Raw genomic sequence first — 182,067 nt, 5'->3', positions numbered from 1 at the left:
CTAATGAGACCAAGGCGCGTGCGTAACCCCATCAAGGCCACGGCCCGCGAGCCGATCAACAGGCCGGATACATATGAGCGATTTCCGAAGTCGTGCCAAATTCTCAATTGCGAACAGCAGCCGACACATACATAAGGGCCGCCCATCCAGCGTGCCGCTGCCTTCGCTGAGCGAGGGAAGCGGTCACTCTGGATGAGCGCCACAGTCTGCCTATGGAACTCAGCTTTGCGGCCGCTCTGCCCACCCTGCAAAGATTCGCTCCAGAACCAAAACGGCATAGTAAAGCAGGATGCCAAGGGCTGCGAGCGCGATGAGAACCGCGAACATCAGCGGGTAGTCGCCATTCGTCTCGCCCGATTTGAACAGAGCGCCAAGGCCGCGACCATGGGGGGCGACGATCTCCACCAGATTGGTGCCGATAAAGGCCAGCGTGACCGAGACTTTTAGCGCGCCAAAGAACTCGGGCAGGGTTTTTGGGAGGGCGATCTTGCGAAAGATCGTCAGCCTTGACGCGCCCAGGCTGCGAAGGATGTCGCGGTATTCAGGCTCCAGTGTGGACAGACCAATGCCGACTGAGACAGCAATCGGGAAAAAGCTGATCAGAAAGGCCATCAGCACGGTGTTGAAGTCATGCTGGCCAATGAAGATCAACGAGACGACCGGCACCAGAGTTGCCTTCGGGATCGCGTTAAAGCCGACCAGCAGCGGGTAAAGTCCGTCACGGGCGATGCGGGAAAAGCCCATCATCATGCCAATCAGCGTGCCAAACAGCACCGCCAGCCCCAAGCCCAGTACAGTGCGCCAGAGGGTTTGCCAGCCCATTTCCAAAAACAGCCAACGGAATTTCCAGAACGCGGGCGGCAGGTCAGAGGGCGAGGCCATCTTGTAATTCGGCCAGTCGTTGACCCAGACCAGCCCCTCCCATGCCAGTAGAAAGAGCGCAACAGCGAGGAGGGGGACAGCGATTTTTTGTAGCGTTTCCATCAATGCATATCCCCGTCGCGGCCTTGGGCAATTCGGATCTGGTCGCGCAGGGTGTGCAGCATCTCTTGTGCTTTCGGCTCATACAGAATGTCGAGCGTACGGTTGGCGGGCAGATCGACGTTCAGCACCATTTGCGTGCGGGCAGGGCGGCCTGACAGCACAAACACCTGATCACCCAGAAACACGCTTTCGCGCAGGTCATGGGTGATTAGCACGCAGGTAAAGGGTTCTGCCGCGCGTAGGTCGCGCATGGTTTGCCACAGATCTTCGCGGGTAAAATTGTCAAGCGCGCCAAAGGGTTCGTCCATGATCAGCACATCGGGTTTGTGCACGATGGCGCGGCACAGGCTGGCGCGTTGGCGCATGCCGCCTGACAATTCGCTGGGGCGTTTGGATTCGAACCCCTTGAGGCCAACCATTTCAAGCAGGTGCATGGCGCGCGCCTCACGCTCGGCCTGCGGCATGCGGGGGGCAACGATTTCCAATGGCAGTATCACGTTTTCAAGGATGCTGCGCCATTCCAGCAAGACCGGGTTCTGGAACGCCATGCCAACAGTCTTGCGCGGACTGGTGACGCGTTCGCCATGTAACCAGACCTCGCCTGAATCGGGCTTCATCAGGCCGGCGACAAGCCGGGTGAGGGTGGATTTGCCGCAGCCTGAGGGACCAACGACGGCAGCAAATTCGCCTTCGGGCACAGAGATGTTCAGATTGTCCAGCACCGGCAGAGGGCCGGATTTGGTGCGATAGGCGTGCGTCACGCCCTTGATGTCAATGAGGTTTGCCATGAGGTATGCCGCCCGGTTCGCCCGGGCGGCTTTGCCTTAGTTCATCGAAAGGCTGCCATCGGTGGGCAGATAGGCGGGGTTGAAATACAAGGCCGCGTCCGGGGCGTTGGTGAAGGTGTAGACCGATTTGGTCTGCTCGATCGCCTTTTCCATCCGCTCGGCGTCAATGTTGCCAAGGCCGTTCGCCATGACCCAGTCTGTCATGACATTGTCTTTGATAGACAGGGCCAGACGCTCGCCCTCCAATTCTGCATCAGCAGCGGGGTTGCGGCTGATCAGGCTGGCGATGGCGGCGTCGGGATCGGCCACGGTGTCTTTCCAGCCCATTGCCACGGCGCGTAAAAAGCCGGTGACCGCATCCGGGTTGGCGGCGGCAAAATCGGTGTTGACGATCACGGCATTGCCGTAAAGCGCGACCCCATGATCGGCCATCAGGATCACCGAGATGTCATCTGCGGGCACGCCAAGGCGTTTAACGTTCAGGCTGGAGGTGAAGCTGAACCCGGTCACCGCGGCAACCTTGCCTTCGGCCAGCATCGGCTCACGCACTGGAAAGCCGACGGGTTCAACGGTGACAGAGGCCATGTCGATGCCGTTTTCGGCAGCAAAAATCGGGAACTGTGCCCAAGCGCCATCTGGCGGCGGCGCACCGAGGATCTTGCCGGAAATGTCGCCCGGCTCGTTGATGCCAAGCGATTTGCGGCCGACCATTGCGAAGGGCGGCTTGTCGTAAATCATCATCACAGCGGTGACCGGCGCACCGGGGTTCTGGTCGAGGAATTTCATCAGGCTGTTGATATCCGCAAAGCCGACTGGATACGCGCCGGTTGCTACCTTTGGGATTGCGTCAAGCGAACCTGCGCCTTCGGTTATTTCAACTTTCAGGCCCTCGGCCGCGAAATGGCCCTTGTCCAGTGCGACGAAATAGGGGGCTGCGGGCCCTTCAAATTTCCAGTCCAGCGCAAAGGGCATGGCGGTATCGGCTTGGGCTGCCGTCCCGATCAACAGGGCGGCGGCGAAACTGGCGGTGGCATGGCGAAACATCTGGAACTCCCATATTAGCTTTTCTTCAGGGTGATGCAGGTTGCGACTGAGTCTATCGGCGCCCGCAGAATTGACGTCAGTCTGCCTCCTGTTGCCTGAAACTTCACCTGAAAAACGCTCTAGAGCCTAATTTTTGCGCAAATTCAGCTGCAGGCGCGTCAGGCAGGGGCTGCCGCAAGCGCCTGATCAAGCAAAGATGAGATGTCTTTCTTTGAGGTTCCGGCGACGATGCGGGCAATCTCGGTCTGACCGTTCAACGCAACAAGGGTAGAGCGGCGCGGAATGTTCAGGCGGCGCGACAGATTGCTGGCGCTATGTTGATCCCAGTCGATGATGAAGAAGGCGATCTTGCGGTCATAGTCGGGATTCTCGGCCCGCAGATCGGTCAGTACGCGTTCTTGCGCCGCGCAGGTCGAACACCAGCTTGCCCAGAAATCCAGCAAGACGACCTTACCCGCCTTCATTGCCGCTTCGGCTTGAGTGGGGGTTGAAAGCGTTGGGGCTGCATGCAGGGCGATGGGGGAAAGGGCAAAGGCAGAGGTCAGGGCAATGAAGTGACGACGGTGCATAGAGGTTCCTTTCGGGGATCAGATTGAAACGGACAGATCGATCAGCCAAGGCGGCAGAACGTTCAGCAGCCAAGCCTCGACGATATGGTGCAGACGAAACCACATGGCCGCGCCGACCAGAACAAACACGCCACCCATGATCGGTTTGGCTTTTTCAGCCACAGCGCGCAGCCGTGCCTGCCGCGCGCGGATCGCCGATTGCGCGCCATAGGCAAGGGTGAGGATCAGGGTGCAGACGCCTGCGGCAAAGGCAGTCATCACCAGCCCTGCGCGCAACAGGTTTTCGCCGGTGGAGGCAAGGGCAATGGCTGCCCCAAGCGTGGGGCCGATACAAGGGCTCCAGACCGCGCCGAGAAGAGCGCCGGAGATGAACTGCCCAGACAGACTTTGCCCGGTCTGGGCGTCGATCTGTTGATCTGCGCCTTGAGCAAAGCCAGCAGTGACAGTGGCAAAACGTGCACCAAGTGCCGGCGTAAGCAACACCAGCCCGAAGGCCACCATAACAAGTGCTGCGCCACGCGCCACACCGTCTGGATCCAGCCCAAGAGCGGGGCCAAGGGCGCTGAGCCCAAGGCCGAGTGTGACGAAAGCAACGCTCATCCCAGCAGCAAGGGCGAGGGGCGCACGGCGGTCAGCTTTCAGCGCAGAGGCCAGAACAATGGGCAGAACTGGCAGCACACATGGGTTGATCAGTGTCAGCAGACCCGCGAGATAGCCGAAGATAATGTCCATGGATGGGTGCCTTTGCGTGTCTTTTCTGACATTACGTATCTGCTATCTCTTTGTTACGCCGATCACAGTTAGGTGTAAGATGCGCACGAAATACCGTGGCAACTTTGCAGATGTAACGAAACAATGACCCTCGCCGTATTGGACCACAGTGATGACGCAGAATACGGATGACTGGGGCCTGCTGCTCACGGCTGCGCTTGGGGGCGACAGCCGGGCGTATGCGCGGTTTCTGCGCGTCGTTACACCGGTTTTACGTGGTGTTGTGCGGGCCCGTGGGGCGGCGCTGGGGGATGCGGGGTGTGAGGATGTTTTGCAAGAGGTGCTGCTGGCGCTGCATCTGAAGCGGCACACCTGGCAGACCGGAACCCCGGTGCGACCGTGGCTGTATGCCATCACGCGCTACAAGGTAATCGACGCGTTTCGGGCGCGTGGGCGGCGGGTTGATGTGCCGATCGAGGATTTTGCCGATGTTTTGCCTGCCGAACCGGGAGTGGACCCGACGCAGGCAGGGGACATGGATAAGATGATTGCGATGCTGGATCCGCGCGCGCAGCGTCTGGTCCGGCAAGTGGGGGTGGAAGGTGACACGATGGCAGAGGCCGGGGCGAAACTGGACATGACCGAAGGTGCCGTGCGGGTCGCATTACATCGGGCGTTCAAACAACTGGCAGACTTGCGGAAAAGGCATGTGGAATGAAAACGGATGATCTGATCCGGGCACTGGCCGGAGACTCAGTGATCGCAAGAGCGCCGCAGTCGCGGTTGGTCTGGCTGCTGCCTGCGCTGGCGCTGGGGTTTGTAGGGCTGTGGAGTCAGTTTGGCCTGCGCACCGATCTGGGCGCTGCGCTGCTTGACCCGGTGTCTGTGATGCGGTTTGTGTTGGGATTTGTGCTTGGTGCTGTGGCGCTGGCGGCGGGGATGCGGCTGGCGCGTCCGGGGGCGGTGGTGCAGCTTTGGCCGCTTGCTATTGTTGCGCTTGTCGCCTTGGGGTTGTGGCTGTGGGCCTTTGTGCAGGCGCCGACCGGGACACGGCAGATGGCGATCATCGGCAAGACAATGGTGGGGTGCCTGACGACAATTCCGTTGCTCGCGGTGTTGCCAACGGTTGCCGTGCTAGCCGCCTTGCGCCAAGGCGCTGTGGTCCGGCCTATGTTGGCGGGGGCTGTGGCGGGGCTCGCTGGGGGCGGGCTGGCTGCAGTGGTCTATGCGCTGCACTGCACTGAAGACAGCCCGTTGTTTTACGTGACCTGGTATGGAACCGCCATTCTGGGTGTGGCGGCGGTCTCTGCTTTGGCTGCGCGGCAAGTGTTGCGCTGGTAAATTCGCGCGGGTGGTGTCAGGCAAAGATGCCGGGCACCAAGGCGCCGCGCGCCTGAATGACCTGCGCTGCCAGAGCCATCGCCTGTTGTGCTGCGTGATCCTCGCTTTGCCCCATGGCCAGATGCGCAAGGAATCCGCCTGCAAAGCTGTCACCTGCCGCCGTGGTGTCGACGATCTGCGCAACCGAGGTTGCGGCGTGTTGGCGGGTGCCGTGGTCTTGTGACCACAGGGTCACCGGGCCGCCGCCATCCTTGACAACAACACGGGTCGCACCCGCCTTGCTGTAGCGCGCAATGGTGTCTGCGGAGATCTTGTCGCCCCATAGCCCGGTTTCTTCGTCAAAAGACGGCAGCACAATATCGGCCACTGACGCGCCCAGCATCACACCTTCGCGCATTGCGTCCTCCCCGTCCCACAGGCGCGGGCGCAGGTTGGTGTCAAAGGCGATCAGACTGCCCTGTGTCCGCGCAGACTGAACCGCCTTGCAAAAGGCGCGGCGGTGGTCGGGGGACAGCACGGCAAGGGTGATGGCGGAAAAATGGATAATCTGTCGCCCCTGCAACGTGGACGCCAGCCAATCAGGATCATCCGCAATCATCTTGGCAGCCGATTGCCCGCGCCAATAGGAAAAGCTGCGTTCGCCGTTGCGCAGACTGATCATGTACAGACCCACCGTGCGGTCGGGCAGGCGCCGCAGAGCGGTGGTATCAATGCCTTGCCCTGCCATGAAGCCGGCCATTTCGTCCGATACGGCATCGGTACCAATGCATGACCCATAGGCGACGGACCAATCGGTGGGCAGCAGGCGGCGGGCATACCAGGCCGTGTTGAACGTATCGCCTGCGAAGCCGCGTGCATAGGCGCCCGAGGCAGTGGGCGAAAGCTCCACCATACATTCGCCAAGGCTCAACAGGGATTTCGACATGCTTGCGGCTCCTCATCTCTTGTGGTGGCGGACCGTAGCCGAGCGACGTAAAGCCCGCAACAGGGCGCGGTGTTTTGGTTTTCTGCGCGGGTGATTGAGGCGTCGCAGGATTGGGCGTAACACTGACGCCTGAAGGGCCCATACTTTGCGTCGGGGCTGGAAAAGGGGCTGGCAGATGACGGACGATGCTGCACGATACATCGCAAAGGGCGTGGCCCATGTGGATCTACCCGCCGTCGCCAGCCCGGTGCCTGTCAGTTTTGTGCTGCTGCCAAAATTCACCATGCTGGCCTTTGCCTCGGCGATTGAGCCGTTGCGTATTGCCAACCAGCTGACCGGGCAGGCGCTGTTCCGATGGCAAACCCTGTCGGCGGATGGACAGGCGGTGGCTTGCTCCAATGGGGTGCCGATCATGGTGGACGGCGCTTTTGGTGCGGTCCAGCCCGAAGGCGTGGTGCTGGTCTGTTCGGGGGTAGAGCCGGAGAATCAGGTCAGTGCGGCACTGGCCGACTGGCTGCGCGGCTTGTGGCGTCGCGGGCGCGTGGTGGGGGGGCTTTGCACCGGGGCCTATGCATTGGCGCGGGCGGGCATTCTGAAGGGGCGGCGGTTTACCCTGCATTGGGAGAACCTGACCGGGTTCAATGAAACCTACCCCGAGCTGACTGCCGCGCGGCAGGTGTATTGCATCGACGACCGGATCGTGACCTGTGCGGGCGGCGTCGCGGCGGCAGATCTGATGCTGGAGATCATCCACGACCGCTTTGGCATCATCCTGAGCCAGGAGGTGATGAACATGTGCCTGCTGACCCAACGGCGCACGCAAAACGATGAGCAGATGACCTCGCTTGCAGCAAGGCTGGGCACGCGGCACGAAAAGCTGATCGAGGCGGTGGCTTTTCTTGAGGCGCGCATCGAGGAGCCCTTCGATCTGGATGCCTGCGCCGCGCAACTGGACCTGTCGCGTCGACAGATCGAGCGGCTGTTCAGCCGCTATATGGGTGTGACCCCAGTCCGGTATATGAACGACTTGCGGCTACAGCACGGGCGTGCGCTTCTGGCCGAAACCGATATGAGTGTGACCGAGGTGGCCATTGCCTGCGGCTATGCCAGCAGTTCGCATTTCTCCAAGTCGTTCCGAGTGAAATACGGGGTGTCGCCCTATCGGTTTTCACATTTTGGCAAATAGCGGCGACAGCGCCTGTGGCTTGAAAGGGGCTTTTTGATCCCACATCTATGCGTTGCGATCAGTTTCATCGCGATATTGAGCGGACTTCCGGCCAACTGTTGCGGTTTCGCAATAGCCAAAACGTTAATGGATTGCTACGATTGGCTCAATAAAAACACAAAAAGACCAAAAACCGACTGAATAATAAAAACACGAGCAGACTAAAAGGTGCAGGTATGGGAACGGGCTCTAGGGGCACGTTCGTGATTTCCTGGTCACAGACAGAGATAGACGGCCTGATTGCTGCCCCGTTGGATGTACTTGCCGTTGGCGCCTCTTGGCGCTGGTCCGGTCAGCCCGTCCGCGTGGATGGTCAGGGTGGGATGCTTCTGCTGGAGGGACCCGAGGGAATTGCGGACATTCGGCGACGGGCGGCAAAAATGGTCCGCCGCCTGATTGGCGTTGCAGTGACAGGCGATGGCGTTGCGTCAGATGACGAGGCCGTGGAAGACGACGACGCGCCCGATCAGGGGTTTATCGTCACAGACGGGCATCAAAGTTGGTCGGTGACGGTGCTGCCGGTGCCGGACACAGGTGCGCGGCTGCTGATGTTTGTGGGTGATCTGCCGCCACCGGGGCAGGATCTTTGGGTGGTGCGGACTGCGATTGACCGGACCCACTCAGGCGCGGGTGCGAAAGTTGCAGGCGGCGTGATCTGCTTTACTCCAGATACGCGGATTGCCACGCCGACGGGGCCGCGCCTTATCCAGGACATCCGCCCTGGTGATCGCATTTTGACCAAGGACAATGGCGCACAGGAAATTCTATGGACTGGCAGCCGCCGGATGACAGGCGCGCGGCTTTATGCGATGCCGCATCTGCGGCCGATCCGGTTCAAGGCCGGAGCGATGGGGCTTGACCGACCCGACGGGGATCTTGTGGTGTCACCGCAGCATCGCATGGTGCTGAACGGATCGGCAGCGCGTGCGCTGTTCAACACCGATGAAGTGCTGGTCAAAGCCGAAGACCTGCTGAACGATGTTACAATCTGCATCGATCATGCCCTGCGCGAGGTGACTTATATTCATATCCTGCTGGACCGGCATAATATTGTCTGGGCCAATGGAATGGAGACCGAGAGTTTTCACCCGTCAAACACCGCTCTGGATACGATTGAACCGGCACAGCGTGCAGCGCTGCTGGCGATCTTGCCGGACATTGCGGTGAGCCCGGCAATCTATGGCGATTATGCGCGGCGCAACTTGTCATCATCCGAGGTGGCGATCCTGCGCCATGATGTGGCGGCCTGATCGCTTGTGGCCATCGGTGCAGGGGGGCTGTCTGCCCCCCGTCGCTTCGCGCCTCCCCCCGAGGATATTTTTGAACAGAAAATGTTCGGCGGGGGCAGATACAGGGTGGGGGCTGTTGACACTGTGGTTTGGGTGCCTATAAGCGCCTCTTGTCCCGGCGGGTAACCTCTGGGGCTTTTCATTGGTGTTGGTGGACCCCGCAAGGGGATGCCTGTCGGACCTGCGGGTCAAAGGACAACGCCCTTCATATCGAACGAAGGAGATCAGCCGTGACCAAACGCACGTCTGCCAAGTACAAAATTGACCGCCGCATGGGCGAAAACATCTGGGGCCGCGCCAAGTCGCCGGTCAACAAGCGTGAATATGGCCCGGGCCAGCACGGTCAGCGTCGCAAGAACAAGCTGTCGGACTTCGGCACTCAACTGCGCGCCAAGCAAAAGCTGAAGGGTTACTATGGTGACCTGACCGAAAAGCAGTTCCGCAAGATCTTTGGTGAAGCAGAACGCGTCAAGGGCGATACCGGTGAGATGCTGGTGGGTCTGCTGGAGCGTCGTCTGGATGCGGTCGTCTACCGCGCCAAGCTGGTTCCGACAATTTTTGCCGCCCGTCAGTTCGTGAACCACGGCCATGTGCAGGTGAACGGTCAGCGAGTCAACATCGCGTCTTACCGTGTGAAAGAGGGCGACGTGATCTCGGTCCGCGAGAAGTCGCGTCAACTGGCAATCATTCTGGAAGCCGTACAGTCTGCCGAGCGCGACGTGCCGGATTATCTGGAAGTGGACCACAACAAACTGGTCGTGACCTTTGTGCGCACCCCGGCTTTGGGTGATGTGCCATATCCCGTCGTCATGGAGCCGAACCTGGTCGTTGAATATTACGCGAAGAACTGATCTTTCGCGCAAGGTAACGGAAGGGCCGCCCCATGGGGCGGCCCTTTTGCATCGGGGCTGTCGTGCAGGGGGTGGGGCTGTCGATTGCGCGCCCTGCGTCCCATAATCGCACTGGTCTAAGTGGCCTGCGCCCGCTAGAACCCGCTGGTGAGTTGGAGGCCCCTATGCACGACACCATTCGCCCGCAGCCCGGCATTTTGGACATTGCGCTTTACGAAGGCGGCAAGGCACATCTGGCAGGCGTGTCAAATGCGTTGAAGCTGTCGTCGAATGAAAACCCCTTTGGCCCCGGTGACCGGGCGAAAGAGACGTTTGGCAAGACGGTTCACACGCTGCACCGCTATCCGGGCACCGATCACGCGTCATTGCGTCAGGCCATCGGCGATGTGCATTGGCTGGACCCCGAGCGGATTATCTGTGGCGTAGGATCGGATGAGATCATCACCTTTCTATGTCAGGCTTATGCCGGGCCGAAGGATGAGGTTGTGTTCACTGAACACGGGTTTCTGATGTACCGGATTTCGGCCCTGGCAGTCGGGGCGACCCCGGTGGAAGTGCCGGAGCGTGAGAGGATGGCGGATGTTGATGCCATTTTGAAAGCCTGCACCAAGCGCACCAAACTGGTGTTCATCGCCAACCCCAACAACCCGACAGGCACGATGATTTCTTCGGCCGAGATGGAGCGTCTGGCTGCGGGTCTGCCCGCGCAGGCCATTTTGGTGATCGACGGGGCTTATGCCGAATATGTTGATGGCTATGACGGCGGCTCGGGTCTGGCGACGGTGCGCGAGAATGTTTTCATGACGCGGACGTTTTCCAAGATTTACGGTCTGGGCGGGTTGCGGATTGGCTGGGGCTATGGGCCAAAGCATATCATTGATGTCCTGAACCGCATTCGCGGGCCGTTCAACCTGTCCACCACCCAACTGGAGGTGGCCGAGGCCGCCGTGCGCGATCAGGATTGGGTGACCAAATGCCGGAGCGAGAACGCGCGGATGCGGCATTGGCTGGCCGAGGCTTTGGCAGAGGTGGGGGTGCCTTCGGATACCAGCATGGCCAATTTTGTGTTGGCGCGATTTGGCAGTATAGAAGAAGCCGAAGCCTGCGATACATTCTTGCAATCTCAAGGGCTGATTGTGCGGCGGGTGGCGAGCTACAAGTTGCCGCACTGCCTGCGGATCACCGTGGGGGATGAGGCTGGGTGCCGCCGGATTGCGCATGCGGTGGGGCAGTTCAAGGGGCTGAAATGACTGCCGTTTACAAGCGGGTTACGCTGATCGGCCTTGGCCTGATCGCTTCGTCCATGGCGCATGCGATGCGGCAGTACGGGCTGGCAGACGAGATTGTGGGCCATGCGAAGTCGGCTGAAAGCCGGGCGGTGGCTTTGCAGATCGGGATTTGCGATAGGGTTTTTGACACCGCGGCCGAGGCCGTGGAGGGTGCAGATCTTGTGGTGCTGTGCGTGCCGGTTGGCGTGATGGGCGAGATTGCCGCCGAGATTGGCCCGCATCTGGCACAGGGGGCCACGATCACAGATGTCGGATCGGTCAAGGGCGCAGTGGTTGAGGCGATGGCCCCGCATATGCCAGAAACGGTGCATTTTATACCCGGACATCCGATTGCGGGGACAGAACACTCCGGCCCGCGTTCGGGATTTGCGACGTTGTTTCAGAACCGTTGGTGGCTTTTGACTCCGCTGGAGGGCGCGGATCGCGATGCGGTAGCGCGGTTGCGTCAGCTGTGTGAACGCATGGGGGCCAACGTCGACGAAATGGACGCCGCGCATCACGATCTGGTGCTGGCCGTCACCAGCCACACGCCGCACTTGATCGCCTATACGATGGTGGGCGTGGCCGAGCACATGCGGCGGGTCTCCAACTCTGAGGTTATCAAGTATTCGGCGGGCGGTTTTCGTGATCTTACCCGAATTGCGGCCAGCGATCCGGTGATGTGGCGCGATGTCTTTCTGACCAACAAGGATGCGGTGCTGGATATTCTTGGCCGCTTTACCGAAGAGCTGTTCACCCTGCAACGCGCTATCCGCATGGGCGATGGTGAGCATCTTCACGCCTATTTCACCCGCACCCGCGCAATAAGGCGTGGCATTATCGAGGCGGGGCAGGATACTTCTGAACCGGACTTCGGACGCGTTCCGCAAGGCGGAGGAGAGGGCAAGGCGTGATGTTAAGGGGTGTGGTGACGGGGGTTATACTTCTGGCTGCGGTGGGTGCCGCGCTTGCAGATGCGCCGTCAAAATCACCCCGCCCCATGCCTCGCCCCGGTATGGTTGCTGTTGCTGATGCCGAAACTGTCGGGATTGTCACAAAAGTCGCCGGGCCTGCTGCCATGCCGATGACCTCACGTCCAAAGATGCGCCCCCAGAACTTGGTTGCAGTCGCGCTTGAGGTGCCGCAGGTCGTTGTCGCCACGGCGTCGACGATGGCACCACCTGAGAAAAAGGGACTGTTCGGGCTGTTACGACCGGCAAAACGCCCCGAGGGTCTGGTTGAAAAGCAATTGGTCGCGGCAACGATCGCGCCGGTGAAGCCCGGCAAGCAGGGTGTGGTCTCGCAAAAGGGAGCAGTCTGTGGTGACCCGTCGATAAAGGGTGAGACGCTGGCCCCGATCACCTCGCGCGTGCAGGGGTGCGGGATCGCAAACCCGGTGCGGATCAATAGTGTCGCAGGCGTCCGATTGAGTCAGGCAGCGACCGTCGATTGCGACACGGCGCGCGCCTTGAAAACCTGGATCGAGCGTGGGTTAGTGCCGGCTTATGGCAAGGGCCGCGTGGTGCAGTTGCAAGTGGCCGGGCATTACGTCTGTCGCACGCGTAACCACCGCTCTGGGGCCAAGGTCAGCGAGCATGGGCGCGGTCGGGCGATTGATATTTCGGGCTTTACCTTTTCAGACGGAAAGTCCGTTTCAGTGCTGCGAAACTTCGACAGCACAATGCGAAAAGCCCACAAGTCGGCCTGTGGCATCTTCAAAACTACATTGGGTCCGGGGTCTGACGGTATGCACGAAGATCATCTGCATTATGATGTGGCGCAGCGCAGCAGCAGTTATTGCCGCTAGGTCTGGCCCCATTCAATTGAGTTTGGGCGCGGGGCCAAGCGGCAGCGGACCAAACAGCATCTGACCATCCCTGAAAATCAGTGGCATTTCCAGAACCTCCGGGTCGCCGGAGCTTTCGGCAATCGCCCGCATCATATTCTGTGCCGTCTGTGCGATTTCGGGTCGGATCAGGCCTAGGCTGGTGCCCATGGTCACCAGATTGCGCCAGCCCGTCACGCGAATGTCGATCCGGCCTTCGGGAAACCCGTTTTGCACCTGCAGATTGCCTTTGGCAAAGGCCGACAAGTCGCCCCATGTCAGCAACGCCTCGCGCAGCGACAGGGCGGTAAGCGCGGGGCGGGTTTCGGCAGAGAAACGGTCCAGCGGCGCGGAGAGTGTGGCATTGGCATCCAGCCGCACCACACTGATCTGTGGCGGCAGGTCTGGCAACCGTGCGCTGAGGGCAGGGTCGGGGGACAAGCCCAGAAGCTCCAGCCCGATGTCATAGGCATTGGCAAGGCTTGGGTCCGCGCGAGTGGAAAAGCGCAGCGTGTCGGCGGCAAGCACCCAGCCAAGGCTCGATTCTGCCCGGATCTGATCGCCGACAAAGGTGGTACGATCAAGCGCCAGCGCCGTGTTGGGGCTCACGACAACGCTGGCCTGTAGCTTGGCCGATTGCAGGGTGATGTCCTCGGCGGGGGTGCGGATGGTCTGCTCGGGCGCAAAAGCCGCAATTACATGCCATGGGCGATAGCTGAGCGAGAAGACCTGGACAAAAGGTGCCTCCCACCGGGTTTCGCTGCGCCGGTCGATCACATTTGGCTGGGTTACGGTCAGATCGAAGCGGTTGGGAAAGCCAGACACGCTGTAGCCGCTTTGAGAAACATCCAACCCCTGTGACGAAGCGTTTTGCAAAAACGCTGCAAACCCACGGTCCACAGCGGATTTGCCCACGAACCAATACCCTGACCAAAGCGCCACCAAAACTGTGGCAATCCAAAGTAATGCGCGCATCTTCAGCCCTTTTCTTTCATTCGCCTGTGTTGTTTAGAGGCAGTGCAAGCGGAGGGCCAGTCACTTGACCGAGACGATGTGGGTCTTTGGATACGGATCCTTGATCTGGAATCCGGAATTTCCGGTGGCTGAGGCGCGCATCGCGCGTGTGCAAGGCTGGCGGCGGGCGTTTTGCATGCGCTCTATTCATCATCGCGGATCAGAGGCGGAACCCGGCCTTGTGTTGGCGCTGGACGCAAGCGCCGGCCACTATTGTGACGGGGTGACGTTCCGGGTGCAACCGGGGGCCGAGGCAGACACGCTGGCCTTGCTGCGCGAACGCGAGTTGATTTCTTCCGCCTATCTTGAAGCGCAGGTGCGGGCCGATTGGCCGGGTGGCGGGGGCTGCTCTGCATTGGTCTATGTGATTGACCCGGATCACTGGCAGTATTGCGGCGGAGTTGATCTGGAAGAACAGGCGCAGATTATCGCGCAGGCGCGCGGGGGACGGGGGTTGAACCGCGATTATTTGTGGTCCACGGCGGCGCATCTGGCCGAGTTGGGCATCGCAGACCCGGAACTTGAATGGCTGGCAGGCCGGGTGCGCGCGCTTGTAAGGTCGCGAGACTGAGAATCCCTTTGGCACCAGCGTTTTCGTGGCGTATCGTCGCCTTGGGCAAAACAAACGGGCAGGCAGCGTCTGATGCAACAGACCAAGGCCGAAATAAAGGCCAAGGCAAAGCGCACTGTGCGAGATCGCAGGGTCGCGACATTCACACAACCCATCCAGCAGATCGTAACGATGCTGGTGATCATCGCTTTGGTGGCGGTGGGCGCTTGGTTGATCCATGGGCAGGTGGCCGAGGTTTTCCGGTCTAACCTTTGGCTGAACGGGTTTATCGCCTTTGTCTTTGTGCTGGGCGTGTTCACCTGCTTCTGGCAGGTGCTGATCCTGATTCAATCGGTGATTTGGATTGAAGACTTTGTTGGCCACGGGCCCGCAGCGACGACCCAGCGCGTGCCGCGCCTTCTGGCTCCGCTGGCATCGCTGTTGCGCTCGCGCGGGCAGAAGATGCAGATTTCGTCCTCCAGCTCGCGCTCGATCCTTGAATCGGTTGCCACCCGGATAGACGAAGCGCGCGATATCACACGGTACCTGACCAACCTTTTGATCTTTCTTGGCCTTCTGGGCACGTTTTATGGGTTGGCAACCTCGGTCCCTGCGATTGTCGAAACGATCCGATCGCTCTCGCCGCAACCGGGCGAAGATGGGACCGCCGTATTTGCCAAGCTGATGGGCGGATTGGAAGCGCAGCTTGGTGGCATGGGGACGGCGTTTTCCTCCTCGCTTCTCGGGTTGGCCGGGTCTTTGGTCGTGGGTCTGCTAGAGCTGTTCGCAGGCCATGGTCAGAACCGCTTTTACCGCGAGCTGGAAGAATGGCTGTCGTCGATCACCCGGCTGGGCTATTCCAGCGGAGAGGGCGAAGGCGAAAGCGAAAGTGGCGCGGTGGCCATGGTGCTGGACCAGATGGTCAGCCAGATGGAGGTCCTGCAGGGGCTCTATGCGCAATCCGATGCCAGTCGTGGCGCTGTCGATGCACGCATCGGGGATCTGGCAGCAGCCGTAGGTGCCTTGGCGCAGCGATTGGAGGCTGACTCTGGCCAGACGGCGGCGTTGGACCGGATTGCCGAAGGGCAAGAGCGGCTGATCGCAGCGCTGACCGGGGCCGAGGGTGGGGCGCATTCTGACGCCGAAAGCCGGATGCGGTTGCGGTCGATCGACGTGCAGATGTTGCGGATACTGGAAGAAATCTCGGCCGGGCGTCAGGAAAGCGTGGCCGATCTGCGTGGCGAGATTTCAGCGCTGACCGCAGCGGTGCGGCAATTGTCGCGGACGGGTGTGGGGCGGTAAGCCATGGGCCTGTCGCGGCGGCGGGACGCGTCGATTATCTGGCCGGGGTTTGTGGATGCCGTCACAACGCTGGTGATGGTGCTGATGTTCGTCCTCACCATCTTTACCGTCATGCAATCTGTGTTGCAGGAAACCATCAGCACGCAAGACGGCGAGTTGAATTCGCTGACCGATCAGGTTGCCGCCTTGGCCGATGCGCTTGGGTTGGAGCGCGGGCGGGTCGGGCAATTGCAGGCCGAGGTTGGGACGCTGCGCTCGGACCTTGCCGCGAGCGAGGCCGAGGGCGCGCGTCAGGCGGCACTTGTGACGGGGTTGACGGGGCGTTTGGCGGCGGCCGAGGACGCGTTGCGCGCGGCAGAAGCTCGGGTGGCGAGCTTTGAGGCGCAGGTCGCCAGTTTGCTGGCCGAGCGCGATGCCGCCCGTGGCGAGGTGGCCGATCTGTCGGTCAGCAACGCAGAGCTGGAGGCCGCACGGGCCAGCCTGTTGACCGAACGCGATGCGCTGCAGCTGGCCTTGGCGCGCGCACGGGAAGAAATTGACCAAAGCGTCGAGGAGGCCCGATTGGCGGCGGCGCGGCGCGAGGCGTTGGAAGCTTTGACCGCAGATTTGCAGGCAAAAGTGACCGAGGACGCCGCAGCTGTTGCAGCAGCGCAAGTCGCAGTGTCAGAGGCCGAGGCCGCGCGCTTGGTGGATGCGGCCGCGCTGGAGGCACTGCGGGCGCGGCTGGCCGGGTCAGATGAGGCGATGGCCGCGATGACGCTGGCGCTGGAAGAACAACGCAAACGGGCTGAGGAAACCTTGCTTTTGCTGGCGGCTGCACAAACTGACGCAGCGAAAGCGGCGCAGGACGCAGATCAGGGGGTTGCAATGCTGGCAGCCGCGGAACGGGCGCTGACGGATGAGCAGGCCAAGGTCGTTGAGGCAGCGCAGCGCATGGCCCTGCTGAACGAGCAGATTGCCGCGTTGCGCGGGCAGTTGGGCAGCCTGCAAGCGGTCTTGAATGAAGCGCGTGACAAGGATGTTCTGGCTCAGGTGCAGCTAGATGCCTTGGGGTCGCAACTGAACACCGCATTGGCTCAGGTGGCGTCAGAGCAACGGCGGCGGGCAGAACTGGAGGAAGCCGAACGGCAGCGGCTGGAGGCGGAAAACGCCGATCTGGAGAAGTTTCGCAGCGAGTTCTTTGGCCAGTTGAGCCGCCTGCTCTCTGGACGCGAGGGTGTGCGCGTGGTCGGTGACCGCTTTGTATTCTCCAGCGAGGTGTTGTTCCAGCCCGGTGCCGCCGATCTGGCCCCTGAGGGCCGTGCCCAGATTGCCGGGGTGGTCGAGATCCTGAACGAGGTACGCTCTGAAATTCCAGATTCGATTGACTGGATCATCCGGGTGGACGGCCATACCGACAACGTGCCTTTGTCCGGGGCCGGAGCCTTTGCCGACAACTGGGAGCTAAGTCAGGCGCGGGCGCTGTCGGTGGTCCGGTTTATGCAAAACTCATTGGGCTTTCCGCCCGACCGTCTGGCCGCGACAGGGTTTGGGGAATACCGGCCGGTGGTTGATGGCGAAAATTTGGCGGCGCGGCAGCAGAATCGACGGATCGAGCTGAAACTGACGGAGCGCTAGGTGCGAAGCCGATGGGCCGGGGGCGCTGTCGCTCCCCGGAGTATTTCAACCAAGATGAATGAATCAGCGCAGCGGGTGGTTTGTTTCGCTGCGTTCAATCTCTGTGCCTTGCCGGGTCCAGATCACCCGTAGACTGTAGTTTCCCACTGGCCAGTCAGCCCCGCGCAGGCGTTTGCCGATGGCGCGGAAACCTTGGGCTTGGGTGCGCTCTAGGGTGATTTCTTGCACGATGATTGTGCCGCCGTCCGGGCCGGTGATCGAAAGGGTCATCACGTCACCCGCCTGTGCCCCAAAGTAATGCGCCCAGATCACCATGGCAGGGGAACGCGAGGTCACAGGCCGGAGCGGCAGACCGGCTTTCAGTGCTTCATATTCTGGCACGGCGTCGGCAAGTCCGATGCCAAGGATACCGCCGGGCGCATAGGGGATATCGCCAGCCCAAAGCGCAGAAAGGGGGCCGGGGCCACAGGTGGCACTGCCATCGGGGTCGAACGGGTCTATCGGTTGCCCGTTGCGGCGAAGCGACAGGTGCAGGTGCGGAAATTCTGTATTCCCTGACAGACCGACAAGGCCGAGGGGCTGGCCTGCAGTGACGATCTGGTCAGGTTTGACCTGCACAGAGCCCTTGGCCATGTGGCAATACTGGGTTTCCCAGCCGCTTCCATGGTCGATTACCAGACCGTTACCGCAGTCGCGGTCCTGCAAGGCGGGGGCGGCGGGGTCGCGGATGGAAATGTCGGGCATATCATCGCGGACGCCTTTGACGACGCCGGATGCGGCCGCCAGCACCGGGACGCCCTTTTGCATGGCAGACAGGGTAGACAGCGCAAAATCGGTGCCGCTGTGCCCGTCGTAGCTGAGCGTTCCACAGGTAAAATCGGTATGGCCGGGGCCGGGGTCGCGGTCCATGTATTGCTGGATATGGCAGTTTTTGCCAAGGATGCATTCAAGTGGGAATACCAAGGAAAAGGCCCCTGCTTGCGCAGGGGCCCATGCCAGAAGCATCAGGAGCCGGATCATTCAGCCGTGAGAAGTGGCGGCTTGGAGCCGGTCAGGCGTGGCTTTTGTGGTTCGTCAATTTCAAGCACGATGGCATCGTCCTTGACAGTGACCCGAACAACGCCACCCTTGACCAGCTTGCCGAACAACAGCTCTTCGGCCAATGGCTTCTTGATGTGCTCTTGAATGACGCGACCCAATGGGCGGGCACCCATCTTGTCGTCATAGCCCTTGTCACCCAGCCAGGTTGTCGCCTCTGGCGTGAGTTCGATGTGAACGCCACGATCCATCAGCTGCGCCTCAAGCTGCATCACGAACTTTTCGACCACTTGGAAGATCACCTCTTTGCCAAGCGACGCGAAGGAGATAACCGCATCAAGACGGTTACGGAATTCGGGCGTGAAGGTGCGTTCAATCGCAGCGGTGTCTTCCCCGGTGCGCTTATCGCGGCCAAAGCCTATGGCCGATTTCGACATTTCCGACGCGCCTGCGTTTGATGTCATGATCAGGATCACGTTGCGGAAATCGACAGAGCGGCCGTTATGGTCGGTCAGTTTGCCATGATCCATCACCTGCAACAGGATATTGTAGACATCCGGGTGCGCTTTTTCCATCTCATCAAGCAGCAGAACACAATGCGGGTGCTGGTCGATGCCGTCAGTCAGCATACCGCCCTGATCAAAGCCTACATAGCCCGGAGGCGCACCGATCAGGCGGGAAACAGCGTGTTTCTCCATGTATTCAGACATGTCGAAACGCAGCAGTTCCACACCCAGCGATGAGGCCAATTGCTTGGCCACCTCGGTCTTGCCCACACCGGTTGGCCCGGCAAACAGGTAGTTGCCGATGGGCTTTTCGGGTTCGCGCAGGCCCGCGCGGGCCAGTTTGATGGCCGAGCAGAGTGCTTCGACTGCCTTGTCCTGACCAAACACCACGCGCTTGAGCGTCTTTTCCAGATCGCGCAGGGTCTCTGCATCGTCTTTGGAGACATTCTTGGGTGGGATGCGGGCGATTTTGGCGACCACAGCCTCAATCTCTTTGGTTCCGATCACCTTGCGGCGTTTGGAGTCTGACAGCAGGTGCTGTGCGGCACCAGCCTCATCGATCACGTCGATTGCCGAGTCTGGCAATTTACGGTCGTTGATATAGCGGCTGGCCAGTTCTACGGCCGATTTGATCGCATCGGCAGTGTAGCGCAGGTCGTGGTGCACCTCAAAATGCGGCTTGAGACCCATCAGGATCTTAATCGCATCCGGCACAGATGGCTCATTCACGTCGATCTTCTGGAACCGGCGCGACAGGGCGCGGTCTTTTTCGAAATGCTGACGGAACTCTTTGTAGGTGGTAGAGCCCATGCAGCGCAGTTTGCCGCCCTGCAACGCAGGTTTCAGCAGGTTCGATGCATCCATTGCGCCGCCAGAGGTGGCCCCTGCACCGATCACCGTATGGATCTCGTCGATGAACAGGATCGCGTCGGGGTGATCCTCCATCTCTTTGACCACAGCTTTCAGACGCTCTTCAAAGTCGCCGCGATAGCGGGTGCCGGCCAGCAGCGCGCCCATGTCGAGCGAATAGATGGTGGCACCGCCCAGAACGTCGGGCACTTCCTTGTTGATGATCTTCCACGCCAGACCTTCGGCGATGGCGGTTTTGCCAACGCCGGGGTCGCCCACCAGAAGTGGGTTGTTCTTGCGGCGGCGGCAGAGCACCTGAATGCACCGCTCTACCTCGGCATCGCGACCGATGAGCGGGTCAACATCGCCCTTTTTGGCTTTGACGTTCAGATCAACGCAGTATTTCGACAGCGCGGATTCCTTGGCATCGCCTGCTTCGGCCTTGGGCGTCTCATGGTGTTCTTCGGCACCCTGCACCGGGCGGCTTTCACCAAAGGACGGGTCCTTTGCCACGCCATGGGCGATAAAGTTCACCGCGTCATACCGGGTCATGTCCTGTTCTTGCAGGAAATAGGCCGCGTTGCTTTCGCGTTCGGCGAAAATGGCGACCAGAACATTGGCGCCAGTCACCTCGTTGCGGCCTGACGATTGCACATGGATCGCCGCGCGCTGGATCACACGCTGGAAGGCGGCTGTGGGCACCGCTTCGGACCCTTCAACATCGGTGACCAAAGTGGACAGGTCATCGTCGATGAATTCCATCAGCGTTTTTCGCAGGTCATCAAGGTTGACCGAACACGCCTGCATCACGCGGGCAGCGTCGGGTTCGTCGATCAGCGCCAGAAGCAAATGCTCCAGCGTTGCGAGTTCATGGCGACGGGCGTTGGCCAAGGCCAAGGCACCGTGGATGGCTTGCTCGAGAGTGGTTGAAAACGAAGGCACTTGCTGCGTGCTCCTGTTCCTCGGGGCAGGTTCGGGTGAAATCTCACCTTTACCGACCGTTGCCTCATAACCTTAAAGTTCGGTTTTATTTGCCGTACTTCAAGAAGAATATTTACGCTTTGTGCAATGGTGACATTTGTCACATCAAAAGTGATCAGCCACTAAGCGTTTGCGCGTCAGAACCTGTCTTTGCGCTTGCGGATTTCGGTGAAGACCTCCGCATCGGATGCTCCGGCCATTCCGACGGCTGCCTTGAGTTCGGGAAAAGCAGCGCGCAGGAACGGGTTTGTGGCCAGTTCTTCAGACAGGGTCGAGGGCACAGTGGGGCGAACATCCTCGCGCGCCGCAGTAACTCTCTTGAATCGAGAGATAAGCGCTGGATTGTCCGGTTCAAGGGACAAGGCAAAGCGGATGTTAGATAAGGTATATTCATGGCCTGAACAGACCAGGGTTTCTGGTGGCAGTGCCGCGAGTTTTGACAAGCTGGCCCACATCACGTCGGGGCTGCCCTCAAACAAGCGCCCGCATCCGGCGGCCATCAGGCTGTCTGCGGTGAAGACCAGCCCGGATCCGGGAAAGTGAAAGGCGATGTGGCCAACGGTGTGGCCGGACACATCAAAAACAGTGCCCCCATGCGCGCCGATTGTCACCCTGTCGCCTTCGGTCAGGGCATGGTCCAGCCGGGGCAGGCGGTGTGCATCCGCTTTCGCCCCCCAAACCTTTGCGCCTGTCGCCGCGCGCAGGGCATCTACGCCCGCAATGTGGTCATCGTGGTGATGTGTGATCAGAATATCCGAAAGCTGCCAGCCACGAGTTTCCAGCGCAGCAAGAACTGGCGCTGCGTCAGGCACATCAATGACGGCGGTGGCACCAGAGTTGGCATCATGGATCAGAAAGGCATAGTTGTCTTTCAGGCAAGGGATCGTCACAAGATCAAGGGGCATGGTCTTCCTGTCGGTTGACTGTGTCGAGAATGGCCAGCATGGCCCGGAAAATGGATGGTCCGCAATGCATCTTGATGTGCTTGATCTGCGCAATTTTTACTATCGCACCCAGTTGGGGCGCGTGGCGCAGCGGGCGATCCGGGATCAAGTGGTTCAATTCTGGCCGCCTGCGGTGGGGCAAACTGTTGCGGGCTTTGGGTTTGCGGTGCCGCTGTTGCGCCCCTATCTGGCGCAGTCGCGGCGGGTGATCGGCCTCATGCCGGGGCCGCAGGGCGTGATGCCTTGGCCTGCGGGACTGCTTAATGTGTCGGTGCTGTGCGAGGAAACCGCGTGGCCGCTTTCTACCGGGTTTGTTGACCGGCTGGTTCTGATGCACGGGCTGGAGACGTCTGAGCAGCCGTCTGCCGTGCTGGAGGAGGCGCACCGCGTCCTTGGACCGGGGGGGCGGGCGTTGTTCATTGTGCCAAACCGATCCGGTCTGTGGGCGCGGCGTGACGGAACGCCCTTTGGGTTTGGCCGTCCCTATAGCGTCAGCCAGCTGGAGGTGCAGTTGAAGCACCATGGGTTTACCCCGGACCGTGCAGTGGCCGCACTGTTCGCGCCGCCTTCAACTGGCCGGTTCTGGCTGCGCACGGCAGAGTTCTGGGAACGGATCGGCAAACGGGCGCCATGGCTGGTCGGGGGTGTGTTGATGGTAGAGGCGACAAAGCAGGTATACGCGCCAACCCGCGGCGGGTTGGCCGCTGCGGTGCGCCGTCCGCTGCGGGTGTTGGAAGGCGTTGGCCAGCCAGTGCCGACCCCTTGCCGTGGTGAGCAGGATATGCCGGCAGGGCAATAGTTCTTCCTTGGGGCAGAGGGATTCGCGGTGGAAGTTTCAACAGATGCAAAAACCGCGCAAAGATGCTTTTCCAAGGGTGATTTTGTCCTGGCGGGCCGATCTGATGAGCGCCAAAAAGTCGCACTTGTGCAGGTGCAGCGCAAACATGTGAGAAACCTGCATGGATGGATCACAAAGAGGCGACCAACACGGTTGCGGGGTGGCAAAGGCTCTGCTAGAGACGCCGAAAATCAAGACGCATGCGCAAGTGTGCGCCATTGGCGGCTTCTGACCTGCCGGGTGCAGCAACGGGCCTAAGACAACGGAAGGGATGACGTGTCCGAACCAGCTTCGATCTCCTCCGGCATCGCCGCGCGCTACGCCACTGCTCTGTTTGAGCTGGCAAAGGAAACGGGGGCACTCAAGGCCCTTGAGGCCGACGCAGACGCGCTGACTGCCGTATTGTCCACCAGCGCAGATTTCGGGACGCTGATTTCGTCTCCCGTGTTCAGTCGCGATGATCAGGCCAGGTCGATGGCAGCGATTGTCGCGAAAATGGGCCTGTCGGACCTCACCGCGAAGACGCTGCAACTGATGGCCGCCAAGCGCCGCCTGTTTGTGTTGCCGCATGTGTTGATCAGCCTTACCGCGCGGATTGCGGAAGAAAAGGGCGAAGTGACTGCCGAAGTAACATCGGCCACAGAGCTGTCGGCAGAACAGGCCAATACTCTTGCTTCCACGCTGAAGGCGCGCGTTGGCAAGGACGTGAAATTGAAAACCACCGTTGATGAAAGCCTCATCGGCGGTCTTGTCGTAAAGCTCGGCTCGACCATGATCGACACTTCGATCAAGGCAAAGCTCGCAGCTCTCCAGAATGCAATGAAAGAGGTTGGGTGATGGGAATTCAGGCTGCTGAGATCTCTGCGATCCTGAAAGAGCAGATCAAGAACTTTGGCAAAGATGCCGAAGTGGCCGAAGTGGGCCGTGTTCTTTCGGTAGGTGACGGGATTGCCCGTGTACATGGTCTGGACAATGTTCAGGCCGGTGAAATGGTCGAATTCCCCGGTGGTATCCGCGGGATGGCACTGAACCTCGAAGTCGATAACGTCGGCGTCGTGATCTTCGGTTCCGACCAGGACATCAAGGAAGGCGACACCGTCAAGCGTACCAAATCCATCGTGGACGTGCCTGCGGGCAACGCGCTTCTGGGTCGTGTGGTTGACGGTCTGGGCAACCCGATCGACGGCAAAGGCCCGATTGCGGCCACCGAACGCCGCATCGCCGACGTGAAAGCCCCCGGCATCATCCCGCGGAAATCGGTGCACGAGCCGATGGCAACCGGCCTGAAGGCCGTTGACGCCATGATCCCCGTTGGTCGTGGCCAGCGCGAACTGATCATCGGTGACCGTCAGACCGGCAAAACTGCCGTCGCGCTGGACACCATTCTGAACCAGAAGTCCTATAACGAGGCGGCAGGCGACGACGAGAGCAAGAAGCTTTACTGCATCTATGTGGCTATCGGTCAGAAGCGTTCAACCGTGGCGCAGCTGGTCAAGAAGCTGGAAGAAACCGGCGCGATTGCCTATACCATCGTGGTGGCGGCTACCGCATCCGACCCCGCTCCCATGCAGTTCCTTGCCCCTTATTCCGCCACCGCTATGGCAGAATTTTTCCGCGACAATGGCCGCCATGCGCTGATCATCTATGATGACCTTTCCAAGCAAGCCGTTGCCTACCGCCAGATGTCGCTGCTGCTGCGCCGCCCGCCGGGCCGTGAAGCCTATCCGGGCGACGTGTTCTATCTGCACTCGCGCCTGCTGGAGCGGTCTTCGAAGCTGAACTCTGATTTTGGTTCGGGCTCGCTTACCGCGCTGCCGATCATCGAGACGCAAGGCGGCGACGTGTCGGCGTTTATTCCTACGAACGTGATCTCGATCACCGACGGTCAGATATTCCTTGAAACCGAACTGTTCTATCAGGGCATCCGCCCGGCTGTGAACACCGGTTTGTCGGTGTCGCGTGTTGGTTCATCTGCACAAACCAACTCGATGAAAACCGTGGCTGGTCCGGTGAAACTGTCGCTGGCGCAGTACCGCGAAATGGCGGCGTTTGCGCAGTTCGGTTCCGACCTTGACGCATCCACCCAGCAGTTGCTGGCCCGTGGTGCGCGCCTGACCGAATTGATGAAGCAAAATCAGTATTCGCCGCTAACCAACGCGGAAATCGTCTGCGTGATCTATGCGGGCACCGCCGGCTTCCTTGACAAGGTTTCCGTGAAGGATGTGGGTCGTTTTGAAGCGGGTCTGCTGTCGTTCCTTCGCAACCAGCGCAAGGACATCCTTGACTGGATCACCACCGCTGACCCGAAAATCAAAGGCGCAGATGAGCAAAAGCTGAAAGACGCTATCGCTGAATTCGCCAAAACCTTCGCTTAAGCGTCTGAAAGGACAGGGATATGCCCAGCCTTAAGGACTTAAAAAACAAGATCGCGAGCGTCAAGAACACGCGCAAGATCACCAAGGCGATGCAAATGGTCTCGGCAGCAAAACTGCGCCGCGCCCAAGAGGCTGCCGAAGCTGCCCGGCCCTATGCCGAGCGGATGAATGCAGTCATGGCAGGTCTTTCTGCATCGGTCGGCACATCGGAAAGCGCGCCCCGGCTTCTTGCCGGGACGGGCAAGGATCAGGTTCATCTGCTTGTCGTCATGACAGCAGAGCGCGGCCTTTGCGGCGGCTTCAACTCGACCATCGCGCGGCTTGCCCGCCTGAAGGCTAATGAGTTGCTGGCAGCTGGCAAGACCGTCAAGATCCTGACGGTCGGCAAAAAGGGCCGCGAGCAACTGCGCCGCGATCTGGAAAGCAACATGGTCGGCCATGTTGATCTGACCGAGGTAAAACGCGTGGGCTATGCCAATGCGCAAACCATCGCGCGCGAAGTTCTGACCCGCTTTGAGGCGGGTGAGTTCGATGTCGCGACGATCTTTTACAACCGGTTCCAGTCGGTCATCAGTCAGGTGCCGACGGCGCAGCAGATCATTCCGGCCAAGTTTGAAGGGGCCACGACCAGCGCCCTTTACGATTATGAGCCAAGCGAAGAAGCCATCCTGGCCGACCTGCTGCCCCGTGGTGTTGCCACGCAGATCTTTACGGCTCTGCTGGAAAACGGTGCCTCGGAACAGGGGGCACGCATGAGCGCGATGGACAACGCAACGCGCAACGCAGGCGATATGATCAAGAAGTACACGACGATCTATAACCGCTCGCGTCAGGCTGCGATCACCAAAGAGCTTATCGAAATCATTTCGGGCGCTGAAGCGCTCTGAGGAACTGGAGAAACGACATGGCAAAAGCACCGAAAGCAGCTGCCGCGGCGGGCAAGGTGACGCAAGTTATCGGCGCCGTCGTGGACGTGCAGTTCGAAGGCGAACTTCCCGCAATTCTGAACGCGCTGATCACTGATAACAACGGCAAGCCGCTTGTTCTGGAAGTGGCGCAGCACCTTGGCGAAAGCACGGTCCGCGCCGTCGCAATGGACGCGACCGAAGGTCTGGTCCGTGGCGCGCCGGTGTCTGACACGGGTAAGCCTATTCAGGTTCCGGTCGGCATGGCAACGCTGGGCCGTATCATGAATGTCATCGGCGAGCCGGTTGACGAGCGTGGTCCGGTAAACGCAACGGAAACCCGGTCGATCCACCAGCCGGCCCCTTCGTTCGCCGAGCAAGCAACCGAAAGCCAGATCCTTGTGACCGGGATCAAGGTGATCGACCTTCTGGCCCCTTACACCAAGGGCGGCAAGATCGGTCTGTTCGGTGGTGCCGGTGTGGGCAAGACCGTTCTGATCATGGAACTGATCAACAACATCGCAAAGGTTCACTCGGGCGTGTCCGTGTTCGCCGGTGTGGGTGAGCGTACCCGTGAAGGCAACGACCTGTATCACGAGATGATCGAATCCGGCGTTATCGATCTGGAAGACCTGACCAAGTCGAAAATCGCCTTGGTGTATGGTCAGATGAACGAGCCTCCGGGTGCGCGTATGCGGATCGCTCTGTCGGGTCTGACCATGGCCGAACAGTTCCGCGACGAAACCGGTGCTGACGTTTTGTTCTTTGTCGACAACATCTTCCGCTTTACCCAAGCCGGTTCGGAAGTGTCGGCTTTGCTGGGTCGTATCCCGTCTGCCGTGGGTTATCAGCCAACGCTGGCCACCGACATGGGCGCGATGCAGGAACGCATCACCTCGACCAAGAACGGTTCGATCACCTCGGTGCAGGCCGTCTACGTTCCTGCCGATGACTTGACCGACCCTGCGCCAGCCACTTCGTTCGCCCACTTGGACGCGACGACGGTTCTGGACCGCGCGATCTCGGAAAAAGGCATCTATCCGGCTGTGGACCCGCTGGGTTCAACCTCGCGTCTGCTGGACCCGCTGATCATCGGGGACGAGCATTACACTGTGGCGACTGACGTGCAAAAGGTGCTTCAGCGCTACAAGTCGCTGCAGGACATCATCGCCATTCTTGGGATGGACGAATTGTCGGAAGATGACAAGCTGGCCGTCGCCCGCGCGCGCAAGTTGGAGCGTTTCCTGTCGCAGCCGTTCGACGTGGCAAAAGTGTTTACCGGGTCTGATGGTGTGCAGGTTCCGCTGGAAAAAACCATCGCGTCGTTCAAGGCCGTGGTTGCTGGTGAATATGACCACCTGCCGGAAGCTGCCTTCTACATGGTTGGCGACATCGAAGACGTGAAAGCCAAAGCTGCCAAACTCGCCGCCGCTGCGGCATAAGGAGGGTAGAATGGCTTTTCAGTTCGACCTCGTAAGCCCGGAACGCCGCCTCGCGTCCGTTCAGGCGACTGAGGTTCAGATCCCAGGCGCTGAGGGCGACATGACGGCGATGGAGGGGCATGCCCCCACCATCACCACCTTGCGTCCAGGTATACTCAAGGCGGTTGGCGCCGAGGGCACCAAATCGTTTGTCGTGACAGGCGGTTTCGCAGAAATTACCGCAACGGGTGTATCGGTTCTGGCCGAACGTGCTGTGCCGGTAGAAGAAGCGACGCCCGCCCTGATGGACAGTCTGCTTGCCGAAGTTCGCGACGCTGCCGGCGTCTCGGATGACAAGGACGCTGCTGACAAAGCTGTCGCAGACATGGCGGCCGCGCGTGGCATGATAGGGCAGTAATGTTCCGAAGCAGTTGAAGTTTGAACAGGCCCCGGCATATGCTGGGGCCTGTTCGTTTTAAGCTCCAATAGTTTTATGAGGCAGGGTCAGCATAGAAGGGCCATCTGTATGAAGCGGTTTCCTCCGGGCAGTATTGCTATAGCTCAGGGCTCTCGCGTTCTGTTTTCCGACTTTGCCGATGGCGGGGTCATGTGGACAGGTGAAGGCGATCGTGAAAGTCGCCATATCGTAGAGTTCAAAGAACCCTTCCGCCTGCCCCCAGCGGTGCATGTCGGAATAACCATGTGGGACACCGATCATCAGACCAATGCCCGTGCTGACCTGACAGCGGAAAACATCATAGAAACCGGGTTTCATCTGGTCTTCAAGACTTGGGCAAACACCCGTGTTGCGCGCATCCGGGCAGATTGGATGGCCATCGGACAGGTGCCGGACGAAGATGACTGGGAGATTGAGTAGTAGACGCAGCGGTTAGCCGCGCTGATACATACCCTCATAGATTGGGACCAGCGTTTCCGTCTCGAACAGGCTGGAGACGCTGGTGCCGCTCCAGATGTTCAGGATAGCTTGCGCGAACATCGGGGCCGTTGGCACGATGCGGATGTTGGACGCCGCTGCTGCCGCCTCACTTTGCTGGATCGAGTCGGTGATGACCAATGATTTCATCACCGAGTTTTTGATCCGATCAACCGCAGGGCCGGACAGAACGCCGTGGGTGATATAGCTGTGAACCTCGGTCGCGCCGTTTTCCAACAGCACTTCGGCGGCTTTGCACAATGTGCCCGCAGTGTCGCAGATGTCATCGACGATAATGCATTTCTTGCCCTGAACGTCACCGATCACCTTCATCTCGGCAATCTCGCCCGCCTTTTCACGGCGTTTGTCGACGATGGACAGGGGGGCGTTGATCCGCTTGGCCAGTTCGCGCGCGCGGGCCACGCCGCCAACGTCAGGAGAGACAACCATCAGGTCACCCATCTGGCCTTTGAAGTGGTGTTCGATATCAAGTGCAAAGACCGGGCTGGCGTAAAGGTTGTCCACCGGGATGTCGAAAAAGCCTTGGATCTGGGCTGCGTGCAGGTCCAGCGTCAACACGCGGTCAACACCCGCGCTTTCGATCAGGTTTGCGACCAGTTTGGCCGAAATCGGGGTGCGGGCCTTGGCGCGGCGATCCTGGCGGGCATAGCCGAAATAGGGTATCACGGCGGTAATGCGGGCAGCTGACGAGCGCCGCAGCGCATCGACCATGATCAACAACTCCATAAGGTTATCATTGGCCGGGTTCGACGTGGGCTGGATGACATACATATCCTCGCCGCGCACGTTCTCGAACACTTCGACAAAGATTTCCTGGTCGTTGAACCGTTCAATCCGGGCGTCAACCAGCCCCACAGACATGCCGCGATGCACGGACATGCGACGGGCGATGGATTTGGCAAGCGGCATGTTTGCATTGCCGGAAATCAGCTTGGGTTCGGTGATGGCGGGCATGATGGGTCTCCGGGGCCACGGAATCGGATCGTTGACACCGCTTATCACCCGACTAGGGTCTTGCAAACCGATGCAAAGGGATACCGGGTCAAATGACACAAATCGATTACTTTTTCGCAACGATGTCGCCGTATTGCTATCTTGCGAGCACCCGGCTGGAAGACATCGCCGCGCGGCATGGCGCGACCATCACCTACAAGCCGATTGCTATTCTGGCGCTGTTGCCGCGCACGGGTGGGCAGGCGTTGGCGGATCGCCATGAAAGCCGCCGCGCGTACCGCTTGCAGGAACTGCGGCGGCAAGCGGCGAAATGGGGGATGCCGCTGAACCTGAAGCCCGCCTTCTTCCCGGCAAATCCGGCGCCGTCCTGCTATGCGATCATCGCCGCAGCCGCGACAGGCGCAGATGTGGGGCCGCTGGTCCACGCCTTTTGTCGGGCGGTCTGGGCAGAGGATCGGGATATCGCCGATGATGCGGTTGTCAGGGACATTCTGACCGGCCATGGCTTTGACCCAAAGCTGGCAGACAGCGGCATGTTGGCCGGGGCGGAAACCTACGGTGCCAATCTGGAAGAGGCAGTTGCCCGTGGCGTGTTCGGCACGCCAACGTATCTTGTTGGTGACGAGATGTTCTGGGGGCAGGATCGGTTGGAAGATCTGGATTTGTATCTGTCGGGCAAGCTGTGATGTCTGGCGCAGCGGTGGCCGACCCGCCTCTCTATTGGCGCCGGTATGGTCAAGGAGACAAGACTGCTGTTGCGCTGCACTGTTCGCTTGCCCATTCGGGCAAATTTGCAGGGCTGGCTGCCGCGCTGCCAGAGTTCGGCTTGATCGCACCCGATTTGCCGGGGCATGGGCGTAGTGCGGATTGGTCAGGGCGGGGCGACTACCACAGCGAAACCACCCGCGATGTGCTGGCCATGCTGGCGCAGCTTGATCTGGGGGCGGTGCCGCTGATCGGGCACAGCTTTGGCGCGACGGTCGCATTGCGGGTGGCGTTGGAACGGCCCGAGGCTGTCAGCGCCTTGGTGCTGATCGAACCTGTGCTGTTCTGCGCCGCGCGTGCGGCGGGTGGCCCGAGTTTTGCCGCACATCTGGCGGCCCATGCGGGATTTGCCGCTGCGCGCAGGGTGGGTGATCTGCATAAGGCTGCGGCGGCGTTTCAGGCGATCTGGGGGGCGGGACTGGCGTTTGACGCTCTGCCCGAGGCCCAGCAAGACTATATCAGCGCCCGGACACCGTTGGTCGCGGCAACGAACCCGGTGTTGAACGACGATGCCGCAGGGATGTTGGTCTATGGCAGGCTGGAATCCTTGGGGGTTCCGGTGCTGCTGGTGCAGGGCGACCAGTCGCCGCCAATCATCGACGCAATTCACACCGAGTTGGCACGGCGCCTGCCGCAGGTGCAGCGTGCACAGGTGGTGGGGGCGGGGCATATGCTGCCGGTGACCCATCCGCGCGACTGTGCGGCACTGATCCGCGCGTTCTTGTCGCCTTAGCCTTTGAAGGCGGCCAGCAAACCATCCACATCGGCTTTGGTCGTGGACCATGAGGCCACAAGGCGGCACAGAGTTTCGTCACTTTTGCTGTAGATGGCCCCGGCGGCACTGGCGCGCGTATGGGCAACGGCCGGAAGACGGACAAAGATCATATTGGCGGGGGTTGGGTAGAGGATTTCAGCGCCCGGCACATGCGCGAGACCCGTGGCGAGCCGCTTTGCCATATCATTGGCGTGTCGGGCCATCGTCAGCCACAGATCATCCTGAAACCACGCGTCGAATTGCGCGGCAACAAAGCGCAGCTTTGAATTCAGGTGGCCTGCGCGTTTGCGGCGCAGGGCGGCCTCCCATGCCTTTGCGGGGTCAAACAGCACTACCGCCTCTGCCCCAAGCAGCCCGTTTTTGGTGCCGCCAAGGGTCAGCACATCAACGCCTGCGCGCCATGACAGTTCGGCCGGGGTTGCGTTGGTGGCGACCAGCGCATTGGCAAAGCGTGCGCCATCCAGATGGACGGGCAGGCCATTGGCCATTGCCACCGACGTCAGGGCCGACAGTTCTGCGGCGGTATACAGCGTGCCTGCCTCAGTCACGTTGGTCAGGCTAAGCGCGCCGCGTTGCGCGACATGAACCGAGCCGCCGGTCTGCGCGATGGCTTGCGACAGCGCATCGGGGCTGATCTTGCCTTGCGGCCCGTCGATCAGCGTCAGCTTTGCGCCACCCGAAAAGAACTCGGGCGCGCCGCATTCATCCTCGGCGATATGGGCGTGACGATGGCAGAAGGTGGTGGCCCAAGGCGGGGTCAGCAGCGACAGCGCCAGTGCGTTGGCAGCAGTGCCGGTGGTCAGCAACAGCACCTCGGCCTGTGGCGCTTCAAACACCGTGCGGATGCGGTCGCGCAGGGCTTCGGTGGCGGAATCATTGCCATAGGACAGGGCATAACCCGCATTGGCCCGTTCCATCGCCGCAAAAACCGCGGGGTGAACCGGCGCGCCGTTGTCAGAAGCAAAGAACATCAGGGGGTTTCCTCGATGACGTAGTCTTCCCAGTCATCCTCCGATACCTCGAATTCGGGGATCGTCCAGCCCCGGACCGAGGCCCCGGCCTTGTGCGTGCTTTCGGGGTCGCCGGTGATCAGCGGGTGCCAGTCGGGCAGGTTCTTGCCTTCGTGCAGCAGCCGGTAAGCGCAGGTGCGCGGCATCCAATAGGCGATCTTTGGCAGGGTCTTGGGCGAAAGTTGCACGCAATCGGGTACGAATTGCTTGCGGATCGGGTATTGCATGCAGCGGCAGGTTTCACCGTCCAGCAAGCGACAGGCGACGCGGGTGTATTCCACTTCGCCGGTGTCCTCGTATTCAATCTTGTTCAGGCAGCATTTGCCGCAGCCGTCACACAGCGCCTCCCATTCCTGGGGCGTCAGCTTTGTCAGCGGGATGGTTTCCCAGAACTTCGGACGCATAATAGGGCCTTGGGCAAAGGGTTACAGGGCAGACAGGATCGTGCGGGCTTGGTCGCAATCGGCGGCCATCTGGGTCATCAGCGAAGGCAAGCCGTCAAACTTCAACTCGGGGCGGAGGTGATCGACAAAGGCGATGGACAGATGCGCGCCGTAAAGATCACCCGTGAAATCAAAGATAAAGGTTTCAAGGTTGGGCTGGTTTACACCAAACATTGGCCGGACGCCAAGGCTGGCGGCCCCATTGTAGCTGCCTTTGTGTGGGCCAGTCAGCACATCGGCCTTGACTGCATAGACCCCCAGCTTTGGCAGGTGCAGCCCTGCAACCGACATGTTGGCGGTGGGATAGCCAAGCTCGCGCCCGCGCTTTGCGCCGTGGATCACCTCGCCCTCGATCCGGTGCCAATGGCCCAGCATGGCAGCAGCATCGCGCGGGCGACCATCGGTCAGCGCAGCGCGGATGGCAGAAGACGAGATCGGTTGGTCAGCGCGGGTGATCAGCTTGGCGATGGTGGTCTGAAAGCCATGGGCAGTGCCAAGTGTCTGAAGGTCGCCCGCCTTGCCCGCGCGCCCTCGACCAAAGCAGAAATCTGCACCGACTACGACATGGCTGATGCCCAGACCATCCGCCAAAACCTCGCGCACAAAGGCGTCTGGTGTCAGGCTGGCAAGGGTTTTGTCAAACGGCAGTTCATACAAATGCTGCACGCCCAGCTTGGCCAGCCGGTTCAGCCGGGCTTCGGCGTTCATCAGGCGGAAGGGCGGGGAATCGGGGGCGAAAACTTCGCGCGGGTGGGGTTCGAACGTGACGATTCCCAGCGGTGCAGTGCCACGGGCCAAGTCGATCACCGCCTGATGGCCCAGATGGACACCATCAAAATTGCCCATGGCGCAGGATGCGCTGCGGGCGGATGGGGGAAGCCCCTGCCAGGAACGGTGGATTTGCATTCTACCCCGGTCTGGGGCAGATGCCCCGTCAGTCGAACTTGCGGCTTGGCGCCAGAACCAGCGCCTCGCCCTTTAGCACCACCGTTTTACCGACAGAGCAATGGGTTTCAAGGGTCACCCGACGTTTTGCGTGGTCGATTGCCGTTACAGTGACCACCGCTTCGACAATATCGCCGGGACGGACGGGGGCCATGAAGCGCAGGGACTGGCCCAGATAGACGGTGCCATGACCGGGAAGCTGTTCACCGATCACCGCGGAGATCAGCCCGGCCGTCAGCATGCCATGGGCGATGCGGCCCTCGAATATGGTGTCTCGGGCGTAGGCGTCATCCAGATGGACCGGGTTGCGGTCGGTCGATACCTCGGCAAACAACTCAATATCGCGGTCGGTGATCAACTTGGACAGGCCGCGCGTCATGCCGATTTCAAGGTCTTCGATGCAGATCGTTCCGCGGGGCATATTGTCCAACATCTTGCGATTCCCGTGATTGTTCTGCGGCGACATTAGCAAATGCCGCAGTGCAGCGCAATTCGGGCGCGCAAGTTTTTTCCGAAACTGCGACCGATGGCGCAATTATGTTACCTGCGCAGCTTTATGTCAGCGCAGATAGCCGATCGCAAATGTGGCGGAAAGCTGGTGTGAGGCCAGCCACGATTGCAGCAAGTCATTGTCAGGATTGGAAAAATCTGGCCCAAACTCATGCGAGGCAATGCCGCCTGTGACAAACAGCGTATCCAGCCCTTCGCCGAGGCCGCCCTGCACATCGGTTTTGATCCCATCGCCGACGCAGAGGATGCGCGCCTCGTCCAGACCAAGGCGGCGGCGGGCGAGGTCGTAGATCGGCGGGTGGGGTTTGCCGTAGTAAAGCGACTCGCCGCCCATGTCTTCATAGGCTTTGGCCAAAGCGCCCGCGCAATACAGCCGCTTGTCGCCCATATCGACGATGATATCGGGGTTGGCACAAAGCATTTTCAACCCTTTCGCCTTTGCCATCAATAACTTACCGCGATAATCGTCAGGCGTTTCAGTCAGATCATCTGCCATCCCCGTGCAGACAATCCCGGTGGCCTGATCAAGCGACACGCGGGTGATGTCAGCCTTTGCGACAAGGTGGGCCAGATCATCCTCGAAATCGGTGAAGAAAGGCTCATCTTTGGGCGCGCCGATGTGGTGGATGCGCGGGCCTGCCGCGCCTGACAGCATGGCGGCCTGAGTGGCATCTCCCGATGTGGCCACATCATCCCACGCGTCGCGCGGCAGGCCCATTGCATCCAACTGCTTGACAACGCTTGATTTTGGTCGCGGTGCGTTGGTCACCAGAATGACCTTTCCACCGCCCGCCCGGAAGGATTGAAGTGCCGAGACGGCAGCAGGAAACGGCGTCACACCATTGTGCAAGCAGCCCCAGAGATCACAGAACAGGGCGTCATAGCGGCCCGAAAGATCGGCGAGGGAGCGGATGATTTCGGTCATGCGTGGGCCTTTCTGGCGTGATCCGGGCCGGATTACCGAAGAATTCAGGGTCTGGCCCGTGTATGGCTGGCGTATGGCTGGTGTATGGCAAGCGTCGGGCTGTCTGTGCCGGACGCTTGCCTGCGGGGTTTCAGAGCTTCAGCGCCGGGATGATCTGCTTTTTGCGGCTCATCACGCCGGGCAGAACCACGGTGTCACCCGTCACTGTGCAGCCAAAGGAGGCCTCTGCCATTTGCTTGACCAGATCGTTTGGCACCAGCAGCGTGGCTTCTTCTTTCAGGATGTCGACCACGAACAGCAGCACCTGATCGGCGCCGTCTTCCTTTGCCACGGCATCCATCGACGCCATCAGGCTGGCTTTGCGGTCCAGCACGATTTTCGGTGCCGTGGTTTCCAGAACTGAAACACGCAGTTCCTTGCCCGCGACAGAGTATTCTTTCGAATCCATGCGCAGCAGTTCAGCGTCAGAGAAGGCCGAAACGTCTGATTTGGCCTCGAACATCGCGGTGGCGAGATCATTGATCGAAACGCTTAGATCGGCGGCCAGTTTTTCGGCCACGGCGCGGTCATGCGCGGTGGTGGTGGGCGAGCGGAATTCCAGCGTGTCGGACAGAATGCACGACAGCATTGCACCCTTGATCTCACGCGGGGCCTGCGCCAGTGCGTCGCCCATCAGGTCATGCATGATGGTGGCAGTGCAGGCGAGCGGGCGGATCGTGATGTCGATCGGGTTTTTGGTCTTGATCCCACCGACCAGCAGGTGGTGGTCAATGATGCCCTGAATTTTGGCGTCATTGATCGAGGGCGGCAGTTCGGCCGGGTTGTTGGTGTCAACGATCACCACTTTATCATCGGCGGTCACGTCCGAGATGATTTCGGGCTTTGTCAGGTTCCAGTGCGTCAGCACGAAAGCCGCTTCGGTGTTCGGTTCGCCCAGCAAAACCGCCTTGGCCGGGGTGTTAAGGACGTTGGACAGATACCATGCCCAGATGATTGGCGATCCGGTGGAATCGGTGTCGGGGGATTTGTGGCCGAATACGAGCGTGGTCATGAGGGCACCTTGAGGCATGTGATTTGACGCGGCTTATAGGCGCGCGCGACCGCGTTGTCACCTGCCCGGCTATGTGAGTTTGGCAATGCTGCGTTGCAGCAACATGCGTCAGGGGGTGAGGGGGGTCAGGGCCCAGCCATTTTGCTGCAACAGATAAGGGATGCCGTATTCGCCCGGCAAATGCAGCGCGCCGAAAGCGGCCACAACAGGGCCATCGGCGGCGGCCTGTTCGATGATCGGAATCCAGCCCATGTTACGGGTGACAAGAAGTGCTTGCTCCATCTTGGCCAGATCCGCATCGACCTGTTCGGGAGTATAGCCGGGCATTCGCAGCGACAGATCGCGCATCAACTCCCAGATCAGCCGCGATTCGCCCGCAAAGTAGCTGTCGGCAAGCGTGGTGATGTAGTCTTCGGCCTGATCCTCTATGGCCAGCGATGCCCGTAGCATCGATATCTGATCTTCGCGCGAAAAGCCGTCGAACAGGGTGAAGACGGTGTCAAACGCCTCTAGCCCCTGAACCGGCATGCCGCGCGCTTTGGCTTCTTGCATGATCAGATGGTCCAGCCCGGTTTTGGCCTGCGCCTGCATGTCGGCCATCATGCAGGGCGGAACGGCAAGCAGCACGGTGATATACCAAGGCTGAAATTTGGCGGCCATAAAGCCTGGAATGCCGCGACGTGACATGGCGTCGGACAGGGTTTGCCATTCTTCGGGGTCCATCAGGGTTGGCAGCGTGGTGTCGGGCATGATGAACAGCGTGGGATCGCGAGCCACTTCGGCCAGCAAAGCGGTTTCCTCATCGGGGCCGGCTTCGACCAAGAGCGTGGTCGCGGTGTCCAGATAGGGGGTTATGGCTGCGACCACCTGATCGTGACGCGGATCAGACAGATGGTAGGTGCCCACAAGCGTGACGTGCTGGTCGCCCTTGGTCGCGCGCCACAGATTGCCTTGGTGAAAGGGGTGTCTTGCGGCGGCCTGTTCCAGACGGCTGCGATCTTCCGGCGCCATTTGGGAAAGAAGGTTTGTGCCAGTGCAGGTGGCGTGGGCCTGACCGCCGGACAGAAGCGGAATGATTGCAAAACACAGAGCTGTCAGGAAAAGACGCATGGAAACCCCTTTGAATGTGCCGCGAAGGTGGCAGGTGGCGCGCGCGATTCCAAGTAAAAATCTAGCCAGATGCAGTGCGCAGACTGGTTGACAGGCGGCCATTCGGTGCCTAAATACGGCTCGTTAGCACTCGCCCAGAGTGAGTGCTAAAAGATTAAACGTGGAACCTAAGGGAGTGTTACCAGATGGCTTTCAAACCGCTGCATGACCGTGTGCTCGTTCGTCGCATTCAAGGCGAAGACAAGACCAAGGGCGGCCTGATCATCCCCGATACCGCCAAAGAAAAGCCAGCTGAAGGCGAAATCGTCTCGGTTGGTGAAGGTGCGCGCAAGGATTCGGGCGAGCTGATTGCTCCTTCCGTCAAAGCTGGCGACCGCATCCTGTTCGGCAAATGGTCGGGCACTGAAGTGACGCTGGAAGGCGAAGAGCTGCTGATCATGAAAGAAAGCGACATCCTCGGCATCATCGCCTGAAGGATGGCGGGCTGAACCCCGCCCCTCGCTTTCCCCAACCTTTTTAAGGAGCTTACCAATGGCTGCTAAAGACGTACGTTTTGACACCGATGCCCGCGACCGCATGCTGCGCGGCGTGAACATTCTGGCTGACGCTGTGAAAGTCACGCTGGGGCCAAAAGGCCGCAACGTGGTGATCGACAAGTCCTTCGGCTCGCCCCGCATCACCAAGGACGGTGTGACGGTTGCCAAGGAAATCGAACTGGCTGACAAGTTCGAAAACATGGGCGCCCAGATGGTGAAGGAAGTTGCTTCCCGCACCAATGACGAAGCTGGCGACGGCACCACAACCGCCACCGTTCTGGCCCAAGCCATCATCAAGGACGGCCTGAAAGCTGTTGCTGCTGGCATGAACCCGATGGATCTGAAGCGCGGCATCGACCTGGCTGTGATCAAGGTTGTGGCAGCGATCAAAGCCGCCTCGCGCCCTGTCAAGGACAGCGCCGAAGTTGCTCAAGTCGGCACCATCTCGGCCAATGGCGAAGCGGAAATCGGTCGTCAGATCGCGGACGCGATGCAAAAAGTTGGCAACGAGGGTGTGATCACCGTCGAAGAAAACAAAGGCCTGGAAACGGAAACCACCGTTGTCGAAGGCATGCAGTTCGACCGTGGCTACCTGTCGCCCTATTTTGTCACCAATGCTGACAAGATGATCGCTGATCTGGAAGACGCCTACATCCTGCTGCATGAGAAAAAACTCTCGTCGCTGCAGCCAATGGTTCCCCTGTTGGAAGCCGTGATCCAGTCGCAGCGCCCGCTGATCATCATCGCAGAAGATGTTGAAGGCGAAGCCCTTGCCACGCTGGTCGTGAACAAGCTGCGCGGCGGTCTGAAAATCGCTGCTGTCAAAGCCCCCGGCTTTGGTGATCGTCGCAAGGCGATGCTGCAAGACATCGCCATTCTGACCGGTGGTCAGGTGATCTCGGACGATCTGGGCATGAAGCTGGAAAATGTCGGCATCGACATGCTCGGCACCGCCAAGAAAGTCACGATCAACAAAGACAACACCACCATCGTTGATGGCGCTGGCGACAAGGCCGAAATCGAAGCCCGTGTGGCCCAGATCCGTGCCCAGATCGAAGAAACCACGTCGGATTACGACCGTGAGAAACTGCAAGAGCGCGTGGCCAAACTGGCTGGCGGTGTTGCCGTGATCAAGGTTGGCGGCATGACCGAAGTCGAAGTCAAAGAGCGCAAAGACCGCGTTGATGACGCGCTGAACGCAACCCGCGCTGCCGTACAAGAAGGCATCGTTGTCGGCGGCGGCGTGGCGCTGATCCAGGCCGGCAAGGTTCTTGAAGGCCTGACCGGTGCGAACAGCGACCAGAACGCCGGTATCGCCATCGTGCGCCGCGCGCTGGAAGCTCCGCTGCGCCAGATTGCTGAAAACGCTGGCGTCGATGGCGCTGTCGTGGCAGGCAAGATCCGCGAATCGAACGACGTGACCTTTGGCTTTAACGCTCAGACCGAAGAATATGGCGACATGTTCGCTTTCGGTGTGATCGACCCGGCCAAAGTGACGCGCACCGCGCTGGAAGATGCAGCCTCGGTCGCATCGCTGCTGATCACTACCGAAGCCATGATCGCGGACCGTCCGTCCAAAGAATCTGCTGGCGGCGGCGGCGGCATGGGCGGAATGGGCGGCATGGACGGCATGATGTAAGCTTAGGCTTGTATCATCTGAACTGTCGTTTCCGTCAGGAAACCGGGGGCGGTCCGAAAGGGCCGCCCCTTTTCCATGCTTTGGCCATGTTTCGCCCTCACCCACACAGCCATAAGCATCATTGGAGATTTAAATGCGTTTTGCGGGAAATGTGATCTGGTTTGTTCTTGGTGGGGCGATCACCGCACTGTTCTGGTTGATCGGCGCGGCTGTTTTTGCCCTGAGCATCGTGGGGCTGCCCCTGACACGGGCGGCGCTGGAAATGGCTCGGCTTTCGGCCTGGCCTTTTGGCAAAGAGGTCGTGCATGTGCGCGAGCTTGACGCGAAAGGTGTCACGGCGATGACTGCGACGACCGGGACCGTGGGCTTTGTGTTCAACCTGATCTGGTTGTTCACCTTTGGCTGGATCCTGTTTCTTAGCTACCTTGTTGCAGGGGTGCTGAATTGCCTGACCATCATTGGTATTCCGCTGGGGCTGCAAGCCTTTAAACTTGCCGGAATTTCTCTGTGGCCGGTGGGGCGCCGGGTGGTGACTGTTGAAATGGCCGACCTTGTGCGCAAGGATAGCGCAAAACGAAAGTTGGACCGTATTCGCAATGCTGCCGGGACTTCTTTGGCCACTTGAATTGGTTTGCGGCGGCGATGAAGCTGTTTCGTCGCCGCGCCCTGTTGTTGCAATCAGGGTGGCAGGCAATCAAAGGGCATATGCCGGAGGTTTGATGCCACATCTGCTGATGCTCGCGCCCGCGCCTGTGATCCGTCTGCCCGATGGGCGGCTGCGGCTGGATGTGAAATATGTCGAAGGCATGCGCGCCCATCAGGCGCTGTGGGATGGCACGCTGTCTGCTGTGGTGTGGGAAGGGGCGTCTTCGGTGCCATTCGGGGCTGAATATGCGCCTTGGGACTTGGGATTTGATCTGATCGTTTTGCCTGCCGGGGCGACGCTGCCCGCGACGCAGGCCGATCTGATCGCGGCACCTGCGGATATGGCCGAGGCCTTGGCGCTGGTCCGGGGCCCGGTGCCAGTGGTGTTTGTGGTGGAATACACGATTGGCACCCGGCTGCGGATTGTTGCATTGGACCGGGATCGTGGGGTGGCCCGAAAGAGCTGGTCAGCGCTGTGGAACCTGTGGATGGAAGCCCGGCGGCGCATGGCGTTCCGGCGCGCGGCGGGGGTCCAGTGCAATGGATACCCGGCGTTTGATGCCTATGCCGGATTGAATACCCGCACAATGCTGTATCTGGATGGGAGGATGCGCGCCGGAATGATGGCGACACCAGAGGACATGGCGGCCAAGGCGGCGCATCAGGGGCCGCTTCGGCTGGTGCATTCGGGGCGGCTGGAGCCGATGAAGGGCGCACAGGATCTGATACCGATTGCGCAGGCTTTGGTCGCGGCGGGTGTGGACTTCACGCTGGATGTCTTTGGGACGGGCGCGCTGGAGGCCGAGTTGCAAGCCGACGCCAAGGGGTTGCAGGGGCGGTTGCGGTTGCACGATCCGGTGGATTTTGAGACCGTTCTGGTGCCATGGATGCGCGCCAACGCCGATCTGTTCCTCAGCTGTCATCGGCAGGCGGACCCGTCTTGTACCTATCTGGAAAGCCTTGGTTGCGGGGTGCCGGTGGTCGGCTACGCCAATGAGATGTGGGGCCGGATGGTGGATGCGTCGGGCGCGGGCTGGGCTGTGCCTTTGGGTGACAGGCAGGCGCTGACCCGCCAGATTGCCCTTGCGGCGCAGGATCGCGGAGCCTTGACTGCTGCTGCCAATGCGGGGCTCTCATTCGCCCAAGCCCACGGTTTTGATGATGAATTTTCCAAGCGCATGGCACATTTCGCGGCGTGTCTGGCCCCGCAGCGCACGGTGGTCTGAGCCAGCATTAACCCTTTGTTGATAGCCCTTTTCCTCGCATGGCCGGGGGTGTTCCCGCTGGCCGACAGGACCAAGCGAGGGTTGATGATATGAACAAAGCGATTACCGACGGGCTGGTGCTGATGCCGCCGCCATTCTCGGCGGGGCTGACTCTTTGGTCGCGGGAAGACGGATTGCCGGGGCAGGGATCTTATGCCAGCCAGCCCAACGCTGCCTATGTTCCGGCGGATCAGGATTTTGGCGGTGCGCTGGAATTGCAAAAGACGGCAGCCACACAAAAGCTGCGCTGCTTTCAGCAGATTCCGATGCAGCCGGGGTTGTATTTGCAGGTCAAGGTGCGGGTGAAGTGCCTGTCTGGCGCGTTTCCTTCGGTGCGGATTGCGGGCTGGGCGGGGCGCTCGAACGGCACCAATGTGCCAGGTGTGGTGCAGGCCGGGCCATCGGTGGCGCTGTCGCAATATGGGCAGGTGGTTGAGCTTACGGCGATTGTCGGGGCGGGTGGCCGAGGCGGCGTGACAATGGCATGGGGGGCCACGGCAACCTATGGCCACATCGGGCTTGACCTGACGGGCCCGAATGGCGGCGTGGTGCGGATTGATGATATCCAGATCGAGGACATCACAGGGATTTACCTGCGCGATATCTTTGACGCGGTTGATGTACGGGATTTCGGGGCGCGGGGTGACGGCGTGGCGGATGACACGGCTGCCTTTGCGGCGGCTGACAGTGTTGCGCAGGGGCGCACTGTCACCGTGCCCGCCGGCACGTACCGGATTGCGGGGAACCTGACGATCAACAATCCGATCCGCTTTCAGGGCACGCTGGTTCAGCCTGATAACGTGCGGCTGGCGCTGACGCGGAACTATGATCTGGATACCTATACCAGCGCGTTCGGCAATGAATTGCTGGGCTTTCGCAAAGCGTTGCAGGCGCTGTTCTATTTCACCGACCATGTGGCGCTGGATCTGTCGGATCGGCGGGTTGATCTGGTCGAGCCATTGGATGTGGCGGCAATTGCGGGCCTGACCACCTTTGCCCAGCGGCGCTTTCTGACGAATGGTCAGTTGAATGCGGCTGCCGGTCCGGGCTGGGACACTGTGACGGTGACGTCCAGCACGGTCTATAACCCCAGCCAGCCTACCCGGCTGACAGGGGTGACCAACATTGCCAGTATCCCGGTGGGCGCACGGGTCAGCGGGAATGGGGTGGGGCGTGAGGTTTATGTTGTCGACAAGAACCTTGGCACCGGAAACGTCACGCTGAGCCAGCCGCTGTGGGGCGGTGCGGGCACCCGCACGCTGACCTTTACGCGCTATAAGTATCTGTTGGATTTTTCCGGCTTTGACGATCTGTCACGGTTCGAGATCGATCGGCTGGACCTGAACTGCAACGGGCTGTGCTCCGGTGTCATGTTGCCAAGGGTCGGGCTTACCCCGCGCATTGGTGACTGTGTGTTCAACCGGCCAAAAGACCGGGGCATCACCTCTATCGGGTCGGGGTGTCAGGGGTTGATCGTGGATGGCTGCCAGTTCTGGTCGAATGAACAGCCGATGCTGGCGCAAGACCGCACAACGATTGCGCTGAACGTGAATGCCAATGACACCAAGATCCGGTCCAACCGCATTGTGCGTTTTGCGCATTTCATGGTGGCAAATGGGGGCGGGCATCTGATCAGCGGCAATCACTTCTTTCAGGGTGACAACGCGCCGGCAGGCATTCGCCGCGCCGGGTTGATCATCACCCAGACCAATCCGCGGCTGACGTTTACAGGCAATTACGTCGACAATTGCTTTATCGAGTGGTCGAATGAGCATGACGCCAACCCTGATTTCACCACCGGCTTCAGCTTTGGCAACATGTCCATTGTCGCCAACCACTTCTTTGCCAGCGACGTGGCGCCGTGGTTCCGCTGGATCGTCATGGCCCCCAAGGGATCGGGCCAGTTCATTCAGGGCCTGAGTGTTTCGGACAACACTTTCCGCACCGTCAACGGATCGGTTGACCGGGTCGAGGCGGTGGATACCACCAACGGCACGCTGGATTACAGCCGGTTCCGCAATGTCAATTTCGGCTCGAACGCGTTCAACGGGATCAATCAGATTGTGATGAACCCGCTGACAATTTTGCACACGCAGAACACGGAAGCCGCAACCTGGGTGGTGGACAGCGGCGCGTTCATGCCGTTTGGGGCAAGGGTGCGCAACACGCAAAGTCTGGTGGCAGACGGGGCGATCACCAACGCATCCAATGTGGTGCAATATGTGATGCCCTATGTCCAGAACGAGCAGGGAACCAGCCGCAATCTGGTGCATCTGCGCTGGCCATCGGCGGTCAAGGGCAAGATGCTGGCCACCATTCGGTGCGACAACCCGACCTGACACGCGCGTGGGGCAAGATATTACGGAGGGGGCGGCCGGTTGTGGCCGCCCTTTCTATGCGAGGTCTTCCGGCGACAGACGGAACGCCCGCCCGAAGCCACCGTTCAGCAAGGCCGACACCGGGACAAGACGGACAAGCGAAAAGTCGGCAAAGTCGATGTAGAGCTTTGCCTTGGGGTGATGGCAAAGCCAATGGTCGCGCAGGACCGGGCGGTTGGCGGCGTTGACCGGAATGAATTCCGCGCGGGCCTGCACCATCAGTCTGGGATGGGTGAGAGGGTCACCCTTTGCGCCCGGCTCGCCCAAAAGCAGCGCACAGGCTGGATGCGCGCGCAATGCGGCCGTGTGCGCTGCCAGCGATGAGATCAACGTCATCGGACTGCCATCCGGGTCAAGGCCAAAGGCAATGCGGCTGATGCCGGGCGCCTCTGTTTCGGCATCAAGATAAGACAGCGCAGCGTGAGATGCGGCCATCAGACCGCGCGCGAGAGTGCGGGCGGCATCGTCAGCGGGCAAAACGGGGTCTGATTGTTTCGTCATTGTCCGGTCCAATACAATTGACACAACGCCATGTGAGGCGCTTGGGTGTGTCATGCAAGTGACCGGGCCGGAATATGACTGACAAAAAGACCGACGAACGTGATGAGGCGCCCAACGAATTCCTGCCAAAGCTGGTAACCGTTCTGCGCGAAGGTTATTCGGCGCGGGATTTTCAAGCCGATGTTCTGGCCGGGCTGACCGTTGCAATCGTTGCATTGCCTTTGTCGATGGCCATAGCCATTGCCAGCGGCGTGGGGCCGGAGCGCGGGCTTTACACCACCATTATCGGGGGCTTTCTGGTCTCGGCACTGGGGGGCAGCCGATATCAGGTTGGCGGGCCTGCAGGCGCGTTCATCGTGCTGGTGTCTGCATGTGTGATGCAGATCGGGATAGAGGGGCTGATCCTTGCGACCTTTCTTTCGGGTCTGTTGCTGGTGCTGGCCGGGTTGCTGCGCCTTGGCACCTATATCAAGTTCATCCCTTATCCGGTGACGGTCGGTTTTACGGCCGGGATCGCGGTGATCATCTTTGCCAGCCAGATGAAAGACCTGTTCGGTCTGTCTCTTGCCGGGCCGGAGCCTGCGGAAATCTTGCATAAGGTCGGCACTTTGTGGGGCGCGCGAGGCACTGCGACCCCGGCGGCCTTTGGCGTGGCGATTGGCACGATTGCGCTGATCCTTGGGGTGAAGCGGCTGCGTCCGGGTTGGCCCAACCTGTTGATCGCGATTGTCACGGCGGCGGTGGTTGTTGCGCTGACGGGCTTGCCGGTTGAAACCATCGGGTCACGCTTTGGTGATCTTCCGCGTTTGCCGCCTTCGCCGTCGCTTCCGCAGATCAGCTTTGACGCGGTGATGCAGGCTTTGCCCTATGCGGTCAGCTTCACCCTGTTGGGTGCGATTGAATCGCTGTTGTCGGCGGTTGTGGCGGATGGGATGAGCGGCAGGCAACATCGCAGCAATATCGAGCTGGTGGCGCAGGGGATTGCGAATGTGGGGACGTCTTTGTTCGGCGGGTTCTGCGTGACCGGCACGATCGCACGCACTGCAACCAATGTGCGGGCAGGCAGTCGGGGGCCAGTGTCGGGAATGCTGCACGCGCTGTTTGTGCTGGGTTTCATGTTGGTTGCAGCACCCTTGGCGGCCTTTATTCCTTTGGCAGCACTTGCCGGACTGCTTGCGGTGGTCGCTTGGAACATGGCTGAAAAAGAGGAATTCTGGACGCTTGTGAAATCGTCCAAGGGCGATGCCATGGTGGTGATTGTCACCTTCCTGCTGGTGGTGTTCCGTGATCTGACCGAAGGCATTGTGGTTGGTTTTGCCTTGGGGGGGCTGGTCTTTATCAGGCGAATGTCAGATGCGGCCGAGGTCGAGACAGCGCAGGACGAACAGGCGAAAACAAGCGGAGGCGTAGATCGGGACAGGGTGGTCTATCGCCTGCACGGCCCTTATTTCTTTGGTGCCGCTGCCCGGCTGGGCGTGGTGCTTGACCGGATTGCGGATTACCCGCGCGCCTTTGTCGTGGATTTCAGCGATGTGCCCTTTATCGACTCCAGCGGTGCGCGGTCGTTTGAGCTTTTGGCGCATAAGGTGGCGCGCAAGGGTGGGCAGCTTTATCTTGTTGCCGCGCGGCCCGAGGTGCGCCGGACTTTGTTGGCGCAAGGGGCCCGAGAGCCGCTGGTGCGGTTCGTGTCTGATCTGGGCGACGTAGATGCAGCTGAAGCAGCACGTTAGCGCAAGCATGATTCGTGGGCCAATCGGGCCTTGCCACCGCTGCGGTTGCAGCAATTTTCTGTCTTTTCTTCCCCTACGTTATGTTTACGGTTCAGATCACCGGTCCGTGATCGGTCAGGCGTTTGAAAACACATGGCAAAATTTTGCCACTTTTCGGAAATTTTCAAACTTGACACCTAATGAGAAAATTTATTTACAAAAAAATCCATTTAAAAAAATGGGTTACAATGTAATTAACAAGGCGCTATGATGAGATTGGGTTGAGGGCGATCTGCGCGACGGTCTTTTCGGGGTGCAGATTGCGGAAAGCGGGCAATGGCCTGTCCGCGATGGAGGAAAAGCCACATGTCAGATCAGGGTTCAGCAGCCGGCACTTACCACGCCTCGGATGATTTTATTGCCAATGCTCATGTCGATGCGGATGGCTACGCGCGGATGTATGCCGCATCAGTCGCCGATCCTGATGCCTTTTGGGCAGAGCAGGCGCAGCGCATCGATTGGGTCAAGTCTTTCACCAAGGTGCAGGACAGCACCTTCGACCTTGGCAAAGTGTCGATCAAATGGTTCGAAGACGGCACGCTGAACGTCAGCGCAAATTGCATCGACCGGCATATGCTGAAGCGTGCTAACCAGACCGCGATTATCTGGGAGCCGGACAATCCAGCGACACCGTCGTTGCACATCACCTATGCGCAGCTTCTGGAAAACACCTCGCGTATGGCCAATGTGCTCAAGGCGCATGGCGTGGGCAAGGGTGACCGGGTTGTCCTGTACCTGCCAATGATCCCCGAGGCGGCCTATGCGATGCTGGCCTGCGCGCGGATCGGTGCCATTCATTCGGTCGTGTTTGCGGGCTTCTCGCCAGACGCTCTGGCCAACCGGATCAACGATTCTGAGGCCAAATTGGTCATCACTGCCGATTTTGCCCCGCGCGGCGGCAAGAAGACGGCGCTGAAATCAAACACGGACAAGGCATTGCTGGATTGCTCGGACAGGGTGAAGTGCCTTGTTGTCAAGCATACCGGGGATCAGACCACATGGGTTGTGGGGCGTGACATTGACGTCAAGGCCGAGATGGCGGCGGCAAAACCGTATTGCGCCTATGTCGAGGTGGATGCCGAAGACCCGCTGTTCATTCTTTACACCTCTGGCTCTACCGGGCGGCCCAAAGGGGTGGTGCATACCTCGGGTGGCTATCTGGTTTATGCCGCGATGACGCATCAATACACCTTCGACTATCATGATGGGGATGTGTTCTGGTGCACCGCCGATGTGGGATGGGTCACCGGGCACAGCTATATCATCTATGGCCCGCTTGCGAATGGCGCGACGACGATCATGTTTGAAGGCGTGCCGACTTTCCCCGACGCGGGCCGCTTCTGGGAGGTCTGTGCCAAGCACAAGGTCAGCCAGTTCTACACAGCGCCGACCGCGATCCGCAGCCTGATGGGTATGGGTACGGAGTGGGTCGAAAAGCACGACCTGTCCTCGCTCAAACTGCTGGGCACGGTGGGTGAGCCGATCAATCCAGAGGCATGGAACTGGTACAACACCCATGTTGGCAAAGGGAAGTGCCCGATTGTCGATACGTTCTGGCAGACCGAGACCGGCGGCCACCTGATCACGCCATTGCCCGGCGCGATCCCGCAAAAGCCGGGGGCGGCGACCAAGCCATTCTTCGGCATCAAGCCGATCATTCTGGACCCGGCAAATGCCGAGTTGCAAACCGAAACAGCGGCGGTGGGTGTGTTGTGTATTGCAGACGCCTGGCCGGGCATGATGCGCACCTTGTGGGGCGATCACGCACGGTTTGAGGAGGCGTATTTCTCGCAATATCCGGGCTATTACTTCACGGGCGACGGATGTCGGAGGGATGAAGACGGCGACTACTGGATCACCGGGCGCGTGGATGATGTGATCAACGTCTCTGGGCACCGCATGGGCACGGCCGAGGTTGAATCCGCACTTGTTGCGCATGAATCGGTGGCCGAAGCTGCGGTGGTCGGTTATCCGCACGACATCAAGGGGCAGGGCATTTACGCCTATGTCACGCTGATGAACGGGGTAGACCCAACTGACGCGCTGCGCAAAGAGCTGGAAGTCTGGGTTCGCACCGAGATCGGCCCGATTGCCAAGCCCGATCTGATCCAATGGGCCCCCGGCTTGCCGAAAACCCGCTCGGGCAAGATCATGCGCCGCATTCTGCGCAAGATTGCCGAGAATGATTTCGGAGCGCTTGGCGATACCTCGACGCTTGCTGATCCATCGGTGGTTGACGATCTGATCGACAACCGGATGAACAGGGGCTGATCGGGTGGCAGAGGTCATGACAACCCCTGCGGTTCTGATCCTGCTTGGGCCTCCGGGCGCGGGCAAGGGCACGCAAGCCCGGATGCTGGAAGAAGACTTTGGTTTTGTTCAACTGTCCACGGGCGATCTTTTGCGCGCGGCGGTTGCCTCTGGCAGCGCCGCGGGCATGCAGGCCAAGGCGGTCATGGAAGCCGGAGGTCTGGTCAGCGACGAGATCGTGCTGGCCATCCTGAAAGACCGCATGGGCCAGCCCGATGTTACCAAGGGTATCATTCTTGACGGCTTCCCCCGCACAGACGGGCAGGCCGCTGCGCTGGACGAACTGCTGGCCGGAGCCGGACAGACCGTCACCGCTGCGATCAGTCTTGATGTGGATGACGAGGCGATGGTGGGCCGGATCGCAGGTCGCTTTACCTGCGGCGGATGCGGCGAAGGCTATCACGATGATTTCAAGCAGCCCGCAGTTGCGGGTGTTTGCGATAAATGCGGCGGAACGGCGTTCAAGCGCCGGGCCGACGACAATGCCGAAACCGTGCGGGAAAGGTTGAAAGCCTACCACGCACAGACGGCACCGCTGATCACCTACTACGATGCCAAGGGTGTCTTGCAACGGATTGATGCGATGGGAGAAATCGCCTCTATCCGCATGACGCTTGGCAACATCGTAAAGGGTGTGTCAGCGCAATAAGAGGGGGCCTGTATCCCCAAGGGGGTGCAGGTGTGGAGAGAAAACACAGGGAGTAACACACATGGCGGACAGAACTTCGTCAAGCGCCTATTGGGCTGCCAACGTGCGGGTGATCTTGATCTCACTTGCCGTCTGGTTCTTTTGCTCGTTCGGCCTTGGCATCATCCTGCGCCCGGCGCTCAAAGGCATTATGGTCGGGGGCGCTGACCTTGGCTTCTGGTTTGCGCAAAACGGGTCGATCTACGTCTTTCTCGTGCTGATCTTCGCCTATGCGTGGAAGATGAACAAGCTCGACAAAGAATTCGGCGTCGAAGAATAAGGGGCAGGGACAGATGGATCAATTTACCCTCAACCTGATCGTGGTTGGCTTTACTTTTGCCATCTACATCGGGATCGCGATCTGGGCCCGTGCGGGCACCACCGCGGAATTCTATGCAGCCGGACAGGGCGTTAACCCGGTTCTGAACGGTATGGCGACGGGCGCAGACTGGATGTCGGCGGCCTCGTTCATCTCGATGGCGGGTATCATCGCCATGGCGGGTGCCGGTGGTTATCAGCAGTCGGCCTTCCTTATGGGCTGGACCGGTGGCTATGTGCTTCTGGCGCTGCTGCTCGCACCTTATCTGCGCAAGTTCGGCAAGTTTACCGTGCCGGAATTCATCGGCGACCGTTTCTATTCCGGCGGTGCGCGTCTGGTGGGCGTTATCTGCCTTATCGTTATCTCGGTCACCTATGTTATCGGCCAGATGCGCGGTGTGGGCGTGACTTTCGCGCGCTTCCTTGAAGTGTCGACGGATACGGGCCTCTATATCGGTGCGGCGATCGTGTTCGCTTATGCCGTGTTTGGCGGCATGAAGGGCATCACCTATACTCAGGTGGCGCAATACGTCGTTCTGATCATCGCCTATACCATTCCGGCGATCTTCATCTCGTTGAACCTGACCGGTTCGTTCCTGCCACAGCTTGGCCTGATCGGGTCTTATGCGCCGTCTGGTGGGGATCTTACGCTTCTTTCGAAACTTGATACCGTGGTGACTGAACTGGGCTTCACCCAGTACACCGCCGACACGACGAACATGTTCAACATGATCCTGTTCACCATGTCGCTGATGATCGGCACCGCCGGTCTTCCGCACGTCATCATCCGCTTCTTCACCGTGCCAAAGGTCGCCGATGCGCGGTCCTCGGCTGGTTGGGCGCTGGTGTTTATCGCACTGCTCTACACCGTTGCACCTGCCGTTGGCGCAATGGCACGTTTGAACCTGACCACCACCTTCTGGCCCAACGCCGTTCAAGGCGATGCGCTGGCTGGCGATGCGATCAGCCTTGAAGCGATCAATACCGATCCGTCGCTTGCTTGGGTCAACACCTGGAAAAACACCGGTCTTCTTGCCTTTGAAGACAAGAACGGCGATGGCCTGATCCAGTACTATAACGATGCGAATGCCGGTATGCAGGCTATCGCAGCAGAGCGTGGCTGGGCTGGCAACGAACTCACCAAGGTCGACAACGACATGATGGTGTTGGCGAACCCAGAAATCGCGGCTCTGCCGGGTTGGGTTATTGCCTTGGTCGCAGCTGGTGGTCTTGCCGCCGCGCTTTCGACTGCGGCTGGCCTGTTGCTGGCAATCTCGTCTGCAATCTCGCACGACTTGATCAAAGGCTCGATCAACCCGAGCATCTCGGAAAAGGGTGAGCTTCTGGCTGCCCGGATCGCGATGGGTGGCGCGATTGTTGTTGCAACCTACCTTGGTTTGAACCCGCCCGGCTTTGCCGCGCAGGTTGTTGCCTTGGCCTTTGGTCTGGCAGCAGCGACGATCTTCCCGGTTCTGATGATGGGCATCTTCTCGAAGCGCATCAACAAAGAAGGCGCGATTGCCGGTATGCTGGCGGGTCTTGTGTTCACGGCAGTTTACATCTTCCTCTACCTGGGTTGGTTCTTCATCCCCGGCACGAACACGTATGCCAACACGCCTGATCAGCACTTCTTCGGCATCTCGCCGTTGTCGATCGGCTCTGTCGGTGCGGTGGTGAACTTCGGTGTGGCTTATGCCGTGTCGATGATGACCAAAGCTCCGCCACAGCATGTGGTTGATCTGATTGAATCGATCCGCGTGCCTAAAGGCGCGGGCGCTGCGACAGGTCACTAAGTCAAACACGCGCCCCCGGATCATCCGGGGGCGCGTGCCTTACAAGGGGCAATTGTCATGGACCACCCGTTAGAAACGATCATCAGCTTTCTGGAAACGGTCCACCCTTACGACACCCTGCCGCGGGACGAATTGGCGCGTGTCGCCACTTCCTTCAGCCGCAGAGAATTTGCCGCTGGTGAAGAAGTCTATCACGCTGGCGATCCGCTCAAGGGCTTGTATCTGATCAAGCGGGGGTCGGTCGAGGTGCAGGAGCCCTCTGGCCAGGTGATCTCGCTTCTTGGCCCGCGCAACAGTTTTGGCGAACGTGGTCTGGCCCGCGACGGACTGGCGGTCACGACCGCGCGCGTCACCGAAGACTCGGTTTTACTGCTGTTGCCGGTGGCGGAATATCGCGCTTTACTGGCAAACTCTCCGGCTTTTGAGCGGTTTTTCAGCCGCGGGCGCGGGCACGAGTCGCGCGGCGGTGATCTGACCACGCAAAAGGTGGGCGACCTGATGGCGCGCAAGCCGGTGGTGGTTGGGCCGGATGATACGGTGCGCCTGGCGGCACAAAAAATGCGCGACGCCCGCGTATCGTCGCTGGGGGTGGTGCAGGACGGCACGTTTCTGGGCATTGTCACGACCCGCGACATGACAAACCGGGTGCTGGCCGATGGCCTGGACCCGTCAACGCCCGTGGCCGAGGTGATGACCGCTGATCCGGTGACGCTGCGGCCTGACTCGCTTGGGTCTGATATCCTTCACATCATGCTGGAACGACGGATCGGGCACTTGCCTGTGGTGGAGGGCAGCACGCTTGTTGGCATGATCACCCAGACCGATCTTACTCGGTTTCAGGCGGTCAGTTCGGCGCAACTGGTGCGTGATGCGGCTGCTGCTGAAACCGTGGCCGATATGGCAGGCGTAACGGCGCGGATCCCACAACTGCTGGTGCAGTTGGTGGGTGGCAATAACCCGCATGAGGTGGTCACGCGCCTGATCACCGACATTGCAGACACAGTGACTCGCCGATTGCTGGCCATGGCCGAGGCGCAGCTTGGCCCGGCCCCGGTTCCCTATCTGTGGCTGGCCTGCGGGTCGCAAGGGCGGCAGGAACAGACTGGCGTGTCAGATCAGGACAATTGCCTGATGATCGACGACGCAGCAACTGACGACGACATGGGCTATTTTCATGCGTTGGCCAAGATCGTGACGGATGGGCTGGACGCCTGCGGCTATATCTATTGTCCGGGCGACATGATGGCGACCAACCCGCAGTGGTGCCAACGGATGGAGGTCTGGCGCAGTTATTTCCGCAAATGGGTGGCCATGCCGGACCCTATGGCGCAGATGCTGGCATCGGTGATGTTCGACCTGCGCCCCATCGGCGGGCAAGCCAGCCTGTTCAAGGACTTGCAGCATGAAACGCTGGAAATGGCGACACGGAATTCGATCTTTGTCGCCCATATGATCAGCAACAGCCTGAAGCATACGCCCCCCCTTGGAATGCTGCGCGGCTTTGCCACCATCCGGTCAGGCGACTACAAGAACCATATCGACATGAAGCTGAACGGGGTTGTGCCGGTGGTGGACCTTGGCCGCATCTATGCGCTGATCGGCCAACTGGAACCGGTGAACACCCGCGCCCGGCTGGAGGCGGCTGAAGCGGCGGGGGTGATCAGCGTCTCGGGCGCGCGGGATCTGATCGAGGCCTATGACCTGATCGCGCAGACCCGGCTGGAGAATCAGGCGCGGCTGGTGCGGTCGGGGCGCAAGCCCGACAATTTCCTTGCGCCGTCAGACATGTCGGATTTTGAACGCAGCCACTTGCGCGACGCTTTTGTCGTGGTGCGCACCATGCAATCTGCCGTGGGTCAATCACGCGGCGCCCGGAGTTGATGAATGGCATTTGAATTTTTCGCCGCAATTGTCGCTGCTGTTGCCCTTGGCGGCATGGCGCACCTGTTGCGCAGGTTAACCGGATACAGCCTGCCGAAATGGTTTGTGACGGTGGCAGCGGCTGTGGGGCTGATCGGAACCACGATCTATCTGGAATATGACTGGTTCAACCGCGTCAGTGCCGAATTGCCCGCAGGGGTCGAGGTGGTCTGGCAGGCCGAGGAGGTGATGACGCTGCGGCCGTGGACCATGATCGCGCCGATCACCACGCGCTTTGTGGCCATGGACACCCGAGCCATCGTGCAGCACCCGACCAATGCCGATCTGCGCATGGCAAAGCTGTTCAACTTCGGCCGCTGGCGCCCCGTTACCAATGCGCTGATGGCGTTTGATTGTGCCGGGCGCCGTCAGGTTCTGCTGACCGAAGGCGCCGAGATTTCAAATGACGGCATCCTGCAAGGGGCCGAATGGGTCAACGCACCCGATGGGGATGGATTTCAAGCCGCTGCCTGCAAGACAGCCTGAAGGGGGATATAATGACGACCGAAGGGGGGAGACGACACCGCGTCCTCGTGGTCGAGGATGAGGATAATATCGCCATCGCGCTGGACTATCTGATGACGCGCGAAGGCTATGACCATGACCGCATCTCTAACGGGGCGGATGCGTTGGCCCGCATAAGGGATACGCACCCCGATCTGGTGTTGCTGGATGTGATGTTGCCAGAGGTGTCGGGCTATGAAATCTGCCAGGGGATCCGGCTTGACCCAAGCCTGTCGGATGTCAAAATCCTGATGATGACGGCGCGCGGATCAGCGATCGAACGCCGCAAAGGGTTGGCGCTTGGGGCGGATGGCTTCATCTCAAAACCGTTTGAGTTGAAGGAGTTGCGCGAAGAAGTGCGCCGCCTTTTGATCATGGAAGGCTAAGCCATGCTGATGTCCCTGTCGTTGCGCGTGCGGATATTCCTGCTGTTTGCGGGTCTGGCAGGGGGGGCGCTTGCGGCGGTTTTCCTTGGGCTGTGGCTGGGATATCGTCGGCTGGGATTGCCAGAGCAATCGGCGGCGTTTGTGCAAGGCGGCGTTGTGGCCGCCTTTCTTGTGCTGGGGGTGGTCGCATGGATCTGGTATTTGTTCGATCTGAACGTGGCCAAACCGATAGAAAGTCTGGCCGGCACGCTGCGGGCGCGGGCGCATTCCAATGCGAGCGGAGAGATCGACACAAGACCGGCGCAATATCTGGGCGATCTGGCACCCGCTGCCACCGCTGCGGCCCGGTCCCTGTCTGAAACCCGGAGCGCGCTGGCCGAGGCAGTCGCACGCGAAACCACCCGGTTGATGGCCGAAAAGCAACGGCTGGAGGCGCTGCTTTCGGACGTGGATTCCGGGGTTATCCTGTGCTCGGGCGACCATACGCTGGCGTTCTACAATGGGCAGGCGATTGATCTAATGGGCGCGGATATGGCCCAGCCGGGGCTGGACCGGCGCTTGTTCGATTATCTGCGCGAAGGTCCGATCCGGCTGGCGCATGAACGCCTGATGGCCACGGGCGACAGCGATGCCGCGTCGGATCTGTTGTGCGCAACCCTGACCGGAAGCCGGGTGCTGTCGGCGCGGATGCGGCTTATGGCGACCGAGCAGGGCAGTGTGCCGGGCTATGTGCTGACCTTGCGCGACGTGACCGCAGATCAGGCCACCCACGCCCGGCGAGAGGCTTTGTTGGCCGAGGTGTTCGACCGGGTGCGTCGTCCGGCGGCCAATCTGTCAACGCTGATGGCGGCGATCCCCGAGGGTTCTGCGGCTCCCGGCAAGCTGGATACAGCTCTGCGCGAAGAAGTGGCAGCGCTGGCCGCCGCCGTGACCGATCTGTCGCGCCGCCATGATGATGGCCGGGGCGAGGGCTGGTCGCTTGTCATGACCCGCGCCTCGGATCTGCTGGACGGTCTGCGCGCCCGGATGGAGGGCGATGGGCTGGCCGCCGAGACGCAGGCCGATGCGTTGCTGCTGCGCTGCAACGGCTTTGAGGTCATCGCGCTTTTGTCAGGGTTGACCGAGGCGATGGCGCGGGCGGGTATTTCAAACAGCTTTCGGCTTGTGGTCGAGGAAGATGGCACGGGTGCGCTGATCCGGGTGGTCTGGCAGGGCAATGCCTTGCCTTTGGCCTTGCTTGAAAGCTGGCTGGATGCTCCGCTGGAGCCGGGGATCGCCCCTGCGCCGCGTCGTTCGGTGCTGGCGACTCATGCAACCGAGATCTGGCCAGAGAAGGCAGGGCAGGGGGCCAACAGCCTGTGCATGCCCATTCCGCAGGCCCGCCGCGTGGTGCGGCGCCCTGCCCCTATCGCGCGTCCTGTGGTCTATGATTTCGATCTGCTGTCAAAGGCGCGCAGTGCAGGCGTGCAGGACACGCGGCTGCAAGACCTGACCTATGTGGTGTTTGACACCGAGACCACCGGCCTGTTGCCGGGGCAAGGCGATGAGATTGTGCAGATTGCGGCTGTGCGGATCGTCAACGGCCGCCGGGTTGAGGGGGAAGTGTTCAACACGCTGGTCAATCCACGCCGCACGATTCCGCTGACCTCGACGGAGGTGCATGGGATCACGGATGCAATGGTGCAGGATGCCCCCTTTGTCGAAGAGGTGGCCAAGCGATTTCACAAATTTGCCGAAGGTGCTGTGCTGGTGGCCCATAACGCCCCGTTTGACATGGAGTTTCTGCGCAGGCTGGAACCCGAGATTGCCCTGCGGTTTGACAATCCGGTCTTTGACACGGTGCTGTTGTCGGCTGTGGTCTATGGCCAGCACGATGTTCACAGCCTTGATGCATTGTCACACAGGCTGGGAATCACCATCCCTGAAGAAGCGCGCCACACCGCGATTGGCGATACCATCGCGACGGCGGATGCTTTTCTGAAGCTGATGCCGATGCTGCAAGGCCGGGGCTTTGCAACCTTTGGCGCGGTCTTGACCGAGGTGCGCCGGCATGGCCGTCTGCTGAAAGATCTGAACTGACGCTGACCAAAAGGGTGTAATTCAAGCAAAAAGCCGCCCGAAGGCGGCTTTTTTGAATTGGTGGAGCCACGCGGGATCGAACCGCGGACCTCTTGAATGCCATTCAAGCGCTCTCCCATCTGAGCTATGACCCCACCGGGTTATCGTCGTGTTTCCACGTCGATGGGCCGTATTTAGGCGAGGGCTTGGGGGGGTGCAAGTGCTTTTTTGCGCGCTTCGCACTGCCCCCCCAAAATCTGTGCCCTTGTCAAAACATCAGGTCTCGTCGTCATCCCCGGCCACATCGGCCAGCTCGTCCAGCGAAACATTATCGTCGGCATCATCTTCCAGCAGATCATCGTCCAGTTCCGCGTCGTCGGTTGCGGTTTCCAGCAGATCGTCGTCGGCTTCCAGATCATCGACCAGCACTTCTTCGTCCTTTTCAGGCACGACACGGGCAATGACAGACGCCGCCATTTTGCGGCGGGCGGATTCGATATCCACGACCTCGCCCGTGTAGGGGCTGACGATCGGGCTGCGGTTCAGGTCGTAGAAGCGTTTCCCGGTGGTCGGGCAAATACGCTTCGTACCCCATTCTTCCTTGGGCATGGTGGTTCCCTTAAGGCTACTGATATAAAGAGATGGCGTCGCTTGCCACAAGGGCTCGCGTCTGTCAAAGGCTTTTGGCCCCATTGCGGCCATTGTCAAGGTGGCTATTCTGTCCAGACCTTGCAAGAGCGATAAATGCCCCATCTTCCCGGTTCCCCACCTGTTGAAATTACCCTGCGGCGATCTGCGCGCGCAAAGCGATTTTCCTTGCGGGTATCGCGACTTGACGGGCGGGTGACCCTGTCGATGCCGCTGCGTGCGCGGGAGGCCGAGGCGTTGCGCTTTGCCACGGAGCAAGAGGGCTGGATACGCGGGGTTCTTGCCGAAATGCCGGGGCGGCGGGTTGTGGGCTTGGGCGATGCGGTTCCGGTCGAAGGTCAGATGCGCGTTCTGACGCAGGGAACTGGCCGATCCGTCCGGCTGGAGGGTGATTCTTTGCTGGTGCCGGGCGATCCGCAACAAGCCGGGGTGCGGGCGGGTGCGTTTCTCAAGCTGATGGCGCGCGACCGTCTTGCCGCCGCCTGTGACCGCCACGCGGGCCGCCTAGGCCGCCCCTATACCCGGCTTACCTTGCGCGACACGCGGTCCCGGTGGGGATCGTGCGCGCATGACGGGGCGCTGATGTTCTCGTGGCGGCTGATCATGGCCCCGGCGCCGGTGCTGGACTACGTGGCGGCGCATGAAGTGGCACATCTGGAGCAGATGAACCATTCCCCCGCGTTCTGGTCGGTTGTAGAGCAGTTGTTCCCCCGCTGGCAGGTGCAGCGCAGATGGCTGCACGGTGAGGGACAGGCGCTGCATGGCTATCTCTTTGGGCCGCAGAGCGATGCGACGGATTGACCGCAGCGCAAAAGCGGTGCTTGGCTGCTAACCATGCCCATAACGCCCCGCCTGACCGACCCGAACGCTGCCGCGCATGAGCGCCTGTATCGCAGCCTGCGCCAGCAGGTGATGCATGGCGAGGTGCCGCCAGGTCAACCGATGACCCTGCGCGGTCTGGCCAAAGAGTATGGCGTGTCAATGACCCCCGCGCGCGAGGCGATCCGGCGGCTGGTGGCCGAGGGCGCGCTGACCATTTCAAGCTCTGGCCGCGTCTCGACGCCGGAACTGACGCCCGAGCGGATCGAAGAACTGGCCGCGATCCGTGCTCTGTTAGAGCCCGAGATGGCCGCCCGTGCGCTGCCGCGCGCCCACTTCGCCCTGATCGACCGGTTGGCTGCGATCAACGCGCTGAATGCGGACGCGGTGCAGCGGCAGGATGCGGTTGCCTATGTGCGCACCAATCTGGAATTTCACCGCACCCTGTATCTGCGGGCACAGGCCCCCGCGATGCTGGCGATCTGCGAAACGGTCTGGCTGCAACTGGGGCCGACGATGCGCGCGCTTTACTCGCGCTTGCGCCGCAAAGAGCCGCCACAGCACCACCGCTTGATCCTTGCAGCGCTGAAAGCGGGTGATGAGCCGGGCCTGCGCTTGGCCGTGCGAACAGACGTAACCCAAGGATTGCGCCACCTGGCAGGGTAACTGCGGCCCTCGATTTGTTTCGTATTAGCAACAATCGCGTTTCAATCTGCCGCTTTGTCTTTGTGTGAGGCCGGTGCGTATGTAGAATCACTCAAAAATAAAAAGCGAGTGGTAGGCATGATTGAAGCTCTCAGGCTATGCGAAGATGCGAAAATAGATTTTTCGCAGGCTTTCCGATACCAATATGTATCGTCACAAAAGCCTTTGAGTTTGCCCGGATTTTCGGCGCATAGAATCGGATCTACATATGTTTATTCAGGCGCTGGTTTGCGGGCCAAACCCCTGATTGACAAGAGTGGCGCGGTTTTTGGTGTGGTTCTTGGAATTGCGGTCGATCATGACGGTGCCACCGCCGAGGAAGCACTGTCGCACCTGGTTTCAAAGGCAACGTCGTCAACTGCGCAAGATATAGTGGAAACCTATCTGGCCAAACTCGCCGGGCGATATGCAATCTTTGCAAAACTCGGCAGGGGGCGGTTTTTCTATTGCGATCCGGTGGGTATGATTGGCGCGGTCTATGCGCCCGAAACGCGGCGGATTGCGTCAACGCCGACTCTGTGTCTTGACCGGCCGTATCAGGATCACCCGCTGTATGATGCGGCAATGATCGCACAAGGCCAAGGCATGTATGGTTTTGACCATACACGCGACGCACATGTGCAGCGCCTGAACGCCAATCACCGGATGGATCTGACGAACTTTGTTTCGGCCCGGTTTTGGCCCCGCGGGACAGACAGTTTTGACCATGGCGAGGAAAACTATGGGGCGGCTTTCGATGAGATTATCGCGGCCGAACAACGCATTATCGCCCGGATCACCACGCTTGGACCAACCGTTGTTCCGCTTTCAGGTGGCAATGACAGCCGCATGGTTCTGGGTCTGACGGATGCGGAAACCCGCAAAAAGCTGACGCTGTGCTACACGCATATCAACAATTACTCTGGGCGACGGGATGCCCAACTGGCAGAGAAACTGGCATCCTCTTTGGGTGTTTCCCACAATAAACATGACCGCCGCACCAAGAAGGCCGATTTGACCGCTGCGCAATCGGCGGCGAAATCTTTCGCCATAGCGTCGGGTGGGTTGGGCGGTGCCCCGTCCGAGATTGCGAATGGTCTTTATCAGAGCCTGCCAGAGAATTCGATTATTCTGCGCGGACACCAGTGCAATATTTTGCGTGGCCAATATGTTCGCTTTGCAGATCCAGAGCGCTGGACGGATCCATATTGGCACATTCGGTGGATGCGTTTGCAAACATCTGAAAGTTTTGGCAGGGGCGCACGAAAAAAGTTTGTCCCGGACTTCGATCGCTTTTATGCGGATTTTCCAGAAAATGCCCGTGCGCGATCGGCAGACTTTTTCTTTTTTGAGGCATTGGTGCCAGCCGCACTTGGCACTGTGTTTCCCGGTCTGAGCCACGCGTTTTATATGTCGCCTTTTAACAGCAGGCGGTTGGTGCAATTGGTGATGGGTTTCGAGACAAGCTACCGCATGACCAACCAAAGCACGACTGATCTGCTGATGCGAGCTGAACCGGGGCTTGCAGCGCTGCCGCTTCTGGATGATCTGAGCGCCGATATGAGCGAAGATCCGGCGAACTTCGCTGCGCGCACCCAGCGTTTGGATGATGCCCGCGCACGGTACAAGCTTTGGTTCGGGCAGGATGCACCTGATGTGCAGGTGGGACGGTTCAATGACGCCGCCGCCGACGTTGCTCCATCCGCAGATGCAACCGGGGTTTTATCAGGGGCAGCCTCGCGGTCGCCCCAGACGGTTGGCTAAGCGTCTCGTACTGAATCTAAAGCACCCAACGCTGTTTGAAATCAAAGATTTCAACGCGTTGGGTGCTACTGTTCAAATCGCGCTGTCCTTAAAACGCTTTAGCTGTGGATCGCACCATCGCCGCAGGCGAGGGCTGCTTCGCGCACCGCTTCTGAATAGGTGGGGTGGGCGTGGCAGGTCAGCGCCAGATCTTGCGCCGAGGCGCCAAATTCCATCGCCACACAAACCTCGTGGATCAGGTCACCTGCCGCAGGACCGATGATATGCGCGCCAAGAATGCGGTCGGTGGCTTTGTCGGCAAGAATTTTTACAAACCCGTCGGCCTGAAACACAGCCTTGGCGCGGGCATTGCCCATGAAGCTGAATTTGCCGACCTTGTAGGCGCGGCCCTGTTCTTTCAGCTGTTCCTCGGTAGCGCCGACCGAGGCGACTTCGGGCGTTGTATAAACCACACCGGGGATCACGCCATAATTCACATGGCCATGCTTGCCGGCCATGATTTCTGCCAGCGCCATGCCTTCATCTTCGGCCTTATGGGCCAGCATCGGGCCGATGATGGCGTCGCCGATGGCATAGAGCCCTTTGATATTGGTCAAGAAATGATCGTCGGTCTTGATCTGGCCGCGTGGCAGCATCTCTACCCCCAACGCCTCGAGCCCCAGACCGGCGGTGTAGGGTTTACGCCCGGTGGCCACCAGCACAACATCCGCCTCCATCTCATGTGCTGAGTCGTCCTTGCGCAGCTTGTAGCTGACCTTCGCGCCCGTTTTTTTGGCCTCGGCCCCCTGCACGGCTGCGCCCAGAACAAACTTCATGCCCTGTTTGGTCAGGATCTTCTGGAAGGATTTTGCCACTTCGGCATCCATGCCGGGAGTGATGGCGTCAAGATATTCCACCACCGTCACCTGCGTGCCCAGACGGGCATAGACAGAGCCCATTTCCAGCCCGATCACACCGGCACCGATCACCACCATGGTTTTCGGCACCTTTGGCAGCGTCAAAGCGCCGGTCGAGGTAACGATGGTGGTCTCATCCACCGTGACGCCGGGCAGCGAAGACGGCTCGGACCCGGTAGCGATCACGATATGCTTGGCGGTGTGGACGTCGTCACCAACCTTGACCTGACCTGCCGCCGGGATGGTGCCCCAGCCTTTCAGCCAGGTGACCTTGTTCTTTTTGAACAAAAACTCGATGCCCTTGGTGTTGCCCGAGACCACGTCATCCTTGTAGGCCAGCATCTTGGCCCAGTCGACTTTTGGATTGGCACCCATCAGGCCCATTTTCTCAAAGTTCTCATGCACTTCGTGCAGCTGGTGCGTTGCGTTCAGCAAGGCTTTAGAGGGGATGCAACCGACGTTCAGACAAGTTCCGCCAAGGGTCTCGCGACCCTCGACACAAGCCACCTTTAGCCCCAGCTGTGCCGCACGGATTGCGCAGACATAGCCGCCTGGGCCGCCGCCGATGATGATCACGTCAAACTCTGCCATGGGTCGTCTCCTTTTTTGGGGGACAGAACCGGGGGCTTTGCCCCCGGACCCCCAGAGTATTTTTGCCAAGATGAAAGGGTCAGAGCAAGGCTGCCACGATCATCGTGAGGGTTGCGAGAAAGCCAATAACCCAGATGAACGAGCGCCAGGGGCGCAGGCCAAGGGCATAGGCGGGGATGTAAAGGATGCGCGCGACCAGATAGACCCAAGCGGCGGCTTGGGTGACGGGGGTGGATTGCTGGCCCAGGGTCACGACTGTTACGGCGAGAGTGAACAGGATCAGCGCTTCGAAATGGTTGTTCAGGGCGCGTTGCAGGCGGGCTGTCCGTTCGGACAACTGCCGGGATGGCGGACGGTCGCGCGCGCTCGAGGTGTAGCCGGTGCCGAGTTCAAGGTTGGCGGGCACGGCAAACAGGACGAACTGCACGGCTTGCAGAAGGCCAGCAAGGGCGAGGACGGTGAGTTCGGGTGTCATGACACGCCTTGGTTGGAGCGGGTGAACCCCGCCTTACGGGTGTGGTAGGGCGGGGTTCACCCCGCCCCGCCAGATTACAGATCCATCAGCAGGCGGCGCGGGTCTTCCAGCGCCTCTTTGACGCGCACAAGGAACGTCACCGCCCCTTTGCCGTCCACAATCCGGTGATCATAGGACAGCGCAAGATACATCATCGGGCGGATTACGATCTGGCCGTTTACGACCACTGGGCGGTCCTGAATCTTGTGCATGCCAAGGATGCCCGATTGCGGCGGGTTCAGGATCGGCGAAGACATGAGCGAGCCATAGACGCCACCGTTGGAGATGGTGAAGCTGCCACCCTGCATTTCGGCCATCGACAGTTTGCCATCGCGGGCGCGCAGGCCGAGTTCGGCGATCTTCTTCTCGATCTGAGCGAACCCCATCTGATCGGCGTCGCGCACGACCGGAACGACCAGACCATTCGGCGTGCCAACCGCTACGCCCATATGGACGTAATGCTTGTAGATCACGTCGCCGCCGTCGATCTCGGCGTTGACCTCGGGCACTTCTTTCAGGGCATGGGTGCAGGCTTTGACGAAGAAAGACATGAAGCCCAGCTTGACGCCGTGCTTTTTCTCGAACGCGTCTTTGTATTCGTTGCGCAGGCCCATGATGCCCGACATGTCCACCTCGTTATAGGTGGTCAGCATGGCGGCGGTGTTTTGCGCGTCTTTCAGGCGGCGCGCGATGGTGGCGCGCAGCCGGGTCATCTTCACGCGCTCTTCGCGGCTGGCGTCATCGGTGTTGACCGGGCCACGCGGCACGGCAACCGGGGCAGGCGCTGCCGATGCGGTGGGGGCGCTTGCGGCCTTTGCGACATCTTCTTTCATCACGCGGCCATCACGGCCCGAACCCTGCACCTGATCGCGCGAGAGGCCCGCTTCTGCCAGGGCTTTTTTGGCCGATGGCGCATCTTCTACATCTTTGCGCTCGGTCAGGGTTTCCGGGCCGGCCCCCGGCGAATTTACCGCCTCGGCGTCTTTGGCCTTTGGCTCTGCCTTGTCAGCCGGGGCGGCGGCACCTTCGGAGATGATCCCAAGCCGGGCGTTGGCGGCTACTGTGGCCCCCTCTGGCGCAAGAATTTCGGCCAGAACGCCAGATGCCGGGGCAGGAACCTCTACCGAGACTTTGTCGGTTTCAAGTTCGCACAGCATTTCGTCTTGTTTCACGACGTCGCCGACCTTTTTGAACCAGGTCGATACGGTGGCCTCGGAAACCGATTCACCAAGGGCGGGAACCATTACGTCAGTCATCTTTGTCTTCCTCCACGCCGCTTCGGGCGTTTTTGACAGGGGCGGGCGGGGCCAGACGGTGGCCCCGCGGCGTTCAGAGTGTCAGCGCCTCGGACACGAGGGCGTCTTGTTCCATCTTGTGGCGGCTGGCGAGACCCGTTGCAGGCGATGCCGAAGCAGAGCGGCCCACATACCGGGCGCGGGACTGGGTGGCCCCGATCTTGCTCAGGACCCATTCGATATTGGGCTCAACAAAGGTCCAGTAGCCTTGGTTCTTTGGCTCTTCCTGACACCAGATGATTTCGGCACCCTTGAAGCGTTCCAGCTCTTTGGACAGCGATTGGACAGGGAAGGGGTAGAACTGTTCCAGACGCATAAGATAGATATCATCCGCGCCGCGCTTGTCGCGTTCGGCCAGCAGGTCATAGTAGACCTTGCCCGAACACATCACGACGCGCTTGATCTTTGCGTCAGGTTTCAGCGTCAGGTCAGAGTGACCCTTTTGTGCATCATCCCACAGCACGCGGTGGAACTGGCTGCCGGTGGTGAAATCGGCGGTATCGGACACCGCCATCGGGTGACGCAGCAACGATTTCGGCGTCATCAGGATCAACGGTTTGCGGAAACTGCGGTGAATCTGGCGGCGCAGGATGTGGAAATAGTTCGCGGGCGTCGAGACGTTGGCCACGATCCAGTTGTCATTTGCCGACATTTGCAGGAAGCGTTCCGGACGCGCGGACGAGTGTTCCGGCCCCTGACCTTCATAGCCATGCGGCAGCAGGCAGACGAGGCCCGACATCCGCAACCACTTGGATTCGCCCGAATTGATGAACTGGTCGAACATGATCTGCGCGCCGTTCGCAAAGTCGCCAAACTGTGCTTCCCACAGGGTCAGCGCGTTAGGTTCTGAAAGCGAGTAGCCATATTCGAACCCAAGCACAGCATATTCCGACAGCATCGAGTCGATCACCTCATACCGCGACTGGCCGGTACGGATGTGATTCAGCGGATAGAAGCGCTCTTCGGTTGACTGATCGACCAGACCTGAATGGCGGTGGCTGAAGGTGCCGCGTGTGCAATCCTGCCCAGACAGACGCACCGGGACGCCTTCGGTGACCAGACTGCCGAACGCCAGCGCCTCTGCCGTTGCCCAGTCAAAACCCTTGCCGTCGGCAAACATCTTGGCCTTGTTGTCCAGAAGACGACCAACGGTCTTGTGCAGATCAAAGCCGTCTGGAGAGCGGCTGAGCGCCGCCCCGATTTCTGCCATGGTTTCGGGCTTGATCGCGGTATCACCGGGTTGATATTCCTCGCGCTCGCGCTCAAACCCTGACCAGCGACCATCCAGCCAGTCGGCCTTGTTGGGCTTGAAGCTTTTGCCCGAGTCGAATTCCTCATTCAGGCGGGCCTGGAAAGAGGCTTTCATATCCTCGATCTCGCCCTCAGGGATTAGCCCGTCCTTGACCAGACGCTCGGTGTAAAGCTGTAGCGTGGTCTTGTGCTTTTTGATCGCGTTATACATCGCCGGGTTGGTGAACATCGGCTCGTCGCCTTCGTTGTGACCAAAGCGGCGGTAGCAGAAGATGTCCAGCACCACATCCTTGTGGAACTTCTGGCGGAATTCGATTGCGACCTTGGCGGCGTGCACCACCGCCTCGGGGTCGTCGCCGTTGACGTGGAAGATCGGCGCTTCGACCATCAGGGCGATGTCGGTCGGATAGGGCGACGACCGGCTGAACGCGGGCGCGGTGGTAAACCCGATCTGGTTGTTCACCACGATATGGATGGTGCCGACGGTGCGGTGGCCTTTCAGGCCCGACAGGCCAAAGCATTCCGCCACAACGCCCTGACCGGCAAAGGCTGCATCGCCGTGCAGCAGGATCGGCAAGACCATGGTGCGTTCGGTGTCGTTGAACTGGTCCTGCTTGGCGCGGACCTTGCCCAGAACCACCGGGTTTACCGCCTCAAGGTGGCTTGGGTTGGCGGTCAGCGACAGGTGCACCTTATTGCCATCAAACTCACGGTCTGACGACGCGCCGAGGTGATATTTCACATCGCCCGAGCCATCCACATCTTCGGGTTTGTAAGATCCGCCCTGAAATTCGTGGAAAATGGCGCGGTAGGGCTTGCCCATCACATTGGCCAGCACCGACAAACGGCCCCGGTGCGGCATCCCGACCACGACCTCTTTCAGACCCAGTTGACCACCACGCTTGATGATCGCTTCCATCGCTGGGATCAGCGCTTCGCCGCCATCAAGGCCGAACCGCTTGGTGCCCATGTATTTGACATGGAGGAACTTCTCAAAGCCTTCGGCCTCGACCAGCTTGTTCAGGATGGCGCGGCGGCCTTCGCGGGTGAACTGGATTTCCTTACCGTAGCCTTCGATCCGTTCCTTCAGCCAGCTTGCTTGTTCGGGATCGGAAATATGCATGTATTGCAGCGCGAAAGTGCCGCAATAGGTGCGTTTCACGATATCCATGATCTGCCGCATCGAGGCGACTTCCAGACCCAGCACGTTGTCGATGAAGATGGGGCGATCCATGTCGGCGTCGGTAAAGCCGTAAGAACCCGGGTCCAGTTCCGGGTGCGGGGTCTGGTCACGCATGTTCAGCGGATCAACGTCGGCAATCAGATGGCCGCGGATACGGTAGGCGCGAATGATCATCAGGGCGCGGATGCTGTCCAGTACGGCACGTTGCACCTGCGTATCTGACAGCGAAACGCCTTTTTCCTCGGCTTTGGCCGCAATCTTTGCGGCAGCGGCGCGGCCCTCTTTTGCCGGGGCGGCCACGGGCCATTCGCCGGTCAGGGCGCCGGTCAGGTCGTCCATTGGCATCGGCGGCCAATCGGCGCGGGCCCAGCTTGGGCCTTGGGCGGCGCGCTTGGCATCAATTTCGCTTTCGCCAAGGTCACGGAAAAACGCGGCCCATTGCGCATCAACCGATGATGGGTCGGCGGCATAACTGGCCTGCAACTGGTCGATATAGTCGGCATTGGCCCCGTCAAGGAAAGAGCCTGCGCGGAATTGGCTGTTGGGGGATTGCTCGGTCATATCTTGCACCTCTCCTCGGTGGCGCCGAATGGGTGGGGGGCCTGCACCTGCGGCGCTGCTGGCCCCCACATGGTTTTGTTACTCTAACAGGCGTAAAACAGCCTCGGTCAGTGCGGTGTTGGTCTGTGCCCGGTCACCAGAAAAGCACAACGCCAACCCCAAAAACACGGTCAGAGCAGAAAAAGATACCATGCCCGCGATTGCCCGCTTGTCCATGACCTGTTCTCTGTTCTGACGCATGTTTTACTTACCCAAAGCTTTCATCACAGCCTCACCCAGCGTGGCCGGGCTGTCTGCGACGATGATGCCTGCACTGCGCATGGCTTCGATCTTCGATTCCGCGTCGCCCTTGCCGCCAGCCACGATGGCCCCGGCATGGCCCATGCGACGACCCGGAGGGGCGGTGCGGCCAGCGATGAAACCAGCGGTCGGCTTCCAGCGGCCGCGCTTTTTCTCATCCGCGAGGAACTGCGCAGCTTCTTCTTCGGCCGAGCCGCCGATTTCGCCGATCATGATGATCGACTGAGTTTCCGGGTCGGCAAGGAACATTTCCAGCACGTCAATATGTTCGGTGCCCTTGATCGGGTCGCCGCCAATGCCGACAGCAGTGGACTGGCCAAGGCCCAGATCGGTGGTCTGCTTCACAGCCTCATAGGTCAGGGTGCCCGAGCGTGACACAACGCCCACGCTGCCGCGGCGGTGGATATGGCCCGGCATGATGCCGATTTTGCACGCATCAGGTGTGATGACACCGGGGCAGTTCGGCCCGATCAGGCGCGATTTTGACCCTTGCAGCGCGCGCTTTACCTTCATCATGTCCAGCACCGGGATGCCTTCGGTGATGCAGACAATCAGTTCCAGCTCGGCATCGATCGCCTCAAGGATGGAATCGGCGGCAAAGGGTGGCGGGACATAGATTACGGTGGCGTTCGCTTGGGTCATGGCTTTCGCTTCATGCACCGAATTGAATACCGGCAGGTTAAGATGGGTCGTGCCACCTTTTCCGGGTGTCACGCCGCCGACCATCTTGGTGCCGTAAGCAATGGCCTGTTCCGAATGGAACGTGCCCTGGCTGCCGGTAAAGCCCTGGCAGATCAGCTTGGTGTTTTCATTGACGAGTACGGCCATCGTAGGCGTTCCTTCGGTTAGCGACGTTAGGTCAGGGCCGACTAATCCGGCCCCATGAATGGTTCATTCGGTGGCGAAGCGCACACCGCTGTCGGTGTCCGATCCGCAAATCGGGTCGTTGCCGCCCGAGGTAATCGTGATGCCGCGGCCATCGGCCAGACGCAAAAGCGTGCAGCCCATGGAATCCTTTTCGTATTCGACCCCGGTCATCCCGGCGCTGTCCAGCGTTGCGGCCAACACCTCGGAGGCTGTGGCGCTGTCAACCACGGTGCTTTCGACATGGCAAAAACTGCCGTCGTCGGCCACATAGGCAAAGGTTGCCTCGCCGATACCGGGTTGAAAGCTGATCAGACCATCCTCGCCCGGTTCCGTGCTCCAGCCGCTGTCGGCGAGGAGTTCCTCGACGATATCAGTGTCGCCATCGCCCATCAGGCAGGCGACGTAGCCTTCCACCAGTTGCCCGACGGGATCAGCATCCTGAGCGGCAACGGGCCCAAAGGCCAACACAAGGCCAAAACCAAGACCGAACAAGACGGGGGTGATGCGAGGGGGCAATTCAAAGTCCTTTTGTGTGCACGATTCAATGCCGCAGGCGGCTTGTCAGCCTTGCCGCGCTGCGACGGGTGTTACTGGTAATCACCGATCCCGTGATCGGGGCAGGAAATTGCGATCTCGCCCGTTGGGACCTTGCCCGACCGCGCCCAATCCGACTGCTCTTGGCAGACGGGAACGTGATCGCCGTCGTCGCGAACATTGCTGCCCGCACCGCCACCGCATGCCGCAAGGAGCGACAGGCAGGCGAAACCAGAAACGAGAGAGATACGCATGAAGTTTACCCTTTTACTGCTTTTACAATCTTCTGTGCCGCGTCCGACAGGTTGTCTGCGGCAATCACATTCAGGCCAGAGTTTCGGATGATGTCTTTACCGAGTTCCACATTCGTGCCCTCAAGCCGGACCACCAGCGGAACCTGCAAACCGACTTCCTTCACAGCTGCGATCACGCCTTCGGCGATGATGTCACAGCGCATGATGCCGCCGAAAATGTTCACAAGGATACCTTTTACATTCGGGTCAGAGGTGATGATCTTGAAAGCCTCGGTCACCTTTTCTTTCGTGGCACCGCCCCCTACGTCAAGAAAGTTCGCAGGTTCGGCGCCATAAAGCTTGATAATGTCCATCGTGGCCATCGCCAGACCGGCGCCGTTGACCATGCAGCCGATCTCGCCATCCAGCGCGATATAGTTCAGGTCGAACTTCGACGCGGCCAGTTCCTTGGGATCTTCTTCGGTTTCGTCGCGCAGTGCGGCGATGTCGGGGTGGCGATACATGGCGTTGCCGTCAAACGCCATCTTGGCATCCAGAAGCTTCATGTTGCCGTCTTTCATGACGACCAGCGGGTTGATCTCCAGCATGTCCATGTCTTTGTCGACGAACAGCCGGTACAGGTTCTTCACGATCTGGCCGCACTGCTTGATCTGGTTGCCGGTCAGGCCCAGAGAGAAGGCCACGCGGCGGCCGTGGAAGTCGGAATAGCCTGCCGCCGGATCAACGGTGAAGGACAGGATCTTTTCGGGTGTGTCATGGGCCACGTCTTCGATGCTCATGCCGCCTTCGGTCGAGCAGACGATGGAAATCCGGCTGGTCTGACGGTCGATCAGCAAGGCAAGATACAATTCGCGCTCAATGTCGGAACCGTCTTCGATATAGATGCGGTTCACCTGCTTGCCCGCATCACCGGTTTGCACGGTCACAAGGGTACGACCCAGCATCTGGCGCGCGAACTCGGCAGCTTCACCGACCGAGCGGGCAAGGCGGACACCGCCCTTTTCGCCAGCTTCGGGCTCTTTGAACGACCCTTTACCGCGACCACCGGCGTGGATCTGTGCTTTGACGACCCAAAGCGGCCCGTCCATCTCTCCGGCGGCGGTTTTTGCCTCTTCGGCTTTCAACACAACGCGCCCGTCTGAAACGGGAACCCCGTAGGCCCGCAGAAGTGCCTTGGCCTGATATTCGTGGATGTTCATGGATCGCGTCCTCTGGGTCGTGAATTTTGACGCCTAATGCCATGAATTTGCACTGTGACCAAACGGGTTTGTGGCTGTTAGCGCAAAACGGAGACAAAATCCGGCATTTGTGATCACACGATCAAGGGGTGTGATCACGAAATTCCGCGCTGTGATCACTGGCGTTGTCCAGCTGCCGAATTCACAGACCTGCCGGGATGATCCGGGCTGATTCGTCTGGCCTCACATGCGGGAGGTTGCCGCAATGAGAACCTGACCACGGGGCAGCATAATGCCATCTGGTTTTGCATCCCAGCCTGTCCGCGCGCAGATCTGCTCCACCTGCATGCGGTCAAAATGGTATGGGGGCCGGTCCGGGTGGGTAACAACCCCATCTGCTTGCCGCAAAGGGCCGGTCTTGGCGTCGGGCGACATGAACACGGTAAAAAGCAAGCGCCGCAGATTGGGCAAACGCGGGCGCATTCGGGCCAAGGCCGCATCCAGCACGTCAAGCGGCAGGTGGGTAAAGACGCCAAACGCGATGGCAAAGTCAATATCGGGCGGGATACCGGGCAGGCTGAAGCCGCTGTCCTCGATCAGGTGATCTTCCGGCAGGCGGGCGGGATCGCCCAGTTCCACGCCGCGCCCCCGCAGCATAAGTGCGCGGCTGGCGTCCGTGGCCCAATAGTGGCCGGGGTTCAGATAGGGCACGGCCTTGCACCCCAGCCGCAGACTGCCCGCGCCGATATCCAGCAGGCGGTGATGCGGCTGCATCCCGGCGTCGCGCAGGATCTGCATCTGGATGCGTCCGGTTTCGTCCCACCGCCCGCCGACAATGTCTCGGTGTCGGCCTTTGGCGAGGGCGGTGTCGTAAAAGCCGGGGACCATATAGGGAGAGATGGGATGAGCCATGGCGGCGCTTATCCAGCCTTTCGGCGGTCTTCGCCAGCGCTCACGCCGGAACAGCGCCGGTTGACGCCTCCTTGACCAGCGCAAGGCAAAGCTGCGTCGCCTGGGCCATATCCTGCACCGAAACCCATTCCATCGGGCCATGGATATTCTGCATGCCGGTGAACAGATTGGGGCAGGGCACCCCCATTTCGGTCAGGCGTGACCCATCTGTGCCGCCGCGGATCGGCACGCTGACCGGCTCTACCCCGATCTGCGCGCAAGCCCGGCGGGCAAGCTCAACCGGCGTCATGTCGGTTTCGAGCCAATAGCGCATGTTGCGGTATTGTGGCGTGATGGTGCAGGTGATCTCGGCCCTTGGCTCGCCTGCCTGTACCGCGTCACATACCCGGCGCAGAATTTCGCCCTTTTGCGCCAGCCCGTCGCGTTCAAAATCGCGCAGAATGAAATGCAGGGTCATGTCTGATGATCCACCCGTCATATCGGTCGCATGGATAAACCCCTCGCGGTCCGACGTGGTTTCCGGCGTCATGGTCGCCTGTGGCAAGGCCGCTATGATCTTGGACGCAAGGGTGATGGCGTTCACCATCTTGCCCGCCGCAAAGCCGGGGTGGATCGACACGCCCCTGACCGTCACCACCGCACCATCGGCAGAAAAACTTTCAAACTCCACCTCGCCGACTGCACCGCCGTCAAAGGTATAGGCAAAATCAGCGCCAAGATCGGCGGGCAGGCGCTTGTCCACCCCACGGCCGATTTCCTCATCGGGGGTAAAGGCGATGCGGATCGGGCCGTGCGGGATATGCGGGTTTTCCAGCAGGTGGCGCGCGGCCGTCATGATGATGGCGACGCCCGCCTTGTCATCCGCCCCCAGAAGGGTGGTGCCAGAGGCGGTGATGATGTCATGGCCCTGCTTTCCGGCCAGATAGGGAAACTCGACCGGTGAAAGGGTCAGGCCCGGCGCATCGGGAAAGCTGATGTCGCCACCGTTATAGCCCCGGATCACACGGGGCCGGACGCCTGTGGCGTTGAACTGCGGCGCGGTATCCACATGGGCAAGAAAACCGATCGTCGGGCCGGGGGCTGTTCCGGGGATTGTGGCAAGCACGGTGCCGTAGTCGGTTAGCCGCACATCCGCCGCGCCGATCTGGGTCAACTCAACGGCCAGAAGCCGCAGGATCGTCCACTGGATTTCCGTCGACGGACCGCTGGCCGATGCGGCATCGCTCTGGCTGTCAATGGCGGCATAGCGGGTCAGACGGCTTTCCAGCTCGGCGTCAAAAAGGGTCATCTCGGTCTTCCCTTGGCTTTCTTGGGTTTTGCCTGCTGCCAGCCCGCCTGGTCAAAGGTCAAGCAAACTCAAAGCGGGCGACACCGCTTAGCTAGCCCAGTTTTGGCGGTCGGGAAAGACAGCCGCGGATCCATTTGCGCTGTGTACAGAAAGCCCGCGCACGACCCCAGACCTCTGGCTGGTTTCATCTTGGCAAAAATACTCAAGAAACACCCGCAGCCCCATGCGGGCCGCTATGCCGGCAGGGCTTGACGATCTGGGGGGGATACGAAACTCTGCCACGCATGTTTCCCATTCGCGATCACAACCCGTCGGGGCGCAGGCCCTTTGTCACCTACCTGCTGATCGCCGCGAATGTGGCGGTGTTTTTGCTGTTCAATCTGATGATGGACGAGCGTCAACTGGTCTATTTCTTCTACGACTGGGGGTTTGTGCCTCGGTTTGTGACGGAAGGGATTAGCCTGCACGGGATCGTCAGCCATATGTTCTTGCATGGTGGCTGGATGCATCTGTTGGGTAATATGCTGTTTTTGTTCATCTTTGGTGATAATATGGAAGATGAGATGGGGCATTTCGGTTTTGCCCTGTTTTTCCTTCTGTCAGGGTTGGCAGCGGTTGGACTGCAATTCGTGGCGGATCCCTGGTCAGAGATTCCGATGGTCGGCGCGTCGGGGGCGATTGCGGGTGTTATGGGCGGGTATTTGCTGCTGTTTCCAAAAGCCCGCGTTGATGTGTTGATCATCATTGTGATCTTCTTCCGCATTTTCCCGATCCCGGCGTGGATTGTGCTTGGGGTCTGGTTCGGGTTGCAGCTTTTCAACGGGGCCGTCACGCCGCTAGAGGGCGGCGGCGTGGCCTATTGGGCGCATATCGGCGGGTTTGTGGCCGGGGGTGCGATGACAGTGCCGCTTTGGCTGCGGCGCGGGGGTGTCGGCTTCTGGAACCGCACGCATGGCACGCCGCCGCATCCAGAGGCACGCTATGATTTTGTCCGCTCGCGGGTGCCGCAGGTTCCCCGGCGGCCCCGCTGACAGGTCAGGCGTCGTTGCGGATGATCTTGCGGAAGGACTCGAACAGCCCTTCGTTTCCGGCGATCAAGCTGCCGTCTTCCAGTGGGTCCTGGCCGTCACGGATGCCGGTGACCATGCCGCCGGCCTCTTTCACCAGCAAAATGCCGCCTGCGACATCCCATGGCGACAACTCACGCTCCCAGTAGCCATCGTAACGACCCGCTGCCACATAGGCCAGATCAAGCGATGCGGCCCCCCAACGGCGTACGCCTGCACAGGTGGGCATCAGGCGGGCAAAGTCTTGCAGGGTGGCGGGCAGGGTTTTCTTGGCGCCAAATGGCACGCCGGTGGCAAAGACGGCCTCGCTCATGGTGCGGCGGCCTGACACGCGGATGCGGCGGCTGTCGTTCAGCCATGCGCCCGACCCTTTTTCGGCCCAGAACATCTCGTCCTTGGCCGCGTCATAGACCACAGAGGACACGATCTCGCCCTTGTGCTCCAGCCCGATCGATACCGCCCAATGTGGCATGCCATGCAGAAAGTTGGTGGTGCCGTCCAGCGGGTCAACGATCCAGCGGCGCGTCGGGTCGGCCCCGGCTGTGGCGCCGGTTTCTTCGCCCAGCCAACCATAGGTCGGGCGGCCTCCCATCAGGTCTTCTTTGATCATCCGTTCGGCTTCGCGGTCGGCCTTGGACACAAAGTCCCCGGGCCCCTTGGTCGAGACTTGCAGGTTCTCAACCTCGCGGAAGTCTTTTACCAGACTGCGGCCTGCACGGCGCGCAGCCTTGATCATGAGGTTAAGGTTGGCGCTGCCTTGCATCGTGAAAACTCCGTTCCGCGTCAGCGCTCGCGTATAGGGCGGTCAGGCGCGCAAGGAAAGGGGGGATGGGCGTTTCCCTGTGTCCTGACGTTGATTAGGCAAGGCAGGTTTCAGCGCACCACAACAACGCGCAGCGCGTCCTTGCCTTCGTCCCGCACCATGTTGAACAGGACTTTTGCATTGGCCGTGTGCAGCCGGACGCAACCGGCACTGGCGGGGCGGCCCAGTTTCTTGACCTGATCCGTGCCGTGGATCGCGTAATTACCGTTGTAAAAGATCGCATAGGGCATCGGGGCATTGTTATAGAGGCTGGAGCGGTGGTTGCGTGACAGCCATTGTGCGCCTTTCCACTGCCCGGTTGGGGTAATCTTGCCTTGTCGCGCCGTAGAGACGGGCCATTCGTGAACTTTGCGGCCTTCGTGATACACGTCCATCATCTGCCGCGAGATCGACACGCGGACTAGGATTTTGGCCTGATATTCGACAACGTGCAGGTCTGGGGCGCTGGGCAGTTTTTGGGTTGCAAGGGCGGGAACCGAAACCAGCCCCAGCAGGACAATGGACAGGCAGGCCAGTAATTTGCGCATCGCACCCTCCGGAAAGATTTAAATCAATACCCGGCAGGATTTCGCCGATTGCCTTTCAAGTCAAATGTTTTACGCCCGGAGCAGGGTCAGGTTTTCCGTTCCTTTATCTGGAATGCAACGTGGCTGTGTGGCCTGCAAACCTTGGCGCTGGCCATCAGGACGGCTGCCCCACAGCATCGCCGCGTTGCAATTTGACCGGCTCTGATCGCCCGAGCCGCAGGAAGTGCGCCATAAAGGGTTTGGCCGCGTCTTCATCGCGGGTGGCGGCAAACAGGCGCTTGGTCACGGTGTCGGGGCCGAGCGGGCGGGTCACATAATCAGCATTCGATTTCAGATCGCGCAGCACCCAGTCGGGCAGCACTGAAACGCCCCGGTTTGATCCGACCAGCATCAGGATCACGGCGGTCAACTCTACCGGCCGCTGGCCGCGGGGCTCCACCTTTGCGGGGGTCAGAAGTTCGGTGAAGATGTCCAGCTTGTCGCGCCCCACGGGATAGGTGATCAACACCTGATCGCGAAAATCCTCGGCAGTGATAAAGGGTTTTTCGGCCAGAGGGTTCTGCGCCGACGCAAGGAAAACCGGGTGGTAGTCAAACAGCGGGTTATAGGTGATGCCGGGCAGGGGTTCGGGATTTGAGGTGATCACCAGATCGACCTCTTCGCGCAGCAATGCCGGAAAGCTGTCAAAGGCCAGACCGGCGCGGATATCGACATCCACCTCGGGCCAGGCGTGGCGGAACAACTCCAGCACCGGGAACAGCCAGTCAAAGCAGGCGTGACATTGAATGGCGATGTGCAACCGCCCGGTCTTGCCAGAGCGCAGGGCGCGGAATTCTTCCTCCATCTGTTCGATTTCCGGCAAGATCCGGTCGGCTGCGCGCAACATTCGGATGCCTGCCGCAGACAGGCGCATCGGTTTGGAGCGCCGCACAAATAGTTCCATCCCAGCCTGATTCTCCAGATTGGCCACCTGATGCGACAGTGCAGACTGGGTCATATTCAGCAGGTCAGCCGCGCGCGCCAAGCCTCCGGCCTGATGAATGGCGCGGATGGTGCGCAAGTGCCGAAGTTCGATGTACATGAGGTTCACCACAAGATGATCGTGAGGATTATGAATTTGTCTCACATCACTGAACCTGCGACAAGGGTGCATCAAAAGGAGACGACCATGGCCACGCCGCGCATTTCGTTCGAGTTCTTCCCGCCCCAGACGCTGGACGCGTCCTTCCGTCTTTGGGAAACCGTGCAGGCGTTGGCACCTATGCAGCCGGAGTTTGTCTCGGTCACCTATGGCGCGGGCGGCACAACCCGCAAACTGACGCATGAGGCGGTGACGGCGATCAGTAAGAATTACGGGCTGAACGTTGCGGCGCATCTGACCTGCGTTGACGCGACCCGGACAGAGACAATGGAGATTGCGGCGGCCTATGCCGCAGCGGGCGTCACCGAAATCGTTGCGCTGCGCGGCGATGCGCCCAAGGGGGCCGAGCGTTTTACGGCGCATTCTGACGGGTTTGCCTCGTCGGTTGAGCTGATCGAGGCGCTGGCTGAAACTGGCAAGTTCAAGCTGCGCGTCGGCGCCTACCCCGAACCGCACCCGGATGCCGCCGATACGCTGGCCGATGTGCGCTGGCTGAAGCGCAAGATTGATGCCGGGGCGACGAGCGCGATCACCCAGTTTTTCTTTGATGCCGATACCTTCTTCCGGTTCCGCGATCTGTGCGTGAAAGAAGGGATCACTGCGCCGATCATTCCGGGCATTTTGCCGATCACCAGCTGGGCGGGTGCCAAGAAGTTCGCTCTGCGCTGTGGGTCGGATGTGCCGGCGCGGCTGGACGAGGCTTTTGCCACTGCTGCCCGCGATGGCCGTGAAGAGTTGTATGCGCTGGCCCATTGCACCCAGCTTTGCGACAACCTGCTGCAAGGCGGGGTTGAGGATCTGCATTTCTACACCCTGAACCGCCCGCATCTGACCCGCGAAGTCGTGCGCGCGCTGGGCATCCAGCCCGAAATGGTGCTGGAAAAGGTTGCCTGATCACAGGCTGACGGCGTCTCCCTGAGGCCCTTGCCCCGTTTGGCTTGGGCCTCTTTTTTTTGGGGGGGGGCGATGACCGCCCTGTTCGCCCATGCTGCCTAAGGGCAGCCTGTGCAAATGCGGGTTTCCTGCCGCGCTTCGTCCCGATAGCATGGTGCGAATTGCAAAGAGGACGTCTATGGCAAACCCCATCTATATTCTGAACGGTCCCAACCTGAACCTGCTGGGCCTGCGCCAGCCCGAGATTTACGGGCGTGAGACGCTGGAGGATGTCGCCGAAGCCTGCGCCGCATTGGCCGAGGAACTGGGGCTGGTGATACGCTTTCATCAATCGAACCATGAGGGCCAGATCATCGACTGGGTGCATGAAGCGCGCGGGGCCGGAGCCGGGGTTATTATCAATCCGGGTGCGTTTACCCATACTTCGGTCGCTATTTTGGATGCGCTAAACGCTTTTGATGGGCCGGTTCTGGAAGTGCATATCTCGAACGTTCACAAGCGTGAGGCGTTTCGGCATCATTCCTATGTCTCGTTGCGGGCCGAGGGCGTGATCGCGGGCTTCGGGACAGAGGGGTATCTGCTGGCGCTGCGGCGGATGCGGACCTTGGTCTCGTCCTGAGCGCGGTCGCGGGTGGCGCGCGGCGGATGCCTCCGGCGGGAGTATTTAGGCAAGCAGCAAATCCATGGTTTGGCTGGCATGACGATGCGCGGCTGATCGGGTCGGAGGGGGCGGAAGTACCGCGCGGCGTGGATTTTGGGCAGGCATTGCCGGATCGGCCGGGGGGGGCTGCGTTGGCTGCCGTTCTGGTGGGGCAGGGCCGTGCCTTCCGCATTGGTGGCGAGGGGGAGGTTGCGGCGGGGTTTGGCTGTTTCGAGACCTTGACCGGTGGAAGTCTGGGGTCTGCGCGGCGCGTGGTGCGGACGCAGGCCTCGTGGCTGGCCAGTTTTGCAGTGAATGCAGGGTTGTTTAACCTTGGCCCCGGTGTGCGTGTGGCGGTGCCGGGGCGGTTGTCGCAATCGCTGGCGCTTTATGGTGCGCTGGAGGGGCTGTGCTTGGGGGCCGAGGTGCATCTGCTGGACGGGTTGCGGCCTGACCGGATGGCGCGGGCCGTGGCAGAGCGTCGGATCGGGGTGATTTATGCCACGCCGGTCCATCTTGCGCAGATGGTCGCCAGTGGATTGCAATGGCCTGCGCTGCGTCTGGTGTTGGTGGGCGGAGCGAAACTGGAGCCGGGGTTGAGAGCGGGTCTGGCGGCACTGGCCCCCGCCGCAGTGGTGCGCGAGTTTTACGGCGCGGCGGAGGCGAGTTTCATCACGCTTGCAACGCCAGAGGATCCGCCGGACACCGTGGGGCGGCCCTATCCGGGGGTGTCGCTGCGTATCTGTGATACCGGGGGGGCGGACCTGCCAGATGGCATGGTGGGTGAGGTCTGGCTGCGCAGCCCCTATGTGTTTCAGCGGTATGCCGGGACGGATCCGGGGTTGGCGCGCTGGCGGGGCGCTTGGCTGACGGTCGGTGAGATCGGTCAGATGACACGACATGGCCTGATTTTGCGCGGGCGGGCCGGGCGGATGGTGACAATTGCCGGCCAGAACGTGTTTCCCGAAGATATCGAGCGGTTTCTGGCGGGTGTGCCGGGTGTTGCGCAGGCGGCGGTTCTGGCGCGGCGTGATGCGACCCGCGGGCATGTTCTTTTGGCAGTGTTGATGGGAGAGCGGGCAATGGAGCGCGACATTCTGGCGGCGGCACGCGAGCGGCTTGGGCCGATGCTGGCACCGCGCGGGGTGATCTGGCGTGATGACTGGCCGACGCTGGGCTCGGGCAAGACCGATCTGGCGGTCTTGCAGGCTGAGGTAGACGCATGGCGGTGATTCTGGCGGCACGGAGGACGGCCGTTGTGCCCAAGGGGGGGGGCTTTGTCCGGTTGTCGCTGGAGGCGTTGGCGGTGCCGGTGGTGCGTGCTTGTCTCGCCGACGCCGGGATCGACGCTGTCGATGAGGTGATCTGCGCCAATGCCATCGGGCCGGGGGGGAACCCGGCGCGGCGGATCGCGCTGGCGGCGGGCCTGCCCGAGAGGGTCGCGGGGCTGACCATTGACCGGCAGTGTGCGGGGGGGCTTGATGCGCTGCTGCTGGCGGCGGCGCTGGTCGATGCGGGCCGGGCCGATTTTGTGCTGGCGGGTGGGGTGGAGAGCTTTTCGCGCCGGCCATTACGGTTTCTGACGGACCCGGAGGGCGGTGAACCCGTGGCTTATGACGAGGCGCCGTTTACGCCCTGGCCCGCGCGCAATCCGCGGATGGCGGATGCGGCGGCGGCTTTGGCACTGGCCTGCGGCTATACCCGTGCGGCGCAGGAGGCTTGGGCGGTGGCAAGCCATACGAAGGCATTGGCACAGGAAAAGTGGCCCGAGATTGTGCCCGTGGCAGGCCTGCAACGTGATGCTTTTACGCGCAAGCTGACGCCAGCCTTGTTGCGCCGGGCGCCCGTGGTTGCGGGCACCATCACACGTGCCACAGCAGCGGTAGCAGCCGATGGGGCCGCATTTTGTCTGGTCGCGGCGGATCGCTTTGCCGTGTCCGGTGCGCTGCATATCATTGGCGGGCGCACGCTGGGGGCCGACCCGGAACAGCCGGGGTTGGCCCCGGTTCCGGCCATCGCAGCCGGTTTGGCGCAGGCGGGGCTTGGGGCTGATGACATTGCGCATGCCGAGGTAATGGAAGCCTATGCTGCCCAGGCCATGGCTTGTGTCGAAGCTGCGGATCTTGACCCCGCGCTGGTGAACTGTCAGGGCGGCGCGCTGGCGCGGGGGCATCCGATTGGCGCATCAGGCGCGGTGCTGGCGGTGCGGCTGTTTCACAGCCTTGGCGTGGGGCCTGGCCTTGCGGCGATTGCGTCAGCCGGGGGGCTCGGCACAGCGCTGATTGTGCAGCGTTAAGCCGGGCAGCCCCAGAAGGCTCAGGCTCAGGCTCAGGCGCGGGCCAGCAGGGCGGCCGGGCGGGCGCGGGCGATGGCTTGGGTAACAAAACCGGTCAGCACCGCCTTGATCACATCGCCGGGCAAAAACGCGAGACCCAGAAGGGCTGCTTCGGGCAGTGATTTGCCAAGCACAATCGCCATGCCGGAAATGCCAAAGACATAGAGCACACCGATGCCGCCGATAACCCCGCCGCAGGTGGCAGCCCAGAACGGGGCGAGTGTTGTGCGTTCCATGATCCAGCCCGCGACAAAGGCCGCGACAGGAAAACCAATCAGGAACCCGGCTGAGGGACCGACAAACACGCCAAGACCGCCGCGACCGCCCGACAGCAGCGGCAGACCCAAGGCCACCAACAAAAGGAACAACAGCACGGCAAGCGCACCGCGTTTGGCGCCCAGAACCGTGCCACACAACATGATCCCCAACGATTGCGCTGTGATGGGCACCCCGGCGGCCAGATCGACGCGCGGGACAAGACCCAGCACCGCGATCAGGGCGGCGAACAGGGCTATATGGGTCAGACTGCGTTCCATGGTGCACCTCTTAAGGCAATGGCGCCTTTTTGTCCGCGCGTTCTAGCCTGTGCCACCGCGCGCGCGCAAGGCTTGGGAGACGTTTTCTGCATCGTCCAGCGCCGCAAGTGCCGCGGGCGCAAACAATCGCCAGCCGGGCGCGCGGCCCGACCGGGCGCGATACGCCTGCCCCAGTTGCGCGGCGCGCTCGGACAGCACCGGAATAAAGCGGATGACCAAAGCGATGGCCAGCGCCAGCCTTTGGGGCGGCAAAAGAGGGGCCAGCGGGCGGGCCAGACGCTCTAACACGGTGATCATGTCTGACAAGCGGGTGGTCACCGTCACCAGATTGGCCGCCGCTACCGCTGCCCCCATGCGCAACAGCACTACAGCCCCCGCCGTCAGATCGTCCAGCCACAGGTGCCACAGGCCCACAACTGCCACAAAAGGCCAGAGCGGACGCAGCATGCGCGCGCCATGGCGGGCGAACTGTGTGCCCCCTGTCAGATACAGTGCGACAACCGCCACCAAGGCAATACCAAGATGCAGCGGCGAGGTTGTCCAGAACAGCGCAAACGTAAACAGCGCCAGCGTGGCCAGTTTGGGCCCGGCGCGCATCTGGTGCAGCGGTGTCTTAACCGGCGAGGTCAGCGTCAGCATCCAGCCCCCCCAGTCGGCGCATTTCGTCCCCGAACAGCGGCAAAACCGCATGTGGTGGGCCGTCGGCGGCCACTGTGCCTGCCTCCAGCCAGATCACTCGATCACATCCTGTCAGGCTGGTGGGATCATGGGTGATGGTGATCAGCCGCTGAGGCAGCGTCGCAAAGGACCTGGCCAGCCGCGTTTGCGTTGGCAGGTCCAGCCCGGCCAAGGGTTCATCCAGCAAGATCGTGCGGGGCTGCATCAGCAGCACCGCTTGCAGACACAGCCAGTGTCGTTGGCCCTGTGACAGGGTGGCGACCGAGACGCCTTGCCAATGGCTGCGGCCATGCCCGGCAAGATGCGCTGCAACTCGGGCCTGCGCGTCGGGCTTGGGCTGGCCCATCTGGATAAGACCAAAGGCCAGTTCCTCATCAACCGTTGGAAACAGGATCTGGTGATCGGGGTTCTGAAACAGGATGCCCAGACGCGCCAGCATTGCTTTGCGGTCGCGCGCGGGGTCGATGCCGTCAACCCGCACCTGGCCTTTGTCTGGCGCGATCAGCCCGGCCATCAACCGCAACAGGGTAGACTTGCCAGACCCGTTGCGACCGATGACGCCAATGCGCGGCTCTGTCAGATGCAACGTCAGACTGGTCAGCACCTGCCGTCCGGTCAGCGTGACAGAAGCATTGTGCATCACAATTCCATTGGACTGTTCGGGGCCATTGGACTGTTCGGGAACCGGGTGTGTCATCAGTCGGCCTTGCCTGCGCTTTGGCCCCGGTCATATCGGCTGGGTGGCAGCGTGAAAAGGCCGAAGGGAGACGACGATGCCGTGCGACCAACATAAAAAAGGGCGGCCCCGATTTCTTCGGGGTCGCCCTGTTCACTGCTGATCGTCAGATCAGATCAGCACGCAGCAATAAAACGGTTGCCGTTTGCATCGCGGTAATAGCACTGGCCGCGCTGCGGAGCGGGACCAATCAGCGTGGACGCAGCAACGCCAACAGCGGCACCGATCAGCGCGCCCGTGGTGCGATCAGACGGTGACGATACGGCAGCGCCGACAGCAGCACCGGTCACGCCACCCAGAACAGCGTTCTGGTCAGCAGTCTGGCACGCAGCCAGCGACAGGGCGACGACGGAGAGAAGAACGAACTTTTTCATTTGGCAGCCTCATTGGTGTTAGTGGGACCGAATTGTATGCACACTAACGCGCTAAAGTTCTGTTTGGTTCCAGTCAGGAATACGTGAACATCAAATAATTTGCGAAAAGCTGCGCACGGGCTGTCTGGCCCGCCTTGCGCGACCGATCAGGTCGCCGCGACCAGTACAACGTCGAATTCCTGCGTCAACAGATCCAATGCGGGCAAAAGACGGTCTTGCACCATCTCTGCGACCGCTGGGCCGGAAAGGCCGCGGATGTTGCCACAAATTGCCTCGACGGCCTGCGCCTGCTTTCCAAGCGTCCCAAACCCGAAAGTGGCCGCTGTTCCTGAGATCTTGTGCGCGATCTTGCCAATCTCTTCAGCGGCAGAAAGCGGGTCATGACCCGCTTCCAGATTGCCCCGTTCGATATCAATTTCTATCTGCCGGCTTGCGGTCAGATCCAGAAAGCGCGGCAATAGCGCCCCTGCCCAAGAGTTGTCGACTGCTGCCATGTGCTACTCTACCTCAACCAGCCAGGAATTGCATCTGATAGCCGGATTGCCCGCGCACTGATGCCCGCGCTCTGCCCAGCATTGTCTTGACCGCAGATGGCGAAAACAAACCAGAGCTCACAGTGGCTCCGACCCGAACTTCCAGCATGGGCAAGCCCAAGCTTTCGTAAACAGCGTCGTATACCATCAGCTCTGCGCCAAGTTCATGTTCGATTTCAAAGGTATCAACAGGCTGAGCCCGATTGAGGATGCAGACAAATTCGCCACTGCCTGCATAGGCCAGCAAAAAGGACTGGCGCTTCATGCAGGCCGCGATGGCTGCTCCGACATCTGCCATGCAATCCAGAAACTCTATACGGGTCAAACGGCGGAACAGGTTGGCCCCTCCGACAACCTGAAATGCAATAGCCGTATGGGTGTGCAGCTTCAGGCGGCTGAGCGTAAGGAGGTGGTTTTCAAGCGCCAGATATTCAATGAGTGAGCCGTTTTTTGGCAAGGCCACGGCATCTTCAAACGCAAAGCGCATGCCCGGCACATCGTCCATCGATTCCATTGCGAACTGAAGCGAGCGGGCAAGGTTATGTTCCTGCACTAGACGGTCCAGCATCCCAAGGCGGGCTTGCAACTCGATCCGGTTGATCGGCTTGGTCAGATAGTCCGTAGCGCCGACAGCAAAGGCCTGATCCACGTGGTCTCGTCCGACCATCGTGGTGACCATCATGATCGGTGTCGAGCTGTGATGCGCGATGGCGCGGATGTGCTGGCAAGCTTCGATGCCGTCCATTTCTGGCATCTGAATGTCCAGAAGGATCGCATCAAACTTATCATTGGGGTTCGCAAGACGCTCCAGCGCTTCGCGCGCCGAGGTCACGCAGACAGGCGCTTGATATCCAAGTTGGCACATCATTTGCGTCAGAACAAAATGAAATGACGGATCATCATCGACTGCCAAGTACCGCATATTTACTGACATGTTTGCCATCCTTGGTTGTATTGATCAACCTAAGCCGGAATTTGCGGCATAATTTGGGCGAACATTAAAATAGTGTTAAAAACCCATGTCGGGTTTAGCGGCCCAGAAGACGCAGAACTGTCTTGCGGAAAACGTCGCCTTGAATGGGTTTAGGGATGACAGCATCGGCGTGATCGCCGTAACCGACTGTTGTGCGGGCGTAATCTGCGTCGGCAGTGAACTGGATCATCGGGGTGGACATGTTGATAGTCCGCGCGGCCTTGAGGTGACGAATGACCCGGTCGCCTGTAATCAAGGGCATGTTCCGGTCAAAGATCATCAAATCGAAGCGTTGAGAAATCGCAGCTTCCAACGCCACTTTTCCATCACCCGCAACAACCAGTTCAATGAACGGGAAGTCAGATAGAAGATGGCGAACAATCTGCTGATTGATCTCGTCATCTTCTGCAAGCAGCACAACTGCTTTCGCCTCACCTTCGCGACTTGTCATCTCAACGATACCCCCGACACTCATCATACTCACACGCTTATCCTGTCGACACAGTGAAAGACTTAATTATTCACAAATTTTCTTCTTAGAATGTGGCAGCAGCGTGGAGCGATCATGGCGTTTCCCCGTCCTTGCTACGCCAGGGTAGTGAGGGGGCCATTTTGATCAATCCCTGGTTGCGCAGGGTTTCTTTTTCACCTCAGGGCCGAGTCAACAGGATCGAAATCGCGTGCAGCAACTCTGCCTGACGGAAGGGCTTTGGTACATGCGAATCGAATCCCGCCATTATGTATTCTGACACCTGATGCGACATTGCATTTGCTGTGACGGCAATGGCAGGTGCCTGCGCGCCCGCCAGCTTTGTGCCGCGAATGTCGTGCAATGCCCCGATGCCGTCCAGAACGGGCATGGCAATATCCAGAATCAGCATGTCAAAGGGGGCGTCGCGTTCTGCACGCTCGCGCCACATCTCGACGGCTTCTGCGCCGTCGGTTGCCAAAACGATCTCTGCCCCAGTGTCTTTCAGCATTTCGTTGATAACCATGCGGTTGGTCGCAGAGTCGTCGGCAATCAGAAGTGACACACCAGAAAGCGAGCCTTTCCCGCTCGGGTTCAATGGGGGCGCTTCGGTGGCCACACTTTCTGACGTTTCATCCAGAGGCAGGACAACTTTAACCCGGGTGCCCAGCCCTGGCTCGCTGGTTACGGTAATGGTGCCATTCATCAGCTCAACCAGTTTCCGCACGATCGTCATGCCAAGCCCGGTGCCGCCAAATCGTCGCGTGGTGCCGCCTTCGGCTTGTTCAAAATTGTCGAAAATTCGCTGCACTTGCTCCACGGACATTCCGATGCCGGTATCTGACACTTCCAGTATCAGCGGCTTTCCTTCGCGGGCCGACATGGTAAGCGAAATAGAGCCGGTTTCAGTGAATTTGATGGCGTTGCTTAGAAGGTTGTTCAGGATTTGGTGGATACGGAACGAATCCCCGACCCGCGCACGCTCGGCACCTGTGTTGGTCAGAACCTCAAACCCCAGTCCTTTTTCCTCGGCCCGCAAGCTGTGCAAAGGCTCGACGTGCCGCGCGACTTCGGCAGGGATAAATGGGATCTGTTCGATCACCATTTTCCCGGCCTCGATTTTTGACATGTCGAGAACCTCGTTCAGCACGTTCAGAAGCAGCTCTCCTGACCGCCGGATGGTTCCGATCATTTCCTTTTTCCGGGGATCATCAATCAAGCCATCCAAAAGCTCGGCCATGCCCAGCACTCCGTTCAACGGCGTGCGGATCTCGTGGCTCATATTGGCAAGGAATGTCGATTTGGATTGGCTGGCGGCCTGCGCTTCCACCAACGCCTGCTCAAGCCGTGCGGTTTTGGTCAGATCGTCGGTCAGATCGACAAAAGATGCGATGATCAGATTGGTTGTTTCGGCGTCTTTGGTCGCGTTATGCGGCACGGCGTTGACCGAAAGAATGCGATGCTCTCCATTGGGCCAGCTGATCGTCACGCGAATGTCGCGCACGATGGACTGGCGGGTGAATGCCTGACGGAACGGCAGATCTTCAGCCGCCATTTCACTGCCATCGGGCGCGGTGATTTGCCATGCCGGGTCATCATACCTCCGGCCCTCAATGCTACTGCGGTCAAGACCGAGGATGCGCTCTGCCTCAGCGTTGGCATAGGTGATGTAGCCCGTGCTATCCATGACGACAATTGCCGACGCCGAGCTGTCCATCACCTGATTGAGGAAGGATTCGTTGCTTAGCAACCGGTCTTCCAGTTGTTTGCGTTCAGTCACATCAAGGTGGATGCCAACCACGGCCTTGTGGGTGCCGTCAGGCTTTCGTGCGGTGACGGCTGATCGCGACAAGATCCAGGCCCAGGTGCCATCCTTGCGCCGCATGCGCAACTGGTGTTCGCGCACAACTTCGCGCCCATCGGGCAAGGGGGCAAAATCGTCCGCCTCGGTTGCATCGAGGCGGACCAGATCATCGGGGTGAACCAACGACCGGAACATGGCATCAGAGGGTTCGCCCAATTCTTCCGGGGTATAACCCAACATTTGCGCGTATCGACCGCCAATTCGCAGCGCACCGGTGTCAACGTTCCAGTCCCAAGTGCCCACATCCGCACTTTCGATGATCTGGGCCAGAGAATCGCGGGCTTCGGCCAGAGACCGGTGCGCCGCGTCCAGTGCCTCTAGCTGGCGGTGACGTTCTGTGGTGTCGATACGGACTGCTATGCGCCCCCCGTCCGGTGTGCGCAAATCCACGCGCCGGATCCACCGATCATCAGAGCGCAAGACCTCATCTATGTTCGGGTTGCGATACCGTTCAATTTGCTCGGCCACCCATTCCTGTTCGCGACCGATCGCCTCTCTGAAGGCTTGCTTCGTGATGCCCAGTTGCAAAAGGTCTTCCTGTAGCACGCCTGGCACAAGAAAATCGGCGGCTTCCGGATACATGCGCTTATAGGCAGAGTTGGCAAAGATCAGGCGTTCGGCGTCATCCCAGATCAGAACGCCGTCGGGCAGGGTTTCTATGGCATTGTAAAGTTGTGCCCGCATCCGGTCGGCTTCGTCAGCCAGTTGTGCTGTCTTTGCCTCTCCTTCTTTTTGGGCTGTCACGTCTGTTTCGATGGAAACATACCCCGTCACCTTGCGGTCGCGGTCGTAGAGCGGAAGAATATTGAAGTCGATCCAATAGCTGTTGCCATCGCGGTCGAAATTGATCGTTTCGCCATGATAGGGTTCATTGTGCGCTATCGCTTTTGCGACCTTGGCTTCGTTGTCAGGATCATTGTGCTTGCCGCGCACCAGACTGGACAGGTCTTTGCCGATGGCTTCGCTCAACGGCCAACCAGTGCGGCGTTCCCATGCCCGGTTGGCCCAGGTGACGCGCTGGTCGGTGTCAATGACCACCACCAGATTCGACATATGCTCCACAACGCGGCCCAGACGATGAAGGTCGTCCGTTTTCTGCATATCGGTTGTGATGTCACGCACGACAAAGATTGCCGTTGGCTGCTCGCCAGGATTGTTTGCCAGCTTTCGCGCGCCGTAGGTTTCATACCAGCGCATTCCCAAAGGAGAGTCCAACATGAATCGCGTCGGCGTGCTGCGGCCATGCTTCATCGTTTCGGCCAGCACCGCACGGCTTTTGGCCGCCACATCCGCTGGCAAAACATCTTCCAGGGTGTGTCCGGGCAAGCTGTCACGCGAATCGCCCAAAAGGTTGGCGGGACCGGCCATGAAATCGGTGTAACGCCCCTCGGCAGTGATTTCGAAAACGAGGTCGGGCAGAACGCCCAAAATTGCCGTCAGCCGTTCATAAGAAGCGATTGCGCTATGTTCGTCCTCTGACGGTTCCGGGCGTTCAGAGCTTAGGCCGGTATAGCCAAGAAACGTGCCATCAGAATCGTGGCGAGGTGTGCCGGTGCTGCGAAGCCAGCGGCTGGTGCCGTCAGGCAGCATCACCGAATGAATGTGGTTCCGGATGGGCATCTTCGACGCCATGCGGTCGTGCAGGGTGGCCCAGTCAACGCCCGCCCAGTCGGCTTGCCGCAAAGGTTTGCCATCTGGCGCAGAACCGGTGCCATCGGGCAAGGGGGCGGCCAGATATGTCAACTGCCCCTTTGCATCCATATCCCAGATCCAAAGCCCGAACAGGGCTGCAAGCTCTTCCAGACGGGTCGAGCTTCGGCTTGCGTTGCTCTGCTCCAGTATAAGTCGCAGCACAGACCGCAGACTGACCAGGGCGTCTTCAACCTCGGCAGGCAGCGCGCGCCCGTCCAGACGCAGCAGCAGGACTGCCGGTGCGTTGCCAATCTTGCCCAGTGCGATCTTGCGAAACGGTCCATTGCCCGACCCTTCACAGCCTTGCCCCGCGTTCAAAACCTCACACAGGCATTGCATCTCTGTCGCTGGAACAGCAACGCGAACCAGAGCCGATGCATCGGCAGGGCCGACAAGCAACAAACCCGCCTTGGCGCCGCATCGCTGCACCAGCCATTGTAAAACGGTGGCAAGCCTGTCGTGCGCCGTAAGATCTTCGATAGACTGGAGGAGGTCAGCAGTAAAAGACATCAGGTTTGTCAGTCTTTCCGTTATCGGGTTGCGAATGTGCCTGTTGGCCCATCTACAACTTATTCGCGAGCGGTTGCCAACGGTTCTGCAACCGCCGGCAAATAATTGCGCTCAGCTTTGCCAAAATATCGTAAACGAGCCAACACCCGAACGACAAGGTCAGGTCAGAGGCTGTTTTGTAAGGTTACGTCGCGGCTTTGGCACAGAATGAAAGATCGCGAGACTGGCGCCCTTTTACGGCACAGCCTGAAAGTTGGCGGGCAACCCCATCTGGTGAAGCCTTGGCCGGTCTGCCCGCGCCAAAAGCACAGGCTGACCGGCAGGTTTCATGCACCGCGCGCGGCAGCGACCGAGGCTTCCAGAATATCCATCCCTTCCGCGAAATGCGCATCGGGAATGGTGATCGGCGCAAGGAAACGCACAACATTGCCGTAGACGCCACAGGTCAGCAGGATCAGGCCGCGCTTTTGCGCCTCGGCCCGGACGCGGGCGGTAAAGCCTGCATCGGGTTCCTTGGTGCCGGGGTTGGCAAATTCTACCGCCACCATGAAGCCGGGGCCGCGGATATCGATGATTTCCGGCGCGGTTGCGCGGATCGATTCGAGGCGCTGTTTCAACCGGCTGCCCAGTTCATTGGCGCGCGCGCACAGGTCTTCGTCTTCAATCACATCCAGCACGGCGTTGGCTGCGGCAATGCCCAAGGGGTTGCCGGCATAGGTGCCGCCAAGGCCGCCGGGGTTGGCCGCATCCATCAGTTCGGCGCGCCCGGTGACAGCGGCCAGCGGCAGACCACCTGCCAGTCCCTTGGCCATGGTGGTCAGATCGGCGGCAACGCCATAGGCGTCCATCGCAAACAGGTTGCCGGTACGGGCAAAGCCGGTCTGCACCTCGTCGGCGATCATCACGATACCATGCTTGTCGCACAAAGCGCGGATGGCTTTGATCAGATCGGCCGGGGCAGGATAGAAGCCGCCTTCACCCTGCACAGGTTCAAAGATGATCGCGGCCACGCGCGCCGGGTCCAGATCGGATTTGAACAGCTTTTCAATGCCCGCCATTGCGTCTTTGGTCGAAATGCCATGCGGTTCCATCGGGAAGGGTACATGGAACACATCCGGCATCATCGCGCCGAAGCCCTTTTTATAGGGCTCTACCTTGCCGGTCAGCGACATGCCCATGAACGTCCGGCCATGAAAACCGCCGCCAAAGGCGATCACCGCGTTGCGCCCGGTGGCGATGCGAGCGATTTTCACCGCGTTTTCGCAAGCCTCGGCCCCGGTCGTGACAAAGATCGTCTTTTTCTTGAAGTCGCCCGGCACCTTTTCATTCAGACGTTCAGCAAGGCGGATGTAATTCTCATACGGCATCACCTGATGGCAGGTGTGGGTGAAGCGGCTCATCTGTTCGGTGACTGCGGCCATCACGCGCGGGTGGCAATGCCCGGTGTTGACCACCGCGATTCCGGCGGCAAAGTCGATGTAGCGGTTGCCCTCGATATCCCAAACCTCGGCGTTCAGCGCACGGTCGGCGTAGATCTGGGTCATCATGCCCACACCACGCGAAATGGCATCATCACGGCGGCGGGCTACGTCTGCGTTCAGCATGGCTTTGGGTTCCCTCATGGCCCGACATGGGCTGTTGCGCGATATTTGATCAAACTTTTCTGGTTTCGTCCATCATGTTCACGACGCAGTCTGGGCTGTTTTCGTCAGCGGTGCAAAAAATGGTGAACGGGGCAGGGTGATTCATTTGCTGTTAACCTTACCCGGTGCAGGGTGGCTTTGCGAATGAGGCGAGGCGGACATGGGACAGACATCCAAACCCACACCCCAACCGACACCCCTGGACGATGACCCGGTGGATTGCCTGTGCCTCATTCGCTCCCGAAGGGTAGGGCCGGTTACATGGCACCGGCTGATGGCCGAACATGGCTCGGCACGGGCAGCTTTGGCCGCTTTGCCCGATGTGGCGCGCGCGGCTGGGGTAGAGAATTACGCCACTTGCCCTGTCGAGGTGGCCCGTCACGAAATGGCCCAAGGCCGCGCGGCAGGGGCGCAGATGATCACTTGGGGAGAGGCAAGCTATCCGCTGGCGCTGTGCGATCTTCCCGACGCCCCACCTGTGCTGTGGGTGATCGGTGACGCCAGTCTGCTGCACCGTCCGATGTTGGCGCTGGTCGGCGCGCGCAATGCGTCGTCTTTGGGGCTGCGCATGGCGCGACGTCTGGCCGAAGGCGTGGCGCAGGCAGGTCTGGTAACGGTGTCAGGACTTGCGCGCGGCATTGACGCGGCGGTGCATGAGGCGACGCTTGCCACCGGAACCGTTGCTGTGCAGGCGGGCGGGGTTGATGTGACCTATCCGGAAGAAAACCGGCATCTGATGACCCAGATCGCGGCGCAGGGCTGTCTTGTGTCGGAACAGCCCATGGGCCTGCAACCGCAAGCGCGCCACTTCCCTCAGCGCAACCGCATCGTGTCAGGTCTGTCGCGCGCCGTTGTGGTGGTTGAGGCGGCGGCGCGCTCTGGCTCGCTTATCACCGCGAAGACCGCACTGGATCAGGGGCGCGATGTGCTGGTCGTGCCGGGGCACCCGTTTGATGCGCGCGCAGCGGGCTGCAACATACTGCTGCGTGATGGGGCCACGTTGATCCGTGGGCCTGCCGATGTGCTGGAATCGATCGGGGGCGCCGTTGTGGAATTTCCCGCCCCCCCGCCAGATGCAGAGGAACTGCCGTTGCCTGGGCCCACGCCCGCGCGCCGCCCGCTGACCGATATGGCTGCCGTCCACAGCCAGATCCTCGCCCGGCTTGGCCCCAGCCCCCTTGCCGAAGATCAACTGATCCGTGATCTGTCGATGCCCCCTGCAACGGTCGCCCAGCATCTGCTGACGCTGGAACTGGATGGCCGCGTTCACCGTGCGCCCGGCGGGCTTCTCAGCCGGTTGGATTAAGCACCCGGATACAGGCCGCAGATTGTTGCGCAGATTGTTGCGCAGATTGTTGCATTGACATTCGCACCGCTTCGCCCACATCTTGCCGCGCCTCTCGGGGATTTCGTGCAAAAAGGGTATTTCATGGCCGTCGTCGTAGTTGAATCTCCTGCTAAGGCCAAGACAATAAACAAATATCTTGGTTCTGACTTCACGGTTCTGGCCTCTTATGGCCATGTGCGCGACCTGCCTGCAAAGGACGGGTCTGTCGATACCGAGCATGATTTTGCGATGACATGGGAAATTGCGGCCGAGTCGAAAAAGCACATCCGAGCCATCACCGAGGCGTTGAAAACTGATGATACCCTGATCCTTGCGACCGACCCTGACCGCGAGGGTGAGGCGATTTCGTGGCACCTGAAAGAGGCGTTGGCCAGCAGTCTGAAAAAGGGCAAGACCGTTGCCCGCGTCACCTTCAACGCCATCACCAAAGACGCTGTGACACAGGCGATGAAGAACCCGCGTGAGATCGACACACCGCTGGTCGAGGCGTATCTGGCCCGCCGTGCGCTTGATTATCTTGTGGGCTTTACCCTTTCTCCGGTTTTGTGGCGAAAGCTGCCGGGATCAAAGTCTGCGGGCCGGGTGCAATCGGTTTGCCTGCGCCTGATCGTTGAGCGTGAGATGGAGGTCGAGGCGTTCCGTGCCCGCGAATACTGGTCTGTCAAGGTGGTACTGGTCACCCCGCGGGGGCAGGAATTTGAAGCGCGCCTGACCGTTCTTGGCGGCAAGAAGCTGGATAAGTTTGACATTCCGACCGCTGCGGCCGCTGAACTGGCGGTGCAGGCGGTCACGTCCCGAAACCTGAGTGTGCAGTCGGTTGAGGCAAAGCCCGCCAACCGCAACCCCTATCCCCCCTTTATGACCTCGACCCTGCAACAAGAGGCCAGCCGAAAACTGGGCATGGGCGCCAAACAATGCATGTCCACCGCGCAGCGTTTGTATGAGGCGGGCCACATCACCTATATGCGAACCGACGGTATCGACATGGCGCCCGAGGCTGTGACGCAGGCGCGCGACGCAATCAAGGACCGCTTTGGCGCGGCCTATGTGCCAGACAGCCCGCGCATCTATAAGAACAAGGCCAAAAACGCACAGGAAGCCCACGAATGTATCCGCCCGACCGAAATGTCGGCAGCGCCGGAAAAGCTGCGTCTGTCGGAAAAGGATCAGGCCAATCTGTATGACCTGATCTGGAAACGCACCATCGCCAGCCAGATGGCCGCCGCGCGTCTGGAACGCACCACTGTTGATGTCGGCAGCGATGACGGGCAGGTTGTGCTGCGCGCGACAGGGCAGGTCGTGCAGTTTGACGGATTTCTGAAGGTCTATGACGAAGGCCGGGACGACGAAGATGAAGAAGGCGGCCGCCTGCCGCAGATCATGCAAGGGGAACCAGCGACAAAGCAGTCGGTTGCGCCCGAGCAGCATTTCACCCAGCCACCGCCGCGCTACACCGAGGCCACATTGGTCAAACGGATGGAAGAACTGGGCATTGGCCGTCCGTCCACCTATGCGTCAGTGCTGTCCACGATTCAGGATCGTGAGTATGTGCGCAAAGACAAAAACCGCCTGATCCCCGAGGATAAGGGGCGGTTGGTTACTGCATTTCTGACCAACTATTTCCGGCGCTATGTGGAATATGATTTCACTGCCGATCTTGAAAACCAGCTTGATGACGTGTCGGCCGGAGAGCGTGATTACAAGGATGTGCTGGAAAGATTCTGGCGCGATTTCTCGGCGGCCGTTGCGGAAACCTCTGATCTGCGGATCGGAGAGGTGCTCGAAAAGATTGATGATTTTCTGTCACCGCACCTTTATCCGCTGCGGGAGGATGGATCAGACCCGCGGTCTTGTCCGACCTGCGGCACCGGACGTCTGCATCTGAAAACGGCGCGGTCGGGGTCTGCGTTCATCGGCTGCAAGAACTATCCCGAATGCCGCTATACCCGTCCGATTTCGGGCGGCGAAGATGCGGGCGGGGCCGATGGCCGCATTCTGGGTGAGGATGAGAATGGCTTGCCGATCACCATGCGCGCCGGGCGGTTCGGGCCTTATGTGCAACGCGGTGAAGCGACCGAGGAACAGCCCAAGCCCGACCGTGCCAGCCTGCCAAAGGGCTGGGGCGCTGACAGTCTGACGCTGGAGCGCGCGTTGGAGTTGCTGTCCTTGCCGCGTCTGATCGGCGCGCATCCGGAAGACGGCCAGCCGGTGGAGGCCGCGATTGGTCGCTACGGGCCATATGTCAAACACAACGCGACCTATGCAAATATTGCGGATGTTGAGGAAGTGTTCACCATCGGCATGAACCGCGCGATGGAAGTGCTGGCGCTCAAGGCCAGCCGGGGGCGCGGGGCAAGCGCACCGGCAGAGCCGATCAAGGCGCTTGGCGATCACCCCGATGGCGGGGCAATTACTGTGATGCCGGGGCGCTATGGTCCTTATATCAAATGGGAAAAGGTCAACGCGACCATCCCGAAAGAGATCGCGCCCGAAGATATCAATATAGATCAGGCATTGGAACTGATCGCGGAAAAGGTCGCCAAGTCGCCGGGCAAGAAGAAAGCCGCGCCGAAAAAGGCCGCCGCGAAAACCGCCAAACCGGCGGCCAAAAAGCCAGCGGCAAAGAAAGCCCCGGCCAAGAAGCCCGCCGCGAAAAAGGCCGCTGAATAGCCTTAGCCCGTCCGCGGGTTGATCAGCCGCCCCATCACAGCCCCGGCGCGCAGCACTCCGATGCGCGCGCCGTTCTCCACCACCGCCATCTCGCCTGCGCCATCGCGGATCGCGGCCATGATCTCGCGCACCGGGGTTTCCGCGCCGACAACATGGGCCGAGGCGGTCTCCCCCGCGACCATTACATCGCGCGCGGTCAGCACCGACAGAGGGTTCATGTGGGCGACGAAATCCTGCACATATTCGTCCACCGGATTGGCAATGATCTCGCGTGCGGTGCCGCATTGCACGATCCGCCCGCCTTCCATCAGCGCGATGCGGTTGCCGATCTTGAACGCCTCGTCCAGATCGTGGCTGACAAAGACGATCGTGCGTTTCAGCGTCGATTGCAGCTCCAGAAGTTCATCTTGCAGCTTGGCGCGGATCAGCGGGTCCAATGCCGAAAACGGCTCATCCATCAGCAGGATCGGGGCCTCGGTTGCAAAGGCCCGCGCAAGGCCCACCCGCTGCTGCATGCCGCCCGACAGATCGCCCACCTTGCGGTCGGCCCATTGGCTCAGGTTGACCAGCTCCAGCTGCGTATCGACCCGCTCGCGCCGCTCGGCCGCGGCCATGCCGCCCAGTTCCAGCCCCAGGCCGACATTTTCGCGCACCGTGCGCCATGGCAGCAGGCCAAATTGCTGAAACACCATCGCCACCCGGCTCAGCCGGATGCGGCGCAAGGTTGCGGCGTCGGCATGGGTCACATCGACCAAGCCGTTGCCATCGCTGACATGCACCGCCCCCCGGCACACCGGGTTCAACCCGTTGACCGCGCGCAGCAACGTTGATTTGCCAGATCCCGACAAACCCATCAGCACCAGAATCTCGCCTGTTGCGACATCAAGGCTGCAGTCATGCACCCCCAGAACCTGGCCTGTGCTTTTCTGGATCTCGCTCCGGGTTTGGCCCTTGTCCATCAGGGGCAGGGCGCGGTCGGGGTGATCGCCAAACACGATCGATACTTTGTCAAAGCGAACGGCCAGTCCGGCGGTGTCTTTCGCGTCGGTCACCGGGTTCATTTGCGCGCTCCCAGCCGAAGCATGCGGTCCAGCATGATGGCGACCACTACGATGATGAAGCCCGATTCAAACCCAAGCGCCGAATTCACGGTGTTCAGCGCCCGCACCACCGGCACGCCAAGGCCGTTTGCCCCCACCAGTGCTGCAATCACCACCATCGACAGCGACAGCATGATGGTCTGGTTCAGCCCGGCCATGATCTGGGGCAGCGCATAGGGCAGCTCTACCTTCCACAGCCGTTGGGTCGGCGTTGCACCAAAGGCGGTTGCCGCTTCCAGCAGGGCCGTCGGGGTAGATGAAACCCCCAGATGCGTCAGCCGGATCGGCGCGGGCAGCACGAAAATTACCGTGGCAATTAGGCCCGGCACCATGCCAAGACCAAAGAATACGATGGCCGGAATCAGGTAAACAAAGGTGGGCAGCGTTTGCATCAGATCCAGCACGGGCGAGATGGCACCATACAGCCGTGGCCGGTGCGCCGTGGCAATCCCGATCGGCACGCCGACCCCCATACAGACCACACAGGCGGATAATATCAGCGTCAGACTCTCCATAGTGGCCATCCAGTAGCCTTGATTGAGGATGAACAGGAACCCGACCAGCACCCCCACAGCCACCGTCCAGCGTCGCTGCAACGCCCATGTCAGCGCGACAAAGGCCGCGACAACCACCAAGGGATGTGGCGTCGACAAACACCACAGGATCGCAGCAATCATCGCCTCCATCATGTTGGAGATTGTGTCAAAGACACCGCTCAGATTGTTGTTCATCCAGTCGAACACCGCCTTGGCGGTTCTGCCCACTGGCAATTTGTAACCCGTCAGCCAGTCCATCACATCGGCCCGCCCATTTATCGTGGTAAAGATACTCAGCCGATCCGCCACCGGTCCGAAGACCGGCGGCTTGGGGGGCGCGCTGCCCCGGCGGCTTACACCAGCGCCCCCGTCATGTCGGGGGCACTTCTCAGTTCAGCGCGGCAGCCACAGCGGCCATGGCGTCGCCACCATCTTTTGTGGTCACGCCGTCCAGCCAAGGTTCCCACGCAGTAGGGTTGGCGGCCAGCCAAGCCTTTGCGGCCACCGCCGGATCTTCGCCGTCATCCAGGATTGCACCCATGATCTCGTTTTCCATGGCGAGCGTGAACGTCAGGTTTTGCAACAGCTTGCCGGTATTCGGGCATTCCGCGACATAGCCCGCGCGGGTGTTGGTCGCTACCACAGCGCCGCCCAAATCGGGGCCAAAGTAATCATCCCCCCCGGTCAGATAAGTCATGGTGAAATTGGCGTTCATCGGGTGCGGTTCCCAGCCAAGAAACACGACCGGCTTGCCATCGCGGTTCGCTCGCGCCACTGCCGAAAGCATCCCCTGTTCCGAGGATTCCACGATCTTGAACCCATCCAGCCCGAACGGCCCGCTCTCGATCATATCGAGGATCAGACGGTTGCCGTCATTGCCCGGCTCGATCCCGTAAATCTGACCACCCAGAGCGTTTTGCTGGGCTGCGATGTCGCTGAAATCGGCAATGCCAAGGGCTGCACCATGCTCGTTGGTGGCCAGCGTGTATTTTGCCCCCTCAAGATTGGTCCGCACCGTGTCCACCGTGCCTGCCTCGCGATAGGGGGCGATATCGGCCTCCATCGTCGGCATCCAGTTGCCCAGGAACACGTCGATGTCATTGCCCGCAAGCCCGGTATAAGTCACCGGCACGGACAACAGTTTGATCTCGGTCTGGTAACCCAAAGCTTCCAGCACAACGGTCGTTGCTGCCGTGGTTGCGGTGATGTCGGTCCAGCCCACATCCGAGAAAATCACTTTGTCACAGCTTGCGGCGAATGCGCTGCCCGCAAAGGCAAAGGTGACAGTTGTTGCCAGAAAGGCGGAACGAAGGGTCATTGGTGGCTCCCTATTTTTTTGTTGATTGACGAGTCAATAAACTTCAAGCTTACTTCGTTTGGCAAGATATTTCCACAAGGTCACACATAAATGCCGAAACTTGGGATGGAGCCTATCCGAAAGGATGCGTTGGTCAAAGCCACGATCTCTGAGATCGGGCGGGCCGGTTCCTTGGATGTAACTGTATCCCAGATCGCGCGGCGGGCAGGTATGTCGCCAGCGTTGGCGCATCACTACTTTGGCTCCAAAGAGGAAATGTTTCTGGCCGCCATGCGCCATATACTCACGCTTTACGGGGCCGAAGTGCGCGGTGCCCTGGCCGCCGCCGAGGGGCCAGAGGCGCGACTGCGCGCAATTCTGCGCGCCAGCTTCAGCCCCGGAAACTTCCGGCGCGAGGCGGTCAGCGCCTGGCTGAATTTCTGGGTACTGGCGCAGACCGTGCCACAGGCGCGGCGCCTGCTCGCTGTCTATCAGCGGCGTCTGCGCTCAAATCTGATGTCTTGTCTTGTGCCCTTGTCCGGGGACAAAGCTGCCGCACTGGCCGATGGCTTGGGCGCATTGATTGATGGGCTGTATCTGCGCGAAGTGCTGAAATCCGGCCCACCCGATGGGCTGGCGGCAGTGGCGACCGCGCTCAACTATCTTAACTCACAACTTCCGGGGGATGACGCATGAAAGCGCAACCAACAGCCAGCCATTTCATTGATGGGGCTTATGTTGAAGATACCGCTGGCGCGGTGATTGATGTGATTTATCCGGCCACAGGCGAGATCATCGCCCGTCTGCATGAGGCCACACCGGCCCTGATCGAGCGCGCTTTGGCATCGGCCACCCGTGCGCAAGCCGACTGGGCTGCAACTCGTCCCGTGGACCGCGCCCGCATTTTGCGCCGTGCGGCTGACATGATTCGCGACCGGGCCGAAGAACTGGCGCAGCTTGAAACGATGGACACCGGCAAGCCGATACAGGAAACGCGGGTTGCCGACTGGCCATCGGGTGCGGATGCACTGGAGTATTTTGCCGGTCTTACGCCGACGGTAACGGGCGAGACCATCCCGGTGGGCCGTGACTTTGTTTATACCATCCGCGAAGCCTTGGGGGTGTGCGTTGGTATTGGCGCGTGGAACTACCCCAGCCAGATTGCCTGCTGGAAATCCGCGCCTGCCCTCGCCTTTGGCAATGCGATGGTGTTCAAGCCGTCCGAAGTCACGCCTTTGGGCGCCTTGAAACTGGCTGAAATCTACATTGCGGCGGGTCTGCCAGCGGGTCTGTTCAACGTGCTGCAAGGGCGCGGTTCGGTTGGCGCGGCGCTGGTCACCGACCCGCGCGTGGCCAAGGTTTCGCTGACCGGATCGGTGTCGACAGGTCGCAAGGTATACGCCGCCGCTGCCGAGGGGATGCGCCATGTGACGATGGAGTTGGGCGGCAAATCCCCGCTGGTTATCTTTGATGATGCCAGCCTTGATGATGCTGTCGGTGCCGCAATGATGGCAAATTTCTACTCATCCGGTCAGGTGTGCAGCAATGGCACCCGTGTGTTCGTGCAAAAAGGGATCAAGGATGCCTTCCTGTCGCGCTTGAAAACCCGCGCGCAGGCGATGGTTTTGGGTGACCCGCTGGACGATGCCACCCAGATGGGCCCGCTGGTGTCAGAACTGCAACTGACCAAGGTTTTGGGCTATATCGACACTGCGAAAGCCGAAGGTGGGCGTCTGGTAACGGGCGGCGGCCGCACGGCGCTCAATACCGGCTATTATGTCCAGCCTACGGTTTTTGCCGACATCACCGATGAAATGACCATCGCCCGCGAAGAGGTGTTTGGCCCGGTCATGGCGGTGCTGGATTTTGACACCGAGGCCGAGGCGATCACCCGCGCCAATGCCACCGAATTTGGCCTTGCGGCAGGCGTGTTTACCGCCGATCTGACCCGAGCGCACCGGGTTATCGGCCAGTTGCAAGCCGGCACCTGCTGGATCAACGCCTATAACCTGACCCCGGTAGAGGCGCCCTTTGGCGGCAACAAGGCCTCGGGCGTGGGGCGCGAAAACGGCCATGCAGCGGTGCAGCACTACACGCAGGTCAAGTCAGTCTACGTCGGCATGGGGCCGGTCGACGCGCCCTATTAAACCGGAAGTAAAGTCAAAGAAATGCACGCGGATTACGTTATCATCGGGGCAGGCTCTGCCGGTTGCGCAATGGCTTACCGTCTGGCCGAGGCTGGACGGCGCGTCACTGTGATTGAGGCTGGCGGCTCAGACGCTGGCCCTTTCATCCAGATGCCCGCCGCGCTGTCATACCCAATGAATATGGGTATGTATGACTGGGGCCTGCAATCGGAACCCGAACCCCACCTTGGCGGGCGCCGTCTGGTCACGCCGCGCGGCAAGGTCATCGGCGGGTCGTCGTCGATCAATGGTATGGTCTATGTGCGCGGCCATGCCCGTGACTACGACACATGGGCCGAGATGGGGGCGGACGGCTGGGCCTATGCCGATGTACTGCCTTATTTCAAACGGATGGAGCAGTCGCATGGCGGCTCTGGCCCGGAATACCGCGGCACCGATGGCCCGCTGCACATCACGCGCGGCCCACGGGCCAACCCCTTGTTCGATGCCTTTATCGCGGCAGGCGAACAGGCGGGCTATCCGGTGACGCAGGACTATAATGGCGAACAGCAAGAGGGCTTTGGCCCAATGGAAGCGACGATCTACAAAGGTCGCCGCTGGTCAGCCGCCAATGCCTACCTCAAACCCGCGATGGCGGGGGGCAATGTTCACCTGCTGCGCGGCAATGCCCGCCGCGTGGTGATCGAGAATGGCCGCGCCACTGGGGTAGAGTTGGATCAGGGAGGCGCGCCCTTTGTTGTGCAGGCGGGGCGCGAGGTGATAATCGCGGCTTCATCACTTAATAGCCCGAAACTGCTGATGCTGTCAGGGATTGGCCCGGCGGCAGAACTTGCCCGCCACGGTATTGCGCTGGTGGCGGATCGCCCCGGCGTTGGGGCAAACCTGCAAGACCATCTGGAAATTTATTTCCAGTTTGCGGCCGCTCAGCCGATAACCCTCTACAAATACTGGAACCTTTGGGGGAAGGCGCTGATCGGCGCGCAGTGGCTGTTCACCGGTAAAGGCCTGGGCGCCAGCAATCAGTTTGAGGCTTGTGCCTTTATCCGCTCACATGCGGGGATCGATTACCCCAACCTTCAGTATCATTTCTTGCCGATTGCAGTGCGCTACGATGGCAAGGTCGCTGCCGGGGGCCATGGGTTTCAGGCACATGTGGGGCCGATGCGGTCGAAATCGCGCGGCTCTGTCACGCTGCGCTCGGCTGACCCGAATGACGCGCCGGTGATCCGGTTCAACTATATGTCGCACCCCGACGACTGGGCCGAATTCCGCGCCGCCATCCGCCTGACGCGAGAGGTATTTTCCCAAGCTGCCATGGCGCCCTTTGTTAAAAGTGAGATCCAGCCGGGGCCTGATGTGAACACGGATGACGAGATTGACGCCTTTCTGCGCGAACACGTCGAATCGGCCTATCACCCCTGCGGCACGGCGCGCATGGGGCGCAGATCGGACCCGATGGCGGTAGTGGACGCCGAATGCCGGGTCATCGGCGTCGAAGGTCTGCGACTGGCGGACAGCTCGGTGTTTCCGCAGGTGACAAATGGAAACCTGAATGCGCCCTCGATCATGGTGGGCGAAAAGGCGGCGGACCATATCCTTGGCCGGACGCCTCTGGCGCCAATGAATCTTGGACCCTGGACACATCCGAACTGGCAAACCCAGCAGCGCTGACCATTACAGGCAACAGGATGAACGCTTGTTAACCTTTCGTTAACATTTGCCCTTGCATGTGCGCGATAATGACCCGATTTCTGGGTCATGTTAATCATTCGTTCCCTTCTCGTTCTTGCGGCTCTGTCCATCGCCACACCCGTGGCCATAGCTGTTGCCGTGACCCGGGACGGGGCTGTCAGGGTGATTGATGGCGATACTCTTGACTGGCAAGGACAGCGTGTGCGGCTGTTCGGCATCGACGCGCCGGAACGGGGGCAACGGTGCGACCGCCATGGTCAAAGCTGGGATTGCGGGGCGTGGTCCGCAACCATGCTAACCCGTGCCGTCGGCAACGGGCCGGTAACCTGCATCCGCGAAGACACCGACCGCTATGGCCGCATGGTCGCCACTTGCACTGCGGGCCGGTTGGACCTGTCCCGCGCGCAGGTGCAGGCGGGGGCGGCACAGGCCTATGCTCGGTATTCAGGCCGCTACCTTGCAGATCAAGCCACGGCCAAAGCCGCAGGTGTCGGCCTGTGGGCGGGCCGCATGGTGACGCCTCAAGCTCACCGCCAGAGCGGCGCCAAACCCGCGCAAGCAGCGCCGGCTGGCTGCGATATCAAGGGCAATATCGGCGCGTCGGGCCGCATCTTTCACCACCCCGGTCAGCGCGACTACGCCGCAACCCGTATTGATGTGTCAAAAGGTGAGGCATGGTTCTGCACCGAAGCCGAAGCCAGATCCGCAGGGTTCCGCCCGGCCCGACGCTGAGAGGGGGCGTTGCCCCCGCGCTTTGCGCGCCCCCCAGAGTATTTCCAAAGCAGCAAGCCTCAGAGGCACCTCTTTGGATTGCTGCTTGCCAAATACTCCCGCCGGAGGCGCAGGCTTGCCAAGGGCGATCAGCGTTTCTCAGGACAGGATTTCATACGGCAGCACGTCGCGGCGGTCAGGGTTGACGCGCAACCGGCGCTCCAACGGCGGAACGGACCGTTGGTGGCAATCGGGCCGCTCGCAGATACGGCAGGAAATGCCGATCGGCTCGAACCGGCCTTTCAGGTCCAGCCCATCAGCATAGACCAAGGCACCCGCGTGTTGCACTTCGCAGCCAAGGCCGATGGCATAGCGGCGGGTCGGCGCGTGGAAAGAGCCGCCGGGTTTTGATACGTCACGTGCCAGGCACAAATACCGCACCCCATCCGGGGTTTCTGCAAGCTGACGCAGGAACCGCCCGGGCGTCTCAAACGCGCGATGGACATTCCACAACGGACAAGCCCCGCCAAAGCGCGCGAATTGCAGCCTTGTGGCCGAGTGGCGCTTGGTGATCGTGCCTGCCTGATCGACCCTCACGAAGAAAAACGGAATCCCCTTTGCCCCCGGTCGTTGCAATGTGGAGAGCCGATGCGCCACTTGCTCAATACTGGCGCCAAAAAGGTCGGCCAGCCGTTCCAGATCATGCCGTGTGCTGCTGGCGGCGTCCAGAAAGGCGCGGTAGGGCAGTAAAGCGGCGCCGGCGAAGTAGTTGGCCAGCCCGATCTTGGCAATTTCGCGTGCCTCTGGCGTGTGAAAGCGGGCGAGGTCCAGCGTGGCGTCGAGAAGGTCGTTCTGGGTGATCAGTGCGACCTGATGCAATAGCTGGAACCTTTGGGTGGGCCCCGCCGCACGGGCCGAGACATCAAGCCGCTTTGCGACAGGATCGTAGCGGCGCATTGCATCGGTGTCGCTGAAATGCAGGCTGATGCCACGTCGCTCCAGCGCCTCGCGTGCGGCCTGAACCACATCGCGGCGCCCATTTGGTCCGGTGACAAAGTGTTCGGCGGCGCGGTCCACCGCATCCAGATAATTGTCGCAATAGTGAAAGAAATCACGCACTTCTTCCCAAGGTGAGGGGCGCAATGCAGCGTCTTCCCGGCCCAGCGCCTCATCCAGAGAGGCAAGCCGCTCGTGGGTCTGGCGATAGGCGCGGTGCAGATCCAGAAAGGCGCGGGCCAGCGCCGGAGCGTTCGAGGCCGCCAGCCGCAGGTCGGCCAAGGGGGGGGCCGCGGAGCCAAAGACCGGGTCGGCCAGCGCCTCTTTCATGTCGCTGACCAGCCGCTCACTTTCGCCGACGGTGAGTTCAGTGACATCCAGACCGAACTCTTGCGCCAGTGCCAGCACCACCCCGGCCGATACCGGCCTGTGGTTGTTTTCCATCTGGTTCAGGTATGGCAAAGATACTGACAATTTGTCGGCAAACAGCTTTTGCGTCAGCCCCAGACGCCCACGCATCTCGCGCAGTTTCGCGCCCGCATACAGCTTTTGAGTGGCCATGCCGTCCCCCCGGATTTGCAAAGCCATCTTCGCCTTTGCAAAGCCGCCGTCAAGCGGTCAGGACGTCAGACCAAGTGCGCGGGCGCGCTGCATCACCCACAGGATCGACACCACCGCACCGATTGACGAGGCGAGCATCAGCAGCACAAGCGGGGTTTCGGACGCGCCGGGCCCCAACAAGGCGCCAGCAAGGGCCGCCAGCGCCGCGCCGCCACCGATCATGATGGCCCCGCCAAGACCCGATGCGGTCCCCGCAAGTTCGGGCTTGATCGACAACATGCCGGCATTGGCGTTGGGCAATGTCATCCCGTTGCCGAAACCGACAAAGGTGGTGAAGCCAAAAAACACATAGGCCGAATGCAGCCCGGCCAGCGTCAACACCGCAAGCGTCGAAAGCCCCGCCAGTGTGATCAGCGCGCCGATGAACACCATGCGGTTCATTCCGATCCGCACTGAAAACCGCCCTGCCACGAAATTGCCTGCCGCATAGCCGATGGCGGTCAGCGCAAACAGCGCGCCCACGCCAGAGGCAGACAGGCCAAACACCTCGGTTCCGACGTAGGGCGCGCCGCCCAGATAGGCAAAGAACGACCCCGATGCGAAGGCCGCGCACAGCGCATAGCCCCAAAACCGTTGCGACCGTAGCAGTTGCGGATATTGGCGGATCTGGGCACCCAGTGTCACAGGGCGGATCGTGGCCGTTTCCCCCAGATCGGCCCATGTCAGCCACAGCGTCACCAGACCCAGCACCAGCAACAGGCCAAAGTTGGCTTGCCATCCGATGGCCTCTTCCAGAACGCCGCCGATCACGGGGCCGATCATCGGCACGATGCTCATGCCCATGGTGACATAGCCGATCATGCTGGCGGCCTGTTCATCTGGGACCATGTCGCGCACCACTGCGCGTGACAGCACCATTCCGGCGGCAATCACCGCCTGAGCCATGCGGAACACCAGAAATGCCGTCGCATTGGGGGCAAGCAAGGTGCCAAGCGTCGCGATCAGAAACAGGACGAGCGACCACAAAAGCACTTTGCGCCGACCGTAGCGGTCCGAAATCGGGCCGATGATAATTTGCAACACGGCAGACAGCGCCAGATACAGCGCAACGGACAGCTGCATCAGCGCATAGGGCACCCCGAACCATGCAGCCATTCCCGGCAGGGATGGCAGAAAGATATTCATGGTCAGCGCCGAAAGCCCGGCAAGCAGGATGAGTGTTGCGATATGCGGCGGTGTTCTGCGATCGAGGAAAATACTTTCAGTCATCCGCTCTTGCTAATCCCGCCGACATATCATGTCCACGCCGTTCGGGCAGGGGTGAGTGTGCGCCTATGCCCATTTATGAAAGATGAAAAACGCTCCCAAGCCGATAAACGCAAAGCCCACAATATGGTTCCAGCTGAGTGGTTCTTTCAGATAGAACACCGAAAAGACCGCAAAAACCGAGAGGGTAATCACCTCTTGAATGGTTTTCAGCTCGGCCGCGCTGAAGTGGCCGTGCCCGATCCGGTTTGCCGGAACCATGAGTGTATACTCGAAAAACGCGATCCCCCAGCTGATGAAAATTACCGCGATGAGGGTCGTTTCTTTGAACTTCAGATGCCCATACCAGGCAAAGGTCATGAAGACATTCGACAGCAGCAAAAGACCAATCGTCAGGACAGGAACAGAAAAGGGCAGAGCCATGGCAACGGGCGTCCTTGGAAAAGGGGCGGTGTTTTGAAGCGCAGGATATGCGCGTGTACCGCGTTGGTGTGTATCTGACCGATTTGGGGCCCTGCACGCCAGATCGAACAGCAGATCGAAATCATTTGTGTGCAGAGTCGGGTGCAGATCAAAACCGGGGCACCCGTTCTGGTATCAGGATTGTGCGAAAATAGTCGGCTATGTATATGATGCAATCTGTTGATTGTTGTTTTTTGGGGCTGTGGGTCGACTTGGGCCATGTGCAGGCACCACCGATGATTGAAGGTGCTTTCCGTCATATCCCGCCGGAGAGGGGGCGTGGTTTGCTTTCGTCATCAAGCGCCACAAAGGTGAAGGTGGCATCTGTGACCTTTACGCTGTCTTCGCCGTAGCGGTTGCGCCGCCATGCCTCGACGTGAATGCGCATCGAGGTGCGGCCCGTGCTGACCAGATCGGCATAAAGCGACACCTCGTCGCCCACCTTTACGGGTTTCAGAAACGTCATTCCCTCGACCGCGATGGTCGCCGCGCGTCCGCGCGCCACCCTTGCGGCAAGGTTGCCCGCTGCAAGATCCATCTGCGCCATCAGCCAACCGCCAAAAATGTCGCCCGACGGGTTTGTGTCGGCAGGCATGGCGATTGTGCGGATGACGGGTTGCCCCGAAGGCGGGTCACAGGACATGGCCGCGGGCCCGGTCTGATGTGCATGTGTCCATGGTGCGTTCCCGGTGCAGGTGATGTTCGGTTCCCAATCAAGCTCTTATCATGCGGTCAAACGGGGCCACCGTAAAGGCCGCCATCTCAGGCTTGGCCAAGGGTATGGTGCCGGGCGGGGTGTCATTGCGGCCACGCCGGGGCTTGTGCCCGATGGCCAAGCGGTTAAGACAAATGTGCAGTCCCGGCGATGCAGGGCTGTCAGAAGTGTCAGGGATCCGGTCATGCATGATCACAACATTCTGCTGCGGCAATGGCGCAAGGTGTCACGCCTTGCCTTCTGGCTGGCTGTTTTGCTGCCCTTGTCGGTTGCAATCGGATCGGCCGTCGCGCTGTTTTTGTGGTCGCTGGACCGTGCCACGCAGGCGCGCTTTGACCTGCCATGGCTGATCTGGCTGATGCCGGTGGCGGGCTTTGCGATGGTCTGGGCCTATCAGCGGTTTGGCGGTGCATCGGGCGGCGGTAACAATCTGATCGTGGATGAAATTCACCAGCCGGGTGGCGGTGTGCCCCTGCGCATGGCCCCCTTCATACTGATTTCAACCGTGCTGACCCATCTGGTTGGCGGCTCGGCCGGGCGCGAAGGCACCGCTGTGCAGATCGGTGGCGCGCTGGCGGGGGGGCTGGGGTCTCGGTTGCATCTGGACGCGCCCTTGATGCGTATTTTGCTGATCTGCGGAATCGCGGCAGGCTTTGGCGCGGTGTTCGGCACCCCGCTGGCCGGCGCGATCTTTGCGCTGGAGGTCCTGATGATCGGGCGCATCCAGTATGATGCATTGTTGCCAGCCTTGCTGGCGGCACTTGTGGGTGACTGGACGGTGCAGGCTTGGGGCGTGGGCCATGTGCATTACGAGATCAGCTTTGTTCCGACCGCGGTCGTCGGCTGGTTCGGAGTGGATATGGTGCTTTTGGCAAAGGTCGCTGTTGCCGGGCTTGCCTTCGGGCTGTGCGCACGCGCCTTTACCGAGGCATCACACGGGCTGGCGGCGTTTTGGGCGCGGTTTGTGCCCTATGCGCCGCTGCGGCCGGTCATCGCCTCTATTCTCATCATCGGGCTGGTCTTCTTGCTGGATACCCGCGCTTATCTGGGCCTTGGTGTCTGGAGCGCGATCCCCGGCGATCCTACGCTGATCGGGTTTTTGCAACCTGACCAGACTGATTACACCAGTTGGTTCTGGAAATTTCTGTTTACGGTCATCACGCTTTCCGCAGGCTTCAAGGGGGGCGAAGTGACGCCGCTGTTTTTCATCGGTGCAGCACTTGGCGTGGCACTTGGGGCGCTGATGGGGGTGCCCACCGACCTGATGGCCGCCATTGGTTTTGTCGCCGTCTTTGCCGGGGCCACCAACACGCCGCTGGCCTGCATCATCATGGGGATCGAGCTGTTTGGCGCAACCCATGCCGTGCCAATGGCGGTCGGCTGCTTCATTGCCTATGCCGCATCGGGTCATGCGTCGATTTACGGTGCGCAGCGGATCGCGGTGCCCAAGACGCGTGTCGGCTGGGACCCCGATCCGGCTGTGCCGCTGCATCAGTGGCGCAAAGCGCGGCGGTCTCACCCGACAATCGAGACGCGCAACGACGACTGAGCCTGTTTATACGGTCAAAGATGCGGGCTTGTGCGCGCCCGGTCGGCGCAACGTGGTTGGGGATTGGCCGAAAGTCCGACGGAACGCACGGCTTAGGGTGGCGGGGCTGGAAAAGCCGGTGCGAAGCGCGACTTCGGACAGCGGATGCGCGGTATCGGTCAGCATGCGCCGCGCGGCGGCGAGGCGGAGCGACAGGGCATGTGCGCCGGGTGACGTGCCAAGGCTGTGGCGGAACAGGCTTTCCAGCCTGCGTGGAGACAGGCCAACACTGGCGGCCAGAGCGGCGATCGGGTCGGGGCTGTCCAAAGTGGTCTCCATCCGGGCTAGTACGCGGGCGACACGCGGATCAAGGTTGGGATCGTTGCCCGGTGCGCCGGGCAATGTGGCGACCTGCGGAGAATTGCCGGGGCGCGGCGATTGTAGAAAACTCTGCGCCACCAGACGCGCCAGCCCCGCACCATGGCGGGCACGGATCAGGTGCAGCATCAGGTCATAGGCTGGCGCGGCCCCGCCTGCCGTCATCCGGTTGCGGTCGATCACATAGCGGTCTGGCCGGACATCAATGTGCGGATGCGCGTGGGCCAGATCCTCTTGATCCTCCCAATGCACCGTGGCGCGGTGACCATCCAGCAGACCGGCGCGGGCCAGCACCCAAGGCGCGGCATCAACACCGCCAATAGCGGTGAAGCCATGGGCCATGTTGCGCAGATCGCGGATCAGTGGGCGGGTGGCGACCTCGGCCAGACGGTAGCCTGCAATTACCATCAAAAGCGCAGCGCCCTTGGCCATTGACAGTGCGCCCGAAGACGGCAATTCGATGCCGCAGGTCAAGGGGGCTGGTCGTCCATCCGGAGTGACGATGCGAAACCGGAACGCGTCGGCCCCCAGATGTCGGTTGGCGGCACGCAGCGGGTCCAACACGCTTGCCACTTCCAGAATAGAGCAATGCGGCAGGACCAGCACGGCAAGGTCAAGCGGGGCTTTCGTCGAGACAAAGAGAGCATTTTCCGTCATCATCATTTCGTAAATCGCAAAGCGTCGCCTGACAAGAGCGTTAAGCTGGCCGCAACAAAGGGGGATGCCATGCCACTATCCATGAACCGTGAGGTCTTCATCACCTGTGCCGTGACCGGATCGGGCGGCACCCAAGACCGCAGCCCGCATGTGCCGCGCAGCCCGAAGCAGATTGCCGACAGTGCCATTGATGCCGCCAAAGCCGGTGCTGCGGTGGTGCATTGCCATGTGCGCGACCCCGAGACCGGCAAGCCGTCGCGCGCGCTGGCGCTTTACCGAGAGGTCACGGAACGCATCCGCGACGCGGGTGAAGATGTGGTCTTGAACCTGACCGCCGGGATGGGCGGCGACATCTATTTTGAGGGCACTGAGGATATGGGCCGTATCGGCCCCCGGTCTGACATGGCGGGCGCGGCTGAGCGGGTGGCGCATGTGGTGGAGTGCCGCCCCGAGATCTGCACGCTCGATTGCGGCACGATGAATTTCAACGAGGCCGATTATGTGATGGTCAACACCCCCGGCATGTTGCGCGACATGGCCAAGCGGATGACGGCGGCGGGCGTTCGCATCGAGATTGAGGCCTTTGATACCGGGCATCTGTGGTTGGCGAAAGAACTGGTGCGTGAAGGCGTGATCCCCGAACCGGTGCTGGTGCAACTGTGCATGGGCGTGCCATGGGGCGCGCCGGATGACCTGAACACCTTTATGGCCATGGTGAACAACGTGCCATCTGGCTGGCACTGGTCTGCCTTTGCGCTTGGTCGCCACCAGATGCCCTATGTGGCGGCATCGGTCTTTGGCGGCGGCAATGTGCGGGTCGGGCTGGAGGATAACCTTTGGCTCGACAAAGGGGTGCTGGCGACCAATGCGCAGCTGGTCGAGCGCGCGGCCACCATCATTGAAAACATGGGTGCGCGGGTGATTACCCCTGCCGAGGTGCGGGCACGGCTGAAGCTGGAAAAAAGGGCCCCGCTATGAAGCCACTTTTGCTGCTTTCCGTGTTGGCTTTGGCCGGGTGCGATCCGCACACGCCGTCGCCACGCTATGCGGACGCCCCGATGTATCTGCTGGATATCGCGCCCGAGCGTTTGGTGGGGAAGTGGTATGAGGTGGCAAGTTTTCCCGCACCATTTCAGGGCGGGTGCAGCCACACCACCGCAACCTATGCGGCGATTGAGGGGGGCCTGAGCGTGGTCAACCGCTGCCGACGGGGCGGGCAGGTGGTGCAGATCGCTGGCACGGCGGCACGGGTTGGGGCGGGGCAATTCAAGGTCAGGCTGGAAGGCGTGCCCTTTGCCGGGGATTACTGGGTGATCGGCCAAAGCCGTGATGGCCGCACGCTGCTGGTGGGCACGCCCACTCGGTTGGCAGGCTGGATGCTGCACCGTGACCGGCATGTGACGCAGGACGAACGGCGCTGGGCGGCGGGCGTGTTTGCCGCGAATGGCTATGACGAGGCGGCGCTTCAGCGCACGCCGCAGTAAGGGGGCAGGCATGGACAAGGTGAAATTCACCGCGATGAAGGACGGCGACGCTGCCGATTACGCCATGCTTGACGCGCATGAGCGTGACTATGCGACGGGCACGGCCAAGCGGTTGCTGGGCGCCTTGGAGGGTTTGGATGAAAGCCTTTCGGGCTATCAGGTCACCCGTCTGGGCCATTCCTTGCAGGCCGCCACACGGGCTTGGCGCGCGGGGGCCGATACCGATTGGGTGGTGGCCGCACTGTTGCACGACATCGGCGATATCTTTGCGCCTTTCAATCACGACGAATACGCCGCCGCGATCCTGAAACCCTTTGTGCGCGAGCAGTTGACATGGGTGGTCGAAAAGCACGGCGATTTTCAGCGGCTGTATTACGCGCATCACACGGGCGGCAACCCGCATGCCCGCGACCGTTTCAAGGATCACCCCTACTTTCAGGATTGCGCCGAGTTTTGCGAGGCTTGGGATCAATCCAGCTTTGACCCGGAGTATGCGAGCCTGACGATTACCGACTTCGCTCCGCTGGTAGAAGCGGTGTTTGCCCGCACAGCCTATGACCCGGCGGTGATCCGGGCCGGGGAACGGGTGGCGCTGGCGGATGCGGCGGTGGCAGCAGACCGGGCCGGGGCTGCACCGCACACGCCGGGGGGGTGATGTGCGTGGCCTCTGCGATCTGCAGCGCGACAAGACCAGCAAGACAAAGGTGACGGAATGACACGCAAGGCGGCAATCATTGGCGGTGGGGTAATCGGCGGCGGCTGGGCCGCGCGGTTCTTGTTGAACGGGTGGGATGTGGCCGTGTTCGATCCCGACCCCGAGGCGCCGCGCAAGGTGGGCGAAGTGCTGGCCAATGCCCGCGCGGCCCTGCCCGCGCTGTCGGACGGGCCGATGCCCGTCGAGGGTCGGCTGGTGTTTGCCGAAACGATCACCGAGGCGGTGGAAGGGGCGGACTATATTCAGGAATCGGTCAGCGAACGGTTGGAGCTGAAACACCGGGTTTTTGCACAAATCCAACAAGTGGCGCCAGATGTGCCTATCGGCAGTTCAACCTCTGGCTTCAAACCATCGCAATTGCAACAAAACGCCGCCAACCCGGCTGTGATCTTTGTTGCCCACCCGTTCAACCCGGTCTACCTTTTGCCGCTGGCCGAAGTGGTGCCGTCACCTTCCTCTGACCCCGCGCTGATTGAGGCGGTGAAAGAAACCCTGCGCGAAATCGGGATGTTCCCGCTGCACATTCGCAAAGAGATCGACGCCCATATCGCCGACCGCTTTCTTGAGGCGGTCTGGCGTGAGGCCCTGTGGCTGGTCAAAGATGGCATCGCCACGACAGAAGAAATCGACGAAGCCATCCGCATGGGCTTTGGCCTGCGCTGGGGCCAGATGGGCCTGTTCGAGACCTATCGCGTGGCCGGCGGCGAGGCGGGGATGAAGCATTTCATGGCGCAGTTCGGGCCTTGTCTGCAATGGCCATGGACAAAGCTGACCGACGTGCCGGAGTTCAACGACGAACTGGTTGATCTGATCGCCGGGCAGTCGGACGCGCAGTCAGGAATGCACACCATCCGCGAGTTGGAGCGGATCCGTGACCAGAACCTGATCGGCTTTCTCCGGGTGCTTAAGGAACGCAACTGGGGTGCGGGAAAGGTGCTGCTGGATCACGACGCCCGCCGTCGCACCGCCAGTCCTGCTCCTGTGGTGGGGGAGGGACCGATGGAGACGGCGCGGATGACCGTGCTGCCTGGCTGGATCGACTACAACGGCCACATGACCGAAAGCCGCTATCTGTTTGCGGCATCCGAGACGTCAGATGCCTTCCTGCGCCAAATCGGGGCGGACATCGCCTATGTCGGCACGGGCTTCAGCTATTACACCGCCGAAACGCATATCATGCATCTGGGCGAGGCAAAGCTTGGCGATGCGCTGCGCGGCACCGTGCAAGTGTTGGCGGCGGATGAAAAGCGGCTGCACATCTTCATTCGCATCCTGAAGGACGGGGAAACGGTGGCGACGCTGGAACAGATGCTGCTGCATGTTGATACGGCGCGCGGCAAGACCTGTGCGGCCCCTCAGGTGATCCTTGACAGGCTGCTGCCGATCGCCACCACCCATGCAGCGCTTCCCCGCCCTGATGCATCGGGTCGCCACGTCGGACAAAGGAAAGCGTGATGCAGTTCGGGCTGACAGACGAACAACGGATGATCGTGGATACCACACGCGCCTTTGTAGAGGCAGAGCTTTACCCACACGAATTGGCGGTTGAGCGCTCTGGCCATCTGCCTTTGGAGCTGATCCGCGATATCCAGAAGAAAGCCATAGACGCCGGGCTTTACGCCGCCAACATGCCTGCCGAGGTGGGGGGGGCGGGACTCGATACCCTGTCATGGCTGCTCTATGAACGCGAGCTGGGCCGTGCCAATTACGCGCTGCACTGGACTTGTGTCGCGCGACCTTCGAACATCCTTCTGGCCGGAACGCCTGAACAGCGCGAACGGTATCTGATGCCCTGCATCCGAGGCGAGACCTGGGATTGTCTGGCGATGACGGAACCAGGTGCAGGCTCTGACCTGCGCGGAATGAAGGCATCTGCCCGGCAGGAACCCGGTGGAGACTGGGTGCTGAATGGTACCAAGCATTTCATCAGCCATGCAGATCTGGCGGGCTTTACGATCGCCTTCATGGCCACGGGCGAGGAGACGACGCCCAAAGGCGTGAAGAAGAAAATCACCGCATTCTTTGTGGATAAAGGTACCAAGGGCTTCACTATTCGCGACGGCTATCGCAACGTTTCGCACCGTGGGTATACCAATGCTGTGCTGGAGTTTGACGACTGCCGTGTGCCGGCCGCAAATGTGCTGGGCGCGCCCCACAAGGGATTTGATGTCGCGAACGCATGGCTGGGCGCCACGCGGTTGCAAGTGGCCAGCACCTGCCTTGGCCGCGCCGATCGCGCCTTGCACCTCGCCATCTCCTACGCGGCTCAGCGTCACCAGTTCGGCCAGAGCATAGGGAAGTTTCAGGGTGTCAGCTTCAAGCTGGCCGATATGGCGATGGAACTGAAGGCCGCCGAATTGCTGACCTGGGAGGCTGCGTGGAAGTTCGATGAGGGCAGCGTGACCGAGGCTGACATGAGCATGGCCAAGCTCAAGGCAACCGAGGTGCTGGCGATGGTGGCAGATGAGGCGATCCAGGTTCACGGCGGCATGGGCCTGATGGATGAGTTGCCACTTGAACGCATCTGGCGCGACGCGCGCGTGGAGCGGATATGGGAAGGCACTTCCGAGATTCAGCGCCACATCATCAGTCGCGAATTGCTCAGGGCACAAGGTGGCTGACGCTTGCGCCTTTGGAAGCCGCCGGGGGCGCTGCCCCCGGACCCCCGGGATATTTGAGAACAGAAAATGTGGATGAGCCCTTCCAATACTAACGCTTCATTAACCGCCCGCTGCCAGATTGGACTTGCGGTACAGGCGGGGACGCCGATGACCGCAACAGGAAATGACACCCTGCTTCTGAAGTGGAGCAGGGTGTTATTATTTTCTGTTCAAAAATATCCCGGGGTCCGGGGCAGAGCCCCGGTGGCTTGGGCCGGGTGCGAAGTTTACCATGTTTGACCTCAACCGCCTGCTGCGTCCGCGCTCGATTGCCGTGCTTGGCTCGGGTTGGGCTGAGAATGTGATCGTGCAATGTCACAAAATGGGGTTCTCGGGGCCGGTCTGGCCCGTGCATCCTACACGCGACAGAGTGGGCGGGGTGCCGGCTTTTCGCGCACTGGCCGATTTGCCCGCCCCGCCAGATGCAACTTTTGTCGGAGTTAACCGGCATGCCACGGTACAAGTGGTGCGCGAATTGGCCACTATGGGGGCGGGGGGCGCGATTTGCTTTGCCTCTGGTTGGGAGGAGGCCGGAGAGGCCGGGTTGCAGGCGGATCTGGTCGTGGCGGCGGGAGAGATGCCGGTGTTGGGCCCCAATTGCTATGGGGTGATCAACTATCTGGACGGTGCGCTGCTTTGGCCCGATCAGCACGGTGGCTGGCGGGTCGAGCGTGGCGTGGCTTTGCTGTCGCAATCGTCCAACATCGTGATCAATCTGACCATGCAGGCGCGGGGGTTACCGGTCGCCTATGTCGCCTGTCTAGGCAATGCGGCGCAGGTGGGGCTTGCGGAACTTGCCGGGGCGCTTCTGGCCGATGACCGGGTGACCGCGCTGGGCATGTATGTCGAGGGCATCGACGACGCGCCCGCGCTGGCGCGTCTGGCGGCAGAGGCGGCGCTTGCGGGCAAGGGGATTGTCTGTCTCAAATCCGGCAAGACCGAGCTTTCGCGTGTGGCGGCGGCGTCGCATACCGCATCGCTGGCCGGAGAGGCGGCGGTGTCCTCGGCGTTCTTGCGCAAGGCGGGGATTGCCGAGGTGGCGACCTTGCCAGAACTGTTGGAGACGTTGAAGATTTTCCACGCCCATGGCCGGGGGCTGGGGGTGCGTTTGTGCTCGCTGTCATGTTCGGGGGGCGAGGCGGGGTTGGTGGCGGATCTGGGCCTTGCTGCAGGGGTAGATTTTCCGCCGCCGTCACAGGCGCAGCGGACACGGTTGGGCGAGATCCTCGGGCCGATTGTCACCATTGCCAACCCGTTGGACTACCACACCTTTATCTGGGGTGACGGGCCGCGCACGACGGATGTTTTCACCACCATGCTGGAAGGCTATGACGCCGGCATGTTCATTATTGACCCACCGCGACCGGATCGCTGCGATCCGTCCTCGTTCCAGCCTGCGCTGGATGCGATTGTGGCGGCCGCGCGGGCGACGGGGAAGCCTGCCTTTCCGGTCGCCTCTTTACCGGAAAACTTTGACGAGGCTTTGGCAGAACGGATGATGGCGCAGGGTGTCGTGCCGCTGATGGGGCTGGAGGTGGCATTGGTGGCAATTCGGGCCGCGCAGGATGTCATGGGCTCTGTCCCCGAAGTGCCGCTTGCCGCGCGGCCGCCGCGCGAGGTGCCGATTTTATCTGAGGCGGCGGCAAAGGACCTGTTGCGCTCTGCCGGTGTGCCTGTGCCTGAGGGTGTGACGGCGATGACCTTGGCCGAGGTGGCGGTGCTGTCACGCAGGTTGACCGCGCCTTTGGTGTTGAAAGGTTTGGGCTTTGCGCACAAGACCGAGGCGGGTGCGGTGCGGCTGAACCTGAACACGCTGGACGGACAGGCTGATATGCCGGGGGCGGCTGGGTATCTGGTGGAAGAAATGGCCAGCGGAGCGGTGGCCGAGGTCTTGGTCGGTCTGCGGCGGGATCCGGTTTACGGCGTATCGCTTACACTGGGGATGGGTGGGGTGACGGCGGAGCTGCTGGCCGATACGGTGACGCTGGTCTTGCCGGTCAGCCGGACAGATGTGCTGGGCGCATTGCGGCGCTTGCGCCTGTTTGCCTTGCTCGATGGATACCGTGGCCGCACGCGGGCCGATCTGGCGGGTTTTGCCGATCTGGTGCTGCGGCTGTGCGATCTGATGGGCGATGCCAGCATTGAAGAAATCGAGTTGAACCCAGTGCTTTTGCGCGCACAGGGCGCGGTGGCAGTGGATGCGTTGATACGGAAAGGATGACCGATGCCGATGGAGATGCTGACCGAGGGGCCTATCCGCACCCGGGTTGAAGGTGCGGTGCTGGAGGTGACTCTGGACCGGCCCAAGGCCAATGCGATTGACCTGATCACAAGCCGGATCATGGGGCAGGTGTTTCGCGCCTTTCGCGATGATGATGCGTTGCGGGTCGCGATCCTGCGGGCCGAGGGCGACAAGTTCTTTTGCCCCGGCTGGGATCTGAAGGCGGCGGCGGGTGGCGACGCGGTGGATGGCGATTATGGGGTGGGTGGCTTTGGCGGTTTGCAGGAGTTGCCGAACCTGAACAAGCCGGTGATTGCTGCGGTCAATGGGATCTGCTGCGGCGGCGGGTTGGAGCTTGCCCTGTCCTGCGATCTGATCCTTGCCAGCGCCAACGCTACGTTTGCCTTGCCGGAGATCCGCTCCGGTACTGTGGCTGATGCGGCCAGCATAAAGCTGCCCAAGCGCATTCCCTATCATGTCGCGATGGATCTGTTGCTGACCGGGCGGTGGTTTGATGCCGATGAGGCTCTGCGCTGGGGGCTGTTGAAGGAGGTTTGCGCGTCTGAGGACTTGTTGCCAAAGGCATGGGAACTGGCGCGATTGCTCGCATCCGGGCCGCCGCTGGTTTACGCCGCGATCAAGGAAGTGGTGCGTGAGGCCGAAGCAATGCGGTTTCAGGATGCCCTGAACCGTGTCACCAAGCGGCTGATGCCGACGGTTGATCGGTTGTATTCCAGCGAAGATCAGTTGGAGGGCGCGCGCGCCTTTGCTGAAAAGCGCGAGCCGGTCTGGAAAGGGCGCTGAGGCCGCTGGCCGGGCAAAGATGCGTATTTAAGCCAAGATGAAGGGGCGCAGGCGATGGCACTTCACGACTATGGCAGCCGGATTGTCTGGACCGGAAACACCGGGGAGGGCACCCGCAGCTATCGCGGTTATGCGCGGACTTGGGATATTGCCGTGCCGGGAAAGCCGGTGGTGCACTGCTCCAACGATCCGCTTCTGGGCGGCGATCCGGGCAAGATGAACCCCGAGGATCTGTTGCTGGCGGCGCTGTCGGCTTGTCACATGCTTTGGTATCTGCACTACGCATCCGAGGCCGGGATCGTGGTGACGGGATATGAGGATGCGCCGGTCGGGCAGGGCGAGATCGGGCCGGGAGGGGCTGGGCGGTTTGTGGCAGCAGAGTTGCGGCCGCAAATTGTGGTCTTGCCGGGCACCGATCTGGCGGCCGCAGAGGCCATCCACCACCGGATCCACAAGGTCTGTTTTATCGCGCGATCGGTGGCCTTTCCCGTGACCTGTGCGGCGACCTTTCGAGTTGATGGCTAGAGGCGACGCAAGATGTCGGTTTCGCGCATGAGGCGGGCCGGGTGACAGCTAGTGTAGCCCAAGGATTTGCGTTGGGGCGATATGGAAGACAGCGATTACATCATCGTGGGCGCGGGATCGGCTGGCTGCGTTCTGGCTGAAAGGCTGAGCGCCTCGGGCCGCCATGCGGTCACGTTGATTGAGGCCGGGGGCAGTGACCGGCGGTTTTATGTTCACCTGCCGTTGGGCTATGGCAAACTGTTCTATGATCCTGCGGTGAACTGGATGTACCGCGCAGAGCCTGATCCGGGGTTGGCGGGCAACAGCGATCACTGGCCAAGGGGGCGGCTTTTGGGCGGGTCATCGTCGATCAACGCGATGGTCTGGATCAGGGGGCATCGCGCAGATTACGAGGACTGGGGACAGTCTGCGGCAGGCTGGGGCTGGGAGGAGTGCCTGCGCGCCTATCGCGCGATCGAGGATAATGAGGCGGGCGCGGATGCGTGGCGCGGGCAGGGTGGGCCTCTGTTCATCTCGGCCAACCGGCAAGGGCTGCATCCGCTGGTTCAGGACTATATCGCCGCCTGCGGGCAGGCGGGATTGGCGGAGACGCCGGATTTCAACGGGGAGTCGCAGGAAGGGGCGGGCATCTATCAGATGACGATCAAGGGCGCGCGGCGCAATTCGACGGCGCGGGCCTTTTTGCGCCCGGCGATGAAGCGGGCGAACCTGAAGGTCGTGACCCATGCGCAGGTGACGCGGGTGGTGGTCGAAGCCGGGCGTGCAGTGGGGGTTGAGCTGCGTCAGGGCGGCCAGACACGGATATTGCGGGCGCGCGGCGAGGTGATCTTGTCGGGCGGGGCAATCAACTCGCCACAGATGTTGCAGCTGTCTGGTATCGGGCCGGGGGCGTTGTTGCAGGGCATGGGGCTGCCGGTGCTGGTGGACAACCCGAATGTGGGCGCGCATCTGAGCGATCATCAGGGCGTCAACTATACGTGGTCGATGCGGGTGCCGACCTATAATGACGTGCTGCGGCCATGGTGGGGCAAGGCGCTGGCTGGCCTGCAATACTTTGCGGGCGGGCGTGGGCCGCTGGCCAAGTCGATCAACCATGCGGGCGGATTTTTCCGCACCGATCCGGCGTTGGCGCGGCCCAACATGCAGCTGTATATGCAGGCGTTTTCGACGTTGATCCCGCGCAATGGTGAACGCCCGATCCTGTCGCCGGACCCATGGTCCGGGCTATCGATCGGCTTGTCGAACTGCCGCCCCACTTCGCGCGGCGAGATCCTGTTGGCAAGCCCTGATCCGCTGGCACATCCGGTGATCCGCGCCAATGCGTTTGCGACCGGGCATGATGTGGACGAGATGCTGCTTGCGGTGAAGTTCCTGCGCCGGATTGCGGCCCAGCCAGCGATGGCGCGGCTGATCAAGGAGGAACTGCGCCCCGGCCCGGCGGTCACCACTGACGCCGATCTGATTGCAGATTTCCGGGCGCGCTCTGGCACAGTGTATCACCCGTCCTGCACCTGCCGGATGGGGGCTGACCCTGCAACAAGCGTGCTGGATGCGCGTCTGCGGGTGCGAGGGGTGACGGGGTTGCGGGTGATTGACGCCTCCAGCTTTCCGAACCTGATTGCGGGCAATACCAATGCGCCCGCTATCCTGATGGGGTGGAAGGGGGCCGCGCTGGTGCTGGAAGATGCGCGCTAGCGGCAGGGCCACCTCGGGGGGCCTCGAGCCCCCGCTCGGTGGCATTGCCATGGATGACGGGACTGTGCCGCGCGCAGGAGGCCGTCGGTCCGGCGGCGCAGTGGCCGCTCCGCGGGGAGTATTTTTACAAGCAGCAAATCAAGGAGATCGGGTTTTTGCATTGCTGCTTTCCAAATACTCCCGCCGGAGGCGTCCGCCATTGATATCTGCGCTATTCTCCGCGGGGGAAGCGCTTGCTCTCTTCCAAGATGTTCAGGTCCATGTGGTTGCGCATGTAGCGTTCGGATGCGGCGCGCAGCGGCTGGTGATCCCACGGGAAGTAGGCGCCGTTGCGCAGAGCTTCGTAGACCACCCAGCGGCGGGCCTGGCTTTCCCGGACGGCAGCGTCAAAGCGTGGCAGATCCCAGCGGGTGTCGGCGGCTTTGCGGAAATGGGTGAGGATCTGGGCCGCGCGGGGGTCGTTCGCGAGGTTGTCGCGTTCTTGTGGGTCAGCGTTGAGGTCGTAGAGCTGTTCGGGGTCGGCGGGGCAGCGGATGTATTTCCAGGCACCTTCGCGCAGGGCGACCATGGGGGTGATCGTGCCTTCGGCCGCGTATTCCATCGCGACCATCGGGCGTGTGCCGCCAGTGGCTATGGGGGTCAGGTTGACGCCATCGGTCCATGGCATAACCTCGGCCATATCCACCCCGGCGATTGCAGCGAGGGTGGGTGTGAGGTCGATCGTGGAGACCGGGTCGGTGATCAGGCCAGGCGCGAGATCGGGTGCAGAGATCATCAGGGGCACGCGGGCAGAGCCGTCAAAGAAGTTCATCTTGAACCAGAGCCCACGCTCGCCCAGCATTTCGCCGTGATCCGACAGGAAGACCACCACGGCCTCTTGCCGAGTGGCCTCAAGCACCGCAAAAATCTCGCCGATCTTGTCATCGACGTAAGAGATGTTGGCGAAGTAACCTTGGCGGGCGCGGCGGATCTGGTCTGGCGATATATCAAAGGCGCGCCAGTCGCAGGCGTCCATCAGGCGTTGGGAATGGGGATCCTGATCGGCGTAGGCGATCGGGTCGGGCGGGGTCAGTTCCGGGGCGCCTTCATAGAGATCCCAGTATTTGCGGCGGGCGACAAAGGGGTCGTGCGGATGGGTGAAGCTGACGGTCAGGCACCACGGTCGCCGATCTGCTCCGCGCGACAGATCATAGAGTTTCTGCACCGCCTGAAACGCCACGTCGTCATCGTATTCCAGTTGGTTAGTGATTTCGGCCACGCCCGCGCCCGTGACCGAGCCAAGGTTGTGATACCACCAGTCGATCCGCTCGCCCGGCTTGCGGTAATCTGGGGTCCAGCCGAAATCGGCGGGGTAGATGTCTGTTGTCAGCCTGTCCTCAAACCCGTGCATCTGGTCGGGGCCAACGAAGTGCATTTTGCCCGAGAGAGCTGTGTAATAGCCGGCGCGGCGCAGGTGGTGGGCATAGGTCGGGATGTCCGACGCAAATTCTGCTGCGTTGTCATAGACCCGCGTGCGGCTAGGCAGTTGGCCCGACATGAACGAGGCCCGCGCCGGTGCGCAGAGCGGCGAGGCGGTGTAGCAGTTCTGAAACCTCATCGAATGCTCGGCCAGTCTGCGCAGGTTGGGCGTGTGCAGGAAATCCGCCGGACCGTCAGGAAACAGCGTGCCCGTCAGTTGGTCTACCATGATGATCAGGATGTTGGGGCGGTCGGCTTTGGCAACTGTCATCGGGCTGTTCCTTTGGGCCTTGGGTCTGGCGCGAGGGTGGTGAGCGCGCCTGACCTTGTCTTGAACGCTTGCGACAGGTGCAAGCCAAATGCGCCAAAACAGGGGATCGCATGAAAACGATTAATGAAGTTTCAAGACCTTTGGTCGAATTTGAGAATATGGGCATTGTGATGCCCGATGGTACCCGGCTTTCGGCGCGGGTCTGGATGCCAGAGGATGCGTCAGCCAACCCGGTTCCGGCGGTGCTGGAGTATATCCCCTATCGCAAGCGCGATGGCACCTTGCCGCGTGATGAGCTGATGCACCCCTATGTGGCAGGGCATGGCTATGCATCGGTGCGGGTCGATATGCGCGGCAATGGCGACAGCGAAGGACTGATGACGGATGAGTATACAGTGCAGGAATTGCAGGATGCCTGCGATGTGATCGCATGGCTGGCCGCGCAGCCTTGGTGTTCGGGCGCTGTGGGCATGATGGGCAAAAGCTGGGGTGGGTTCAACTGTTTGCAGACTGCGTTTTTGCAGCCTGCGGCCCTGAAAGCCGTTATCTCGGTCTGTTCAACCACCGACCGCTTTGCCGATGACATCCATTTCAAGGGCGGCTGCCTGCTGGGTGAGAATTTCGGCTGGGGTGCGGTGATGCTCTCGTTTTCCAGCCGTCCGGCGGACCCTGCCTTGCGCCCCGACTGGCGGGCCGACTGGCTGGCGCGGCTGGAGGCCGAGCCGTGGCTGGCCCCGCGCTGGGCGTCGCATCAGGCGCGGGATGACTATTGGCGGCATGGCTCGATCTGTGAGGATTTCGCGCGCGTGCAGGTGCCGGTGCTGTCGATTGGCGGCTGGGCCGACAATTACATGAACACGGTTGACGCGCTGGTTCGCAATGTGGGGGCCAAGGGGATTGTGGGGCCTTGGGTGCATCAATACCCACATACGGCGGTGCCCGGCCCGGCGATCGGCTTTCTGCAAGAGGCGGTGCGCTGGTGGGACCGCTGGTTGAAGGGGGTGGAGAACGGGGCTGAGACGGACCCGGCGATGCGGGCCTATATGCTGCATTCCGCGCCGCCCGATGCCAGTGCCCCTCACCGGGTCGGGCATTGGGTGGCAGAGGCGAAGTGGCCGAGCCCGAATGTTGAACAAAGGGTGCTGACCTTGTTGCCGGGGCGCGGGGGGGCAGCGTTGAATGAGTATTTAGGCCAAGATGAAACGGCAGATTTTGTGAGAATTGTGTCAACACCGCAACAGCTTGGCCTGTCGGCGGGGGAGTTTTTTCCGATGGGGCTGAATGCGGAAATGCCGGGGGATCAGGCGGCGGATGATGCGTTGAGCCTGTGCTTTGATGGCGATGTGCTGGAACACCCCGTTTCGCTGCTTGGGAGTGCCCGGTTGCGGCTGACGGTCTCGTCGGATCAGCCATTGGGCTTTGTGGTGGCGCGGCTATGTGATGTTGGCCCGGACGGTGGTTCGGTACGCATTGCGCATGGGATGCTGAACCTGTGTCATCGTGACAGCCGGGAAACTCCGCAGCCGATGACGCCCGGACGGTCGGAAGATGTGGTGTTCGATCTGGACCAGATGGCCTATCGTCTTGCACCCGGTCACCGTCTGCGGCTGGCGCTGTCCAACAGCTATTGGCCGTTTGTCTGGCCGTCGCCTTCCCAGGCGGTGTTGATGCTGAGCCAAGGCAGCCTGACACTGCCGGTGCATGAGGGGGGAGGCGTTTGGGCACCGCCAGAGCCGGAGTCGGCCCCAGCCTGGGCGCACCGGGTGCTGCGCGCGGGCCAATCACGGCGCTATGTCGAGACCGATATGATCACCGGCACGCAGGCCTTGTGCGTGCTGGAGGATGGCGGCGACGTGGAGAACCTGACGCATGGGTTATGCTCGGGGGAGACCCTGACCGAACGCTGGGAGATTCACCCCGATGATCCATTGTCGGCAAAGGCCACCCATGTCTGGGAGCAGCGCCTGTCGCGCGGGGAGTGGCGGGTTCGGACCGAGGCGCGGGCGGTGATGACCAGTGACGCGTCGCATTTGCACATGCAGGCCACCTTGACCGCCTGGGAAGGCGAGGAGATGATCTTTTGCCGTGATTTCAACGAAAAAGTGCCACGGCGCTTTGTGTGAAAAAATGAGCATGTCTGGGCAAGAATCGTTGCCCCATGGCAAAACACAAGTTTCTATTGACTCACCAGTCAACAAAACCGGCGCGGGGTTAACCGCAGCCATTCAGGGAGACGACCAGAATGACCGACCAGCTTGACCGTATGATTGCTGCCGCCAAGGCAGGCCGCATGTCGCGACGCGAGTTTGTAGGCCGCACGACCGCATTGGGCGTGTCGGCGGGGCTTGCCTCTGCGCTGTTCACCAAGGCAGCCCATGCCCAACCCAAAAAGGGCGGCTTTATCAAGATGGGGATGCAGGGGGGCGAGTCGACCAACAGCCTTGACCCCGCGCTGGCCGCATCGGAAGTGCCGTTTGCGGTGAACTACACGTGGGGTGAGATGCTGGTGGATGTCAGCGCGACCGGCGAGGTGGTGATGCGCATCGCCGAGGAGGTCAGTGCGAATTCGGATGCGACCGAGTGGAAGTTCAAAATCCGTCGGGGGGTTGAGTTCCATAATGGCAAGACCGTGACGGCCGAGGATGTGGTCGCCACTTTGCGCCGCCATACCGACGAGAAGTCGCAATCGGGTGCGCTGGGGATTGTGCAGGGCATCAGCGAGATGTCGGCAGATGGCGATATGGTTACGCTGAAGCTGGCCAGCGGCAACGCTGACTTGCCGTTCCTGTTGGCCGATTATCACCTTGTGATCCAGCCAAATGGTGGCATCGACAACCCGACCGAAGGCATCGGCGCCGGCCCCTATAAGGTGGTTGTGCATGAGCCGGGCATCCGCCACGGGTTCGAGAAATTCGCCAACTACTTTGACGACACCATCGGCCATGCCGATCAGACTGAGATTTTGGTGATCAATGATGGCACCGCTCGCACCTCTGCGGTGCAGTCGGGTCAGGTCCATATGATCAACCGGGTCGATCCCAAGATCGCCGAGTTGTTGAAGCGCGCGCCCGGCGTGCAGGTGAAGGCGGTTCCCGGCCGCGGGCATTATGTGTTCATCATGCATGTCGACAAGGCGCCGTTTGACAACAACGATCTGCGCATGGCGCTAAAGCTTGCGGTCAACCGTCAGGAGATGGTGGACAAGATTCTTGGCGGCTTGGGCAGCATCGGCAACGATTTCCCGATCAATGGCGCCTATCCGCTGTTTGACGACTCTATTCCTCAGCGCGAATATGATGCGGTAGCGGCGGCGGATCACTATCAGAAATCGGGCCATGACGGTAGCCCGATCATCCTGCGCGTGGCACAAGGCGCCTTTCCCGGTGCGGTTGAGGCTGCGCAGTTGTTCCAGCAATCTGCCGCAGCGGCGGGCATTCCGCTGGAGATCAAGCGCGAGCCGGATGATGGCTATTGGTCGAACGTCTGGAACGTCGAGCCGTTCTGCGCCAGCTATTGGGGCGGGCGTCCGGTGCAGGATCAGATGTATTCCACGGCCTATCTGTCCACGGCTGACTGGAACGACACCAAGTTCAAAAATGCCCGTTTTGACGAACTGCTGTTGGCCGCACGGGCCGAGTTGAACAATGACATCCGCAAGGCGACCTATGCGGAGATGGCAAACATCGTTCGCGATGAAGGCGGTCTGATTCTGCCGATGTTCAATGACTTCGTTGAAGCTGTGCGCGACGAAGTTCAGGGCTGGGAAGAAGATCCGAATGGCGAGTTGATGAATGGCCGCGCCCACGTAAAGTGCTGGTTGGCATAAGGACCGGGGGGCATGCATCCGGTTTTAACTTTGGTGGTCCAGCGCATTGCGCTGGGCCTCCTGTTGCTGCTCGCGGTTTCGGCGGTGATTTTCCTTGGCGTGGCGGCCTTGCCCGGTGACACGGCGCAGGCCATTCTGGGTCAGTCGGCCACACCACAAGCGCTGGCCAATCTGCGCATCGAGATGGGGTTGGATCAGCCCGCGCTGACCCGGTATTTCAACTGGCTTGGCGGTATTCTGACCGGCGATCTGGGCACCTCGTTGTCAAACCGCACCGATATTGCGGCGGCGATCAGTCAGCGGCTGGGCAATACGCTGTTTCTGGCGGGTTGGGCGGCGGTGATTTCTGTCCCGCTGGCGATTTTGCTGGGGCTGGTCGCCGCGCGCTATAACGGGCGCTGGCCCGACAAGCTGATATCGGGCGTTACCCTGTCCACGATCAGCCTGCCAGAATTTGTCGTGGGCTATATCGTGTTGTATTTCCTTGCTGTGAAATGGCAGTTGTTTCCGTCGGTTGCGATGGTGTTTCCCGGTATGGGAATGATGGAGAGGCTGAATGCGGTGATCCTGCCTGTGATCGTGCTGGTGCTGGTGGTGCTGGCGCATATGATGCGGATGACGCGGGCGGCGATCCTGAACGTGATGCAATCGGCCTATATCGAGACGGCAGAGCTGAAGGGCCTGTCGCCGATGCAGGTGATCTGGCGCCATGCGTTCCCGAATGCCATTGCGCCTGTGGTGAACGTGGTGATGCTGAACCTTGCCTATCTGGTGGTGGGCGTTGTCGTGGTTGAGGTGGTGTTCGTCTATCCCGGCATGGGGCAATATCTGGTCGACCATGTGGCCAAGCGTGACCTGCCGGTGGTGCAGGCGGTGGGGCTGATCTTTGCCGCCGTCTATATCGGGCTGAACATCATGGCGGATGTTATCTCCATCCTTGCCAATCCAAGGTTGAGGCACCCGAAATGAGGATACCGATTTCCGCTCTTATCGGGATGTTTTTCACAGCAGCCTTTTTTCTGGCGGCGATTTTTGCGCCTTTGATTGCCCCCTTTGGCATGGCCGAGATTGTGGGCGGGGTCTGGGACCCGGCCTCGGGCACGCATTGGTTCGGCACGGATGCCATTGGCCGCGATCTGCTTAGCCGGATGATCTATGGTGGGCAGACCACGATCTTTGTCGCCTCGGCGGCAACGATGCTGAGCTTTACGCTGGGGTCTGTGCTGGGCTTTTCGGCGGCGGTGGCCGGGGGCTGGGTCGATCAGGGGCTAAGCCGGATGGTCGATCTGGTGATGGCAATACCGGCGCTGATCCTTGCGCTGGTGATCCTGTCGGTGCTGCCGGTAACACTGACGGTGCTTATTCTGGTGATGGGTCTGCTGGATGCCACGCGGGTGTTTCGTCTGGCCCGCGCCGTGGCGGTGGACATTACGGTAATGGACTATGTTGAAGCCGCACGGCTGCGAGGTGAGGGTTGGGCCTGGATCATCTTTCGCGAGATTTTGCCCAATGCCCTGTCGCCCCTGGTTGCGGAACTGGGGTTGCGGTTCATCTTTGCGGTGCTGTTCATCTCTACCCTGTCCTTCCTTGGGCTTGGCGTCCAGCCGCCGTTGGCGGACTGGGGCGGGATTGTGAAGGAAAACTCGTCGGGGCTGGTTTACGGCATTCCGGCGGCTTTGATCCCGGCTTTTGCCATCGCGGTACTGGCGATTTCGGTCAATATGGTGGCCGACTGGGTGCTGTCGCGCACCACCAGCCTGAAAGGTGGGCGCGGATGAGCGGAGTATGGTGTGTGTGGCAAGCGCCGGGGGGTTTCACACCCCCCGGGCCCCCCGTGGGATATTTGAGAACAGCAAATGAGATAAGATTAGAGATTTCGGGGGGCGGAGCATGAGTGACGCGCTGTTGCAGATCCGCAATCTGCGGATCGAGGCCACGTCTTATCCGCCCGGTGAGCCGCCGCGGGATGTGGTTCTGGTCGATGATGTATCGGTTTCGGTCGAAAAGGGCCGGGTGCTGGGGCTGATCGGCGAGTCGGGGGCGGGTAAATCGACCATCGGTTTGTCGTCGATGGCTTACGGGCGAGGCGGCGTGCGGCTGACCGGAGGCACGATCTTGCTCAACGGGCGCGATATACGGCTGGCGGATGCGCGGGCGTTGCGGGCGTTGCGGGGGCGTGAAGTGACCTATGTGGCGCAATCGGCAGCGGCCGCCTTCAACCCGGCGATCAGGTTGATGGATCAGGTGATCGAGGCTTGCCTCGCGCATGGCGTGATGCCTCGGGCCGAAGCAGAAGCCCGCGCGGTGATGCTGTTTGGCAAGCTTGGTCTGCCGGACCCGGAGAATTTCGGAAAACGCTATCCACATCAGGTCTCTGGCGGGCAATTGCAGCGTGCGATGACGGCAATGGCGCTGTGCCCGAAGCCCGATCTGGTGGTCTTTGACGAGCCGACCACGGCTTTGGATGTCACCACCCAGATCGAGGTGCTGGCGGCGATCAAGGACGCCATCCGTGAGACCGGGGTGGCGGCGCTGTATATCACGCATGATCTGGCCGTGGTGGCGCAGGTTGCCGATGATATTCTGGTGCTGCGCCATGGCAAGCGTATCGAGCATGGAACGACCGAGCAAATTATCACCGCACCGGGCGAGCCTTATACTCAGGCTCTGGTCTCGGTCCGGTCCATTGATCATGTCGAAAAGGCTGATGCGCCAGCGGTCTTGCAAATTCAGAATGTGACCGCGCGGTATCGTGGGACGCATTTCGATGTTTTGAAGAACATCACAATGGATTTGCCCGCGGGGCAGACTTTGGCAGTGGTGGGTGAAAGTGGTTCAGGAAAATCGACACTTGCGCGGGTGATCACCGGGCTGTTGCCCCCCAGCCAGGGACGCATCCGTTTTGCGGGGCGCGAATTGGCTCCGGCGCTGGCGGCACGCACGCGCGACGATCTGCGCGAGGTGCAGATGATTTATCAGATGGCCGATACGGCGATGAATCCGCGCCAGACCGTTGGCACCATCATCGGCCGCCCGTTAGAGTTTTACTTTGGGCTGCGGGGAGAAGCGAAGCGCAAACGCATTCAGGAACTGCTGGATCAGATCGAGATGAGCAAGGGATTCATCGACCGCTATCCTGCCGAGTTGTCAGGCGGACAAAAGCAGCGTGTCTGCATTGCGCGGGCCCTGGCGGCCAAGCCCAAGCTGATCATCTGCGATGAAGTCACCTCGGCATTGGACCCTTTGGTGGCGGATGGCATTCTCAAGCTTTTGCTGGCGCTGCAGGCGGCGGAAGGCGTGGCCTATCTGTTCATCACCCATGACCTTGCGACTGTCCGCGCCATCGCTGACCGGATCGCGGTGATGTATCGGGGCGAGGTACGTCGCTATGGTCAGAAGACTGACGTTCTGACGCCTCCGTTTGACGACTACACCGATCTGTTGCTGTCCTCGGTCCCGGAAATGAAGATGGGCTGGCTGGAGGGCGTTCTGGACAGCCGCAGAATGGAAGCCGCCGGAAACTGAGTCGCGCACTTGCCATTGCTGCTTTGAAAATACTCCCGCGCGGAGCGCACCCGACATATGTTTCATGCGCCGCCGTGCAGGACGATGCTTGAACAATGGTGCGTGCGGGTTCGGTCAACTGGCGTAGTCGGGGGCCTCGGCGTCGAGGATGGCCTTGATCTCGCGCAGGTGGTCGTCGGCAAATCCGGGATAGGTTTCCCATTCTCGGGCGGTCTTCTCGGCGATGTCTTCGGGCAGATATCGCAGCGGGCGGCCGGTTTGCAGGGCGCGGATATAGGTCTCGGCAGCGCGTTCAAAGTAATAGAGGCGGTTGAAGGTTTCGGCGACGGTCGCGCCGATCACCAGCACGCCATGGTTGCCCATGATCAGCGTGGTGATTTTCGGGTCAGACAGCAGTTGCACACAACGGGCGGCTTCATCCTCGAACGCCATGCCGCCGTAGTGGTCATCGACGGCCACGCGGTTGTGGAACATTGCGGTGGTCTGGTCGATGGCGGGCAGATGGCTGTCGGCAAGGCTGGCCAGCACGGTGGCGTGGATTGAATGGACATGCATTGCGCACCGCGCATGTGGGCAGGCGCGGTGCAGGCTGCCGTGCAGGCCCCATGCGGTGGGGTCGGGCGCATCTGGGCGGTCCATTGTGGCCGGGTCATTAGCGTCAATCTCGATCAGGCTGCTGGCGGTGATGCGGCTGAAATGGCGGCCTGCCGGGTTGATCAGGAAGCGCGCCCCATCATCGCTGACGGCAAGGCTGAAATGGTTTGCTACCGCTTCGTGCATGTTCAGCTTTGCTGTCCAGCGAAAAGCTGCCGCGATATCGGTTCGGGCGATCAAGTTGGTCAGGTTTGGCAGGTCTTTCATGGCGCGTCTCCAATGGGCCAATGGCCTTTGGCCATGGCGGACAGAGTGGAAGTGATCCGCTCAAAGCTGGCGCGGGCCCGTGGGACTGTGTGGCGCGCGCGCAGGTAGCCGTGAACAAGGCCGGGTTCGGTGATGGCGATGGCCTGCCCGCCTGCGGCTCTGATGCGGTCGGCGTAAAGGGTGGCATCATCGGCCAGCGGGTCGCATTCGGCAGCAAGGGCAAGTGTGGGCGGCAGGCCGGTGAAATCCTCTGCTGCAAGGGCGTTGGCCGTGGGGTCATCGGCCTTTGCGCCGCGTATCTGTGCGTAGAAATCCACATCAAGAGCCGTCAGCATCGGCGCATGAGCATGCCGTCGGTAGCTCGTCCCGCGCCCGCCAAGGCCGGGGTAAATCAACACTTGCCCCAGAAGGCGCGGGCCGCGCAGGGCATGGGCCACGCTAGCGGCAAGCCCGCCTCCGGCGCTGTCGCCCGCCAGGAGGATCGGCCCCTTGGTGGCCTGAGCGACGGCAAGGCAATCGTCATAGGCCGATGGGTGCGGGTGTTCGGGGCATAGGCGGTAATCAACAGCAACCACCGTCAGGCGTGTGGCTGAGCAGAGCTCGGCGCAAACATCGTCATGGCTGTCCAGCCCGCCAACCACAAAGCCGCCACCGTGAAAATACAGCACACTGGGCGTCGGGTCAGCTTTGTCTGACAGGTAGCGGCGGCAGGGCACGCCCGCGATCCACATGTCGCTGGCGGTCACATCGGGCGGATGTCCGGCGTGAAAGCTGCGGCACATCGCATTATAGACGCTCCGCTGATCGGCAATGGTCATTTGCGCGGTGTCGGGAGGGTAGGCAGCTTCGGTCATATGGATAAAGCCCCATGTCGCGGGGTCGATAAGGCTTTGGTAATCCGGGCTGGGCATCATGCTTTCAGGTTTGCGTGGCATCCGATGACTTTGGCGCGGAGTGTCGCGGGTCACAAGGGAAATTGCTGCGGGTCTGGCACGGCCAGACGGGTACCGGGCAAAAGCAATGCGTTGGGGCGGCGCTGAAAGGGTAATGAGATATGCAAATGATCCCCCGGTTGCAGGACGATTCCACCCAGAAAAGCAGTTGGGCAGTGGTGGCGCTTGTGATTTCGGATGGTGCGGGCAGCAGTTTGCTGTGCCGCCGCCTTGCCGGGCTTGGGGCACAGGTTGACATGCAGGCTGAATTTGGTGATGCCGTTGCCCGTTTGCTGGCGGGCACGCATCCTGCGGGGCTGCTGGTGATCGATTGCGATCATGCCGGAGGTCACGGCGTGGGGCAAAGCGTGTTTGAGCGTCTTACTTGTGCCAACGTCTGGTTGCCTGTCATTCTGATGTCGTCAGACTGTGTTGAACAGACCTTTCCTGTGGGCCACGAAGCACCGTTTCAATTGCGCTCACCCGTTTCAGCGGTCGCGCTGCGGATTGCGTTCGATCTGGCCCTTTCACCGGATCGGCGCCATTTTAGCATGGAAAAGGACGCACCCCGAAAGATGCGCCCATACTGCTGATCTGACAAATGCCGAAGGCGGCTGGTCTGCGTTATGACAGCGAAAGGTTGGTCGCAGATTCACGTCCGTCACGGCCTGCTTCGATATCGAATGTCACGGCCTGGCCATCCTTTAGCCCGCGCAAACCTGCACGCTCTAGTGCGGTGATGTGGACGAATACATCCTTTTTGCCGCCTTCAGGCGCGATGAAGCCATAACCTTTAGTTTCATTGAACCATTTCACGGTGCCCTTGGCCATCGTGAAGTCTCCTGTAGCATCGCCGCCCGCGGGATTGCGGCGGCCCGGCGCAGTCAGCTGGTTGTCGATTGCTGTGGCCGTTAGGCGAAGACAGTGGTCGAAATAGATAACCTCGCCCCAGAAATATGAAGCTGGATGCCCCATAAATCAAGATTGATTGCGCGGTTGCTGCTTTAGATGGTGCGAGCTTCCGGGGTGATCTGTTTGCCGTCTGAAGCGTGCATCGGCTTGGTCATAAGTGCCATGCCGAGGCCAAGAACCACGACCGCAAGACCGGAACCGGACCATATGGCGAGGGCAAAAAGGAAACTGGCGTCAAGCAAGATCAAGGAGGCAATTGCCGAGGCAAAACCAAAGATCCCGCCCGCAAGTATGAATATCGCTGCCATCAAACCCTCCTGTCGCTACATGATCAAGATTGCGGCCGATTCGGGCGCAAATGTGGCAGCTATAAGGTTATTCCCGGGTGCGTTAAAAAAGTGTTGATCGTTCTGGTGTGTCTTCGAGCAAAAGCCACAGGGCGATGCCAATCAGGACCATTCCGGCCAGTGTGGCCCATGTGGGCGCTGTGTGACCCAGTCCCAGTTCCCACAGGATCACCCAAGCCGGAGTAAGATAGGTATAGGACATGACCTTGGCGGCAGGCAGGCGCAGGCTGGCGTATTGCAGCAGAACGAAGCTGGCGGCACTTGCGGCAATGGCAAGATAGATCAGCGTGATCCAGACAATTGCGGGCAGGTCGGTCCAGTCCGTCGCACGGATTGGATCTTTGGCCCAGACCATCAGCAAAGCCCAGCCCGCAACCATGGTCAGAAAGGTGAAGGTCAGCGCAGACTCGCCCCGATTCAGTTTGCGCACAAGCGGTGCGTAAAGGGCATGTGCGATGCAGCCCAGAAAATAGATCGCCTCTCCTCGGCCAAGGGACAAGGTGGCCACCGCGCGCCAGTCAGCGCGAAAGATCACCCAAAGCGCACCCGCAGCGCCCAAGGTCAGCGCCAGCGCCATGCGCGGGCTCAGGCGTTGGCGCAACAAGAGCCAGCCAAAGCCTGCCGCCATGATCGGGGTAAGTGTAAAGACCGCAGCCGCAGAGACCGGAGGCGCCGTTTTCAAACCATGGAACATCAGCACGAAATAGGCCGCAAGCAGGCCACCCAGCAGCGCATAGCGCCAAGGTGCGTCAAAGGCTGCACGCCGGATTGCGCCCCGGCCCAAAGCCACCGCGCCAACCAGCGCGCCCGCCAGCAAAAACCGCAGCGCGGTCAACGCACCGGGGTCGATCAGCGGTGCGGCAAGAGCGCCAAGGCTGAACGACCCGGCAACAAGGGCGGAAAACACCAGCATGGCAAGATGCCCGCGCATGGCATCAGGGCTGGTCATCGGTTCAGACCGCCCAGGTCTTTGATGCCTCTTTCAAATGCGCCAGAAAGGCTTGCACTTTGCGGGTGCGGTGCAGGTCGACGTGGGTCACGATCCATAGCGGCGCATCCCACTCGGCGCGCGGCGGAAGAATTTCAACCAGATCGTTGGAGCAGTTCGCCTTGTAGACCGAAACAAAGCCGATGCCCGTGCCACGGTGCACCGCTTCTTCCAGAGCGGCGGGTTCTGTGCCGCGAAAGCTGATGGCAGACGCCGGAACCGTATTACGCAGCCAGCGATAAAACGGCGCGCGGGTGGATTCACTGTCAACACAGACAAAGCGGTGTCCGGCAAAGTCGGTTTCGTCTCTTGGCTGACCATGACGCGCAATATAGGACTTTGCGGCATAAAGTCCGGTACGTATATGGGCCAGTGGTTGCGCCACGTTATCGGGTTCTTCTGGCGCGGCCCCGGCACGGATCGCCACATGCGCTTCGCCGTAATCAAGCCGGAATACCCGCATGTCGGTCAGGAAGCGAACCTGCACCAAGGGATAAAGCTCTTGAAAATCGGCGAGAACCGGCACCAGCAAATCCGCAAGGCCAGCAATCGAGGTTATGGTCAGCTCGCCCGCCACAACTTCGCCCTGACCTTTGATCCGGCTGGAGAGTTGGGCGAACTGTTCTTCGGTGGTTTGCGCCACCGTCAGCAGGTCGCGACCGGCCTCGGTCGGGGTGTAGCCGCGCGCGTGGCGCTGAAAGAGACGGGTTCCCAGCGTTTTTTCCAGCGCGTCGATGTGGCGGATCACCGTCGCGTGATGAACGCCAAGCACCTCTGCCGCGCCTGAGACTGTACCAAGTCTGGCAACCTGAAATGCGGTTCTGATTTCATCCCAAGCGGGGTGTGCCATGATGGAGTTTACTCCCTTAGATCACGGATTGTCACAGAATATTGCTGTGCGATTTTGCACATGATCGCGTCAAAGTTTTGTAATGTAAAGAAAAATTCAAGCGCTTAAATCCACTTCATCGAACGAAAAACTTGGCTGTGTTGAAACTATCGATGATCCGGCCTCGTTTCAAAACTATCCGCTGCATCCCCGCAGCTTTTGATGAAGGAAGATAAAATGCGTACTCTTATGATCTCTGCCGCCGCTGGTGCTCTGTCTGCTGGCTTTGCCTTTGCCAGCCCCGGCATTGACCAATTGGCAAATCAGGCTGGCGTTTCGCCCAATGGCTACACTCAGGTCCAACTGATTGAACTTTTGCAGGCACAGCGCGAAAATGACGATGCGCGGGTTCGTTTCATCATGTCGCAAGCGGCTCGGACTGATGTGTCGCGCAGTGCGATGGGCGGTGCAACCGTTTCCAATGACGCACAACTTGCCGCTGCCGCCGGTGTTGCACCGGGTCTTTACACCACGAACGAACTGCAGCGCCTTATCACCGCCAAGCGCAACAACGACACCCAGCTGGTTGACTTCATCCTGTCGGGTCAGAACCGTGCCGAAGGTAACCCAGCCTCGGTCGTAACACCCGGTCAGGTGCAGATGGCGGCAATTCTGGGTGTTGATGCCTCGCAGTACACCCTGACTGAACTGACACAGTTGTATGCAGAGTGGGTTGGCAACAACTCGTAATCTTCAGCATGGCTTGGGGATAGCTTCGCTCCCTGTGTTGTCCCTGTGCCTTGATGGCCCGCGCAGTTTGCGCGGGCCGTTCTGTTTGGTCTATACGCTCTGGCATGACTTGACTCGTGCAGGCCATGGGCCTATCACGCCCCCAATTCCCCGGAGGCTGTCGCTTCCGGTCCCTTGGCTTTTGCCGGGATCGCCATCTGCCAGCGCGTTGCGCCCGCAGGTGCCCTTGGCCATTGCTGTAACGCCCTGTCGGGAGACGACCATGTTTGAAAGCCTATCAGATCGCCTTGGCAGCGTCTTTGATCGCCTGACCAAACAGGGCGCGCTGTCCGAGGCTGACGTGATTGCCGCCCTGCGCGAGGTGCGGGTTGCTTTGCTGGAAGCCGACGTTTCCTTGCCGGTGGCGCGAGACTTCATCAAGCGGGTGCAGGAAAAGGCGACCGGGTCGGCGGTGACAAAGTCGATCACGCCCGGCCAGATGGTCGTCAAGATCGTGCATGACGAATTGATCCGGGTGCTGGCAGGGGATGAACCTGCCGATGCGCTGAAGATTGACAACCCGCCTGCCGCGATTTTGATGGTGGGTCTGCAGGGGTCGGGCAAGACCACCACCACCGCCAAGCTCGCCAAGCGGTTGAAGGACCGCAACGGCAAGCGGGTGCTGCTGGCGTCGCTGGATACCAACCGCCCGGCTGCGATGGAGCAGCTGGCGATTTTGGCGGGGCAGGTAGGCGTGGACAGCCTGCCGATCGTCAAGGGTGAAACCGCAGTGCAGATCGCGCGGCGCGCCAAGACGCAGGCCGCTATGGGCGGCTATGATGTGCTGTTCCTTGATACCGCTGGCCGGATGCACATTGACGAAGTGCTGATGGACGAAGTGCAGGCCGTGCGCGACATCGCCCAACCGCGTGAGACGCTGTTGGTGGTGGATGGCCTGACCGGGCAGGATGCGGTGAACGTGGCCGCCGAATTCGACGGCAAGGTCGGCATTTCCGGCGTGGTTCTGACCCGGATGGACGGCGACGGGCGCGGCGGTGCCGCACTGTCGATGCGGGCTGTGACCGGCAAGCCGATCCGCTTTGTCGGCCTTGGCGAAAAGATGGACGCGCTGGAGACGTTCGAGGCCGAGCGGGTCGCGGGCCGTATCCTTGGCATGGGCGATATTGTTGCCTTGGTCGAACGCGCGCAAGAAACCTTTGAGGCCGAGCAGGCCGAACGCATGGCGCGGCGGTTCTCGAAAGGGTTGTTCAACATGAACGATCTGAAGGGCCAACTGGAGCAGATGCAGAAGATGGGCGGCATGCAGGGGTTGATGGGCATGCTGCCGGGTATGGGCAAGATGGCAAAGCAGGCCGAAGAGGCTGGCTTTGACGACCGCATGCTGCGCCGTCAGGTGGCGCTGATCAACTCGATGACCAAGAAGGAACGGGCCAACCCAGACCTGCTGGCCGCCAGCCGCAAGAAGCGGATTGCGGCAGGCGCGGGGCTTGAGGTGTCGGAGCTGAACCGTCTGCTGAAACAGCACAAGCAGATGGCCGAGATGATGAAGAAGATGGGCAAAGGTGGCGGCATGAAGCAGGCCATCAAGCAGATGATGGGCAAGGGCGGCATGCCTGACCCCAGCAAGATGTCGCCCGCCGAGTTGGAAGAAGCGGCCAAGGGCATGCGCCAAGGGCTTGGCCAAGGCGGCGGCTTTCCCGGCATGCCGCGCGGCATGAGCCTGCCATCTGGTCTGTCGGGGTTGATGAAAAAGAAATGACTGCGCCTGTCCTGCATACGCAGCGCCTGACGCTTCGCGCCCCCGTCATGGCCGATTTTCCGGCCTATGCGGCGTTCTGGGCGTCGGACCGGGCTGTGCATATGGGCGGACCCAAGGATGCGACGGGCGCGTGGTTCTGGTTTTGCCATGATGTCGCGCAATGGGCCCTGTTGGGGCATGGCGCGCTGATGATGGATCACACTGCCAGCGGGCAAACCGTGGGGCAGGTTGGGATCAACGCGGGCCCCACATTTCCAGAAACCGAGTTGGGCTGGTTTGTTTATGCGGGCCATGAGGCACAGGGCTATGCCACCGAAGGCGCGGGCGCGTTGCGCGACTGGGCATTTGCAAGCCTGCCTGTCATGTCGCTGGTCAGCTATACCGGGTCCGCCAATCACGCGTCGATCAAGGTGGCGCAACGTCTTGGGGCCACGCTGGACGCAAACGCCCCGCGCCCGGATCCCGCAGATCTGGTCTGGCGTCACGCCCGGAGGATTCAATGACCGACAATGCCACCCGCGCCGCCGAGGTGCTGAAGGAACACCGCCAGTCTATCGACCGGCTGGATGCGATCCTCGTCTATACGCTGGCCGAACGGTTCAAGCACACACAGGCGGTGGGGCGGCTGAAGGCCGAGCACGACCTGCCGCCGAGTGATCCATCGCGCGAGGCCCGGCAAATCGCGCGGTTGGAACAACTGTCGCAAGACGCCGACCTTGATCCCGAATTTGCCAAGAAATTCCTGACCTTCATTATTTCCGAAGTCATCAGGCATCACGAGAAACTGCAAAAGTAACCATGACGGCGGGGTTAACCCCGCCCTACCCATCCTCTGAAAACCCAAGGAGACTACCAATGTCGTTGAAAATCCGTCTGGCCCGTGGTGGCAGCAAAAAGCGTCCGCATTATTCGATCGTTGCCACCGACTCGCGCAATCCGCGCGATGGCCGTTTTCTGGAAAAGCTGGGCGTGTATGACCCGATGCTGAACAAGGATGACGAAAAGCGCGTTGTCATGAACATCGACCGGATCAAGGAACTGATGGCGACCGGCGCTCAGCCGACCGACCGCGTCGCACGCTTCCTGGAAGCTGCCGGCGTTCTGACCAAGAAAGTCCGCAATAACCCGAAAGCGGCGGTTCCCGGCAAGCAAATGGCTGAACGCGCTGCGAAAAAAGCAGCCCGTGCAGAAGCACCTGCTGAAGAATAATCTCGCGGTATGGTTCCTGGCCTTGGCCTGGTGCGCCGGTCCATCACGCTGGCCCTTTGCGGGGCGGCGTTTTGGGCCGGCATCAACTTTTCTCGTATGCAGGCGGCCGATGCCTGTCTGGATGCGGGCGGGTCTTTTGACCCACGCGGGTTTTGCAGCAAAGAGGCGGCGTTGCCATGACAGTCGATCGTATCTGTGTCGGTTCCATCGCAGGCGCCTTTGGGGTGCAGGGCGAGGTGCGGATAAAATCGTTTTGTGCCGACCCCGAAGCGATAGCTGACTACGGTCCGCTTTACTCTGCCGACGGCAAGCGCCGCTTTTCGATCAAACTGACCCGCCCGGTGGCAGGTGGTCTGGGCGCGCGTATCGAAGGGGTGGCCACCAAGGATCAGGCAGATGCCTTGCGTGGCACGGATCTGTATGTGGACCGGGACCGTTTGCCATCCTTGCCGGATGATGAATTCTATCACTCTGACCTGATCGGGCTGGAGGTGTATGACACGGGCGGCGTGCTTCTGGGCAACCTGCGCGCGGTGCACAACCATGGCGCGGGCGACCTGCTGGAGGTTTATGCCCCTACCCGCAAACAGCCTTTGCTGATTCCGTTCACGAAAGAAGCGGTGCCAACGGTCGATCTGGCTGCGCGGCGCGTTGTGGCGGATTTGCCGGAGGGGCTGGACTAAAAGCTTAACATTCGCCACGTTGCTGCGAAAAACGGGGTGGACGGGATGCAACGAAGCAAACGACTTTTGATGATGGCCACGCTGCCCCTTTATCTTGGCCCGCTTTTGGCGGGGCTTTCCGGGATGGGGTGGTCGGCCGTTCCGGTCTTTGTTGCGCTGATGGCGCTGTGGCTTGTGGTGATGCGCCCGCATCAGTGGCCGCGTCAGATTGCTCTGTGGACACCCCCCGTGATGGTGGCGGCGGCGGCTCAGGTCGCGATCAATGCGGTGATTGTGGTGGTACTGTTCGGGGTTGGCCGGGGGCTTGGCGGGGTGGCAGGGTTTGTGCTGCCGCTGCCGTATCTGGTGCCGGTCGCGCTGTCCTTTCTGTCCATCCCGCTGTCGCGCATGGTCTGGGATCCGGTGAAGGGACATCAGATGGATCAGGCGCTGGACCAGAACCATGCGGTCAACCGGGATATGGTGCCGTCTGCGCCGGACGCAGACCCCATGCTCGCGGCTTTGCTTGATCTGCCCCATGATGCCGATCCGGTTCTGATCGCCGATGCCATTGATGCGGCAATGCGCGCGCCCGGCGCGGCGGCGCGGCTGTCGCAGCTGGAGGATGCACTGGAACACGGCGCAGAGGCGTGTCTGGGTCTGCGCGAAGGATTGATCCTTTGGGCCACCGATCCGGCCCGCACTCCGGATGATCCGGCAATAGCCGGTCAGCTTGCAGGCTTTGTGGCCGCGGGGTTTGATGCACGGCTTTTGGCGCTGTTTGCGCACCGCGCGCTGCCGTTGTTGCAGGCGCAACCGGGGCTGTGGTCGTCTTATCCGGACCCTGCCACGATTGGACTGGCGCTGGACCCGGCCCTGCCTGTCGAGGTGCAAGCCAGTTTGCGGGCGTTGGCTGCAGCGGTTGAGGCGGCAGCTTTGCCAGAAGATCGCCTGAGCGGCGCCTGATGCCGGATTCCCTTTGCACGGGGGCGGGGGCTTGGGTAAGAGCAGGCCATGTCTGATGACCTTCCTGATGATGCCGACCTGTCCAAAGCTCCGACCCGGTCGCACGGGCGGCTTTCGGCCAAGCCTGTGTTGCGCCCGCGCGATCTGTTTGATGATGCGCGCGCAGTGCGTGGCGCGTGGCTGGCGCGGGTGATCACGCTGTTTCCGCAGGCTTTTCCGGGGGTGCTGGAGCAATCCCTGACCGGCAAGGCGATGGATCTGGGGCTGTGGCGGCTGGAAACCTATGATCTGCGCAGCTTTGGCATTGGCAAACATCGCAACGTCGACGACACGCCCGCCGGGGGCGGCGCGGGCATGGTGCTGAGGGCCGATGTGGTGGATGCGGCGATCAATGCCGCCAGTGCGGGTGCGAACCCCGACCGGGCGCGCTGGCCGGTTGTTTATCTGTCGCCACGCGGCAAGCCGTTCGATCAGGCGATGGCGCGGCGTTTTGCAGGCTGCGAAGGGCTGACGATGCTTTGTGGCCGGTTTGAGGGCGTCGATCAGCGGGTGCTGGACCATCACGCGGTTGAAGAAGTGTCCTTGGGTGATTTCGTGCTAACCGGGGGCGAGATTGCGGCGCAGGCCATTCTGGATGCCACGGTGCGGCTGTTGCCCGGTGTGCTGGGCAATGCCGAAAGCATTGAAGAGGAAAGCCATTCCAATGGCTTGCTGGAGCATCCGCACTATACCCGCCCGCCCGAGTGGGAGGGGCACGCAATTCCGCCCGTGCTGTTGTCGGGCGATCACGCCAAGATTGCCAAATGGCGGCGCGCAAAGGCCGAGGCGTTGACCGCCACGCGCCGCCCTGACCTTTGGGCGCGCAAAACCGGGGGCTAAAGCGAAACGCTTTTACCCCGCGCGTCCGGCCCGTAGCGCAACGATGATCCCGGCAACCAGCACCATCGCCATTCCCGTCAGGCTCAGCGCGTCGGGGATGTGGTCGAATACGGCCCAGCCCAGAACCCCGGCCCAGACCAGATGCATATAGTTGACCGGGGCCAGCAGGGCAGGCGGCGCTTGGCGGTAGGCTATGGTAAACAGGAAATGCCCAATCGTGGCCAGCACACCCATGGCCCCGATCAGCGCAAGGTCGGGCAGGGGTGGCATGGCAGGGGGCAGGGATTGCAGGGCTGTGACGCCAAAAATGACCGTGCCAACCAAGGCCACGTGAAACAGCATCGACATGGTTGATTCCGTGCGCGCCAGAACCCGTGTCATCAGGTGATAGGCGGTCGACAGCCCCGCATTCATCAGCGCAAATACCACGCCCCAGGCGTCCAGCCCACCACCGGGCCGCATTACCAAAATCACACCACCAAAGGCCAGAACCGCGCCGAACCATGCCACAGGATGCACCTTTTCATGCAAAAGCGGGCCGGACAGCAGCATCACGAGCATGGGCGCAAGATAAATGATCGCGACCGTTTCCCCCACAGGCATGAGTTGAAGCGCAAGGCTCATGGTCAGTGAGGCGACCGCCAGCACAAGGCCGCGCATCAGCACCCAGCCCGTGCGCTGCGTCCGCCATAAGGCTGCCCCGTGACGCGGCGCCATAAGGACAAGCAGTAGGACCAAATTCACCAGATACCGTCCCGCCTGCACGAATGGCACAGGGTAAAGCCCGACCAGATGTTTGTTCAGCGTGTCGCCTGCCGCGAACAAAAAGACCGCAGCCATAACAAAGGCCACGCCTTTCAGCGGGCTTCCCCCTGCGGTTTTGTCCATCTGGTTGGGAATCTCCTTGGTTGGCCCTGTTTTCCGTGCAATTGCGGGCCAGCGCAAGCCCACGCCTCTTGACCTGTTGCCCGGCTTGGCCCTATACGCGCCTGTCCGGGGCCAACATGGTCCGTCGGACCCGATTCCTGTTGGCCGTTTTGCCGGGCTTCTTCCCCGGCGCGCAGGCTGAACAGGGCGGCATAAACGTAAAAGCTGGCCTGAACTCTGGCGGGCTCATCTTCGGATGGGGACCCGGTGAAGACCAAGAGCTCTGAGGCATGGCATCACCTCTGCGGATTCACCGCAGGTTGCGAAAGGACCAGGCATGAACCTGATCGCCCAACTCGAAGCCGAGCAGATTGCTGCGCTCGGCAAGACCATCCCGGATTTTAAGGCCGGTGACACCGTCCGCGTCGGTTTCAAAGTGACCGAAGGCAGCCGTTCGCGTATCCAGAACTACGAAGGCGTCTGTATTGCCCGTCAGGGCGGCGCTACGATTTCTGCGTCGTTCACCGTGCGTAAAATCTCGTTCGGCGAAGGCGTGGAGCGTGTGTTCCCGCTGTATTCGACCAACATCGACTCGATTGATGTGGTGCGTCGCGGCAAAGTCCGTCGCGCCAAGCTGTATTACCTGCGCACCCGTCGCGGGAAATCGGCACGTATCTCGGAAGATACGACCTATAAACCGAAATCTGAATAAGGATCGGACCGATGAAAGAAGGCATTCACCCCGACTATCACTTCATCACCGTGAAGATGACCGACGGTTCGACTTATCAGACCCGCTCGACCTATGGCAAAGACGGCGACAGCCTCGCGCTGGACATCGACCCGCTGGCGCACCCGGCGTGGACCGGTGGCAACGCCAAGCTGATGGACACCGGCGGCCGCGTGTCGAAGTTCAAGAATAAATACGCCGGTCTGGGTTTCTGATCCCGACCCCTTGTATGATGGAACAGCCCCGCTTTTTGCGGGGCTTTTTCGTTCCGGGCCAGCCTTGGCGGGCGCAGCATGATGCCTGTTGCCCACAAAGCGATGGCCACTGCCGCTTCCGCCTTGCCTTCATGCTTCCCCTTGCGCGGGAACCCGCCTAAAAGGGCGGGCAGACTTGGGCAAGAGGGCAGGGCATGGCGCATATCATCGTCGTCGGCAACGAAAAGGGCGGGTCGGGCAAATCGACCACCTGCATGCATGTGGCGACAGCCCTTGTCCGGCAGGGTTTTCGTGTAGGCGGGCTGGATCTGGACCTGCGACAAAAGTCCTTTGGTCGCTACATCGAAAACCGCCGCGCCTATCTTGCGCGTACCGGGCTTACACTGCCTACGCCCGATTACCGCGACCTGCCCGAGGTGGACGAGTCTACGCTGGCCCCCGGTGAGAACCCGTTTGATGCGCGGCTGTCGGCGGCGGTTGCAGCCCTTGATCCGGTGTCAGATTTTATCATCATCGACTGCCCCGGCAGCCACACCCGGCTGTCACAGGTGGCGCACAGTCTTGCCGATACGTTGATCACGCCCCTGAACGACAGTTTTGTTGATTTCGACTTGTTGGCGCGCACCGATCCGGAAACCGGCAAGGTAAAAGGCCCGTCGATCTATTCGGAAATGGTCTGGAATGCGCGGCAGTTGCGGGCGCAGGCGGGGCTGAAGCCGATTGACTGGATCGTGCTGCGCAACCGGCTTGGTGCGCAACAGATGCACAACAAGAAAAAGGTCGGTGCTGCGCTGGAGGAGTTGTCGAAACGGATCGGCTTCCGGGTCTCGCCCGGCTTTTCCGAGCGCGTGATCTTTCGCGAGCTTTTCCCGCGTGGGATCACGCTTCTCGATCTCAAGGACACTGGCGTTGACCAGTTGAACATCTCGAACATCGCGGCACGGCAGGAAGTGCGTGATCTGATGCGCGAGTTGCGTCTGCCGGGTGTTACGCCGGAGTTCTGACGAAAAGGGTGGCCCGCACCTTGCAACGCGCCTCGCGGCTGCCAATCCGGGTAAGCCGCAAGTCAAACACTTCAGACACGTCATGCTTTGGGGCGAACAGCCCGAATTTTTGAAGCAGAGAAAGTGCATAGGTCATGTCCGGCTCCTGTCTGTGACTTTGTCTGTTAGCGCCTATGTTTAGTGGTATGGTGCCCGGTTGCGGCAAAATCGAGGCAGGCAAAGGGTCGCAGAAAGGCAGCGCGGAAACGAACTGTTGCCAGGCTTGAGACAATTGCCCGTCGATGGCACAAAGGTCGCCAGTTCAGGAGGATCGCCATGACCAACCCGCTTTACGATACATTGTTTGCGCCCCTGACCGGGCAAAGCCGGGTGCTGCTGCACTTGGCCAACGGGCAAAATATCACGGCGGGCGCATTTGCTGCACTGGTCGGGCAACTGGCGGGTGCGCTGCTGGCGTCGGGTGTCGGGCCGGGTGACCGGGTGGCGGTGCAGGTGGCGAAATCCCCGGAGGCACTGGCGCTCTATGGGGCCTGCGTGGCCGTGGGGGCGGTGTTTTTGCCGCTGAACACCGGATATACCGCAACCGAGGTGGACTACTTCGTTGGCAATGCCACGCCGCGCGTCCTTGTCGCCGATCCGGTCAATATGGCGGTACTGGCCCCGGTCTGCACGGCGCATGGGGCGCAGTTTCTGGGCCTTTCGGGGCAGGGCACCGGCAGTCTGATGGATCTGGCCGCGCGGCAAGATGCAGACTTTGCGCCGGTGGAGCGGGCGGGCAGCGATCTGGCGGCGATCCTGTACACTTCGGGCACAACCGGTCGGTCCAAGGGTGCGATGCTCAGCCATGACAACCTGTTGTCAAATGCGCGCGTGCTGGCTGATCTGTGGCAGTTCAGCGACCGGGATGTGCTGCTGCATGCCTTGCCGATCTTTCACACTCATGGGCTTTTTGTGGCCTCCAATGTCAGCCTGCTGACCGGGGGGCAGATGGTGTTCCTGCCCGGCTTTGACCCCGAACAGGTGGTGGCTGCACTGCCCCGTGCGACGACGATGATGGGGGTGCCCACTTTTTACACGCGGCTGCTGGACGACGAGCGGCTGACCCGTGATTTGGTCGGGCATATGCGGCTGTTCATCTCAGGCTCGGCCCCACTGCTGGCCGAGACGCATACAGCGTTTGAGACCCGGACCGGCCAGCGCATTCTGGAACGCTATGGCATGACAGAAACCAACATGAACACCTCCAATCCCACTGAGGGTGACCGCCGGGCCGGCACCGTGGGTCTGCCCCTGCCGGGGGTGGATCTGCGCATCATGGCCGAAGGGCGTGAGGTTGCCCAAGGCGAGGTTGGCGTGATCGAAGTGCGTGGCCCTAATGTGTTTCAGGGCTATTGGCAGATGCCCGACAAAACCGCCGAAGACCTGCGCCCGGATGGTTGGTTCATCACCGGCGATCTGGGCACGCGTGATGCCGAGGGTTATGTCACAATCGTTGGTCGCGCCAAGGATCTGATCATCACCGGCGGTTTCAACGTCTATCCCAAAGAGGTCGAAGACCTGTTGGATGCACAGCCCGGCATCTCCGAAAGCGCGGTCATCGCGCTGCCGCACCCCGACTTCGGCGAGGCGGTCTTTGCGGTTCTGGTCCGCGCCAAGGGCGCCGCGCCTGACCTTACCAAAATCCGCGCCGCCGTGGCGCAGCGGCTGGCAAAATTCAAGCATCCCAAGGACTATGCCATTGTTGATGCCTTGCCGCGCAACACGATGGGCAAGGTGCAGAAAGCCGAACTGCGCAAAACCTATGCCGAAACCTTCCGGCGGCCGTCCTAGGTTTCGTCTTGGCGAAAATACTCCGGGGTCCGGGGCGGTGGCCCGGCGCTGTCCGCATCCTCGCCACCGGCCAATAATTCGCCCGCAAGAAACCGCTCGAACGCGTCCAGATCGACAGGCTCGAACTGGCCAAACCCCTGCATCCAGACGCTTGCCGCGCGCAGGGCGTCGGGTTCCAGTTTGCACCAGATCACCCGTCCGCGCTTTTCGCGGCTGACAAGCCCGGCGTCGGTCAGCACGGTTAGGTGTTTGGAAATCGCGGCAAGGCTCATCCGGAAAGGTTCCGCCACATCGGTCACTGCCATGTCGTCTTCCAGCAGCATCGCAAGGATCGCCCGACGGGTCGGGTCGGCAAGGGCGGCAAAAACGGGGGACAGCGGATCGGTCATGGCGCAAACCATGGGCATTGTTCGGCAAAAAGGTCAACCATCAGGTTGAGGGTTTGGCGTGCAGGATCGGTGCAGGCGGAAAATCAACTGATCAGTTGAATATCGCGAAGCGGTCAGATTTGCGCTTTTCAGGCGAGATGAGTCAACGCATCGATACTCAACCATTTGAAAAGATGACGGAATATCAAATTTCATGCCTGCTTGACTTGGGCACGCTGTGCCATTAGCACCGCATCAACCATCTTCATGGGGGCAAGGCGCGTGTCCGACCCGCAAAATCCGTCCGATGACGCCCGGTTAAAGGTGTTGGAGGCCCGGATCGCAGCGGCAAAGGCAGCCACCGAACCGACGCCACATATGAAGAAAGACTATTCTCAGGCGCAAGTCGCCTGGCGGATGGTTATAGAGCTTGTGGCCGGTCTGGTGATCGGCTTCGGCATCGGATACGGGCTGGATATCCTCTTTGGGACCATGCCTATATTCCTGGTGCTGTTTATCGGGTTCGGTCTGGCTGCAGGGGTGAAAACCATGCTGCGGTCGGCAAACGAAGTGCAGGAACGCCGGCTGGCGCAAGATGCAGCCGAAAAGAGGGATGACTGACGTGGCGGAAGAAACAGGCTTGGTGTTCCATCCGATGGACCAGTTCATCGTGAAGCCGCTGTTCGGCGACGGCCCGGTGATGTGGTACACACCGACCAATGCGACACTTTGGATGTTGTTGGCAGTGGCCTGTGTGGTCGCGCTGTTCGTGCTGGGCACTCGTGGCCGTGCCGTGATCCCCACCCGCCTGCAATCGGTGGCCGAGGTGTTTTACGGCTTTATCTACAAAATGGTTGAAGATGTGACCGGCCATGACGGGGTGAAGTATTTCCCTTGGATCATGACGCTGTTCTTGTTCATCTTCTTCTCGAACATGCTGGCGTTGATCCCGATGTCCTTTTCGCCCACTTCGCAAATTGCGGTGACGGCGGTGCTGGGCTTTGGAGTGTTCTTTGCCGTCACCATCATCGGTTTTGTCAAGAACGGCACCCACTTTCTTGGTCTGTTCTGGATGAAGGATGCGCCAATGTTTCTGCGCCCGATCATCGCGGTGATCGAAGTGATCTCTTACTTCGTACGCCCGGTCAGCCATTCCATCCGTCTTGCGGGCAACATCACCGCCGGTCACGCCGTGATCAAGGTGTTTGCCGCTTTTGCCGGCGTCGCCCTTATCGCGCCTGCCTCTATCCTTGCGATTACCGCCATCTATGCGCTTGAGGTGCTGGTGGCTGTGATTCAGGCCTACGTCTTTACCATCCTGACCTGTGTTTACCTCAAGGATGCGCTGCATCCCGGGCACTGAGCCACGTCACGCAAACCTACTCCAGAAATCCAAATTCCATCGTAAGGAGCATCACATGGAACTCGCAGCAGCAGCCGCTCTCGGCAAATTCATCGGCGCCGGCATTGCAGCCATCGGTGCAGGCATCGCCGCCGTCGGCGTGGGCAACGTGGCCGCCAACTATCTGGCAGGCGCATTGCGCAACCCATCGGCAGCCGCGTCGCAAACCGCGACCCTGTTCATCGGTCTGGCCTTCGCAGAAGCTCTGGGCATCTTCGCATTCCTCGTCGCCCTCCTGCTGATGTTCGCAGCCTGATCCCTTTTTGACGTCTTGCGAAACAGGGGTGCAGCGCATTTGCGTTGCCCCCTTGAGTTTCAAAGGGTCCGATGGAGGACATGATGGCTACTGAAACACTCGTAGAAGGTGTTGCGCAGGGTGGGGCTGCTGTTAGCTCTTGCCTTGGGCTGAACGGCAGTGCCATTGGCATGCCGCAGCTGTGCGCGGACTGGATGCCGAACCAGATCTTCTGGCTTCTGGTTGCGCTGATTGCGATTTACTTTTTCCTGTCGCGGATTGGTTTGCCGCGCATCGGGGCGGTTCTGGCCGAACGTCAGGGCACGATCACAAATGACATCGCAGCAGCTGAAGAAATGAAGCTGCAGGCAGTCGCGGCAGAGCAGGCCTATGTGGAAGCATTGGCGCAGGCCCGTGCCGACGCGAACAAGATCGTGGCGGAAGCCAAGGCCGGGATCCAGAAAGATCTGGACGCAGCTTTGGCCAAGGCGGATGTTGAAATTTCGGCGAAGTCTGCGCAGTCCGAAGCCCGTATCGGGGAAATCCGTGCAGGTGCCATGGATGCCGTGACCGAGGTCGCCAAGGACACCGCGAAAGAACTGGTTGCGGCTTTGGGCGGTTCGCCAGATGCCCGCGCTGTCAATGCGGCAGTCTCTGCCCGGTTGAAAGGCTAACGCGATGACCAGATTGACAACACTCGTTCTGGCGATGGTGGCAAGCCCTGCGTTTGCGGCCAGCGGCCCGTTCTTCAGCCTGCGCAATTCCGATTTCGTGGTGACAATCGCGTTCTTCGTGTTCATCGGGATTTTGGTGTATTTCAAGGTTCCTGCCAAGATCACCGGATTGCTTGACGCTCGTGCGGTCCAGATCAAAGCCGATCTGGAAGAAGCGCGCGCGCTGCGCGAAGAAGCCAAGGCTTTGCTTGCCTCTTATGAGCGCAAGCAAAAAGAGGTCAAGGAGCAGTCTGACCGCATTGTTGCTGCTGCCAAGGCCGAAGCCGAAGCCGCCGCCGCGCAAGCAAGGGCGGATATGCAGCAATCGATTGCCCGCCGTCTTGCCGCTGCTGAGGAGCAGATTCAAGCGGCAGAAAATTCAGCTGTTCGTGCCGTGCGTGAACAAGCGATTTCAGTTGCCATCTCGGCAGCAGGAGTTGTTCTTGCCAAGCAAATGACCGCAGAGGGGGCGAAAGCTTCGATCGACGCGGCCATTCAGCAGGTGGATGCCAAGCTGCACTAAGCCAAAGCTTCAGGCGACATTAGAAACCGGCCCCTTGGGCCGGTTTTTTCATGTGCGGTTCCGTTCGTGTTCAAAGCGTTGCTGTGCGATGGCCTCGTTGCGTTCTGCTTTCAGCTGATCGCTCAGGGATTGCTCCACATAGGTCAGGTGCGCCTCTACCGCGGCGCGGGCGGCGCATGGATCGCGCGCCTGCAAGCCGATGTTTATGGCGCGGTGCTGGTCCAGCAACATGTCGCGGGTGGTGCGGTTGCGAAACATTATCTGGCGATTATAGAAAACACCCTGCCGCAGCAGATCATACATCGACCTCATCATGTGCAGCATCACCACATTGTGGCTGGCCTCGATGATGGACAGATGAAATTCGGCGTCCAAGCCCGCTTCGTCTGTGGGGTCACGTTTCAGATGTGCCGCCTCCATCTTCTGAAAGATCACATCGACGACCTTCAGATCTGTGTCCGACGCCAGACGGGCCGCACGCTCGGCGGCCAGCCCTTCCATGTCGCGGCGAAAGGCGATGTAGTCGAAGACAGCCTCATCATGGCTTGCGAAAAGCTGGATAAGCGCTGGTGAAAAGGCTGACCCGAGCACATCCGCCACATAAATCCCCGCGCCCGCACGGCTGACCAATAGCCCCCGTTCCTGAAGGTCGGCCACCGCATCACGCAATGACGGGCGTGAGACACCCAGCCGGTCCGAAAGCTCGCGCTCTGATGGCAAGCGCTCACCGGGACGCAGGATGCCACGCAGGATCAGCTGCTCGATCTGGCGCACAACGGATTGGGACAGTTTTTCAGTCTGGATTTTGGTAAATGGCATGAGAGCGGGCACCTGAATGATTGGTCAGAATCTATGACCACGGCGTCCGGTTCTCAAGAAGAAACTATGCAGCGGAAAGACAACAAAAAAAGGCCGCCCCGCAAAGGACGGCCTGATGGTTATTTGCCGACCCTTTACTGGGTTGGGCGGATGATGATTTCAACACGACGGTTCTGTGCGCGACCCTGTGCTGTGGCATTCGACGCAACGGGCTGGTCAAAGCCGCGACCGATATTGGTGATGCGGCCCGATGGAACACCGTTTTGGGTCAGCACGCTGGACACAGCCACCGCGCGACGCTGGGACAGGTCGTAGTTATAGGCAGCCGACCCGGTGTTGTCGGTGTGGCCGATCACTTCGATCCGGCTGTTGGGATAGCGCATCAAGCTGGTTGCAACGCTGCCCAGATCAGAGCGCAGGTCAGGGCGCAATGCGGTGCTGTCTACCGCGAACAGCAGGTCTTGCGGCAGGTTTACCGTCAGGAACTGTCCGTTGTTCGTGACGGTCACGTTGGGGTTGTTGATCGAGCCACGCAGTTCTGCGGCCTGCCGGTCAAGCGTGGCACCAATAGCGCCGCCTGCTGCCGCACCGATCACACCGCCAACCACGGCCTTGCCAAAGCGGTCACTGCCACCCGAGCTTGCACCAGCCGCCGCGCCGACCAGACCACCCATAATGGCGCCCTGTTGCGTACGGGCGTTCGGATTGTCGGGGTATGCGTTGGGGTCAACACATGCGGTCAGCGCCAGAAGCGATGCCGCGGAGAAAAGAAGGGGGGTCTTGAAGGTCATTTCTGCCGCCTCATGAATACTATGCTTGCCGGCCGGAGCCGCGCACTGCTTGCGCAATATAACAACGCAGGCTGTATCCATACAGTTCCCATACGTCTTGCGCAAATTTCCGCGCATCACGTTGCGGTGTTGGCAGCGTCGGTACGCGCGGATTCATGGGCGAGTATGGCGCGTTTGACCGGCAGGCCCCAGTGATAGCCGCCCAAAGCGCCACTTTTGCGCAATGCACGGTGGCAGGGGATCAGCAGGCTGATCGGGTTGCGCCCGACGGCGGTGCCAACCGCGCGCACAGCCTTTGGGTGGCCGATGACGCAAGCGATGTCGCTATAGGTGGTCACATGGCCCGAGGGGATGCGCAGCAGCGCCTCCCACACCTTGATCTGGAACGGTGCACCGATCAGGAACAGCGGCGTGTCCGCGTTCTGGCCGGAACGTGCGCCAAAGGCTTGCAGCACCCAAGGGCGCAGCATTTCGGGGTCATGCGTAAACTGCGCCTTTGGCCAACGGCGCAGCAGGTCGTCCAAGGCTGCCTCATCGCCCATTTCGGCGGCAAAGCCGATGCCGCAGATGCCGCGGTCTGTGCCGGTGACGATGGCGCGGCCAAAGGGGCTGTCGAACCAGCCATGTCGGATGGTCAGGCCCTCGCCCGCGCGGGCAAAATTGCCCGGTGTCATCGCTTCCCACGTCAGGAACAGATCGTGCAGACGGCCTGACCCGGACAGGCCTGCACCATCGGCGGCGGCAAGAGTGGTGTGGCGGGTGGCCAGCAGGGTCTTGGCATGATCCAGGGCCAGATATTGTTGGTAGCGCTTCGGGCTGATCCCGACCCATGCCGAGAACACGCGCTGGAAATGGGCCGCGCTCATCCCCATGCGGGCGGCGAGCGCATCCAGCGTCAGCCCCGGCCCGGCGGCGTCAATCTCGCGCAGCGCGCGGCTGATGACGTTGTAATGATAGTCTGGGGACAGGTCTGACATGGCATTCTCCTTGTCCTTATCCTTACGGCCAGAGGTGTGGCTTTACGACCCGTTTCCTGCGGCTTTGCACGCTTGCGATATGGGGCGGATTGTGGTGCAAACGCCTATGGCCAAGCAACTTGATTACCACGCAATGCGCGCGATCTTTACCCGGTTCCAACAGGCGGAGCCGGAGCCGAAGGGCGAGTTGGAACATGTGAACGCATTCACCTTGGTGGTGGCAGTGGCATTGTCGGCGCAGGCGACCGATGTGGGCGTGAACAAGGCCACGCGCGCGCTGTTCGCCATTGCCGACACCCCTGCCAAGATGCTGGCTTTGGGCGAAGAGCGGTTGATGGACCATATCAAGACCATCGGCCTGTTCCGCAACAAGGCCCGCAACGTCATCAAGCTAAGCCAGATCCTGCATGAACAATACGGCGGTCAGGTGCCATCAAGCCGGGCCGCGCTGCAATCCTTGCCGGGTGTCGGGCGCAAGACGGCCAATGTTGTGCTGAATATGTGGTTTGGCCAGCCTGCGCAGGCCGTGGATACCCATATCTTTCGCGTTGGCAACCGCTCTGGCATCTGCCCCGGTCGTGATGTTGACGTGGTCGAACGCGCGATTGAAGACAACGTGCCGGCCGAGTTTCAGCACCACGCACATCACTGGCTTATTCTGCATGGCCGGTATATCTGCGTTGCGCGCAAACCAAAATGCGGTATCTGCCCGATCCGGGAATGGTGCCTTTACGAGGAAAAATCTGAATGAAAACGTATCAGGTTGTCGGGATCGGCAATGCCATCGTGGATGTCTTCGCGCAGTCGGATGACAGTTTTCTGGAACTGATGGGCATTGAAAAAGGTATCATGCAACTGGTTGAGCGGGAGCGCGGTGAATTGCTGTACGCCGCGATGAAAGACCGCAAGCAGGCGCCGGGCGGATCGGTGGCCAATTCATTGGCTGGCTTGGGCAATCTGGGGCTGACCACTGGCTTTATCGGGCGGGTGCATGATGATGCTCTCGGCCGGTTCTATGCCAAGTCGATGGACGACAACGGCACCAGCTTTGTGAACCCACCCGTGCCGGGGGGTGAACTGCCGACCTCGCGTTCGATGATCTTTGTCTCGCCCGATGGTGAGCGGTCGATGAACACCTATCTGGGGATCTCGTCCGAGCTTGGGCCCGACGATGTGGCCGATGATGTGGCCGGGCAGGCTGAGATCTTGTTTCTTGAAGGCTATCTGTATGACAAGCCCAAAGGCAAGCAGGCGTTTGAGCGGGCGGCGCAGTTGTGCCGGTCCAACGGTGGCAAAGCGGGGATCGCCCTGTCAGACCCCTTTTGCGTGGACCGTCACCGCAACGATTTCCGCCGTCTGGTCAAAGAGCTGGATTATGTGATCGGCAACGAACACGAATGGGAATCGCTGTATCAGACCGACCTGTCAGCCGCACTTGCGCAGGCCGCGCAGGATTGCGGGCTGGTGGTCTGCACCCGGTCGGGTCACGACGTTATTCTGGTGCGCGGTGATGAACAGGCCGTGGCCCCGGTCAAACGGATTGTACCTGTTGATGCAACCGGTGCAGGCGACCAGTTTGCCGCCGGGTTTATCTATGGCATGGCCACCGGTCAAAGCCTTGCCACATCAGGCCGCATGGGCTGTGTGGCGGCGGCAGAGGTCATCAGCCATTTCGGTGCGCGGCCCGAGGCGGATCTGAAAGCGCTGTTCCGGCGCGAAGGCTTGATCTGAACCCAGCCGCCCGCAGCCACATCGCATCGACCCGGTCAATCTCGGCTGGATCAAAGCGGTCGGCCTCTTTCCAGTATTTGCCCGAGGGCACCACATAGCCCAGTTCCGCTTCGCGGTGCAGGGCGGCTTCGGTCAGGCGGGCGTCAAAGGCCATCGGGTGTTGATTGGGCAGCGCGTCGCGCGTGGTGCGCGGATAGATCAGACGGCTTTCGGGCGCATTCGACAGGTTCACCACCGCGCAGCCTGCGCGCGCCGCCAGCACCATGAACCGCGCCGATTTCGCTTCAAGCGAGCGTAAGGTGATATCATCCCGCAACGGGTCAGGCGTGCCGGTGCCATAAAAATGTGTGGGGCCGCTTGCTGGATAGACCATATCGCAGCCGACCATCGCAATCACCTTGGGGTGCAGCGCCCGCAGTGCCCAATAGGCAGCCGTAAACGCCATGGTGCCGCCGGCATAGACAAACCCGCCAAGCGCATTTTGCAAGGGAACATACTCGGCAGAGGTCACGACGCTTTGGCCGGGGTGCAGGCTGGTTGGGCGCCGATCAACCGGAAAATCCTCTGGGTGGATCAGCGCATCCCAGTCGGGGCGCACCTGCCAAGCATTGTTGATTGCCACCAGATGGGCGTCGCCCTTTGGCATGGCAGCTGCGGCCAAAACGCCGGGGCCTGACCCCATGATAATCACTGTCCGCATCAGACGCCTCGTTTTCTGCTGTGCAGCAAACTAGAGCGGTCGGGCCACAAAGCCATGACACGGGCGATGAAAAAAATCAGTCGCCCAGTTTCGCGTGAACTTCCTCCAGATCAATCTGGCCAACCGGCAGCTTGTTGCCCGGATTGTCGAAATCATATTTGAACAGCTGGAAGTCCCGCTTGTAGATTTCCCAGACCAGATGCCGCGACAGGTCGTCGAAATAATCTTCAACCGGATGCGCGCGCTTGGGCCCGTGCCCTTCGCTCTCATTAAACCGCGGAATTTTTTTCAGATCAACCGCATGCTTGTGTTTGGTCTGGTCCAGCACCACCTGCATGCCATCGTTGAACATCTCGGTGAAAAAGATGTGGTCGTAGCGCCCGCCGTTGACGATGAATGTCGAGATATGCCCCGACATGGCCGACCAGTGGATGTCCGGCTCCATCGGTTTGCGCCAGCGGATGGTGTCGCGCGCGAACAAAAGGAAGCGACGAAAGCTTTTGATCTGGTCAAAGTCGAAATTATCCTCGGGGCTGCCGACCTCTATCCCGTATTTCTGCGCCAGTTGCGGCACAAGATTGCCGCGATAGCGCTTTCCATTGCGCTGGATGCCGCAGATCTTGTCGAAAAATGATGACAGGATACGCTGATACGGGTTGCGCACGCAGGTAAAGGCATAAGATTTGTGCCCCTTCACATTGCGTTCGATCAGCGGCTGGCTGTCATCTTGCGCCCATTTGTGCAGGCCCTTTTTCGAATCGTGGATGTCGCCGTCGAAAAATTCGCCGTGGTCAGAATAGAACATGATCTGACCAATGGTCGAACAGGCGCATTTCGGGACTACCCGGTACACCATGCTTTCACTTTCTGTCATCCATGTGCCGGGAAATCCCATATCAAACCGCTCCATTTCTGCCGGGCTTGGCTACCCAGTGCATTCTTACGCCCAGAGTCGCAAAAAAACTCTGTCGTTTCAATGTGTGATAAAGCTATTTAGAGAAACAGTGAGTCAGCCGCCTCGGGGATCGTCGCCAATATGGCAAGAATAGCCTACATCCTTCTGACCCACAAAGACCCTGATGGCATTATTGCTCAGGCGGAACGGTTGACGGCTGGTGGTGATTTCGTCGCGATACACTTCGATGCCAATGCCCGTCAGAGCGATTTTGACCGGATTAAGGCAGAGCTTTCCGCCAACCCGTCCGTCGTTTTTGCAAAACGGCGGGTCAAATGTGGCTGGGGGGAATGGAGTCTTGTCGAGGCGACCTTGCTTGCTGTGCGCGCAGCGGTCGAGGCATTTACGCGCGCGACGCATTTTTACATGCTGTCGGGCGACTGCATGCCGATCAAATCAGCGGAATATACGCATGATTTTCTTGATCGTGAGGATGTGGATTACGTTGAAAGCGTCGATTTTTTCAACTCGGACTGGATCAAAACCGGCATCCGGGATGAACGGCTTGTCTTTCGACACTACTTCAACGAGCGCACACAAAAAGAGTGGTTCTATCGCTCGATGGACTGGCAGCGCAAACTGGGCCTGACGCGCAAGGTGCCCGCCGATATCCAGATGCAGATCGGATCGCAATGGTGGTGCCTGCGTCGCCGCACGATTGAACAGATCCTGCAGTTCAGCGACCGTCGACGTGACGTGATGCGTTTTTTCCGTACAACGTGGATCCCGGACGAGACATTCTTTCAGACGCTGGTGCGTCATCTGGTGCCAGAACAAGACATCCGCTGCCGCAGTCTGACATTTCTGATGTTCACCGATTACGGCATGCCGGTCACCTTCTACAATGACCACTTTGATCTTTTGCTCAGCCAGGATTACATCTTTGCGCGTAAAATCAGCCCTCAGGCCACGGATCTGAAGGAACGGCTGGGCAAGCTCTACACGACCAAGAGCGTGCGCTTTCAGATCTCGAACGAAGGGCGAAGTCTGTTCAAGTTTCTGACCGGACGTGGCCGGATCGGTCGCCGCTTTGCCCCGCGCTTTTGGGAGCGTGAAAGCACCGTCGGGCGTGAACGGCAGCTGATGATGGTAACCTGCAAGAAATGGCATGTGGCCAAGCGACTGGTGGACCGGGTGCGGCAAGTGACAAACATGCCAGCCATCGAATATCTGTTCAACGAAGATAATACCGAATTGCCCGATTTGGGCGGCATTCAGAACACGCTGGAAAAGCGGACCCGCCACCGCCGGGCGCTGGTGCGGATGCTGTTCGACTATTGGGAAACCGATAAACTGGTGCTGTGCATTGACCCGGCGAATGTCGATCTGATGCAGGATTTCTACAATGATAAGGCGACGGTGCGGCTTTTGGAAATCGACTGTGATTTTACCGATGACTACCTGATCGGCCATGCCCGGCGGGTTGGTCTTGCCGGCGACCGGACCCCACAGGAAACCATCGACAGGCTGCTGCCGACGATCCGCTATGATGTGAAGTTTGAATCTGACCGGTTGCGCGATGCCGGGTTCAAGGATTTTCACCGCATTCGTCAGTCGGCCAGCATCGATGAAAACACCACACCCCTGGCCGAATTTCTTGATATCCCGGTAGAAAAGGCTCGTGATATTGCGGGCACTGACTATCTTTTTGTGGACTGACTTTTTGTGGACTGATCCAATGAAAACACCCTATGACCCCAACAACGTCTTTGCCCGTATCTTGCGCGGTGAAATCCCGAACAAGACGGTGCTGGAAACCCCGCACACGCTGGCGTTTCACGACATCGGACCACAAGCGCCGGTGCATGTACTGGTCATCCCGAAAGGGGCTTATGTGGATTTTGCCGAGTTTGCGGCCAAGGCACCGGCCGAGGAGCTGGTCGATTTCCACCGCGCCTGTGCCCAGATCTGCGAGATGCTGGGTCTGACCGGGGCCGAGGGCTACCGCGCTATAACCAATGCGGGAACGCATGGTATGCAAGAAGTGCCGCATTACCACCTGCACATTCTGGGCGGCCGTATCCTGGGCCGTCTGGTCGAGCCGGTCTGATCTGAATGCGCGGCTGCGCCGCACTCTTTTTATCTCGTCGCGCGCGTCTCCTCGGGTTGCCTCCGGCTCGAGGCGAAGCCGAGGGGCGGAGCCCATTTGGTGGCGGGCAGGTTCAGTGGGCCGCAGCCCAGTTCTTGCCCTGACCCGATTCGACCGTGAGCGGCACCTTGAGCGTCAGAACCGGGCGGTGCGCGCTTTCCATCACTGCTTTTGCACGAGCGGTCAGTTCGTTTGCGTCGGTTTCGGACACGTCGAACAGCAGTTCATCATGCACCTGCAGCAGCATCTTGGCGTCGAGTTCTTTGATCGCATCCGGCATGCGGATCATGGCGCGGCGGATTACATCTGCGGCGGTCCCTTGGATTGGGGCGTTGATGGCGGCGCGTTTGGCAAAGCCTGCGGTGGGGCCTTTGGCGTTGATCTCGGGTGTATGGATTTTGCGACCGAACAGGGTTTGGACATAGCCTTTATCCTGGGCGAATTTGATCGTTTCGGACATGTATTCCTTTATTCCGGGGAAGCGTTCGAAATAGCGGTCGATGAAGCCCTGTGCCTCGGCGCGTGGGATGCGCAGGTTGCGGGCAAGGCCAAAGCCGGAGATGCCATAGATCACGCCGAAGTTGATCGCCTTGGCGCGGCGGCGGATATCTGGCGTCATCTGATCCAAAGGCACGCTGAACATCTCCGATGCGGTCAGCGCATGGATGTCGATGCCATCCTTGAACGCCTGCTGCAGCGAGGGGATGTCGGCGACATGGGCGAGGATGCGCAGCTCGATCTGGCTATAGTCGAGCGACACAAGCACGCGGCCTGCGGGTGCGACGAAGGCTTCCCGGATGCGGCGACCTTCTTCGGTCCGGATCGGAATATTTTGCAGGTTTGGGTCGGTTGAGGACAACCGCCCGGTGACGGCCCCCACCAGCGAGTAAGACGTATGCACCCGCCCGGTTTCTGGGTTGATGTGGTCTTGCAGCGCGTCGGTATAGGTGGATTTAAGCTTTGACAGCTGCCGCCAGTCCAGCACGCGGGCGGCCAGTTGCGCACCCTTTGGGTGGGTGTCTTCCAGCGTGGTCAGGTCTTCGAGAATATCGGCCCCGGTGGCATAGGCCCCGGTCTTGCCTTTGGTGCCGCCGGGCAGGGCCAGCCTGTCAAACAACACCTCGCCCAGTTGCTTGGGGGAGCCTACGTTGAACTTGTCGCCTGCGAGGGTCTGAATTTCATCCTCCAGTCCGGCCATTTTCTGGGCAAAGGCGTTGGACATGCGTGAGAGCGTGTCGCGATCAACCTGAATGCCGTGCATTTCCATGCGGGCCAGCACCGGAACCAGCGGGCGTTCCAGCGTTTCATACACCGTCGTCACATGGGTGCGGTGCAGGTTTGGGCGGAAGTTTTGCCACAGGCGCAGGGTTACGTCGGCATCTTCGGCGGCGTATTTCACTGCATCATCAATCGCCACCCGGTCAAAGGTGATGGCCGATTTGCCCGAGCCAAGCAGAGGCTTGATCGGAATGGGTGTATGGCCGAGGTAGGTTTCTGACAGCGTGTCCATGCCGTGATTGTGCAGGCCCGCATACATGGCCGACGACATCAGCATGGTGTCCTCGATCGGCGCGACCGTCACCCCGATGCGGGCGAAGATCTTCCAGTCATATTTCATGTTCTGGCCGATTTTCAGGATCGCCGGGTCTTCGAGGATTGGTTTCAGCACCGCAAGCACGTCATCCAGCGGCAACTGCCCCGGCACCAGATCGGTTGTGCCGAACAGATCGCCGCCGCCCTGTTTGTGGCTGATGGGGATATAGCAGGCGCGGCCCGCATCCACGCAGAGCGAGATGCCGACCAGTTCGGCGCGCATCTCGTCCAGACTGGTGGTTTCGGTATCTACCGCAACATGGCCGACCTCGTGGATACGGTCTGCCCAGGCGTGAAGGGCAGGCAGGGTGTCGACCCGCTCATAGTGGCTTGCATCGAAGGGCAGGCGTTCGGGGGTGGCGGCTTGCTTTTCGGGGGCTTCGGGCAGGGCGGGGGCCTCGACCTTTAGCCGCTCTGATACGCGGCGGGTGAGGGTGCGAAACTCCATCTCTTGCAGGAAGGTCATCAGGGTTTCCGGGTCTGGGTCGCGCATGTCCAGATCGGTGAGGCCGAAGTCCAGCGGCACTTGGGAGTCCAGCGAGACAAGGCGTTTGGAAATGCGGATCAGATCGGCATTGTCGATCAGGGCCTCGCGGCGCTTGGGTTGCTTGATCTCGGCTGCGCGGTCCAGCAGGGTTTCCAGATCGCCGTATTCGTTGATCAAAAGGGCTGCGGTTTTCAGCCCGATCCCCGGCGCGCCCGGCACGTTGTCGACCGAATCGCCAGCCAGTGCCTGTACATCGACCACACGTTCTGGCCCGACGCCGAATTTCTCGATCACCTCATCGCGGTCGATGGTCTTGTCTTTCATCGGATCCCGCATCCGCACACCGTTTCCGACCAGTTGCATCAGGTCTTTGTCGGAGGAGATGATGGTGCAGGCGCCGCCCGCCTCGACCGCTTGGCGCGCGAGGGTGGCGATGATGTCATCGGCCTCGAACCCTTCGATCTCGATGCAGGCGACGTTGAAGGCGCGGGTGGCGTCGCGGGTCAGCGGGAACTGCGGGCGCAGGTCTTCGGGCGGCTCTGGGCGGTTGGCTTTGTAAGCTGGGTAGATGTCGTTGCGGAAAGTTTTGGAAGAATAGTCAAAGATCACCGCAATATGGGTCGGTACTTCGCGCCCTGATTTGGTCAGCTCACCCCAGAGGATGTTGCAAAACCCGGCGACAGCCCCCACCGGCAGGCCATCTGATTTGCGTGTCAGGGGGGGCAGTGCGTGATAGGCGCGAAAGATATAGGCCGATCCGTCGATCAGATGCAGATGGTGCCCCTTGCCGAACTGCGCGCCCATGGTCAAACTCCCCGTCATACGATTTGAGGTCAGTCTTGCCATGTTCCTGCGTCTGCTGCCACCCTTGCTTGTTGCCGCCACCCCGGTCTTTGCCGAGGTCGATCTGTGTCCGATGACGGATGATGGTGCGAATTGCGTCCGTATTCTTGCCTGTATCGGAGAGCAGGGGCGCTGGTTTCATGGCCGTGCCTTTGGTCGCGGCGAGGGGACTTTGGCCGGGGTGGTCAATGACGGGGCGACCTGTGCGGGGGATTGGACCAGCCGCAACGCTTTTGGCACTGGACAGGCCAATGTGGTCTGTGACGACGGGATGAGCGCGACGGTGATCTATTTCTATTAGGATGAATACATAGGCACGGCGCTTGGCAAGGGGATCAGCAACCGAGAAGAGGTGGTTCAAAGCTGGTCGGGCATGCATGTGCTGGAGTATTTCCGCGATGGGAACCCCAGCGCCGAGGCCGTGATGAAATGCGGCAGTTTCGATATCCCGATCAGCTGAACACGCGTGAGCGATTGGTCAAGCGAGCACGGCACTGCGTCGCCAAGCCCAAAGCGGTTGGTTTTCAGTGATCGCCGTGGGCGTGCTCACGGTCGATCACATACCGCTTGTCGCAATAGCCGCATTCGACAAATCCGGTGTCTTGCGGAATGGTCAGCCAGACGCGCGGATGGCCCAGGGCACCTTCGCCGCCGTCGCAGCAAACTTTCCAGGTGGTGACGATCTGGGTTTCGGGTGCGTTGGTGGTCATGGCTGGAATCCTGTGGTTTTGCTGCGTCCGCATCATACGGCAAACCACCGCGCGGGCAAGGGAGACACGCGGCCCGAAGGCGTCAGTCGCCAATCGGTTGGTTGCGCGATTTCAGCGCCTGAAGCCACATCAGCCCATGCACGGTAGCGCGCGCGGGTCGGTATTCGCCCGATACCCAAATGCTGCCATCCCCGGCATCCAGCGCACTGCACATGGCGGGCAGGTCAAAGCCCCCGCCGCCCGGTTCATTGCGCGATGGGAAGCCTGCGATCTGCACATGGCTGATCCTGTCGTGGTGCGCGTGCCATACGGCGGTGGCGTTGCCATGGATGCGCGCGGCATGCCAGACGTCGAATTGCAGACCAATTTGCGGGCTGTTCAGATCGTCCAGAATGCGGGCTGCCTGATCAAAGTCGTTCAGGAAGTAGCCGGGCATGTCGTCCGGGTTGATCGGCTCTACCGTCAGGCGCAAATCGGGGGCCTGCTGCACTGCCCATGCAAGATTTTCCCGGTAGACCTGTTCGGCCTGCGGCCCTTTGGCGACTCCTGCCATCACATGCACCCGTTCGGCACCCAGACGTGTCGCCAAGGCGGCCGCACGCAAGAATCCGTCGCGAAATATGTCCTCTGTCCCCGGAACCGCGGCAAAGCCACGATCCCCCGCCGACCAGTTGCCGGGTGGCGTGTTGATCAGTGCCAGCGGCAGGCCCGCCAGCGCGCGTTCCCAGTCAGCTTCGGGGTGATCATATGGGAACAGAACTTCGGCACCGTCAAACCCGGCCTGCGCCGCCAGTTCGGGTCGGTGCAGGCTGGGCACCTCGGTGAACAGCATCGTCAGGTTGGCGGCAAATCGGGGCATTCAGGGCAAGTCAGCCGATCGGGTCATGGGAAAGAAAACGCCCGCTGACCAAACGCCGAACCATGGGGTGCCGTCAACATCTTCCTGCGTTCCCAGATCAACCAGCCGATAAAATGTCTTGCGGTCGATCCGCGCCTCCATCCCGCCGCGGATGTGGACAAAGGGGGCCGGTTCTGCGGTTGCGGGGTCAAGGGTGATGCGAATGGCGTGGTCTGGTCCGGCCAGTACCTCATCTTCGGTTTTTGTGCTAAAGGTCAGGTTCTGGTCACGGCCCGCTCCGGTGGCCAAAAGGTCCACCGCCAGAAATGGCGTGTCATCGACCTGAATGCCGACCTTTTCCACCGGGGTCACAAGATAGAAGCGATCCCCTTCGCGTTTCAGGATCGACGAGAACAGCTTGACCATCGCGACCCGGCCAATCGGTGTGCCCTCGTGAAACCATGTGCCGTCACGGGCGATCCGCATGTCCATTTCGCCGCAATAGGGCGGGTTCCACAAATGCACCGGGGGCGGCCCTTTTTTCGGCAATGCCGCAAGGGTCGCGGACAGCCCATCGGGTGACACCACGACACGCGTATCTGCCACCGTTTGCGATTTCGGAGTGTTGGGCATGGGGAGACCTGTTCTCATTTTCGGCACAATACGTCAAATGCGGAGAGTTTTATGTATGCATGACTGCAGGCTTTTACCACAACGGGTTCCGATCATGGTCTGATCCTGCCCTGTGGCATACATTTTTTGCGTGACATGACAACACGCTGCGGCACTTTTGCGGCCAGATGCAGCTTCAAAGTCTTTCACCGTTTCGTTACGCGAAAGGTATCAACGCAAAACGCGCGCCCCTTGCAAGGCGCGCGTTTGATTTTGACTGCCGTGGCGATCAGGCCAGCGTCGGGTCGATCGCTTTGCAGGCTTCAACCAGACCCTTTACAGCGTCGACCGATTTGTCGAACATCGCCTGTTCGTCCTTGTTCAGCGTGATGTTGACCACACGCTCCACACCGCCCGCACCGATGACAGTGGGCACGCCCACATACATGCCGTTCAGGCCAAGGGCGCCGTCCACGTAAGCGGCGCAAGGCAGCAGACGCTTTTGGTCTTTGAGGAAGGCTTCAGCCATCTCAATGGCGCTGGTCGCGGGCGCATAAAACGCCGAGCCGGTTTTCAGCAGGCCGACGATTTCGGCGCCGCCGTCACGGGTGCGCTGCACGATGGCGTCGAGCTTTTCCTGCGTGGTCCAGCCCATTTGTACCAGATCGGGCAGCGGCACGCCGCCAACGGTGGAATAGCGGATCAGCGGCACCATGGTATCGCCATGGCCACCCAGCACGAATGCGGTGACATCGCGCATCGAGACGTTGAATTCTACCGACAGGAAGTGGCGGAAGCGGGCAGAGTCGAGCACGCCAGCCATGCCGACGACCTTGTTGTGTGGCAGGCCCGAGAATTCGCGCAGCGCCCAGACCATCGCGTCAAGCGGGTTGGTGATGCAGATGACAAACGCGTTGGGGGCATGCTGCTTGATGCCCTCACCCACGGATTTCATCACCTTGAGGTTGATGCCCAGCAGGTCGTCGCGCGACATGCCCGGCTTGCGGGGCACACCTGCGGTGACGATGCAAACGTCTGCGCCGGCGATATCCTCATAGGAGTTGGTGCCTTTGAGAACAGCGTCAAAGCCCTCGGACGGGCCGGATTGCGCGATATCCAGCGCCTTGCCCTGAGGGGTGCCTTCGGCGATGTCGAACACGGTAATGTCACCGAGTTCCTTGATCGCTGCGAGGTGTGCGAGCGTGCCGCCGATCTGGCCAGCGCCGATAAGGGCAATCTTGGGTCGTGCCATGGGTCAGGTCTCCCGTCTGGTGGAATGAGTCGCGCCATGGCCTAGCCCCTTGCGGCTGTTCTGGCAAGCGGTCGTTGGCCTTCATTGTATGCAACTGTGTGCCGAAAGGCCGGTGAGTGGCTGGCGAAGCCTGTTTGTTTGCGCTAACCCTTTGCGCAAAGGGGAGGCGTAGATGGAGGGTGCGGCATTCTGGTCGGCGGCGGTGATCGCGTCAGTGCTGGTGGGGATGAGCAAGGGCGGTCTGCCAGCTGTCGGTATGCTGGGGGTTCCTGTGCTGGCGCTGGTGGTCAATCCGGTCACTGCGGCGGGGCTTTTGCTGCCGGTTTATGTGCTGTCGGATATGTTCGGCCTTTACGCCTATCGCCATGCCTTTGACCGCCGGGTGCTGGCAATTCTAGTGCCGGGAATGGTGGCCGGCGTGGTTGTGGGCTGGGCAACGGCCACACTGGTGCCTGCATGGGCGGTGACGGCGCTGGTGGGGGGCATCGGTTTTGTCTTTGCGCTGAACCTGCTGTTGCGGCGAAAGGGGCCTGTGGCGCCAAGGCCTGCGCGGGTGGGGCCGGGGCTGTTGTGGGGGTCTGTGACCGGGTTCACCAGTTTCGTGAGCCATTCCGGCGCGCCACCCTATCAGGTTTACACGCTGCCGCTTGGGATGACCAAGACGGTTTTTGCCGGCACCTCGACCATTGCCTTTGCCATATTGAATGCGGTGAAGCTGGTGCCCTATTGGCATCTGGGGCAGCTGAGCCCGACCAATCTAAAGGTGGCCGTGGTGCTGATGCCGGTGGCAGCTGCGGCGGTGTTTCTGGGGGTAAAGCTGGTGAAGTGGCTGCCAGAGGCCGCGTTTTTCCGTTTTGTCACATGGGCGCTTTTGGCTCTGTCGGCGAAACTGATCTGGGACGGGGTGTCGGGAGGCTTGGGCGCATAAGAAAAGGGTGCCACAGGGGCACCCTTTTCCGGCCTTGAGGAAAGCCGATCGCCAGCGACTTAGATCTTGTCGATGGTCTTTTTTACAGTGTCCTTGGCTTCGCCAAGCGCTTGTTGGGCTTCGCCCTTACGCTCCTGTGCAATGCCCTTGGCCTGCAATTTCGGGTTGTCGGTCGCTTTGCCGACGGCCTGCTTCACGTTGCCAGATGCCTCGTTCGCCATGCCTTTGATCTTGTCGGTCGTGCTGCTCATGGTTCATTCCCTCCATAAGTGTGACGTTGTATGCTTGATCAACGCGACGGGCTTGAAAGAGGTTCCGAGCAGCCGCAGAAAAAGTTGAAAGCCGGTCTTGGGGTCAGATTTTCGCCCCTTTGGCGGGCAACTGTTCGGTGATTGTTTCAAATCCCTGACCAGACGCGACCAGACACATCAGCCCGTCAGGCCGTGTGACGGTGATGGTCCAACTGCCAGACGTGTCAGAGGCAAACACCTCCATCACGCCATTGCTGGCGGCCACACCAATACTACGGCGGGTTTCGCCGTATTTTTCGGTAAGTTGGCCAAGAACCATATCACGCTTGCCGCATTGCGTGGCGGAGTGGCCTGCGGTGGCCGCAAGGATCAGCCCGGCCGCGCCGAGCGAGAAGGCAAAAAGCGTCTGGGTCATGGCGTGCCTTTCTGATGGGTGTGGTGGGTCTGTAAGCAAAGGCTGCGCCCCGAATGCGTAGAATCGGTTAACACCACGCGCTCTCGCCGATTGGTCATGCTGCGTTGCGGCAAAATTGAGCTTGCGGTTTGTGACGAAAATGGGGTTTGTGGCGTAATATTGTTGCTTGAGGTCGAATCGATCATGAAGTCTGCGCCAAAGCCCGCCCGCCCCTTCCGGTCTGTCCTGTATATTCCCGGCTCGAAAGAACGGGCGCTGGAAAAGGCGCAAACTCTGGCGGCGGACGGAATCATTTTCGATCTGGAAGACGCGGTGGCCCCGGATGAGAAGACTCGTGCGCGCGCCGTGCTGGCAGAGGCGTTGCGCGCTGACTATGGCTCGCGGGCGCGGATTGTGCGGATCAACGGGTTTGACACCGAATGGGGCCGCGACGATGCGGCGGCCTTTGCCGATCACCCGGGCGTGGATGCGGTGCTGATCCCCAAGGTCTCCACGACCGCCGATCTGGACGCGGTGGCGGCGATTGTGCCGGGCAAACCGCTGTGGGCGATGATGGAAACCGCGCTTGGCATGCTGAATGCGGGCGCGATTGCGGGTCATCCGGCGTTGCAGGGCATGGTGATGGGCACCAATGATCTGGCCAAAGAATTGGGCGCGCGCTTTCGTGCGGATCGGTTGCCGATGATGGCGGGGCTGGGGCTGTGCCTGCTGGCGGCCAAGGCCCATGACCGCGTGATCGTTGATGGCGTCTATAACGCGTTCAAGGATGAGGACGGTTTGCGCGCGGAATGTGCGCAGGGCCGCGATATGGGCTTTGATGGCAAGACGCTGATCCACCCGCTGCAACTGGAGATCGCCAACGCCGCCTTTGCGCCCAGTGAGGCTGAGATTGATCTGGCCCGTCGCCAGATCGAGGCGTTTGATGCGGCGCTTGCCCAAGGGCAGGCGGTGGCGGTGGTCGATGGGAAAATCGTGGAAAATCTGCACATCGTGACAGCACGCGCGACGCTGGCGCGGGCGGATGCGATTGCAGCACAGGCGGTTTGACGCCATGGTGCCGAGAGGCAACCGGAGGTAACCCATGACATTCCTAATCCTTGGCGTCGCACTTTGGTGGGCAGCGCATTTCTTCAAACGTGTGGCACCTGATGTCCGCGCGGGCATGGGCGAGGCGGGCAAGGGGCTGGTGACTGGGCTGCTGATTGTCAGCATCGGGCTGATGTATTGGGGCTATGGTCAGGCCGCGGGACCGGTCTGGTGGGGACGCAGCGCGGCACTGGTGGGCATCAATAACCTGTTGATGGTGCTGGCGATTTATTTCTACGCGGTATCGGGGTCGAAAACCTGGCTGGCGCGCAAGGTACGGCACCCGCAACTTACCGGGTTCAAGCTGTGGGCGGTGGCGCATTTGCTGGTGAATGGCGATCTGCGCGGTTTCATCCTGTTTGGCGGTTTGTTGGCCTGGGCCGTGGTGTCTGTCATCGTAATCAACCGGGCACAGCCCGAATGGGTGCCGCCCGCGCCGCGCCCGGTGGCAAAAGAGTTTGTGGCGATTGCGGCCACGGTTGTGGTGACGGTTGTGGTGATGCTGCTTCACAATTGGCTGGGCGTGCGCCCTTGGGGCTAAGATCTGGGTAAGACTATGAAACTTTATCGTTTTTTGTCGGATGACGACACATCGGCCTTTTGCCACAAGGTTACGGCGGCGCTGAACAAGGGCTGGGCGTTGCAGGGCAACCCGACCTATGCGTTTGACACCGCGCGCGGTGTGATGCGCTGCGGGCAGGCGGTGGTGAAGGAGGTGGCGGGGGACTATACCGCCGACACAAAGCTGGGCGATCATTAGCGCTCACCACGCGCTGATGGCCGCCCGCGCACCGGGGGGCCAGCCCCCCGGACCCCCGGGGATATTTATAAACAGAAAATGGAGAGGGCCGTGAAAACCAATCCGGGACGCTTTTTTGAGGATTATCGGCTGGGCGAGACGATTGCCCATGCCGTTCCGCGCACCCTGTCGGGCGGCGAGCGGGCGCTGTACCATGCGCTGTATCCGGCGCGGCATGCGATTTACTCATCCGATCAGTTTGCGCAAAGCTGCGGTTTGCCGGGGTCACCGATTGATGATCTGGCGGCGTTTCACACGGTGTTTGGCAAGACCGTGCCGGATATCAGCCTGAACGCCATTGCCAATCTGGGTTATGCCGAGGGGCGCTGGCTGCAACCTGTCTATCCGGGCAATACCTTGCGGGCCGAAAGCACGGTGATCGGGCTGAAGGAAAACTCCAGCGGTACATCGGGCGTGGTCTATGTGCGCACGCGCGGGTTCAATCAGGATGACGAGCCGGTGCTGGAATATGTGCGCTGGGTGATGGTGCGCAAGGGCCCGCTGGACGCGCCCTCGCCGGGGGCGGTGGTGCCGCAACTGGCGCCCGTGGTGGTGCCCGAGGCGCTGGTGATGCCCCGGCGACTGGATTTCACCCGCTATGATTTCGCGCTGGCCGGGGAGCGGCACCGCTGGGGTGATTATACAGTGGGCGAGCAGATCGACCATGTGGATGGTGTCACGGTTGAAGAAGCCGAGCATATGCTGGCCACTCGCCTGTGGCAGAATACCGCCAAGGTACATTTTGACGCCACCGCGCGGACCGATGGCAAGCGGCTGATCTATGGCGGGCATATCATAAGTCTGGCCCGCGCGCTGTCGTTCAACGGTCTGGCCAATGCGCAGATGATCGTGGCCTTGAATGCGGGCGCCCATGCCAACCCGTGTTTTGCAGGCGATACGGTGCGGGCCTGGTCCGAGGTTCTTGACCGCGCCGAGACATCTGCCCCCGGCGTGGGGGCTGTGCGTCTGCGCTTGGTGGCAACACGAGGCCCGGCCTTTGCCTTGCGCGGGCCAGAGGGCAAGTATTTGCCCGAGGTGCTGCTGGATCTGGACTATTGGGCCTTGATGCCAATGTGAGTCGGCTTGCGGGCGTTTTTGTGATCACGGCTTGAAAATTCGTGATCACAAAGCCGGAAAATTTGAAAAGTTAGCGGTAAAATGCTGCACATGCGTCATCGCCACAGGTGACAGGCTCAAAAAAAGCGCTATTCAGAGAAGCAACAATCGAAGCGCGCCCCGGACCGGCCAATGTCGGACAGGCCTGGGACCAGCCAGCGACGAAGGGAACCGAGATGGCAAACGTCAAGCAGGCCAAGCGGCCGCTTTCACCGCATTTGCAGATATATCGTCCGCAACTGACCTCTATCACGTCGATCCTGACGCGGATAACCGGGAATGCGCTGATCGTCGGCACCATGCTGGCGGTCTGGTGGCTGCTGGCGGCGGCAACCTCGCCTGCGTATTTCGCTACAGCGAATGCGGTGGCGACCAGCTGGTTCGGTGATCTGGTGTTTACCGGGTCGCTTTGGGCGATCTGGTATCACTACCTTGCCGGGCTGCGGCACCTGTATTTCGATGCGGGCAAGGGTCTGGATATCCCCACGGCCGAAAAGCTGGGCTGGGGCATCATCGGCGGATCGGTCGTTCTGACCGTGATCACAATTTTACTGGTTCAGTGAGGGGCAGGCAGATGCGGTATATGACCGATCGTAAGCGGGCCGTGGGCAAGGGTGCATCCGGCACCGGCACGGAGCATCACTGGGCGATGCAGGTTTCGGCTGTCGGGCTGGCTTTCCTTGTGCCCGCGTGGCTCTACGTGTTTGGCTCGGCCCTTGGCGGTTCGCAGGCAGAGGTGGTGGCAACCTTTGGCCGCCCGTTCCCGGCAATTTTGACGGCCTTGGTGCTGGTGGTGGGGATGAAGCATTTCGCCAGCGGTGCAACGATGATGATTGAGGATTACGCCCGTGGGGGCGCGCGCAAGGTGGCGGTCATTTTGGTGACCTGTCTGGCGTGGGTCATTGCGGCGACGGGGCTGTTTGCCCTTGCGCGCATGGCGCTGTGAAGGAAAGAACATGACGACGGCTTATCCTTATGAAGTGCATGACTATGATGTGGTCGTGGTGGGTGCTGGTGGTGCAGGTTTGCGTGCCACACTGGGCATGGCAGAGCAGGGCTTGCGCACGGCCTGCGTGACCAAGGTGTTCCCGACCCGCAGCCATACGGTTGCGGCGCAGGGTGGCATCGCGGCCAGCCTTGGCAATATGGGCCCCGACAGCTGGCAGTGGCACATGTATGACACCGTAAAGGGGTCTGACTGGCTTGGCGACACTGACGCGATGGAATACCTCGCGCGCGAGGCCCCCAAAGCGGTCTATGAGCTGGAGCATTACGGCGTGCCGTTTTCGCGCACTGAAGAGGGCAAGATTTACCAACGGCCCTTTGGCGGCCACACAACCGAATACGGTGAAGGCCCGCCAGTGCAGCGCACCTGTGCCGCCGCTGACCGCACCGGCCACGCGATCCTGCACACGCTGTATGGGCAATCGCTGAAAAACAATGCCGAGTTCTACATCGAATATTTCGCGCTGGACCTGATCATCACCGATGGTCGCTGCACCGGTGTTGTCGCGTGGAAGCTGGATGATGGCACCATGCATGTGTTCAACGCCAAGATGGTGGTGCTGGCCACGGGCGGCTATGGCCGGGCCTATTTCAGCGCGACGTCTGCCCATACCTGCACTGGTGACGGTGGTGGTATGGTGGCGCGGGCCGGTCTGCCATTACAGGATATGGAATTCGTGCAGTTCCATCCGACAGGGATTTATGGCTCGGGCTGCCTGATCACCGAAGGCGCGCGGGGCGAGGGCGGTTATCTGACCAACTCCGAAGGCGAGCGGTTCATGGAACGCTATGCGCCGCATTACAAAGACCTTGCACCGCGCGATTATGTCAGCCGCTGTATGACGCTGGAAATTCGCGAAGGCCGGGGCGTGGGTGCCAATGGCGACCACATCAGCCTGCACCTGAACCATTTGCCGAAAGAAACGCTGGATCTGCGCTTGCCGGGGATTTCGGAATCGGCGCGCATCTTTGCGGGCGTTGATCTGACCAAGGAACCGATCCCGGTTCTGCCGACCGTTCACTATAACATGGGCGGTATCCCGACCAACTATTGGGGTGAGGTGCTGAACCCCACGGCCGAAAGCCCGGACGCGGTGTTCCCCGGCCTGATGGCCGTGGGCGAGGCGGGCTGTGCATCGGTGCATGGCGCGAACCGTCTGGGGTCGAACTCGCTGATCGACCTTGTGGTGTTTGGTCGTGCAGCAGCCATTCGTGCAGGCAAAGTAGTGGACCCGGAGGCGGCAACGCCTGCGACCAACACCTCAGAAGTTGACCGCGCACTGGCGCGCTTTGACGGGCTGCGCCACGCAAGCGGCGCGGTTGCGACGGCCGATCTGCGGCTTGAGATGCAACGGACCATGCAGGCCGATGCGGCAGTGTTCCGCACCGACAAGACCCTTGCCGAGGGTGAGCGCAAGATGACCGAAATCGCCGGACGTGTGGCAGATTTGAAAGTTACTGACCGTTCTATGGTCTGGAACAGCGATCTGATGGAAACGCTTGAACTGACCAACCTGATGCCGAACGCTCTGGCTACGATCTATGGCGCGCATGCCCGCACCGAAAGCCGTGGCGCACATGCGCATGAGGATTACCCGACGCGCGATGATGCCAACTGGCGCAAGCATTCTCTGGCCCATGTCGATGGCGACAAGGTCACGCTAAGCTATCGCGCGGTTCATGTGGACCCGCTGACAACAGAGGCCGAGGGCGGGATTTCGTTGAAGAAAATCGCCCCGGCAGAGCGGAAGTTCTGATGCAACAGCGCCCGGCATATCGGCCCTTTTCCGCCACTGCACAGAAATGTGCAGAGGTGGGGGCTGGCGTGGCGGTGGGCTTGCGTCATCCTGCGCGCGGAAATGCGCAAAGGGTGGTGCAGATGCGTTGGATTGTCTTGGCGTCGGTGATGGCGTTGGCGGCTTGTGACCCGAACCAGATGGCAGATCAGGCCGGGCGGAGGGTGGCGGCAACAGTGGTGCTGCCGGTGGTGCAGTTGGACATGCCAACCCCGCTGGCGCAACGTGCCACGGATTGTATCGTGCGCAACGCAACTGCGGCCGAGGTTCAGGCCTTGGCCCGCGATGTGGCGGTGGTGGCGGGATCTTCGACCAAGGCCACGATCCGCGGCATTGCACTGCGCCCCGAGGCTTCGGCCTGTTTTGCCGCCAATGGCGTGCCACCGGTGCGGCCATGATGCGCGGCGTGATGCTGGGTTTGCCGTTGGTGCTGCTGGCCTGTGGCCCGATACCGGTCGCGCAGGCCGAGAGGGAATGTCTTCAGCGCGCCCGTCTGGCCCAGCAACCACGGGGCGAGGTGGGCGTGGGGATCGGATCGGATGGCAGGTCGCGGTCAAGCGTCAAGCTGGAGGTCAGTTCAGACTTTATCATGGGGCGTGATCCGTCGGCGGTTTACGACTCTTGCGTTTATCAGAAATCCGGGCAGGTGCCGAGCCGCCCGCTCTATTCATTCCCGGAATGGAAGGGATAACCTAATGGTCCAGTTCACGCTTCCTAAAAACAGCACGATCCGCACCGGCAAGACATGGCCGAAGCCGGATGGCAAGAATGTGCGCAAGTTCCAGGTTTACCGCTGGAACCCGGATGACGGGAAAAACCCGCAGGTCGACACCTATTTTGTCGATATGGACACCTGCGGCCCGATGATTCTGGACGCACTGATCAAGATCAAGAACGAGATCGACCCGACGCTGACCTTCCGCCGGTCTTGCCGTGAGGGGATTTGCGGATCTTGCGCGATGAACATCGACGGGATCAACACGCTTGCTTGCATCTATGGGTTGGATGAGGTGAAGGGCGATGTGAAGATCTACCCGCTGCCGCATCTGCCAGTGGTCAAGGACCTGATCCCCGATCTTACGCATTTCTACGCCCAGCACGCATCAATCATGCCGTGGCTGGAAACCAAGACCAACCGCCCGGCCAAGGAGTGGCGCCAGTCGATTGATGACCGGGGCAAGTTGGATGGCCTGTATGAATGCGTGATGTGCGCGTGTTGCAGCACGTCTTGCCCCAGCTATTGGTGGAATGGCGACAAATACCTTGGGCCAGCCGCGTTGCTGCACGCCTACCGCTGGATCATCGACAGCCGGGATGAAGCGACAGGCGAGCGTCTGGATGATCTGGAAGATCCGTTCAAGCTGTATCGCTGCCACACCATCATGAACTGCGCCAAGACCTGCCCAAAGGGGCTGAACCCGGCCAAGGCGATTGCCGAGATCAAGAAGCTGATGGTTGAGCGGGTGGTCTAGGCCACCGCAGATCAGGAAACGGCCCCGGTTGATCCGGGGCCTTTTTCATTTGGGGCACTGGCTTTGCACGGCACCGCGGCTTAGGTTCTGGTTGGGCCTGCTGTTGTGGGCGAAAAAAGGACTGATCCCATGCCACTTTTGCAACTGGTCTATGCCTCACGCCCCTTTGGCTTTGATGCAGTTACGCTGACCGCCATTCTGTTCGATGCCCGGCGCTGCAACACCCGTGACGGGATTACGGGCGCTTTGATGTGCCGGGACGATCTGTTTTTGCAGCTGCTGGAGGGGCCGGAGGCGGCGGTAGAGGCGGCCTATGCCCGCATCCGTGCCGATGACCGGCATGTTGAAGTGCGCGAATTGCTCCGGCGCGAGATTGGTGACGATCAGCGGATGTTCGCGGAATGGGCGATGAAGGATGACCCCGCGACATCCTTGGTCTGGTCGCGCGAGGAAGTGGCGGCGGGCGTGCCAGAGCAGGCAGGCGAAGCGGCGGTGCTGGCGGTGTTCGCGCGTCTGGCGGGGTAGGGGTCTGATATGCCACTGCTGTTGCTGGTCCTGCTTGTGTCGGTGCTGGCCTATATGTGGATCGTCCGGCGCACTTCGACGCTGACGCGGGTCTGTCGCTGGCGGCAGGAACGATCTGCCGGGCAATGGCGTTGTGTATCCTGTGGCGCGGTGGTGCCGGGCGAGCGCGCACCGAGCGCGTGTTTGAGGCCAAGGGAGTAAGTGCGTCTTTGCGTGGGTGCCGCATTTTCCGCCAGGCGCTGTGCGCAGGCGCAGGGCTTGAGGCCGGGCCAGGCATGGCCGCAGGCGGCTGCGACTGATAGGCTTGGGCAGGATCAGGATAAGGGAGTGGCATGGGACAGTTGGTTGACGGCGTTTGGCATGACGAATGGTATGATACGGATGCGACGGGCGGCGCGTTTGAGCGCAAAGAATCCAGTTTTCGCAACTGGGTTACGGCGGATGGATCGGCGGGGCCGACTGGCGTGGGTGGGTTCAAGGCCACAAGCGGGCGCTATCATCTTTATGTTTCATTGGCCTGTCCTTGGGCGCATCGCACGCTGATCTTTCGCGCAATCAAGGGGTTGGCGGATCATATTGCGGTGTCGGTCGTGCATCCTGACATGCTGGCGGATGGCTGGACCTTTAACCAGGACTTTCCGGGGACAACCGGCGACCGGCAATTTGACCTGCCTTTTCTGCGCGATGTTTATCTGCGCGATACGCCCGATATGTCAGGCCGGGTCACGGTGCCAGTGCTGTGGGATACGCAGACGGGCCGTATTGTCAGCAACGAGTCCGCCGAGATCATCCGAATGTTCAATTCTGCTTTTGACGGGGTGACCGGCAATTCCGATGACTATTGGCCCGAACCGCTGCGTGAGGCGATCGAGGCGATTAACGCCCGCGTCTATGACACGGTGAACAATGGCGTTTACAAGGCGGGGTTTGCGACCAAGCAAAACGCTTATGACGGGGCGGTGGCAGCGCTGTTTGACAGCCTTGACTGGCTGGAGGCGCATCTGGGCGCGAACCGCTATCTGATGGGCGACCGGGTGACCGAGACTGATTGGCGGCTGTTTCCGACACTGATCCGGTTTGATCCGGTGTATCATCTGCATTTCAAGTGCAACCGCCGCCGGATCATTGATTATCCGAACCTGTGGGGCTTTACCCGCGAGCTGTATCAATGGCCCGGCGTTGCCGAGACGGTGCAGGTGGATCATTTCGTGCGCCACTATCACTACAGCCATGACACCATAAACCCGAACCGGATCATTCCCATTAATCCGGTGCTGGATTACGATGCCCCGCATGGGCGCTGACGACGCGTGTTTTTGAGGAGCTTTGGCTGTGAAACCTGACCTGCCCGCGCATGACGCGCCAGAGGATGCCCCCGCGCGCAAGGCTGTGGCCCCGGTGATCTGTTATCCGGTCGAAGGATTGCCCGCGCCGGATCTGGCACCCTATCTTGAGGCGCGCGCAGGCTGGGAGCAGGTGGCCGAGGTACTGGTGCCCGCGCGTGAGGCGCGGTGTTTTGACGTGCCGGCGGGGCATTTTTTCCGCATCACGAGCGTGGACGGGCCGCAGGTCGGCGATCTGAACCTGTGGAACGCGCATGATTTGCGTGAGCGGTTCTACAGCGGCAAGACGCGGGCGCTGCATGGCACGCATCTGAGCGCGGGGGACCGGATGTGGTCGAACTTGCCGTTTTTGCGGGCTATGGCATTGATCACCGAGGATACGTTGGACTGGTATGGCTTTGATGCCTTTGGCGGCGGCGTGCATGATGTGATCGGCACCCGCTGCGACCCCTACACGCATAATCTGCTGAGTGGCGGGCAGTATCACCACTGCTGCCATTCGAACCTGACCCGCGCGCTCGCAGAGCGGATGGGCCTGCCGCTGGAGGAGGCGGAGGCGCATGTGCATGATGTGCTGAATGTGTTCATGTGCACCGGGTTTACCCGCGATACCGGGCAGTATTTCATGAAAGCCAGCCCGGTGCGGCCCGGTGATTTCATCGAGTTTTTTGCTCAGATTGATATGCTGGGCGCGCTGTCGGCCTGCCCCGGCGGGGATTGTTCCACGGTCCATTCGTCAGATCAGGCGGTCTGCTTTCCACTGCTGGTCGAGGTATTCAAGCCGCAGGTGGCAGGGCTTGGCTGGCAGGTCAGTGCGGCGAATGGCTATGATCGGAGTCACGGGCTGTAGCCGTTGAGGGGGGCTGTCTGCCCCCCGCGCTTCGCGCCCCCCCGAGGATATTTTTGAACAGAAAATGGCGTCAGCAGTAGCGCTCGACCGATGCCGCCATCGCGTCATTGTAGCGGTCACCATAGGCCCAGCCGATCGGGAGCGTGGCGTCGATTGTCGCAAGGTCGGATTGGGTGAGCGAGAGATCAGCGGCATCGACCCATGCGGCAAGGTGCTCGGCGGTGCGAGTGCCCGGGATGGGGATCAGGTGGTCTCCCTGGTGCAGGCACCACGCAAGGGCAAGCGCGGCGGGGCTGTGGCCCATATCTGAGGCAAGGTGGTGGAATGCCAGCAGCTTTGGTTTGTTCAGCGGCCAGTATTCCGATGAAAAACGGGGAATCGAGGCGCGGAACGGGCCAATGTCGCATTGGTCGGGATCGAGCATCGGGGAGCCAAAGGCTCCGCGAGCCAGCGGCGAAAATGGCACAAAGGCGACGCCCAGTTCGGCACAGGTCTGGATCAGACCCAGCTCTGGCTGCCGGGTCCAGAGCGAATATTCATTCTGCACCGCCGTCACCGGATGCACCGCATGGGCGCGGCGCAGGGTATATGGGGCGATTTCTGACAGGCCGTAGCCGCCGATCTTGCCTTCATGGATCAGGTCAGCCATCAGGCTGGCGACCTGTTCAATCGGCGTCGCGGGATCGTGGCGGTGGAGGTAGAACAGATCGACCCGCTCTACCCCCATGCGTTTGAGCGAACCTTCCAGCTCTGAGCGCAAATAGACAGGGTCGTTGTTGATGCCCCGCGCGTCACCCGGCACGATGCCCGCTTTGGTGGCGATCACCGGGCGATGCGGGCGGCTTGCAAGCCACTGGCTGATCACGCTTTCCGACACGCCGCTGCCGTAGACATTGGCCACGTCGAGAAAAGTGATGCCGTGGTCCCACGCCGCGTCAAGGCAGGCGAGGGACTCTGCGGTTGAGGTAGGGCCGAAGATACCGCCGAAAGACAGGCAGCCCAGACCGAGGGCAGAGACTTTGGGGCCATGTGCCCCGAGTTGGCGGTATTTCATGGGTGCCCGTTTTGATGTCAGGGGTTGATGTAGTGCATCCCGGCAAATCGGGCGCGCAGGGTGGCGGTTCGGGGCGCGAGGGATTCGGGCGCATCGGAGCGTAAAGCTTCGGCGATCAGAGATGCAAGGGCGGGCGCATCGGCGGGGGTGACGCCTCGGCGCACCAGTTCGGGGGTGCCGATGCGCAACCCGTTCATATCGCCGGGCACCTCAGGGATCGGCAAACCGATGCCACAGGCAAGAAAGCCCGCCTTGCGCAGGGTTTTCGATGCGGCCTGTCCACCGCCAAAACCCGCGGCCTGAACCGCGAACTGGTGGGTTTGCGTGGTCCCCCGGTCGGCAGCAAAGACCGGCAGGCCGCGGGTGCCCAGTTCGCGGGCGAGCGCTTGCGCGAGGGAAACCATGGCCTGCGCATAGGCCGCACCATGGTCTCGCCAGTCGATGAGCGAGATGGCGAGGGCGGCAGATTTTGCGGCATCGAAATTGGCGGTCATGCCGGGAAAGGCGATGTGATCAAGCCGCTCGGCGATTGTGGCGTCATTGGTGACGATCAGGCCTCCGGCAGGGCCGCCGAGGGATTTATAGGTGCTCATCGTCATCAGATGCGCGCCCAGTTGTAAGGGGTTGCCCCAAGTGCCGCCCGCGATGATGCCGCATTGGTGGGCAGCGTCGAACAGGACTTTCGCCCCCACCTCATCCGCAATGGCGCGGATTTCAGGCACCGGATGGGGGAACAGGTTGAGGCTGCCGCCGATGGTGATGATCTTGGGGCGGGTTTTCTGAGCAAGGGCACGAAGACCTTCCAGATCAATGGTGTAGCCATCAGCGTTGACCGGGGCAGGGTGGCTGATCAGCCCGTAAAGCCCTGCGCAGCCAGCCGCGTGGTGGGTGACATGGCCGCCAATTGCGGGGGGCGGGGCGATGATGCAGTCGCCAGGTTTGGCCAATGCCATAAAGCCGTAAAGATTGGCCAGTGCGCCCGAGCCGACGCGGATTTCGGCGTATTTGGCGCCAAAGATTTCACAGGCGAGTTCGGCGGCGATCACTTCGATCTCTTCAATCGCCTCCAGCCCCATTTCATATTTGTCGCCGGGGTAGCCAAGGCTGGGGCGCGAGCCAAGCCCGCGTGCCATGGCGGCTTCGGCGCGGGGGTTCATCACATTGGTGGCGGGGTTCAGGTTGAAACAATCGCGGTCGTGGATCTGGGTATTCTGGGCGATCAGCGTCTCTATCCTTGCGTTGACCTGTGCAGAGGGTGCGGCGACGCGTTCTGCAAGGGCCTGGATATAGACATCGGTCGGGATCCATGGGCGCGGGGATTGGTGGGGCATTGACATCTCCTGTGTTGGGGGAAGGATGGCGATTTGGGGGCTTGTCGGCAAATGAGTTTTCGGAAGTTCTAGGGTTAGAAAAATTGAGGCTCTGATGGCTTTGTCTCCCCCGCGTCTGCCCGATCTGCCGCTGAATGCGCTGCGCGCGTTTGAGGCGGCTGCCCGCTTGGGCGGGTTTGCGGCGGCGGCGGCAGAGCTGGGAGTGACGCCGGGGGCTGTGACCGCGCATGTCAAGCAGCTGGAGGCAACCTTGGGCGCCAAGCTGTTTGAACGCGGGGCGCGCGGGGTTGCGCTGACACCACTTGGCGCGCGGGTGCTGCCGGATTTGTCGGCCGCGTTTGATGGATTGGCCCATGCCAGCCAAAGGTTGAGGGCCGAGGCGCGGCCGCAGCAGGTGCATATCGCGACCCTGCCCGCGATTGCGCAGCTATGGCTGTCGCCGCGCCTGCCTGAGTTGCGGGCGCTGTCGCCGGAGGTCTCGATCTCTATCACGGCGATCGAGGGGCCGCCGAACCTGAAGCGGGCGGGGTTTGATCTGTGCCTGTTCCCCGATGACCATCTGGGGACCATTGTGGCCGAGGACCGGATATTTCCGGTCTGTGCGCCGGGGATGGCGGCGCAGGTGCAGCGGGCGGAGGATCTGGCGCATGTGCCCTGTCTAACGGACACAGCGTGGCGGTCGGATTGGGCGGTGTGGCTGGCGCATATGGGGTCCGATGTGGTGCCACGCGGGCCGGTATTCTCGCTTTACGCGCTGGCGCTGGAAGAGGCGGTGAACGGCGGCGGCGTGTTGATGGGGCATGCGGCGCTGGTGGGCCGCCATCTGGAGGATGGGCGGCTGGTACGCCCCTTGGACGGTGAGGTGACGCTGCCCCGCGCCCTGCGCCTGTGGTCTGCGAGCCCCCTGCGGGGCGGGGCAGCGGCGCGGGTGGCGCAATGGCTGTGCGGGGTCAGGTAAAGGCCGCGTGCAGGGCCATTTCGATCATGGCGGCAAAGCTGGTTTCGCGGTCAGCACTGGGCAGGGCTTCGCCGGTCAGGATGTGGTCTGACACGGTAAGGATGGCCAGAGCGCGGCGCTGGTAGCGGGCAGAAAGGGTGTAAAGCTCGGCCGTTTCCATTTCCACCGCAAGGCAGCCGTGGCGCTGCAACTGATCGTTCAGGTCGGTGCGTTCGTCGTAGAAGGTGTCAGAGGTGAAGATACCGCCGACATGCACGGGGCCCGTTGCGGCGGCGTAAGCCTTTGACAGTAGGCCAAAGTCAGCAACGGGGGCGAAGCGCATTTCACGGAAGATGCTGGTGGAGGGCGATCCGATGGTTGAGGCGGCCTGCGCCAGCACCACATCACGCAAGCCGATATGCGGCTGCAATGCACCGCAAGATCCCACACGGATCAGGGTTTGCGCGCCATAGTCGCGGATCAGTTCATTGGCATAGATCGACAGCGAGGGCATGCCCATGCCGGTGCCATGAATGGTGACCGGGTTGCCCCGCCATGTGCCGGTATAGCCCAGCATGCCGCGGGTTTCGGAAACCAGCTTTGCATTTTGCAAGAACCGCTCGGCAGCCCAGCGGGCGCGGTAGGGATCGCCGGGCAAAAGGCAGGTCTCGGCAATCTCGCCCGGCTGGGCGCCGATATGAAAGGTCATGTGTCGTCCCTGTGCATCTGTCTGACCAAGTTGTGCTTGGTTCGCATCGTCAGGGCAATAGGGGTGACCTTATTCGGCGGCGATCGGGGCGGCGTCAACCAGCCCGACGATATCAAGCATGATGCGGTTCAGCTCAAAATCCTTGGGTGTGTAGACGGCGGCCACGCCAAGGGCCCGCAGCTGTGCGGCATCGGCCTCGGGGATGATGCCGCCGACGACCAGCGGGATATGGCCAAGGTCTGCTTTGCGCATCAGATCAAGGGTTTCGGTAATCAGGGGAATATGGCTGCCCGACAGGATCGACAGGCCAATGACATGAGCTTGCTGATCCTGTGCTGCGCTGACAATTTCGGAAGGAGTCAGGCGGATGCCTTCGTAATGGATCTCCATGCCGCAATCGCGGGCGCGGGCGGCGATCTGTTCGGCACCGTTGGAATGGCCATCCAGCCCCGGTTTGCCGACAAGGAATTTGAGCGGGCGGCCAAGTTTTGACGACAGGGTGGCGACGGCTTCGCGGATCGGCTCTAGTCCTTCGGTGCGGTTCGACGGGTTGCGCGAGACGCCGGTGGGGGCGCGGTATTCGCCAAAGGCACGGCGCACAACTGCGCCCCATTCGCCGGTGGTGACGCCTGCGCGGGCGCAGGCGATCGAGGCGGGCATGACGTTGGTGCCATCGGTGCAGGCTTGGGCGAGGGCGGCCAGCGCTGCGGTGACGGCGCCGCTATCGCGGTTTTTGCGCCAGCCCTGCAGGCGGGAGATCTGGTCGGCCTCGGCCTTGGGGTCGGCTTGCATGATGCTGCCGTCGCCGGTGGTCAGGGGCGAGGGTTCGGTCGTGGTGAAGCGGTTGACGCCGACGACGGTGGTTTCCTTTGATTCAATGCGCGCGATGCGGTCGGCATTGGCCTCGACCAGCCGGCCCTTCATATAGTCGATGGCCGCCACGGCGCCGCCCATGGCGTCGATCTGCGCAAGTTCGGCGCGCGCGCCGTCTTTCAACTGGGTGACCTTGCGGTCAACCGCCGGATTGCCGTCGAACAGGTCGTCATATTCCAGAAGGTCAGTCTCATAGGCCAGGATCTGCTGCATGCGCAGCGACCATTGCTGATCCCATGGGCGGGGCAGGCCGAGTGCTTCGTTCCACGCGGGCAGTTGCACGGCGCGGGCGCGGGCGTTTTTCGACAGGGTCACGGCCAGCATCTCTATCAGGATGCGGTAGACGTTGTTTTCGGGCTGTGGTTCGGTGAGGCCAAGGGAATTGACCTGCACGCCGTAACGGAAGCGGCGGTATTTGGCATTCGTGATGCCGTAGCGCGTCTCCGTGATCTCGTCCCACAGGTCGACAAAGGCGCGCATCTTGCACAGCTCAGTCACGAAGCGGATGCCCGCGTTGACAAAAAACGATATTCTGCCGACCATATTGGGGAAATCTTCGGGGGAAACTTTCCCTTTCAGGTCATCAAGCACCGCACAGGCGGTCGCCAGCGCAAAGGCAAGTTCCTGTTCCGGTGTCGCCCCAGCCTCTTGCAGGTGGTAGGAGCACACGTTCATCGGGTTCCATTTTGGCAGGTGCTTTTGCGTGTAGGCGGCCACGTCGGTGATCATGCGCAAGCTGGGTTTCGGCGGGCAGATATAGGTGCCACGCGACAGGTATTCTTTTATCAGATCGTTCTGCACGGTGCCGTTGAGGGCGGCAACATCGGCGCCCTGTTCTTCGGCCACCGCGATGTAAAGCGCCAGAAGCCACGGCGCAGTGGCGTTGATCGTCATGGAGGTGTTCATCTGTTCCAGCGGGATCGCATCAAACAGCGCGCGCATGTCGCCCAGATGGGCCACCGGCACGCCGACCTTGCCCACCTCACCCCGCGCCAGTTCGTGATCGGAATCGTAGCCGGTCTGCGTGGGCAGATCGAAAGCGACCGACAGACCGGTCTGCCCTTTGGACAGGTTGTTGCGATACAGCGCGTTGGAGGCGGTGGCGGTGGAGTGCCCCGCATAGGTGCGGAACAGCCAAGGTGCATCTTTGATCATCGGGGGCCTCCATCACGCGACTCGATGTTGCGCAATAATGTTTCGCTTTGCGCTAGATAGAAGAAACATTCTGGCGTTGTCAATTCGCTGCGTTGCGGCATTTTGGGTTTTGGGTGCGGGGGGGGGCGTTGCCCCCCGCGCTTTGCGCCCCCCCCAGAGTATTTTGAAAGCAGCAATTCATTTGCACAGGCGCTGGCTTTGACTAGGGTGGCTGCATGTTTCAGACGGTTGAAATCCCGGTATGGCTGGTGGTGGTGCTGTTTGTGCTGCCCGGAGTGGCGGCTTTGGACCGGATCATCGGGCCGGGGGTCCGCTGGTTTTTCCGGCGTAGGCTGGAGCGCGTGCTGGGCAAGGTCAATGCCCGGCTGGAGCGCAAGATAGAGCCGTTTAAGCTGATGCGGCGGCAAGATATGGTGGTGCGGCTGCTGTATGACCCTGCCGTGCTGGAGGCGGTGGCCGAGCATGCGGCGGCGACAGGGGTGCCCGGCGAGGTGGCGCTGGAGGAGGCGCGCGCTTATGCCCGTGAGATCGTGCCGGGGTTTTCGGCGCTGTTTTACTTTGGCTTTGCTACCCGGGCGGCGCGGGCGCTTTCGGCGGTGTTTTTCCGGGTGCGGGTCGGGGTGGTGGCCGGAGAAGCGCGGTCGATTGATCCGCAGGCCACGGTGGTCTTTGTGATGAACCATCGCAGCAATATGGATTACGTGCTGGTGACATGGCTGGTGTCGGGCCGGGCGGCGATTTCCTATGCGGTGGGGGAATGGGCGCGGGTCTGGCCGCTTTCTCGGTTGATCCGGGCAATGGGGGCCTATTTCATCCGGCGTGGCAATCACAATGCGCTCTATCGCCGGGTCTTGGCGCGCTATGTGCAGATGACCACTGCCGAGGGGACGACGCAGGCGGTGTTTCCCGAAGGCGGCCTGAGCCTGACCGGGCGGGTGGGCGCGGCAAAGATGGGGTTGCTGTCATATATCTGGGCCGGGTTTGATCCTTTGGGGCGCGATGTGGTCTTTGTGCCGGTGGGCTTGGCCTATGACCGGGTGCTGGAAGATGCGCTTTTGGTGCACGCCGCGCGCGAGGGCGGGCGGCGGTTCCGCGCGCCGCTGCTGCGGGTGCTTTGGGAGGCGTTGCGCGTTGCGCTGAAGCGAGCAGGCGGGCGGCGGTTTTTGTTCGGCACGGCGGCAGCGGGCTTTGGGGTGCCGGTGTCGTTGCGCGCATACCAGGCACAGGGCGGCGATCTGGAGGGTTTGGGTGTGCGCCTGATGGGTGAGGTGGAGCGGGTCGTGCCGGTGCTTGCGGTGCCGCTTGTGGCCGGATCGGTGGCGATGGGGGTGCCGGTTTCTGATCTGGTGGCGCGGTTGAACGAGGTGGACGCGGTGCTGCGTCTGCCGCCGGGCGGGCTGGCGCAGGCCGAGGCCGAGGGGCGCGCTGTGCTGCAAGCGCGCGGTATTTTGGATGCTGCGGGCGCAGTGCGGCCTGAAATGCAGGATTTGTTGGCGTTTTATGCCGCACCCGTGCGGCAGCGGCTTGGGCAGAATGCGCTGGACTGAATTTTTTCTGCGACGCAGCAGACATAAAATTACAAAAAAAGATCATCAGGCTATTGCAATATTGCGCGATGCTTCATAATTCTTGGCCTATCCCCGCGTTGATTCTGCAGCGCGGCATTGATTGACCCCCAGGATGGAGGCCCCTATGGCTCTGGACACGCAACCCGCCATCGCCGCCTACGAGGCACCGATGAAAGACCTGTATGAGATCGGCGAGATGCCGCCTTTGGGTCATGTGCCAAAACAGATGTATTCCTGGGCGATCCGGCGCGAACGGCATGGCGAGCCGGAAGTGGCGATGCTGCAAGAGGTGGTGGACACCTGGGCCGTCGACAGCAACGAGGTGCTGGTTCTGGTGATGGCGGCGGGGGTGAACTACAACGGCGTCTGGGCTGGTCTGGGCCAGCCGATCAGCCCGTTTGACAGCCACAAGCAGCCCTATCACATCGCGGGGTCGGATGCGTCGGGCATCGTCTGGGCGGTGGGCGACAAGGTGAAGCGCTGGAAGGTCGGCGATGAGGTGGTGATCCACTGCAATCAGGACGACGGTGACGACGAAGAATGCAACGGCGGCGACCCGATGTTTTCACCCACCCAGCGGATCTGGGGTTATGAGACGCCGGACGGCTCGTTTTCGCAATTTACCCGTGTGCAGGCGCAGCAGTTGATGCCGCGCCCCAAGCATCTGACATGGGAAGAGTCGGCCTGCTATACGCTGACCCTTGCCACCGCATACCGGATGCTGTTCGGGCATGAGCCGCATGATCTGAAACCGGGGCAGAATGTGCTGGTTTGGGGGGCCTCGGGTGGGCTTGGGTCTTATGCCATTCAGCTGATCAACACGGCGGGGGCCAATGCGATTGGCGTGATCAGCGATGAGAGCAAGCGCGAATTCGTGATGTCGATGGGCGCCAAGGGCGTGATCAACCGCAATGATTTCAAGTGCTGGGGCCAGTTGCCCAAGGTTAATACCGACGAATACAACGCTTGGCTGAAAGAGGCGCGCAAGTTCGGCAAGGCGATCTGGGACATCACCGGCAAGGGTGTGAACGTGGATATGGTCTTTGAACACCCCGGCGAGGCGACGTTCCCGGTCAGTTCGCTTGTGTGCAAAAAGGGTGGCATGGTGGTGATCTGTGCCGGCACATCCGGGTTCAACTGCACCTTTGACGTGCGCTATATGTGGATGCACCAAAAGCGTTTGCAGGGCAGCCACTTTGCGCATCTCAAGCAAGCGTCAGCGGCCAATAAGCTGATGGTAGAGCGGCGACTGGACCCCTGCATGTCAGAGGTGTTCCCGTGGGAAGATATCCCGAAGGCGCATACCAAGATGCTGCGCAATCAGCATAAGCCGGGCAATATGGCGGTGCTGGTGCAAGCACCGGTGACCGGCTTGCGCACCTTTGACGACACGCTGGAAGCCAGCCGCCGGGGCTGATCCGGGTCAGGTTCTGTTCGTAGTCGGCAAAATGCTGCCGGAAGCCATCGCTTCCGGCAGCATTTTTAATGCTTATGAATTCCAATGGTGACGCGTTGTGTTCTGGGGCGCATATATTTGGGGAAATGGCCGAATTTTGCGGATGGTATAATGCATCATGACTGGATCTTCGATGTGCTGGAAGATTTACGGTCTTATGCCGTGCAAAACGGTCTGCCTGCGACGGCGGCACAGGCCGAAGAAGCCTTGCGCGTTGCGCGCGCAGAGCTAGAGACGGGGTTGGCCTCGCTTCGGCTGGAAACCGTGCGTCGGAACTGACGCGGCGGTCTGTTGCATCTGGTGCAGGCGGGGGCTTTTCCCTATGGTCGCGGCCATGAGCATGACCGCACGCGCCCCGGCCCTTTTGACCCTTTCTGACGATCAGGCCGAGGCGCATGACCGGGTGGCCGCTGACCTGTTGGCGGCAGGCATTGATCTGGCCCACGGCGGTCTGACCCCGCCGGGTGAAGGCAAGTCGACCGTTCTGGCGGTGATGGGCAAGGCCGGGTCGGGCAAAACCATGCTGCTGGCACAACTGACCCGCGCGATGATTGACGCGGGCGTCGAGGTGGTGTCGGGCGACTACGAGGGCAAGCGGCGCAAGGAGAGGCGCACTCTGGCCGTGCTGGCCCCGACGAACAAGGCGGCGTCTGTGTTGCGGATGCGCGGGGTTCCGGCGACCACCATTCACCGCATTCTCTACACCCCGTTGTATGACCCTCAGTATGAGAAGATTGCCGAATGGCTGACCGGGGTGGGTGACCGCCCGGTGATTGAGGATATGCCTGATCTGGCACTGGACCGGGCGTTTGCATTTTACCAGCAAATTGCCTCGATTCCGGGGGCTTTGGCGGCGGCAGGCTTGCGGGGGTCTGATTTTATCAAGGGCTGGAAGCGGCGCGAAGAACCGCTGGACGTGGGGTTTATCGACGAATCCTCGATGCTCGATGAACGCCAGTTTGACGACCTGCGCGATATTTTTCCGACGCTGGTGCTGTTTGGCGACCCGGCGCAGCTGGCCCCGGTGGGGCAGTCGGGCAGCATGGTGTTTGAACGGTTGGGTGACAGTAAAAAACTGATGCTCAGCCGCATTCACCGGCAGGCGCAGGACAACCCTATTCTGGATCTGGCGCATGCCTTGGCTGATCCGACCATCGGGTTTGATCAGTTCGAGCGGATGGTCGAGGATGCCTCCAAGCGTGATGAGCGTGTGGTTTGGGCCGAGCGGGTGGATGCCGACATGATGGCGCGCTCACCCGCGCTGGTGTGGCGCAATGCCACGCGCATCCGGCTGATCACCGCGTTCCGGGCAGCGCATGGGGCGCCGGATGATGCGCTGTTGCCCGGTGAGCCGTTGATTTGCGATGGTATTGAATTGCCGCTGAAGCACCGCAAAAAGCGCATTGACCTAGAGGCGCGCGGCCTGATCAAGGGCGCGCAGGTGATCTACCTTGGCCCCGGCAACCGGCCCGGTTTTGCCAAGATCCATGTGGTGGGCGCCGAAGACCCGCAGGTGTCTGCCGCCAGCATCATCAAAATTGAGCGCCCCGATGAGGATGAGCCGTTCATCGCGTCAGCGGCGACCATGGGGGCGGCGTTCCTGCATGGTGCGGCGGTGACGATTCACAAAGCCCAAGGCAGCCAGTGGGAAAATGTGCAGGTTTTTGCGCCCGATCTGTTTGCCGCAGCACAGGCCGGGCGGTCCGAGGCGGGGTTGCCGCTGTGGAAGCGGTTGGCCTATGTGGCGATCACGCGGGCGGAAAAGCGACTGTTCTGGGTGGTGCGGGCGCGGCTGGCGCGGCCTTTGGGGCCGCTTGTGGTGGATGATCTGAAGCCTGCAAGCGTGCCACTGACCCTGACTGCGCAAAGCGAGTTGTAGCCCTTTTCACCGCGCGTTAGGTTATCGCCAAGACAGGAGGCCCCCATGCGCTGCGTATTCGTTCAGTTCCGTTGTATTCCCGGCAAGACCTATGAGGTGGCCGATGCCATCTGGGACCGCGAGGTGGTGTCAGAGATGTATTCGACCAGCGGTGAATATGACCTGATGGCCAAGGTGTATGTTCCCGATGAGCAAGACGTGGGCCAGTTCCTGAACACCGCGCTGTTTGACATTCCCGGCATCAGCCGCACGCTGACCACGATGACCTTCCGGACATTCTGACACGGTTGCATCGAGACAAGGCCGCCGCCATATCAAGGGCTGCCACAGGAGAGAAATTTGGACCGTATCACCTTGCCCGAACGCCAAGAATGGCGCGCGAAGGCGGCAGAGCTTGGCTTTACCTTTGCCGATATGCATGGCGAGCCCTATTGGGACGAGACCTCGGCCTACAGCTTTACGCTGGAGGAGGTGGAGGGGCGGATCGAAGATCCCTGCACCGAATTGCATGCCATGTGCCGTGAGGCGGTGGGCACCGTGCTGGCCGATGAGGCGCTTATGGAACGGATGGGCCTGCCGCGCCTGCGGTGGGAGTTTATCCGCGAC

186 protein-coding genes and 1 tRNA gene (1 of these 187 cut by a window edge) are annotated in these 182,067 nt (G+C 60.8%); 109 read left to right on the top strand and 78 right to left on the bottom strand.

Going from position 1 to position 182,067, the window contains the following annotated elements; genetic code table 11:
- Positions 1-219: 219 nt before the first annotated feature.
- The 5 genes from Q8K08_RS04135 to Q8K08_RS04115 form a co-directional block, all read right to left on the bottom strand.
- Complete coding sequence (locus Q8K08_RS04135) at positions 220-984, bottom strand: ABC transporter permease (RefSeq protein ID WP_304796829.1); 765 nt, start codon at positions 982-984, stop codon at positions 220-222.
- Positions 984-1,772 (bottom strand): ABC transporter ATP-binding protein, encoded by a 789-nt coding sequence (locus tag Q8K08_RS04130; protein ID WP_304796833.1) that lies wholly within the window; start codon positions 1,770-1,772, stop codon positions 984-986. Before Q8K08_RS04130 ends, Q8K08_RS04135 begins: the two co-directional genes overlap by 1 nt.
- A 36-nt stretch (positions 1,773-1,808) precedes the next feature.
- Positions 1,809-2,816 carry an ABC transporter substrate-binding protein gene (locus Q8K08_RS04125; protein WP_304796836.1) on the bottom strand — a complete coding sequence of 336 codons (1,008 nt, stop codon included), beginning with the start codon at positions 2,814-2,816 and terminating at the stop codon, positions 1,809-1,811.
- A gap of 158 nt (positions 2,817-2,974) precedes the next feature.
- The gene (locus Q8K08_RS04120) at positions 2,975-3,385 is read right to left on the bottom strand and encodes a thioredoxin family protein (protein ID WP_305249267.1); all 411 of its coding nucleotides are present in this window, start codon (positions 3,383-3,385) and stop codon (positions 2,975-2,977) included.
- A gap of 18 nt (positions 3,386-3,403) precedes the next feature.
- Entirely contained in the window at positions 3,404-4,117 is a 714-nt protein-coding gene (locus Q8K08_RS04115) for a cytochrome c biogenesis CcdA family protein (RefSeq protein ID WP_305249266.1), read from the bottom strand.
- A gap of 151 nt (positions 4,118-4,268) precedes the next feature.
- On the opposite strand from Q8K08_RS04115, the gene Q8K08_RS04110 reads away from it, so the two are divergent.
- Entirely contained in the window at positions 4,269-4,814 is a 546-nt protein-coding gene (locus Q8K08_RS04110; protein ID WP_304796845.1) for a sigma-70 family RNA polymerase sigma factor, read from the top strand.
- Positions 4,811-5,437, top strand: a complete 627-nt coding sequence (locus Q8K08_RS04105; RefSeq protein WP_304796848.1) for an NrsF family protein — start codon at positions 4,811-4,813, stop codon at positions 5,435-5,437. The genes Q8K08_RS04110 and Q8K08_RS04105 overlap by 4 nt, the downstream gene beginning before the upstream one ends.
- A gap of 16 nt (positions 5,438-5,453) precedes the next feature.
- Here the strand turns inward: Q8K08_RS04105 and Q8K08_RS04100 are convergent, their stop codons facing one another.
- Positions 5,454-6,362 (bottom strand): sugar kinase, encoded by a 909-nt coding sequence (locus Q8K08_RS04100; protein WP_305249265.1) that lies wholly within the window; start codon positions 6,360-6,362, stop codon positions 5,454-5,456.
- Between the two features lie 175 nt (positions 6,363-6,537).
- Between Q8K08_RS04100 and Q8K08_RS04095 the strand changes: the two genes are divergently transcribed.
- The 6 genes from Q8K08_RS04095 to Q8K08_RS04070 all read left to right on the top strand — a co-directional run bounded on the left by Q8K08_RS04095 (position 6,538) and on the right by Q8K08_RS04070 (position 12,802).
- A complete protein-coding gene (locus Q8K08_RS04095) occupies positions 6,538-7,548 on the top strand; it encodes a GlxA family transcriptional regulator (protein WP_304796854.1) in 1,011 nt (336 codons plus the stop codon).
- A gap of 242 nt (positions 7,549-7,790) precedes the next feature.
- Positions 7,791-8,837 (top strand): Hint domain-containing protein, encoded by a 1,047-nt coding sequence (locus tag Q8K08_RS04090; RefSeq protein ID WP_322573434.1) that lies wholly within the window; start codon positions 7,791-7,793, stop codon positions 8,835-8,837.
- A gap of 269 nt (positions 8,838-9,106) precedes the next feature.
- Positions 9,107-9,727, top strand: a complete 621-nt coding sequence (rpsD, locus tag Q8K08_RS04085) for a 30S ribosomal protein S4 (RefSeq protein WP_304799340.1) — start codon at positions 9,107-9,109, stop codon at positions 9,725-9,727.
- A gap of 164 nt (positions 9,728-9,891) precedes the next feature.
- Positions 9,892-10,977 carry a histidinol-phosphate transaminase gene (hisC, locus tag Q8K08_RS04080; protein ID WP_304799342.1) on the top strand — a complete coding sequence of 362 codons (1,086 nt, stop codon included), beginning with the start codon at positions 9,892-9,894 and terminating at the stop codon, positions 10,975-10,977.
- On the top strand, positions 10,974-11,909 hold the full coding sequence (locus Q8K08_RS04075) for a prephenate/arogenate dehydrogenase family protein (RefSeq protein ID WP_304799345.1): 936 nt from the start codon (positions 10,974-10,976) through the stop codon (positions 11,907-11,909). The genes hisC and Q8K08_RS04075 overlap by 4 nt, the downstream gene beginning before the upstream one ends.
- A 14-nt stretch (positions 11,910-11,923) precedes the next feature.
- On the top strand, positions 11,924-12,802 hold the full coding sequence (locus Q8K08_RS04070) for an extensin family protein (protein WP_305249264.1): 879 nt from the start codon (positions 11,924-11,926) through the stop codon (positions 12,800-12,802).
- 12 nt (positions 12,803-12,814) lie between these two features.
- Here the strand turns inward: Q8K08_RS04070 and Q8K08_RS04065 are convergent, their stop codons facing one another.
- Positions 12,815-13,795, bottom strand: coding sequence for a DUF2125 domain-containing protein (locus Q8K08_RS04065; RefSeq protein WP_305249263.1), 981 nt, complete (start codon positions 13,793-13,795; stop codon positions 12,815-12,817).
- Positions 13,796-13,871: 76 nt separating this feature from the next.
- Here Q8K08_RS04065 and Q8K08_RS04060 point away from each other — a divergent pair, with 76 nt between their 5' ends.
- The 3 genes from Q8K08_RS04060 (at position 13,872) to Q8K08_RS04050 (ending at position 17,303) form a co-directional block, all read left to right on the top strand.
- Positions 13,872-14,405 (top strand): gamma-glutamylcyclotransferase, encoded by a 534-nt coding sequence (locus tag Q8K08_RS04060; RefSeq protein WP_370654116.1) that lies wholly within the window; start codon positions 13,872-13,874, stop codon positions 14,403-14,405.
- 171 nt (positions 14,406-14,576) lie between these two features.
- Positions 14,577-15,686 carry a biopolymer transporter ExbB gene (locus Q8K08_RS04055; protein WP_305249279.1) on the top strand — a complete coding sequence of 370 codons (1,110 nt, stop codon included), beginning with the start codon at positions 14,577-14,579 and terminating at the stop codon, positions 15,684-15,686.
- Positions 15,687-15,689: 3 nt separating this feature from the next.
- Complete coding sequence (locus tag Q8K08_RS04050; RefSeq protein ID WP_304797654.1) at positions 15,690-17,303, top strand: peptidoglycan -binding protein; 1,614 nt, start codon at positions 15,690-15,692, stop codon at positions 17,301-17,303.
- Positions 17,304-17,366: 63 nt separating this feature from the next.
- Here the strand turns inward: Q8K08_RS04050 and Q8K08_RS04045 are convergent, their stop codons facing one another.
- The 3 genes from Q8K08_RS04045 to gloB form a co-directional block, all read right to left on the bottom strand.
- Entirely contained in the window at positions 17,367-18,323 is a 957-nt protein-coding gene (locus Q8K08_RS04045; protein WP_305249262.1) for a M23 family metallopeptidase, read from the bottom strand.
- Entirely contained in the window at positions 18,320-20,638 is a 2,319-nt protein-coding gene (gene clpA / locus Q8K08_RS04040) for an ATP-dependent Clp protease ATP-binding subunit ClpA (RefSeq protein WP_304797651.1), read from the bottom strand. Before clpA ends, Q8K08_RS04045 begins: the two co-directional genes overlap by 4 nt.
- Before the next feature lie 176 nt (positions 20,639-20,814).
- Positions 20,815-21,582, bottom strand: a complete 768-nt coding sequence (gloB, locus tag Q8K08_RS04035; protein ID WP_305249261.1) for a hydroxyacylglutathione hydrolase — start codon at positions 21,580-21,582, stop codon at positions 20,815-20,817.
- A gap of 64 nt (positions 21,583-21,646) precedes the next feature.
- On the opposite strand from gloB, the gene Q8K08_RS04030 reads away from it, so the two are divergent.
- The 7 genes from Q8K08_RS04030 (at position 21,647) to Q8K08_RS04000 (ending at position 28,037) form a co-directional block, all read left to right on the top strand.
- Positions 21,647-22,420, top strand: coding sequence for a class I SAM-dependent methyltransferase (locus Q8K08_RS04030; RefSeq protein WP_304797656.1), 774 nt, complete (start codon positions 21,647-21,649; stop codon positions 22,418-22,420).
- 315 nt (positions 22,421-22,735) lie between these two features.
- A complete protein-coding gene (locus Q8K08_RS04025) occupies positions 22,736-23,296 on the top strand; it encodes a F0F1 ATP synthase subunit delta (RefSeq protein ID WP_305249260.1) in 561 nt (186 codons plus the stop codon).
- A complete protein-coding gene (gene atpA, locus Q8K08_RS04020) occupies positions 23,296-24,834 on the top strand; it encodes a F0F1 ATP synthase subunit alpha (RefSeq protein ID WP_304797647.1) in 1,539 nt (512 codons plus the stop codon). The genes Q8K08_RS04025 and atpA overlap by 1 nt, the downstream gene beginning before the upstream one ends.
- A gap of 20 nt (positions 24,835-24,854) precedes the next feature.
- Complete coding sequence (locus Q8K08_RS04015; protein ID WP_304797645.1) at positions 24,855-25,721, top strand: F0F1 ATP synthase subunit gamma; 867 nt, start codon at positions 24,855-24,857, stop codon at positions 25,719-25,721.
- Positions 25,722-25,738: 17 nt separating this feature from the next.
- Entirely contained in the window at positions 25,739-27,181 is a 1,443-nt protein-coding gene (gene atpD, locus Q8K08_RS04010) for a F0F1 ATP synthase subunit beta (RefSeq protein WP_305249259.1), read from the top strand.
- Between the two features lie 10 nt (positions 27,182-27,191).
- Entirely contained in the window at positions 27,192-27,578 is a 387-nt protein-coding gene (locus Q8K08_RS04005; RefSeq protein ID WP_304803295.1) for a F0F1 ATP synthase subunit epsilon, read from the top strand.
- Positions 27,579-27,686: 108 nt separating this feature from the next.
- A complete protein-coding gene (locus tag Q8K08_RS04000; protein WP_305249258.1) occupies positions 27,687-28,037 on the top strand; it encodes an H-type lectin domain-containing protein in 351 nt (116 codons plus the stop codon).
- Between the two features lie 12 nt (positions 28,038-28,049).
- On the opposite strand, the gene Q8K08_RS03995 is transcribed toward Q8K08_RS04000, so the two are convergent.
- Positions 28,050-29,069: a ribose-phosphate pyrophosphokinase gene (locus tag Q8K08_RS03995; protein ID WP_304803291.1), complete on the bottom strand. Its 1,020-nt coding sequence runs from the start codon at positions 29,067-29,069 to the stop codon at positions 28,050-28,052.
- A gap of 92 nt (positions 29,070-29,161) precedes the next feature.
- On the opposite strand from Q8K08_RS03995, the gene Q8K08_RS03990 reads away from it, so the two are divergent.
- Entirely contained in the window at positions 29,162-29,755 is a 594-nt protein-coding gene (locus Q8K08_RS03990; RefSeq protein ID WP_304803289.1) for a 2-hydroxychromene-2-carboxylate isomerase, read from the top strand.
- On the top strand, positions 29,755-30,567 hold the full coding sequence (locus Q8K08_RS03985; protein ID WP_305249257.1) for an alpha/beta fold hydrolase: 813 nt from the start codon (positions 29,755-29,757) through the stop codon (positions 30,565-30,567). Before Q8K08_RS03990 ends, Q8K08_RS03985 begins: the two co-directional genes overlap by 1 nt.
- Here Q8K08_RS03985 and Q8K08_RS03980 read toward each other — a convergent pair.
- The 7 genes from Q8K08_RS03980 to Q8K08_RS03950 form a co-directional block, all read right to left on the bottom strand.
- Positions 30,564-31,580 (bottom strand): low specificity L-threonine aldolase, encoded by a 1,017-nt coding sequence (locus Q8K08_RS03980; protein ID WP_305249256.1) that lies wholly within the window; start codon positions 31,578-31,580, stop codon positions 30,564-30,566. The genes Q8K08_RS03985 and Q8K08_RS03980 overlap by 4 nt on opposite strands.
- Entirely contained in the window at positions 31,580-32,023 is a 444-nt protein-coding gene (locus tag Q8K08_RS03975; protein WP_304803283.1) for a YcgN family cysteine cluster protein, read from the bottom strand. Before Q8K08_RS03975 ends, Q8K08_RS03980 begins: the two co-directional genes overlap by 1 nt.
- 21 nt (positions 32,024-32,044) lie before the next feature.
- Positions 32,045-32,968, bottom strand: a complete 924-nt coding sequence (locus tag Q8K08_RS03970) for a bifunctional riboflavin kinase/FAD synthetase (protein WP_304803281.1) — start codon at positions 32,966-32,968, stop codon at positions 32,045-32,047.
- Positions 32,969-32,996: 28 nt separating this feature from the next.
- Positions 32,997-33,440, bottom strand: coding sequence for a MaoC family dehydratase (locus Q8K08_RS03965; RefSeq protein WP_304803278.1), 444 nt, complete (start codon positions 33,438-33,440; stop codon positions 32,997-32,999).
- 126 nt (positions 33,441-33,566) lie between these two features.
- Positions 33,567-34,442, bottom strand: a complete 876-nt coding sequence (locus Q8K08_RS03960) for a TIGR01459 family HAD-type hydrolase (RefSeq protein WP_305249255.1) — start codon at positions 34,440-34,442, stop codon at positions 33,567-33,569.
- Positions 34,443-34,572: 130 nt separating this feature from the next.
- Positions 34,573-35,493, bottom strand: a complete 921-nt coding sequence (locus Q8K08_RS03955) for a manganese-dependent inorganic pyrophosphatase (protein ID WP_304803274.1) — start codon at positions 35,491-35,493, stop codon at positions 34,573-34,575.
- 108 nt (positions 35,494-35,601) lie between these two features.
- Positions 35,602-36,603 carry a TraB/GumN family protein gene (locus Q8K08_RS03950; RefSeq protein ID WP_304803272.1) on the bottom strand — a complete coding sequence of 334 codons (1,002 nt, stop codon included), beginning with the start codon at positions 36,601-36,603 and terminating at the stop codon, positions 35,602-35,604.
- A gap of 185 nt (positions 36,604-36,788) precedes the next feature.
- Between Q8K08_RS03950 and Q8K08_RS03945 the strand changes: the two genes are divergently transcribed.
- From Q8K08_RS03945 to Q8K08_RS03925, 5 genes are all read left to right on the top strand, one after another.
- Positions 36,789-37,076, top strand: a complete 288-nt coding sequence (locus Q8K08_RS03945) for a co-chaperone GroES (protein WP_118149858.1) — start codon at positions 36,789-36,791, stop codon at positions 37,074-37,076.
- A gap of 58 nt (positions 37,077-37,134) precedes the next feature.
- The gene (groL, locus tag Q8K08_RS03940) at positions 37,135-38,778 is read left to right on the top strand and encodes a chaperonin GroEL (protein WP_305249254.1); all 1,644 of its coding nucleotides are present in this window, start codon (positions 37,135-37,137) and stop codon (positions 38,776-38,778) included.
- Between the two features lie 133 nt (positions 38,779-38,911).
- Entirely contained in the window at positions 38,912-39,403 is a 492-nt protein-coding gene (locus Q8K08_RS03935; RefSeq protein WP_304798894.1) for a YccF family protein, read from the top strand.
- 94 nt (positions 39,404-39,497) lie between these two features.
- Positions 39,498-40,649 (top strand): glycosyltransferase, encoded by a 1,152-nt coding sequence (locus Q8K08_RS03930; RefSeq protein ID WP_304798895.1) that lies wholly within the window; start codon positions 39,498-39,500, stop codon positions 40,647-40,649.
- A gap of 89 nt (positions 40,650-40,738) precedes the next feature.
- On the top strand, positions 40,739-43,027 hold the full coding sequence (locus tag Q8K08_RS03925) for a glycosyl hydrolase family 28-related protein (RefSeq protein WP_305249252.1): 2,289 nt from the start codon (positions 40,739-40,741) through the stop codon (positions 43,025-43,027).
- Positions 43,028-43,081: 54 nt separating this feature from the next.
- On the opposite strand, the gene Q8K08_RS03920 is transcribed toward Q8K08_RS03925, so the two are convergent.
- Positions 43,082-43,567, bottom strand: coding sequence for a HugZ family protein (locus tag Q8K08_RS03920; RefSeq protein WP_305249251.1), 486 nt, complete (start codon positions 43,565-43,567; stop codon positions 43,082-43,084).
- A gap of 74 nt (positions 43,568-43,641) precedes the next feature.
- On the opposite strand from Q8K08_RS03920, the gene Q8K08_RS03915 reads away from it, so the two are divergent.
- From Q8K08_RS03915 to Q8K08_RS03875, 9 genes are all read left to right on the top strand, one after another.
- Complete coding sequence (locus tag Q8K08_RS03915) at positions 43,642-45,297, top strand: SulP family inorganic anion transporter (RefSeq protein ID WP_305249250.1); 1,656 nt, start codon at positions 43,642-43,644, stop codon at positions 45,295-45,297.
- A gap of 345 nt (positions 45,298-45,642) precedes the next feature.
- Positions 45,643-47,607 carry an acetate--CoA ligase gene (gene acs, locus Q8K08_RS03910; protein WP_304798905.1) on the top strand — a complete coding sequence of 655 codons (1,965 nt, stop codon included), beginning with the start codon at positions 45,643-45,645 and terminating at the stop codon, positions 47,605-47,607.
- Positions 47,608-47,623: 16 nt separating this feature from the next.
- The gene (locus Q8K08_RS03905; RefSeq protein WP_305249249.1) at positions 47,624-48,295 is read left to right on the top strand and encodes an adenylate kinase; all 672 of its coding nucleotides are present in this window, start codon (positions 47,624-47,626) and stop codon (positions 48,293-48,295) included.
- A 61-nt stretch (positions 48,296-48,356) separates the two neighbouring features.
- Positions 48,357-48,614 carry a DUF4212 domain-containing protein gene (locus Q8K08_RS03900; protein WP_304798909.1) on the top strand — a complete coding sequence of 86 codons (258 nt, stop codon included), beginning with the start codon at positions 48,357-48,359 and terminating at the stop codon, positions 48,612-48,614.
- A gap of 13 nt (positions 48,615-48,627) precedes the next feature.
- Complete coding sequence (locus Q8K08_RS03895) at positions 48,628-50,445, top strand: sodium:solute symporter family protein (RefSeq protein WP_305249248.1); 1,818 nt, start codon at positions 48,628-48,630, stop codon at positions 50,443-50,445.
- 57 nt (positions 50,446-50,502) lie between these two features.
- Positions 50,503-52,326, top strand: coding sequence for a DUF294 nucleotidyltransferase-like domain-containing protein (locus tag Q8K08_RS03890; protein ID WP_305249247.1), 1,824 nt, complete (start codon positions 50,503-50,505; stop codon positions 52,324-52,326).
- Positions 52,327-52,329: 3 nt separating this feature from the next.
- Positions 52,330-52,851 carry a hypothetical protein gene (locus tag Q8K08_RS03885; protein WP_304798913.1) on the top strand — a complete coding sequence of 174 codons (522 nt, stop codon included), beginning with the start codon at positions 52,330-52,332 and terminating at the stop codon, positions 52,849-52,851.
- An 11-nt stretch (positions 52,852-52,862) separates the two neighbouring features.
- On the top strand, positions 52,863-53,255 hold the full coding sequence (locus Q8K08_RS03880; RefSeq protein ID WP_304798916.1) for a response regulator transcription factor: 393 nt from the start codon (positions 52,863-52,865) through the stop codon (positions 53,253-53,255).
- Positions 53,256-53,258: 3 nt separating this feature from the next.
- Positions 53,259-55,334 carry an exonuclease domain-containing protein gene (locus Q8K08_RS03875; protein ID WP_305249246.1) on the top strand — a complete coding sequence of 692 codons (2,076 nt, stop codon included), beginning with the start codon at positions 53,259-53,261 and terminating at the stop codon, positions 55,332-55,334.
- A gap of 58 nt (positions 55,335-55,392) precedes the next feature.
- Here Q8K08_RS03875 and Q8K08_RS03870 read toward each other — a convergent pair.
- Together Q8K08_RS03870 and Q8K08_RS03865 are read right to left on the bottom strand one after the other, a co-directional pair.
- A tRNA-Ala gene (locus Q8K08_RS03870) sits at positions 55,393-55,468 on the bottom strand.
- Positions 55,469-55,589: 121 nt separating this feature from the next.
- Complete coding sequence (locus Q8K08_RS03865; RefSeq protein WP_118156010.1) at positions 55,590-55,922, bottom strand: TIGR02300 family protein; 333 nt, start codon at positions 55,920-55,922, stop codon at positions 55,590-55,592.
- A 135-nt stretch (positions 55,923-56,057) separates the two neighbouring features.
- On the opposite strand from Q8K08_RS03865, the gene Q8K08_RS03860 reads away from it, so the two are divergent.
- The 3 genes from Q8K08_RS03860 (at position 56,058) to Q8K08_RS03850 (ending at position 59,228) form a co-directional block, all read left to right on the top strand.
- Positions 56,058-56,762 (top strand): M48 family metallopeptidase, encoded by a 705-nt coding sequence (locus tag Q8K08_RS03860; protein ID WP_304799748.1) that lies wholly within the window; start codon positions 56,058-56,060, stop codon positions 56,760-56,762.
- A 33-nt stretch (positions 56,763-56,795) separates the two neighbouring features.
- Positions 56,796-57,446, top strand: coding sequence for a GntR family transcriptional regulator (locus Q8K08_RS03855; protein ID WP_304799746.1), 651 nt, complete (start codon positions 56,796-56,798; stop codon positions 57,444-57,446).
- A gap of 267 nt (positions 57,447-57,713) precedes the next feature.
- Positions 57,714-59,228 (top strand): hypothetical protein, encoded by a 1,515-nt coding sequence (locus tag Q8K08_RS03850; RefSeq protein WP_305249245.1) that lies wholly within the window; start codon positions 57,714-57,716, stop codon positions 59,226-59,228.
- Between the two features lie 98 nt (positions 59,229-59,326).
- Here the strand turns inward: Q8K08_RS03850 and lpdA are convergent, their stop codons facing one another.
- The 11 genes from lpdA to pepT form a co-directional block, all read right to left on the bottom strand.
- On the bottom strand, positions 59,327-60,715 hold the full coding sequence (lpdA, locus tag Q8K08_RS03845) for a dihydrolipoyl dehydrogenase (protein ID WP_305249244.1): 1,389 nt from the start codon (positions 60,713-60,715) through the stop codon (positions 59,327-59,329).
- Positions 60,716-60,794: 79 nt separating this feature from the next.
- Positions 60,795-61,190, bottom strand: coding sequence for an MAPEG family protein (locus Q8K08_RS03840; protein ID WP_305249243.1), 396 nt, complete (start codon positions 61,188-61,190; stop codon positions 60,795-60,797).
- A 74-nt stretch (positions 61,191-61,264) separates the two neighbouring features.
- On the bottom strand, positions 61,265-62,485 hold the full coding sequence (gene odhB / locus Q8K08_RS03835; protein WP_304801031.1) for a 2-oxoglutarate dehydrogenase complex dihydrolipoyllysine-residue succinyltransferase: 1,221 nt from the start codon (positions 62,483-62,485) through the stop codon (positions 61,265-61,267).
- Between the two features lie 73 nt (positions 62,486-62,558).
- Positions 62,559-65,519, bottom strand: coding sequence for a 2-oxoglutarate dehydrogenase E1 component (locus Q8K08_RS03830; protein ID WP_305249242.1), 2,961 nt, complete (start codon positions 65,517-65,519; stop codon positions 62,559-62,561).
- A gap of 78 nt (positions 65,520-65,597) precedes the next feature.
- A complete protein-coding gene (locus tag Q8K08_RS03825; RefSeq protein WP_304801035.1) occupies positions 65,598-65,759 on the bottom strand; it encodes a hypothetical protein in 162 nt (53 codons plus the stop codon).
- Positions 65,760-65,762: 3 nt separating this feature from the next.
- Positions 65,763-66,647 (bottom strand): succinate--CoA ligase subunit alpha, encoded by an 885-nt coding sequence (gene sucD, locus Q8K08_RS03820; RefSeq protein ID WP_304801037.1) that lies wholly within the window; start codon positions 66,645-66,647, stop codon positions 65,763-65,765.
- Positions 66,648-66,710: 63 nt separating this feature from the next.
- A complete protein-coding gene (locus tag Q8K08_RS03815; protein WP_304801039.1) occupies positions 66,711-67,202 on the bottom strand; it encodes a hypothetical protein in 492 nt (163 codons plus the stop codon).
- Between the two features lie 71 nt (positions 67,203-67,273).
- Entirely contained in the window at positions 67,274-67,474 is a 201-nt protein-coding gene (locus tag Q8K08_RS03810) for a hypothetical protein (protein ID WP_305249241.1), read from the bottom strand.
- Positions 67,475-67,479: 5 nt separating this feature from the next.
- On the bottom strand, positions 67,480-68,673 hold the full coding sequence (sucC, locus tag Q8K08_RS03805) for an ADP-forming succinate--CoA ligase subunit beta (protein ID WP_304801043.1): 1,194 nt from the start codon (positions 68,671-68,673) through the stop codon (positions 67,480-67,482).
- A 222-nt stretch (positions 68,674-68,895) separates the two neighbouring features.
- Positions 68,896-69,564 (bottom strand): class I SAM-dependent methyltransferase, encoded by a 669-nt coding sequence (locus Q8K08_RS03800; protein ID WP_305249240.1) that lies wholly within the window; start codon positions 69,562-69,564, stop codon positions 68,896-68,898.
- Between the two features lie 40 nt (positions 69,565-69,604).
- A complete protein-coding gene (gene pepT, locus Q8K08_RS03795) occupies positions 69,605-70,852 on the bottom strand; it encodes a peptidase T (protein WP_305249239.1) in 1,248 nt (415 codons plus the stop codon).
- Between the two features lie 284 nt (positions 70,853-71,136).
- Here pepT and Q8K08_RS03790 point away from each other — a divergent pair, with 284 nt between their 5' ends.
- Positions 71,137-71,883 (top strand): rhomboid family intramembrane serine protease, encoded by a 747-nt coding sequence (locus tag Q8K08_RS03790; RefSeq protein ID WP_305249238.1) that lies wholly within the window; start codon positions 71,137-71,139, stop codon positions 71,881-71,883.
- Positions 71,884-71,887: 4 nt separating this feature from the next.
- Here Q8K08_RS03790 and Q8K08_RS03785 read toward each other — a convergent pair whose 3' ends face one another.
- The 3 genes from Q8K08_RS03785 to Q8K08_RS03775 all read right to left on the bottom strand — a co-directional run bounded on the left by Q8K08_RS03785 (position 71,888) and on the right by Q8K08_RS03775 (position 74,350).
- The gene (locus Q8K08_RS03785; protein WP_304801051.1) at positions 71,888-72,682 is read right to left on the bottom strand and encodes an inositol monophosphatase family protein; all 795 of its coding nucleotides are present in this window, start codon (positions 72,680-72,682) and stop codon (positions 71,888-71,890) included.
- Between the two features lie 110 nt (positions 72,683-72,792).
- On the bottom strand, positions 72,793-73,269 hold the full coding sequence (locus Q8K08_RS03780; RefSeq protein WP_304802506.1) for a L,D-transpeptidase: 477 nt from the start codon (positions 73,267-73,269) through the stop codon (positions 72,793-72,795).
- Between the two features lie 154 nt (positions 73,270-73,423).
- Positions 73,424-74,350: a LysR family transcriptional regulator gene (locus Q8K08_RS03775; RefSeq protein ID WP_305249237.1), complete on the bottom strand. Its 927-nt coding sequence runs from the start codon at positions 74,348-74,350 to the stop codon at positions 73,424-73,426.
- A gap of 87 nt (positions 74,351-74,437) precedes the next feature.
- Between Q8K08_RS03775 and metF the strand changes: the two genes are divergently transcribed.
- The 4 genes from metF (at position 74,438) to Q8K08_RS03755 (ending at position 78,240) form a co-directional block, all read left to right on the top strand.
- Positions 74,438-75,304 carry a methylenetetrahydrofolate reductase [NAD(P)H] gene (gene metF, locus Q8K08_RS03770; protein ID WP_304802510.1) on the top strand — a complete coding sequence of 289 codons (867 nt, stop codon included), beginning with the start codon at positions 74,438-74,440 and terminating at the stop codon, positions 75,302-75,304.
- Between the two features lie 178 nt (positions 75,305-75,482).
- The gene (gene aroQ, locus Q8K08_RS03765; protein ID WP_304802512.1) at positions 75,483-75,923 is read left to right on the top strand and encodes a type II 3-dehydroquinate dehydratase; all 441 of its coding nucleotides are present in this window, start codon (positions 75,483-75,485) and stop codon (positions 75,921-75,923) included.
- A gap of 26 nt (positions 75,924-75,949) precedes the next feature.
- On the top strand, positions 75,950-77,176 hold the full coding sequence (locus tag Q8K08_RS03760; protein WP_305249236.1) for an AMP-binding protein: 1,227 nt from the start codon (positions 75,950-75,952) through the stop codon (positions 77,174-77,176).
- Positions 77,167-78,240, top strand: coding sequence for a thiolase family protein (locus Q8K08_RS03755; RefSeq protein WP_305249235.1), 1,074 nt, complete (start codon positions 77,167-77,169; stop codon positions 78,238-78,240). The genes Q8K08_RS03760 and Q8K08_RS03755 overlap by 10 nt, the downstream gene beginning before the upstream one ends.
- Positions 78,241-78,272: 32 nt before the next feature.
- Here the strand turns inward: Q8K08_RS03755 and Q8K08_RS03750 are convergent, their stop codons facing one another.
- The 9 genes from Q8K08_RS03750 to Q8K08_RS03710 form a co-directional block, all read right to left on the bottom strand.
- Positions 78,273-78,815 (bottom strand): biotin transporter BioY, encoded by a 543-nt coding sequence (locus Q8K08_RS03750; RefSeq protein ID WP_304802518.1) that lies wholly within the window; start codon positions 78,813-78,815, stop codon positions 78,273-78,275.
- 42 nt (positions 78,816-78,857) lie between these two features.
- Positions 78,858-79,454, bottom strand: a complete 597-nt coding sequence (locus Q8K08_RS03745; RefSeq protein WP_305249234.1) for an energy-coupling factor transporter transmembrane protein EcfT — start codon at positions 79,452-79,454, stop codon at positions 78,858-78,860.
- Positions 79,429-80,190, bottom strand: a complete 762-nt coding sequence (locus tag Q8K08_RS03740; RefSeq protein WP_305249233.1) for an energy-coupling factor ABC transporter ATP-binding protein — start codon at positions 80,188-80,190, stop codon at positions 79,429-79,431. The genes Q8K08_RS03745 and Q8K08_RS03740 overlap by 26 nt, the downstream gene beginning before the upstream one ends.
- A gap of 155 nt (positions 80,191-80,345) precedes the next feature.
- Positions 80,346-80,603: a glycine zipper 2TM domain-containing protein gene (locus Q8K08_RS03735; RefSeq protein WP_304802524.1), complete on the bottom strand. Its 258-nt coding sequence runs from the start codon at positions 80,601-80,603 to the stop codon at positions 80,346-80,348.
- 146 nt (positions 80,604-80,749) lie between these two features.
- On the bottom strand, positions 80,750-81,097 hold the full coding sequence (locus Q8K08_RS03730; RefSeq protein ID WP_305249232.1) for an Hpt domain-containing protein: 348 nt from the start codon (positions 81,095-81,097) through the stop codon (positions 80,750-80,752).
- A 13-nt stretch (positions 81,098-81,110) separates the two neighbouring features.
- A complete protein-coding gene (locus Q8K08_RS03725) occupies positions 81,111-82,058 on the bottom strand; it encodes a PleD family two-component system response regulator (RefSeq protein WP_305249278.1) in 948 nt (315 codons plus the stop codon).
- A 106-nt stretch (positions 82,059-82,164) separates the two neighbouring features.
- A complete protein-coding gene (locus Q8K08_RS03720) occupies positions 82,165-82,587 on the bottom strand; it encodes a response regulator (RefSeq protein WP_304802532.1) in 423 nt (140 codons plus the stop codon).
- Positions 82,588-82,759: 172 nt separating this feature from the next.
- Positions 82,760-86,644, bottom strand: coding sequence for a PAS domain S-box protein (locus Q8K08_RS03715; protein WP_305249231.1), 3,885 nt, complete (start codon positions 86,642-86,644; stop codon positions 82,760-82,762).
- A 326-nt stretch (positions 86,645-86,970) separates the two neighbouring features.
- Entirely contained in the window at positions 86,971-88,248 is a 1,278-nt protein-coding gene (locus Q8K08_RS03710) for a 4-aminobutyrate--2-oxoglutarate transaminase (protein WP_304803681.1), read from the bottom strand.
- Between the two features lie 199 nt (positions 88,249-88,447).
- Here Q8K08_RS03710 and dprA point away from each other — a divergent pair, with 199 nt between their 5' ends.
- The gene (gene dprA / locus Q8K08_RS03705) at positions 88,448-89,593 is read left to right on the top strand and encodes a DNA-processing protein DprA (protein WP_304803683.1); all 1,146 of its coding nucleotides are present in this window, start codon (positions 88,448-88,450) and stop codon (positions 89,591-89,593) included.
- Positions 89,594-89,716: 123 nt separating this feature from the next.
- The gene (gene topA, locus Q8K08_RS03700) at positions 89,717-92,305 is read left to right on the top strand and encodes a type I DNA topoisomerase (protein ID WP_305249230.1); all 2,589 of its coding nucleotides are present in this window, start codon (positions 89,717-89,719) and stop codon (positions 92,303-92,305) included.
- A 2-nt stretch (positions 92,306-92,307) separates the two neighbouring features.
- Here topA and choV read toward each other — a convergent pair whose 3' ends face one another.
- From choV to choX, 3 genes are all read right to left on the bottom strand, one after another.
- Positions 92,308-93,366, bottom strand: a complete 1,059-nt coding sequence (gene choV / locus Q8K08_RS03695; RefSeq protein WP_305249229.1) for a choline ABC transporter ATP-binding protein — start codon at positions 93,364-93,366, stop codon at positions 92,308-92,310.
- Entirely contained in the window at positions 93,363-94,199 is an 837-nt protein-coding gene (gene choW / locus Q8K08_RS03690) for a choline ABC transporter permease subunit (protein ID WP_304801189.1), read from the bottom strand. Before choW ends, choV begins: the two co-directional genes overlap by 4 nt.
- Before the next feature lie 130 nt (positions 94,200-94,329).
- Complete coding sequence (gene choX / locus Q8K08_RS03685) at positions 94,330-95,259, bottom strand: choline ABC transporter substrate-binding protein (RefSeq protein WP_304801186.1); 930 nt, start codon at positions 95,257-95,259, stop codon at positions 94,330-94,332.
- 90 nt (positions 95,260-95,349) lie between these two features.
- Between choX and betI the strand changes: the two genes are divergently transcribed.
- The 4 genes from betI (at position 95,350) to Q8K08_RS03665 (ending at position 99,809) form a co-directional block, all read left to right on the top strand.
- Positions 95,350-95,934 (top strand): transcriptional regulator BetI, encoded by a 585-nt coding sequence (gene betI / locus Q8K08_RS03680; RefSeq protein ID WP_304804339.1) that lies wholly within the window; start codon positions 95,350-95,352, stop codon positions 95,932-95,934.
- On the top strand, positions 95,931-97,385 hold the full coding sequence (gene betB / locus Q8K08_RS03675) for a betaine-aldehyde dehydrogenase (RefSeq protein ID WP_305249228.1): 1,455 nt from the start codon (positions 95,931-95,933) through the stop codon (positions 97,383-97,385). Before betI ends, betB begins: the two co-directional genes overlap by 4 nt.
- 21 nt (positions 97,386-97,406) lie before the next feature.
- A complete protein-coding gene (gene betA / locus Q8K08_RS03670) occupies positions 97,407-99,056 on the top strand; it encodes a choline dehydrogenase (RefSeq protein ID WP_304804344.1) in 1,650 nt (549 codons plus the stop codon).
- 87 nt (positions 99,057-99,143) lie between these two features.
- Entirely contained in the window at positions 99,144-99,809 is a 666-nt protein-coding gene (locus Q8K08_RS03665; RefSeq protein ID WP_304804346.1) for a thermonuclease family protein, read from the top strand.
- A gap of 138 nt (positions 99,810-99,947) precedes the next feature.
- Here Q8K08_RS03665 and Q8K08_RS03660 read toward each other — a convergent pair whose 3' ends face one another.
- The 4 genes from Q8K08_RS03660 to Q8K08_RS03645 all read right to left on the bottom strand — a co-directional run bounded on the left by Q8K08_RS03660 (position 99,948) and on the right by Q8K08_RS03645 (position 103,716).
- The gene (locus tag Q8K08_RS03660; protein ID WP_304804349.1) at positions 99,948-101,345 is read right to left on the bottom strand and encodes a short-chain fatty acyl-CoA regulator family protein; all 1,398 of its coding nucleotides are present in this window, start codon (positions 101,343-101,345) and stop codon (positions 99,948-99,950) included.
- 57 nt (positions 101,346-101,402) lie between these two features.
- On the bottom strand, positions 101,403-102,614 hold the full coding sequence (locus Q8K08_RS03655; RefSeq protein ID WP_304804351.1) for a multidrug effflux MFS transporter: 1,212 nt from the start codon (positions 102,612-102,614) through the stop codon (positions 101,403-101,405).
- Between the two features lie 63 nt (positions 102,615-102,677).
- Complete coding sequence (locus tag Q8K08_RS03650; RefSeq protein ID WP_304804355.1) at positions 102,678-103,034, bottom strand: DMT family protein; 357 nt, start codon at positions 103,032-103,034, stop codon at positions 102,678-102,680.
- Between the two features lie 295 nt (positions 103,035-103,329).
- The gene (locus Q8K08_RS03645) at positions 103,330-103,716 is read right to left on the bottom strand and encodes an acyl-CoA thioesterase (protein ID WP_304804357.1); all 387 of its coding nucleotides are present in this window, start codon (positions 103,714-103,716) and stop codon (positions 103,330-103,332) included.
- Between the two features lie 256 nt (positions 103,717-103,972).
- Here Q8K08_RS03645 and Q8K08_RS03640 point away from each other — a divergent pair, with 256 nt between their 5' ends.
- Positions 103,973-105,337 (top strand): voltage-gated chloride channel family protein, encoded by a 1,365-nt coding sequence (locus tag Q8K08_RS03640; RefSeq protein ID WP_305249227.1) that lies wholly within the window; start codon positions 103,973-103,975, stop codon positions 105,335-105,337.
- A 6-nt stretch (positions 105,338-105,343) separates the two neighbouring features.
- Here the strand turns inward: Q8K08_RS03640 and Q8K08_RS03635 are convergent, their stop codons facing one another.
- A complete protein-coding gene (locus tag Q8K08_RS03635; protein WP_305249226.1) occupies positions 105,344-106,357 on the bottom strand; it encodes a GlxA family transcriptional regulator in 1,014 nt (337 codons plus the stop codon).
- Positions 106,358-106,420: 63 nt separating this feature from the next.
- Here Q8K08_RS03635 and Q8K08_RS03630 point away from each other — a divergent pair, with 63 nt between their 5' ends.
- The 9 genes from Q8K08_RS03630 to Q8K08_RS03590 all read left to right on the top strand — a co-directional run bounded on the left by Q8K08_RS03630 (position 106,421) and on the right by Q8K08_RS03590 (position 116,455).
- Positions 106,421-107,329, top strand: coding sequence for a 3-keto-5-aminohexanoate cleavage protein (locus Q8K08_RS03630; RefSeq protein ID WP_304804364.1), 909 nt, complete (start codon positions 106,421-106,423; stop codon positions 107,327-107,329).
- Positions 107,326-107,835 carry a lipocalin family protein gene (locus Q8K08_RS03625; protein ID WP_305249225.1) on the top strand — a complete coding sequence of 170 codons (510 nt, stop codon included), beginning with the start codon at positions 107,326-107,328 and terminating at the stop codon, positions 107,833-107,835. The genes Q8K08_RS03630 and Q8K08_RS03625 overlap by 4 nt, the downstream gene beginning before the upstream one ends.
- A gap of 10 nt (positions 107,836-107,845) precedes the next feature.
- Entirely contained in the window at positions 107,846-108,490 is a 645-nt protein-coding gene (locus Q8K08_RS03620) for an HD domain-containing protein (protein WP_305249224.1), read from the top strand.
- Positions 108,491-108,547: 57 nt separating this feature from the next.
- Positions 108,548-110,005 (top strand): carnitine 3-dehydrogenase, encoded by a 1,458-nt coding sequence (locus Q8K08_RS03615; protein ID WP_304804371.1) that lies wholly within the window; start codon positions 108,548-108,550, stop codon positions 110,003-110,005.
- Positions 110,005-111,171, top strand: coding sequence for an acyl-CoA dehydrogenase family protein (locus Q8K08_RS03610; RefSeq protein ID WP_305249223.1), 1,167 nt, complete (start codon positions 110,005-110,007; stop codon positions 111,169-111,171). Before Q8K08_RS03615 ends, Q8K08_RS03610 begins: the two co-directional genes overlap by 1 nt.
- Positions 111,172-111,442: 271 nt before the next feature.
- Positions 111,443-113,431, top strand: coding sequence for an acetate--CoA ligase family protein (locus tag Q8K08_RS03605; protein WP_305249222.1), 1,989 nt, complete (start codon positions 111,443-111,445; stop codon positions 113,429-113,431).
- Between the two features lie 3 nt (positions 113,432-113,434).
- Entirely contained in the window at positions 113,435-114,235 is an 801-nt protein-coding gene (locus Q8K08_RS03600; protein WP_304804377.1) for a carnitinyl-CoA dehydratase, read from the top strand.
- Between the two features lie 54 nt (positions 114,236-114,289).
- Complete coding sequence (locus tag Q8K08_RS03595) at positions 114,290-114,760, top strand: OsmC family protein (protein WP_304804379.1); 471 nt, start codon at positions 114,290-114,292, stop codon at positions 114,758-114,760.
- An 81-nt stretch (positions 114,761-114,841) separates the two neighbouring features.
- Positions 114,842-116,455 carry a GMC family oxidoreductase gene (locus Q8K08_RS03590; protein WP_305249221.1) on the top strand — a complete coding sequence of 538 codons (1,614 nt, stop codon included), beginning with the start codon at positions 114,842-114,844 and terminating at the stop codon, positions 116,453-116,455.
- Positions 116,456-116,666: 211 nt separating this feature from the next.
- On the opposite strand, the gene betC is transcribed toward Q8K08_RS03590, so the two are convergent.
- On the bottom strand, positions 116,667-118,184 hold the full coding sequence (betC, locus tag Q8K08_RS03585) for a choline-sulfatase (RefSeq protein ID WP_305249220.1): 1,518 nt from the start codon (positions 118,182-118,184) through the stop codon (positions 116,667-116,669).
- Positions 118,185-118,294: 110 nt separating this feature from the next.
- Here betC and Q8K08_RS03580 point away from each other — a divergent pair, with 110 nt between their 5' ends.
- From Q8K08_RS03580 to Q8K08_RS03560, 5 genes are all read left to right on the top strand, one after another.
- Entirely contained in the window at positions 118,295-120,307 is a 2,013-nt protein-coding gene (locus tag Q8K08_RS03580) for a CocE/NonD family hydrolase (protein ID WP_305249219.1), read from the top strand.
- Between the two features lie 119 nt (positions 120,308-120,426).
- Positions 120,427-122,010 carry an ABC transporter substrate-binding protein gene (locus tag Q8K08_RS03575; RefSeq protein ID WP_304800969.1) on the top strand — a complete coding sequence of 528 codons (1,584 nt, stop codon included), beginning with the start codon at positions 120,427-120,429 and terminating at the stop codon, positions 122,008-122,010.
- A 12-nt stretch (positions 122,011-122,022) separates the two neighbouring features.
- Positions 122,023-122,979 (top strand): ABC transporter permease, encoded by a 957-nt coding sequence (locus tag Q8K08_RS03570; protein WP_304800971.1) that lies wholly within the window; start codon positions 122,023-122,025, stop codon positions 122,977-122,979.
- A complete protein-coding gene (locus tag Q8K08_RS03565) occupies positions 122,976-123,788 on the top strand; it encodes an ABC transporter permease (protein WP_304800973.1) in 813 nt (270 codons plus the stop codon). The genes Q8K08_RS03570 and Q8K08_RS03565 overlap by 4 nt, the downstream gene beginning before the upstream one ends.
- A 112-nt stretch (positions 123,789-123,900) precedes the next feature.
- Positions 123,901-125,535 (top strand): ABC transporter ATP-binding protein, encoded by a 1,635-nt coding sequence (locus Q8K08_RS03560; protein ID WP_305249218.1) that lies wholly within the window; start codon positions 123,901-123,903, stop codon positions 125,533-125,535.
- Positions 125,536-125,649: 114 nt separating this feature from the next.
- Here the strand turns inward: Q8K08_RS03560 and Q8K08_RS03555 are convergent, their stop codons facing one another.
- Positions 125,650-126,396, bottom strand: a complete 747-nt coding sequence (locus Q8K08_RS03555) for a class II aldolase and adducin N-terminal domain-containing protein (RefSeq protein ID WP_305249217.1) — start codon at positions 126,394-126,396, stop codon at positions 125,650-125,652.
- Positions 126,393-127,331, bottom strand: coding sequence for an alpha/beta hydrolase (locus Q8K08_RS03550; RefSeq protein ID WP_305249216.1), 939 nt, complete (start codon positions 127,329-127,331; stop codon positions 126,393-126,395). The genes Q8K08_RS03555 and Q8K08_RS03550 overlap by 4 nt, the downstream gene beginning before the upstream one ends.
- 119 nt (positions 127,332-127,450) lie before the next feature.
- Between Q8K08_RS03550 and Q8K08_RS03545 the strand changes: the two genes are divergently transcribed.
- Positions 127,451-127,921, top strand: a complete 471-nt coding sequence (locus Q8K08_RS03545; RefSeq protein WP_305249215.1) for a hypothetical protein — start codon at positions 127,451-127,453, stop codon at positions 127,919-127,921.
- 31 nt (positions 127,922-127,952) lie between these two features.
- Here the strand turns inward: Q8K08_RS03545 and Q8K08_RS03540 are convergent, their stop codons facing one another.
- From Q8K08_RS03540 to Q8K08_RS03525, 4 genes are all read right to left on the bottom strand, one after another.
- Positions 127,953-128,159 carry a cold-shock protein gene (locus Q8K08_RS03540; protein WP_100197370.1) on the bottom strand — a complete coding sequence of 69 codons (207 nt, stop codon included), beginning with the start codon at positions 128,157-128,159 and terminating at the stop codon, positions 127,953-127,955.
- Between the two features lie 173 nt (positions 128,160-128,332).
- Positions 128,333-128,548, bottom strand: coding sequence for a hypothetical protein (locus tag Q8K08_RS03535; protein WP_305249214.1), 216 nt, complete (start codon positions 128,546-128,548; stop codon positions 128,333-128,335).
- 82 nt (positions 128,549-128,630) lie between these two features.
- Positions 128,631-129,536 carry a DMT family transporter gene (locus tag Q8K08_RS03530; protein ID WP_304804041.1) on the bottom strand — a complete coding sequence of 302 codons (906 nt, stop codon included), beginning with the start codon at positions 129,534-129,536 and terminating at the stop codon, positions 128,631-128,633.
- Positions 129,537-129,540: 4 nt separating this feature from the next.
- Entirely contained in the window at positions 129,541-130,425 is an 885-nt protein-coding gene (locus Q8K08_RS03525) for a LysR family transcriptional regulator (RefSeq protein WP_304804043.1), read from the bottom strand.
- Positions 130,426-130,641: 216 nt separating this feature from the next.
- Here Q8K08_RS03525 and Q8K08_RS03520 point away from each other — a divergent pair, with 216 nt between their 5' ends.
- From Q8K08_RS03520 to trmD, 9 genes are all read left to right on the top strand, one after another.
- Positions 130,642-131,154 (top strand): hypothetical protein, encoded by a 513-nt coding sequence (locus Q8K08_RS03520; protein WP_305249213.1) that lies wholly within the window; start codon positions 130,642-130,644, stop codon positions 131,152-131,154.
- Positions 131,155-131,416: 262 nt separating this feature from the next.
- Positions 131,417-132,913, top strand: coding sequence for a signal recognition particle protein (ffh, locus tag Q8K08_RS03515; RefSeq protein ID WP_304804047.1), 1,497 nt, complete (start codon positions 131,417-131,419; stop codon positions 132,911-132,913).
- Positions 132,910-133,416, top strand: coding sequence for a GNAT family N-acetyltransferase (locus Q8K08_RS03510; protein ID WP_305249212.1), 507 nt, complete (start codon positions 132,910-132,912; stop codon positions 133,414-133,416). The genes ffh and Q8K08_RS03510 overlap by 4 nt, the downstream gene beginning before the upstream one ends.
- Positions 133,413-133,709 carry a chorismate mutase gene (locus Q8K08_RS03505; RefSeq protein WP_304800563.1) on the top strand — a complete coding sequence of 99 codons (297 nt, stop codon included), beginning with the start codon at positions 133,413-133,415 and terminating at the stop codon, positions 133,707-133,709. Before Q8K08_RS03510 ends, Q8K08_RS03505 begins: the two co-directional genes overlap by 4 nt.
- 59 nt (positions 133,710-133,768) lie before the next feature.
- Positions 133,769-134,122 (top strand): 30S ribosomal protein S16, encoded by a 354-nt coding sequence (rpsP, locus tag Q8K08_RS03500; RefSeq protein ID WP_304800565.1) that lies wholly within the window; start codon positions 133,769-133,771, stop codon positions 134,120-134,122.
- Between the two features lie 9 nt (positions 134,123-134,131).
- Entirely contained in the window at positions 134,132-134,302 is a 171-nt protein-coding gene (locus Q8K08_RS03495; RefSeq protein WP_305249211.1) for a hypothetical protein, read from the top strand.
- The gene (rimM, locus tag Q8K08_RS03490; RefSeq protein ID WP_305249210.1) at positions 134,299-134,805 is read left to right on the top strand and encodes a ribosome maturation factor RimM; all 507 of its coding nucleotides are present in this window, start codon (positions 134,299-134,301) and stop codon (positions 134,803-134,805) included. Before Q8K08_RS03495 ends, rimM begins: the two co-directional genes overlap by 4 nt.
- Positions 134,806-134,850: 45 nt before the next feature.
- Complete coding sequence (locus tag Q8K08_RS03485) at positions 134,851-135,750, top strand: hypothetical protein (RefSeq protein WP_305249209.1); 900 nt, start codon at positions 134,851-134,853, stop codon at positions 135,748-135,750.
- Positions 135,751-135,798: 48 nt separating this feature from the next.
- Positions 135,799-136,629 (top strand): tRNA (guanosine(37)-N1)-methyltransferase TrmD, encoded by an 831-nt coding sequence (gene trmD, locus Q8K08_RS03480; protein ID WP_305249208.1) that lies wholly within the window; start codon positions 135,799-135,801, stop codon positions 136,627-136,629.
- A gap of 12 nt (positions 136,630-136,641) precedes the next feature.
- Here trmD and Q8K08_RS03475 read toward each other — a convergent pair whose 3' ends face one another.
- Positions 136,642-137,517, bottom strand: a complete 876-nt coding sequence (locus tag Q8K08_RS03475; protein WP_305249207.1) for a DMT family transporter — start codon at positions 137,515-137,517, stop codon at positions 136,642-136,644.
- 316 nt (positions 137,518-137,833) lie between these two features.
- Between Q8K08_RS03475 and rplS the strand changes: the two genes are divergently transcribed.
- From rplS to Q8K08_RS03460, 3 genes are all read left to right on the top strand, one after another.
- Positions 137,834-138,208 carry a 50S ribosomal protein L19 gene (gene rplS, locus Q8K08_RS03470; RefSeq protein ID WP_103332504.1) on the top strand — a complete coding sequence of 125 codons (375 nt, stop codon included), beginning with the start codon at positions 137,834-137,836 and terminating at the stop codon, positions 138,206-138,208.
- Between the two features lie 11 nt (positions 138,209-138,219).
- Complete coding sequence (gene rpmE, locus Q8K08_RS03465; protein WP_103332505.1) at positions 138,220-138,441, top strand: 50S ribosomal protein L31; 222 nt, start codon at positions 138,220-138,222, stop codon at positions 138,439-138,441.
- 194 nt (positions 138,442-138,635) lie between these two features.
- Positions 138,636-139,445 (top strand): division plane positioning ATPase MipZ, encoded by an 810-nt coding sequence (locus Q8K08_RS03460; protein WP_304799335.1) that lies wholly within the window; start codon positions 138,636-138,638, stop codon positions 139,443-139,445.
- Here the strand turns inward: Q8K08_RS03460 and Q8K08_RS03455 are convergent.
- Positions 139,429-139,581: a hypothetical protein gene (locus Q8K08_RS03455; RefSeq protein WP_304799333.1), complete on the bottom strand. Its 153-nt coding sequence runs from the start codon at positions 139,579-139,581 to the stop codon at positions 139,429-139,431. The two genes, Q8K08_RS03460 and Q8K08_RS03455, sit on opposite strands and share 17 nt — an antisense overlap.
- Before the next feature lie 179 nt (positions 139,582-139,760).
- On the opposite strand from Q8K08_RS03455, the gene Q8K08_RS03450 reads away from it, so the two are divergent.
- Positions 139,761-141,275: a malonyl-CoA synthase gene (locus Q8K08_RS03450; protein WP_305249206.1), complete on the top strand. Its 1,515-nt coding sequence runs from the start codon at positions 139,761-139,763 to the stop codon at positions 141,273-141,275.
- On the opposite strand, the gene Q8K08_RS03445 is transcribed toward Q8K08_RS03450, so the two are convergent.
- Entirely contained in the window at positions 141,272-141,664 is a 393-nt protein-coding gene (locus tag Q8K08_RS03445; protein WP_304801333.1) for a metalloregulator ArsR/SmtB family transcription factor, read from the bottom strand. The genes Q8K08_RS03450 and Q8K08_RS03445 overlap by 4 nt on opposite strands.
- A gap of 246 nt (positions 141,665-141,910) precedes the next feature.
- Between Q8K08_RS03445 and Q8K08_RS03440 the strand changes: the two genes are divergently transcribed.
- From Q8K08_RS03440 to Q8K08_RS03420, 5 genes are all read left to right on the top strand, one after another.
- Positions 141,911-142,264, top strand: coding sequence for an AtpZ/AtpI family protein (locus Q8K08_RS03440; RefSeq protein ID WP_305249277.1), 354 nt, complete (start codon positions 141,911-141,913; stop codon positions 142,262-142,264).
- Positions 142,257-143,006, top strand: a complete 750-nt coding sequence (locus tag Q8K08_RS03435; RefSeq protein WP_304801328.1) for a F0F1 ATP synthase subunit A — start codon at positions 142,257-142,259, stop codon at positions 143,004-143,006. The genes Q8K08_RS03440 and Q8K08_RS03435 overlap by 8 nt, the downstream gene beginning before the upstream one ends.
- 55 nt (positions 143,007-143,061) lie before the next feature.
- Positions 143,062-143,301 carry a F0F1 ATP synthase subunit C gene (locus tag Q8K08_RS03430; RefSeq protein ID WP_100197355.1) on the top strand — a complete coding sequence of 80 codons (240 nt, stop codon included), beginning with the start codon at positions 143,062-143,064 and terminating at the stop codon, positions 143,299-143,301.
- 83 nt (positions 143,302-143,384) lie between these two features.
- Complete coding sequence (locus tag Q8K08_RS03425; protein WP_304801324.1) at positions 143,385-143,954, top strand: F0F1 ATP synthase subunit B'; 570 nt, start codon at positions 143,385-143,387, stop codon at positions 143,952-143,954.
- A 4-nt stretch (positions 143,955-143,958) separates the two neighbouring features.
- Positions 143,959-144,516, top strand: a complete 558-nt coding sequence (locus Q8K08_RS03420; RefSeq protein WP_304801322.1) for a F0F1 ATP synthase subunit B — start codon at positions 143,959-143,961, stop codon at positions 144,514-144,516.
- A 48-nt stretch (positions 144,517-144,564) separates the two neighbouring features.
- On the opposite strand, the gene Q8K08_RS03415 is transcribed toward Q8K08_RS03420, so the two are convergent.
- The 3 genes from Q8K08_RS03415 to Q8K08_RS03405 form a co-directional block, all read right to left on the bottom strand.
- Positions 144,565-145,335 carry a FadR/GntR family transcriptional regulator gene (locus tag Q8K08_RS03415; RefSeq protein WP_304801320.1) on the bottom strand — a complete coding sequence of 257 codons (771 nt, stop codon included), beginning with the start codon at positions 145,333-145,335 and terminating at the stop codon, positions 144,565-144,567.
- Between the two features lie 134 nt (positions 145,336-145,469).
- Positions 145,470-146,126, bottom strand: a complete 657-nt coding sequence (locus tag Q8K08_RS03410) for an OmpA family protein (RefSeq protein ID WP_304801318.1) — start codon at positions 146,124-146,126, stop codon at positions 145,470-145,472.
- A 116-nt stretch (positions 146,127-146,242) separates the two neighbouring features.
- Positions 146,243-147,103: a bifunctional helix-turn-helix domain-containing protein/methylated-DNA--[protein]-cysteine S-methyltransferase gene (locus tag Q8K08_RS03405; protein WP_304801316.1), complete on the bottom strand. Its 861-nt coding sequence runs from the start codon at positions 147,101-147,103 to the stop codon at positions 146,243-146,245.
- A gap of 106 nt (positions 147,104-147,209) precedes the next feature.
- Here Q8K08_RS03405 and nth point away from each other — a divergent pair, with 106 nt between their 5' ends.
- Together nth and Q8K08_RS03395 are read left to right on the top strand one after the other, a co-directional pair.
- A complete protein-coding gene (gene nth / locus Q8K08_RS03400; RefSeq protein WP_304801338.1) occupies positions 147,210-147,854 on the top strand; it encodes an endonuclease III in 645 nt (214 codons plus the stop codon).
- Positions 147,851-148,834 (top strand): adenosine kinase, encoded by a 984-nt coding sequence (locus Q8K08_RS03395; RefSeq protein ID WP_305249205.1) that lies wholly within the window; start codon positions 147,851-147,853, stop codon positions 148,832-148,834. Before nth ends, Q8K08_RS03395 begins: the two co-directional genes overlap by 4 nt.
- Here the strand turns inward: Q8K08_RS03395 and Q8K08_RS03390 are convergent.
- Positions 148,767-149,534, bottom strand: coding sequence for a hypothetical protein (locus tag Q8K08_RS03390; RefSeq protein ID WP_304801311.1), 768 nt, complete (start codon positions 149,532-149,534; stop codon positions 148,767-148,769). The two genes, Q8K08_RS03395 and Q8K08_RS03390, sit on opposite strands and share 68 nt — an antisense overlap.
- Before the next feature lie 76 nt (positions 149,535-149,610).
- Positions 149,611-150,429 carry a sulfotransferase family protein gene (locus tag Q8K08_RS03385; RefSeq protein ID WP_304801335.1) on the bottom strand — a complete coding sequence of 273 codons (819 nt, stop codon included), beginning with the start codon at positions 150,427-150,429 and terminating at the stop codon, positions 149,611-149,613.
- Between the two features lie 141 nt (positions 150,430-150,570).
- Here Q8K08_RS03385 and Q8K08_RS03380 point away from each other — a divergent pair, with 141 nt between their 5' ends.
- Positions 150,571-152,148, top strand: coding sequence for a DUF5928 domain-containing protein (locus tag Q8K08_RS03380; RefSeq protein WP_304801309.1), 1,578 nt, complete (start codon positions 150,571-150,573; stop codon positions 152,146-152,148).
- Between the two features lie 19 nt (positions 152,149-152,167).
- Positions 152,168-152,539 (top strand): HIT domain-containing protein, encoded by a 372-nt coding sequence (locus Q8K08_RS03375; protein ID WP_304801306.1) that lies wholly within the window; start codon positions 152,168-152,170, stop codon positions 152,537-152,539.
- 112 nt (positions 152,540-152,651) lie between these two features.
- Here Q8K08_RS03375 and polA read toward each other — a convergent pair whose 3' ends face one another.
- Complete coding sequence (gene polA, locus Q8K08_RS03370) at positions 152,652-155,462, bottom strand: DNA polymerase I (RefSeq protein ID WP_305249276.1); 2,811 nt, start codon at positions 155,460-155,462, stop codon at positions 152,652-152,654.
- Between polA and Q8K08_RS03365 the strand changes: the two genes are divergently transcribed.
- Positions 155,461-155,802 carry a hypothetical protein gene (locus Q8K08_RS03365; protein WP_305249204.1) on the top strand — a complete coding sequence of 114 codons (342 nt, stop codon included), beginning with the start codon at positions 155,461-155,463 and terminating at the stop codon, positions 155,800-155,802. The genes polA and Q8K08_RS03365 overlap by 2 nt on opposite strands.
- A gap of 223 nt (positions 155,803-156,025) precedes the next feature.
- Here Q8K08_RS03365 and Q8K08_RS03360 read toward each other — a convergent pair whose 3' ends face one another.
- From Q8K08_RS03360 to mdh, 4 genes are all read right to left on the bottom strand, one after another.
- Positions 156,026-156,211 carry a zinc-finger domain-containing protein gene (locus Q8K08_RS03360; protein ID WP_304797046.1) on the bottom strand — a complete coding sequence of 62 codons (186 nt, stop codon included), beginning with the start codon at positions 156,209-156,211 and terminating at the stop codon, positions 156,026-156,028.
- Between the two features lie 82 nt (positions 156,212-156,293).
- Positions 156,294-157,070 (bottom strand): hydroxypyruvate isomerase family protein, encoded by a 777-nt coding sequence (locus Q8K08_RS03355; protein WP_304797044.1) that lies wholly within the window; start codon positions 157,068-157,070, stop codon positions 156,294-156,296.
- A complete protein-coding gene (locus Q8K08_RS03350) occupies positions 157,071-157,682 on the bottom strand; it encodes a DUF1285 domain-containing protein (RefSeq protein WP_304797042.1) in 612 nt (203 codons plus the stop codon).
- A 268-nt stretch (positions 157,683-157,950) separates the two neighbouring features.
- Complete coding sequence (mdh, locus tag Q8K08_RS03345; RefSeq protein ID WP_305249202.1) at positions 157,951-158,913, bottom strand: malate dehydrogenase; 963 nt, start codon at positions 158,911-158,913, stop codon at positions 157,951-157,953.
- A gap of 172 nt (positions 158,914-159,085) precedes the next feature.
- On the opposite strand from mdh, the gene Q8K08_RS03340 reads away from it, so the two are divergent.
- On the top strand, positions 159,086-159,841 hold the full coding sequence (locus tag Q8K08_RS03340) for a sulfite exporter TauE/SafE family protein (RefSeq protein WP_305249201.1): 756 nt from the start codon (positions 159,086-159,088) through the stop codon (positions 159,839-159,841).
- Positions 159,842-159,900: 59 nt separating this feature from the next.
- On the opposite strand, the gene Q8K08_RS03335 is transcribed toward Q8K08_RS03340, so the two are convergent.
- Both Q8K08_RS03335 and Q8K08_RS03330 read right to left on the bottom strand, forming a co-directional pair.
- Positions 159,901-160,092: a CsbD family protein gene (locus Q8K08_RS03335; RefSeq protein ID WP_304796992.1), complete on the bottom strand. Its 192-nt coding sequence runs from the start codon at positions 160,090-160,092 to the stop codon at positions 159,901-159,903.
- A gap of 103 nt (positions 160,093-160,195) precedes the next feature.
- Positions 160,196-160,507 carry a hypothetical protein gene (locus Q8K08_RS03330; RefSeq protein WP_304796994.1) on the bottom strand — a complete coding sequence of 104 codons (312 nt, stop codon included), beginning with the start codon at positions 160,505-160,507 and terminating at the stop codon, positions 160,196-160,198.
- A 183-nt stretch (positions 160,508-160,690) separates the two neighbouring features.
- On the opposite strand from Q8K08_RS03330, the gene Q8K08_RS03325 reads away from it, so the two are divergent.
- From Q8K08_RS03325 to Q8K08_RS03260, 14 genes are all read left to right on the top strand, one after another.
- The gene (locus tag Q8K08_RS03325; protein WP_305249200.1) at positions 160,691-161,554 is read left to right on the top strand and encodes a CoA ester lyase; all 864 of its coding nucleotides are present in this window, start codon (positions 160,691-160,693) and stop codon (positions 161,552-161,554) included.
- Positions 161,555-161,588: 34 nt separating this feature from the next.
- On the top strand, positions 161,589-162,134 hold the full coding sequence (locus Q8K08_RS03320; protein ID WP_304796997.1) for an NnrU family protein: 546 nt from the start codon (positions 161,589-161,591) through the stop codon (positions 162,132-162,134).
- A 15-nt stretch (positions 162,135-162,149) separates the two neighbouring features.
- Complete coding sequence (locus Q8K08_RS03315) at positions 162,150-162,353, top strand: DUF1737 domain-containing protein (RefSeq protein ID WP_304796999.1); 204 nt, start codon at positions 162,150-162,152, stop codon at positions 162,351-162,353.
- A gap of 63 nt (positions 162,354-162,416) precedes the next feature.
- Entirely contained in the window at positions 162,417-163,469 is a 1,053-nt protein-coding gene (locus Q8K08_RS03310) for a MaoC family dehydratase (RefSeq protein WP_370870503.1), read from the top strand.
- A gap of 215 nt (positions 163,470-163,684) precedes the next feature.
- Positions 163,685-164,071, top strand: a complete 387-nt coding sequence (gene sdhC, locus Q8K08_RS03305; protein ID WP_304797003.1) for a succinate dehydrogenase, cytochrome b556 subunit — start codon at positions 163,685-163,687, stop codon at positions 164,069-164,071.
- 11 nt (positions 164,072-164,082) lie between these two features.
- Entirely contained in the window at positions 164,083-164,454 is a 372-nt protein-coding gene (gene sdhD, locus Q8K08_RS03300; RefSeq protein ID WP_305249198.1) for a succinate dehydrogenase, hydrophobic membrane anchor protein, read from the top strand.
- Positions 164,455-164,464: 10 nt separating this feature from the next.
- A complete protein-coding gene (gene sdhA / locus Q8K08_RS03295; protein ID WP_305249197.1) occupies positions 164,465-166,270 on the top strand; it encodes a succinate dehydrogenase flavoprotein subunit in 1,806 nt (601 codons plus the stop codon).
- Between the two features lie 122 nt (positions 166,271-166,392).
- Positions 166,393-166,707, top strand: coding sequence for a hypothetical protein (locus tag Q8K08_RS03290; protein ID WP_305249196.1), 315 nt, complete (start codon positions 166,393-166,395; stop codon positions 166,705-166,707).
- A complete protein-coding gene (locus tag Q8K08_RS03285; RefSeq protein WP_304801790.1) occupies positions 166,704-167,000 on the top strand; it encodes a hypothetical protein in 297 nt (98 codons plus the stop codon). The genes Q8K08_RS03290 and Q8K08_RS03285 overlap by 4 nt, the downstream gene beginning before the upstream one ends.
- A 4-nt stretch (positions 167,001-167,004) precedes the next feature.
- Positions 167,005-167,781, top strand: a complete 777-nt coding sequence (locus Q8K08_RS03280) for a succinate dehydrogenase iron-sulfur subunit (protein ID WP_304801787.1) — start codon at positions 167,005-167,007, stop codon at positions 167,779-167,781.
- A 129-nt stretch (positions 167,782-167,910) separates the two neighbouring features.
- Positions 167,911-168,306, top strand: coding sequence for a BLUF domain-containing protein (locus Q8K08_RS03275; RefSeq protein WP_304801784.1), 396 nt, complete (start codon positions 167,911-167,913; stop codon positions 168,304-168,306).
- Positions 168,307-168,362: 56 nt separating this feature from the next.
- On the top strand, positions 168,363-168,605 hold the full coding sequence (locus Q8K08_RS03270) for a hypothetical protein (protein WP_305249195.1): 243 nt from the start codon (positions 168,363-168,365) through the stop codon (positions 168,603-168,605).
- Between the two features lie 33 nt (positions 168,606-168,638).
- A complete protein-coding gene (locus Q8K08_RS03265) occupies positions 168,639-169,610 on the top strand; it encodes a glutathione S-transferase family protein (RefSeq protein WP_305249194.1) in 972 nt (323 codons plus the stop codon).
- A 28-nt stretch (positions 169,611-169,638) separates the two neighbouring features.
- The gene (locus Q8K08_RS03260) at positions 169,639-170,499 is read left to right on the top strand and encodes a DUF1989 domain-containing protein (protein ID WP_305249193.1); all 861 of its coding nucleotides are present in this window, start codon (positions 169,639-169,641) and stop codon (positions 170,497-170,499) included.
- A gap of 70 nt (positions 170,500-170,569) precedes the next feature.
- On the opposite strand, the gene Q8K08_RS03255 is transcribed toward Q8K08_RS03260, so the two are convergent.
- Positions 170,570-171,553, bottom strand: coding sequence for an aldo/keto reductase (locus Q8K08_RS03255; RefSeq protein ID WP_304801505.1), 984 nt, complete (start codon positions 171,551-171,553; stop codon positions 170,570-170,572).
- 17 nt (positions 171,554-171,570) lie between these two features.
- The gene (gene glyA / locus Q8K08_RS03250) at positions 171,571-172,884 is read right to left on the bottom strand and encodes a serine hydroxymethyltransferase (RefSeq protein ID WP_304801503.1); all 1,314 of its coding nucleotides are present in this window, start codon (positions 172,882-172,884) and stop codon (positions 171,571-171,573) included.
- 94 nt (positions 172,885-172,978) lie between these two features.
- On the opposite strand from glyA, the gene Q8K08_RS03245 reads away from it, so the two are divergent.
- On the top strand, positions 172,979-173,842 hold the full coding sequence (locus Q8K08_RS03245; protein ID WP_305249192.1) for a LysR family transcriptional regulator: 864 nt from the start codon (positions 172,979-172,981) through the stop codon (positions 173,840-173,842).
- On the opposite strand, the gene deoD is transcribed toward Q8K08_RS03245, so the two are convergent.
- Together deoD and Q8K08_RS03235 are read right to left on the bottom strand one after the other, a co-directional pair.
- Positions 173,835-174,530: a purine-nucleoside phosphorylase gene (deoD, locus tag Q8K08_RS03240; protein WP_305249191.1), complete on the bottom strand. Its 696-nt coding sequence runs from the start codon at positions 174,528-174,530 to the stop codon at positions 173,835-173,837. The genes Q8K08_RS03245 and deoD overlap by 8 nt on opposite strands.
- A 69-nt stretch (positions 174,531-174,599) precedes the next feature.
- The gene (locus tag Q8K08_RS03235; RefSeq protein ID WP_305249190.1) at positions 174,600-176,558 is read right to left on the bottom strand and encodes a protein meaA; all 1,959 of its coding nucleotides are present in this window, start codon (positions 176,556-176,558) and stop codon (positions 174,600-174,602) included.
- 215 nt (positions 176,559-176,773) lie between these two features.
- On the opposite strand from Q8K08_RS03235, the gene Q8K08_RS03230 reads away from it, so the two are divergent.
- From Q8K08_RS03230 to Q8K08_RS03205, 6 genes are all read left to right on the top strand, one after another.
- Positions 176,774-178,105 (top strand): 1-acyl-sn-glycerol-3-phosphate acyltransferase, encoded by a 1,332-nt coding sequence (locus tag Q8K08_RS03230; RefSeq protein WP_305249189.1) that lies wholly within the window; start codon positions 176,774-176,776, stop codon positions 178,103-178,105.
- Between the two features lie 145 nt (positions 178,106-178,250).
- Positions 178,251-179,543, top strand: a complete 1,293-nt coding sequence (gene ccrA, locus Q8K08_RS03225; protein ID WP_305249188.1) for a crotonyl-CoA carboxylase/reductase — start codon at positions 178,251-178,253, stop codon at positions 179,541-179,543.
- A gap of 150 nt (positions 179,544-179,693) precedes the next feature.
- A complete protein-coding gene (locus Q8K08_RS03220; protein WP_305249187.1) occupies positions 179,694-179,861 on the top strand; it encodes a hypothetical protein in 168 nt (55 codons plus the stop codon).
- 55 nt (positions 179,862-179,916) lie between these two features.
- A complete protein-coding gene (locus tag Q8K08_RS03215; protein WP_370870494.1) occupies positions 179,917-181,461 on the top strand; it encodes an ATP-dependent RecD-like DNA helicase in 1,545 nt (514 codons plus the stop codon).
- A gap of 45 nt (positions 181,462-181,506) precedes the next feature.
- Positions 181,507-181,743 carry an Lrp/AsnC ligand binding domain-containing protein gene (locus tag Q8K08_RS03210; protein ID WP_304800115.1) on the top strand — a complete coding sequence of 79 codons (237 nt, stop codon included), beginning with the start codon at positions 181,507-181,509 and terminating at the stop codon, positions 181,741-181,743.
- 57 nt (positions 181,744-181,800) lie between these two features.
- A protein-coding gene (locus tag Q8K08_RS03205; RefSeq protein ID WP_305249186.1) for a glutathionylspermidine synthase family protein crosses the window boundary here: on the top strand, positions 181,801-182,067 show its 5' end (the start). 915 nt of this gene lie beyond the right edge of the window; only the first 267 of its 1,182 coding nucleotides appear in the window; its start codon is at positions 181,801-181,803; its stop codon lies beyond the right edge, outside the window.

Origin of the sequence: Pseudotabrizicola sp., from assembly GCF_030684215.1 — a bacterium.
Lineage (GTDB): Bacteria > Pseudomonadota > Alphaproteobacteria > Rhodobacterales > Rhodobacteraceae > Pseudotabrizicola.
This window is presented reverse-complemented; position numbering and strand designations above follow the sequence as displayed.

Bases quoted from the DNA above. Each gene is read 5' to 3' on its own strand.
- Q8K08_RS03320 (WP_304796997.1), top strand. From the start codon at position 161,589: ATGACATTCCTAATCCTTGGCGTCGCACTTTGGTGGGCAGCGCATTTC.
- gloB (WP_305249261.1), bottom strand. From the start codon at position 21,582: ATGCCCCTTGATCTTGTGACGATCCCTTGCCTGAAAGACAACTATGCC.
- Q8K08_RS03330 (WP_304796994.1), bottom strand. From the start codon at position 160,507: ATGACCCAGACGCTTTTTGCCTTCTCGCTCGGCGCGGCCGGGCTGATC.
- Q8K08_RS03880 (WP_304798916.1), top strand. From the start codon at position 52,863: ATGACGACCGAAGGGGGGAGACGACACCGCGTCCTCGTGGTCGAGGAT.
- aroQ (WP_304802512.1), top strand. From the start codon at position 75,483: ATGGCAAACCCCATCTATATTCTGAACGGTCCCAACCTGAACCTGCTG.
- Q8K08_RS04055 (WP_305249279.1), top strand. From the start codon at position 14,577: ATGCTGGTGATCATCGCTTTGGTGGCGGTGGGCGCTTGGTTGATCCAT.
- Q8K08_RS03740 (WP_305249233.1), bottom strand. From the start codon at position 80,190: ATGACACACCCGGTTCCCGAACAGTCCAATGGCCCCGAACAGTCCAAT.
- betB (WP_305249228.1), top strand. From the start codon at position 95,931: ATGAAAGCGCAACCAACAGCCAGCCATTTCATTGATGGGGCTTATGTT.
- lpdA (WP_305249244.1), bottom strand. From the start codon at position 60,715: ATGGCAGAGTTTGACGTGATCATCATCGGCGGCGGCCCAGGCGGCTAT.
- atpD (WP_305249259.1), top strand. From the start codon at position 25,739: ATGGCAAAAGCACCGAAAGCAGCTGCCGCGGCGGGCAAGGTGACGCAA.
- Q8K08_RS03275 (WP_304801784.1), top strand. From the start codon at position 167,911: ATGCCACTTTTGCAACTGGTCTATGCCTCACGCCCCTTTGGCTTTGAT.
- pepT (WP_305249239.1), bottom strand. From the start codon at position 70,852: ATGACCCTTTTTGACGCCGAGCTGGAAAGCCGTCTGACCCGCTATGCC.
- Q8K08_RS03615 (WP_304804371.1), top strand. From the start codon at position 108,548: ATGACACGCAAGGCGGCAATCATTGGCGGTGGGGTAATCGGCGGCGGC.
- Q8K08_RS03985 (WP_305249257.1), top strand. From the start codon at position 29,755: ATGTCTGGCGCAGCGGTGGCCGACCCGCCTCTCTATTGGCGCCGGTAT.
- acs (WP_304798905.1), top strand. From the start codon at position 45,643: ATGTCAGATCAGGGTTCAGCAGCCGGCACTTACCACGCCTCGGATGAT.
- Q8K08_RS03440 (WP_305249277.1), top strand. From the start codon at position 141,911: ATGGGGGCAAGGCGCGTGTCCGACCCGCAAAATCCGTCCGATGACGCC.
- Q8K08_RS04115 (WP_305249266.1), bottom strand. From the start codon at position 4,117: ATGGACATTATCTTCGGCTATCTCGCGGGTCTGCTGACACTGATCAAC.
- topA (WP_305249230.1), top strand. From the start codon at position 89,717: ATGGCCGTCGTCGTAGTTGAATCTCCTGCTAAGGCCAAGACAATAAAC.
- Q8K08_RS03665 (WP_304804346.1), top strand. From the start codon at position 99,144: ATGTTAATCATTCGTTCCCTTCTCGTTCTTGCGGCTCTGTCCATCGCC.
- Q8K08_RS03915 (WP_305249250.1), top strand. From the start codon at position 43,642: ATGACTGACAAAAAGACCGACGAACGTGATGAGGCGCCCAACGAATTC.
- Q8K08_RS03555 (WP_305249217.1), bottom strand. From the start codon at position 126,396: ATGAAAGACCTGCCAAACCTGACCAACTTGATCGCCCGAACCGATATC.
- Q8K08_RS03640 (WP_305249227.1), top strand. From the start codon at position 103,973: ATGCATGATCACAACATTCTGCTGCGGCAATGGCGCAAGGTGTCACGC.
- Q8K08_RS03780 (WP_304802506.1), bottom strand. From the start codon at position 73,269: ATGCGCAAATTACTGGCCTGCCTGTCCATTGTCCTGCTGGGGCTGGTT.
- sucC (WP_304801043.1), bottom strand. From the start codon at position 68,673: ATGAACATCCACGAATATCAGGCCAAGGCACTTCTGCGGGCCTACGGG.
- metF (WP_304802510.1), top strand. From the start codon at position 74,438: ATGGCCACGCCGCGCATTTCGTTCGAGTTCTTCCCGCCCCAGACGCTG.
- Q8K08_RS03210 (WP_304800115.1), top strand. From the start codon at position 181,507: ATGCGCTGCGTATTCGTTCAGTTCCGTTGTATTCCCGGCAAGACCTAT.
- Q8K08_RS03865 (WP_118156010.1), bottom strand. From the start codon at position 55,922: ATGCCCAAGGAAGAATGGGGTACGAAGCGTATTTGCCCGACCACCGGG.
- Q8K08_RS03645 (WP_304804357.1), bottom strand. From the start codon at position 103,716: ATGTCCTGTGACCCGCCTTCGGGGCAACCCGTCATCCGCACAATCGCC.
- Q8K08_RS03990 (WP_304803289.1), top strand. From the start codon at position 29,162: ATGACACAAATCGATTACTTTTTCGCAACGATGTCGCCGTATTGCTAT.
- Q8K08_RS04105 (WP_304796848.1), top strand. From the start codon at position 4,811: ATGAAAACGGATGATCTGATCCGGGCACTGGCCGGAGACTCAGTGATC.
- Q8K08_RS03285 (WP_304801790.1), top strand. From the start codon at position 166,704: ATGATGCGCGGCGTGATGCTGGGTTTGCCGTTGGTGCTGCTGGCCTGT.
- Q8K08_RS03575 (WP_304800969.1), top strand. From the start codon at position 120,427: ATGACCGACCAGCTTGACCGTATGATTGCTGCCGCCAAGGCAGGCCGC.
- Q8K08_RS03265 (WP_305249194.1), top strand. From the start codon at position 168,639: ATGGGACAGTTGGTTGACGGCGTTTGGCATGACGAATGGTATGATACG.
- Q8K08_RS03360 (WP_304797046.1), bottom strand. From the start codon at position 156,211: ATGACCACCAACGCACCCGAAACCCAGATCGTCACCACCTGGAAAGTT.
- Q8K08_RS03280 (WP_304801787.1), top strand. From the start codon at position 167,005: ATGGTCCAGTTCACGCTTCCTAAAAACAGCACGATCCGCACCGGCAAG.
- Q8K08_RS03730 (WP_305249232.1), bottom strand. From the start codon at position 81,097: ATGGCAGCAGTCGACAACTCTTGGGCAGGGGCGCTATTGCCGCGCTTT.
- ffh (WP_304804047.1), top strand. From the start codon at position 131,417: ATGTTTGAAAGCCTATCAGATCGCCTTGGCAGCGTCTTTGATCGCCTG.
- Q8K08_RS04060 (WP_370654116.1), top strand. From the start codon at position 13,872: ATGTGGGTCTTTGGATACGGATCCTTGATCTGGAATCCGGAATTTCCG.
- choX (WP_304801186.1), bottom strand. From the start codon at position 95,259: ATGACCCTTCGTTCCGCCTTTCTGGCAACAACTGTCACCTTTGCCTTT.
- choW (WP_304801189.1), bottom strand. From the start codon at position 94,199: ATGGACTGGCTGACGGGTTACAAATTGCCAGTGGGCAGAACCGCCAAG.
- Q8K08_RS03900 (WP_304798909.1), top strand. From the start codon at position 48,357: ATGGCGGACAGAACTTCGTCAAGCGCCTATTGGGCTGCCAACGTGCGG.
- Q8K08_RS03825 (WP_304801035.1), bottom strand. From the start codon at position 65,759: ATGCGTCAGAACAGAGAACAGGTCATGGACAAGCGGGCAATCGCGGGC.
- Q8K08_RS03875 (WP_305249246.1), top strand. From the start codon at position 53,259: ATGCTGATGTCCCTGTCGTTGCGCGTGCGGATATTCCTGCTGTTTGCG.
- polA (WP_305249276.1), bottom strand. From the start codon at position 155,462: ATGGGCGCGCAGTTCGGCAAGGGGCACCATCTGCATCTGATCGACGGA.
- dprA (WP_304803683.1), top strand. From the start codon at position 88,448: ATGGGACAGACATCCAAACCCACACCCCAACCGACACCCCTGGACGAT.
- mdh (WP_305249202.1), bottom strand. From the start codon at position 158,913: ATGGCACGACCCAAGATTGCCCTTATCGGCGCTGGCCAGATCGGCGGC.
- deoD (WP_305249191.1), bottom strand. From the start codon at position 174,530: ATGACCTTTCATATCGGCGCCCAGCCGGGCGAGATTGCCGAGACCTGC.
- Q8K08_RS03220 (WP_305249187.1), top strand. From the start codon at position 179,694: ATGCATCATGACTGGATCTTCGATGTGCTGGAAGATTTACGGTCTTAT.
- Q8K08_RS03860 (WP_304799748.1), top strand. From the start codon at position 56,058: ATGCCCCATCTTCCCGGTTCCCCACCTGTTGAAATTACCCTGCGGCGA.
- Q8K08_RS03630 (WP_304804364.1), top strand. From the start codon at position 106,421: ATGCCACTATCCATGAACCGTGAGGTCTTCATCACCTGTGCCGTGACC.
- Q8K08_RS03980 (WP_305249256.1), bottom strand. From the start codon at position 31,580: ATGTTCTTTGCTTCTGACAACGGCGCGCCGGTTCACCCCGCGGTTTTT.
- Q8K08_RS03395 (WP_305249205.1), top strand. From the start codon at position 147,851: ATGAAAACGTATCAGGTTGTCGGGATCGGCAATGCCATCGTGGATGTC.
- Q8K08_RS03410 (WP_304801318.1), bottom strand. From the start codon at position 146,126: ATGACCTTCAAGACCCCCCTTCTTTTCTCCGCGGCATCGCTTCTGGCG.
- Q8K08_RS04120 (WP_305249267.1), bottom strand. From the start codon at position 3,385: ATGCACCGTCGTCACTTCATTGCCCTGACCTCTGCCTTTGCCCTTTCC.
- Q8K08_RS03425 (WP_304801324.1), top strand. From the start codon at position 143,385: ATGGCTACTGAAACACTCGTAGAAGGTGTTGCGCAGGGTGGGGCTGCT.
- Q8K08_RS03290 (WP_305249196.1), top strand. From the start codon at position 166,393: ATGCGTTGGATTGTCTTGGCGTCGGTGATGGCGTTGGCGGCTTGTGAC.
- Q8K08_RS03535 (WP_305249214.1), bottom strand. From the start codon at position 128,548: ATGGCAGCGATATTCATACTTGCGGGCGGGATCTTTGGTTTTGCCTCG.
- Q8K08_RS03655 (WP_304804351.1), bottom strand. From the start codon at position 102,614: ATGACTGAAAGTATTTTCCTCGATCGCAGAACACCGCCGCATATCGCA.
- Q8K08_RS04045 (WP_305249262.1), bottom strand. From the start codon at position 18,323: ATGATCCGGCTCCTGATGCTTCTGGCATGGGCCCCTGCGCAAGCAGGG.
- Q8K08_RS03245 (WP_305249192.1), top strand. From the start codon at position 172,979: ATGGCTTTGTCTCCCCCGCGTCTGCCCGATCTGCCGCTGAATGCGCTG.
- sdhC (WP_304797003.1), top strand. From the start codon at position 163,685: ATGGCAAACGTCAAGCAGGCCAAGCGGCCGCTTTCACCGCATTTGCAG.
- atpA (WP_304797647.1), top strand. From the start codon at position 23,296: ATGGGAATTCAGGCTGCTGAGATCTCTGCGATCCTGAAAGAGCAGATC.
- sdhA (WP_305249197.1), top strand. From the start codon at position 164,465: ATGACGACGGCTTATCCTTATGAAGTGCATGACTATGATGTGGTCGTG.
- glyA (WP_304801503.1), bottom strand. From the start codon at position 172,884: ATGCCCCACCAATCCCCGCGCCCATGGATCCCGACCGATGTCTATATC.
- Q8K08_RS03475 (WP_305249207.1), bottom strand. From the start codon at position 137,517: ATGGACAAAACCGCAGGGGGAAGCCCGCTGAAAGGCGTGGCCTTTGTT.
- Q8K08_RS03550 (WP_305249216.1), bottom strand. From the start codon at position 127,331: ATGCCACGCAAACCTGAAAGCATGATGCCCAGCCCGGATTACCAAAGC.
- Q8K08_RS03335 (WP_304796992.1), bottom strand. From the start codon at position 160,092: ATGAGCAGCACGACCGACAAGATCAAAGGCATGGCGAACGAGGCATCT.
- Q8K08_RS04135 (WP_304796829.1), bottom strand. From the start codon at position 984: ATGGAAACGCTACAAAAAATCGCTGTCCCCCTCCTCGCTGTTGCGCTC.
- rpsP (WP_304800565.1), top strand. From the start codon at position 133,769: ATGTCGTTGAAAATCCGTCTGGCCCGTGGTGGCAGCAAAAAGCGTCCG.
- Q8K08_RS03830 (WP_305249242.1), bottom strand. From the start codon at position 65,519: ATGACCGAGCAATCCCCCAACAGCCAATTCCGCGCAGGCTCTTTCCTT.
- sucD (WP_304801037.1), bottom strand. From the start codon at position 66,647: ATGGCCGTACTCGTCAATGAAAACACCAAGCTGATCTGCCAGGGCTTT.
- Q8K08_RS03855 (WP_304799746.1), top strand. From the start codon at position 56,796: ATGCCCATAACGCCCCGCCTGACCGACCCGAACGCTGCCGCGCATGAG.
- Q8K08_RS03620 (WP_305249224.1), top strand. From the start codon at position 107,846: ATGGACAAGGTGAAATTCACCGCGATGAAGGACGGCGACGCTGCCGAT.
- Q8K08_RS04065 (WP_305249263.1), bottom strand. From the start codon at position 13,795: ATGCGCGCATTACTTTGGATTGCCACAGTTTTGGTGGCGCTTTGGTCA.
- Q8K08_RS03810 (WP_305249241.1), bottom strand. From the start codon at position 67,474: ATGCGTATCTCTCTCGTTTCTGGTTTCGCCTGCCTGTCGCTCCTTGCG.
- sdhD (WP_305249198.1), top strand. From the start codon at position 164,083: ATGCGGTATATGACCGATCGTAAGCGGGCCGTGGGCAAGGGTGCATCC.
- Q8K08_RS04100 (WP_305249265.1), bottom strand. From the start codon at position 6,362: ATGTCGAAATCCCTGTTGAGCCTTGGCGAATGTATGGTGGAGCTTTCG.
- Q8K08_RS03965 (WP_304803278.1), bottom strand. From the start codon at position 33,440: ATGTTGGACAATATGCCCCGCGGAACGATCTGCATCGAAGACCTTGAA.
- Q8K08_RS03435 (WP_304801328.1), top strand. From the start codon at position 142,257: ATGACTGACGTGGCGGAAGAAACAGGCTTGGTGTTCCATCCGATGGAC.
- Q8K08_RS03720 (WP_304802532.1), bottom strand. From the start codon at position 82,587: ATGATGAGTGTCGGGGGTATCGTTGAGATGACAAGTCGCGAAGGTGAG.
- Q8K08_RS03445 (WP_304801333.1), bottom strand. From the start codon at position 141,664: ATGACCGATCCGCTGTCCCCCGTTTTTGCCGCCCTTGCCGACCCGACC.
- Q8K08_RS03785 (WP_304801051.1), bottom strand. From the start codon at position 72,682: ATGCAAGGCAGCGCCAACCTTAACCTCATGATCAAGGCTGCGCGCCGT.
- Q8K08_RS03710 (WP_304803681.1), bottom strand. From the start codon at position 88,248: ATGCTGAACGCAGACGTAGCCCGCCGCCGTGATGATGCCATTTCGCGT.
- rimM (WP_305249210.1), top strand. From the start codon at position 134,299: ATGACAGTCGATCGTATCTGTGTCGGTTCCATCGCAGGCGCCTTTGGG.
- Q8K08_RS03545 (WP_305249215.1), top strand. From the start codon at position 127,451: ATGCAAATGATCCCCCGGTTGCAGGACGATTCCACCCAGAAAAGCAGT.
- ccrA (WP_305249188.1), top strand. From the start codon at position 178,251: ATGGCTCTGGACACGCAACCCGCCATCGCCGCCTACGAGGCACCGATG.
- Q8K08_RS03380 (WP_304801309.1), top strand. From the start codon at position 150,571: ATGGCAAGAATAGCCTACATCCTTCTGACCCACAAAGACCCTGATGGC.
- betA (WP_304804344.1), top strand. From the start codon at position 97,407: ATGCACGCGGATTACGTTATCATCGGGGCAGGCTCTGCCGGTTGCGCA.
- Q8K08_RS04030 (WP_304797656.1), top strand. From the start codon at position 21,647: ATGCATCTTGATGTGCTTGATCTGCGCAATTTTTACTATCGCACCCAG.
- Q8K08_RS03660 (WP_304804349.1), bottom strand. From the start codon at position 101,345: ATGGCCACTCAAAAGCTGTATGCGGGCGCGAAACTGCGCGAGATGCGT.
- Q8K08_RS03725 (WP_305249278.1), bottom strand. From the start codon at position 82,058: ATGCGGTACTTGGCAGTCGATGATGATCCGTCATTTCATTTTGTTCTG.
- Q8K08_RS03415 (WP_304801320.1), bottom strand. From the start codon at position 145,335: ATGCCATTTACCAAAATCCAGACTGAAAAACTGTCCCAATCCGTTGTG.
- rplS (WP_103332504.1), top strand. From the start codon at position 137,834: ATGAACCTGATCGCCCAACTCGAAGCCGAGCAGATTGCTGCGCTCGGC.
- trmD (WP_305249208.1), top strand. From the start codon at position 135,799: ATGTCTGATGACCTTCCTGATGATGCCGACCTGTCCAAAGCTCCGACC.
- Q8K08_RS04075 (WP_304799345.1), top strand. From the start codon at position 10,974: ATGACTGCCGTTTACAAGCGGGTTACGCTGATCGGCCTTGGCCTGATC.
- Q8K08_RS04000 (WP_305249258.1), top strand. From the start codon at position 27,687: ATGAAGCGGTTTCCTCCGGGCAGTATTGCTATAGCTCAGGGCTCTCGC.
- Q8K08_RS03230 (WP_305249189.1), top strand. From the start codon at position 176,774: ATGTTTCAGACGGTTGAAATCCCGGTATGGCTGGTGGTGGTGCTGTTT.
- Q8K08_RS03590 (WP_305249221.1), top strand. From the start codon at position 114,842: ATGGAAGACAGCGATTACATCATCGTGGGCGCGGGATCGGCTGGCTGC.
- Q8K08_RS04050 (WP_304797654.1), top strand. From the start codon at position 15,690: ATGGGCCTGTCGCGGCGGCGGGACGCGTCGATTATCTGGCCGGGGTTT.
- Q8K08_RS03800 (WP_305249240.1), bottom strand. From the start codon at position 69,564: ATGGCTCATCCCATCTCTCCCTATATGGTCCCCGGCTTTTACGACACC.
- Q8K08_RS03365 (WP_305249204.1), top strand. From the start codon at position 155,461: ATGGTCAAACTCCCCGTCATACGATTTGAGGTCAGTCTTGCCATGTTC.
- Q8K08_RS04110 (WP_304796845.1), top strand. From the start codon at position 4,269: ATGACGCAGAATACGGATGACTGGGGCCTGCTGCTCACGGCTGCGCTT.
- Q8K08_RS03950 (WP_304803272.1), bottom strand. From the start codon at position 36,603: ATGCGTCTTTTCCTGACAGCTCTGTGTTTTGCAATCATTCCGCTTCTG.
- Q8K08_RS03405 (WP_304801316.1), bottom strand. From the start codon at position 147,103: ATGTCAGACCTGTCCCCAGACTATCATTACAACGTCATCAGCCGCGCG.
- Q8K08_RS03890 (WP_305249247.1), top strand. From the start codon at position 50,503: ATGGACCACCCGTTAGAAACGATCATCAGCTTTCTGGAAACGGTCCAC.
- odhB (WP_304801031.1), bottom strand. From the start codon at position 62,485: ATGACTGACGTAATGGTTCCCGCCCTTGGTGAATCGGTTTCCGAGGCC.
- Q8K08_RS03430 (WP_100197355.1), top strand. From the start codon at position 143,062: ATGGAACTCGCAGCAGCAGCCGCTCTCGGCAAATTCATCGGCGCCGGC.
- Q8K08_RS03420 (WP_304801322.1), top strand. From the start codon at position 143,959: ATGACCAGATTGACAACACTCGTTCTGGCGATGGTGGCAAGCCCTGCG.
- Q8K08_RS03735 (WP_304802524.1), bottom strand. From the start codon at position 80,603: ATGAAAAAGTTCGTTCTTCTCTCCGTCGTCGCCCTGTCGCTGGCTGCG.
- Q8K08_RS03995 (WP_304803291.1), bottom strand. From the start codon at position 29,069: ATGCCCGCCATCACCGAACCCAAGCTGATTTCCGGCAATGCAAACATG.
- hisC (WP_304799342.1), top strand. From the start codon at position 9,892: ATGCACGACACCATTCGCCCGCAGCCCGGCATTTTGGACATTGCGCTT.
- Q8K08_RS03485 (WP_305249209.1), top strand. From the start codon at position 134,851: ATGCAACGAAGCAAACGACTTTTGATGATGGCCACGCTGCCCCTTTAT.
- Q8K08_RS04130 (WP_304796833.1), bottom strand. From the start codon at position 1,772: ATGGCAAACCTCATTGACATCAAGGGCGTGACGCACGCCTATCGCACC.
- Q8K08_RS03235 (WP_305249190.1), bottom strand. From the start codon at position 176,558: ATGATCAAAGATGCACCTTGGCTGTTCCGCACCTATGCGGGGCACTCC.
- betI (WP_304804339.1), top strand. From the start codon at position 95,350: ATGCCGAAACTTGGGATGGAGCCTATCCGAAAGGATGCGTTGGTCAAA.
- Q8K08_RS03580 (WP_305249219.1), top strand. From the start codon at position 118,295: ATGAAAACGATTAATGAAGTTTCAAGACCTTTGGTCGAATTTGAGAAT.
- Q8K08_RS04015 (WP_304797645.1), top strand. From the start codon at position 24,855: ATGCCCAGCCTTAAGGACTTAAAAAACAAGATCGCGAGCGTCAAGAAC.
- Q8K08_RS03975 (WP_304803283.1), bottom strand. From the start codon at position 32,023: ATGCGTCCGAAGTTCTGGGAAACCATCCCGCTGACAAAGCTGACGCCC.
- Q8K08_RS03460 (WP_304799335.1), top strand. From the start codon at position 138,636: ATGGCGCATATCATCGTCGTCGGCAACGAAAAGGGCGGGTCGGGCAAA.
- Q8K08_RS03905 (WP_305249249.1), top strand. From the start codon at position 47,624: ATGACAACCCCTGCGGTTCTGATCCTGCTTGGGCCTCCGGGCGCGGGC.
- betC (WP_305249220.1), bottom strand. From the start codon at position 118,184: ATGACAGTTGCCAAAGCCGACCGCCCCAACATCCTGATCATCATGGTA.
- Q8K08_RS03935 (WP_304798894.1), top strand. From the start codon at position 38,912: ATGCGTTTTGCGGGAAATGTGATCTGGTTTGTTCTTGGTGGGGCGATC.
- Q8K08_RS03750 (WP_304802518.1), bottom strand. From the start codon at position 78,815: ATGGAACGCAGTCTGACCCATATAGCCCTGTTCGCCGCCCTGATCGCG.
- Q8K08_RS03960 (WP_305249255.1), bottom strand. From the start codon at position 34,442: ATGACCGAAATCATCCGCTCCCTCGCCGATCTTTCGGGCCGCTATGAC.
- groL (WP_305249254.1), top strand. From the start codon at position 37,135: ATGGCTGCTAAAGACGTACGTTTTGACACCGATGCCCGCGACCGCATG.
- Q8K08_RS03790 (WP_305249238.1), top strand. From the start codon at position 71,137: ATGTTTCCCATTCGCGATCACAACCCGTCGGGGCGCAGGCCCTTTGTC.
- Q8K08_RS03650 (WP_304804355.1), bottom strand. From the start codon at position 103,034: ATGGCTCTGCCCTTTTCTGTTCCTGTCCTGACGATTGGTCTTTTGCTG.
- rpmE (WP_103332505.1), top strand. From the start codon at position 138,220: ATGAAAGAAGGCATTCACCCCGACTATCACTTCATCACCGTGAAGATG.
- Q8K08_RS03755 (WP_305249235.1), top strand. From the start codon at position 77,167: ATGGCGGTGATTCTGGCGGCACGGAGGACGGCCGTTGTGCCCAAGGGG.
- Q8K08_RS03565 (WP_304800973.1), top strand. From the start codon at position 122,976: ATGAGGATACCGATTTCCGCTCTTATCGGGATGTTTTTCACAGCAGCC.
- Q8K08_RS03895 (WP_305249248.1), top strand. From the start codon at position 48,628: ATGGATCAATTTACCCTCAACCTGATCGTGGTTGGCTTTACTTTTGCC.
- Q8K08_RS03635 (WP_305249226.1), bottom strand. From the start codon at position 106,357: ATGATGATGACGGAAAATGCTCTCTTTGTCTCGACGAAAGCCCCGCTT.
- Q8K08_RS03920 (WP_305249251.1), bottom strand. From the start codon at position 43,567: ATGACGAAACAATCAGACCCCGTTTTGCCCGCTGACGATGCCGCCCGC.
- Q8K08_RS03375 (WP_304801306.1), top strand. From the start codon at position 152,168: ATGAAAACACCCTATGACCCCAACAACGTCTTTGCCCGTATCTTGCGC.
- Q8K08_RS04005 (WP_304803295.1), top strand. From the start codon at position 27,192: ATGGCTTTTCAGTTCGACCTCGTAAGCCCGGAACGCCGCCTCGCGTCC.
- choV (WP_305249229.1), bottom strand. From the start codon at position 93,366: ATGAACCCGGTGACCGACGCGAAAGACACCGCCGGACTGGCCGTTCGC.
- Q8K08_RS03455 (WP_304799333.1), bottom strand. From the start codon at position 139,581: ATGACCTATGCACTTTCTCTGCTTCAAAAATTCGGGCTGTTCGCCCCA.
- Q8K08_RS03715 (WP_305249231.1), bottom strand. From the start codon at position 86,644: ATGTCTTTTACTGCTGACCTCCTCCAGTCTATCGAAGATCTTACGGCG.
- Q8K08_RS03390 (WP_304801311.1), bottom strand. From the start codon at position 149,534: ATGCGGACAGTGATTATCATGGGGTCAGGCCCCGGCGTTTTGGCCGCA.
- Q8K08_RS03775 (WP_305249237.1), bottom strand. From the start codon at position 74,350: ATGTACATCGAACTTCGGCACTTGCGCACCATCCGCGCCATTCATCAG.
- Q8K08_RS03505 (WP_304800563.1), top strand. From the start codon at position 133,413: ATGACCGACAATGCCACCCGCGCCGCCGAGGTGCTGAAGGAACACCGC.
- nth (WP_304801338.1), top strand. From the start codon at position 147,210: ATGGCCAAGCAACTTGATTACCACGCAATGCGCGCGATCTTTACCCGG.
- Q8K08_RS03840 (WP_305249243.1), bottom strand. From the start codon at position 61,190: ATGACACCCGAACTCACCGTCCTCGCCCTTGCTGGCCTTCTGCAAGCC.
- Q8K08_RS03970 (WP_304803281.1), bottom strand. From the start codon at position 32,968: ATGCAAATCCACCGTTCCTGGCAGGGGCTTCCCCCATCCGCCCGCAGC.
- Q8K08_RS03510 (WP_305249212.1), top strand. From the start codon at position 132,910: ATGACTGCGCCTGTCCTGCATACGCAGCGCCTGACGCTTCGCGCCCCC.
- Q8K08_RS03530 (WP_304804041.1), bottom strand. From the start codon at position 129,536: ATGACCAGCCCTGATGCCATGCGCGGGCATCTTGCCATGCTGGTGTTT.
- Q8K08_RS03930 (WP_304798895.1), top strand. From the start codon at position 39,498: ATGCCACATCTGCTGATGCTCGCGCCCGCGCCTGTGATCCGTCTGCCC.
- Q8K08_RS03495 (WP_305249211.1), top strand. From the start codon at position 134,132: ATGGTTCCTGGCCTTGGCCTGGTGCGCCGGTCCATCACGCTGGCCCTT.
- Q8K08_RS04095 (WP_304796854.1), top strand. From the start codon at position 6,538: ATGACGGACGATGCTGCACGATACATCGCAAAGGGCGTGGCCCATGTG.
- Q8K08_RS03520 (WP_305249213.1), top strand. From the start codon at position 130,642: ATGCGTACTCTTATGATCTCTGCCGCCGCTGGTGCTCTGTCTGCTGGC.
- Q8K08_RS03325 (WP_305249200.1), top strand. From the start codon at position 160,691: ATGAAGTCTGCGCCAAAGCCCGCCCGCCCCTTCCGGTCTGTCCTGTAT.
- Q8K08_RS03925 (WP_305249252.1), top strand. From the start codon at position 40,739: ATGAACAAAGCGATTACCGACGGGCTGGTGCTGATGCCGCCGCCATTC.
- Q8K08_RS03450 (WP_305249206.1), top strand. From the start codon at position 139,761: ATGACCAACCCGCTTTACGATACATTGTTTGCGCCCCTGACCGGGCAA.
- Q8K08_RS03560 (WP_305249218.1), top strand. From the start codon at position 123,901: ATGAGTGACGCGCTGTTGCAGATCCGCAATCTGCGGATCGAGGCCACG.
- Q8K08_RS03350 (WP_304797042.1), bottom strand. From the start codon at position 157,682: ATGCCCAACACTCCGAAATCGCAAACGGTGGCAGATACGCGTGTCGTG.
- Q8K08_RS03570 (WP_304800971.1), top strand. From the start codon at position 122,023: ATGCATCCGGTTTTAACTTTGGTGGTCCAGCGCATTGCGCTGGGCCTC.
- Q8K08_RS03525 (WP_304804043.1), bottom strand. From the start codon at position 130,425: ATGGCACACCCCGCTTGGGATGAAATCAGAACCGCATTTCAGGTTGCC.
- Q8K08_RS03340 (WP_305249201.1), top strand. From the start codon at position 159,086: ATGGAGGGTGCGGCATTCTGGTCGGCGGCGGTGATCGCGTCAGTGCTG.
- Q8K08_RS03955 (WP_304803274.1), bottom strand. From the start codon at position 35,493: ATGACCACGCTCGTATTCGGCCACAAATCCCCCGACACCGATTCCACC.
- Q8K08_RS03745 (WP_305249234.1), bottom strand. From the start codon at position 79,454: ATGCTGACGCTGACCTCGCCGGTTAAGACACCGCTGCACCAGATGCGC.
- Q8K08_RS03595 (WP_304804379.1), top strand. From the start codon at position 114,290: ATGGCACTTCACGACTATGGCAGCCGGATTGTCTGGACCGGAAACACC.
- Q8K08_RS03385 (WP_304801335.1), bottom strand. From the start codon at position 150,429: ATGGGATTTCCCGGCACATGGATGACAGAAAGTGAAAGCATGGTGTAC.
- Q8K08_RS03215 (WP_370870494.1), top strand. From the start codon at position 179,917: ATGAGCATGACCGCACGCGCCCCGGCCCTTTTGACCCTTTCTGACGAT.
- Q8K08_RS03945 (WP_118149858.1), top strand. From the start codon at position 36,789: ATGGCTTTCAAACCGCTGCATGACCGTGTGCTCGTTCGTCGCATTCAA.
- Q8K08_RS03610 (WP_305249223.1), top strand. From the start codon at position 110,005: ATGCAGTTCGGGCTGACAGACGAACAACGGATGATCGTGGATACCACA.
- Q8K08_RS03600 (WP_304804377.1), top strand. From the start codon at position 113,435: ATGCCGATGGAGATGCTGACCGAGGGGCCTATCCGCACCCGGGTTGAA.
- Q8K08_RS03625 (WP_305249225.1), top strand. From the start codon at position 107,326: ATGAAGCCACTTTTGCTGCTTTCCGTGTTGGCTTTGGCCGGGTGCGAT.
- Q8K08_RS03885 (WP_304798913.1), top strand. From the start codon at position 52,330: ATGGCATTTGAATTTTTCGCCGCAATTGTCGCTGCTGTTGCCCTTGGC.
- Q8K08_RS03605 (WP_305249222.1), top strand. From the start codon at position 111,443: ATGTTTGACCTCAACCGCCTGCTGCGTCCGCGCTCGATTGCCGTGCTT.
- Q8K08_RS03255 (WP_304801505.1), bottom strand. From the start codon at position 171,553: ATGAAATACCGCCAACTCGGGGCACATGGCCCCAAAGTCTCTGCCCTC.
- Q8K08_RS04125 (WP_304796836.1), bottom strand. From the start codon at position 2,816: ATGTTTCGCCATGCCACCGCCAGTTTCGCCGCCGCCCTGTTGATCGGG.
- Q8K08_RS03540 (WP_100197370.1), bottom strand. From the start codon at position 128,159: ATGGCCAAGGGCACCGTGAAATGGTTCAATGAAACTAAAGGTTATGGC.
- Q8K08_RS03315 (WP_304796999.1), top strand. From the start codon at position 162,150: ATGAAACTTTATCGTTTTTTGTCGGATGACGACACATCGGCCTTTTGC.
- Q8K08_RS03355 (WP_304797044.1), bottom strand. From the start codon at position 157,070: ATGCCCCGATTTGCCGCCAACCTGACGATGCTGTTCACCGAGGTGCCC.
- Q8K08_RS03760 (WP_305249236.1), top strand. From the start codon at position 75,950: ATGCCTCCGGCGGGAGTATTTAGGCAAGCAGCAAATCCATGGTTTGGC.